The organism is Mycobacterium sp. E2989 (assembly GCF_001667595.1).
GTDB lineage: Bacteria > Actinomycetota > Actinomycetes > Mycobacteriales > Mycobacteriaceae > Mycobacterium.
Genome location: NZ_LZJX01000104.1, coordinates 1 through 187,665, shown reverse-complemented (window position 1 = coordinate 187,665; position 187,665 = coordinate 1). Strand labels below are relative to the sequence as shown.

Sequence of the window (187,665 nt, the reverse complement as noted above, 5' to 3'; positions counted from 1 at the left end):
GGCCCGTCAGGCTGTAGCTGCCATCACCGTTGGGGGTGGCCTGTGTGGTTCCGGCCCGCACGTCGGAGCCGCCCTGCTTCTCGGTCATCGACATGCCGGCGGTGATGCCGCGCTTGGTGGGCGCCGGCTTGAGCTCGGGATCGTATTCGCGGCTGGTCAGCAGCGGCTCGTAGATCGCCGCGAGTTCGGGGTTGTAGCGCAGGGCGGGGACGACGGCGTAGGTCATCGAGATCGGGCAGGTGTGGCCGGGCTCGACATTCCAGACCGACATTTTGGCGGCCCGCACCACATGCGCACCCGGTCGCTCGTCGGCCCACGGCGCGGCGTGGATGCCGTTGGCGATCGCCGTGCGCATCAGCTCGTGATAGGCCGGGTCGTATTCCACCTCGTCGACCCGGTGACCGTATTTGTCGTGGGTGTGCAGGATGGGCCTGTTGCGGTCGGCGAGCTCGCCCCACCGCTGGGCTTCGCGGCCGCCGGCGATCGCGCCGACCTGGTTCACCTCCTCCAGACCCCACTCCCCACCCTCGCGGATCAGGGCGTCGGCGAGGACCGCCGAGGTCGCGGGGTTGTAGTTCTCCAGCGGTGGGACCTGGTTGGTGACGACATGCGTATCCGACATGCCCCTCATGTTACATTTTTGCGACAGTCGCACAAGAGGTGTAACAGAACGTCACCGCGGGTGTGCGCTGAAGAAGTCCCACAGCGTCCGGGTGGCGAACGGGGGCCATTCGTGGCCGCCCTGATCGATCGTGATCAGCGTGACGCCGCGGTTGCCCGAGCATCCCGCCGTCAGCGTGGTGATCGGGCCGTCGGTGGTGGTGGCGGGGCTGCCACATTGATCCACGTTGCGCCAGAACGTGTTCACGCTGGGCACCGACGGGCCGTTGATGACGCTGAAGCCCTGCCCGCCCGCGTAGGGCACCAGCCGATCCGCCGTGCCGTGGATGTGCATGATCGACGCCGGGCGCGGGCTCGGGCAGCCGGTCAGCTGGGTGCCCGCGACCGGACCGATCGCGGCGAAGATGTCGGTGGCGCACGCCAGCGTGTAGGACATGATGCCCCCGTTGCTCATGCCGGTGACGTAAACCCGGGCCGGATCGGTGCCGACGTTCTTGGCGATGTCGGCGACGGCCGCGCGGATGAAGGCGACGTCGTCGACGCCCTCGCGCCCCGGCCGCCCACAGCAGCCCTCCCCGTCGACGTTCCAGGCCCGTTCCAGCCCATCCGGGTAGGCGACCACGAACTTGGCCGAATCGGCCAATTCGTCCCAGCCGTAATCCCTTTCGACCTGCCGAGCGCTCCCGGAGTAGCCGTGCAGCACGACGACGAGCGCAGCGGACGCCGGCGCCCCGGCGGGCTCGTAGAGCCGGTAGCTGCGGTCGTGCCCGCCCGCGTTGATGTGGTGCAGGCTGGTGCCCTGGACGAAGCCCGAGGGCGGCGCCGCCGAACAACCCGCGATCAGGAGGACCACCCCGAGAAGGGTTGCGAGCCTGCCGAACACGGGTCGCGACTCAGCCGCTGGTTTTTTCCCGCAGGAACGCGATGTCGTCCTTGCGGCCCTCGTCGGCGGTCTCGCAGATCACCGGCGCGTCGGCGGCCTTGACCACCGCGACGAGCAGCTCGGGGTCGATCTGGCCGGTGCCGAAGTTGGCGTGCCGGTCGGCGCCCGAGCCCGCCGCATCCCTCGAGTCGTTGCAGTGCACCAGGTCGATGCGTCCGGTCAGCGCCCTGATCCGGTCGACCGCGTCGATCAGCGCCTCACCCGCGGCCCACGCGTGGCAGGTGTCCAGGCAGAAGCCAATCCCCTTGTCGCCGATGTGATCCCACAGCTTGCCGATGGTGTCGAAATAGCGCGCCATCGCGTGGTCGCCGCCGGCGGTGTTCTCCAGGTACACCGGCACGTCGGTTTCGAGGTAGTCCAGCGCCTTGACCCACCGCTCGAAGCCGGCCTCCATGTCGTCGTCGTCGGCATGGCCGCCGTGCACGATGACCGCCGTCGCGTTGATCTCCGCGGCCGCGTCGCAGGTGTCCTGCAGGATCTTGCGCGACGGGATGCGGATGCGGTTGTTCGCCGATGCCACGTTGATGAGGTACGGCGCGTGGACGTAGAGCGGAACGGCCGACGCCTTGAGCGTGCCGGCGTCGTCGCGGGGCTTCGGCTTCTTCCAGCTCTGCGGGTTGCCGAGGAAGAACTGCACCACGTCGGCGCCGTCCGCCTGCGCGGCGGCCAGCGGGTCGTCGTTGTGAACGTGTGAACCGATGAGCACGCGGCCAGTCTAGTGCCGTGTCACCGACGCGAGCGTCACACCAGCGCACCGTTGGGTCGCGATCGCCACGCTGGCGTGACACCCGGCGCACGAAAAAGCCCCGGGCGAACCCGGGGCCTTTTCGTTGTTGACTCGACTAGCGGTAGTCGCTGTACCCGTAATCGTCCAGCGGCACCGCGGCACCGGTGGCCTGGCCGAAGTCCGGGCTGTAGTACTGATCCTCGTAGGACGGGATCGTGTACGCGGCGGCCCGGGCCTCCTCGGTCGGCTGCACCTGGATGTTGCGGTACCGGTTGATACCGGTACCCGCCGGGATCAGCTTTCCGATGATCACGTTCTCCTTCAGACCGTTGAGCTTGTCGCTGCGGCAGTTGATCGCCGCATCGGTCAGCACTCGCGTGGTCTCCTGGAACGACGCCGCACTCAGCCACGAGTCCGTGGCCAGCGACGCCTTCGTGATACCCATCAGCACCGGGCGGCCCGCGGCGGGCTCGCCGCCCTCGGCCACCACCCGACGGTTCTCCGCCTCGAACTCCGCACGGTCGATCAGCGAGCCGGGCAGGAACTCCGTCGAGCCCGAGTCGATGATGGTGACGCGGCGCAGCATCTGGCGGACGATCACCTCGATGTGCTTGTCGTGGATCGACACACCCTGGGCGCGGTAGACCTCCTGGACCTCGCGGACCAGGTGGATCTGCACCTCGCGGGGGCCCTGCACGCGCAGCACCTCGTGCGGGTCGGCCGAGCCCTCCATCAGCTGCTGGCCCACCTCGACGTGGTCGCCGTCGGACAGCACCCGCTCCGAGCCGTCGTCGTGCTTGAACACCCGCAGCCGCTGGCGCTTGGAGAGCTTGTCGTACACGACCTCCTCGCTCCCGTCGTCGGGAACGATGGTGATCTTGTAGAAGCGCTCACCCTCCTCCAGCTGCACCCGCCCGGTGACGTCGGCGATCGGCGCCTTGCCGCGCGGGACGCGGGCCTCGAACAGCTCCTGGACCCGGGGCAGACCGCCGGTGATGTCCTCACCGACACCACCCTGGTGGAAGGTACGCATGGTCAGCTGCGTGCCGGGCTCACCGATGGACTGGGCCGCGACGATACCGACCGCCTCGCCGATGTCGACCAGCTTGCCGGTCGCCATCGAGCGGCCGTAACAGGTCGCGCACACGCCGGTGCCCGTGGTGCACGTCAGCACCGAGCGCACCTTGACCTGCGTGATGCCGGCCGCCAGCAGGGCGTCGATCTCCGGGTCGCCCAAGTCCTCGCCACGCGCGACGACGACGTTGCCGGCCTCGTCGACCGCGTCGGTGCCCAAAGTCCGCGCGTACGCCGAGGTTTCGATGTACGGGTCGCGAATCAGGGTGCCGTCGGCCTGACGCTCGGCGAGCTCGACGATGATGCCGCGCTCGGTCTCGCAGTCGTGCTCGCGGACGATGACGTCCTGGCTCACGTCCACCAGACGACGGGTCAGATATCCCGAGTCGGCGGTGCGCAACGCGGTGTCCGCCAGGCCCTTTCGGGCGCCGTGCGTGTTGATGAAGTACTCCAGCACGGTCAGGCCCTCGCGGAACGACGACTTGACCGGACGCGGGATGAACTCACCCTTCGGGTTGGTCACCAGGCCCTTCATGCCGGCCAGCGTTCGGGTCTGGGTGAAGTTACCCGTGGCACCCGAGTCGACGATCGTGATGATCGGGTTGTCGCTGGGGTAGTGCTCCCGCAGCGCCTGACCGACCTCGTCGGTGGCTTCCTTCCAGATCTCCACCAGTGCCTCGTTGCGCTCGTCGTGGTTCAAAGCGCCTCGCTGGAACTGCTTTTCGACCTTCTCGGCCCGCTCCTCGTACTGGTCGAGGATCTCCTTCTTGCGCGGCGGAACCAGCACGTCGGCCATCGAGACCGTGACACCGCTGCGGGTCGCCCAGTAGAAGCCGGCGTCCTTGAGCTTGTCGACGGTCTGCGCGACGACGATCATCGGGTAGCGCTCGGCCAGGTCGTTGATGATCGCGGCCTGCACCTTCTTGTGCATCTGCTTGTTCACGAACGGGTAGCCCACCGGCAGCAGCTCGTTGAACAGCACCCGGCCCAGCGTGGTCTCGGCCATCCAGGCGTCGCCCGGCTGCCAGCCGTTGGCGCCGAACAGCTCCGCCTCGATCTCGGCGGGCGGACGCAACTGCGTCAGCCGCACCTTGATCTTCGCCCGCACCGACAGCACGCCGCGGTCGGCGGCCATGATCGCCTCGGCCGGCGAGGAGTACACGCCCACCTCCGGGGAATCCTTTGCGGCGGCCTGGAATTCACCCTTGTCACCGTCGACCTCGGTGGTCAGGTAGTACAGGCCGGTCACCATGTCCAGACGCGGCATGGCCAGCGGCCGGCCGGAGGCCGGCGACAGGATGTTGTTCGAGGACAGCATCAGGATGCGGGCCTCGGCCTGCGCCTCCGCGCTCAGCGGCAGGTGCACGGCCATCTGGTCACCGTCGAAGTCGGCGTTGAACGCCTCACACACCAGCGGGTGCAGCTGAATCGCCTTGCCCTCCACCAGCATCGGCTCGAAGGCCTGGATGCCCAGCCGGTGCAGGGTGGGTGCGCGGTTCAGCAATACCGGGTGCTCGGCGATGACCTCTTCGAGGACGTCCCACACCTGGGGGCGCTGCCGCTCCACCATGCGCTTGGCGCTCTTGATGTTCTGCGCGTGGTTGAGGTCGACCAGCCGCTTCATCACGAACGGCTTGAACAGCTCGAGGGCCATCAGCTTGGGCAGGCCGCACTGGTGCAGCTTGAGCTGCGGGCCGACCACGATGACCGAACGGCCCGAGTAGTCGACGCGCTTACCGAGCAGGTTCTGACGGAACCGGCCCTGCTTGCCCTTCAACAGGTCCGACAGCGACTTCAGCGGGCGGTTGCCCGGCCCGGTGACCGGGCGGCCGCGGCGGCCGTTGTCGAACAGCGCGTCCACCGACTCCTGCAGCATCCGCTTCTCGTTGTTGACGATGATCTCGGGCGCGCCGAGGTCGATCAGCCTCTTGAGGCGGTTGTTGCGGTTGATGACCCGGCGGTACAGGTCGTTCAGGTCGCTGGTGGCGAACCGGCCACCGTCCAGCTGCACCATCGGGCGCAGCTCCGGCGGGATCACCGGGACGGCGTCGAGCACCATGCCCATCGGCGAGTTGCCCGACTGCTGGAAGGCGGCGACCACCTTGAGACGCTTGAGGGCGCGAAGCTTCTTCTGCCCCTTGCCGTTTCGAATAACGTCCCGCAGCGAGTCGGCCTCGGCGTCGATGTCGAAGTTCTCGATCAACTTCTGGATCGACTCCGCACCCATGGCGCCGGTGAAGTACTCGCCGTAGCGGTCGACGAGCTCGCGGTAGAGGTTCTCGTCGACGATCAGCTGCTTGGGGGCCAGCTTGGTGAAGGTGCTCCAGATGTCCTCCAGCCGGTCCAGCTCGCGCTGGGCACGGTCGCGGAGCTGGCGCATCTCGCGCTCGCCGCCGTCGCGCACCTTGCGCCGCGCGTCGGCCTTGGCGCCCTCGGCCTCCAGCTCGGCCAGGTCGGCCTCCAGCTTCTGCGCGCGGGCCTCCAGGTCGGCGTCGCGCTGGTCCTCAACGGCCTTGCGCTCCACCATCATTTCGGCCTCGAGCGTGGACAGCTCGTTGTGCCGCATCTCGTCGTCGACCGACGTGATCACGTACGCCGCGAAGTAGATGATCTTCTCGAGATCCTTCGGGGCGAGGTCGAGCAGGTAACCGAGCCGGCTCGGCACACCCTTGAAGTACCAGATGTGCGTGACGGGCGCGGCCAGTTCGATGTGGCCCATCCGCTCGCGGCGCACCTTGGCGCGGGTCACCTCGACGCCGCAGCGCTCACAGATGATGCCCTTGAAGCGGACGCGCTTGTACTTGCCGCAGTAGCACTCCCAGTCGCGAGTCGGTCCGAAGATCTTCTCGCAGAACAGGCCGTCCTTCTCGGGCTTGAGCGTGCGGTAGTTGATCGTCTCCGGCTTCTTGACCTCGCCGTAAGACCATTGCCTGATGTCCTCCGCGGTGGCCAGGCCGATACGGAGTTCATCGAAGAAGTTGACGTCGAGCACGTAACTCCCTTTCCCCTTGCGGGTTTAGATACCTAAAAGTGATTAAGCCAGGTCCTCGACGGACGCGGATTCGTTGCGGGACAGGTTGATTCCCAAGTTGGCCGCGGCCCGCTCGAGATCCTCGTCCTCGCCTTCGCGCAGTTCGATCGCCGCGCCGTCCGACGAGAGCACCTCGACGTTCAGGCAGAGCGACTGCAGCTCCTTGAGCAACACCTTGAACGACTCGGGGATGCCCGGCTCGGGGATGTTCTCGCCCTTGACGATCGCCTCGTACACCTTGACCCGGCCGACCGTGTCGTCGGACTTGATGGTCAACAGCTCCTGCAGCGTGTACGCCGCGCCGTAGGCCTGCATGGCCCAGCACTCCATCTCACCGAACCGCTGGCCACCGAACTGCGCCTTACCACCCAGCGGCTGCTGGGTGATCATCGAGTACGGGCCGGTGGAGCGGGCGTGGATCTTGTCGTCCACCAGGTGGTGCAGCTTCATGATGTACATGAAGCCAACCGTCACCGGGTACGGGAACGGCTCACCGCTGCGGCCGTCGAAGAGCACCGCCTTGCCGTCGCCGTCGACCATCACCTCGTTGTCCCGGTTCGGCAGCGTGCAGGACAGCAGCCCCTGCAGCTCCGCCTCCCGGGCGCCGTCGAACACCGGCGTCGAGACGATCGCGTTCGGCTCCGCGCTCTGCAGCTCCTTGGGCAGGTTGGCGGCCCAGTCGGGCGAACCCTGAATGTTCCAGCCGGACTTGGCCACCCACCCGAGGTGGGTCTCCAGGATCTGGCCGATGTTCATCCGTCGCGGCACACCGTGGGTGTTCAGGATGATGTCCACCGGGGTGCCGTCCGGCAGGAACGGCATGTCCTCGACGGGCAGGATCTTGCCGATCACGCCCTTGTTGCCGTGCCGGCCGGCGAGCTTGTCACCGTCGGAGATCTTGCGCTTCTGGGCCACGTAGACGCGGACCAACTCGTTGACACCGGCCGGCAGCTCGTCGTCGTCCTCGCGGGAGAACACCCGGATGCCGATGACCTTGCCGGACTCGCCGTGCGGCACCTTGAGCGAGGTGTCGCGGACCTCGCGGGCCTTCTCGCCAAAGATCGCCCGCAGCAGCCGCTCCTCCGGGGTCAGCTCGGTCTCCCCCTTCGGGGTGACCTTGCCGACCAGGATGTCGCCGTCGCGCACCTCGGCGCCGATGCGGACGATGCCGCGCTCGTCGAGGTCGGCGAGCACCTCGTCGGAGACGTTCGGGATGTCCCGGGTGATCTCCTCGGCGCCCAGCTTGGTGTCGCGGGCGTCGATCTCGTGCTCCTCGATGTGGATCGAGGTCAGCACGTCCTCTTCAACCAGGCGGTTGGACAGGATGATCGCGTCCTCGTAGTTGTGACCCTCCCACGGCATGATCGCCACCAGCAGGTTCTTGCCCAGCGCCATCTCACCGTTCTCGGTGCACGGGCCGTCGGCGATGACCTGGCCGGCCTCGACCCGGTCCCCGGCGTCCACGATCGGCGACTGGTTGGCGCAGGTGCCGTGGTTGGAGCGCTCGAACTTACGCATCCGGTAGGTGTGCCGGGTGCCGTCGTCGGCCATCACGGTGATGTAGTCGGCGGAGACCTCCTCGATAACCCCGGCCTTGTCCGCGACGACGACGTCGCCGGCGTCGATCGCGGCGCGCAGCTCCATCCCGGTGCCCACCAGCGGCGCCTCGCTGCGCACCAGCGGAACCGCCTGGCGCTGCATGTTGGCGCCCATCAGGGCACGGTTGGCGTCGTCGTGCTCGAGGAACGGGATCATGGCCGTGGCCACCGACACCATCTGGCGCGGCGACACGTCCATGTAGTCCACCTCGGACGACGGCACGTACTCGACCTCGCCCGCCTTCCGGCGGACCAGGACGCGCGACTCCTCGAACCGGCCCTTCGCGTCGATCGGCGAGTTGGCCTGCGCCACCACGTGGCGGTCCTCCTCGTCGGCCGTCAGGTAGTGGATCTCGTCGGTGACCACACCGTCGACCACCTTGCGGTACGGCGTCTCGATGAACCCGAACGGGTTGACCCGGGCGTACACCGACAGCGAACCGATCAGACCGATGTTCGGACCCTCCGGGGTCTCGATCGGGCACATCCGGCCGTAGTGCGACGGGTGCACGTCGCGGACCTCCAGCCCGGCCCGCTCACGGGACAGACCGCCGGGGCCCAGCGCCGACAGGCGGCGCTTGTGGGTCAGACCCGACAGCGGGTTGTTCTGGTCCATGAACTGGGAGAGCTGGCTGGTGCCGAAGAACTCCTTGATCGCGGCGACCACCGGCCGGATGTTGATCAGCGTCTGCGGCGTGATCGCCTCGACGTCCTGGGTCGTCATCCGCTCGCGGACGACGCGCTCCATCCGGGACATGCCGACCCGGATCTGGTTCTGGATCAACTCGCCGACCGTGCGCAACCGCCGGTTGCCGAAGTGGTCGATGTCGTCGGTCTCCACCGGCACCTCGATGCCGCCGGGGACGGTCATGACCGCGGGCTGGCCATCGGTACGGGCGTGGTGCAGGCGCACCAGGTACTCGATGGTGGCGACCACGTCTTCCTCGGTCAGCGTCGAGCTGGTGATCGGCTCGCCGGCGTGCAGGCCGAGCTTCTTGTTGACCTTGTAGCGGCCGACGCGGGCCAGGTCGTAGCGCTTCTCCTTGAAGAACAGGTTCTCCAGCAGGGTCTGCGCCGACTCCTTGGTCGGCGGCTCGCCCGGGCGCAGCTTGCGGTAGATGTCCAGCAGCGCCTCGTCGGTGCCGGCGGTGTTGTCCTTCTCCAGCGTGCCCATCATGATCTCGGAGAAGCCGAACCGCTCGTGGATCTGCTCGTTGGTCCAGCCCAGCGCCTTGAGCAGCACGGTGACGGGCTGGCGGCGCTTGCGGTCGATGCGCACGCCGACGGTGTCGCGCTTGTCGACGTCGAACTCCAGCCACGCGCCGCGGCTGGGGATCACCTTGACGCTGTGCAGCAGCTTCTCGGTGGACTTGTCGATGGTCTCGTCGAAGTACACGCCGGGCGAACGCACCAGCTGGCTGACGACCACGCGCTCGGTCCCGTTGATGATGAAGGTGCCCTTTTCGGTCATCATCGGGAAGTCACCCATGAACACCGTCTGGCTCTTGATCTCGCCGGTGTTGTTGTTGATGAACTCGGCCGTGACGAACAGCGGGGCCGCGTACGTCATGTCCTTGTCTTTGCACTCGTCGACCGGCGCCTTGACCTCGTCGAAACGCGGGTCGGAGAACGACAGCGACATCGAGCCGGAGAAGTCCTCGATCGGCGAGAGCTCGTAGAGCACCTCTTCGAGGCCGCCCACCGGGCTGGGCTCGCCACGATCGGTGGCGGCCTGGCGCCAGCGCGGCGAGCCGATCAACCACTCGAAGGAGTCGATCTGCACGTCGAGCAGGCCGGGAACCTCGAGCGGTTCGCGGAGCTTGGCGAAGGAAACTCGGTTGGGCGCTCCGGGCACGGAGCCGTTTAGGGAACTTCCATTAGAGGAACTTGTTGGGCGATCCGTTTTGCTCTGGCGGGAATCAGCCAAGATGCATCCTTCCAGCACCTCGTGCGACTCACGAATACCGGAACCACCGGTGGCGTTCGCCGCGAATTGTGTCGGTTAGGCCGGCGAACGAACTGTCCGTATCTCACGCGCACGATTAAAGAACTAAGCCGCTAGGAGGGGCTCAGGCTTAGACCACGGTGTCAGGTGGCGGGTGAGGTGGGCAGGAGGTAGCCAGCGCAACGTCCAACAATAGCGCAGGGCGGCGCATTCCTCAACTGTCCAGCACAACACATCCAGGGACATCGGCGCTGGCTGGCATCTCGACTTTCCGCTGGATACATGCTGCCCAACAGACTGGCCCGTTTACGGCCCGTCGTCAAGAGGGCGGGCCGCCGAGTTAACGCGGAGTTTGCGCGAAAACTCGGGCCGGGCGCGCTAGTCGCCGACCTCGTGCGCCCGGTACTTGTGGGTGCCCTCCATGTCGTCGATGATCGCGGCCTGGGCCTTCTGCGGCAGGGTGTGCAGGATCTCGCGCACCCGCGCCTGGCGGCGGCCGACCGCCTTGCGCTCCGGCATTCCGGGCGACGCGACGATCTGCGGCGGCACGCCCTCGATCTCCTCCACACCGCCGGCGTGCTGACCGGCCTCGAGGGCGGCCTGCTCCTCGGCCATGGTGGCCTCGTCCTTCTCCTCGGACATGCCGATCGGGCCGATGCGGCGGCCGTTGAGGAACTGCCGCACGACCGGCTCGTCGCTGGTCAGCAGCACCTCGCGGGGGCCGAACATGACCAGCTTGCGCCGGAACAGCATGCCCATGTTGTCCGGCACGGTCCGGGCGATGTTGATGTTGTGCGTGACGATCAGGACGGTGGCGTCGATCTGGGCGTTGATGTCGAGGATCAGCTGGCTCAGGTAGGCGGTGCGGACCGGGTCCAGACCGGAGTCGGGCTCGTCGCAGAGGATGATCTGCGGGTCCATCACCAGGGCACGGGCCAGGCTGGCGCGCTTGCGCATACCGCCGGAAATCTCACCGGGGAACTTCTTCTCGTCGCCGCCGAGACCCACCATCTGCAGCTTCTCCATGACGATGTCACGGATTTCGCCTTCCTTCTTCTTGGTGTGCTCGCGCAGCGGGAAGGCGGCGTTGTCGAACAGGTTCATCGAACCGAACAGGGCACCGTCCTGGAACATGACGCCGAAGAGCGTGCGGATCTCGTAGAGCTCCTTGGCCGAACACTGCAGGATGTCGGTGCCGTCGATGACGACCGAGCCGCGCTCGGGACGCAGCAGACCGATCAGGGACTTCAGGAACACCGATTTGCCGGTACCCGACGGCCCCAGCAGGACGCTGACCTCCCCGGCGGGGATCTCCAGGGTCACGTCTTCCCAAATTCTCGACGATCCGAAGGACTTGGTGAGGCCGTTCACCTCAATAGCGACACCCATGGGAGATCCTTCCGTCGACGCTCATGCCCGCCACCTGCCCTTTTGTGTGGCATGAGTCACTGTAGCGCACGCTTGCTACGCGGCATCAGGGTTGCGTGGCACAGCCGGGAAAAATTGGCTGACCTGAGATCCGGCCGTCTCCGACGTCCGACGAACTATTCGACGCGCGTTAGCCAGTGGGCGCCCAGTTGCCGTGGAACCCCATCGGCACCCGCTGCGGCAGATGCACCGTGGCCACGGCCTCGAGCGTCCCCGCGTCCAGCAACACCAGCTGACCCTCGTCGCGGCCGCGGTGATACCCGTAGCCCATCAGAATGCCGTCGTCCTCGGCTGCTTCTTTTTCGGCGGCGCCGGGGTTGGGCACAAAGGACATCTCGCCGAGCAAAAGGTCGGGATCCAGCGGCGCGACCTCGCGGGCGCCGGTCGCGTAGTCGTGCTTGTACAGCGCGGACGCGCCACCGGCGAAGTACGCACCGACGGTGTAGCCGAACCGGTGCGGCGCGCCCAGCAGGTCCTCGTTGATGCGGGGAAACTCCTGCGGCTCATCGTCGCGGCATTCGGTGGCCACGGCCCCGGTCGCCAGGTTGATGGTCCAGCGGTCCAGCGTGGGCGGGGCCTCGCCGGGACCGCGCCGGTCGCGGTCGAACATCCGCTCGTAGCGCACCACGTCGAGCACCAAAACCTCGGCCCCGCCCCGCATCTCGGAGTAGGCGTTGAGCGGGTGGTAGACGTAGCAGGGTTCGATGTCGAACCAGCGAATGTCCTTGTTGGCGCCCTCGCGTGGCATCACCCCGATGCGCGCCGGGTAATTCGGGTTCCAGGCATACGGCATCCGGTCGGAGTGCTTGGGGCTGCGGTTGGTCGCCACCGTGACCGGGCTCGGCAGCCGCACGCGTCCGATCAGCGACTGCATGGCCAGCCGGGCCGGCGCGCTCAGCCAGCGCGGCATGTGCACCGGCAACACCTGGATCGGGTCGAAGGTCACCGGCAGGTCGTAGATCACGACGTATTTGTCGGTCAGCGAGAAGTCGTGCATCATCGGCGAGCCCGACACCTCGATGTCGACGGTGCGACGGGCCCGCCCCCGGGTGTCGATCACCGAATACTGCACGGTCCGCCCGCGCGCGAATGAGTAAGAGACAGCGTGCAATTCGCCGGTGCGCGGGTCGCGATGCGGGTGGGCGGTGTAGCCGCCGGCCAGGGTGCCGTCGAAGTCGCACGTCCCGACGGTGTCCAGCTCATCGGTGAGCTCGTAGTTGGCCACCCCGCCCTCGACCAGCGCCAGGGTCCGCCCGGCGTGGGTGAGGACGTTGGTGTTGGCGCCCAGCGAGAGCATGCCCGCGCGGGGGTCGAGCCGGCCCGGCGCCCGCTCGCCCAGGGCGGCGCACAGCGACAGGCTGCGCACCCAGCGGTTGCGGTACCAGCGGGCCTTGCCGTCGCTCAGCGCGACGCCGTGCACCATCCCGTCGCCGCTAAACCAGTGATACGTGGCGGGGTCGACCTCTTCGGCGGGGTTGGGTCCGTTGCGCAGGTAGCGCCCGTCGAGGTGTTCCGGGATGCGCCCGGTGACCGGCAGGTCGGTCGCGGTGACCTCGGCGGCCACCGGCGCCAGCAGGCCCTCGAGATAGGGGTTCCGGGCTTCGGCGGTTTGCGTGGACGTCATCTCCGAGCTCCTATAACATTGATATGACGTTGTTATAGGAACCGTACGCCGCCGATGGGAAGATGGCAACGATGACCGCAGAGGTTGCACAGCCGCAGCGCAACGTGCGCGACGAGATGCTGGCCGCCGCGGTCGACCTGCTGCACGAACACGGCCCCGACGCGTTGCAGACCCGCAAGATCGCCGGCGCGGCGGGAACCTCGACGATGGCGCTGTACACCCATTTCGGCGGGATGCGCGGGCTGATCGCCGAGGTGGCCGAGGAGGGCCTGCGCCAGTTCGACGCCGCGCTGACGGTGCCGCAGACCGCCGACCCCGTCGCGGACCTGTTCGCCACCGGCGCGGCCTACCGGCGCTACGCGATCGAGCACCCGCACATGTATCGGCTGATGTTCGGCAGCACCAGCGCGCACGGCATCAACGCGCCGGCGGGCAACGTGTTGGCGCTGACGGTCGCCGAGATCGAGCGGGACATCCCCAGCTTCGCCCACGTCGTGCGGGCGGTGCAGCGATCGATGCGGGCGGGCCGGATCACCGTCGGCACCGCCGACGACGACCTCGCGGTGGTCAGCACGGCGGCCCAGTTCTGGGCGCTGGTGCACGGGTTCGTCATGCTCGAGCTCGCCGGCTTCTACGGCGACGACGGCGCGGCGGTCGGCTCGGTGCTCGGCTCGATGAAGTCGAATCTGCTTGTCGCCCTGGGCGATTCACCCGAACGCGCGAAACGGTCCCTGCGGCTGGGCTGAGCGCACGAAACCCCCGGAAGGTCGCTTCCGGGGGTTTCGTGACGTCGGGCTACTTGACGGTGACGGTGGCGCCGGCGGCCTCGAGCTTGGTCTTGGCCTCGTCGGCGGCCTCCTTGGCCACCTTCTCCAGCAGCGGCTTGGGCGCGCCGTCGACCAGGTCCTTGGCCTCCTTGAGGCCCAGGCCGGAGACGATCTCGCGGACCACCTTGATGACGCCGATCTTCTTGTCGCCGGCGGCCTCGAGGATGACGTCGAACTCGGACTGCTCCTCGGCGGCCTCGGCGGGCGCGCCACCGGCGGCCGGGCCGGCCGCGGCGACGGCGACCGGAGCGGCCGCGGTGACCTCGAAGGTCTCCTCGAACTTCTTGACGAAGTCGGAGAGCTCCAACAGGGTCATTTCCTTGAAGGCGTCGAGCAGGTCGTCGGTAGACATTTTCGCCATGGTGTGTGGGTCCTTCCTGGTTTGGGTTTGGGGTTATTCGGCTTCGGCCGGGGTTTCAGAAGATTCCGTGGGCGTTTCCGAAGCTGGTTCCGGGGCGGGCTCCGCCGCCTCGGGGGCCGCAGGCGCTGCCGGGGCTGCCGGGGCTGCCGGAGCTTCAGTGGCCTTCTTTTCCTGCAGCGCGGCCGCCAGGCGGGCGACCTGCGAGGCCGGGGCGTTGAACAGGCCGGCCGCCTTGGCGAGGTTGCCCTTCATGGCGCCGGCCAGCTTGGCCAGCAGCACCTCGCGCGACTCCAGGTCGGCGATGCGCTCGACCTCGGCGACGGTCAGCGCGCGACCGTCCATGTAGCCACCCTTGATGACCAGCGCCTTGTTGTCCTTGGCGAAGGTCTTGATGGCCTTGGCGGCGTCGACGGGCTCGCCGGTGACGAACGCGATGGCGGTCGGCCCGGCGAACAATTCGTCGAGACCCTCGACGCCGGCCTCCGACGCCGCCCGCTTGATCAGCGTGTTCTTGGCGACCGAGTAGGTGGCCGACCCGCTCAGCGAGCGGCGCAGTTCGGCCAGGTTGGCCACGGTCAGACCGCGGTACTCGGTGATCAGGGTGGCGGTCGCCTCCCTGAACTGCTCGGCGATGTCGGCGACGGCGGTGGCTTTGTCAGCCTTGGCCATGCGTACCTCCTGAAATGAAAGCCATGCGACGTGTCGTCTGTGATCACCCGAAAACGACGAACGCCCCGGCGCAGGATGCGGCCGGGGCGTGAAAAACGCCGGCGCGTGCCGGCGCTGCTGCCTCGTCCTCCTGCGTGGGCCGCCGGGATGCTCCCGGACCTTCAACCGATTGCTCGGTGACCGACGGTCTTCGGTGGATCGGCAACCAGGATAGCCTGGCCGTCCCCCGTCAGCCAAAACGGCGGCGTTCGGCGGCCGCTCAGCCCAGACCGGCCAGCCGGGCCGCACCGACCAGGCCGGCCTGGCCGCCGAGTTCGGCGGGCACCACCCGCAGCCCGGTCACGAAGTCCAGGCGGGCGTATTCGGCCAGCTTCTCCCGTAACGGGTCGAAGAGCAGGCCGCCGGAGTTGGCGACCCCGCCCCCGATGACGACGAGGTCCAGGTCGCAGACCGCGCCGACCGAGGCGATCATCGCCGCCAACGCGGTGGCGCCCCGGCGAAACGCCCGGCCCGCCAACGCGTCCCCGGCCGCCGCGGCGGCGGCCAGCTCCCGCGCGCCCGCCGTCGGCGGCGCGGACCAGCCGTTGGCCCGCGCCCAGCGCACCATCGACGGCCCGGACGCGATGGCTTCGACGCAGCCGCGGCCGCCGCACACGCAGGGCGGCCCGGCGTCCTCCACCACCACGTGCCCGACGTGACCGGCGTTGCCGGTGCGGCCGGTGTACGGGATCCCGCCGAGCACGAGCCCGCCGCCCACGCCGGTGGACACCACCATGCCCAGCATGAAGCCGGCGCCGCGACCCGCGCCGCGCCAGTGCTCGCCCAGCGCCATGCACAGCCCGTCGCCGCCGAGCCGCACGGGCACCCCCGGCACCGCGGCCGCGACGCGGTCGCGCAGCGGGAACCGTTGCCACCCTTTGATATTGACCGGGCTGACGGTTCCGGCGGACAGGTCGATGGGCCCGGCCGAGCCGATGCCCACCGCGGCCACGCCGCCGTCGGCCGCGCGCAGCGCGTCGGCGATCGCCGCGTCGACCGCGGCCCACACCTGTTCGGCCGCGCCGCCGCCCGGCGTGGACCGGATGACCGTGTGCACCAGCGCGCCCGCGGGGTCGGCGAGGCCGGCGGCGATCTTGGTGCCGCCGATGTCCAGGCAGAGGGTGAGCATCGCGATCAGTGCCGGTGGACGTTGTCGGGTTGGCGGGGGTCGCCGGGATGCTCGTAGCCGGGAGACAGCCGCACCAACTCGGCCCGTCGCGCGTCCAGCCACACCCGGAACGCGCGCCGCCGCGCGGCGCCCAGCAGATGCGCGGCGATCAATGGCCGCACGTCGGCCAGCGGCGGGGAGACCGGCGACGGGGAGCGCCAGCCGTGCGGCCGGCGGCTCGGCTCGGCGAACCGCAGCGGGTTGCGGGCGTGGTACGCGGCCACCTCCTCGTCCGTGACGCGCACCGCGGCGGTGACATCGGCGAACAGGGCCCGCGCGCGGGGGTCCGCCAGCGCGGCCGCGGCCACGCTGCCGATTTCCAGCCGGGCCGTCGCGTCGGGCAACAGCTGCGCCTCGCTCGGCGCGCCGCGCCCGCTGAGGCCGCGCGCTTCGGCCTCGGCCGCGACCACCCGCTCGGTCACGATCAGCTGGGTCAGCCAGCGCCGCAGTTGCCGCCCCTCCCCGGTGCCGCCGGCCGGCAGGGCGGCCGCGCCGGGTGCGCCGCGCAACCGCGCCTCGGCCGCATCGACCTCGTCGACCAACACCGGGGCGCCGGCCACCGTCGCCACCACGCTCATGTCACGCGCACCTCCACCGCCGGGGTGTAGAGCAGCCGGCCGGCGCAGCCGACCCGGACCAGGGCCCACCACCGGCCGGGCTCCAGCCCGGGCGGCGGGGTCACCGAGAAGCGGAGGTTAGCGGTGCCGCGGGCGGGCAGCACCGCGCCCACCGCGGCGGGCCCCAGCCACTCCCAGGTGCCCCACGGGCTGATCAGGTGGGCCTCGAGCGCCAGGTCCGCCCCGGCGCGGCTGCCGACCGTGACGGTCAGCGCCGCCGTGCCGCCGGCGGCCAACTCCACGCCGGCCGGCCCCTCGGCGAGGTAGATCAGCTCGGCCTCGTCGCGGGCGCCGACCTCGACCAGGCACACGTCCTCGACGGTCTGGCGCCACGCCTCCGGGATCTGGTCGCCGCCGAGGCGGAGCTGCGCGCGCACCGGGTAGCGCCCCGGCTCGGCGCCGGCCGGCACCGACACGGCCACGTCGGCCTCGCGTTGCTCGCCGCCGCGCAGGGTGAGGGGCAGCTCGTCGGGCTTGGCCGACCAGCCCTCCGGACACACCAGGGTGACTGTCCCGGTCAGGGTGGCGTCGCTGCAGTCGCTGGCCGCGGTGAGGCGCAGCACGACCTCGTCGCCCGGCTCGGCTTGCACCCGCGCGGGATGCAGGTGAGCGACCGCCGGCAGCCCGCCGAGCGGCGCCGGGCCCCGGTTGTGCAGCCAGTAGCGCGCGTACAACGGCTGGGCGGCCTCGGCATCGGGGGCCAGCGCGCGGGATCGCGCGGGGGCGTGGGGAGCGTCGAATCGGGCCAGGACGGTGGCCACCTGGCAGCCGTGCAGCTCGAGCGGGCGCCGGCCCGCGCTCGGGGCTTCCAGGTCGGCTTCGAGGAGGTCGGCGCCGCGTGGGTCGCCGATGGCGCCGACGTCCGAGCCGAGCGTCACGCCGGTCCCCGACCCCGTCGTCTCCACCAGGCGCAGCGCCACCTCGCGCGGGTCGACCGGTCGGGCGCGGCCCGCCGCCAGCGGGTTGCCGGCCGCCTTGAGGGCCGCCAGCTGCACCGCGCCGGCGGGCTCGACGGTCAACAGGGAGCCGACCGCGGGCAACGGGCCCGGCGCCCGGCCGGTGGCGACGGCGAGCAGCGGGTGGGAGAACTCCGCGCTGCGGGCGGGGACCCGGGCGCGCCGCCAGTCGCCGTCGCCGCAGACCAGCGCGTAGTCGAAATCGTGCGTCCAGTGCTGGAGTTGGAAGTTCGAGCCGTCCGGGGCGGTGCGGCGCGGTTCGTCGATCCAGGTGCCCGAGGGCCAGCCGGTGCAGGAGCGCATCAGCGCGGTGTGCAGGGTGCCGTCGGTGTCGACGGCGAAGCTGGGCACACCCCGGTTGAGCAGGGCGACGGTGCGGTCCTCGAACTCGCCGCCGACGGCAGGCGCCCGCTGGCTGACTGAGATTTCCGCGTCGGCGAGGTCCTCGACCAACGCGGCGATCGCGGCGGCCAGGTTGTCGTCGTCGCGGCCGGCGATCACCAGCACCGGCAGCGCCGACGGCGCGCGCAGGTCGGCGCCGGGCGTCCACACCGCCGCGAGCGGCCTCGCGGCCGGCACCCACACCCGCGCCCGGCCCGTCGCCGCCAGCTGGCGGTCGAGCTCCTCGCGGTACGGCCCCAGCGCCGCGTCGGCGAAGGCGTTGCGGGCCGGTCCGCCCAGCGCGATGCGCACGTCGGGCAGGTTCGAATCGACGTCGAGGTGGCCGTAGCGCTGCTTGGCGGCGCCGCTGCAGGTGGCCGTCACCCCGGCGCGGACCAGCGCGACCATCAGCTCGCGCGCGAGCGGTCCCGACACCGCCTCGTCCGGCGTCACCACCTCGGCCACCGAGATCGCCCGCACGCTGTCGCCGACCCGGACCCGCGCGGCCGAGGACAGGCCGAACCAGCCGTGGGCCGGGTTGTCCAGCGTCCACGGGTGCCGCGCGGTGTCCACCGAGCGCGGGCCGTCGTGCAGCAGGGCGAACCCGCGCCCGACGACGGCGTCGCCGACCTCGCTGACCGGCATGGCGCCCGGCACCGGGCAGGGCCAGCGCAGCCGCACCAGGCGGTCGGCGCCGGTGAACCCGTCGATGGTGGTGCGGCAGTCCAGCCGCGGCACGCCGCGCCACAGCGTCAGGGTCTGGGTGTAGCGCAGCAGGGCGCCGATCCTCCCGGTGACGACGACCCGCTGCCCCAGCGGGCCGTGGTAGGCCTGCGCGGCGGCCGGCGACTCCGACGAGCACACCACCGGCCCCTTGGGCAGCAGGTGCCACGGGCCTTCGCCCTGCGTCGGGTGCGACGCGTACTCCTCGTAGATGGCCAGCTCGTTGCCCACCCGGGCGGCGGCGATCAGTTCGCGGCCGTCGCGAACCAGCGACGCGACTCCCCCGCCGCGTGCCGGATCGACCGCGACGCGCAAATGCTCGTTGGCGATCACCGGGCCGGGCACCGGCTCCCAGCCTGTGGGCTCGCCGCCGGGAACCAGCCGATAGGCTCGCCACCCCAGCGACGGCACGTCCCGCGCCAGCCAGGTCACCGACCGGCCGCCCTGGCCGACGTGCGCGGGCAGCTCGGCGCCGTCGGCGTCCAGCACCCGGGCCCCCGCGGCCAGCGGCGGGTCGAGCCGCGCGGTGACGACGTCGGTGCGCGGCTGCGCCAGCGGATTCCAGACGACGACGTCGCCGCCGACGGTTTCCGACAGCACCGCCAGCGACGCGTCGCGGGCGGCGCGGCCCAGCTCCCAGGCGTCCCGCCAGCCGGTCAGCAGGTCGAGGTAGACCTGGTCGGATTCCGAGCCGGTGATGGCGTCGTGGTGGGCGCCGTAGGCCAGCTGCACCCACGCCTTGGCCAGCGCCGCCTGCGGATACTCGGCGCCACCCAGCAGCCCGGCGAACACCGCGAAGCGCTCGGCCTCCAGCACGGCGTGCTCGGCGGCCCGGTTGGCCTGTTTGGTGTCGATGTACGACACGTCCTTGCCGGTGTAGATCGGGTTCATGTCGCGGGTCTGCGGTGACGGGGCGCGGCCGCGCTCGGCCAGCTCGGCGCGCACGGCGGCGAAGAACTCCCGCGGCAGCGCGCAGACGAACCGCGGCCAGGTGTAGCGCTCGGCCCAGTCGCGGTGGATCGCGGTGACCCATTTGTTCGGCGGCGTGTAGTCGGTGCCGACGGGCAGCAACACGTTGCGCGTCAGCGCCACCTGCTTCAGCAGCTCGAACTGCTCGAGGGTGGCCTCCTCGGCCTCGGCCAGCGACGTCGACGAGTCCATCCACCAGCCCGCCGAATAATGGGCGGGCATGTAGTGGGTGAGCAGCCCGCGCCCCGACGGCGAAATCCACTCGAACTCGCTGCTGAACTGCATGCGGTTCACGTCGCCGCCGCCCAACGCCGGGCCCCATTGGTGGTGCGGGCCGCGCGCCCACGAGCTCGACGTCAGCCCGGCGTCGGCGGCCATCCCGGGGAATTGCGGGTCGTGCCCGAACACGTCCAGCTGCCAGGCGGTCTGCGGGTGGGCGCCCAGCACGTCGCGCTGGAACCCGATGCCGTGCACCAAATTCCGGATCGTGGTCTCCGGGCCGGTGAGGTTGGTGTTGGGTTCGTTGTACGTGCCGCCCATCACCTCGACGCGGCCCTGCGCGATGAACCGGCGCAGGTCGGCGCGGTCCTCGGGCCGGGTGTCCCAGTACGGCTTGAGGTAGTCCACCTCGGCCAGCACGAACTTGTACTCGGGCTCCCGTCGGGCCATCTCCAGGTGCGCGTGCACCAGCTCGAAGCCATTGGTCTGCCGCGCGCGCCCCGGCGGGTCCTCGGCCCACTCGCTCGTGTACGCGCCCTGGGTGTTCCACCAGACCGGGTCGTAGTGGAAATGGCTGACCATGAACATGGTCCAGCCGGGCTCGCCGACGACGAATTCGAAGGGCTCGACGAATTCGCCCGCGTGCACCCGTGCCGCCCGCCGCTCGCCGACCACGGGGTTGCGCACCGCGACCGGCACCTCGACCAGCTCGCCCGCGGCCACCGCCTCGCCGGCCAGGCCGTCGCCGTCCACGCGGACCCGCGTCGACGCGGCGGGGCCGCGGAGCGTGACGCGGACCAGCTGCAACGGCGCGTCCGGCGGCCCGACGAAAAGCTCGGTCGAGCGCGCCGAAACCAGCTGCATCCCCGCACTTTACGGCGCGCCGGCGATCTACGATCTGCTAATGCCCGCCCTCGCCCCGCCCGTGGCCGACGAACGCAGCGCCCTGCGCGAATACCTGGCGTTTCACCAGAGCGCGTATTTCGCGGTCAGCTACGGCCTCACCGACGAACAGGCCCGGTCCACGCCCTCGGTGAGCGCGCTGTCGATCGGCGGTCTGATCAAGCACGCCACCGGGATGCAGCGCAGCTGGATGAGCCGGGTCGCCGCCGCGCCGGACGCGCCCCCGAAAGACACCCGCCCGTTCGAGCAGATTTCGCAAGAGTTCGCCGACCAGCACGTGATGCGGTCCGACGAGACGCTGGACGGGCTGCTGCGGGCGTTCGAAGCCCAGAACGCCGAATCGCTGCGGCTGGTCGAGACCGCCGACCTCGACGCGGCCGTACCGGTTCCCAAGGACATCCCCTGGTTTCCGAAGAATCAGGAGGCCTGGTCGGTGCGCTGGGTGATCCTGCATGTGATCAACGAGCTGGCCCGGCACGCCGGGCACGCCGACATCATCCGCGAAACCATCGACGGCGCCACCATGTACGAGCTGATCGCGGGGCTGGAGGGCTGGGCGATCAGCGGGTGGGTCACGCCCTGGCGGAAGCCGTGAGCGCCCGGCCGTCACCGAACGTGTAATCAGGGCGGAATTCGGCCCCGAACGTCGCCGTGAGTGCACGCTCGGCGGCCCGAGCGTGGAGTGAGCGCGGTCACAGCGAATTGGAGCTTGACACCGCCGATTTGGCAGACTGCTGGAATGAGTTCTACCAAGCATCGCGAGGTGGCCAGGCTCGACCGGGTGCCGCTGCCGGTCGAAGCGGCCCGGGTGGCCGTCACCGGATGGCAGGTCACTCGCACCGCCGCCCGCGTCGTCAGCAAGCTGCCGGGCAAGGGCCCGTGGCAGCAGAAGGTGATCAAGCAGCTCCCGCAGACCTTCGCCGACCTCGGCCCGACGTACGTCAAGTTCGGGCAGATCATCGCGTCCAGCCCGGGGGCGTTCGGCGAATCGCTGTCCCGCGAGTTCCGCGGCCTGCTCGACCGGGTGCCCCCCGCCGACACCGACGAGGTGCACAAGCTGCTCGCCGAGGAGCTCGGCGGCGACCCCGCGGAGCTGTTCGCCAAGTGGGAAGAGGAGCCGTTCGCGTCGGCGTCCATCGCGCAGGTGCACTACGCGACCCTGCACACCGGCGAAGAGGTCGTCGTCAAGATCCAGCGCCCGGGGATCCGCCGCCGCGTCGCGGCCGACCTGCAGATCCTCAAGCGCTTCGCCCAGGCCGTCGAGCTGGCCAAGCTGGGTCGCCGGCTTTCGGCGCAGGACGTGGTCGCCGACTTCTCCGACAACCTGGCCGAGGAGCTGAACTTCCGGCTGGAGGCGCAGTCGATGGACGCGTGGGTCTCGCACCTGCACGCCTCGCCGCTGGGCCGCAACATCCGGGTGCCGCAGGTGCACTGGGACTTCACCTCCGAGCGGGTGCTGACCATGGAGCGGGTGCACGGCATCCGCATCGACGACGTGGCCGCCATCCGCAAGGCCGGGTTCGACGGGGTCGAGCTGGTGAAGGCGCTGCTGTTCTCGCTTTTCGAGGGCGGGCTGCGGCACGGGCTGTTCCACGGCGACCTGCACGCGGGCAACCTCTACGTCGACGACCAGGGCCGCATCGTGTTCTTCGACTTCGGGATCATGGGTCGCATCGACCCCCGCACCCGGTGGCTGCTGCGCGAGCTGGTGTACGCGCTGCTGGTCAAGAAGGACCACGCCGCGGCCGGCAAGATCGTGGTGCTGATGGGCGCCGTCGGCACCATGAAGCCCGAGGCCCAGGCGGCCAAGGACCTCGAGAAGTTCGCCACCCCGCTGACCATGTCGACGCTGGGCGACATGTCCTACGCCGACATCGGGCGGCAGCTGTCGACGCTGGCCGACGCCTACGATGTCAAGCTGCCCCGCGAACTGGTCTTGATCGGCAAGCAGTTCCTCTACGTCGAGCGGTACATGAAATTGCTCGCGCCCAAATGGCAGATGATGTCCGACCCGCAGCTGACCGGTTACTTCGCCAACTTCATGGTCGAGGTGAGCCGCGAGCACCAGTCGGACGTCGAGGTCTGATGGAGATCCGCGCCGGGAACGCCACCTCGGGCGGCGAGGTGAAGCTGTATTACGAGGACATGGGCGACGTCGACGCCCCGCCGGTGCTGCTGATCATGGGGCTGGGCGCGCAGCTGCTGCTGTGGCGAACCGGCTTCTGCGAGCGGCTGGTCGACCACGGGCTGCGCGTCATCCGGTACGACAACCGCGACGTCGGCCTGTCGACCAAGACCCGGCATCGCGGCGCGGGCCAGCCGCTGCTGACGCGGTTGGCCCGCTCCTGGGTGGGCCTGCCCAGCCAGGCGGGATACAAGCTCGAGGACATGGCCGACGACGCCGCGGCCGTGCTCGATCACCTGGGCATCGAGCGCGCGCACATCGTGGGCGCGTCGATGGGCGGCATGATCGCCCAGATCTTCGCCGCGCGGTTCCGCGAGCGGACGAAAACCCTGGCAATCATCTTCTCCAGCAACAATTCGGCGTTCCTGCCCCCGCCCGGCCCTCGCCAATTGCTGGCGCTGATCAAGGGGCCGGCGCCGAGCTCGCCGCGGGACGTGATCGTCGACAACGCGGTTCGGGTCAGCAAGATCATCGGCAGCCAGCGGTATTTGGCGCCCGAGGAGCAGCTGCGCGCCGAGGCCATCGAAAGCTACGAACGCAGCTATTACCCCTGGGGCGTCGCCCGGCATTTCGACGCCGTGCTGGGCAGCGGCAGCCTCAAACGCTACAACCGGCGAATCGCCGCCCCGACCGTCGTGATCCACGGTCGGGCCGACAAGCTGATGCGGCCGTTCGGCGGCCGCGCGGTGGCCAGGGCCATCGACGGCGCTCGATTGGTGTTATTCGACGGGATGGGACATGATCTGCCCCAGCAGTTGTGGGATCAGGTCATCGGCGTGCTGACGAGCAACTTCGCCAACGCGAGCTGAACCAAAATCACTCGGACGAAACGCTTCCCCTGCCATCTCAGTCCGCGTCGCCAAGTTGTACGGTTGTCCAAGGAGGTGGGTCTACCCGATGGCAAAGCTGAAGCCGTATTACGAAGAGTCGCAGGCGACCTACGACATTTCAGACGACTTCTTCGCGCTGTTCCTCGACCCCAACATGGTCTACACCTGCGCCTATTTCAAGAACGACGACATGACGCTGGAAGAGGCGCAGCTGGCCAAGCTGGATCTGGGGCTGGAGAAGCTGAAGCTCGAGCCGGGCATGACGTTGCTCGACGTCGGGTGCGGCTGGGGCGGGGCCGTGGTCCGAGCGGTCGAGAAGTACGACGTGAACGTCATCGGAATCACGCTCAGCCGAAACCACTACGCGCGCACCAAGGCACGGCTGGAGGCCATCGGAACGACGCGCCGCGTCGAGGCCCGGCTGCAGGGCTGGGAGGAGTTCGACGAGCAGGTCGACCGGATCATGAGCTTCGAGGCCTTCGACGCGTTCAAAAAGGAACGCTGGCCCGCGTTTTGGGATTGGGCCTACAAGACGCTGCCCGACGACAGCCGGATGATGATGCACAGCATCTTCACCTACCCGCAGTCGCAATGGAAAGAGCGCGGCATCCCGATCACCATGTCGGATCTGCGTTTCTTCCATTTCCTCGGAAAGGAAATCTTTCCCGGAGGCCAGATGTGCGGCGAGACCGATATCGTCGACTACGCGCAAGCCAGCGGTTTCGCGATCGAGCAGATCGAATACCTGCGGCCGCATTACGCGCGGACCCTGGACACGTGGGCGGCCAATCTGGAAGCCAATCGGGAACGCGCGATCGCCATTCAGTCCGAAGAGGTCTACAACCGCTTCATGCGTTATCTGACGGGGTGCGCCGAGCTCTTCCGCAAGGGCATCTCCAACGTCGCCCAGTACACGCTCACCAAGTAGCTCCCCGTCGGCCGGGGTTCGCCACGCCCCGCGCCGACGGCCAGGCGATTCACGCTGCAAACGTAGACTTCGGTATCGTTGCACGTCACACCCCGAGCACGTGCGTGGGCAGTAAGCAGTGAACTTCATCCAGGAGAACAAGACGAAAATGGCTGATCAACCGGCTAGCCCCACGAAGATACGGACGGCTCCCGAAGACATTCAGGCGCACTACGACGTCTCCGACGACTTCTTCGCCTTGTTCCAGGACCCGACCAGGATCTACAGCTGCGCCTACTTCGAGCGCGATGACATGACGCTGGAAGAGGCGCAGTACGCCAAGATCGACCTGAACCTGGACAAGCTGGACCTCAAGCCGGGCATGACCCTGCTGGACATCGGCTGCGGCTGGGGCACCACCATGAAGCGCGCCGTCGAGCGGTTCGACGTCAACGTGATCGGCCTGACCCTGTCGAAGAACCAGCACGCCCGCTGCGAGCAGCTGCTGGCGTCGATCGACACCGACCGTTCGCGGGAGGTCCGCCTGCAGAACTGGGAGGACTTCAACGAGCCGGTCGACCGGATCGTGTCGATCGAGGCCTTCGAGCACTTCGGGCACGAGAACTACGACGACTTCTTCAAGCGGACGTTCGACATCATGCCCGAAGACGGCCGGATGACCGTGCAGAGCAGCGTCAGCTACCACCCGTATGACCTGGCCGCCCGCGGCAAGAAGCTGACCTTCGAGACGGCCCGGTTCATCAAGTTCATCATCACCGAGATCTTCCCGGGCGGCCGGCTGCCGTCCACCCAGATGATGGTCGACCATGGCGAGAAGGCGGGCTTCGTTGTGCCCGAACCGCTTTCACTGCGGCCGCATTACATCAAGACGCTGCACATCTGGGGCGACAACCTCGAGGCCAACAAGGACAAGGCCATCGAGGTCACCTCCGAAGAGGTCTACAACCGCTATATCAAGTACCTGCGCGGGTGCGAGCACTACTTCACCGACGAGGCGCTTGACGTCAGCCTGGTGACCTACCTCAAGCCGGGGGCCGCCGCCTAGAAATCCGCGCCTGTCGGATTGGGGCTGCGTCGTTCGTCGGATAGGTAGAGAGTGGAGCACGGGGCTTCGCTCACTACCTGGAGGTGACGACACCATGCAGTACTTCGCCTTGTTGATCAGCAGGGAGCAAGACCGCACGCCCGACGACCCGGCCGCCACGATGGCGGCGTGGCAGAACTTCCACGCCAACGCCGGGTCGGCGATCAAGGCGGGCGACGCGCTGGCGCCGGCCGCCGCCGCGGCGGTCATCACCGGCGGCCCGGACGCGCCGACGGTCACCGACGGCCCGTTCGCCGAATCCGCCGAGGTGGCTTGCGGCTACTACGTGTTCGAGGCCGAAAACCTGGACGAGGCGATCGCGCTGGCGCGCGACGTCCCGCTGGCCCAGGTCGGGGCCGTCGAGTTGTGGCCGGTGGTCCACGCGATCGAGCCGACCCGCCGGCTCACCGGAAACGACTGGCTGGCGCTGCTGCTGGAACCCCCCGCGTCGGCCCACACGCCCGGCACCCCGGAATGGGAGGCCGTGGCGGCCCGCCACGCCGAACTCCACGCGGCCGCGGGCGACCACATCCTGGGCGGCGCCGCGTTGCACGACCGGACCACCGCGACGACGGTGCGGGTGCGCGACGGCGAGGTCCTGATCACCGACGGGCCCTACGTGGAGGGCGCCGAGATCGCCACCGGCGTCTACCTGCTCGGCGCCGCGGATCGCGACGAGGCCGTCAAGCTGGCGTCGATGATCCCAGCTTCGACCGTGCAGGTGCGTCAACTGGCCGGCCTCTCCGCGCTTTAACCGTCGCGAATGCCCAACCTGGACGGCGTCTTTCGGCAGGAGTGGGGACCCGCGGTCGCCGCGCTCGCGCGGTGGTCCGGCGACCTCACCGTCGCGGAGGACGCCGTCCAGGAGGCCTGCGCCGAGGCGCTGCGCAGCTGGGGCCGCGACGGCATGCCGGCCAACCCGGGGGGCTGGCTGGTGACCGTGGCCCGCAACCGCGCCCGCGACCGGCTGCGCCGCGAATCCGCCCGCCCAGGAAAGGAATTGGCGGCCGTGGTTGACGAGATTCGGGCCCGCACCGATCACACCGATCCGTCCCCCGTCCCCGACGACGAGTTGCGGATGATGTTCACCTGCGCGCACCCCGCCCTGGACCGCCCGTCACAGCTGGCGCTCACCCTGCGGCTGGTGTCCGGGCTGACCGTCACCGAGATCGCCCGCGCGCTGCTGCAGACCGAGGCGGCGATCGGCCAGCGAATCACGCGCGCCAAGAACAAGGTTCGGCACGCCAACATCCCGCTGCGGGTGCCGCCGGCCGAGCTGCTGCCCGAACGCACCCCGCACGTGCTGGCCTGCATCTACTCGGTGTTCACCGAGGGCTATTGGTCCACGGCGGGCCCGTCGGCGATTCGCGACGAGCTGTGCGACGAGGGGATCCGGCTGGCCGGTGAGCTGTGCGCGCTGATGCCGCAGGAGCCCGAGGCGCACGCGCTGGCCGCCCTGATGCTGCTGCACGATTCGCGGCGGGCCACCCGCGTCGACGACAGCGGGATGCTGGTGCCGCTGGAGGAACAGGACCGCCGCCGGTGGGACCGCGGCCGCATCGCCCGGGGGCTGGATCGGCTCCGCCGGGCCGAGGGGTCGACGGGCCCCTATCTGCCGCAGGCGGTGATCGCCGCGCTGCACGCGACGGCGCCGTCCTGGGAGCAGACCGACTGGGCCACCATCTGCGCGGCCTACGACCGGCTGCTGCGGGTGACCGACTCGCCGGTGGTGCGCGCCAACCGCGCGCTGGCGGTCGGCCTTCGCGACGGCCCCGACGCCGGGCTGGCCGCCCTCGACGAGGTGGCGCACGACCCCCGGTTGAGCCGCTCGAACCTGCACGCGACCGTGCGCGCCGACCTACTGCGGCGCGCGGGCAGGCCGGCCGACGCCGCCTCCTGGTATCGAAAGGCGTTGGCGCTCAACGGCTCCGAGCCGGGCCGCGAGTTTCTGCGGCGCCGCATCGCCGAGTGCGGCGGCTAGGCCTCAGGCCTCAGGCCTCCGCGAAGTTGCGCGTGACGGACGGGTCCACCGGGATGCCCGGGCCCGTGGTCGTCGACACGGTGATCTTCTTCAGGTAGCGGCCCTTCGAGGCGGACGGCTTGAGCCGCAACACCTCATCAAGCGCGGCGCCGTAGTTCTCGGCGAGGGCCTTCTCGTCGAAGGACGCCTTGCCGATCACGAAGTGCAGGTTGGCCTGCTTGTCGATGCGGAAGTTGATCTTGCCGCCCTTGATGTCGGCCACGGCCTTGGCCACGTCCGGGGTCACGGTGCCCGTCTTGGGGTTGGGCATCAGGCCGCGCGGGCCCAGCACGCGGGCGATGCGGCCGACCTTGGCCATCTGGTCGGGCGTCGCGATCGCGGCGTCGAAGTCCAGGAAGCCGCCCTGGATCTTCTCGATCAGGTCGTCGCTGCCGACGATGTCGGCGCCGGCGGCCTGCGCCTGCTCGGCCTTGTCGCCCACCGCGAACACCGCGACGCGGGCCGTCTTGCCGGTGCCGTGCGGCAGGTTGACGGTGCCGCGCACCATCTGGTCGGCCTTGCGCGGGTCGACGCCGAGCCGGATCGCCACCTCGACCGTCGCGTCCTGCTTGGCCGACGCCGTCTCCTTGGCGAGCTTGGCCGCCTCCAGCGGGCTGTACAGGTTGTTGCGGTCCACCTTCTCGGCGGCCGCGCGGTATGCCTTGCTGTTCTTGCTCATTGATTCATCCAATCTGGTGTTGGGTCGTGGTCGGCGGGCCGAAGCTGGCCCTCCCACGGGGTCGAACTATGCCCGCCTATTCGACGGTGATCCCCATCGACCGGGCGGTGCCGGCGATGATCTTGGCGGCCGCGTCGATGTCGTTGGCGTTGAGATCGGTCTTCTTGGTTTCGGCGATCTCCTTGACCTGGTCCCAGGTGACCTTGGCGACCTTGGTCTTGTGCGGCTCGGCCGAGCCCTTGCCCACGCCGGCCGCCTTCAGCAGCAGCTTCGCCGCGGGCGGCGTCTTGAGCGTGAAGGTGAAGCTGCGGTCCTCGTAGACCGTGATCTCCACCGGGATGACCTGACCGCGCTGGTTCTCCGTGGCCGCGTTGTAGGCCTTGCAGAACTCCATGATGTTGACGCCGTGCTGGCCGAGCGCGGGTCCGACCGGCGGCGCGGGGTTGGCCTGGCCGGCCTGGATCTGCAGCTTGATCAGCCCAACGACTTTCTTCTTCGGGGCCATGAGTGTTCGGTATTCCTTCCGTGACTGGGCTTGATCGCCCCGTTAGATCTTGGAGACTTGGCTGAACGTCAACTCCACCGGCGTCTCCCGGCCGAAGATCGACACCAGCACCTTGAGCTTCTGCTGTTCGCCGTTGACCTCGCTGATGGTCGCCGGCAGCGTGGCGAACGGCCCGTCCATGACCGTCACCGATTCGCCGACCTCGTAGTCGACCTCGACGGTCGGGCGCTCCAGCCCGCCGGCCTCGGCGGCGGCCGCGGTGGTAGCGGCGCCCTTGGCGGCCTTCTTGGCCGCGCCCCGCGGCAGCAGGAACTTGACCACGTCGTCCAGCGTCAGCGCCGACGGTCGCGATGTCGCCCCGACGAACCCGGTGACGCCCGGCGTGTTGCGCACCGCGGCCCACGAGTCGTCGGTCAGGTCCATGCGCACCAGGATGTAGCCGGGCAGCACCTTGCGGTTGACCTGCTTGCGCTGACCGTTCTTGATCTCGGTGACCTCTTCGGTGGGCACCTCGACCTGGAAGATGTAGTCGCCGACGTCCAGGTTCTGCACGCGCGTCTCGAGGTTGGCTTTCACCTTGTTCTCGTAGCCCGCGTAGGAGTGGATGACGTACCAGTCACCGGGCTTGCTGCGCAGCTCCGCCTTGAGCGCGGCCGCCGGGTCGACCTCTTCGACCGACTCCTCGGGCGCCTCGGCCGAAGTGGCTTCTTCGGTCGTCTCCTGGGCCTCGGTGTCCTCGGCGCGCTCTTCTACGTCGACCGCTTCACCCGCGGACGTGTCACCGTCGAAGGTAGTCACGGTTTAGTCCTCTCTATCTTCTCGCTCAGCCGAACACCAGCAGCACAAGCTTGGTGAGGCCGAAGTCCGCGAGGCCGACCAGCGCCACCATGAAGGCCAGGAACGCCAGCACCACCGACGTGTACGTGAGCATCTGCTTGCGGTTGGGCCAGATGACCTTCCGCATCTCCGCAACCACCTGCTTGAGGTAGTTGAAGACGAACACGAACGGGTTGGCCGAACGGTCCCCGGGCTTCTTGGGCTTTTTGGCCTTCTTGGCTTTGCCGCCCTTGGCGGTCTTGTCCTCCTTGGCGGCCTCGACCTCGCCCGCCGATTCTACGTCGGCGTCGTCGCCGGCATCGGCCGCCCGCTGCCGGGATCGTTTGCCGCTGGGGCGCTGCGGCCGCGTCACCACAGCGGTCCGGCCGCCACTCGCGCGGTCGTCCTCCCTGTCAGCGCCGTCGCTTGTGGCGTCGTTGGCAGCTTCGCCTTCGTCGCTCACCGCATGCTCCTTAAGTTTGCTCGTGTCCCGCGGGCCGTCCCGGTGGTGAAGGCCACTATTCCAGTGTCCACCATGGCACGACTTTCAAGTCAGCAGGGGCGACAGGACTTGAACCTGCAACCTGCGGTTTTGGAGACCGCTGCTCTGCCAGTTGAGCTACGCCCCTTCGCGGTTGGCAGGCCAACCTGCGCTTACCTACCGGGGCTTACATGACACGCGCGCTCCCCGATTGCTCGAATCCCGGAAAGCGCGCTAATGCTGGGAAAACCCCGAGGTCCGAGTGTACATCGACGCGCGAGTCAGATACTAATTACGCCGTTCTCATGACCTGGCCGGACTCCGGGTCCCATTTGAGGTTCGCCGACTGGTCGGCGTACTGGCTCATCAGCGTGGTGTAGGACTGCAAGACCACCTCGCCCCGCTCGTTCGTGCAGGTGTTCTTGGTGACGACGATGTCGGCGCCGAACCGCTCGTCCACCGAGTGGATGTCCATCCGCGCCCAGAGCTTGTCGCCGGCCTTGATCGGCTTGGAGAACACGAACCGCTGGTCGACCTGGACGATCACCAGGGTTTCCATGCCGATGTCGACGTGCCGGAAGAAATCCAGCTGGACCAGCTTGGCGAAGATGGTCGCATAGGTCAGCGGCGCCACGATCGCGTCGTGACCCAGTTCGGCGGCCGCGTCTTCGTCGAAATGGGCGGGGTGGCGGTTCTTGATGGCCTGCGCGAACTGCCGAAGCTGCTCACGCCCCACCACGAAGTAGTCCGGGTACCGCCAGATCATTCCCCGGATGTCGGTCTTGAGCGCCATGGGCTACGCGAGAATCGCGGACGCGATGGCCCTGCCGAAGATCTTCTTGCCGCCGGTGGTCGCCGTGAGCGCAATGGTCACGGACTTGGTTTCCGGGTCGACGGACTTCACCCGGCCGCTGAAGACCAGCTCGGCGCCCTTGCCGTCGTTGGGGACCGGGACCACCGCGGTGAACCGCACGTTGTACTCGGTGACCGCGCCGGGGTCACCGATCCACGAGGTGACGTACCCGCCGCCGATGCCCATGGTCAGCATGCCGTGCGCGATCGCGGTGTCCAGCCCGACGACCTTGGCCATCTCGTCATCCCAGTGAATCGGGTTCAGGTCACCCGAGACACCCGCATAATTCACCAGGTCCTGCCGGGTCAGCGGGTAGGTCTTCTCGGGAAGCTGGTCGCCCACCTTCACCGAGCTGAACTCACGCAGTGGCATCAGAAAATCCCTCTTCTCCATCCTCACCGGCACGGCCCGCCAGGGTCGTGTAGGTCTCCTGCACGACGTCACCGGCTTGGTTGGTGACGATGTTCTTGGTCACGATGATCTGGGTGCCGTGCGAAACCCGCATCGAGTCGACGTAGACGTCGCAGTACAGCCTGTCGCCCGCCACGATCGGCGCCATGAACTTCAGCACCTGGTCGACCTGCACGATCTTCGCGTCCTGGACGGCGACGTTCGCGTGCGCGAAGAACGCCGTCTGCGCCTGGTAGCCGAACACGCAGATGAACGTCAGCGGCGCGAGCAGGCTCCCGTAGCCCAGGTCGGCCGCCGCCTTCTCCTCGAGATAAAAGGCGTCGTCGTTCTGCACGGCGACCGCGTACTCGCGGATCTTCTCCCGCTCCACGACGTAGTGGTCGGGATAGCGGTAGTGCATCCCGACGATGCTCTCGCTTAACGGCACGGCTCTAAAATCTACCTAGTCAGTGACGAATAATCGGTCGCAGGTTCCCGCTAGCGCGTCTCTCGATGCGCCTGGTGCTTGCCGCAGTTCGGGCAGAACTTCTTCAGCTCCATGCGGTCCGGGTCGTTCCGGCGGTTCTTCTTGGTGATGTAGTTGCGGTGCTTGCACACCTCACAGGCCAAGGTGATCTTCGGCCGTACATCGGTACTGGAAGCCATGACGGTTCTCTCTCGGTTCCTTCTCGCGGGGCTCTCGCCGCGCGTTGTTGTGTTGTAGCGATGGCCGGACTCGAACCGGCGACCTAACGATTATGAGTCGTTCGCTCTAACCGACTGAGCTACATCGCCTCTGACCACCCCAGGGGTCGGGGCCGCCACGCCTGCTCGGCGTCCGCCGAGCCCCCTAACGGAATCGAACCGTTGACCTTTTCCTTACCATGGAAACGCTCTACCGACTGAGCTAAGGGGGCCGTTCACCCGAATCGGCAGTGCCGCGGGCCTAAAAGAGGGTACAACCTGGCCCACAACCGGACCAAACGGGCTTTAGGGAGCGTCGCCGCCGCCGCCGCGACGCAGCTGCCAGGCGCTGAGGTCGCTGAATTCGTCGTACACCTCGTTCGATTCATCGGCATCGGCTTCGGCGAGCAGCGTGCGCAACCCGAGGTTGACGGCCTCGCGGGCGTCGGCCAGATGGAAGCGGCGGATCGCCTCGTCAATGAGATCGACGTCGATCTCGATTTCGACCTTCTTCCTCATGCGCCAACAATACCCATGCCACCGGCGGCCAATCGCTGCTCGCGGGGGGTGTTCGGCAAACTTCGCGGCGGCGCTGCGGGCCGTCGAAGGGCGGGTCCTAGGCTGATCACGTGTCAACAGACCGGCTGTACTTTCGGCAACTGCTCTCCGGGCGCGACTTCGCCGCCGGCGACATGTTCGCGACCCAGATGCGCAACTTCGCCTACCTGATCGGGGACCGCCAATCGGGCGACTGCGTGGTGGTCGACCCCGCGTACGCGGCCGGTGATCTCCTCGACGCGCTCGAGGCCGACGGCATGCACCTGTCCGGCGTGCTGGTGACCCACCACCACCCAGACCACGTGGGCGGATCGATGATGGGCTTCTCGCTGCAGGGCCTGGCCGATCTACTGGAGCGCAAAGCTGTGCCGGTGCACGTCAATGCCCTTGAGGCGCAATGGGTCTCGCGCGTCACCGGGATCGGCCTCGGGGACCTCACGGCCCACGAGAACCACGACAAGGTCAGCATCGGCGACATCGAGATCGAGCTGCTGCACACCCCGGGTCACACGCCCGGCAGCCAGTGCTTCCTGCTCGACGGCCGCCTCGTCGCCGGCGACACGTTGTTCTTGGAGGGCTGCGGCCGCACCGACTTTCCCGGCGGCGACTCCGACGAGATGTACCGCAGCCTGCAGCAACTCGCGACATTGCCCGGCGACCCGACCGTGTTCCCCGGGCACTGGTACTCGGCGGAGCCCAGCGCGGCGCTGTCGGAAGTCAAGCGTTCCAACTACGTCTATCGGGCCCGTGACCTCGCCCAATGGCGAATGTTGATGGGCGGCTGAGGCCGCCGACCGAACGAAGCGGCAACCGGCCTGTGATATAAGCGGAGGGTGGATTCCATGGGGTGGATCCAGGACAGCTGGCACGGAATCACCAACGTCGGGTCCAGCACCTGGATCGCGTGGGCGGCGTGGGCGGCGATCGCGCTCGCGGCCATCACCTTGATCTTCACCAACCGGCAGATCACCCGCAATCGTCGGCTCGCCGCTGAGCAGACCCGGCCGCAGGTCGCGATGTTCATGGAACCGCATCCCGCCGACTGGCACGTGATCGAGTTGGTGGTCAGGAACTTCGGCCAGAGGGCGGCCTACGACATCACGTTCTCCTTCATGAACCCGCCGACGGTCGCCGAATACGAGAACGCCACCGACGGCTACGCCGACGTCGTCGAGCTGCGGCTCCCCCGCGCGTTGCCGGTGCTGGCCCCGGGCCAGGAGTGGCGCATGGTGTGGGATTCGGCGCTCGACCGCGCCGAGATCGGCAGCGGGATCGAGTCCCGCTTCACCGGCACCATCCGCTACTTCGACACCCCGGAGCCCAAGCGCGGTCGGCGGTTCTGGGAGCGCGAACGCCTCCCGCTGGAAACCGAGGTGGTGCTGGACTGGGACTCGCTGCCCCCCGTTCAGCGCATCGAGCTGCTGACCACCCACGACCTGGCGAAGCGGGAGAAGCAGAAGCTGGAGCTGCTGCGCGGCCTGCTCACCTACTTCCACTACGCGAGCAAGGAAACCCGTCCCGAGGTGTTCCGCAGCGAGATCGAACGGATCAACGGTGCCGTGCGGGAAACGCAGGACCGGTGGCGCACCCGCCAGCTCGACGACCCCACCGATGTCAGCCTGCGCTGGAGTGAGGCCGAGGACGACCTCGGCAAACACCACAATCAGCACGCGTGACGGCAAGGAGCCAGCAACCGATGAGCGGCCCGGTCCACTACAGCCTCAAGGATTCCATCGCGGTCATCCGGATGGACGACGGCAAGGTCAACGCCCTGGGACCCACGATGCAGCAGGCCCTGGGCGAGGCGATCGACCGGGCCGAGGCGGACAACGCCGGGGCGCTGGTGATCACCGGGAACGAGCGGGTGTTCAGCGGCGGGTTCGACCTGAAGATCCTCACCTCCGGCGAGGCGCAGCCGGCGATCGACATGCTGCGGGGCGGCTTCGAGCTGTCGTACCGGCTGTTGTCCCACCCCAAGCCGGTGGTGATGGCCTGCACCGGCCACGCCATCGCGATGGGGGCGTTCCTGCTGTCGTCCGGCGACCATCGGGTGGCCGCGCACGCCTACAACATTCAGGCCAACGAGGTGGCGATCGGCATGGTCATCCCGTACGCGGCGCTGGAGATCATGAAGCTGCGGCTGACGCAGTCGGCGTACCAGCAGGCCGCCGGGCTGGCCAAGACGTTCTTCGGTGAGACCGCGCTGGCCGCCGGCTTCGTCGACGAGATCGTGCTGCCGGAGATGGTGGTGAGCCGCGCCGAGGAGGCCGCGCGCGAATTCGCGGGCCTGCACCAACATGCCCACGCCGCAACGAAATTGCGCGCCCGCGCCGACGCGCTGAAGGCCATTCGCGCCGGGATCGACGGCATCGAGGCCGAATTCGGGCTGTAGGGAGCTCTCACCGCAGGTATTGGTGGACTAAAACGGCGAACGCGGTGGCCGCTGCTAGCCGCCACCGCGTTCCCTTCGCCTCCTCGTCGCCAGTGTGACACGCGCGCGGCGTGCCGTCACTTCACCCCGCTCCCCGGAACCCCTTGCACCGGTCAGCTGGACCGGCGGGCACCGGCTAATCAGCCGAAACCCATTGGTAGGGAAGGAATTTCCCGTCCAGGGTCACCACCACGCGATCGCCCGACGGATGCGATTTCTTCTGCAGGTCGACGCTGAAGTTGATGGCGCTCATGATGCCGTCGCCGAACTGCTCGTGAATCAGCTCCTTGATGGCGCCGCCGTAGACCTGCAGCGCCTCGTAGAACCGGTAGATGGTGGGGTCCGTCGGCACGGCGGTGGGCAAACCGCCGCGCAGGGGCGGCGCGGCCAGCACACCGACCACCGAGTCGTCCAGCCCCAGCTTCTCGACGAGAATCGTTGCCAGCTCTGGGGGGATGGGGTGCTGGCCCAGCAGCGCCGAGGTCGTCCACAACACCGGCCGGCCGATCGCGTCCGCCAGCTGCTGCCAGGTCAGGCCGAGCCGAAGGCGCGCCAGCACGATCTGCTCGGTGATCTCATGTCTGTTCATGGCCCCCAGCATGCACGCGCGGCCTCACCGGGGCTTCGTCGCGGTGACCAGGCGCGTGGAAAACCACGGACCGCCGTAGTACATCCGCCACCCGAGGTTGCGGCGCCGCACGTTTCGCCAACCCAGCTCCCGCAGGTGCGCGGCGTGCTGGCGGGTCTCCCACAGGTCCGCGACGGCCAGCCGGCCGCCCGGGCGCAGCACCCGCACCGCTTCGTCGAGAGCCTTGCGCCGGCCCGCGCGCGTCGGAATGTTGTGGATGGCCAGGTTGCTGACGATCACGTCGACACTGTCGTCGGCGAACGGCAGGGCGGTCATGTCGCCGGTGCGCACCTCGATGCGGTCGGCGACGTTCTCCAGCGCCGCATTGGCCATCGTGGCGTCCGGGGAGTTGTCCGTCTGGTCGGCGCGCCACAGGTCGACGCCGATCGCGCGGCCCGCCGGCAACCGCTTGGCCGCCGCGATCAGCACCGCGCCGCGGCCGCAGCCGAGGTCGAGCACCGTTTCGGCGCCGGTCAACCCGAGATCGTCGAGTATCCGGTCCCAGACGACAAACTTGCCCGCCCGCGTCGCGTACGCGTAAAGGGCTGCGCTCGAAGCGATTCCGAGGGCCGAACTCGCCGCGAGGGCCGCGGTCACCCGCTTGCCGCGCGCCCAGCTGATCGCGGACCACCCGGCCAGGGCGGCGGTTTGGGCGGCGATGCCCATCACCTGCCCGCGCGCCGAGATGGTGTGAAACGACCCGTCTATTCCGTAGTCACCGCGGTGGTCGTGCACGGCAACGAGCTTACGACGGCTGCGGTCACCACCGACCGTGGTGCACGACCTCGGAGAAGGGCCGCCGGTTCGGCTTGCGGATCGGAGCGAGGGGGCGGTCGGCCGGGTAGCCGAGGCCGAGCAGGAAGGCGACCAGCCGGTCCTCCGGGACGCCCAGGATGGCGCGCGCCCGTGCCTGGTCGCCCACCGACGAATGCCCGGTGCCGATGCCGAGGTCCGTCGCCGCGATCATCATCGCCATCGTGGCCTGCCCGACGTCGTAGTTGTCGGTGATCACCCGGCGCTCGTCGGGCGGGACGGGCACGACGATCGCGATCGCGGCCGCCGCGCCGGCGATGTGCCCGGCGCCCTGCCAGACCGTCGACAGCTCCCGCAGCCGGCCGCGGTCGGTGACGATCACGAAGTCCCAGGGTTGCCGGTTCTTCGCCGACGGCGCGCGCCAGCCGGCCTCGGCGATGCGGTTCAGGTCGTCCTCGGAAACCGGATCCGGCGTGTACTGCCGGACGTTGCGGCGGGCGCGGATCGCGTCCCAAGCCTCCATGCGCGCGTCCTCCTGTAGCTTTTCGGCCAATTTCGCTGTCAACGGGGGTATGGTCGTCCGAATTCCCCGGATGTGCCCGCTCGAGTTTTCATTCCGGCAGTTGCGGGAAGCCATGGTGAACCAGCTGCGCCGCCCACTCGTGTACCAGCTGAATGGCCCCGATTCAGGAAGGCGCATTTGCCGGCATGACCGAAAACCTGACGCCGCATTTCGAGGATGTCCAGGCGCACTACGACCTGTCCGACGATTTCTTTCGGCTGTTCCTCGACCCCACGATGACCTACAGCTGTGCCTACTTCGACCGGATGCGCGACATCCCCCTCGAAGAGGCGCAGCTGCGCAAGATGGACCTGTCGCTCGGAAAACTGGGCCTGCGGCCCGGCATGACGTTGCTGGATGTCGGCTGCGGCTGGGGCGGCACGATGCGGCGCGCGATCGAGAAATTCGACGTGGACGTGGTCGGGTTGACGCTGTCCCAGCATCAGGCCGCGCACGTGCAGAAGATGTTCGACGCGATGAACACCACGCACCGCAGGCGGGTCCTGCTGCAGGGCTGGGAACAGTTCGACGAGCCCGTCGACCGGATCGTCTCCATCGGCGCGTTCGAGCACTTCGGCTATGACCGCTACGACGATTTCTTCCAGCGGGCCTACAGCCTCCTGCCCGACGACGGGGTGATGCTGCTGCACACGATCACCATGCTGCCCCCGGAGCAGATCGTCGAACGGGGCCTGCCGATGACCGAAGAGCAGACCAGCTTCAACGAATTCATCGCCTCCGAAATCTTCCCGGGTGGCCAGCTGCCACCGATCGAGATGGTCGAGTTCCACGCGTCGAAGATGGGTTTCAACCTGGCCCGCAGGCAGTCGCTGCAGCTGCACTACGCCCGCACGCTCGACCTCTGGGCCGCGGCGTTGGAGGCGCACCACAGCGAGGCGGTCGCGATCCAGTCCGAAGAGGTCTACCAGCGCTACATGCGGTACCTGACCGGTTGCGCCAACGCCTTCCGCGACGGCTACATCGACGTCAACCAGTTCACGCTGGCCAAGTAGGCCCAACCAGCCACTCCTGTCGGTGGCCGGGGCTATCGTGGCACCGCGATGTCGCTTCATCTCCACCGTGCCGAGCGCACCGACCTCCTTGCCGACGGCCTGGGCGCCCTGCTGGCCAACCCGCCGACCGACCCGTTCGCGGAGGAGCTGGTGCTGGTGCCGGCGCGCGGCGTGGAGCGCTGGCTCAGTCAGCGGTTGTCGCACGTGCTCGGCCGCGGCCGCGGCGGCGACGGGGTGTGCGCCGGGGTGGCGTTCCGCAGCCCCGGCTCCCTGATCGCGGAGCTCACCGGCACGGCCGACGAGGACCCATGGTCGGCCGACGCGATGGCCTGGCCGTTGCTGCGGGCCATCGACTGCTCGCTGGACGAGCCGTGGTGTCGCACCCTGGCAACACATTTGGGCCACTTCGCGCCGACGGAGACGGAGGCCGAGCTGCGCCTCGGACGCCGCTACGCGGTGGCGCGCCGGCTGGCCGGCCTGTTCGCCTCGTACGCCAGGCAGCGTCCGCGGCTCCTCGCCGACTGGCTCGCCGGCGACACCGGTGACCTCGACCCCGACCTGGCCTGGCAGCCGGAGCTCTGGCGGACCCTGGTGGCCGCTGTGCCCGCCGATCCCCCGCACATCCGGCATCAGGCGGCCGTGGCCCGGCTGCGCGACGGCCGCACCGGCCTTCCCGAGCGGCTGTCGCTGTTCGGACACACCCGGTTGGCGCGCACCGACATTGAGCTGCTGGACGCGGTGTCCGCCCGGCACGACCTGCACCTGTGGCTGCCGCATCCCAGCGACCAGCTGTGGCGCGCGTTGGCCGACACCCGCGGCGCGATCCCCCGCCGACTCGACACCAGCCACCGCGGCGTGGGTCATCCGCTGCTGGCGACGCTCGGACGCGACCTGCGCGAACTGCAACGCGGCCTGCCCGCCGACCCGCAGACCGACGAATACCTGCCCGGCCCGGACCGCACCGACACGCTGCTCGGCTGGCTCCAGTCCGACATCGCCGCCAATGCCGTTCGGCCCCAAGGCCGTAACCTCGCCGCCACCGACCGTTCCGTGCAGGTGCACAACTGCCACGGGCCGGCGCGCCAGGTCGACGTGCTGCGCGAGGTGCTGCTCGGCTTGCTGCAGGACGACCCGACCCTCGAGCCGCGCGACATCCTGGTGATGTGTCCGGACATCGAGACGTACGCGCCGCTGATCGTCGCCGACTTCGGGCTCGGCGACGTCGTGCACGGCGCGCATCCCGCGCACCGGTTGCGCGTGCGGCTCGCGGATCGCTCTCCGCTGCAAACCAATCCGCTGCTCGGGATCGCCTCGCAGTTGCTGGCGCTGGCGGGCAGCCGGGCGACCGCCAGCGAGGTGCTCGACTTCGCCGAGGCGGCGCCGGTGCGCGCCCGGTTCGGTTTCACCGACGACGACCTGGAGGCCATCACCCGCTGGGTCCGGCAGGCCAACATCCGGTGGGGATTCGATCAGGAGCACCGGCGGCCCTACCACGTCGACTTCGTGCACAACACTTGGCGTTTCGGCATCGACCGGGTGCTGGCCGGCGTCGCGATGTCCGACGACTCGCACGCCTGGATCGACGCGACGCTGCCACTCGACGACGTCAGCAGCAACCGCGTCCAATTGGCCGGCCAGTTCGCCGAATTCGTGGCCCGGCTGCAGCGGGTGGTCGACTCACTGACGGGCGCGCGGCCGTTGCGCGACTGGCTGGCCGCGCTGGCCGGCGGCATCGACCTGTTGACGCAAGTCGACGACGCCGATTCGTGGCAGGCCGGCCAGCTGCAACGGGAATTCGCTGCCACCCTGGCCGACGCGGGGGCGCGGGCCGATACCGTGTTGCGGCTGCCCGACATCCGGGCCCTCCTGGACGGCCGCCTCGCCGGGCGTCCGACGCGGGCCAACTTCCGCACGGGCACCCTGACGGTGTGCACCATGGTCCCGATGCGCTCGGTGCCACACCGGGTGGTGTGCCTGGTGGGCCTCGACGACGGGGTGTTCCCCCGGCTCGGCGTCGTCGACGGCGACGACGCGCTGGCCCGTGACCCGATGACCGGCGATCGCGACATCCGTTCCGAGGACCGGCAATTGCTGCTCGACGCCATCGGCGCGGCCACCGAGAAGCTGGTGGTCACCTATACCGGCGCCAACGAGTACTCGGGCCAGGCGCGCCCACCGGCGGTGCCGCTGGCCGAGCTGCTGGACACCCTGGACATCACCACGATGGGCAAGGTGCGCGACCGCGTGGTCGTCGCGCATCCGTTGCAGCCGTTCGACGTTCGCAACGTCATCCCGGGCAGGCTGGTGCCAGAGGTCCCGTTCAGCTTCGACCCGACGGTGCTGCGGGCGGCGCGCGTGGCCTCGGGCGAGCGTCGGGATGCGCCCAAGTTCATTTCCGGGCCGCTGCCGCCCCCACCCGCGGACGACGTCATCGTCGCCGACCTCGTCGCCTTCTTCAAGGACCCGGTCAAGGGTTTCTTTCGCGCCCTGGAGTTCACGCTGCCGCGGGATGTAGACGGCGTGCAGGACGCCATGCCGGTCGACCTCGACGGGCTCGAGGAGTGGACGGTCGGCGACCGGATGCTGGGCGACATGCTGCGGGGCTGGGCCCCGGACGACGCCCGGCAGGCCGAGTGGCGGCGGGGCACGCTGCCGCCGGGCCAACTGGGATGGCGCGCGGCGACCGAGATCCGCGATCAGGCCGCCCTGTTGGCGGCCGCCGCGCGGGAGCACCGCCGGGCCGATGCGCGCGCGTACGACGTCGACATCGATCTCGGCGGGGGGCGGCGGCTCACGGGCACCGTGTCCCCGGTGTACGGGGAGCGGCTGGTGTCGGTGACCTACTCCCGGCTGGACGGCAGGCACCTGCTCGAGTCGTGGATTCCGTTGCTGGCGTTGACCGCTCACGACCCCGGCCGCGACTGGTCGGCGGTGTGCATCGGCCGCCGCAAGCGGGGCACCGCCCCGCGGGTGGAGGCGCTGGGACGGCCGCACGACGACGCCGCGGCGGCGCTGCGTGAGCTGGTGGCCATCTACGACGCCGGGCGTCGGGAGCCGATTCCGTTGCCCGTCAAGACGTCCTACGCGTGGGCGGCCGCGCGGCACTGCGGTGACGATCCGCTGCGCGAGGCGGAGCATCGGTGGAAGTGGGAGCGCGAGGAGCCCGCCCACCTGCGGGCCTGGGGCAAGAACACCCGGTTGGCCGACCTGATGCGGCCCGTGCGGCCGGGCGAGGAATGCGACGGCGAAGACAATCGGCTGGGCGCGTACGCCGCGCGAGTCTGGCTGCCGATGCTGCGCGCGGAGGGCAGGCCGTGACCCAGGTGATCGCGCGCTTCGATCTGCTCGGCCCGCTGCCCGCCGATCGGTCCACTACGGTGTTGCAGGCCAGTGCGGGCACCGGCAAGACGTTCGCGCTGGCCGGCCTGGTGACCCGCTACATCGCCGAGGGCGCGGCGACGCTGGACCAGATGCTGCTCATCACGTTCGGCCGGGCCGCCAGCCAGGAGCTGCGCGAGCGCGTGCGCGGCCAAATGGTGGCAGCTGTAATGGCTTTCGACGATCCGTCGGCGTGCGGCGACAACGAGTTGGTCGCCTACCTGCTGGCCGGCGGCGACGACGAGCGCGCGCTGCGCAGGCAGCGCCTGCGTGACGCGCTGGCCGGCTTCGATGCGGCGACCATCGCCACCACGCACCAGTTCTGCCAACTGGTGCTGAAATCGCTGGGCGTGGCCGGCGACACCGCCGCGAACGTGACGTTGCTCGAGAGCCTCGACGAGCTGATCGTCGAGATCGTCGACGATGAGTACCTCGCCCACTTCGGGCGCGAGCGCGACGACCCGGCGCTGGCCTACCGCGAGGCGCTGCGCCTGGCGCGCGAGGTCGTCAGGAACCCGTCGACCGAGCTGCGCCCACTGCACCCCGAACCGGGTTCGCGTGCCGCCGTCTGCGTTGCTTTCGCGAAAGACGTTCTGGCGGAATTGGATACCCGCAAGCGGCGAATGGGCGTCCTCGACTACGACGACCTGCTGAGCCGGCTGGCCGACGCGTTGGCCACCGAGGACTCCCCGGCGCGGGTGCGCATGCACCACCGCTGGCCGATCGTCATGGTCGACGAGTTCCAGGACACCGATCCGGTGCAATGGCAGGTGATCGACCGCGCCTTCAGCGGCCGCTCCACCCTGATCCTGATCGGGGACCCCAAGCAGGCCATCTACGCGTTCCGCGGCGGCGACATCGTGACGTACCTGCGAGCGGCAGAGACGGCCGGCGAGCGCAAGACGCTGGCCACCAATTGGCGCAGCGATGCGGCGCTCATCGGGCGCCTGCAGGTGGTGCTGCGCGGCGCCCAGCTTGGCGACCCCGAGATTGTGGTGGACGACGTCGAGGCCTACCACCGCGGGCACCGGCTCGCCGGCGCCCCCCACAATGATCCGTTCCGGCTGCGGGTGGTGCGACGAGAGACGCTGGGGCGCAGCGGGATCCAGAACCTGCCGATCGACGATCTGCGGGCCCACATCGGCGCCGACCTCGCCGCCGACATCCGCGCCCTGCTCGCCGGCGGCGCCACGTTCGCCGGCCGGCCGGTGCAGGCCCGTGACATCGCCGTAATCGTGGAGAAGCACAAGGACGCCGCCGCCTGCTTCAGGGCGCTGTGCGACGCGGGCGTGCCCGCGGTCTACACCGGTGACACCGACGTGTTCGCCTCGGACGCCGCCGAAGACTGGCTCTGCCTGCTGGAGGCGTTCGACCAACCGCACCGGCCCGGTGTGGTGCGCGCCGCGGCGGCCACCATGTTCTTCGGCGAGACCGCCGAATCGCTGGCGGCCGGCGGCGACGCGCTGACCGATCGGGTCGCGGAAACGTTGCGGGAGTGGGCCGGCCACGCCCGCGAACGCGGCGTCGCCGCCATCTTCGAGGCCGCACAGCTTTCGGGCATGGCGGATCGCGTGCTGTCCGCGCACGGCGGCGAACGCCAGATGACCGACCTGGCGCACATCGCGCAGTTGCTGCAGGAGGTGGCGCACCGAGACCGTTCCAGCCTGCCCGCGTTGCGCGACTGGCTGCGCCGCCAGCGCGAGGAGCGCGCCGGCGCGCCCGAACGCAACCGGCGCCTGGACAGCGACGCGGCGGCCGTGCAGATCATGACGGTGTTCGTGAGCAAGGGCCTGCAATACCCGATCGTGTACCTGCCGTTCGCCTTCAACCGCAACACCCAGGACCGCGACGTGGTGTTGTTCCACGACGCCGGCGTGCGCTGCCTGCACATCGGCGGCAAGGACACCCCGGACTTCCACGCCGTCGAGCAATTGGGCCGCAAGGAGGACGCCAGCGACGACAGCCGGCTCACCTACGTCGCGCTGACGCGCGCCCAGTCGCAGGTGGTCGCGTGGTGGTCACCGGCGTTCGACGAGCCCAACGGCGGGCTCTCGCGGCTGCTGCGTGGCCGCCGGCCGGGAGAGCCCTTTGTGCCCGACCGCTGTGAGCCCGCGAAGATCTCCGACGACGACGCCCTGGCCCGATTGCGTGAATGGGAGGCCGCGGGCGGTCCGGTGATCGAACCGTCGATCGTGGCCGCGGCGCCGGCCGTCCCGTCCGAGCCGGTGCCGTCCAACCTCGACAGCCGCCACTTCCACCGCGCCATCGACACGGGGTGGCGGCGCACCTCCTACTCCGGCCTGATCCGGGTGACGGAAACCTTCGGGTCCACCGGCGTGAGCAGCGAGCCGGAGGTCAGCGAGCTGGACGACGAGTCCGGCGATGTGCCCTTGTCCCAGAAGGCGTCCGGGCCGGACGTGCCGTCGCCGATGGCGGACCTGCCGGTGGGCGTGAAGTTCGGCACGCTGGTGCACGCCGTGCTGGAGACTGCCGACCCGCTCGCGCCCGATCTGGCCGCCGAGCTTGAGGCGCACATCCGCAGCCACTCGGTGTGGTGGCCGGTCGACGTGGCCCCCGCCGCGCTCGCCGCGGCCATGGTGCCGATGCACGACACGCCCCTGGGCCCGTTGGCGGCCGGGCTGACGCTGCGCCGGATCGGGCTCGGCGATCGGCTGCGCGAGTTGGACTTCGAGTTCCCGCTGGCCGGTGGGGACCTGCGCACGGCCGCACCCGACATCCGGCTGGCCGACGTGGGGGCCCTGCTGCGCGCGCGGCTGCCCGGTGATGACGCGCTGGCGCCCTACGCCGAGAGGTTGATCGGTCGCCCGCTCGGCGACCAGCCGCTGCGCGGCTACCTCACCGGATCGGTCGACGCCGTGTTGCGGGTGCCCGACGGCGCCGGGCAGCGCTATCTGGTGGTCGATTTCAAGACCAACTGGCTCGGCGACCCAGACCGCCCGTTGACGTCCGCCGATTACGACCGGCCGCGGCTGGTTGAGGCGATGCTGCACTCGGATTATCCGCTGCAGGCGCTGCTGTACAGCGTTGTGCTGCACCGGTTCCTGCGGTGGCGGCTGCGCGACTACGACCCGGACCGCCATCTTGGTGGTGTCCTCTACCTGTTCCTGCGCGGGATGTGCGGCGCGGCCACACCGGCCGTCGACGGCCACCCCTCGGGGGTGTTCAGCTGGCGCCCGCCCCCGCCGTTGATCGAAGGGCTGTCGGACCTGCTGGACGGGAGGGCGGCCGCGTGACGCTCGAGGCGATCACCGCCGAGGGCTTGCTGCGCACGTACACCGATGCCGGAGTCTTCGAGGCCGCCGATGTCCATGTGGCGCAGCGGCTTACCGCGCTCGCCGGCGAATCCGACGAGCGGGTGGCGCTGGCGGTCGCCCTGCTGGTGCGCGCGCTGCGGGGCGGTTCGGTGTGCGTGGATCTGCGGACCGTGCAGGAGCAGGTGGACGCCGCGGACCTGCCGTGGCCGGGCACCGACGAATGGATGGCCGCCGTGCGGGCCAGTCCGTTGCTCGGTTCGCCACCGGTGCTGCGGCTGTTCGGCGAGCTGTTGTACCTGGACCGGTATTGGCTCGAGGAAGAGCAGGTGTGCAACGACCTGCTCGCGCTGTCCGTTCCGCGGGCGGGCGGCGAGCTGCCCGCCTTCGAGCGACTGTTCCCGCCCGGCTACGGCGAACAGCGCGAAGCCGCCGAAATCGCCGTGTCGCAGGCGGTTACGGTGCTGACCGGCGGACCCGGAACCGGTAAGACCACCACGGTGGCGCGCCTGCTGGCCTTGCTGGCCGGGCAGGCCGAGCTCGGCGGCCGGCCGCGGCCCCGGATCGCGCTGGCCGCACCGACCGGCAAGGCGGCCGCGCGGCTCGCCGAGGCGGTGGCCGCCGAGGTGCGCAGGCTGGACGCGGCGGACCGGGCGCGGCTGGCCGGCCTGCCGGCCACGACGCTGCACCGGCTGCTGGGTTCCCGGCCGGATACGTCGGTGCGGTTCAAGCACAATCGCGGCAACCGGCTGCCGCACGACGTCATCGTCGTGGACGAGACGTCGATGGTGTCGCTGACGATGATGGCCCGCCTGCTGGAGGCGGTGCGCCCCGATACCCGGCTGATCCTGGTGGGCGATCCCGACCAGCTGGCCTCGGTGGAAGCCGGCGCGGTGCTGGCCGATCTGGTGGACGGGCTCTCCACCCGCGACGACGTGCGGGTGGCCGCGCTGCGCACCCCGCACCGGTTCGGCGAGTCGATCGGCGCGCTGGCCGAGGCGATCCGCACCGGTGACGCGGACCGCGTGCTGGGGCTGCTGAGGGCCGGCGGCGAGCACATCGAGTGGCTGGACACCGACGCCCCGGCCGACCGGCTGCGCGCGGTGCTGGTTCCGCACGCGCTGCGGGTGCGCCAGGCCGCGCTGCTCGGCGCCACCGATGAGGCGCTGGCCGCACTCGACGAGCACCGGCTGTTGTGCGCGCACCGGCGTGGGCCGTACGGGGTGTCGCACTGGAACCGGCAGGTCGAGCGCTGGCTCACCGAGGAGACCGGGCAGCCGGGCTGGTCGGGCTGGTACGCCGGGCGCCCAGTGTTGGTGACCGCCAACGACTATGGGCTCAAGGTCTACAACGGCGACACCGGGGTGGTGGTGATGGGCGACGACGGGCTGCGGGCGGTCATCGCCGGCGCCACCGGGACGATGGGCTTCGCCACCAGCCGGCTCACCGACATCGAAACCATGCACGCCATGACGATCCACAAGAGCCAGGGCAGCCAGGCCGACGAGGTGACGGTGCTGATGCCGCCGGAGGATTCGCGGCTGCTCACGCGCGAGTTGTTCTACACGGCGGTGACCCGCGCGAAGGCCAAGGTGCGGGTGGCCGGTTCCGAGGCTTCGGTGCGCGCGGCCATCGAGCGCCGGGCGGTGCGGGCGACCGGGCTGGCGCAGCGGTTGCAGTCGTCCGGCTAGTCGCGGGTTACACCTAGTGCGCCTTCGCGGCCATCTGCTTGAGCATCGCGTCGTGGATGATGTCGATTCTCGACCTCGCTTCCGCGCACACGTACGGGTCGCGGATCACGGTGAGTTGGTTGTCCTGCTTGGATTCTCCGCCGGTGGACCAGTTGGTCGAACCGGTGATGACGTCGACGCCGTCGATGATCACCATCTTCAGGTGCATGATCGCCGACTTCTCGCTGTGGCCGATGGCGATGCTGTTGCCGATCTTGTCGTTGAGCCACGGGGCCAGCAGGGCGCGCTCGGACTTACCCGCGGCCTGAGTGGAGTCGAGACTCATTTGCACATAGATGTTTTCGTCGTTCAGCGCCGACTGCAGCACGGAGTTGAGTTCCGCGTCGTCGTAGCCGTACATCGCCACCACGATGGTCTTGGCGGCCGACGACAACAGCGCCTTGAGCGCGTCATGCACCCGGTCGACCGGGCTGTAGAACGTTCGGGTGGTGTCGGGATAGCCGGGCGGAAACGGCGCGGCCTTGAATTGATCGAGCTCGGTCAGCGATTTGAGCGCCATGGCGTTTGCTCCTTCCCGAGGCCGGCCCCCGAGAAACTCTACGGCGAGCGCGCCCGAGCGGTCAGGCGTTTGGCCGGTGCGGGAGAATCGCTTGCAGCATGGACGACGGCGACGATTCCCCACCGGAGCCCACGGCGTCGCGGCGCACGCACGTCGTGCGGCTGGGCGTGTTCGTCGTGTTCCTGCTCGTGCTGTTCTATCTGGTGGCCGTCGCGCGGGTGATCAACGTCGACGAGGTGCGGCACGTGGTGTCGGCGACGGGGCCGGCGGCGCCGGTCACCTACGTCGTGGTGTCGGCCGTCCTGGGCGCCTTGTTCGTGCCGGGCGCGGTGCTGGCCGCGGCCAGCGGCTTGCTGTTCGGTCCGCTGCTCGGCGTCTTCGTCACCCTGGGCGCGACGGTGGGGACCGCGGTCGTCGCGAGCCTCATCGGCCGCCGGGCGGGCCGGGACAGCGCGCGGGCGCTGTTGGGGCCCAACCGGGGCGACCGCATCGACGCGCTGATCGAGCGCCGCGGGCTGTGGGCCGTCGTCGGTCAGCGCTTCGTCCCGGGCATCTCCGACGCGCTCGCCTCGTACGCGTTCGGGGCGTTCGGAGTTCCGTTGTGGCAGATGGCCGTTGGCGCCTTCGTCGGGTCGGTGCCGCGAGCGTTCGTCTACACCGCGCTGGGCGCCTCGATCGGCAACCGCTCGTCGGCGTTGGCGTACGCGGCCATCGCCGTCTGGTGCGTCACCGCCATCGTCGGCGCGTTCGCGGCGCGGCGCGGATACCGGCACTGGCGCGCCGGCCACCGCGGGGAAGCGGATCCCCGCTAGCTGCCCGGCCGCTCGGCCGCCACGAACAGGTTCCCCGGCACCGCGTCCTTGACCTCGTCGGCTGCCGCGCGGCCGTAGCCGGCCATCAGCTCGTCGGACGGGGTGACCGTGACGCGCCAGCCGTGACGACGGAACCAGTCGCCGACGTCCTCGCGCTCCTCGAAGTACCACAGCTCGTCGGTCCTAGGCACCTCCCGGTCCGGGTCCACCCGCGCCATGAGCGCCCGCACCCGGTCCATCCGCTCGCGGCGCCTGGCGCGGAACTCCGGGTCGAGGAACTTCGGCCCCAGCGCCTCCACGGCCACCCGGCTACCGGGGGCGGTGAGCGCGTGCACGCGGTCGAACAACAACTCCTGGGCCGCGGCCGGCAGGTATGGCATCAGGCCCTCGGCCGACCACACGCTGGGCGCCGACGGCTCAAACCCGGCCTGCCGCAACGCCGTCGGCCAATCGTGGCGCAGATCCACCGGGACCGCGATCCGGTTGCACGCGGGCTGCGCCCCGTGGTCGGCCAGCGTGGACAACTTGAAGTCCAAGACCCGGGGCTGATCCAGCTCGTAGACGGCTGTGCCGTCCGGCCACTGCAACCGCCACGCCCGCGCGTCCAGGCCGGCGGCCAGGATCACCGCCTGACGGATGCCCGCCCGCGTCGCGGCGAGGAAGAACTCGTCGAAAAAGGCTGTGCGCGAGGCCATGTAGCCGACCATCGCCTGCATCTGCAGCGGCAACTGGGGTTCGGCCTCGACGAGCTCGTCCGGCAGCTGCGGGGCCGAGTGCCAGTTCCACACCCCGTCGCCGGCGGCGTCGAGGAAGACCTGTGCGAACGGATCGGTGATCAAGGGGTTCTCGCTTCGCGTCTCGGCCGCCCGGGCCGAAGCCACCCCCAGCGCCGTCGCCCCCACGCTCTCGGTGATCTCCCAGCTGTCGTTATCGGTTCTGCCCACGCTCATGCCCTCCGATTCGCTAGCTCGCCTACCTACCCGACCCTACGCGCGCCGGGCGGGTGGCCGCTGTCGCGGAACCGGGCATCGGCGTTAAGTTGTCGGCGAGCCGGCGAGCGGGGTCAGCCAGCGGCGCCGAACGGATCCGAAGGATCATTACCACATGCGAGTCGACGGGCGCGAGATCAGCGTTTCCGGCAGCTTGCTGCAGCCGCTGACCCGGCGCACCAACGACATCCTGCGCCTGGCGGCGAGCGTGGTCTTCCTCGCGGCGGTGATCACCAGCTCGCTGATCACCCGGCCGCAATGGGAGGCGCTGGAAAAGTCCATCTCCCAGATCGTCGGGGTGCTCTCCCCCCGACAGTCCGATCTGGTCTACCTCGGGTACGGCGTGGCCATCCTGGCCCTGCCGTTCATGATCTTGATCGGCCTGATCGTCGGGCGGCAGTGGAAACTGCTCGGCGCCTACGCGGCCGCCGCGCTGCTCGCGGCGCTACCGCTGTCGGTTGGCGGTAACGGGTTCTCGGCGCCGCGCTGGCACTTCGACCTCTCCGAACGCCTGCAGACCGTGTTGGGCCAGTTCCTCGACGATCCGCGCTGGATCGCCATGCTGGCGGCGGTGCTGACCGTCTCGGGCCCGTGGCTGCCCGCGCGGTGGCGGCACTGGTGGTGGGCGCTGCTGCTGGCCTTCGTGCCGATCCACCTCGTGGTCAGCGCGATCGTGCCGGCCCGCGCCCTGCTGGGCCTGGCGGTCGGCTGGCTCGTCGGCTCGGTGGTGGTACTCGTGGTCGGCACCCCGGCGTTGGAGGTGCCCTTGGAGGCGGCCGTGCGCGCGATGGCCCGGCGGGGGTTCGTCGTCTCGAGGCTCACCGTCATCCGGCCGGCCGGCCGCGGCCCGCTCGTCCTGTCGGCCGGATGCGAGCAGTCCGACCGCGCGGCGGTGATCGAGTTGTACGGCCCCCATCAGCGCAGCGGCGGCACGCTGCGCCAACTCTGGATAAAGCTGCGGCTGCGCGATACCGAGACCGCTCCGCTGGTGACGTCCATGCGCCGCGCCGTGGAGCATCGCGCGTTGATGACGATCGCCGTCGGGGAGGTGGGCCTGGCCAACACCTCCACAATCGCGGTCGCCACCCTCGACCGTGGATGGATTCTCTACTCGCACAAGCCACCCGACGGCTCGCCGCTGGACCGATGCGCGCAATCCATACCGGTGGACCGGGTGTGGCAATCGCTGCGGGCCCTCAACGACCAGCAGATCGCGCACGGTGATCTGCGCGGCAACGAGATCACCGTCGACGATGGCGCCGTGCTCTTCGGCGGCTTCCACAACGCCGAATACGGCGCCACCGAGGCGCAGCTGCAATCCGACATCGCCCAGCTGTTGGTGACGACCTCGGCCCTGTACGACCCCAAATCGGCCGTCGCCGCGGCGATCGACGCGTTCGACCGGGACACCATCCTGAGCGCGTCGCGCCGGTTGACGAAAGTCGCTGTGCCGCGCCACGTTCGGAAGTCGGTCCCGGATCCGGGCGCTGTTTTGTCGGCCGCCCGCGCGGAGGTGAAGCGCCAGACCGGGGCCGACCAGATCAAGACCGAAACCATCACCCGGTTCACCCGCGGCCAGATCATCCAGCTGGTGCTCTTCGGCGCGCTCGTCTACGTCGCCTACCCCTTCGTCAGCACAGCCCCCACCTTCTTCTCCCAACTGCGGACCGCGAACTGGTGGTACGCGCTGCTCGGGCTGGCGGTGTCGGCGCTGACCTACCTGGGCGCCGCGGCGGCGCTGTGGGCGTGCACCGACGGGTCGGTGAATTATTGGCGGCTGTCATTCGTCCAGGTGGCCAACACCTTTGCCGCGACCACCACGCCCGCCGGCGTCGGCGGGCTCGCGCTGTCCACCCGGTACCTGCAGAAGAGCGGCCTGTCGGCGATGCGAGCCACGGCGGCGGTCGCCCTGCAGCAGGCCGTGCAGGTGATCGTGCACCTGTTGCTGCTGATCCTGTTCAGCGTGGTCGCTGGTGCCTCGATGCACCTGTCGCATTTCGTGCCGAGCGCCACGATGCTGTACCTGATCGGGGGCGTCGCGCTGGGCATCATCGGCACGTTGCTGTTCGTGCCGAAGTCACGCAAATGGCTGGCCACCGAGGTGCGCCCGAAGCTCAACGAGGTGACCACCGACCTGGTCAAGCTGGCCCGCGAGCCGCGGCGGCTGGCGCTGATCCTGCTCGGTTGTGCGGGAACGACTCTCGGCGCGGCGCTGGCGCTGTGGGCCAGCGTCGAGGCCTTCGGCGGCGGCACGACGTTCGTGACCGCCACCGTGGTCACGATGGTCGGCGGGACGCTGGCCTCCGCCGCGCCGACACCCGGTGGCGTCGGGGCCGTCGAGGCGGCGCTGATCGGTGGGTTGGCCGCCTTCGGCGTGCCGGCCGCCGTGGGCGTGCCGTCCGTTCTGCTGTATCGGGTGCTCACCTGCTGGTTGCCGGTGTTCGTCGGCTGGCCGGTGATGCGGTGGTTGACCAAGAACGAGATGGTCTGACCGCCCGCGATTACTCGCTTCCCGCTTGCACCACGACGAGAATGGTTGACGTGCGCGCGCTTTCGCCGACCTTCGTGGTCAGCGTCACCAGGTAGTACTCCTCGGGTACCGACCGCGCGACCGTGATGGGTACGTCGATGGATGCCGACCCGTCGGCGGAGAACTGGCCCGCCACCGGCGCCACGGTGATCCCGGGGTCCGAGCCCGACCCGGTGATGGTGTAGCCGCCGGCGGCGGCGATCATCCGTTGGGCGTCGAGTTTCACCGTGCCCGTGCTTCCCGGGGCGATCGTCACGATGGGGCTGGGCACGTTGACGGTCACCGCCGAACCGCCCGCGCCGAACGACGGTGGTGCGGACGATTCGCCTGTGCCCCAATCCTTGTCGGGATAGGCCGCGAGCGAGAACGCCAGATCGCCGCCGGTGCGGACGAACGACTCGGGCAGCGACGTCTGGTCGGAGGCCACGCCGTCGACGCGCAGGCCGCTGATGTATTTGAGGGGGTGCGGGCCGGACGCGCCGGGCGCCGACATCCGAATGGTCTTGCCGCCGGGAAGCGAGATCACCACGCGATCGAACAGCGGCGCGCTCAGGGTGAGGATCGACGTTCCGGGAGTGCTGGGGTACAGCCCGAGCGCGGCCCAGACGTACCAGCTGGCCATCGCCCCCAGGTCGTCGTTGCCCGGCTCGCCGTCGGGCGTCGGGCCGAACAGGCCCCGCACCCGGTCGACCGTGCGCTGGGTCTTCCACGGCTGACCGATGTAGTTGTACAACCACGGCACGCCGAAGCCGGGCTCGTTACCGGCCCACAGGTAGGGCTCGTTGGGGCCGACGTTGAGCTTCTTGGTGAAGTTGTCGAGCCGTGCGGCGACGGCGTCGCGGCCGCCGAGGGCGGTCACCAGGCTCGCGACGTTGTGCGGCACCCACCAGACGTATTGCGCGGCGTTGCCCTCGTCGAATCCGACCTGTCCGAAATCCGATGGCGACACCACGAACGCCGGGCCGGCGCGGAAGAAGCTGGTCCAGTTGCGGGGCGAGATGTAGCGGGTGGTCGGGTTGAACAGGTTCTGCCAATACTGTGACCGGTCCTGGAATTCCGCGGCCGTCGCCGTGTCACCGAGCGAATCGGCGAACCGCGCGATGGCGAAGTCGTCGACCGACCATTCGAGGGTGACCGACGCGGCGGCGATCCAGCCGTCGGTGCGGAATTGATACGAATACGGCGCGTAGCCGAATTGCAGGTACGTGTCGATCCCCGGCCGTTCGACGTAACCGTTGAGTCCCACACCGCCTTTCGTGGCCGCGTCCACCATGTAGCGCAGCGCCGTCTTGGTGTCGAAGTCGGTGGCGCCGAAGGCGTGCAGGTTGACGATGAGCGGTACCACGTTGTCCCCGCTCATCTCTCCGGTCGCGGCGTTGGCGAACGCCCAACGCGGCAGGGCGCCACTTTGCTCGGCGTCGTTGACCAGCGATTGGGCCATGTCGGCGGCGCGATCCGGGAACAGCAGCGCCTGCAGGGCGGCCAGGCACCGGTAGGTGTCCCAGTCGGAGAAGTTGGCGTACTGCGTGCGACCCGTGGCCACGGTGTGAATCGCACCGTCGAATCCGATGTAACGCCCGTCCGCGTCGTTGAAGGTGTTGGGGTGCAAGAGCGATCGGTACAGGGCGGTGTAGAAGGTGTTGAGGTTGTCGGCGTTGCGACCGGCGACGGAGATGCGCGACAGGCTGGCGTTCCAGTCGCGCGACGCCGCGGCGCGCACGTCGTCGAAGCTCCCCGCCCCCTCGGCGGCCAAGTTGGCCCGCGCCCCCTCGATCCCGACGTAGGAGATCGCCGTCCGCACCTCGAGCACCGTCCCGACCGGGAATTGCACGTATCCGCCGCTGTATGGGGAATTCGCGCCGCGGGCGCCGGGGTAGACCGAAAAACCGTCCCACGTCCCGTAACTGGTGAAGGGCTGGCTGAACTTCATGGCGAAATAGACCGTGTAGGTGTTGTTCTTGCCGCAGAAGCCGCCGCTGGTGGCCCAGCCGGTGATCGTGGTGTTGTCCTCCCCGATTTGGATGGTGGCGCGGGAGTTGCCCGCCAGCGACGCGCCGGAGCGCACCGCCAACAGCGCGGGGCGGCCGTTGCGCGGGTAGCTGAAACGGCCGACGCCCGTGCGGGTGGTGGCGGTGAGTTCCGCCTTGACCCCGGTCTGCGGGAACCGCACCGTGTAGTAGCCCGGCACGCCCTGTTCGGTGTCGTCGTGGGCGATCCGTTCCCAGCCCTTCCAGGGCTGTACGCCAATTCCGTTGGTGGTCGGCAACATTGAGATGTCGCCGAACGCGGCGCAACCCACCGACGCATGGGTCATGCTGAAGCCGGTGGCGCGGGGGTTGTCGTAGTTGTAGCCGGCGTAGTTGCCCACCGTGTCCGGTGAGTACTGCACCATCCCGAACGGCACGGTGGCTCCTGGGAAGTTGTTGATCTCCCCCACCGTCTCGCCGCCCGTCCCGGTGCCGATGAGCGTGGCGACGTGGTCGACCGGATTGGTCACGAATGCGGGGTCACCGTCGTACGCGATGGGCGGCGCCGCGGCGACGAACGCGATGAAGACGACCGACGCCGCCAGCAGCGCGACGAGGGCCCTTCGTGACCGCATACCTGTCTCTTACTGGACAACTCGGTATTGGGTGGGCGTTTTCCGGCCGAATTGGATAACGATTTGCCGGGCGGCCACCCCAAAAGTTCAAAAAAATATCGGCAAAGTCGCACGCCATTTGGGCTACTGTCATTTCGGCGTGGCCGGCGCTGGTACCGGCCCCAATTTTCGGGAGATTGGATTGATGAAACATTTGACGGCAGCAACCATTTCCGTGGCGCTGAGTTTGGCGCTCGTCGGTTGCGGCAACGACCACAAGTCCGGCAGCCAATCGTCGACCTCGACCACCACGTCCACGTCGACATCCGCGACGTCGTCGGCGACCAGCGCGGCACCGGCCGCGAAAGCCAAGTACACGATCGCGGACTACGTCAAGGACAACAACATCGCCGAGACGCCCGTGCACCACGGCGATCCCGGGCCGAACGTCGACCTGCCGGTGCCCAACGGTTGGCAGATCAACCAGAACGCCGGCACGTCGTATGGCGGCATCGTGCTGACCCAGCCCACCAACCCCTCCGACCCGCCGACCATCTCGGCGCTGTTCTCCAGGCTTTCCGGCAACGTCGACCCGGCGAAGATCATCCAGTACGCCCCGGGAGAGGTGCAGAACCTGCCCGGCTACCAGGGCTCCGGAGACGGCGTCGCGTCCACGCTCGGCGGTTTCCAGGCCTGGCAGCTGTCCGGCACGTATCAGAAGGGCGGCGCGACCCGGGTCATCGCGCAGAAAACCGTGGTGATCCCCAGCCAGGGCGCGGTCTACGTGCTCCAGCTCAACGCCGAGGGCCCGCAGTCCGATCAGGGACCGTTGATGGACGCCACCAACATCATCGACGACCAGACCACCATCACCACCTGAGGAACGTGACGGCGCCGCGGGGCCCCCGCTCCGCGGCGACATCACACCCGAGGAACGCGATTGGCCGTACGGTAAGCGCATGACAGAGCAGTCGTATGCGATAGACGCCGGGCACCCGCCCTCGGCCGTACTCCGCATCGTCAACCCGATGTTGGGTTTCCTGCTGCGCACCCCGCTCGCCGGGCCAGCCCGCAAACAGCTGATGGTGCTGAGCTTCACCGGGCGCAAGACCGGCCGGCCGTTCTCACTCCCGGTGAGCGCCCACGTGATTGACGGTGACCTCTATGCGCTGACCGGCGCGCCCTGGAAGCAGAACTTCCGCGGCGGCGCGCCGGCTCAGGTCGTCTTCGACGGCAAGACGACCGCGATGCGGGGCGAGCTGATCCGCGACCGCGAGATCGTCTCGAATCTCTACCTGCGCTGCGCGCAGTCCTACGGTGTCCAGCGCGCGCAACGCATGATCGGGCTGAAGTTTCGCGATCAACGCATACCGACGCGCGACGAGTTCGCCGAGGCGGTCGACCGGATGCACCTGGGCGCGGTGCGGCTGACGCCGGCCGAATGATTACGCCTCGGGCACCCGTTCGTGCGCGGTGAGCAGGCGCCGGTCGAACCGTGAGCGCGACGCGATGGCCTCCCTGGCCACCTCGGAGAAGTCCTGCGCGATTTGTTCGGCGAGCGCTCCCAGCTTCATGTTGTGCACCTGAGAAAGCGATCTGAGCAGGTTGAACGCCGCATCCTCGTCGACGCCGTAGACGAGCATCAGCATCCCTTTGGTCCGGTCGATGGCGCCGCGGCGCTCGGTGATTTCGGCCACCTGCGCGCTGATGTCCTCCTCGCGCTCACGCTCGGCGGACGGGGTGACGTCGACGTAGAAGCCGTGGGTGCCGATGACGTCGCCGCTGGCGTCGCAGAATTGATCGCCCACCACGACCACTTCGTGCGTGTCGCCGCGGGTGTCGACGATGCGATGCCTGGTGCTGAACGGCCCCCGTCGTTCGATCATGTCGTTGATGGTTGCGGCCACCTGGTTGCGATCGTCCGGGTGCTTGTGGCCGATGACCAACTCGGTCGTCGGCGTCACCGTTCCGGGTTCGTACCCGTGCATCCGCTGCACCTGTTCGGACCATTCCCAGCGCTGATCTTCGAAGTGAAAGCGAAACCAGCCGGCACGCTGCGGGGTTCCGCCCGCGAGGGCCCGCTCGACCGCCGGCGTCTGTCCGTCTAGTTGCCAGGCCACAACGCACGCTCCGCGGGTGAGTCCGGCGGCCACAGCTGACGGACCGCTTGCCGGATGGCGTCGCGTTCCTGCAGCCGAAGCTCCGAGGTGCGACACAGTTCGAGGGATCGATCGAGCTGCTGCCGCGCGCGCCGCACGGAATTGGCGGCGGAACGCTGCAGCGACCGGGAGGCGTCGAATGCGGCGCCCCGACGCATCCGACCCTGCCGAACGGTCTCCCGCAGCGCCGCGGTCCGGCGCGCCGATCGACCGCGATGCGCCTTCTGCCGGCACGCCGACGAGCAATACACCGCGTCGGACCGGGCCGAGAAGCCCGCGCCGCACACGGCGCACGTAATCCCCCGCATAGCCGTTACGTTACAGCTATCGCGTAGCGCGTTACAGCTATGGCGGGAATTTGCGCCTCAGGCCGGACCGGCGCCGGCGGCGGCGCGGGTTCGGGTGATGACCGGCTGTTCGAGGCCGGCTTCGGCCACCGCCCGCCGCACCGCCTGGTCGACCGCGCCGGTGCGCTCGGCCGGCGCCAGCGCGATCACGCAGCCACCGAACCCGCCGCCGGTCATCCGCGCGCCCAGCGCGCCGGCCCGCACCGCGGTGTCCGCGATCAGATCGATGTGTTCGGTGGTGATGCCGAAGTCGTCACGCATGGACGCGTGCGAGGCGGTGAAGATCCGCCCCGCCGTGACGAAGTCCGAATCACGAAGCGCGCCAACACAATCGAGAACCCGCTGATTCTCGCTCAGCACGTGGCGGGCGCGGCGGGCGTCCAGGGGGTCGTGCACCGCGGTGACGGCGGACGGCCCGCGGTCCTGCACATCCCGCAGCGACGCCGCCCCGAGATCGGCGGCCGCCCGCTCGCAGGACGCGCGGCGCGCGGCGTACTCGCCGCCCGCGTGGCTGTGGCGGGCACGGGAGTCGATCAGCAGCAGCGCGACGCCCGCGGCGTCGGGGTCGAAGGCCACCGGCGCGACCGTGAGGTCGCGGAAGTCGATCAGCAGCGCGGTGGCCGGCCGGGCGAAGAGCGAGGCTAACTGGTCGAGCAGGCCCGTGGGGGCGCCGACGTAGTCGTTCTCGGCGCGCTGGGCCAGGCGCGCCTGGTCTTTGGCCTCGATGCGCACGCCGGCGGCCGCCGCGAGCGCGCCCAGCGCCGCGCACTCCAGCGCGGCCGACGACGACAAACCCGACCCCATGGCCACGTCGCTGGTGATCCGCATCGCGCCGCCGGGCACCGGGTGGCCCGCCCCGCGCAGCGCCCAGATCACCCCGGCCACGTAAGCGGCCCAGCCGGTCACGCCGCTGGGGGCGGTGTCCAGCGGAATGCGAACCGGGCCCTCGGCGCGGTCGCTGGCCACGCTGATCGCGTCGCCGCCGCCGGGGGTGAACGACACCACCGTGCGCTGCGGCAGGGCGATCGGCAGCGCGAAGCCCAGGTTGTAGTCGGTGTGCTCGCCGATCAGGTTGATCCGCCCGGGCGCGGCGTAGGAGACGGTCAACCCAGTTCCCGCAGTCGCCCGGCCACGCTTTCGGGCGTGACGTCGCTGATGAACGCGTCCATGGCGGACTCGGAGGCCGCCAGGTACTTGAGCTTGGTGGCACTGCGCCGGATCGACATCAGCTCGACGTGGAAGTAGCCGTCGGCCTGGGCGTCGGTGTCGGCGTACTGGTGCAACGCCGAAATGTAGGGCAGCGGTGCCGAATACATCCGGTCGAATCGCTTCAGCACGTCGAGGTAGACGCGCGCGAAGGCGTCCAGCTCGTCGCCGTCGAGTTCGGTGACGTTGCGCACGAACCTGTTCGGGTAGATGTGCACCTCGACGGGCCAGCGCGCGGCGAACGGCACGAACGCGGTGAACAGGTCGTCGCGCGCGACGATGCGGCCGCCGTCGGCGACTTCGCCGGCGAGCAGGTCACCGAAAAGGTTGGTGCCGTGACGGTTTCGGTGTTCGCGGGCCTGGCCGAGCATGGCGGCGGTGCGCGGGGTCAGATAGGGGTAGCCGTAGATCTGGCCGTGCGGATGGGTCAGCGTGACGCCGATCTCCTCGCCGCGGTTCTCGAAGCAGAACACCTGCTCGACGCCCGGCGTGGTCATCAGCTCGCCGGTGCGGTGCCGCCACGCCTCGACGACCAGCCGGGCATGCGCCGGTGCCAGCCCGGCGAAGGATCCGGTGTGGTCGCTGGAGAAGCAGATCACCTCGCTGCGGCCCTGCCCCGGGACGGACACGAAACCGTCACCGGCGGGCGCGAGCGCCGGGCCGGTGCCGGACAGGCTGGGGAACCGGTTCTCGAACACCACGACGTCGTAGTCCGGGGCGGGCACCTCGCTGGTCAATCCCGTCGGGCCCGGGCACAGCGGGCACTGGTCCGGGGGCGGCTTGTAGGTGCGGTCCTGCCGCAGCGCGGCGACGATCACCCACTGCCCCGTCGTTCGGTCGAACCGCAACTCGGTACGCTGCCCGTCGCGCGCGGGCAGGGGCCTGCGATCTTCGACGGGCGTCGGGCGGTGCCCGGGCAGCGCGAAGAACAGCAGGTCACGGCCGTCGGCCAGCTTGGCCCGCGTCGGCGCTGTCACGATGTCGAAGACTAGCCGGTGTCGAACTTCGGGTAACCATGACGCGTTCGGCAGGTTGGGAAGGGAGGCCCGTGCTCTACGAGCAAGCCCGCAACTGGCTGATCGGCTCCGATCCCGGTCTGCTGCGGCTGCGCATGGCGACGCGGACGACGGCCGCGCTCGGCTGCTCGCTGCTGGCCCTCTACCTCCTGACCCGGGCGACGGGACAGCCACTGACAGTCGCCCTGCTCGGCGTCGTCATCACCATGGTCGCGTCGCGATCGGTCAACGAACCGGACCCGCGCCAGCAGCGGATCACCATGGCGCTGCTGCCCGTGCCCGCCGCCGTGTCCATCACCGCCGCCGCGGCGCTCGCGCCCCACCCGGTGATCAGTGACGCGGTGTTCGTGGTCGTCGTCTTCACCGCGGCCTACATTCGCCGCTTCGGCGCGCGCGGCCGCGCACTGGGCATGGTCGCGTTCATGTCCTACTTCTTCACGCTGTACCTGCGGGCGAGCGTCTCGGAGCTGCCGTGGATGATCGGGGCGGTCGCGGTGGGCACGGTGTGCACGTTCGTGATGACCACCTACGTCATGCCCGACCGGCCCGAGCGCGTGCTGCGGGCGACCATCCGGGCATTACGGGCGCGGATGGCGATCGTCGTCGACACCACCGCCGAGGCCGTGCGCACGGGCCGCCTCGATGAACGGCGCCGGCGCCGCATGCGGGCCCGCACGCTGCGGCTCAACGAGACCGCGCTGATGGTGCAGAGCCAGATCGAGGACAAGGCCGACCCGGCCATGCTGTGGCCGGGCGTCACCGCCGAACAGTTGGCCCCCTGGCTGCTCGACGCGGAGCTGGCCATCGAGTGGGTGGCCACGGCCGGCCGGCGCGCCGCGGCCCTCGCCGCACAGACCCCGACCGCCATCCCCGCCCCGACCCGGGCCGCGCTCGTCGGCGCGCTGTCAGGGCTCGCGCGGGCGATCCGCCTGCCCGAACCCGACGGCCTTCGGCGCGCCGCCGACCAGGCGCGGCGGCTGCTGGACGCGCAGAACGACGACGATCCCGGCGGCGCCGCGGTGCGCCGCCTCGCCCTGGCGATAATCAACGCCGCCACCGCGACCGCCGACGTCCGGGCCATCGTCGACCACGCCGCCACCGGCGCCCCGGACGGCACGGACAGCGAGCGGCCGCCGGCATCCGACGGCACGGACGCGACCGACGAGCCCGCCGAGGAGGCGCCGCCCGAGGGCCTGCGGCCGACCACCCGGCAGGCCATCCAGGTCGCCGTCGCCGCGTCGCTGGCCATCGTCGCCGGCGAGCTGGTGTCGCCGGCCCGCTGGTATTGGGCGGTGATCGCCGCGTTCGTCATCTTCGCCGGCACCAACTCGTGGGGCGAGACCCTGACCAAAGGCTGGCAACGCCTGCTCGGCACGTTGCTGGGCGTGCCCTGCGGCGTGCTGGTGGCCTCGCTGCTGGCCGGCGACAAGACGGCCGCGCTGGCCGGGATCTTCGTCTGCCTGTTTTGCGCGTTCTATTTCATGACGGTCACCTACAGCCTGATGACCTTCTGGATCACCACCATGCTGGCGTTGCTGTACGGTCTGCTCGGCCAATTCTCGTTCGGCGTATTGATGTTGCGGATCGAAGAGACCGCGCTCGGTGCGGTCATCGGGGCCACCGTGGCCATCGTCGTGCTGCCGACGCACACCCGCGCCGCCATCCGCGACGACACCCGCACGTTCCTGGCCAGCCTGTCGGCGCTGATCGACGCCTCCGCCGCGACGATGTTCGGCGACGACGAGGGCGTCAGCCCGTCGGAGCGGGCGCGCCAGCTGGACCGGGACCTGCAGCAGTTCCGGGTCACCGCCAAACCGTTGCTGGCCGGGGTCGCCGGCCTCGCGGGCCGGCGCAGCATTCGCCGGGCGCTGCGCATCTTCGCCGCATGCGACCGCTACGGCCGCAGCCTGGCGCGCAGCAGCGAGCAGTACCGGGGCCCGGCGGCCTCGGAACCCGTTGCCCAGGCGTTCACGGCCGCGGCGGCACAGACTCGGCGCAACATCGACGCGCTGGCCGCCGCCATCGGCACCGGCCGCGCACCGACCATCGTGTCCGCGGCCGACGACCTCGACGCCGCCGAGACCCTGGCGCGGCAGCGCGACGGGCCCGATACCCGGCGGTTGCTCACCGCGGTGCATGCGCTCCGCCAGATCGAGCGGGCGGTGGTGACGGCGGCCACCAACCTCGGTGGGCGCGAAACCGCGGCGCCGCCCAGCCGAATCGAGACGGGCTAAAGACCGGGCAGGCAGGCCGGGAAGTAGCAGGGTTGGTTTGGCCCCTGGGCCTTTCGCACCAGGTCGAACAGCTCGAACATGGTCTGCAGCAGCCGCATTTCCACGCCGGGCCGCTGCTCCGGCGGCAGGTTCTGCGTGTCATTGGACACCCTGGTGGCCTGCTGCTGCAGCTGCGTCAGCCGCTGCTGGCGTTGCGCCGGGGTGAGGTTGTCCCAGTTGTCGTGCAGGTCGGACACCTGCTGCTGCAGCTCCGCGACTTCCGCTTCCGGGTCGGCCGGCGGGGCCAACGGATAGGAGTGGGTCGCGACGGGCGCCGCCGCGATCTCGGCCTGCGCGCAAGCGGCTGTTGCCAGGGCGCCGGCCGCGAGGCCCGCCGCCACTATCGCCGTGATTTTCATGGAGCCTTCTTTTCTTCATTGCTCGGCTTTATGGTGCTGGCAGTAAGCCACGTCGGGTTTGCTACCGATCCCAAGCGCGTCCGAGGAGGAAGCCGATGGCCACGCCGAACCTCCCGCCCGGCTTCGACTTCACCGACCCCGACATCTATGCCCACCGCCTCCCGGTGCGGGAGTTCGCCGAACTGCGCGCGACGGAACCGATCTGGTGGAACGAGCAGGCGCCCGGCGCGGGCGGGTTCGGCGACGGCGGCTACTGGGTGGTGACCAAGCACCGCGACGTCCGCGATGTCTCGCTGCGCAGCGACGTCTTCTCCTCGGCCACCAAGTCGATCGTCCCGCGGTACCGAGAAGACCTGGCGGACGGGCAGATCGAGGCGGGGCGGGCGTCGATGATCATGATGGACGACCCCGAACACAGCCGGCTGCGCAAGATCGTCTCGCGGGCCTTCACGCCCCGCGCGGTCGAGCGGCTGCGGGCCGGGCTTTCCGAGCGGGCGCGCCGCATCGTGACCGAGGCCGCGGCGGCGGGCTCGGGGGACTTCGTCCGCCAGGTGGCCTGCGAGCTACCGCTGCAGGCGATCTGCGGGCTGCTGGGGGTGCCGCAGGAGGATTACGACAAGCTGTTCGACTGGACCAACAACATGATCGGCAGCGACGACCCGGAGTTCGCCGGCAACGACGCGCTGACCTCCGCCGGCGAATTGATGTGGTACGCAATGCAGTTGGCGGCCCGCAAGCGGGAGAATCCCGGCGACGACATCGTCACCACGCTGGTCCGGGCCGACGCCGAGGGCCAGCACCTGTCGGAGGCGGAGTTCGGCATGTTCGTGGTCACGCTGGCCGTCGCCGGAAACGAGACGACCCGCAACTCGATCACCCAGGGCATGATGGCCTTCACCGACTACCCGGCGCAGTGGGAGTTGTTCAGGGCTCAGCGGCCCAAGACCGCGGCGGACGAGATCATCCGTTGGGCGACACCGATCACGGCCTTTCAGCGCACCGCGCGCCGGGACACCGAGCTCGGCGGCGTCCGGATCGCGAGGGGCCAGCGGGTGGTGTTGTTTTATCGCTCGGCCAACTTCGACGAAGAGGTCTTCGACGACCCGTACTCGTTCAACGTCCTGCGCAGCCCGAACCCGCACGTCGGCTTCGGCGGCACCGGCGCGCACTACTGCATCGGCGCCAACCTGGCGCGCATGACGATCGATCTGATGTTCAACGCGCTCGCCGATCTCGTGCCCGACCTGACCCCGCTCGCGCAGCCGGAGCGGTTGCGGTCGTCGTTCATCAACGGCATCAAGCACTGGCAGGTGGATTACCGGGGCGCGTAGGTCACAGCGGTAGCCGCTCGCTGTCGCTCTCGTGGCGCTCACCGTTCGCGATGAAGTCCTCGATCAGCTCCACGACCTGGGTCGGCGCCTCGACCTGCGCGAAATGCCCCACGTCGGGCAGGATTTCGAGCCTGGCGTCGGTGCGGGCCTCGTGCGCGGCGTACGCGTGATCGACGGGGATGATGCCGTCGCGCTCGCCCCAGATCGCCATGACCGGCAGGTTCTCCCGCAGCCGCAGCCGGCTGAGCGCGCTGACCGCCTGGCCGCGGTAGTCGACCACCGACCGCAGCGTCCGCAGGAACGACTGCCGGGTGTCGCCGTCGGACAGCGACGAGTAGGCGCTCCACAGCTCGGCCCCGCGGGGGGACTGGATGCCGGCGCTCTTCATCCAGGACCGCAGCCGGTTGCCGATGGACAGCACGGGCTTCGGCGCGATGATCGGCAACACCAGCTCGGCGCCGGGCGCCGAGAGCAGCCGCAGCACCCATCCCACGTCGGGGCCCAGGCCGCCGCTGCTGATCAGGATCAACCGCTTGGCGTAGTCGGGGTGCTGGTAGACGAACTGCATCGCGACCCCGCCGCCCAGCGATTGGCCGACCAGGGTGGCCTGGCTCACGCCGAGCTCGTCGAGCAGGTCGCGAAGCCAGACCGCGAAGGCACCCAGCGAATAGTCCGTGCGGGGTTTCGCCGACTCGCCGTGCCCGAGCAGGTCGGGGGCGATCACGCGGAACTTCTTCGACAGCGGCGGAATCACCGCGCGCCAGGTCTCCGAGCTGCCGGCCATGCCGTGGATGAGCAGGAGCGCCTCGCCGTCGCCTTCGTCGCGGTACGCGACGCGATCGCCGTGCAGCTCCAGATACTTCAACTCGTTCATGGGCGGTTTTATACCCACTCCGGCACCGATTACGGCCGAATCGTGACGGAAAACGCTTCCGGGCGCCGCAGTGCCGGACGCCTCAGCGATGATTTAGCCCATGACCGAACCGGTTGCGGCCCGCGTGGCCGTCTACCTCGACTTCGACAACATCGTGATCTCGCGATATGACCAGGTTCACGGCCGCAACTCGTTCCAGCGGGACAAGGCCAAGGGGCTCGAACAGTACGCCGAGCGGCTGGACCGGGCCACCGTCGACGTCGCGGCGATCCTCGACTTCGCGTCGTCGTTCGGGACGCTGGTGCTCACCCGGGCCTACGCGGACTGGTCGGCGGACATCAACGCCGGGTATCGCGGGCAGCTGGTGGCCCGCGCGGTCGACCTGGTGCAGCTGTTCCCCGCGGCGGCCTACGGCAAGAACGGTGCCGACATCCGGCTGGCGGTGGACGCGGTCGAGGACATGTTCCGGCTGCCCGACCTGACCCACGTGGTGATCGTGGCCGGCGACTCCGACTACATCCCGCTGGCGCAGCGCTGCAAGCGCCTCGGGCGATACGTGGTGGGCATTGGGGTGGCCGGCGCGTCCAGCCGGGCGCTCGCGGCGGCCTGCGACGAGTTCGTCATCTACGACTCGCTGCCCGGGGTTCCTGCCTTGGAACCCGAGCCCGCGGAAGCCGAGGCGAAGCCGGCGAAACGGCGGACCGGAAAGGCCAAGGCGGCGCAGCCGGAGGAACCGGAGCCGCCCGATCCGCAGGCCGCCGCCACGGCGCTGCTGACCCGCGCGCTGCAGATCGGCCTGGACAAGGACGACGTCGATTGGCTGCACAACTCCGCGGTGAAGGCACAGATGAAGCGGATGGACCCGTCGTTCAGCGAAAGGTCTTTGGGGTTCCGCTCGTTCAGTGATTTCCTGCGGTCGCGGTCCGATGTCGTCGAGCTGGACGAGACGTCGACGACGCGGATGGTGCGGCTTCGTGCGCAAGGGTGAAACCGACGCGAGGCCCCGCTGGCTCACCCGCAACGTCGCGGTGCTCTCCGGGGTCTCGTTCCTGCAGGACGCCGCCAGCGAGCTGCTGTACCCGCTGCTGCCGATCTACCTGACGGCTGTGCTGGGCGCGCCACCGTCCGTGGTGGGAGCCGTCGAGGGCGCGGCCGAGGGCGCGGCGTCACTGACGAAACTGGCGGCGGGCCCGCTCGGGGACCGGTTCGCGCGGCGCCCGCTGATCGCCGCCGGTTACGGGATGGCGGCGCTCGGCAAGGTCATCGTCGCCGTCGCCGGGGCGTGGCCGGGCGTGCTGGCGGGCCGCGTCGTCGATCGGCTCGGCAAGGGCGTGCGCGGTGCCCCGCGCGACGCGCTGCTGGTCGCCGACGTGCCCGACGCCCTGCGCGGCCGGGTGTTCGGCTTCCACCGCGCGATGGACACCTTCGGCGCGGTGGTGGGCCCGCTGCTCGGGTTGGCGGGCTACGAGCTGCTGGACCACCGGATCCCGCCGTTGCTGTATGTCGCCATCGTGCCCGCCGTCCTGTCCGTGGCGTTGGTCTTCCTCGTGCGCGAGCGCGGCCGGCGCGCCCCGCGAGAAAAGCGCGAGTCCATGTGGGCCGGGGTGCGCTCGCTGCCGCGACCGTACTGGCGGGTGACGGCGCTGCTGGTCGCCTTCAGCGTGGTGAACTTTCCTGATGCCCTGTTGTTGTTGCGGCTCAACGAGATCGGCTTCTCGGTGGTGGGGGTGATCCTGGCCTACGTCGGATACAACGCGGTGTACGCGTTGGCCAGTTACCCGGCCGGCTCGCTGGCCGACCGCATCGGCAGGCCGGCGTTGTTCGGCGTCGGGCTGACCTTCTTCGCGATCGGCTACGTGGGGCTGGGGCTGACCACCGACGCGGTGACGGCGTGGCTGCTGATCGGCGCCTACGGAATGTTCACCGGCTGCACCGACGGCGTCGGGAAGGCCTGGATCTCGGGGCTGGTCGACGAGGATCATCAGGCCAGCGCGCAGGGGGTGTTCCAGGGCGGCGTGGGGCTCGCCGTGCTGGCGGCCGGGTTGTGGGCGGGCTTTTTGTGGGGTTCGAACGGCCAACTGCCCCTGCTCATTTCGGGAGTCACCGGCGGCGCGTTCGCGGTCGCCCTGATCGGCGGCCAGCTGGTCCGCGGCAGGCGACGCGGCTAGCCGCCACCAGGCTGGCCACACATAGCGTCCTTTTCGTATGGCGGCTGGCGGGTTTGAACCCCAATGTCGTTGACACTCCCGAAGGGCGGCCATACATTGTGTGAAAGTTGTCGCTAGGAGACCGCCATGACCGTCGGTACCGCTCCTAACAGTGTTTTCGACGCCGACCTGCCCACGTTGGCGTACGGTGCCGAGGAATCGCCCGCCGAGGTCTATCCGCGCCTGCAGGCGGCGCAGCGGCAGGCGCCGGTCGCCATCGGACCGCACGGCCCGGAAGTCCTCTCCTATCACCTGGTCCGCGCGGTGCTGCGCGACGCTCGCTTCCAGATCCCGCCCGGGATCAATCTGCTCGCCCAGGGCGTCACGTCGGGCCCGCTGTGGGACAAGGTGATCAACAGCCTGCTGTGCCTGGAGGGCGACGAGCACCACCGCCTGCGCAGCCTGACGTCCAAGGCGTTCACGCCCCGCGCGACCCTACGCCTGCACGACACCATGGTCGAGGTGATGAACGGGCTGATCGACACGGTCATCGACGCGGGCCGCTGCGACGTCGTCACCGACCTCGCCCGGCCCTATCCCGTCCCGATCATCTGCGCGCTGCTCGGCGCGCCGCGCGAAGACTGGCGGCAGTTCTCGCTGTGGGCGGATGACGTCTTCAAGGCCTTCAGCTTCAGCGTCGACATCCGCGAGGTCGAGCCGGTCGTGATGCGCGCGTGGGGCGAGCTCGACGACTACGTCGACGACATGGTCGCGCGGCGGCGGCACAGCCTGACCGACGACCTGCTCTCCGACCTGATTCGCGCGGAGGATGACGGCGACCGCCTGAACACCGCCGAATTGCGGATGCTCGCGGGCGGCCTCCTGCTGGCGGGTACCGACACCACCCGCAACCAGGTGGCCGCGTCGGTGCACGTCCTCTGCGAGCACCCGGAGCAATGGGGCCTGCTCAAGGAGCACCCCGAGCTGGCGATGCGGGCGGTCGAGGAGACCATGCGGCACTCCCCGATCGCGTGCGGCACCATTCGCCTGGTGGTGCGGGACGCCGAGCTGGACGGCTACCTGTTCCCGGCCGGAACGATGGTCCTGGTCAACACCGCCGCGGCCAACCGCGACCCGGCGGTCTACGACGACCCCGACCGCGTCGACATCACCCGCGAGGGGGCGCCGCCCATCCTGACCTTCGGCGGCGGGGTGCACTACTGCCTGGGCGCCAACCTGGCCCGCCGCGAGATCGCCGAGGCGCTGAACGTCATCGCCGGCCGCCTGCTCAACCCGCGCACGGCCGGACCGGTGCCGTGGAAGCCGATGGTGAGCCTGAGCGGCCCGACGAGCCTGCCCATCGAGTTCGACCGCTAGCCGGCGCCCATGTGACGCAGGCCGCCTTAAGTCGCGGGCGTGCGGAGGCGGCTTTACGCTCCTTGGTTACACGAACTTAACGGGGGTTTTCGATGCGGGCGTCAACTGGGCCAACCATGCCCAAATACGGGCTTGCCCTCGTGGCGCCGGCCGCCTGCCTGGCCATCGCGTCCTGCTCGGCGACCGCGGCCCCGCCCGCGGCGACCCCCACCACCTCGTCGGCCAAGCCGAAGCCGACCGCCGTTCCGTCGCCGGCGCCGATCACGGGTCCGCTGGAAAAGGACTGGAAGACCTATGGCGGCACGGCCTACTTCGGCTGCCCCGACAAGTATTCGGGCGGCAAATCCGCGCTCGACGACATCCGCCCCAAGATCTTCGACACCAAGACCGGGCAATACGTCGCGCCGCCGGTCCCGGCCGTCCCCGCCGGCGAAAATCTCACCGGCGCCATCTGCGCGCTGACCGGCACGGCCGACGACATGAAGGTCGTCTACCTCGTCACGACCGTCAAACCCGCGCAGGCGCAACAACCCGAAGTCACCAAGGCGACCGCATATGCCTACGACTTCAAGGCCGGCCAACCGCTGGCGACCAAGGAACTGCAGCCGCCCACCCCCGACCTGAAGCTCACCGCGGCCAAGGACTGGGGCCTGTCCTCGACCGCGGCGGGCGTCGCGTGGATCAACGCCTTCACCGACGGCCGCGCCCCCACGTCGCCGCCGCGGACGGTGATCCTGTCCCCCACCGACCTGTCGATGCCCTGGAACGACCCCCAATCCGGGCGCGCCTGGCAGGACGTCCTGGCGTTCCAACGCAACTCCGATCCGGCCAAGACGTCGGGCGCCGAACTGCGCCGGCCCAGCGGGGAGCCGATCCTCCAGGACAACGACATTCGCAGCGTGGACGCCGAATTGTCCGATGGGCCCGACAAACTCGTGAAGATCACCCATTCGGATCCCGCCAACCCCGCGGCGCTGTCGACCATGTTCTACGACCTGAACGCCAAGGCCGTCATCAAAGTCGGCGACTCCGACAGCATTCCCGGCGGCGGGCTGTCCGCGACGTTGTCCGGCGGGAAATTGTTTGTCGACGGCCACGATTCGGAGGGCACCCCATTCGGCTTCGGGGTGTGGAACCTGCGCAGCCAGCAGTGGGACTTTTTGAAGACGCACGATGAGGCGAAGAAGATGTCGGTGGCCAAGATCGCGTTCTTCGAAGACCACCTGTACATCACCAACGCCGGCAACACGTTTGCGGTCCTCGCCCTGCCCGCCACCGAGCCGATCGCGACCACCTGGTCCGTCCGGCCCTTCGCGCGGATATCGGGCTGGACGCTGGTGTGCCGCGGCGAGAACGCCGCCGCCCTGAACGGCGACTGCAAGGACATCGTGATGGTGCAGGACCAGGACGGCCGCTTCCCCGGTCCCTGGTCCTGAATTCCGTCAGGCACGCCGCATCAAGTGGCGACACAGAAACGCCGTCTCCACCGCGCTGATCTCTTCGAAGAGCGATCCGGTGTAGACATCGAAGTGCCCCGCCGGATAGCGATGCAGTTCAACGCTTTTGATTCGCGACGCAACCCTCGCCGCGAACCTGGGCGAGGCTTGCAAGTCGTAGTCCCCCACGCACATCAGCACCGGCATCTGCAACTTCTCCGCCGTACCTTGGTGGTAGCGCGGCAAGGTAAACAGCATGCGGGGTGCCAATGCATTGCGCCAGCCGACGGCTTCGCCGCCCAGCGCCTCGAACGCGAATTTGGCCTCGGGCTCGGTGAATACCGCAACCTCACCGGAATCGCTTACGACGGGAACCAGATAGGGCCTTTGACCCAACTTCGCGCCAATCACATCGCGCACCGCGGCGACGGTGAATTGCAGCGTACGCCGCGTCACATCCCAATCGAGACGCTCGCGTAGCCGGCGGCCGCGGTGCCAGCCGTCGATGAGCGGGACCTGTGACACCACGGCGGCGATCGCCGGGTCCGTAGCTGCGACGGCCAACACGTGGCCACCGCTGAGCGAGGTACCCCACAAAGCGACCCGGCGCGGATCGATGTCCTCGCGGCCGCGCACGTATCGCACGGCTGCCCGGTAGTCATCTTGTTGTTCGGCAACGTCTATCACTTGGCGAGGCTCGCCCCCACTGGCCCCGAAATGCCGATAGTCGAACGCCAACGCCGCCAGGCCCGCCTTGGTGAACTTCTCCGCGTACGCGGGCAGCCCGAGGCGCTTGGTGGCGCTCCCGCCGTGTCCCATCACCACGCAGGCGAGGCTGTCACTCGCGCCCGCGGGCAGGTAGACGTCGGCCGCACACGTCACCCCGTTCGAGTCGAAGGACACTTCCTCGAGCACTGACACGTCGGTTCCGCTCTGGGTGGCTACAGCTTGGTCCTAATTTGTCCCACGACGAGGCCCCCCGCCAGAACCAACAGGACCCGACCTTCGGTGACCTTGGCCCCTACTGAACGTCCATGCGGACGTCGATGCTCTCGGTATGCGTGGCAGGCGACCGCAGCTGCTGCTCGACCAATTGCGTGACGAGCGCGGTCGACGAGTCATGCTCGTCTCGCACTGCCTGCTGAACGAAAACACGCGTTACGCCGGCGGCGCCACCCGAGCGGGTGCGGTGGTGGAGGCGGTCGAGGAGCTGATAAACGCGGGCTACGGGGTTCACCAGCTGCCATGCCCGGAGCGGCTGGCTTGGGGTGGCGTGCTCAAGCCCCACAGCCTGCCCCTGTACCACTCCAAGGGCGGGTTCCTGTATCCGCTGCGCGCTGTGTTGCTGCGCGTGTTCGTGGTCTGGACCCGCCTCGTCTACCGGCGAACGGCGCGGCAAGTCGTTCGCGACGTGGCCGACTACCAGCAGTCCGGGATCGCGGTCGCCGGCGTGATCGGAATCGGTGCCTCACCTTCTTGCGGGGTGGCAACCACATTGGACATGCGGGCCTCGCTGGAGGTGGTCGCGTCCTGTCCGGCCGCAGCCCTGACTCGCGATGTGATGAACGAGCGCGCCGTGCTGGCGTGCCGCCGCCCGGGCGAGGGCTTGTTCATCGCCGCGCTGGATCGGCAGTTGCGCCGCCGGGGCTTGGCGATTCCGGCGCTCGAGCACGACCTCGCCGCGGAGCTTCGCGGTTCGCCGCAGGCCCTGCTCGCCACGGGACCGAAGCGGACCCTGGGGGTGCCCGGCGGAGTCAGCGGTTGAATTGCAAGGCGAGGTTAACACCGCCGGCCCGGATGGCTTATTATCTGCGTATGCATGCAGATAAGCGGGCAACACGCGGATGAGCGCGGACGGCGACCACGGTCACGGGCATGCCCACGGACTTCGCGGCATCCTCACGCACGCCCTCGTCCCGCACAGCCACGACGCCGCCGACAGCGTCGACACTGCGCTGAAATCCAGCGCCGCCGGCATCCGGGCAGTCAAGATCGGGCTCGCTGGCCTGGGCGCGACCGCCGCCATGCAAGTGGTGATCGCCATCCTTTCCGGATCCATCGCCCTGGCCGCCGACACCATTCACAATTTCTCGGACGCGCTGACCGCGGTGCCGCTCTGGATCGCGTTCTCGCTGGGCCGACGCGCGCCGACCCGCCGCTACACCTACGGCTACGGGCGCGCCGAGGACATCGCCGGCCTGTTCGTCATCACCATGATCGCCCTGTCGGCGATCGTGGCCGGCTACGAAGCGGTCCTGCGGCTCATGCACCCCGTTGCCGTCGAGCACGTCGGCTGGGTTGCCGCGGCCGGCGTGATCGGCTTCCTGGGTAACGAGGGCGTGGCCAGCTACCGGATTCGGATCGGCCGCCGCATCGGCTCGGCCGCCCTCGTCGCCGACGGCCTCCACGCGCGAACCGACGGATTCACCTCGTTGGCAGTGCTTTTCGGGGCGATCGGTGTTGCTCTCGGCTACCCGATCGCGGACCCGGTCGTCGGCATGATCATCACGGTGGCGATCGTGGCGGTGCTGTACCGCGCGGTGCGCGACATCTTCCGCCGGCTCATGGACGCGGTGGACCCCGCGCTCGTCGATATCGCCGAAGCGTGCCTTGCCGCTCGGCCCGGTGTCCGCAGTGTGCGAAGCGTCCGGATGCGCTGGATAGGTCACCAGCTGCACGCCGACGTGGAACTCGACATCGATCCCCGCACCAGCCTCGAGGATGCCCACCGCATCGCTCACGACGCCGAACACGAGCTAACCCACGCCGTGCCAAAACTCAACAGCGCGCTCGTGCACGCCTACCCGGCTTGATCAGGCGTCGATCACCAGGCGATCGCCCTTGGCCCGCGACACGCAGACCAGCATCTCGCCGTCGCCCTCCGTGGCGCGGCCACGCCGATCCACCTCCCCGGCAAGCACTTTCACCTTGCAGGTGCCGCAGAATCCTTGCTGGCACGAGTACGCCGTCGTCGGGTCGCCGTCGCGCATCACGTCCAGCGCCGACCGGTTCGCCGGGACGGCGAGCACCCGCCGCGAACGGGCGAGTTCGAGCTCGAACGGGACACCGTCGACGACGGGCGGCGGCCCGAACCGTTCGTAATGCAGTGGCGCGTCGGCGTGTTGGTCGCGCAGCACGCGCACCGACTCGAGCATGGCGGTCGGGCCGCACACGTAGACGGCCGTCGTCGGACCCGCGCCGGCGAGCAGTTCCGACGCGGCGGGGATGCGGCCGCGCTCGTCGTCGGCCCACACCGTGACCCGCTCGGGCGCCACCGCCAGCAGCTCGTCGAGCAGCGGCATGTACTCCCGGCTCCGCCCGGCATACACGGCGCGCCAATCGATTCCGTGCTGCTGGGCGAGTCGAATCATGGGCAGGATCGGTGTCACACCGATGCCGCCGATCACGAACAGCACCTCGCGCTCGTCGGTGACGAGATAGAACGCGTTGCGGGGGCCCTCGAACTCGATCGCGTCGCCGACGGCGAAGGTGTCGTGCACTTCGATCGAGCCGCCACCGCCGTCGGCGATCCGGCGCACCGCGATGCGGTAGTCGGTGCGCCGTCCCGGCGAACCGCACAGTGAGTACTGGCGGCGGCGGCCCGAAGCCAGCCGGACGTCGATGTGCGCGCCCGGGGTCCAGGACGGCAGCAACCCGCCTTGCGGGTCGGCGAGCGTCAGGGCGACCACGTCGGGCGTGAGGACTTCACGCTTGGTGACCACCGCGGTGGTGGTCCGCCGCACCGGCAGCACCCGCGACGGGCTCCACCGCGAGGCCGAGGCCAAGCCGCCGAAGAGGGTGCCCACCCCCCACAGCGCAGTGTAGAGGCGATCGCGCCTGGGCCGGCCGTACAGGTCGGCGGGTCTGCTACTCCAAATCGCCTGTGCCACAGCTACTTTCCTACGCCAACGGTGTTCTGGTCGACCCACTCGGCCGTGAGCCCGGCGATGACGTCGGGGTGCGAGGACACCACCCAGTGGCCACCCTCGATGTCGACGACCCGACCGTGGGGCGGTATCGAGCCGGTGAACCGCTGCAGGGGCGGGGAGACGAAATAGTCCCTGCGCGCCACCAACACCTGCACGGGGACCTTGGTCTGCGGCAGCTCCTTCCCGGGCGCCAGGAACGGCCCGGGCATGTTGGCGCGGTACAGGTTCAGCCCGTTGACGTAGTCGCGGGTCGACCGGGTGGTCGCCGCGCGCCGTCGGTCGGTCCGACGTGGCCGGCCGATGAGTTCGACCCCGGCGAAAACCGTGACGCTGGCCCGGGTCCAGATCGCCACCTCGGGCACCCCCGGGCACAGGAAGAACCAGATGTACGACGACGCCAACGCCTGCTTGAGCACATCGAACACGCCGCGGGGCGTGCGGGCGGACCGCAGGAACTTGCCCGCATAGTTCAGGTGCGGCCCCGAGATCGACGTGAACGAGGCGACCCTGCCCATCACCGCGTCATCGGTGACCGCCGCCCAGGCCTGGATCGACCCCCAGTCGTGCGCGATCAGGTGAACCTGGTCCACCCCGAGGCTGTCGATCACCGCGCCGATATCCGAAACCAGTTGCGGCAGGCGGTATCCCGCGCGGCGCCTCGGCCGCGACGATTCACCGGCGCCCCGCACGTCGACGGCCACGAAGTTGTAGCGGTCGCCGAGCGCGTCGGCGACGCCGTCCCACACGTGGTGGTTATCCGGGTAGCCGTGGATCGCCAGGATCGTCGGGCGCCCCCGATCGAGCTCCGAGTGGGCGTGGACGGCCAGGGACACGCCGTCGGAGGCGATTACGTTGGTGGGCTGAGTCATTCGTGCGTACTCTCCGATGCTCAGTGCGCGGCGCGGGCTGCCGGTGATCGGGCCAGGTAGTCGACCGCGCGGCCCACCCCGCCCAGTTTGGACGGGTGGAAGCTCGGCGTGTAGTAGGCGCCGATGACCCGCAGGAACTGGAAGGGCCCGGGCACCAGGCCCCGCCGCGCCGCGCTGAAGTAGTCGCGCCAGCGCGGTTTGGTGCCCGGCGGCAGATACGGGTCGACCGAGTACATGAACCGCACGCCGCGGACGAACAGCCACAGCAGCGCCGGCGTGATCAGCAACTGGGTGCGCACCTGGCGCCAGTACCCGGCGCGCAGGTGCTTCATGGTGTCGAACGCGACGGCCTTGTGCTCGACCTCTTCGGCGCCGTGCCAGCGCAGCAGGTCCAGCATCACCGGGTCGGTGCCGAACGCGTCGTGCTGCGGGGTGTCGAGAATCCACTCGCCCAGGATCGCGGTGTAGTGCTCGAGCGCCGCCACCATCGACACCCGCTCGAGCAGCCAGCTCTGCCGTCGCCGCCACCCCCACCCCGGCCGGTCGCCGATGAGTTGCGAGAACAGCCAGGCCATCTGGTCGGTGAAGGGCGTGACGTCGACGCCCTTGGCCGCGAAGTGGTCCAGCACCCCGGAATGGGCCTGGGAGTGCATGGCCTCCTGGCTGATGAAGCCCTGCACGTCCAGCCGCAGCTGATCGTCCTTGATCAGCGGCAACGCGTTCTTGAACGCGTCGACGATGAACTCCTCGCCGGCGGGCAGCAGCAGGTGCAGCACGTTGCAGAAGTGGGTGGTGAAGGGCTCGTTGGGCACGTAATAGAACGACAGTTGCGCCCAGTCGAAGTCGACGTCACGGGCCTGCAGGACGATGCGCTCGTGGTCGAGCGCGGCGTCATGCGGACCGGTCGCCTGGTCGTCGACGGTGAACATGGTTTTACCCCCTCAGCTACGCGCTGCGTTGCGCCTCGGCCTCAGCCTCGGTGATCAGGCGCTCACTGCGCAAGAACCGGACGAGATTCTCCACGGTCTCGGTGAGCGCCGGCTCACGCAGGCGGACCGTGGCCAGCTCGCGCGCGCGTTGGTACTGGCTGTTGCCGTAGCGCTTGTCCCGCATCGCCGCGATCTTGTCCGCCGAGCGGGTGAGGAAGTCGACCAGCGGGTAGATCGGGTCGCGCGGCGTGCACCGGCGGTTCATCTCGGCGGCGAAGGACGAGATGTCGTGGTATTCGAAGCGGTAGCCGTAGCGCTCGGACAAGACCCTGGTGATGTCGGTCATGTTGTAGTAGTCGTCCGCGGTCATATTGAAAACATTGCCGTAGACCGTGTCGTCCCTCGGCAAGCCCATCAGCGCGACGATGTGATCGGCGATGAGGTCCGCCGGCAGCAGGCTGAGCTGGTTGAGCGCGTTGGCGGCGACGCCGTGCTCGATCATGAACGCCACCGTGCGCACCAGGATGTCGTCACCGCTGCCGAAGCCCGCCCCGGTCGGTGAGATCAGCGACGGCCGGAAGATGCGCACGTCGAGCCCCTGGCGCTGGGCGGCGAACGCCAGCTGCTCGGCCACCCACTTGGTCTGCGAGTAGCCGAAGTCCAGGGCGTTCATCTCCAGGTTCGCGTCGGACTCGCCGACCACCGGCTTCACGCTCCAGCCGTAGATGAAGGTGCTGGAGACGAGGTGAAATGCCTTGCGGTGGGCGGTCATTGCCAGGCGCAGCAGCTCGTGCGTGCCGATCACGTTGGCGGGTCGCAGGGCGTCGTAGGTCCTGACGTAGTTGACCAGGGCGCCGTTGTGGACAACGGCGTCGACGGTCTCGGCAAGTCGCTGGAAACCTTCCTCGCCGAGGCCCAGCTGTGGCTCGGCCAGGTCGCCGCAGACGACGCGCACCCGCCGCCGAACCTCGGCCTCCAGCGCCGGTGACCACAACTTGGCCTTGCGCAGCGACGCGACTATGCGGTCCAGCCCGTGCGCGGAGTCCGTGGCGCGAATCAACGCGTGGACGGTGAACGGCGTTCGGCCGAGCAGGCTGGCGACCAGGAACGGCCCCAGGAAACCGGTCGCACCCGTCAGCAGGATGTCGGTGGGCGCGCCCGGCCGCGAAGGCGGCAGCGCGGGCAGGGGAAGCCGCGCGTCGGCCCGCATCCGCGCCGTCTCGTACGCCTCGTACTCGGCCGAAATCTTGTCCAGCGCCTGACGCAGCGCGTCCAGCGGCTGCCCCGAGCCCGCACCGAACTGCCGCATGAGCGCGAAGAACTCGGCGACCGTCAGCCGCTGCAGCAGGCGGGTGTTCACCTCCTCGGCCAGCTCCCCGGCGCCGTGCTCTTCCAGCAGCGCCTGCAGGTCGGCGCGCAACTCGGCGAGCGCGAGCGAGTCGATGCCGAGGTCGGCGAAGGAGCAGTCCTCGTCGCCGGTGAGGTCGTAGCTCTCGATCAGCGTGCGGAACCGGTCCAGCGGGCCCCCGGTGAGCTCGGATCCGTCGTGCGTCGGGTGCGTGTAGGTCGCCAGCACGGGTAGCTCGCCGCCCACCCAGAGCTGCCGGGTCGAGGATCGCCTGATCTTCCCCGAGGTGGTTTTGGGAATGGTGTGCGGCGGCACGAACGCGATGGTGTGCGGGTCGATGTGGCCGTGCCGGCGGATGGCGCGCGCCAGCGCCTTGCCGTCCGGCAGCGCGTCGGGGTCGCGCACCTCGGCCACCACGGTCAGCACCTCGGAATCGTCGCGCTCCACCGCGAAGGCGGCGACGCAGCCGCCGCGGACCTGCGGGGCCGACCGCTCGACGATGGCCTCGATGTCCGACGGGTAGCAGTTGACGCCGCGCACGATGATGAGGTCCTTGCTGCGGCCGCAGACGAAAAGCTCGCCCTCGTAAAGGAATCCGAGGTCGCCGGTGCGCAGATAGCTGTGCTCGCTGTCGCCGGGGATGCGGGCCGCGAACGCCTCCGCGGTCAGCTCGGGGCGGTTCCAGTAGCCGCCGCCCTTGGACGGTCCGTCCAGCCAAACCTCGCCGACCCGGCCCTCGCCGAGGGCCTGCCCGGATTCCGGATCCACGATTCGCACCACGTTGCCGTCGATGGGCTTGCCGCAGCTCACCACCGGCGCCTGGTTGCTGTTCTCCGGCTGCGCCTTTTCGACCCGCGCCAGGTTGCGCTCCAGCGCGCGCTTGTTCAGCGCCAGGGTCTGGCGTCCGCGAAGCGATACGATCAGGGTGTTCTCGGCCATGCCGTAGGCGCCGGTGAGCGCGTTGGGCTCCAGGCCGTAGGGCGCAAAACGCTCCCGGAACCGCGCAAAAGTGCTGGCGCGCAACGGCTCTGCGCCAACGACGATGCTCTCCAGGCTGCTCAGGTCGACCCCGGCCAGCTCGGAGGTGGGCAGCTTGTCCTCGCGCAGGCAGTACTCGAGGGCGAAGTTGGGCACCGGCGTGTGGGTGGCGCGCACGTCGCTGATGAGCCGCAGCCACGCCGACGGCCGCTTCAGGAAGTCCAGCGGCGACATCGCGTGCGTGGTGCCGCCGACCAGCAGGATGAACAGGTAGGCGGAGATCAGGCCCATGTCATGGTGTTGCGGCAGCCAGCTGACCAGCACCTCGCCGCCCTTGAACGCCGAGGCGTTGGCGATCACGTTGGCGTGGCTGACGACCACGCCCTTGGGATCGCTGGTCGACCCGGAGGTGTACTGCAGGAAGAGCACCGGCCCGGGCGTGTCCGGGACATGGGCGCCGCCGAACTCCTGCGTGCCGTCGGTGCCGAACCAGGGAAGTTCCGGTGGCCGCTGGGCCTCCGGCCAGGCCGACCCGCCGTCGAAGTGGTTGAGCAGCAAGCGGTAGTCGTACTCGAACTGCTTGGTCGACAACACCGCCTTGGCCTGGCAGTCCCGCGCGATGAAGGCGAGTTTGGCCAATCCCGACTCGAACGACATCGGCAGCGGGGGGCTGACCGGCACGGCGATCACCCCGATGCGGGCGCAGGCGTAGAACGCCGCGATCATTTCCAGGCCGGGCGGGTAGACCAGCAGCGCGCGATCGCCCTGGCGCAGACCGGCTTCCGTCGACAGGTAGGCGGCCAGTTCCCGCGTGCGCTCCGCGAAGCCGCGGTAGGTGTAGTGCTCCTGCTCGCGGCCCTCGTCGTCGAGGAAGCGGAAGAGGGTCTTGTCTGGTGTCTGGGTTTCCCGCATGTGCAGGTGATCAATGAGCGTCTCCATGGCAGGAGCCACCCCCTTCCGGGTCCACTATGAGCCATAAGAAGTTTCGTATCAATTGATAACGCCCAATGTAGCGCCGCAGATGGCCGCCAAGCAAAGCGAGGAGCGGCATTTTCCGGCATGACACATTAATTTCACAGCATTGGCCAATCCACCGCCGCGAATGGGCACTCGCCAGCTCAGCAACTACGGACTTCAGTATCTCAGTTACGCCTATCACCTGGGATTTCCCTGCGGGCTGCCTCCTCAAAGGCGTGGATACTGACTTACGCAATTGCGATAATCATGAATGGCTATCCTTTTGCCGCTAGGTGTTTCTTGTGTCATTTCGTATCCGCACCGCAAAGGGTATTGAGCCGTTTACAAGACCGCCATTTCGCGGTCCCGGCTCCGGAACTACTGAGGTACGGACTCAGCCGATCCGGGCGACGCGGATCCGCGGGCCGGCGCGGGCCACCAGCCGGACGACCCCGACGAACCGTTCGCCGTCGATGATCGGGGAAAGAGGCTCCCCCTCCGCCTCGATGACCATTTCGCGACCGTTGACGTCGCGCACGCCGGGGCCCCGCAGCGTGCCGTTGGTGAGCGCCGCCGGCAGCTGCACGACGATCCTCGAGGGCCGGATTTCGCCGGCCTGAAAATGCAGCGCGCCGGGATTCTCGGCCTTCGGGAAAAGGCGGAACGGCCCCCCGATTCGCAGGTCGATCGCACCCGCGTGCAGCACGCGGTGCGTCCGCGACGGAACCTCCTCGCCGTCGATGACCACGCGCGCACGCGTCGGGGTGAACAGCACCGACGAGTAACTGGAGGCCGGCGAACGGCCGACCTTGGACGCCAGATAGTCGCGGAACGAGCGGCCGATCACCTTCACAACCTCGCCGCGGCCGTGTTCGGCTTTTCCGTAATACATGTCGTAGAACCGGTTTCCGACTCCCCCTGCGGCCAGCCCGAAACACAGGCGATGGAACGCGGCGCCGTCCTCGGTTTCGCCGTCGAGTCGCAACGTGTCGAGGTGCAGCTCGGCCGGCGGCCTTTGGGCCTCGGCGGCGGCGGCCAGCGCCCGGACGATGGCGTCGGGGCGGCCACGCACCCGCGCCTTGCGCGCGACGGCGTTGACGCTGCCGCCGTTGGTGGGCACGAACGTCGGCCAGCGCTCGGAATCGCTTTCCCCGCGCTCGATTTCGTTGATCAACCAGTGCAGCGCGCCGTCGCCGCCGTCCCCGACGAGGTGAGTGACCCGCGGGCGCAGCTCGTCCAGGGTCTTGCCCAGGTCCTCGATCGAGGAGGTTTCGTGAACCTCGCCCCATGGGCCGACGATGCGGCGCAATTCCGCCACGCGGTCGCCCCGCGCGCGGCGATTCCTGCGCGCGAGCGGATTGACGATGACCCCCAGGTACATCCGCTCAGATGGGATCCCGCCGGCCATCCCACGCACGATACCTGCGGCGTTCCGGTGGGCGGGATCACGTCGTTAGGGTGGCTGCCATGCCTGGTTGGACCGCAGCAGATCTGCCCTCGTTCGCCGGACGCACGGTCGTGATCACCGGGGCCAACGCCGGACTGGGCGAGGCCACCGCCCGCGAATTGGCACGGGTGGGCGCTCGCGTCGTCCTGGCGGTGCGCAATACCGAGAAGGGCAAGGCCGCGGCCGAACGGATGACCGGTGAGGTCGAGGTGCGCCAACTCGACCTGCAGGACCTCAGTTCGGTGCGGCGCTTCGCCGACGAGATGGGCGCCCTTGACGTGCTGGTGAACAACGCCGGCATCATGGCCACCAAACACGCCGTCACCGTCGACGGCTTCGAGGGCCAGATCGGCACCAATCACCTGGGCCACTTCGCGCTGACCAACCTGCTGCTGCCCAAGCTCGGCGACCGGGTGGTGACGGTGTCCTCGCTGATGCACCACTTCGGCTACATCAGCCTCAAAGACCTGAATTTTCAATCCCGCCCGTATTCGGCGTGGCTGGCCTACAGCCAGTCCAAGCTGGCCAACCTGCTGTTCACCAGCGAACTGCAGCGGCGCCTCGAGGCCGCCGGTTCTGCGCTGCGCGCCCTGGCCGCCCATCCCGGCTGGTCGCACACGAACCTTCAGGGCAACTCGGGCCGCAAATTCGGCGACGCGGCGGTGTTGGCCGTGGATCGCATCGTGTCCACCGACGCCGACTTCGGTGCCCGGCAGACGCTGTTCGCGGTGTCCCAGGATTTGCCGGGCGACACCTTCGTCGGCCCGCGGTTCGGCCTGTATGGCCGCACCCAGCCGACGTGGCGCAACTGGCCGGCCAAGCGGGCGGGCACGGCGACGGCGCTGTGGGAGCTTTCCGAGCGGCTCACAAGCACCGCTTTCCCGCTCTGATGACGCGCTCGGCGGGCGGTTCGCCGTAGCCCGGCTAGATTGGTGAGCAAATCCATGCAGCGACGCCCACGCGAGGAGGTAACCCATGTCGGACACTGATATGGCGGCGATCCTTGCCCTCCTTGCCGCGCTGGCGTCGGCGATCGGCAACGTGGTCCGCCAGCGGTCCGCGCAGGAGGTCACCGACAAACCGGTCGGTCACCTGGCGCTGTTCGGCATGTTGTTGCGCGACAGGCGTTGGTTGCTGGGCGGACTCGGCGACATCGCCAGCTACGTTTTGCTGGCCGCGGCCCTGGACAAGGGCTCGGTGCTGCTCGTGATGTCGCTGCAGGTGACCTCGTTGCTGTTCGCCCTGCCGATCTATGCGCGGATGAGCCGCCACCCGGTCACCCGCGGGGAGTGGACGTGGGCGGTGTTACTCACCGCGGCGTTGGTGGTCGTCATCGCGGTCGGTGATCCGACCGGCGGCCAGCAACGCGCGGCGGCCCAGGTCTGGCTGATCGTCGCGGTGGCGATGGCCCCGCCGCTGTTGTTGGCGATGGTGGGCGCCCGGATCTGGTCGGATCGCCCGGTGGCCGCGCTGTTGCTCGCGGCGGTCGCCGGTTCACTGCTCGCGGTGTTCGCGGTGCTGATGAAGGGCGTTGTCGACATCATCGAACACAACCCCGAACAGTTGTGGACCAGGCCCGAGGTGTACGGCTGGGTGTTCTGCGCGGTGGCCGGCATGATCATCCATCAATCGGCTTACCGCGCAGGCGCTTTGACGGCCTCGCTGCCGACGATCATCGCGGCCAAGCCCATCGTGGGCGCGGTGCTGGGGATCACCGTGCTGGGCGAGACGTTGGACGCCCACGGCTTTGACTGGGTGGTGCTCGCGGTGGCCGCGGTGTTGGTGATCGTCGCGACCGTGGGGCTGGCCCGCGGCGAGGCGGCGACCGTGTCGGCCGGCGCCGGCCGCGACGTGCGGATCGACGACGGGTCGAAAGTGTCGCCGCTCTAGCGAACCTTGGTGGCAGGTACAGGATTCGAACCTGTGAAGCTTTCGCGACGGATTTACAGTCCGCTCCCATTGGCCGCTCGGGCAACCTGCCGCCAGACAGGTTACAACGAGGGGGTAGACAAAGCACAAACGGCCATCACCGGATGAAGGGACGGATCGAATGGCGGACTCATCGTTCGACATTGTCAGCAAAGTCGAGCGCCAAGAGGTCGACAACGCACTCAACCAGGCCGCCAAGGAGCTGGCCACTCGCTTCGACTTCCGCGGCACCGACACCACCATCGCGTGGAAGGGCGACGAGGCGATCGAGCTGACGTCGTCCACCGAGGAGCGCGTGAAGGCCGCCGTCGACGTCTTCAAGGAGAAGCTGATCCGGCGCGACATCTCGATGAAGGCCTTCGACGCCGGCGAGCCACAGGCGTCCGGCAAGACCTACAAGGTCAACGGCACCATCAAGCAGGGCATCACCAGCGAGAACGCCAAGAAGATCACCAAGCTGATCCGCGACGAGGGTCCCAAATCCGTCAAGACCCAGATCCAGGGCGACGAGATTCGCGTCAGCAGCAAAAAGCGCGACGACCTGCAGGCCGTCCAGGCGCTGCTCAAGCAGGCCGACCTGGACGTCGCGCTGCAGTTCGTCAACTACCGCTAGCCCCATACGTTCGGTTCGTGCAGTAGAATGAACTGCACGAACCGAACTTTGGAGCGAATCCCATGACCACCGTCGCCGAGCTGGCCACCGCGCACGAGCGCCTGCGCGAGAGCGCCCGCGCCGTGGGCGACGCGCTGGCGTCGGTCGCGGTCTACACCGAGCCCGCCGTGGCGCGCGCGGTGCAGGCCGAGCAGAATTTGTACGCCCGCATCGAGGACGAGTTCGGGATGCTGAGCAGCACCGACGCCGGCAAGCGGATGGGGTCGCGGTCCAGCGCGCCGCGCAACCTGGCCACCACCGCGCACCGCAACGGGGCGTTGGTCGCGGTGCGGCGCGGCACCTACCTGGCCTACCCCGGGTTCCAGTTCGGCCCGGACGGCAAGCCGTTACCGGTCATCGCCCGGCTGCGCGAGGTCGCCGAGGACAGCGGCTGGTCGGAGGCCGGCCTGGTGCAGTGGCTGTGCTCCCCCACCACCTATCTGGACTCCGAGCGTCCCGTCGACCGCCTCGGCACCGATCCGGACCGCGTCGTCGCGGTCGCCGCGGAGGCCATGGCCGTTTCGTGGTGAAACGACCACCCGACCCGTTCGACCCGGCCACCGCCACCCTGCCGACGGGCCACCTGCTCCACCGCGTGCTCTCGGCGACGCGCACCGCCACCGACTTCAATCCCGGGATCGGCGCGCGCACCCGCTTCGGCTTCTTCGGCGACCCCGTGGTGCCGATCATGTACGCCGCCGACACCGAGGACGCGGCCATCGCCGAGACGCTGCTGCACGACATCCCGGCCGAGGGCGGGCTGCTGCCCTACGACCAATACGCCGACAAGGTGCTGGTCCGCCTCAAGGTCACCCGATCCGTGCGCCTGGGCGTGCTGCACGGCACCGGGCTCCGGCGCCTCAAGGTGACCGCCGCCGAGCTCACGGCGAGCCCGGCCTCCAGCTACGCCACAACCGTGCGCTGGGCCGAAGCGGCGCACGGCGCCGGGCTGGACGGGCTGGTGTGGATGTCGCGGCAGTGCAACGACTCCAAGGCCTACGTCTTCTTCGGCGACAGGTGCGCTGCGGCCTTCGATCAGGATCCGACGCACGCGCGGATCTTCGCCAGCCCCGCCGACCAGCTCTGGCTGATCGACCGATGCGCGCCGCTGCACGTCGACGTGCTGATGGAGCCGGCATAGGGATTCCTGGCCCGGCCAACCGGTGGGTGCCTAATCTGGTGACCAGTCCACGATGTGAGCGAGGTTCACGATGACCCCTAGCGAAGCCGATTACTCCGACGTCATCATCGTCGGCGCCGGCATCTCCGGCATCGACGCGGCCTATCGGATCGGCGAGCGCAACCCGCAGCTGACCTACACGATCCTGGAGCGGCGCGCGCGAATCGGCGGTACGTGGGACCTGTTCCGCTACCCCGGGGTTCGCTCGGACAGCAGCATCTTCACCCTGTCCTTCCCGTTCGAGCCGTGGACCCGCAAGGAGGGGGTGGCCGACGGCGTCCACATCCGCGAGTACCTGGCCGCCACGGCGCGCAAGTACGGCATCGATCGCCACATCCGGTTCGACAGCTACGTCCGTTCGGCCGACTGGGATTCGTCCACCGACACCTGGACGGTGACCGTCGAGCAGGACGGCGCGCGGAAGCTGTACCGCGGCCGGTTCCTGTTCTTCGGCAGCGGCTACTACAACTACGACGAGGGCTACACCCCCGACTTCCCCGGCATCGAGGCGTTCGGGGGCACCGTGGTGCATCCGCAGCACTGGCCCGAAGACCTCGACTACACCGGCAAGCAGGTCGTGGTGATCGGCAGCGGGGCCACCGCGGTCACGCTGCTGCCGTCGCTGTCGGACCGGGCCGCCAAAGTGACCATGCTGCAACGCTCGCCGACGTATCTCATCTCGGCGTCCAAGTACGGCAAGGTCGCGGCCGTCGCCCGTAAGGTGTTGCCGCGCAAGCCCGCTCACCTGGTGGTGCGGATGTACAGCGCGCTGACCGAAGCGGTGTTCTTCGCCCTGTCCCGCAAGGCGCCGGGCCTCGTGCGCTGGCTACTGCGGCGCAAGGCGATCAGCAGCCTGCCCGACGGCTACGACGTCGACACCCACTTCAAGCCGCGCTACAACCCGTGGGACCAGCGGATGTGCCTGATCCCGGACGCCGACCTGTACAACGCCATCGCCGCCGGCCGAGCCGAGGTGGTCACCGACCACATCGACCACTTCGACGCCACCGGCATCGCGCTCAAGTCCGGCGGACGCCTCGACGCCGACATCATCGTCACCGCCACCGGGCTGCAGCTGCAGGCGCTGGGCGGGACGGCAATCAGCCTGGACGGCAACGAGATCAAGACCAACGACCGCTTCGTCTACAAGGCACACATGCTCGAGGACGTGCCCAACCTGTTCTGGTGTGTCGGCTACACGAACGCATCGTGGACGCTGCGCGCCGACATCACCGCCCGGGCAACGGCAAAGCTGCTGGCGCACATGGCCGCTCACGGCTACACGCACGCCTACCCGCATCGCGGCAACGAGCCGATGGCCGAGAAGCCGTCCTGGGACATCAACGCCGGCTACGTGTTGCGGTCGGTGCATGCGCTGCCGAAATCGGGAACCAAGCGGCCGTGGAACGTGCGGCAGAACTATCTCGCCGACGCCATCGACTACCGCTTCGACCGCATCGAGGAGGCCATGGTGTTCGGCCGGGTCGCCGAGCGCGCACCCCTGGCGGGCTGAGCGCCATGCGGCTGCCGGCGGAACTTCGTGAACTCCTACTAAATGTCCGGTGACGGCAATACGCTGATCGCCATGGCAGCACAGATGCGCGAACCCAAGGTCGTTGTCCTCGGTGGCGGTTCCTGGGGTACCACGGTGGCCTCCATCTGCGCGCGACGAGGGCCGACGCTGCAATGGGTGCGCTCGGAGGAGACCGCCAAGGACATCAACGAGAATCACCGCAACAGCCGCTATCTCGGCGACGAGGCGGTGCTGAGCGACACCCTGCGCGCCACCACCGACTTCGCCGAGGCGGCGAGCTGCGCCGACGTCGTGGTCATGGGCGTGCCCTCACACGGGTTCCGGGGGGTGCTGACCGAGCTGGCCAAGGAACTGCGGCCCTGGGTGCCGGTGGTGTCGCTGGTCAAGGGGCTCGAGCAGGGCACCAACATGCGGATGTCGCAGATCATCGAGGAGGTCTTGCCGGGTCATCCGGCGGGCATCCTGGCGGGACCGAACATCGCCCGCGAGGTCGGCGAGGGCTACGCCGCCGCGGCGGTGCTGGCCATGCCCGACCAGCATCTGGCGACCCGGCTGTCCGGGCTGTTTCGCACCCGGCGCTTCCGGGTGTACACCACCGACGACGTCATCGGGGTGGAGATGGCCGGGGCGCTGAAGAACGTCTATGCCATCTCGGTGGGAATGGGCTACTCGCTGGGGATCGGGGAGAACACCCGCGCGCTGGTGATCGCCCGCGCGCTGCGCGAGATGACGAAGCTGGGTGTGGCCGTGGGCGGCAATCCCGATACCTTCCCCGGCCTGGCCGGCCTGGGAGACCTCATCGTGACGTGCACCAGCCAGCGCAGCCGCAACCGCCACGTGGGCGAGCAACTGGGCGCCGGCAAGCCGATCGACGAGATCATCGCCTCGATGAACCAGGTCGCCGAGGGCGTCAAAGCCGCCAGCGTGATCATGGAGTTCGCCAACGAGTTCGGCCTGAACATGCCGATCGCCCGCGAAGTCGACGCGGTGATCAACCACGGTTCGACGGTCGAGGACGCCTACCGCGGCCTGATGGTCGAGATGCCCGGACACGAGGTGCACGGCTCGGGTTTCTGACTTGGCCATCTGGCGCCGGCCAAATTCAAATCTTTGCATTCTCTATGGGCCCGGCCCGTCCGCTTGACCCTCGGTTTGCCAGCAAAATACCGTCAATCAGGCAGCCAGGGGTTCCCGGCCATGTTCCTGTGGGTCCGGCCGGGTCGTAACCTACTGTGCGCCAAGGTGTTACGCCGACGTAATACAACGCAATACGGGGCGGATCTCGGAGCATCCCCCGCTAACTCCTAACGAGGGACGAGACCGATGCGAAACATCGAAAAGCTCGGCGATAAACCTCAGGATCAGGGCACCAACTCGCGGAAAGAGCGGGTGCGATCGATCATCCGCCACGACCTGCCCTCGTCTCTCGTCGTCTTCCTGGTCGCGCTCCCGCTGTCGCTGGGGATCGCGATCGCTTCCAACGCACCGGTGCTCGCCGGCCTGATCGCCGCGATCGTCGGGGGGATCGTGGTCGGCGCGATCGGCGGGTCGCCGCTACAGGTCAGTGGGCCGGCGGCCGGGCTGACGGTGATCGTGGCCGACCTGGTGTCCGACTTCGGTTGGGGCGTAACCTGTTTGATCACCGTGGCCGCCGGCGTCCTGCAGGTGCTGCTGGGGCTCAGCCGCGTCGCGCGGGCGGCCCTGGCGATCTCGCCGGTGGTGGTGCACGCGATGCTGGCCGGCATCGGCATCACGATCGCGCTGCAGCAAGCGCACGTGCTGCTGGGCGGGAAATCCAAGAGCACGGCCTGGCACAACCTGATCGGGCTGCCGGGACAGATCATCGACTCGCACCGGCCCGGGGTCATCCTCGGCGTGCTGGTGATCGCCATCCTGGTCGCCTGGCGCTGGGTTCCGGCCAAGGTGCGCCGGGTCCCGGGCCCCCTGGTCGCCATCGTCGTCGTGACGCTCGTGTCCGTCGTCTTCCCGTTCCACGTGCGACGGATCGATCTCGACGGCTCGCCGCTGGATGCGCTGCAGCTGCCCGACATTCCGCACGACAACTGGGGCGCGGTGGCCATCGGGGTGATCACCGTCGCGCTGATCGCCAGCGTCGAGAGCCTGCTGTCGGCGGTGTCGGTCGACCGGATGCACAACGGGCCGCGCACCGACTTCAACCGTGAGCTGGTGGGCCAGGGCGCGGCCAACATCGTGTCGGGGGCGATCGGCGGGCTGCCGGTCACCGGCGTAATCGTCCGCAGCTCGACCAACGTCAACGCGGGCGCCAAATCGCGCGCCTCGGCATTCATGCACGGCGTGTGGATCCTGCTGTTCACCGTCCCGTTCGCGGAGTTGGTCGAGGAGATCCCGACGGCGGCGCTGGCCGGGCTGCTCATCGTCATCGGCGTCCAGCTGCTCAAGCCCGCCCACATCGAAACCGCCTCGAAGCACGGCGATCTCGCCGTGTACGTCGTCACCGCCGTCAGCGTCGTCTTCCTCAATCTGCTGCACGGGGTGCTGATCGGGCTCGCGCTGGCCATCGCGCTGACCGGGTGGCGGGTGATCCGGGCCAAGGTCGAGGCCAAGCCGGTCGACGACGAGTGGGAGGTGACCATCGAGGGCGCCGCGTGCACGTTCCTGGCGCTCCCGCGCCTGACGCGGGTGCTGACGTCCATTCCGGCCGGAACCGTTGTCACCGTGCATGTTTCGGTGCACTACCTGGATCACGCGGCACACCAGACGATCAGCGACTGGCAACGCCAGCACGAGGCCAACGGCGGCACGGTCCGCATCCAGGGCGCGCTCGAGACGGGTCACTCGCCGCGCAAGGCCGAGGGTGAGCTGGTGGAAACCGAAAGGCCCGAGGCGGCCGCGTGATTGGGGGTGAGCGCGGGCAATATCAACCCCGCGCCATCGCCTCCAGCCGGCGGATGCGGTCCTCGATCGGCGGGTGCGTCGAGAACAGCGAGCCGATTCGCTCACCCGCACGGAACGGGTTGGCGATCATCAGGTGCGCCTGGCTGGCCAGCTGCGGCTCCGGGGGCAGCGGGGCGGCCTGCACACCGCCGGAGATCTTGCGCAGGGCCGACGCCAGGGCCAGCGGATCGCCGGTCAACGCCGCGCCCGACTCGTCCGCCTGATACTCCCGGGACCGGGACACCGCCAGCCGCACCACGGTCGCCGCGATCGGGCCCAGCAGCGAAACAAACAGCAGCGCAAAGGGATTGCCCTCGTCGTCGCGGTCGCCGCCGAGGAACATCGCCATGTAGGACAGGGCGGTGATGATCGACGCCATCGCGCCGGCGATGCACGAAATGAGGATGTCGCGGTTGTAAACGTGCGACAGCTCGTGTCCCAGCACCGCGCGCAGCTCGCGCTCGTTGAGGATCCCCAAAATGCCGGTGGTGCAACACACCGCGGCGTTGCGTGGGTTGCGCCCGGTCGCGAAGGCGTTGGGCGCGTTGGTGTCGCTGATGTAGAGCCGCGGCATCGGCTGGTGCGCGGCGGTGGCGAGCTCGCGCACGATCCGGTACATCACCGGCGCCTGCAGCTCCGACACCGGCTGCGCGTGCATCGCCCGCAGCGCAAGCTTGTCGCTGTTGTAGTACGTGTAGATGTTCATCCCGACGGCGAACAGCACCGCCAGGAACATCGCCGTCCTGCCGAACAGCGAGCCCACAAACACGATCAACGCGGACATACCGACCAACAAGGCGAAGGTCTTCAGCCAGTTGGCATGGGGATGCCAGGTCATCGGTGTCCTCCTTGGAGCATCAACTATCGCTCATTGAACGCCTGAAACGGCGGCCAAGGTTCCCCCGACGCGCTAGCCGTGCCGGCTGATGGTGTAGTCGACCAGCGTCTGCAGCGCCCGCCGACCGGGCAGGTCGGGCAAAAGGGCCAGCTCGTCGCGGGCCTGCGCGGCGTACCCGGCCAACGTTTCCTTGGCCTTCGCCATCCCCGGGGAGGCCCGCAACAGCGCGAGCGCCTCGGTCACCGCGTCGTCGTCCTCGATGGGCCCGGCCAGCAGCTCGCGCAGCCGCGCCGCGTCGGGCCCGGTTTCGCGCAGGGCGTAGAGCATGGGCAGGGTGTGCACGCCTTCGCGCACGTCGGTGCCGGGCAGCTTGCCCGACTCGTGCGAGTCGCTGTCGATGTCGATGATGTCGTCGGAGATCTGGAAGGCGGTGCCGACGATGCCGCCGAGGCGGCTGAGCCGCTCGACCTGCTCGCCGTCGGCGCCCGAGAACATGGCCCCGAACCGGCCCGCCGCGGCGATCAGGCAGGCGGTTTTCTCGTACACCACCTTCAGGTAGTGCTCGATCGGGTCCGCCCCCTCGGCGGCTCCCGTCAGGCCGCGGGTCTCCCGCATCTGCCCGGTCACCAGTTGGGCGAAGGTCTCGGCGATCAGCCGCACCGCCTCCGGGCCCAGCCGCGAGACCAGGCGCGACGCGGTGGCAAACAGGTAGTCGCCGGCCAGGATCGCGACGTTGTTGCCCCAGCGGACGTTCGCGGTGGGCGCGCCCCGGCGCACCTCGGCCTCGTCCATCACGTCGTCGTGGTAGAGCGTGGCCAGGTGCACCAGCTCGATGACCGCGCCCGCGATGGTCACCTCGTGCGCGTCGGGGTTCGGCCCCAACTGCGCGGACAGCACGGTGAACAGCGGGCGGAATCGCTTGCCCCCGGCCTTGAACAGGTGCGTCAGCGAGTCGATCATCACGTCGTCGGCGCCGCGCAGCTCGGTGTCCATGAGCTGCTCGACCCGCCCGACGCCGTCGCGCACGGTCGCCGCGAATGCGGCGTCGCCGAAGTCAACGCCCGCCACCACCGTCGCCGGAGTCCTCACGCGACCAACATACTGGTGGATGTGTTGACCGGAGCCGACGTGGTGGTCGTGGGTGCCGGACCCGCGGGTTCGGCGGCCGCCGCGTGGGCCGCGCGGGCGGGCACCGACGTGCTGGTCGTCGATTCGGCCAGCTTCCCCCGCGACAAGGCGTGCGGGGACGGGTTGACCCCGCGCGCGGTCGCCGAGTGCGAGCGCCTCGGCCTGGGCGACTGGCTGGACAACCGAATCCGGCACCGGGGCCTGCGGATGAGCGGGTTCGGCGGCGAGGTGGAGGTCGGCTGGCCGGGCCCGTCGTTTCCCTCGACCGGCAGCGCGGTGGCCCGACTCGAGCTGGACGACCGAATCCGCAAGGTGGCCGAGGAGTCCGGCGCGCGGATGATGCTCGGCACGAAAGCGGTTGCGGTTCATCATGATTCGTCCCGGCGGGTGGTGTCGCTGACGCTGGCCGACGGCACCGAGGTGGGTTGCCGGCAGTTGATCGTGGCCGACGGGGCCCGGTCCTCGCTGGGCCGCAAGCTGGGCCGGCGTTGGCATCAGGAGACGGTGTACGGGGTCGCCGCCCGCGGGTACCTGACCACCCCGCGCGCCGACGACCCGTGGCTGACGTCGCACCTGGAGCTGCGCTCCCCGGACGGTGCGGTGCTGCCCGGGTACGGCTGGATCTTCCCGCTCGGCAACGGCGAGGTGAACATCGGCGTCGGGGCGTTGTCGACGTCCAAGCGGCCGGCCGACCTGGCGTTGCGACCGCTGATCAACTACTACACCGACCTGCGCCGGGACGAGTGGGGCTTTACCGGGGCGCCGCGGGCCGTGTCGTCGGCGCTGCTGCCGATGGGCGGCGCGGTGTCCGGGGTGGCCGGGCCCAACTGGATGCTGATCGGCGACGCGGCGGCCTGCGTCAACCCGCTGAACGGCGAGGGCATCGACTATGGGATGGAGACGGGCCGGCTGGCCGCCGAGCTGCTGGACTGTCGCGACCTGTCGCACGTGTGGCCGTCGCTGCTGCAACAGCATTATGGCCGGGGGTTCTCGGTCGCGCGCCGGCTGGCCCTGCTGCTGACCTTTCAGCGGTTCCTACCCGCGACCGGTCCCGTCGCGATGCGCTCCCCCAGGCTGATGACGATCGCCGTGCGGGTGATGGCCAACCTGGTGACCGACGAGGACGCGGACTGGGTGGCACGGGCCTGGCGGGGCGGCGGGCGGCTGTCCCGGCTGCTCGATCGCCGGGTGCCGTTCAGCTGAGCCCTACCCCGTCCGGCCTGCTGTTTTTCCCCGCGCCCCAGATGAGAGGTGTATAGTCCGGCTAATGAAGGGAACGAAGCTGGCTACTATTGGCGGCCTGGCCGCCGCCGCCATTGCGCTGGCCGCGCCGGCGCTGGCCTCGCCGCCGCCGTCCAACGACTACGACGCGCCGTTCAAGAACACCGTCAACGGGTTCGGCATCTACCAGCCACAGGATCAGCTCGCGTGGCTGGGCAAGATCACCTGCGACCGCATCGGCCGCGGCGTGGACGGTGACCCGTACAAGTCGGCGAACTTCATTCAGCACAACCTGCCGCGCGGCACCACCCAGGGCCAGGCGTTCCAGTTCCTCGGCGCCGCTGTCGACCACTACTGCCCGGACCAGATCGGGTTCGTGCAGCGCGCCGGCACTCACTAAGCAGTTCTCAACGCAGCGGCTTGTAGGCCGCGTGCAGGGCGACGATGCCGCCGGTCAGGTTGCGCCATCGCACCGCGGCCCAGCCGGCCCGTGAAATGTCGTGCGCCAATCTCGTCTGGTCGGGCCATGCCCTGATCGACTCCGCGAGGTAGACGTAGGCGTCGGGGTTGCTGGACACCGCGCGCGCCACCCGGGGCAGCGCCCGCATCAAGTACTCCTTGTAGGCGGTGGCGAACAGCGCGTTGGTGGGCGTGGAGAATTCGCACACCACCAACCGGCCCCCCGGCCGGGTGACGCGCGCCATCTCGCGCAGCGCCGCCTGCGGGTCGACGACGTTGCGCAGCCCGAAACTGATTGTGACAGCGTCGAATACACCGTCGCCGAACGGCAGCCGGGTGGCGTCGGCGGCCACCTTCGGCACCCTGCGGGCGGCGCCCGCCGCGAGCATGCCGACCGAGAAATCGGCCGCCACGCACCACGCCCCCGACTTCTCCAGTTCGACGGTGGACACCGCGGTTCCCGCGGCCAGGTCCAACACCTTCTGGCCCGGTCCGATCGACAGCGCCGACCGGGTGGCCTGCCGCCAGTAGCGGTCCTGGCCCAGCGACAGCACGGTGTTGGTCACGTCATACCGGCGGGCGACGCCGTCGAACATCGACGCGACGTCCCGGGGGTCCTTGTCCAACGCCGCGCGACTCACGATGGAAACGCTACCTGCCGGGAATGAGAAGGCCACATCGGCGTTGTAGCAGTGCGTGACTGAAAAAGTTTGGTTTATCACCGGTACATCGCGGGGTTTCGGACGGGCGTGGGCAATAGCGGCGCTGGAGCGCGGCGACAAGGTGGCCGCGACGGCGCGCAACACGGCATCGCTGGACGACTTGGTCGAACAATATGGCGAGAGGCTGTTGCCGATCCGGTTGGACGTCACCGATCGGGACGCCGACTTCGCCGCGGTCAAGCGGGCGCACGACCACTTCGGGCGTCTGGACATCGTTGTGAACAATGCCGGCTACGGGCAGTTCGGGTTCGTCGAGGAGCTCTCCGAGAGCGACGCGCGCGATCAGATCGAGACGAACGTCTTTGGGGCGCTGTGGATCACCCAGGCCGCGCTGCCATACCTGCGCGATCAGGGCAGCGGCCACATCATCCAGGTGTCCTCGATCGGTGGCATCACGGCGTTCCCGTTGGTCGGCATCTACCACGCGTCGAAGTGGGCGCTGGAGGGCTTTTCGCAGGCGCTGGCGCAAGAGGTCGCCCCGTTCGGCGTGCACGTCACGCTGATCGAGCCGGGCGGTTTCGACACCGACTGGGCCGGGGATTCGGCCAAGCACGCCGACCCGCTGCCGGCGTACGACGAGGTTCGCGCCGCCGTGCAGGCCGAGCGCAGCAAGCGGTGGGCCAGCCCGGGTAATCCTGAGGCATCGGCCGCGGCGCTGCTGAAGGTGGTCGACGCCGAAAAGCCGCCGCTGCGAGTGTTTTTCGGCGCGTCACCGCTGGAGACGGCCAAGGCGGACTACGAGAGCCGGCTGCGTACCTGGGAGGAATGGCAGCCCGTCGCCGAGCTGGCGCAGGGGTAGCCAGAGCGTCGCAAAGAATCAAGCCCAAATGGGTCCGACGGGTCGGTAGACGTTCGTCAGCGCCTGCCGAATGGCCGACAGTTTGGGGGCGCGGTCTTTCCCCGGTCGAATGGCGTACCTCGTGTCCAAAAGCATTTGTCGCCCCCAGGCGCGAACGCTTTCGTATTCCTGGTCGACGTGGCCGAATAGTACGGTCACAAAACCTACTTGACCGTAGACAACGTCGCCGCCGATCATGACCAGCTCCACCTCCGCGGGGGTCGACTGGCAAATCGACTCGTATGGGTCGTGATCTTGACGCGCCATAACCACCAGGTCGGCAGCGCGCCCGACCTCCAAGCGGCCCAGCTTATCTCCCAACCCTGCGACGCCCGCGGCCCCGGAGGTGACCATCGTGACCAACTCTTTGGCCGTCATCGGATGATTCTGGTTTTTCAGCTCCTCACGAGCGACTTTCATTTCCGCGAGCAGGCTCTGCGAGCCGCTCGGAAGCCAGTCCGCCCCGAGGGCCACGGGCATGCCGATGTCGAGAGCATCGGCGACATGGGTCGTCTGGTCGTAGAGCCTCAGATTGGATTGCGGCGACCAGACCAGCCGTGCTCCCACCGCGTGGGCCTGCTCGAACTGTTCGCGGCTCAATGCGGTGCCGTGAATGATGATGGTCGCGGCGGTCAGCCCACCCAACTTCACTAAATGGTCGAACTCATCCTGCGACCGCTGATTGTCAGCTCGCCCCTCGGCCAGGTGCACGTACAGCGCGTTTACTTCGCCGGCATCGATCGACTCGAGGATCTTCTTGAAAGCGGGGCCGCCGCGCGGTGAGTCGAGGCTTGACGGGAGGTCGATCACCGCGCGCGCACGATGCTCGCCGAAAATCGTTCCGTCGACATTGCGAACCATCGACTCTTCGGACCCTTGTGTCTTCAGGCTCGCGCCCTGGATCGCGGTGACGCCGCCGACGAGGGCCCGTATCTCCGCATAGCGCAGCTGATAACCCGTCGGCAACGTGCTGAGCAGATCGTTCTGCGGTTCCCGGATCAATTCCTGATATGGCTTACTGCTCCGCCATGCGTACCTATTGACGTAGGTCTTTGGCGGCTCCCACGGAGCGAAGACGTTGAACTCAGGATGGCCGTGGAGATCTAGCATTCCGGGCAGAATTACACCGTCCGTCTGCAAGCACGAAAATACGCCCTCCGGCTGTTTGGTGCTGATGTCGGTAATCACCCCGCCTGCCACCGTTATCCAGCCATCTTGGGTGTTGTCGGGCGTGATCAGCGTTCCGCCGATTGCGACAGCCTGATCGGGTAGCGCGAACCCGCGGACATCGAGGCCGTCCAAGCCCCGGGCCTCCGGGATCTCCAACGCGTCGGGCATGCCTTGCAGGTAGGCGTCCATGAAGAGATTGGATCTACGTGTTTGTGTCATGTCTTCCTCCACCTAAGACGTAATCAGTCTTAATCCGGAATGGGCCTCCTCGGCGGATAATGGACGAAACTGATGCACTAGATCTTGATGCGACCGAGGACTGAGGGGAAACATGATCAGCTTCGACAGCGGCCCACCATTGGCATTCGCCGAGCACTTCGCAAAGTTGCCGGAAATCGCCGAGGAATACCGAAAATACTTTTGGTATGACTGGGGTCCGGTTTTCTACCGGGGCCGTCTGACCGGAGACGCGCGATTGATCGGTATCGGGTCCGACCCGGGACCTACCGAACGTATCGTTGGACGGACCCTGGTCGGCGACGCCGGTCAACGCGTCCAAGGATTTGTGGCCAAGCTGGGTCTGACCCACTCCTACGTTCTGGTCAACGCCTACCCGGTGGCAGTGCATCCCTCAAACGTCGGTGAAGCCAAGCCTGTGCTGGCAGACCCACAACAAACCGCTTGGCGAAATCGGTTCTATGACATGCTTGTTGGGCCCAGCCTTGAGGCCGTTGTCGCGTTCGGCGCGAATGCCTCGGCAGCGCTTGAACTATGGACGACGAAACCGGACGTACCAACGTTCCAAGTGCCGCACCCGTCGAGCCATGACACCACAACTTTGCTCAACAAGTGGCGCGCGTCCGTCCCTGAACTTCGCAGCGTGATAACGCCCGACGAGGACGGCGACACAACACTGCCCAACTATGGCGATTCATTCGAAGAAGCTGACTACCAGCGGATCCCGTCAGTTGATCTTCCATTCGGCCTGCCGCCCTGGATGGGCGACGACTCGTGGGGACGGCGGGCGCAACCTAGGCACAACAATTGCGTGAGCCGCCCACCTAACGACCCCGACCACACACTTATTTGGCAGGCCCCGACAGAGGCTGAATTCACCTTGAGCCACTGACGCGCTGTTCGGGTCGCGACTTCGACACCAGGCGCAGGCTCAACTGTCATCTGTACGCAAAGACAGGTAGTCGGCTACGCATGTGGTGGGCTCTCGCGCCCCTGAGACTCGGTGGTGGAAGCACACCACCGACGACTCACGGGGACCACCATGACCATCACGGTTGACGCGCCGACCTGCCCGAGTGTGTTTGATGCCGGCCTTCCCACGATCGACTACGAGCATTGCCGCAGCATCGAGGAGGCCCACGCGATCATCCGCGGCGCGCGCCAGCAAGCGTCGATCGCCATCGGCCCGCACGGCCCGGAATTGCTGACCTACGAACTGGTTCGAACCGTCTTGCGCGACCCGCGATTCCGCGTGCCCCAGGGCATGTTCCTTGCCTCGCAGGGCATCACCTCCGGCCCGCTGTGGGAGCGCGTCGCGACCAACCTGATCAGCCTCGACGGGGCCGAGCACCACCGGCTGCGCCGGCTGGTGTCCAAAGCCTTCACCCCACGAGCCACCGCGCGGCTGCGTACGACGATCACCGACGTGATCAACGAACTGATCGACCACCACATCGCAGCCGGGCGCTGCGAGGTGGTCGTCGACATCGCCCGCCAGTACCCCATCCCGATCATCTGCGCGTTGTTGGGCGCCCCGGCCGGGGACTGGAAGCTGTTCTCGGAGTGGACCGACGACATCTTCAAGGTCTTCAGCTGGGACGTCGCCGCCCACCAGCGCAGCATCTTGGCCGCGTGGGACGAGCTCGACGCCTACATCGACGGCATGGTCGCGCAGCGCCGCCACAACCTGACCGACGACCTGATCTCCGACCTGATCCGCGCCGAAGACGACGGCGACCACCTCACCGCCGATGAGCTGCGGATGCTGGTGGCGGGCCTGCTGATGGCCGGCACCGACACCACCCGCAACCAGCTGGCCGCCTCGGTACACGCGCTGTGCGACCGCCCCGACGAGTGGACGTTGCTCGCCGAGCATCCCGAGCTCGCGAACGGCGCGGTCGAAGAGACCATGCGGCATTCACCGGTCGTTGGCGCCACCTTGCGCATCGCGCTCGAGGACGTCGAAATCGCCGGGGTCGCAATCCCCGCCGGCACCCTGGTCATCGCGAACACCGCCGCCGCCAACCGCGATCCCGCCGTCTACGACGAACCCGACCGCCTCGACATCACCCGGGCGGGGGCCCCGCCGATGCAGACGTTCGGCGCCGGCATGCACTACTGCCTGGGCGCCAACCTCGCGCGGCTCGAGCTCGCCGAGGCCCTGGCGGTCATCACGCGGCGCATGCCCAACGCCCACCGCACCGGACCCGCCCCGTGGAAGCCCCTCACCGGGCTCAGCGGACCGGCAACGTTGACGATCAAATTCAGCCAGTACAGCTGACCGTCGCGTCGGCAATCAGGCCATTGAGTGCGAAATCGGTGCTGCCGCAAAGAATTCGCGCAGCGAATCGGCCATCCGCGTCCGCACCGGTGCACCCGAGATGACCACGTCGACCATGGCCGGCGACAGGTGGGTGTGGCCCCGAGCGCGCACATGCTCGGTCGGTACGCCCGCCGCTTCGAGCGCGGCGGCGTAGGCCTCGCCGACGTCGCGCAGGGGATCGAACTCGGCGGTCACCACGATCGCCGGCGGCAGCCCGGACAGGTCGACGGCAGTCAAGGGGGCGAATCGCGGATCGTCGCGATCCGCCGCGTCGATGTAATGGTCGTAGAACCAGCGAAGTAGCGGCGTCGTGAGGCCGTAGCCGTCCGCATTCTCGATGAAGGATGCGCGCGTCATGTCGCCGGACGTCACGGGCGTCAACAACACCTGGCCCGCGATCGTCGGGCCGTTCATGTCCCGCGCCAGCCGGCACACCACGGCCGCGAGGCCTCCGCCCGCGCTCCAGCCGCACACCGCCAACCGACCCGGGATCCCGCCGAGCGCCCCGGCGTTGTCGGCGACCCACCGCACCGCGGCCATCGCGTCGTCGACGGCCGCAGGGAAGCGATGCTCGGGCGCATGACGGTAGTCCGCCGAGACCACCATGGCGCCGCTTCGCGCGCACAGGTCGCGGCACAGTGGATCATCCGAGGCGGCGTCACCGAGAACGTAGCCCCCGCCATGGAAATACACGACCACCGGGTGCGGGCCCGCGGTAGTGGGCCGGTAGAGCCGGTACGCCAAATCGCCGGCGGCGCCGGACAACACACCGTCGACGATCTCGCCGACATCGGGTCCCGGCGGCCGAACCATCGACATCTGCGCGTACAACGCGCGGGCGTCCTCGACGGCCATCGATTCCATCGGCGGCAGGTTCATCTCCGCCGCGGCGTTGAGGACCATCTCCACGTCCGGCTGCAACCGGCGCACCACCCCGTCGTTGCACCGAGAGCCGGCGGGACCGGACAGGCGGAAACCCAGATAGTCCCGGGCGACAACCTCATCACAGCCGGCGCGGTAGAAGTCCAGGCCCGCGCAATAGGCCAGGAAAACCCGCGGCTTTCCGGGCACATTGGCGCCCATGTACCACGAGTTCGCCGACGGGTAGAGCGTGATGTCGGCGCAGTCGTTGACGTGTTGCGTCCACCCGGCTTCGGCCGTTTCGGTGGGCTCGATGACCTCGAAACCTTCCGCGCCCAGGTAACCGAGGCAGTCGAGCACCCAGTCCGCGTGCTGTTCGATCGACACGACCATATTCGTCAGCACCGAGGGGCTACCGGGGCCGGTGATGAAAAACAGGTTGGGAAAGCCGGCCGTGCTCAGCCCGAGGTACGTCTGCGGGCCGTGCGCCCATTTGTCCTTGAGCGCCACGTCGTTTCGGCCCCGGAAGTCGACGGCGGTCAGCGCGCCGGTGACGGCGTCGAAACCGGTGGCGAAGACGATCGCGTCCAGGGCGAACGACTCGTCGACGGTGTCGATGCCCGTTTCCGTGACTTGCCGGATGGGGTGCTTGCGGACGTTGACCAGGCGCACGTGCGGCAGGTTGTAGGTGGCGTAGTAGTTCGTGTCCAGGCAGGGCCGTTTCCCCGCGACGGGGTGATCGGTGGGGCATAGATCGGCCGCCGTCTGCGGATCGTCGACGATGGCGCGGATCTTGTTGCGGAAGAACTCTGCGAAGTCGGCGTTGGCCGCGGCGTTGCTCATCACATCGGAGAATGCGTTCACCGATTCGAACAGCAGGCCGCCGGTCCAGACTTGCTCGTAACGTCGTTGCCGTTCGGCCTCCGACACGCTGAAGGTCGGGGTAATGCTTCGCTCCATCGGAATGCCGGCCGGTGAAATCCTTGCCGCCGCACGGTATTCCGCCTCATTCGCCGTTTGCGCGAGCTTCTCGGCCGACAACGGGCCGTTGCGCGCCGGGATCGAAAAATTCGGGGTCCGCTGAAAGACCACCAGTTCTCGCGCTTGCTGGGCGATGATCGGAATCGATTGCACGCCAGAGGATCCCGTGCCGATCACCGCCACCCGCTTGCCGCGGAAATCCACCGGCTCGTGCGGCCAGTTGCTGGTGAAGTACACGTCGCCGGCGAACCGCTCGAGTCCGTCGACCTCGGGCGGCTTCGGCGCGGAAAGGCAGCCCGTGGCCATCACGACGAAACGACAGGTGAGCTGATCCCCCGCGCCGGTGGCGATCCGCCACAACGAGGCATCGTCGTCCCAGCTCGCCCGCTGCACCCGCGTCGAGAAGGTGATGTGGCGGCGCAGGTCGTGCTTGTCGGCGACGTGATTGAGGTACCGCAGGATCTCCGGCTGGGTGGCGTACTTCTCCGACCACTGCCAGTCGCGGCGCCAGTCGGGATCGAAGCTGTACATGTAGTCGACGCTGGGCACGTCGACCCGGGCGCCCGGATAGCGGTTCCAGTACCAGGTGCCGCCGAGGTCGTCGCCCGCCTCGAAGACGCGGAATCGGTAACCGGACCGACTTAGCCGGTAGGCAAGGTACAGGCCCGCGATACCCGCGCCCACCACGACGACGTCGACGTCCGGCCGCAGCCGGTCTGTGCTGGCTGTATCGGTCATCGTCCGATGATCCCGCCACACCCGGCGGCTGTCTTGAGTACGGCAATACTCGCTTTGCTGCCGACCGGGGCCGACGAGCATCGGCAAAATGCGTCACCGTCTCGCGCCGCTCAAGCTCCTACCCGTCAACGAGGCCCAATTGGGGCCGACCGCCACCTAGGAGCGACGGATGGAAACCGACCGAAACAGCGATGACCGCCCGGGCCGCCATCAGCCGGTGTTTCGTGAGCGGTGGCGCGACCGCCAGTCCGCTGCGAGCCGCCCCGGTGAACTCATCAAGCAGCAGGGGTGGGTGAACCCGGGCCTTGTCGCACTCACCGTGCTGTTGGCAGCGGGCGCGGTGTACGCCGGTACCGTCAGCGTCGCGCAGACCGAGGCGCTACCAGCCGTCGCTCAAGGCGTCTGGGTCACGGCGAGCCGTGAGGGGGTGACACCGCCCCCACCGGGTGCGCCCGTCCAGTTCCGAGACCCCTCCGGCACGACGCAGGGCGTCGTCGTCGATGTGACCGCGACCGAGGTGAAGGCCGAATTGGCCCGTCCCGTTTCGGCACCGGCCGGTGAGCTTGTTGTCCCGCAGGGACGGCGCCGGCTGATCGGCGTGCTGATGCCGAGGCTGCGGTGAAGGGACGGACGCGGGCGATCCCGTACATCGCGCAGGCCGAGATGGCCGACTGCGGTGCCGCCGCGCTGGCCATGGCGCTCGGCTATCACGGGCGCCACGTTTCGCTCACCGAGATGCACGAAGCCACCGGAACCGGGCGCGACGGCGTGGACGCGTTGCGGCTAGCCGAGGCCGCATCGGCGTACGGGTTGCGCGCCCGAGGGGTTGCCACCGAGCTCGACGACCTTCGGGACCTGCCGCGGGGCACCATATTACATTGGGGTGCAGCACATTTCGTTGTTCTCGACTCGACGTCACAGCGCGGCGTGACCATTGTCGATCCGGCCGCCGGCCGCTACCGGCTCAGCTGGGGCACCGTCAACGACCTCTACAGCGGCGTCGCGGTCATGCTGGAGCCCGGCGACAGTTTCGCGGCCGGTGGCCGGAAGGCCCCGGGGGCGTTGCATCACGCCCGGCGCCTGCTGGCCCGGTCGAGCGGAATCGCCCGCGTGCTGGTCACCTCGGTGGTGGTGCGGGTGATGGCGCTGGCGGTGCCGGCGCTGACCGGCGTGATCGTCGATCGGGTGGTGCCCAATGACGACGGGCGCTTGCTGAAAGTGCTGGCCGCCGTGATGGCCGCGCTGATCGGCTATTCGGTGCTCGCGACGTATCTGCGCGCCCAGCTGCTGTTACGGCTGCGCAGCCGCCTGGACGTCGACATGACGCTCGACTTCCTCGAGCACCTGGTGGACCTGCCGTACGCCTTCTTCATGAAGCGCTCCTCGGGGGACCTGATGATGCGATTGCGCAGCAACGCCACCGTTCGCGAGATCCTCACCACGGGCACCATCTCCGCGCTACTCGACGGCACGCTGGCCACCCTCTACCTGGTCGTCATATTCGTCCTGTCGCCGACCCTGGGCCTCCTCGTCTGCGGGCTGGGTGCTGCCCAAGTCGCCGTGCTGTTCGCGGCGCGCCGCCGCAACCAGCACCTGATGGGCGAGGCACTGGCCACCGAGGCCCGCTCGCAGTCCTATGCCTACGAAATGTTTTCGGCCGTCGAGACGCTCAAGGCCGCCGGCGCGGAGCGTCGCGCCGTTTCTCACTGGACCAACCTGTTCGTCGCCGAAATGAACGTCTCGCTGCGCCGAGGGCGACTGGAGGCCCTCGTGTCGACCGCGATCCACGGCCTGGCGCTGTTGTCCCCCATCGCGGTGCTGCTGGTTGGCGCCGCCCTGACATCCGGCGGGCAGCTGTCGCTGGGCACCATGCTCGCCCTGGCCGCGCTGGCAACGGGATTCCTTGAGCCACTGGGCATTCTGGTCGCCACCGCGTTGCAGGTGCAGCTGCTCGGCAGCTATCTGGCCCGCCTCGACGACGTGTTCAACACCCCCACCGAAACCGCCGGTCGCGAGCTGCGGCATGCGCCGGAGCTCACCGGGTCGGTACGCGCCGAACGACTCACCTTCCGCTACGACCCCCACGGCCCACCGGTCGTCAACGACGCCAGCCTCGAGGTGCGCCCCGGACAGGTCCTGGCCATCGTCGGGCGTTCCGGCTCAGGCAAATCCACGCTCGGCCGGCTGCTCTTGGGTCTCTACGCCCCCTCGGAGGGCCGCGTCCTGCTCGACGGCATGGACCTTGCCGCCCTGCACCCGCGCAGCGTGCGCTCCCAAATTGGCGTGGTGACCCAAGACCCCTATATCTTCGGGCTGCCGATTCGCGACAACCTGGTGCTGGGCAACCCCGGCCTGCCGCTGGAACGGCTCGAGTCAGCCGCGGAGCTGGCCGGCATCGCCGACGATATCCGCGCGATGCCAATGGGATTCGATACCCCGCTCGTCGACGCGGGCGCATCGCTCTCGGGTGGTCAACGCCAACGGCTTGCCCTGGCGCGCGCGCTCGCTCCCCGGCCGCGGATCTTGTTGCTCGACGAGGCGACGAGCAGCCTCGACACCGTCACCGAGGCCAGGGTCCACGCCAACATCGCCCGACTCGGCTGCACCGTCATCGTGATCGCGCACCGACTGGCCACCGTGATCGACGCCGACCAGATCGTGGTGATGGACAAGGGCCGGGTGGTCGAGGCCGGGTCTCACCTCGACCTGATGGCCGCTGGTGGTCATTACGCACAACTCGTAGCCGGACAACTCGTCGGCGAGACGACCCATTAGGAGCTGGAAATGAACGAATCGACATCCGCACTGAATCCGAGTGGCTTCTTCGTGATGCGGGCGCCGTTGCTCCCACTGGAGGAATTGGACCGCCTGCGCGCCGACTCCACCTACTGGCGCAGCCTGGTCGCGCGGCCGGAGATTCGGGAGGCGCTGCACCTCGCCTCGCCGGGGTTGACGCGCCGCTTGGTGGCGGGCGATCCGGACGCCCGAGTGATCGCCTCTGTGACCGCTTACCTGGCCCGCATGTGCACCCGCGCAACACCATTCGGGCTCTTCGCCGGCTGCTCGCTGGGGAAGGTGAGTCCGGAACCGGGAGCTACCGCGCTGGTGGTCGACGGTCCGGAGGGGGTGAGCCGGCACAGCCGACCCGACACGGAGGTGCTGGCCGCGCTGGTGGAACGGCTACTGGCCGACCCGGCGACACGGCCGTCGATGAAGGTGGAACCCAACTCCAGCCGCTACCACGCGGCGGGCGCCATGCGGCTCATCGAAAGCCGGCTTCGCGACGGCCGTCGCACGCATCACCTGGTCGTGGTCGAGGACGACGCGCCGTTGCGGTGTGCGCTGGAGGCGGCCGCCGGCGGCCGCGTGGTGGACCGAGTCGTCGAGGCCGTTGCCGAAGGGGTCGGGGTCGAGCGCGACGAGGCCCGCGAATACGTCGACGCCCTGATCGAGGCCAAGGTCCTGACACCGGTGGCCGAGCCCGCGGTGACGGGCGCCGAACCGCTGACGCAGCTGATGTCGTCGCTGAGCGGGCCGGACTTCGCCGCGACGTCGGAGGCGTTGCGGCGCGTATGCGAGGAGCTCGCCGGTCTGGACGCCGCCGGGATCGGCAATCCGCCGGAGGCCTACGAGGCGGTCGCCGCGACGCTGCTCGAGCTGGCCGGTGCGGGAGACGAGGCGCGGCTGGTCCAGGTCGACCTGCACCGGGCGGGCTCGGGTTTGACCCTGGGGTCGGACACCGTGCGGCTGCTGACCGAGGGCGTGCAACTGCTGCATCGGCTGTCCACGGGCGGCGAGGATCCGGCGCTGACCCGCTTCAAGCAGCAGTTCGCGGCGCGTTACGAGGACCGCGAGGTCGCCCTGATGGAGGCGCTCGACGAGGAGATGGGCATCGGGTTCGACGCGTCGACGCACCCGGCGGCCGACGAGTCGCCGCTGCTGGAGGGCATGGACCTGGGTGGCCCGGCGCCGCACTACGCGTTCGCCGCCCGCGACGCGGCATTGCTCGACCTAGTCATGCGCGTTCGCGACAGTGGCGCCGCGAGTCTCGAGCTCGACGCCGCGACAGTCGCTCGACTCGAGTCGTCCTCGCCGTCGCCGGCGCCGTTGCCCGACGGTCTGGCCGTCAATGCCAGCCTGCTCGAGGACGGCGTCGAGATCGACTGTGCCTACGGGCCTTCGGGGGCGCAGCTGCTCGGCCGGTTCTGTCACGGCGATCCCCGCCTGTCCGACGCGGTCCGAAACCATTTGCGTGCCGAGGAGGCGCAGTCGCCCGGGGTGGTGTTCGCCGAAATCATCCATTTGCCGGAAGGCCGGGTGGGCAACGTCTTGGCCCGGCCGGTGCTGCGCGACTACGAACTGGTGCTGTTGGGGCGTTCGGGCTCACCCGCGGACCGTCAGCTCGGCGTCGACGAGCTGACCGTGCGGCTCGAGGGTGACCGCGTCGTCCTCTATAGCCCGCGGCTGGGCGCCGAAGTCAGGCCGCGGCTGACCACCGCGCACAATCCGGCGTGGCGCGGTTTCGGGGTGTACCGGTTTCTCGCCGCGCTGCAAAGCGACGGCGTAACCGGCGGACTCGCGTGGGATTGGGGCGCCCTCTCCGGGGCGCCGACGTTGCCGCGGGTCACCTCCGGGCGCCTGGTGTTGGCGCGGGCCCGCTGGCGGCTGTCGGCGGACGAGATCTCCCTGGTCACCAAACCCGACGCCGTGCCCGGCTGGGCGGCCCTCACCCGCCAGCGGGGGCTACCCGGCCAGCTGCTCATCGCCGACGGTGACAACCGCCTGTACGTCGACACCGCCAGCCCGGTCCTGACCGCCGCGGCCGCGAAGGTGCTCCGCGGGCGGAGTGAGGCGATCGTCGAGGAGGTCCTGCCCACCGGGGTCGCCACCGGGCCGCAGGGCCGGTTCGCCCACGAACTCATCGTGCCGTTCGTCCGCCGCGGCGAGCCGGCACCCGCCCCCAGATCGTGGACCGCGCCCAAGGCGCACCGGACCTTCGCGCCCGGCAGTCAGTGGCTCTACCTCAAGGCGTACGCGGGTACCGCGTCCGCGGATCGCATCCTGACCGACACCGTCGGACCCGTCATCGCGAAGCTGCGCGAAGGCGGCGTAGTCGACCACTGGTTCTTCCTGCGCTATGCCGACCCCGAACATCACCTGCGGCTTCGGTTGCATGGTAACCCCGCGGCACTGCGTGACCACGCCTTACCGGCACTGACCGACGCGCTCGCCCCCCACCTCGCCGACGGCACGGTATGGAAGCTGGCCACCGACACCTACCACCGCGAGATCGAACGGTACGGCGGCGACGCCGGCATCGAACTGGCCGAGCACATCCACGCCGTCGACAGCGAGGCCGTGCTGCAGGTGCTGGACCTGCTTGACCCCTGCGGCGACGAGGCGGCCGACGCCCGCTGGAAGCTGTGCCTGTACGCCACCGACCGCCTCCTGGCCGACGCGGGCCTGGACATCCGGGAGCGCCGCGAGTGGGCCAGGAGCGGGGCTGCCGGCTACCGGCTTGAATACCCCAACGCGGCCAACCTGGACCCCGGGATCGGGCAGCGCTGGCGCCGCGAGCGCGCCGACGTCACAGCGCTGCTCGATGACACCAAGGAGCACCCGTACGAGTCCGCGCGCCAAGCGTTCGGGCGGCGATCCGAGCGGCTGGTGCCGCTGCTTGCGGAGCTGGCGGACCTCTGCGAGTCCGGTGGGCTGACCCAGTCCTATTCGGACCTGCTGCACAGCTTCAGTCACCTGAACGCCGTGCGGCTGCTGCGCTCGGCCGCCCGCACCCACGAACTCATCCTGCTGAGCTTCCTCGATCGCCACTATGCGAGCCAGTTGGCGCGGGCCAAATAGCGTCACGTTTCGCCCGTTTCGTCGCTCCTACCTGTGAGCACGGGCCAAACCCGGTCCGCGCCAACACAAATCACAACAAGGAGAAGACAATGAACACCAACCACGCCAAGCTGGTCCTGCGCCGGCAGAGCATTCGCGCCCTGACGGCCGACGAGCTGCGCATGGCCCACGGCGGCGAGGGCGGCAACGGTACCGGCGGCGGCAACGGCACGGGCAAGACCACCAAGCACACCACGGTGCCCACCACCGGGACCCACACCGGCACCCGCACCAATCCGACGCTGACGGCCACGGATCTACCCCAACAGACGGTCACCGTGGCCTAGCCGCCCGCCCGAAAGAAACTGCCCCACAAGCGATTCCGTATCGATTGTGGGGCAGTCCTCGTTGTCGTGGCATGCAAAAAGATGTCACCCTTCGACGGCGCCGGCGCTCCTACCTATGAGTGGGCCCGCCCGGGCTCGCCGTCAACGAATCACTAAGAAGGAAAGATCCGATGAGTATCAATCACGACAAGCTCGCGCTGCGCCGCCAGAGCATCCGCACCCTGACCGCCGACGAGCTGCGCTTCGCGCACGGCGGCCGCGGCAACGGCACCGGTACCGGCACCGGAAACGGCACGGGAACCGGCACCGGGAACGGCACCGGCACGCGGACGGCCCACACCAAAACGAAGGCGTGAGCTGCACCAAACACGTCAAAATCGTCGCCGCCGCCCCTAACCGTCACATCGGTTAGGGGCGGTGGTCGTTCGCGTGCTCGGGTGCCGGGGCCGGCCCATCGGGCCCTTACCAAATGGGTAGTAAACCCTTCCCGCGCGGGAGCGGAAACTGGCCACCGCGGTGATTACGAACTCATCTACAATCACCGAGCATTTCAGTCATGACTTCCATGACCACACTTCCGAACAGCCGCATCGTCAGCGACGCCGACCTCGCCCGCGCTGCGGCGGCCGGCGACCGCGGGGCCTTGGCCGGGATCTACAACCGGTACGCCGCCCCGCTGCACGCCTACTGCCTGGGCATACTGCGCGATCGCCACGCGGCCTCTGACTGCGTGCAGGAGGTCTTCTGCACCGCGACAACGGAGTTGCCGAAGCTGCGCGACGCGGACAAGCTGAGGCCGTGGCTCTACGCCATCGCCCGTCGCAGCGCGCTGAGAATCGCGGCCGGACGCCGCCGCGAGGCCGCCTACGACGAGCTGCCCGACGATGCGGCAACCGGTCCGGGGCCCTTCACGCTGACGGCGCGCAACGAACTCGCTCAACTGATCGCCCAGGCGGCCCAGGGATTGTCCGAGCGCGACCGCCAGGTGTTGGAGCTTGCCTACCGTCGCGGCCTGGCCGGAACCGAGCTCGCGCAGGCGCTGGGCATGAGCTACGACTCCACCAAAAAGCTCCTGCAGCGGCTGCGCGACACCATCGAGCGCTCGCTGGGCGCACTGTTGGTGGCCCGGCGCAGCGCCCAAACCGGATGCCCTCGGCTCACCGCAGACCTGGCCGGCTGGGACCAGGAGTTCAACGTCCTGATGCGCAAACGCGTTGCGCGCCACATCGATTCATGCCCCGCCTGCGACGAATACCGCCGCAGTGCGCTCAGCGCCGTAGCCCTGCTGGGTGGCGGGGTGCTCGACAAGGTGTCGTGATCGCACACGGCCGCGGTGGCCCCGCCGGAACGTCCCTCCCGGTCACCGTTGCTGCGGACGACGCTCACGCAGCATGGAACGGTTGACGGCCCCGAGCCGGATGGCCGCGTTGGCTAGCCGGACGCGGCGATCTCCCTCGGTGGTGATGCCGAACTTGTCGTACAGGTGTTGCAGATGTTGCTTGACGGCCGCCTCGGTAACGAATAACTCCTGGGCTACCCGACGTACGGATGCGGGCTCGGGAAACGGGTCATCGGAGACGAAGGGACGGCACAAAGCCTTGAGGACCTCGAATTCGCGCGCGGTCATCCGGGGCGGTCGCAAGATCGACTTACCCGTCTCGGTTTCTTGATCACCCGGCGCTTCGTCGGGTCCCCTTGTCATCCAGAAGACCAACCGTGAACTGCCGAGCCGCAATTCGTCTCCGGACCGCAGGATCCGTTCTGCCGCGATCTTTTCCCCGTTGACAAAGGTGCCGTTGCGGCTACCCAGATCCCGCACGGACCAGGCCTGCCCGAAGTTCTCCAAGACCGCGTGCACGCGGGACACAGTCGCGTCGTGCTCGAGCGCCACCGCATTGGTCAAAGACTTGCCGAGCGTCACTCGCTCACCACTGAGTGCCACCAGCTCGCGTCCTGACGGCTTCCAGACCTCCAGATGGGAAGACATACTGACCCCTCCTATCAGGCCAATTCTGACCCCCAACGCAAAGCCTGGTCGAGAACCGTCCGCCAAACGCGTCGCACCAAACTTGGATGTTAGAACGCAATGCGCTGCCGCGAGAATATTAAGTCAGGATGAGGACAGCAAACGTTGGGCGGCGCGGCGCCGCCCGGCAGCTCAACCGCCCTGGGCGTACCGCTTGGCGAACATCCGCTTGCGGGCGAACGGCGACAACACCGCCTCGTAGTGGCCGAGCAGCTCGTCGCAGATCACCGGCCAACTGCGGCCGAGCACGCTGCGCCGGGCCGCCAGCGCGTAGCGGTGGCGCTCGTCGATCAGGTGGGTGACGGCCGCGGGCAGCCTCGCCTCGAACTCGTCGACGCCCAGTAACAAACCGGTGCGCCACGGCGTGACAAGGTCGCGTGGGCCGCCGGCGTCGGGGGCGATCACCGGCAACCCCGACGCCAGCGCTTCTTGCACGACTTGGCAGAACGTCTCGTGTTCGCCGGGATGCACGAAGACATCCATGCTGGCGTATGCCACGGCGAGCTCTTCGCCGTACAGCGCGCCGGTGAAAACCGCCGTCGGCATTGCTTTTTGCAGCTTGTTCCGGTCGACACCGTCACCGACGATGACGAGTTGCAGTTCGTCGCGCGCCGCCAGCGGGGCCAACCGCTCCACGTGCTTCTCGGGCGCCAGCCGGCCGACGAACCCGACGATCGGCTTGCCGTGCGGCGACCATCGCCGCCTGAGCGCCTCGTCGCGGGCCGACGGGGCGAACCGCAGCACGTCGACACCGCGGGCCCAGTGGTGCACCCGGGGAAAACGGTGCGCCACAAGGGATTCGATGGTTACGCTGGACGGCGCCAGCGTGCGGTCGGCGAGGCTGTGCAGGTGCCGGAACCACGCCCACGCGGCCCGTTGCGTCATGGGGATGCCATAGCTTGCCGCGAAACCCGGTACGTCCGTTTGATACACGGCGACCGTCGGCACGCCCAGCCAGCGGGCCGCCTTGACACCGCCGTAGCCGAGCAACGCCGGCGACGCCAAATGCACGACGTGCGGGTCGAACCCGCGCAACACGCTCACCATCCGGGGTGTCGGCACGCCCAGGGGCAGCGTGGTCACCTTGGGGAACATGCGCGACGGGACTCGGTGCACCCGAATCCCGTCGTAGATACGATCCGCCGGAGCCGCACCGGGAGGGGTGTCGGGCGCGACGACCAGGGCTTCGTGACCGGTCCGACGCAGATGCTCGAGGACCCGGATCACCGAGTTGCTGACACCGTTGACTTCCGGCAGGAACGATTCGGCGACGATGGCAACGCGCACGACACTACGGTCTCAGCACCGGCTGTCGCGAAGGTTGCCTGCGGGCATACGTCACGCGAAATCTGCTGGTCGGGCGCAGTGAACCCCAGCTAGGCGGGTGTGATCTTCGCCTCGGGCCGGCGATCCAGCAGCTTGTCCAGCAGCGCCAGCCCCACCAGGAGGACGGCGGCCACCAGCCAGCACACCACCGCGATGGACCCCGCCGGGATGATGGCCAGCCCGGCATTGCGGTGCTGCACGCGAACCAGGTTGGGGTCGTTCTTGTTGTATTCGACGTAGATCCGCATCCCGGTCGCCAGGTGCGACGGGTACAGCACGCCGAGTTCGGGACGATACGTGACCCGCTCGGGGGTGACGAATTCGATGGTGGAGCGGCGCGGCCCGGCGCTGAGCACCTCGGCCTGCGCCACCCCCATGTTGTGTTGAATCGCAAGGTCGTCGCGCCATGCGCCGGCGACCAACAGGACCGACTGCAGCGTGACCAGGCCGGTGACGATGAGCACCGCGATCCGAGCCCAGCGCAACGCGATCCTCGCCGGGGTCTGCGGCGGCTCGTCGCTGCGCCCGTGAATCAGGATGCGCAGTAACGCTTTTGGGCTCGTCACAGGGCGGCCTTGATGGCGGCATGCAGCTGTCGCAGCGACGACCGGTCGGCCTTGACCTCCAATACCCGCATCCCGGTGGGCGGTTCGTCGAGCGCCGCGCTCAATTGGTCGGCCTCGATCTGACGGCTCTCGACGTGATAGGCCCGACACAGCGCGCCCACGTCGACGTCGTGCGGCGTGCCGAAGATGCGCGAGGACACGTCGGAGAACCGCGGGTCACCCTGCTCGAGCAGCTCGAAGATACCGCCGCCGTTGTCGTTGGAGACCACGATGGTCAACTGGCGCGGGGTCGGCTCGGTGGGGCCGATCAGCAGCCCGGAGCTGTCGTGGACGAACGTCAGATCGCCGATCAGCGCGACGGTGCGCCCCTCGTAGGCGAGGGCGGCCCCGATCGCGGTGGACACCGTGCCGTCGATGCCGGCGACCCCGCGGTTGGAGCGGACCCGGATGCCGTGGGTGTCCAGGCCGACCAGGGCCGCGTCGCGAACCGGGTTCGACGCCCCGAGCACCAGCTGGTCCCCCGGACGCAGCGCGTCGGCCACCGCGGCCGCCACGTGCAAACCCGTGGTCAGCGGGTGCGCCTTCAGCTGCCCTCGCACGGCCTCGATCGCGTGCCGGTTGACCTCCGCGCAGCGCCTCAACCAGGCCGGATTCGGCGTGCCGCTGGTGACCGCCCGCGTCCCGGTGGCCTGGGAGTTGCCCGAGGCGTCCGGCCAGCGCGGCCCGGTGGTCAGCGCGTACACCGGAACCTGCGGGTCGGCCAGCAACGCCGATACCGGCCGGTGCAGGGTAGGGCGGCCGAGCATGATCACCTGCTTGGGCCGCAGCAGCGGCAGGGCCAGCGGGTGCAGGGGGTTGGTGGGGGCCGGCGCCGTGGGCTCGGCGACCGTCGGCAACTCGGCGAGGTTGGGGTGCGTGCCGGCGCCGTGTCCGGCGATGACGATGGTGTCGGGCGAGAGGTCGATGTCCAGCGGCTGGTCGAAGGTGACGGCCGGGGTGTAGGTCCACGGGCGTCCGTCGGGCCGTCCCGGCGGAACGGTGGCGCCGTGGGGCTCGGGATCGGGCACCAGCGGTTCGCGCAACGGGATGTCGAACTGCACCGGCCCGGCATTGGCGGTGCGAGATCCCGTGGCGGCGGCCAAGACTCGGCAGGTGGCCGATCGCCAGGTGGCGTTGAGCCCGTCCAGCCGCTCGGGCGCGTCCTCGGCCAGGCCCAGGCTGATGGCGGCGCGGACCTGGGTGCCGAAGTAGCCCAGCTGCTCCATGGTCTGGTTGGCCCCGGTGCCCAGCATCTCGTAGGGCCGGTTGGCCGACAACACGATCAGCGGCACCCGCGCGTAGTTGGCCTCCACCACGGCCGGTCCCAGGTTGGCCACGGCGGTGCCCGACGTCATGGCGACACACACCGGGGCGCCGGCGGCGATCGCCAGCCCGATGGCCAGGTAGCCGGCGGTGCGCTCGTCGATGCGGACGTGCAGCCGGATCCGCCCGGATCGGTCGGCGTCCTGCAGCGCGAACGCCAGCGGCGCGTTGCGCGACCCCGGGCAGAGCACGACGTCGCGGACGCCGCCGCGAATCAGCTCGTCGACGACGACGCGGGCCTGTGTCGTCGAGGGGTTCACTCCTACAGCCTGTCACAACCCGCCGACCGGGGCCGGGCTCAGTTGCCGGCGAAGAACTTCAGCGCGGCCTCGTTGACGGCGTCCGGGCGCTCGAAGAAACCCAGGTGACCGGCGTCGGGGATCTGCACGTACCGGCCGTTGGGCAGCGCGTCGGCGACCTCGCGCCCCAGGTAGGGCGGCGTCAGCACGTCGTCGGAGAAGCCGATCACCAGCACCGGGGTCGCGATGGCGCGGTAGGCGGGCAGCCGGTTGGTGTACGGGGCGACGTCGAGCTGGCAGCGGGTACCGGGGGTGGACTTCATCGGCCACATGGAGAACATCGCGATCCAGTCCGCCACGGCGACGTCGTCGTTGAGCGTCTTGCGCGAAAAGTTCTCCAACAGACGGATTTTCGCGTCGTAGGAGTTCGGCAACTGGACGCCGGCGTCGCTGAGTTCGGCCTCGGCGTCGCGGAAGAACTGGCGCGCCTTGTCCATGCGGCCCCGGGTGCCCATCAACACCGCGGAGCTGACCAATTCGGGCCGGGCGAGCATGAGCTCCTGGGCGATGAACGCCCCCATCGACATCCCCACGATGCGGGCCGGGGCGGCGTCGAGGCCCTCGATCAGCGCCGCGGTGTCGGCCACCATCGTTTGCGTCGTGAAACCCTGCGCGTTCTCGGTGGCGCCGATTCCGCGGTTGTCGAAGGTGATGACGCGGTAGCCGGCGGCCAGGAACGCCGGCAGCTGATACGGGTGCCAGGTCCGACCGGCACCGCCGTGGCCGCTGATGAACACCACCGGCTCGCCGGAGCCGCGGTCGTCGTAAGCCAGGTTGATCACTCGGACGACGGTACAAGCAGCGGGTGGCAGGCCTTGACCCGGTCGATCCACCACTGCCGCCGCTCCGGGGCCGCGGCCAGCGCGCGGAGTCGCTCCGGATCCGGCGTCACCGGCCCGACCGCCAGGGTGCCGTCGACGGGCGGGGCGACGTCCGCCACATCCCGCACGAACAGCCCGCCGGTGCCCAGGCCGCAGGCATGGCGCAACGCGGGCAGCGCGGCGGCCGCCGCCAGCCCCTGGCTTATGCCGACCGCCGAGTCGATCGCGCTGGAGACCACGACCGGGATGTCGATCTGCGCGGCGATCGACAGCATGGCCGAAATGCCGCCCAGCGGAGCGACTTTGAGGACCGCGACGTCGGCGGCGCGGGCGCGGACGACGGCGAGCGGGTCGTCGGCCTTGCGGATGCTTTCGTCGGCGGCGATCGGCACGTCGACCCGCGCGCGCAGCGCGGCGAGTTCGCCGACCGTCGCGCAGGGCTGCTCGAGGTACTCCAGCGGGCCGTCGGCGGTCAGTGCGGCGGCCGCCCTGGCCGCTTGCTCGACGCTCCAGCCGCCGTTGGCGTCCACCCGCACGGTCGGCACGAGTTTGCGCACGGCGTTGACCCGCTCGACGTCGTCGGCCAGCGTCTGGCCGGGCTCGGCGACCTTCACCTTGGCCGTCCGGGCGCCGGGGAACCGGGCCAGCACCTCACCCACCCGGGCGGCGTCGACGGCCGGCACGGTGGCGTTGATCGGGATGCGGTCGCGCAGCGGCGGCGGCGGGGGGCGGTAGGCCGCCTCGATGCCGGCGGCCAGCCAGTGCGCGGCCTCCGGCGGCTCGTACTCCAGAAAGGCCCCGAACTCCCCCCAGCCGGCGGGGCCCTCGATGAGGGCGACCTCCCGGGTGGTGATGCCGCGGAACCGCACCCGCATCGGCAGCGCGACCACGTGCAGGCGCGCCAGCAGCTCCTCCAGCGTCGGCTTCACGCGCCGTAGACCTGGCGACCCGCCAGAAACGTCGCGCGCACCTCGAGGTCGGCGATCCGCTCGGGCGGGACGGTTCGCGGGTCGGCCGACAGCACCACCAGGTCGGCGTACTTGCCGACCTCCAGCGAGCCGACCACGTCGTCGGAGAACAGCTGCCAGGCCGCGTCGATGGTCTGCGCGCGGATGGCCTGCTCGACCGTCAACCGTTCCTCGGGCGCCAGCACCCGGCCGCTGGGCGCCGTGCGGGTGACGGCCACGCTGATGTTGCGCAGCGGCTCCTCGGGGGTTACCGGCGGGTCGTTGTGCAACGAGATCCGCATGCCCGTGGCCACCGCGGAACCCGCTGGCATCCAACGGGATCCGCGCTCGGGACCGAACAGGCCGTCGACGATGATGTCGCCCCAGTAGTGGATCTGGTCGACGAAGATGCTGCAGGTGACGCCGAGGTCGGCGGCGCGCCGCAGCTGCTCGGGCCGGATGGCGCCGACGTGCTCGAGGCGCAGCCGGTGATCGTCGCGCGGGTGGAGCTTGAGCGCCTCCTCGTAGACGTCGAGGATGGTGTCGACGCCGGCGTCGCCCTGCACGTGGCAGGCCATCGGCCAGCCCAGCGGGAAGTAGGCGCCGACGATCTCGCTGAGCTGTTCGCGGGTGTAGTTGGCGTGCCCGCAGGAGCCGGGCGGCACCCCGATGGTGCGGGTGGCGTCGGTGTCCAGGTAGGGAAAGGACAGGGCGATGTTGCCGACCCACGGGGAGCCGTCCACCCAGATCTTGATGCCGACCCGGCGCACCATGTCGTCGCCCTGGCCGGGGGTGGCGTCGGTGCGCATCTGCGGGTTGGAGATCTCGTAGGTGCGCAGCCGGACCGTGAGGTCGCCGCGCAGCCGCTCGACCACCGGACCGAACGCCGGGTCGAAGGCCATCTCGGAGCAGGTGGTCAGGCCGGCGCGGTTGAGCCGGGCGCACTCGGCGAGCAGCATCGCCGGATAGTCTTCGGGCGCGATGGCCCCGGTCAGCAGCGGAAACACCGCGCCGGTCTCCTCGGCGGAGCCGTCCAGGTCGCCGCGCGCGTCGCGGCCGAATCGCGCGCCCTTGGGATCGGGGGTGTCGCGGGTCAATCCGGACCGACGGGCGGCATGCGAGTTGAAGTAGGCCTTGTGCCCGGAGTTGTGGATGATGACCAGCGGCCCGTCGGGCGCGGTTTCGTCGAGCCAGTCCAGCGTCGGCTGCGGCAACCCGCGCTGCAGCAGCGGATCCCAGCCGTTGAGGTAGGCGCCGTCGGCACCCCGGGCGGCGACTTCGCGGCGGACCGCGGCGACGACGTCGTCGGCGTCGGGCAGCGTGACGGGTCGGATGTCGACGATCCGGTCGCTCAGCGCCAGCGCCTCCATCAGCGGATGGCCATGCGCCTCAACGAATCCCGGCATGACGCAGCCGTCACCGACGTTGATGGTCCGGGTGTCCGGGCCGAGGTGCGCCTCGATTTCGGCGCGGGTGCCGACGGCCACGATGCGGCCGTCGGCGACGGCGAGCGCCTCGGCGGTGGGCCGCTTCTCGTCGACGGTCAGCACGGTTCCGGTGACGACGAGATCTGCGGCGGCCATGTCCAGGGATGCTAGTGATCAAGGCGTCGGTTGAGGGGGTGGCTGACTAAAACTGCAACACGTTCTAGTCTTGGCCTCATGAGTGACGAGCTACTGCGCCATCCCATTCATTCCGGACACCTGACCGTAGGTGCGCTCAAACGCAACAAGGACAAGCCGGTGCTGCACCTCGGCGACACCACGCTGACCGGTGGCCAGCTCGCCGAGCGGATCAGCCAGTACATCCAGGCGTTCGAGGCGCTGGGCGCGGGCACCGGCGCGACCGTCGGGCTGCTGTCGCTGAACCGGCCCGAGGTGCTGATGATCATCGGCGCCGGGCAGACCCAGGGTTACCGGCGCGTGGCGCTGCACCCGCTGGGCTCGCTGGACGACCACGCCTACGTGCTGAACGACGCCGGGGTGACGTCGCTGATCATCGACCCGAACCCGATGTTCGTCGAGCGGGCGCTGGGCTTGCTGGAGAAGGTGCCCGGCCTCAAGCAGATCCTGACCATCGGCCCGGTCCCCGGGGCGCTCGGCGATTCCGCGGTGGACCTGGTGGCCGAGGCCGCGAAGTATTCGCCCAAGCCGTTGGTGGCCGCCGACCTTCCGCCCGACCACATCGGCGGGATGGCCTACACCGGCGGCACCACCGGCAAGCCCAAGGGGGTGCTGGGGACCGCGCAGTCGATCACCACGATGACCACGATCCAGCTGGCCGAGTGGGAGTGGCCGGAAAACCCGCGCTTTTTGATGTGCACCCCGCTGTCGCACGCCGGGGCGGCGTTCTTCGTGCCGACCATCATCAAGGGCGGCGAGCTGGTGGTGCTGACCAAGTTCGACCCGGCCGAGGTGCTGCGGGTGATCGAGGAGCAGAAGATCACCGCGACCATGCTGGTGCCGTCGATGATCTACGCGCTGATGGACCATCCCGATTCGCACACCCGGGACCTGTCCTCGCTGGAGACCGTCTATTACGGCGCCTCGGCGATGAACCCGGTGCGGCTGGCCGAGGCCATTCGCCGCTTCGGGCCGATCTTCGCCCAGTACTACGGGCAGTCCGAAGCCCCGATGGTGATCTCGTATCTGGCCAAGAAGGACCACGACGAGAAGCGGCTCACCTCCTGCGGGCGACCCACCCTGTTCGCCCGCACGGCACTGCTGGACGGCGACGGCAACCCGGTGCCGCAGGGCGAGGTCGGCGAGATCTGCGTGTCCGGGCCGCTTTTGAGCGGCGGCTACTGGAACCTGCCGGAGGAGACGGCCAAGACGTTCTCCGACGGCTGGCTGCACACCGGTGACATGGCCCGGGAGGACGAGGACGGCTTCTGGTTCATCGTCGACCGGGTCAAGGACATGATCGTCACCGGCGGCTTCAACGTGTTCCCGCGCGAGGTCGAGGACGTCGTCGCCGAGCACCCGGCCGTCGCGCAGGTCTGCGTGATCGGCACGCCGGACGAGAAGTGGGGCGAGGCCGTCACCGCCGTGATCGTGCTGCGGCCCGACCATCCCTCCGACGAGGAGTCGGTGGCGCGGGTGACCGTCGAGATCCAGTCCGCCGTCAAGGAGCGCAAGGGTTCGGTGCAATCGCCCAAGCAGGTGATCGTCGTCGATTCGGTGCCGGTGACCGCGCTGGGCAAGCCCGACAAGAAGGCCGTGCGCGCGCGGTTCTGGGAGGGCGCCGAGCGCGCCGTGGGCTAAGTGCTTGCGCCGAGCGTCACGCCAGCGCGGCGCTCAGCGGCTGCCGTCGCGCTGGCGTGACGCTCGGTGATCAGGCGGCGGCGATGCCCGCGGCCAGCAGGTCGAGCATGCGGCCCGTCTGCTCCGGCGAGCCGCTGGCCATGAAGATGCCGATCAGGCTGGACACCACGTCGTCGGCCTGCACATCGGGGCGCAGACTCCCGTCCTCGGCGCCGGCGCGCAACAGCAGGTCCACGGCGCCGACGATGCTGTCGCGAGTCTGGCTGGCCTGCATGGCGCCTGAGTCGAAGATCGCGTGCAGCGATTCGGCCATTCCGCGCTTGGCGGCCACGAAGGCGGCATAGCGGTCCATCCAGCGGCGCAGCGCAGCCCTGGGCGGATGCCGCTTGAGCAGCCGTTCCGCCGTCGCGGCCACTTCGGCGAGCTCGGCGCGGTAGATGGCCTCGACGAGCGCCTCCCGATTCGGGAAATGGCGGTACAGCGTGCCAATTCCCACGCCGGCGTCGCGCGCGATGGCCTCCAGCGATACGGATCGCCCCTCGGCGGCGGCGAACGCCGCCGTCGCGACCTCGAGCAGGCGCTCCCGATTCCGGCGGGCGTCCGATCGGATCCCAGCCAAGCGGAGGCACCTCCGTTTCTGCTACCGTCGAATAAGCGGAGGATCCTCCGCATCTTCCCCATTGTGACACCAGGGAGCACCATGACGGACAAACCACAGCCGGGCGGTCCCGGCAACATCGGCGCGTCGACCGTCGCCCGCGTTGGCTACGGCGCGATGCAGCTGTTCGAGGGCGCATCCGTCGAGGACGCGGCCGCGGTGCTGCGCCGCGCGGTCGAACTCGGCGTCAACCACATCGACACCGCGTCGTTCTACGGCCCCGGCGAGGTGAATCGGCGGATTCGCGCGGCGCTGTTCCCCTACGCCGACGACCTCGTCATCGTCAGCAAGGTCGGTGCTCGCTTCACCGGCGAACAGCCGATACCGCTGGCGGCGGCGCAGAAGCCCGCGGAACTGCGCGCCGCGGTCGAGGACGACCTGCGCCAACTGGGCCTGGATTGCGTCCCGGTGGTCAACCTGCGGCGCATGGACCTCGGGCCTGCTGCGGCCGCCGGGGGCGACCAGGACGTCGACCTCGACGACCAACTCGCCGAGATGATCGCGCTGCGCGACGAGGGCAAGATCGGTGCGATCGGCATCAGCAGCGTGCCGCTCGATGTGGTGCGGCGGGCGCTGCCGGCGGGGATCGTCTGCGTGCAGAACGCCTACAGCCTGTTCGACCGCTCGCAGGAAGCCACGCTGGACCTCTGCAAGTCGGAGGGTATCGCCTGGGTGCCCTACTTCCCGCTGGGATCGGCGTTTCCGGGTTTCCCGAAGGTCGCCGACCATCCGGTGGTCGTGGACATAGCAGGCCAACTCGGCGTCACCGGCGCCCAGGTCGGCTTGGCGTGGCTGCTGGCGCACGCGCCGAACACGTTGCTGATTCCGGGCACGCGATCGGTCGAGCACCTCGAGGAGAACCTCGGCGCGGGCGACGTCACCCTGGACGCCGACGCGCTGGCAAGGCTGGCCGCCGTCGGCTAGCTGGTTACTGCGCCGAGCGTGCGGCTGGCCGCACACTCGCGTTCGAATGTGCGGCTGGCCGCACACTGGGCACGTTACGGCCGCGGGGTAACGTCGCGGGCTATGGGAAGCGGCAAGCCGATCAAGCCGCCGTGGTGGCTGAAGCCGGCCAACAAGGTCTTCATCCAGATGTCGCGGCTGGGAATGAGTTTCGGTGGCGAGAGCCCCGTCGTGCTGACCGTCAAGGGCCGCAAGTCCGGGGCGCCGCGCTCGACGCCGGTGACCCCGATGACCGTCGACGGCCACCAGTACGTCGTCGCCGGGTTCCCGGGCGCCGACTGGGTGGCCAACGTGCGGGCCGCCGGCGAGGCGACGATCGCGCGCGGCCGGCAGGTCCAGCGGGTGCGGATGGCCGAACTGTCCGCCGACGACGCGCGGCCGATCCTGCGGCTCTTCCCCACCGAGGTGCCCACGGGAGTCGGCTTCATGAAGCGGTCGGGACTGGTCACCGAGGGCCGCCCCGAGGAGTTCGAGGCGCTGGCCGGCCGCTGCGCGGTCTTCCGTTTCGAGCCGATTGAAAAGCCATGACCGACAACCCCTTTGACGCCGCCCAATGGCGGCCCGTGGACGGGTTCGACGGCCTGACCGACATCACCTACCACCGCCACGTCGCCGACGCCACGGTGCGGGTGGCGTTCGACCGGCCCGAGGTGCGCAACGCGTTCCGGCCGCACACCGTCGACGAGCTGTACCGGGTGCTCGACCACGCGCGGATGTCGCCCGACGTGGGCGTGGTGCTGCTGACCGGCAACGGGCCCTCGCCCAAGGACGGCGGCTGGGCGTTCTGCTCCGGCGGCGATCAGCGCATCCGCGGGCGCAGCGGCTACCAATACGCCAGCGGGGAAACGGCCGACACCGTCGACACCGCCCGCGCCGGCCGGCTGCACATCCTCGAGGTGCAGCGGCTGATCCGGTTCATGCCCAAGGTGGTCATCTGTCTGGTCAACGGGTGGGCCGCCGGCGGCGGGCACAGCCTGCACGTAGTCTGCGACCTCACCCTGGCCAGCCGCGAGCACGCCCGCTTCAAGCAGACCGACGCCGACGTCGGCAGCTTCGACGGCGGCTACGGCAGCGCGTATCTGGCGCGGCAGGTGGGCCAGAAGTTCGCCCGGGAGATCTTCTTCCTGGGCCGCGCGTACACCGCCGAGCAGATGCACCAGATGGGCGCGGTCAACGCCGTCATCGACCACGCCGACCTGGAGCGGGCGGGCATCGAGTGGGCGGCCGAGATCAACGCGAAGTCCCCTCAGGCGCAACGGATGCTGAAGTTCGCCTTCAACTTGCTCGACGACGGGCTGGTGGGTCAGCAGCTGTTCGCGGGCGAGGCGACCCGGCTGGCGTACATGACCGACGAGGCCGTCGAGGGCCGCGACGCCTTCCTGGAGAAGCGCCCGCCCGACTGGAGCCGGTTCCCCCGCTACTTCTAGGGGCTCGGTAGGCCGCCCTAGACTCCCCCCGTGAGCAAGAGTCCCCTCAGCAGGTTCAAAGACCAGCTCGTCCTGGCCACCATGCGCCCCCCGATGGCCCCGCAGGTGCTGGTCAACCGGCCCGCGATCAAGCCGGTCGACCTGCGGGGCAAGCGGATCCTGCTGACCGGGGCGTCGTCGGGCATCGGCGAGGCCGGGGCCGAACTGCTGGCCCGCGCGGGCGCGACCGTGGCCGTCAGCGCGCGCCGCAAAGACCTGCTGGACGCGCTCGCGGACCGGATCGCCGCGGCGGGTGGCACCGCGCTGTCGATGCCGTGCGACGTCTCGGACATGGACGCCGTCGACGCGCTGGTCGCCGACGTTCAGGAGCGACTCGGCGGGGTGGACATCCTGATCAACAACGCCGGCCGCTCGATCCGCCGGCCGCTGGCCGAGTCGCTGGATCGCTGGCACGACGTCGAGCGGACCATGGTGCTCAACTACTACGCGCCGCTGCGGCTGATCCGCGGGCTGGCCCCCGGGATGCTCGAGCGCGGCGACGGCCACGTCATCAACGTATCGACGTGGGGCGTGCTGTCCGAGGCGTCGCCGCTGTTCGCGGTCTACAACGCGTCGAAGGCGGCGCTGTCGGCGGTGAGCCGCGTCGTGGAGACCGAGTGGGGGCCCAGGGGCGTGCATTCGACGACGCTGTACTACCCGCTGGTGGCCACGCCGATGATCGCGCCGACGAAGGCCTACGAGGGCATGCCGGCGCTGACGTCGGAAGAGGCCGCCGAGTGGATGCTGACCGCCGCCCGCACCCGGCCCGTGCGGATCGCCCCGCGGATGGCGATCGCCGCCAAGGCGCTGGACACGTTCGGCCCCCGCTTGGTCAACACGCTCATGCAGCGGCAGCGGATTCAGCCGAATCGCGCGGAAGGCGACTGAGCCCAGACCAACGTGATAGACACGAGGTCATGGAGATCCTGGCCAGCCGGATGCTGCTTCGACCGGCGGACTACGAGCAGTCGCTGGCCTTCTACCGGGACCGGATTGGCCTGGCGATCGCCCGTGAATACGGCGCGGGCACAGTGTTTTTCGCCGGCCAGTCGCTGCTGGAGCTGGCCGGCTACGGCTCCCCGGATCACTCGCGGGGCCCCTTCCCCGGCGCTTTGTGGCTCCAGGTCCGCGACATCGAAGCCACCCAGGCCGAGCTGCAAAGCCGCGGCGTCGAGATCGCCCGCGAGGCGCGCCAAGAACCGTGGGGCCTGTTCGAAATGCACGTCACCGACCCCGACGGCATCACGCTGATCTTCGTGCAGATCCCGCCCGACCACCCGTTGCGCCGCGACACCCGGGGTGAACGACGGGGAAAGTCCGGTTAACTGAGAGGTAACATCTGGCGACGAGTCTAGATACACCCGCGATTACGGTCCCGCTGCATTCGACAATGGAATCCCCCTACCACCAGAATCGGGCGCTGTGAACATCCAATTGTTCCTTCTGATCATTGTCGTAATCACGGCACTGGCTTTCGATTTCACGAACGGCTTCCACGACACCGGCAACGCGATGGCGACCTCCATCGCCAGCGGTGCGCTCAAGCCCAAGGCGGCCGTCGCGCTGTCCGCGGTGCTCAATCTCGTGGGCGCGTTCATGTCCACCGCCGTCGCCGCCACGATCGCCAAGGGTTTGATCGACGGGCACATCGTGACGCTGGAGCTGGTCTTCGCCGGCCTGGTCGGCGGCATCGTGTGGAACCTGCTGACCTGGCTGCTGGGCATCCCCTCGAGTTCTTCGCACGCCCTGATCGGCGGCATCGTCGGCGCCACCATCGCGGCCGTCGGCGCGCACGGGGTGATCTGGAAGGGCGTGGTGTCCAAGGCGATCATCCCGGCCGTCGTGTCGGCGATCCTGGCCATCGTGGTCGGGGCCGTGGCGACCTGGCTGGTCTACCGGATCACCCGCAACATCTCGGCCAAGCGCACCGAGGCCGGCTTCCGGTACGGCCAGTGGGGCTCGGCGTCGCTGGTCTCGCTGGCACACGGCACCAACGACGCCCAGAAGACGATGGGCATCATCTTCCTGGCGCTGATGTCCTACGGCTCGGTCAGCAAGAACGCCGCCATGCCCCCGCTGTGGGTCATCGTCGGCTGCGCGGTGTCGATGGCGCTGGGCACCTATCTGGGCGGCTGGCGCATCATCCGCACCCTGGGCAAGGGTCTGGTGGAAATCCAGTCGCCGCAGGGCATGGCCGCCGAATCGTCTTCGGCCGCGGTGATTCTGCTGTCCGCCCACTTCGGCTACGCCCTGTCGACCACCCAGGTCTGCACGGGTTCGGTGCTGGGCAGCGGGCTGGGCAAGCCCGGCGGTGAGGTCCGCTGGGGCGTCGCCGGCCGTATGGGCGTCGCCTGGCTGGTGACGCTGCCGCTGGCGGGGCTGGTGGGCGCGGTCACCTACTGGATCGTGCACCTGATCGGCGGCTACCCCGGCGCCATCGTCGGCTTCGCGCTGCTGATCGCGGTCTCCGCCACCATTTACATCCGGTCGCGCAAGGTCAAGGTCGACCACAACAACGTCAACGCCGAATGGAAGGGCGACCTGACGGCCGGGCTGGAGGACTCCGCGGAGCACCGGCCGCCCTCGGACGTGCATCCGACCAATGGCAGCGGCTCGTCCGGCCGCTACGACTCCGATGACCCGACGATGAAGGCGAACGCTTGATGAGTCACTTCGGCGACTGGTTCAACTACCAGGCTTCCCTCAAGATCCTGGTCTTCTCGATGCTGGCCGGGGCCGCACTGCCGGGGCTGTTCGCCCTGGGGCTCCGATTCCACGCGGTGGGCGCCGGACAGGCCGGCACCGACGGCGACTCGGCGCAGAAGAACCCGCTGCTGCTGGCGCTCGCGTGGGCGATCTACGCGGTGGTGATCGTGGTGATCGCCTTCGCCCTGGCGTACATCTCACGGGACTTCATCGCGCATCACACCGGCGTCGCTTTCCTCGGGGCCAAACCCAAGTAGCATCGATTGATGCCCACCGAGTTACCGAGCCGGACACCGGGGGGAGCTGTACCAGCGTGAACGGATTTCTCAATTCAATTGTCTCGTGGCTGCGCGCGGGATATCCGGAGGGCGTCCCGGCGACGGACACCTTCCCGGTGCTCGCGCTGCTCGCCCGCCGGTTGTCCAACGACGAGGTCAAGGCCGTCGCCTGCGAGCTGATCCAACGGGGTGAGTTCGACGACGTCGACATCGGGGTGCTGATCACCCAGATCACCGACAACCTGCCCTCGCCCGAGGACGTCGAGCGGGTACGGGTGCGGCTGGCCGCCCAGGGCTGGCCGTTCGACGACGCGGACGAGGTCGAGGACCCCGCATAGCCGTACTGCGCGCGCTCACCGTCCCGCCGGGCTCGGCCGTCTCGTCGCTGTTACCCGCCCTGGAACGGGTTTTGGACGGGCGCGACCCCGCGCTGGTGGCCCTCGCCCCCGGTTCCGACGCGTTGCGGGCGGGCCTGCGGGTCGGGGAAGACATCGACGACGACGTGGCCCTGGTGGCGACGACGTCGGGCACCACCGGAGCGCCCAAGGGAGCCCTGCTGACGGCGGGCGCGTTGACCGCCAGCGCGACGGCCACCCATGACCGCCTCGGTGGCCCGGGCAGCTGGCTGCTGGCGCTGCCGCCGTACCACATCGCCGGGTTGCAGGTGTTGATCCGCAGCGCGCTGGCCGGCTCGACGCCCGCTGAGCTGGACATCTCCGAAGGCTTCGACACTGCCGAATTGCCCGCTGCGACAAGGCGATTGGCACCTGGGCGGCGCTACGCGTCGCTGGTGGCCGCGCAGTTGGCCAAGGCGCTGGCCGACCCGGCGGCCGCGGCCGCGCTCGCCGAACTGGACGCGGTGTTGCTGGGCGGCGGCCCGGCCCCGCACCGCGTGCTCGACGCCGCGGCGACGGCCGGCATCCGGGTGGTGCGCACCTACGGGATGAGCGAGACCGCGGGCGGCTGCGTGTACGACGGGGTTGCGCTGGACGGCGTGCGGGTCCGGGTGGCGCCCGACGGGCGCATCGCGCTCGGCGGCGCGACCCTGGCCAAGGGCTATCGCAACCCGGTGGATCCCGACCCGTTCGCCGAGCCGGGCTGGTTCCGCACCGACGACCTCGGCGTCGTGGACGCGGCGGGCGTGCTGACCGTCACCGGACGCGCCGACGACGCGATCAGCACGGGCGGGCTGACCGTGCTGCCCCCACTGGTCGAGGCCGCGCTCGACACCCACCCCGCCGTCGGGGAGTGCGCCGTCTTCGGCGTCGCCGACGACCGGCTCGGCCAGCGGGTGGTCGCCGCGATCGTGGTGGCCCAGGGGCACTCGGCGCCGACGCTGGAAGTGTTGCGCGCCCACGTGGCGCGCACCCTGGACCCCACGGCCGCCCCGCGCGAGGTGCACGTCGTCGAAGCGCTACCGCGGCGCGGCATCGGCAAGGTCGACCGGGCGGCGTTGGTGCGCCGGTTCGCCGGCCCGGGGAATCAATAGGCTGTTCGGTCGTGAGGGTGGCACGTCGCGAGTTACCGGCCGTCGCGGCGGCGGCGCTGTTGGTGTTCGCGGCGTTCGTGTTGCCGCGGCTGCATTGGGGCGTGCGGCCGCGCACCGACGTCGGTCAGGAGCGGTTCGGCACGCACACCGGGGCGGCCCCGATCTTCGGCGCCTGGGAAATCCACGCCAGCTGGGGCACCGGGCCCGCGATCGCCATCGCGGTCGCCGCCGTGTGGTGGGGATCGATTCTGGCACAACGTCTTTCGTGGCGCCTGTTGACCTTTGTCAGCTGGGCCACCGCCTGCGGTTGGGCCTTCGCGCTGGCGATGATCGACGGTTGGCAGCGCGGCTTCGCCGGCCGGCTGACCACCCGCGACGAGTACCTGTCAGCCGTGCCGGGCATCACCGACATCCCGGCCACCGTGCGCACGTTCGCGAGCCGGATCGTCGACTACCAACCGAACTCCTGGACCACGCACGTCTCGGGTCACCCGCCCGGCGCGCTGCTGACGTTCGTGTGGCTGGACCGGATCGGCCTGCACGGCGGCGCCTGGGCGGGGCTGCTGTGCCTGCTCGCGGGGTCCAGCGCGGCGGCCGCGGTGCTGATCGCGGTGCGCGCGCTGGCCGACGAGCGGACCGCGCGGCTGGCCGCGCCGTTCGTGGCGGTGGCGCCGACGGCGATCTGGGTCGCCGTCTCCGCGGACGGCTACTTCGCCGGGGTGGCGGCCTGGGGCCTCGCGCTGTTGGCGGTGGCGGTGCACCGGCCGGTTCGCTTCCCCGCCTTGACGGCCGCGGCCGCGGGTCTGCTGCTGGGCTGGGGCGTGTTCTGCAATTACGGCCTGATGTTGATGGGGCTGCCGGCGCTGGCGGTGCTGGCCTCGGCCGCCGACTGGCGGGCGGCGCTGCGGGCGCTCGGCCCGGCGGCGCTGGCCGCGGTGGCGGTGGCGTCGGCCTTCGCGGTCGCGGGGTTCTACTGGTTCGACGGCTACACCCTTGTGCAGCAACGCTATTGGCAGGGCATCGCCAAGGACCGCCCGTTTCCGTACTGGGGCTGGGCCAACCTGGCCTCGGTGGTGTGCGCGATCGGTTTGGGCGGCGTCGCCGGGGTCAGCCGGGTGTTCGACATGGCGGCCATCCGTCGCCGCTCGGGGTTTCACCTGGTGTTGCTGGCCATGCTGGCCGCGATCGTCTTGGCGGACCTGAGCATGCTGAGCAAGGCCGAGGTGGAGCGGATCTGGCTGCCCTTCACCGTCTGGCTCACCGCCGCCCCCGCGCTGCTGCCCGTCCGATCACACCGAGTGTGGTTGGCGCTCAACGCCGCCGGCGCCGTGTTGCTCAACACGCTCATCGTCACCAACTGGTGATCCGGCGTGCGCCGGCGGCATTGCGTGTGAACTGACGGTGCCATTTTTCGATTTCACCGCCCACGATTCACTCGCAAGACCCTCAGCGCACACGCGATCCGAAACGCCCACGGGTTACAGGCCGGCGGCGCGGGTGGCCTCCGCGAAGCGACTGGCCGGCCCGCACGCGTCACGCACCGCGGCCACGTCGTCGACGACGTCGAAGTCGGCCAGCCGCGGCGCCGCGTAGGGCTCGATTCCCATGTCGTGCAACGCCCGATACGTCAGCAACCCGGTGTCGGTCTGCGACATCGGGACGGTGCGCAGGCATTCGGCCGCCGCGGGGTCGCGTAAACCGAGCACCCACCAGCCGCCGTCGACGGCCGGCCCGAGCACGGCCGGCGCCTCGCGCAGCCAGCGCGCACAGTCGGCCAGCATGTCGGCGGTCACCTGCGGGGTGTCCATCCCGATCTGCACCACCGGGTAGCCGTCGGCCGCGTCGGCGTGGGCGTTGGCGAGCCGGTCGGCGAAGTCGTCGCCGCGCTGCGGGATCACCGTGAAGGACCGCAACCGTCGCCGGATCTCGTCGGCGCCGGCGGCGCCGTCCAGGTCACCGGTCATGGCTACCACCCGGTTGGCCGCCGGCGTGGCGGCGACCGCGTCCAGCGTGTCCAGCAGTGCGGCGGCGGCGATCTCGGCGGCGACGAGGTCCCCGACCGTCGCCGCGAGCCGCGTCTTGGCCCGGCCCGGCTCGGGCGCCTTGGCGACCACCAGCAGCGTCACCGGCAGCGTCACGAGATCACCTTCCAGAAGTCGAGGATCGCCGTGACGCTCCCCCGCAGCGAGCCGCTGACCTTGGACTTGCCGCCGGTGCGGGGGCCGTAGCTGACGTCGAGTTCGACCACCCGCCAGCCGGCGGCCGCGGCGCGCACCAAGAGCTCCAACGGGTAGCCCGAACGCCGGTCGGCGACACCGAGATTCAGCAGCGCCTCACGCCGGGCCACCCGCATGGGCGCGATGTCGTGCACCGGCAAGCCGTGCCGGGTGCGCAGCCGCCAGCTCATCACCACGGTGCCCACCCGCGCCACCCACGGCCAGTGCAGCCCCGCCACCGGCCGGCGCCGCCCGATCACCAGATCGGCGCCCTGCTCGAGCGCGGCGACCAACCGCGGCAGGTCGCCGGCGTCCATCGAGCCGTCGGCGTCGATCACCGCCACGATCGGCGTGCTCGCGGCCACCACGCCCGCGTGCACCGCGGCGCCGTACCCGGGGCGGGGCTCGGCGACGACTCGGGCGCCGTGCCGCCGCGCGACCGCGGCGGTGTCGTCGGTGCAGTCGTTGTCGACGACCAGCGCCCGGTAGCCATCGGGGATGGCCGCCAGCACGGCGGGCAGCGACTCCTCTTCGTTCAGGCAGGGCAGCACCACGGTGACGGCGTCGGGCATGGACGGCTCAGAACCCGTGGCGGGTGCGTGGTTCCTGCGGGACGAGCGTCTGCTGGGTCTGCGTGTGCGGCGGCGCAACCGTCGACTGGTGCTGCGTGCTGGGGGGCGGCGCCGCGGTCGTCGGCGTTTGGGTCTCGGTCAACGGGGTCTTGGTCGCCGTCGGTGGCGTCGTCGTCGTCACGTGCGGCGGTGTCGTCGTCGTGGTCGTCGGCGTCGAGCTGGTTTCCGTCGTGGTGGTTGGCGTGGTGGTGGACGGCCCCGAGGGAGTGGTCGTGGTGGTGGTCGTCGTGGTGGTCGTGGTGGTCGTGGTCGTCGGCGTCGTGGTGGTGATCGTCGGCGGGTTGTACGGGGGGTAGGGAATGATGATCGGAATCGGCAGTGGCACAACGGGATTCGGGTTAGGAACGAAACCCGGGGTGCCCGGCGACACCGGCGCGACGGGGACGGCCGGCCCGGCGCCGCCCGGCGAGGTGCCCTGCGCGGGCAGGAGACCGTTGGCGTCCGGGATGACGCCGCCCTGGAAGCCGGCGTTGGGCTGGTCGACCGGCGGCGGTGGCACCGGCGCCTGCTGCTGCGTCGGCAACAGCGGCATGAACTTGCCCGGAGCGGCGTTCTGGTGGCCGACCACCGGCTGTTGGCTCGCGGTGGGACGGACCGCGATCGCCACCGCGGCGGCCAGCGACGCGAAACCGATGACCGCGAAGGCGATCACGGCGTTGCCGACCAGCAGCGACCGGCGGCTCAGCCGCGTGGGGATGGCCTCGGTCTCGTCGTAGTCGTCGTGGTCGTCGTATTCGGGGTCGTATTCGTCGCCCGCGAACGGCTCGGGCTCGTCGGCCATCGAATACGCCAGCTGGGGTTCCTCCGCGTTCGGCGGGGGCACCACCGTCGTCTCGTCGCCGGTGGCCCGCACCGGGGAGATCGCGGTCTCGTCGCCGGCGAGCCCCACGGCCGGCGCCATGGCGGTGGCGTCGCCGGCCGACAGCGCCTGCGCCGCGACGATGGCCGCGCCACGGGCCAGGGCGAACTCGGGGTCGTCGGCGACCTGCACCCGCATGGTCGACGCGTCGTGGAACCCCTCGGCCGCCCGGGCCAGCTCCGGGGATGCGCCCACCAGGTACACCTCACCCGGCGCGTCCGGCCGGCCGCTGAGTTGGGCCATCATCGTGTTGAACGTCGCGGTCGCGTCGCCCGCGAGTGGCTCCCTGGCCAGCACGGTCGGCGGGGCGTTCTGGTCATCGGCGGGCGCCGGCACCGACAGCGTCGCCGTCGCGTCGGTGATCACCAGCGCGGCGCCCGGCCGGCCGGCCGCGCGCATCAGCGCGGTCACCGCCTGCGACTCCGAGAGCACCGCGACGTTCGAGACGCCGGAATCTTCCAGGGCTTGGCGCAGCTGGCCGGCCCGCGGCTCGTCGCTCCAGCACACCCGGGTGCCCACCAGCCGGTGATTCTCGTCGGCCAGCAGCCGATTGGTGCCGACCACCGTCTCGGCGAGTTTCCCGACCGGGTTCTCCTCGAGGTCGACGACGGATTGGTCGATCACGTCCGCGCCCGGCCCGACGAGCGCCAAGCGGGCAACCGGGCCCGTGACCGCGACCCCCAACACGACGTCCATCCCGGTTCTCCTTCGGCTGGCCACCCCACGGTCAGCAATGTCCCCGCATCATTACACTTGCGATACCGTTGGCAGTATCCGTTATTCGGGCGAACAACGTTTGCCTCTACCGCAGCGTAACCAGCTTCTCCAACGACAGGACGGTCGCAGGGGAATCTGCCACGGCGTCCGTCCTTGATTCCCGGGGGGCATGGTGAGCCAGAGCAGCGACGACGCCCCTACCGGCCCCATCCGGGAGCAGGCCCAGCAAACCACTCGCATCCCCAGGCCGCCCGCCGAGCCGGCCGGTGATTCGACGCGGCGCTGGCACGCCGTCAGCGACCTGACCGCCGCCGCGCTGCTCGTCGCCGCCGTCTTCCTGCCGTGGAATCTGTACTTCGGCGTCGGGATTCCTGGCAGCAGCGGCGCCCTGTTCGCGGTGTTGATCGGGGTCACCGCGCTGTCCCTCATCGCCGTCGCGGCGGCCGGTTCGTGGCGGTCGTCCGGCGCCCGGTTCAACCCGGCGACGACGGGCCGGCTGCGGCTGGCGCTCAATGTCCCCTACGCGCTGCTGGTGCTGGCGTTCGTCGGATTCGACGCCTTCGAGACCGTCCGCTTCGGCGGCACGGTGAACGTGCCGGGCGGCGTGGGGCCCGGGGCGTGGGTGGGCATCGCCGGCTCCCTGCTGAGCGCGCAAGCCGTAACCGCCGGCGCCCGCTCGGGACCGGTTCCCGAGGGCGACGAACACACCGCCTGGCTGAGGTCCGCCCGTCTCATCGGTTACGCGTCGATGGCGTTGGCGGTGCTCAGCTTCGGCTTCAACCTGTACTGGCGGGTGCGCTACGCGCTGCAAACCTCCGGCGACTTCGGCAAGCAGAACATCGACGTCATCGTCACGGCCGTGGTGTACGGCGTGGTCGCCTTGGTCGCCGTGCTGGTCGCCTCCCGGTGGTTGCTGCGCGGCACCAGGGCGGCCCGGCTGGCCACGGTCGCGCTCGGCGCCTCGACGCTGGTCGCGGGGGTCCTGGTGTGGGTCCTGCCGATCGGCCGCGACGTCGACGCGTTCCACGGCATCGCGCAGAACACCTCGACCGCCGGGGTGGGGTTCGAGGGCTACCTGGCGTGGGCCGCGGCGGCGGCGATCTTCGCGCCGCGAACCCTGTTCGGTCACCGCAACACGATCCGCGCCGAGGAGACCTCCTGGCGGGCCGCGGCCCGAAACGGCTTGCTGCTCATAGCCGTATGGGGGCTGGGCTCGATGCTGATGCGGCTGACCGACCTCTTCGTCGCCGTGAGCCTGGATTACCCGTTCTCCCGGTACGACAGCGTGGTGCTGGCCGGATTCGACCTGGCTACCGCGCTTCTCGCAATCTGGCTGCGGATCAACCTGGCCGACGCCACCCGCTCCGCCCGACTGATCTCGTCGCTGTGCGGGCTGGTCACCACGCTGAGCGTCGCCCGCGTCGTGGTCGGTGTGGTGCTGGCGCCCCGGTTCGCGGATTCACCCAATTCGCCCGCGCAGCACCCGGTTTACGGCAACAACCTCGCCCAGCAGATCACCAGCACCTTCGACGTGGCGCTGTGCGGCCTGGCCCTGTGCATCCTGGGGGCCGCCATCGTCACCGGGCAGCTGCGCGGCCGCCGCGCGCGCCGCCGCGCCGCCCGTAGGCCGGCCGCCCCGGCCGCGCGCGCCGAGCCCAGGGCGCGCGTCCCGGTGGGCCACGCCGCCCCGCCGTCGGCCGCCGCCACCACCCGGATCAGCACCGGCCCCCGGCTCTTCCGCGGCGACGACTCCGCGACGCGACAGATCCCCCTGCAGAAACCGAAGATCTATCGGCCGCCGCAGGCTTAAGGCGCTGCGCTCAGCGCAGCGGCGCGAACGCGAAGTCGCGCAGGCCCTCGGCCGGGTCGACGGTCGCGCGAAAGCCCAACACCTCCGCCGCCCGGGACGGGTCGGCGACGATGTGCCGCACGTCGCCGCTGCGGTACTGGCCCGTGATCACCGGCGCGAGCCCACCGCCGCGGGCCTCGCACAGCGCCGAGGCCACCCGCAGGATCGACACGGGCCGCCCCGAACAGACGTTGACCGCGGTGAATCCCCCCAGCGTCGACGCCGCGGCCGCAAGGTTGGCCGCGGCCACGTCGTCGACATGGACGAAGTCGCGCATCTGCCCGCCGTCCTCGAAAACCCTTGGCGCGTCCCCCTTTTCCAGGGATGAGCGGAAGATCGCCGCCACCCCGGAGTACGGGGTGTCGCGGGGCATCCCGGGGCCGTAGACGTTGTGGTAGCGCAACGCCACCACGGAGCCGCCGGTCGACTCCGACCACGCCAGCGCGTAGTGCTCCTGCGCGGTCTTGCCGGCGGCGTACAGGCTGCGCGGCCGCAGCGCGGCGTCCTCGTCGACAAGCCGCCACTGCAGTTCCTCGCCGCCGACCGGGCAGCGGTGTTCGAAGATGCCGGCGTCCAGGTCGGCGCGCCCTCGCGGCAGCGGGTCGACCTGCCCGTGCCGCTCGCAGTGGTAGCGGCCCTGCCCGTAAACGACCATCGACGACGCCAGCACCAGGCGGCCCACCCCGGCGGCGAACATCTGCGCCAGCAGCACCGTCGTGGCGTAGTCGTTGTGGCCGCCGTAGGCGGGGGCGTCGGCGGCGTCCATGCCCGCGCCCACCATCGCCGCCTGATGACAGACCAGGTCCACGCCGTCGAGCAGGGGTGCCAGGGCGTCGGCGTCGCGGACGTCGACGCGGTGACATCCCTGCGGCAGCACCGGATTCGGGCCGTGCGCCGCGGGCAGCAACGCGTCGACGCCGACCACGTCGTGGCCCGCGGCCCGCAGCGCCGCGTCCACCCGCGACCCGATGAAACCGGCGGCACCGGTGAGCAACACCCTCATGGCAACTCGACGGGCAGGGTGACGCCGGTGTGCGGCAGGCAGTGGGTGCAATTGCGTTCGCTGTCTACCCGGCCGATCGCGTCGCGCACCAGCTCCTTGAATCCCCCGATGTTCTTCTCGAATTCGGCGAACACCTCGACGGCGGTCACACGCTCACCCGGCGCCACCCCGGCATCCAGGTCGGTGACCAAAGCGATTGTCGCATAGCACATTTCGAGTTCCCGGGCGAGCACCGCCTCCGGATAGCCGGTCATATTGACCAACGAGAACCCCGCCGAGGCGAACCACTGGCTTTCGGCGCGCGTGGAGAAGCGGGGCCCCTGGATCACCACCATGGTGCCGCCGTCGACCACCCCGGGCAGCCCGGTGACGGCGGCGCGCAGGGTGGGGCAGTACGGGTCGGCGAAGTCGACGTGGATGCCGCCGGAGTCGAAGTAGGTGTCCGGCCGGCCTCGGGTGCGATCGACCAACTGGTCGGGCACCACGACGGCGCCGGGACCGTTCTCCGGTTTGAGGCTGCCGACGGCGCACGGGCCGAATATCCGTCGCACCCCGAGCTTGCGCAGCGCCCACATGTTGGCCCGGTAGGGCACGGTGTGCGCCGAGAACTCGTGGCTGGCCCCGTGCCGGGGCAGGAAGGCGACCTCGTGCCCGCCGGCGGCGCCGATCGTCACCGGGGCGCTGGGCGGGCCGTAGGGGGTGTCGACCTCGATGGTGCGGGTGCCGGAGTCGAAGAACGTGTAAAAGCCGCTGCCGCCGATGACTCCGAGCATCCGCCCATTGTGGTGCATGCCCCCGGCCCGATCGCGGGTGCGGGGCCGCGCGCGGCTCCTGGCAGGATGCGTGCGTGGCCAATTTCGGGCAGTGGATCTCCGGCGCGCGGCCGCGGACGCTCCCCAACGCGGTGGCGCCGGTGGCGGCGGGCACCGGCGCGGCGGCGTGGCTGGGATCCGCCGTGTGGTGGAAGGCGCTGCTGGCGCTGGCCGTCGCGGTGGCGCTGACCGTCGGGGTCAACTACGCCAACGACTATTCGGACGGCATTCGTGGCACCGACGACGACCGCGCCGGCCCCATGCGCCTGGTGGGCTCGCGGCTGGCCACCCCGCGCGCGGTGCTCACCGCCGCGGGGGCGAGCCTGACCGTCGGGGCGGCCGCCGGCCTGGCCCTCGCGCTCGTCAGCGCGCCGTGGCTGATCGCGGTGGGCGCGGTGTGCATCGCCGGCGCCTGGCTGTACACGGGCGGCTCGAAGCCCTACGGCTACGCCGGTTTCGGCGAAGTCGCCGTGTTCGTGTTCTTCGGCCTGGTCGCCGTGCTCGGCACCGAGTACACCCAGGCCTTGCGGGTCGACTGGGTGGGGCTGGCGCTGGCGGTGGCGATCGGGGCGCTGTCGTCCTCGGTGCTGGTGGCCAACAACCTGCGCGACATCCCCACCGACGCTCAGTCGGGCAAGATCACGCTCGCGGTGCGGCTGGGCGATGGCCGCACCCGCGTGCTGTACCAGGCGCTGCTGGCGACCGCGGGCGTGCTGACGCTGGTGCTGATGGCGGCCACGCCGTGGTGCGCCGTGGGATTCGTGGCCACGCCGCTGGCGCTGCGCGCGGCCCGGCCGGTGCGCTCGGGGCGCGGCGGCCCGGAGCTGATTCCGGTCCTGCGCGATACCGGCCTGGCCATGGTCGTGTGGGCGATCGCGGTGGCCGCCGCTTTGGGGCTGGCCGGCTGATCGGCCGTGCGCGCGGCGGGCGATGGGATAACAATGAGGGACCGGCGTCGCGACTGACGGCCATAGACGCCCACCAAGCCAACACCGATCGGGGACAGCAATGACGCAGATCGCCGCGACCAGTGGACCGACGAACATCGGATTGCTCAGCGTCGGGGCGTACCGCCCCGAGCGGGTGGTCACCAACGACGAGATATGCGAGAACATCGAGTCGTCCGACGAGTGGATCTTCTCCCGGACCGGGATCAAGACGCGGCGCTTCGCCGCGCGCGACGAATCCGCCGCGTCGATGGCCACCGAGGCGGGTCGGCAGGCGATCGCGACCGCCGCGCTGACGCCGTCGGACATCGACTGCGTGATCGTGGCGACCAGCACGCACTTCCTGCAGACCCCGGCGTGCGCCCCGGCGGTCGCCGCGGCGCTGGGCGCCACCGGCGTGCCCGCGTTCGACGTCTCGGCCGGATGCGCCGGCTTCGGCTACGCGCTCGGTGTCGCGGCCGACATGATCCGCGGCGGCACCGCCGCCAAGGTGCTGGTCCTCGGTTCGGAGAAGCTGTCCCCCACCGTCGACATGCAAGACCGCACCAACTGCTTCATCTTCGCCGACGGCGCGGCGGGCGTGGTGGTGGGCGAGACGCCCGATCAGGGCATCGGCCCGACAGTGTGGGGAAGCGACGGCGAACAGGCGCTGGCGATCCGGCAGGACATCGACTGGATCGACTACATGGACGAGCCGACCGGCCCCCGCCCCTTCCTGCGGCTGGAGGGAAGCGCGGTGTTCCGCTGGGCGGCCTTCGAGATGGGCAAGGTCGGCCGGCAGGCGATGGACGCGGCGGGTGTGCGGCCCGACGAGATCGACGTGTTCGTGCCGCACCAGGCCAACAGCCGAATCAACGAGGTGCTCGCCAAGAGCCTGGACCTGCGGCCGGACGCCGTCGTCGCCAACGACATCGAACACACCGGGAACACCTCGGCGGCTTCCATCCCGCTGGCGATGGCCGAACTGCTGGCAACCGGGGCGGCCAACCCGGGCGACCTGGCCCTGCTGATCGGTTACGGCGCCGGCCTCAGCTACGCCGCCCAGGTCGTGCGAATGCCCAACTACTGATCCTTCGCGTCGTCGGCCACCGCGTCGCCGTGCAGCCGCGCCCGCAGTTGCGCGCGTTCCCGGCGCCGGCGCTCACCGGCGATCGCCAGCGACGCGGTGGCGCGCCGGCGCAGCGGCCCGAACAGCCAGATGCCCAGGGGCATGGCGATGATCAGAGCGAACAACGCGGCGACCACGATCGGGAACTGGCTGACCCCCATCAGCCGCGCCGCCCCGTAGATCGCGGCGGCCAGCACCACCGCCAAGACCAGCCGCGCCCCGGCGTAGAGCAACACGTCCGCGGCCGCCCGTCGCCCGGCGCCCGGCGTCCCGCGCCCCGGATCGCCAGTGTTGTTGTCGTTGGCTCCTTCTGACACAAGGGAGAGCCTACGGCGCGGGTATATTCGGCAAAGGAGGTGTTAAGTGCTCTACCTGCTGCTCGTCCTGATTTTGGGGACGCTGATCTACGTTGGCTGGCGGACGGCGCGGTCGCAGACCCACCGGGCGAAGACGCGCGTCATCGGGCCGGACGACGATCCAGAGTTCTTGCGGCGGTTAGGTCACGGCGACAAGTAGCCCTCGCGCTACGCGACCCCGGGGTTGCGCTGGTCGCCCGGGAAGCCGTCGGCGACGATGGCCGCCAGCTCGGTGAGCGCCTCGCGGGTCGACCGCTTCAGCCGGTCCAAGTCGATCTCGGCGCCCTCCTCCAGATGCGGGTCGAACGGCACCACCTGGACGGCGCGGCAGCGCCGCGAGAAGTGCTCGACCACCTTGTTCATGTCGACCTTGCCCGTCCGCGGGCGCACCGCGTTGATGACCGCGACCGAGTTGCGGACCATCTCCTCGTGGCCGTGCGCGTCCAGCCAGTCCAGCGTCGCCGACGCGCTGCGCGCCCCGTCGATGGACCCCGAGCTGACGACGACGAGAACGTCGGCCTTCTCGAGCACCGAGGCCATCACCGAGTGCAGCAGCCCCGGCCCGCAGTCGGTGAGCACCAGGCCGTAGAACCGCTCCAGGATGTCCAAGACCCGGGTGTAGTCCTCGGCGCTGAACGCCTCCGAAATGGCCGGGTCGGTTTCCGAGGCCAGCACCTCCAGGCCACTGGGGCCCTTCGAGGTGTAGCGGCGGACGTCGCTGTAGCGCTCGATGGTCCCGGCGTCGTGCAGCAGCTGGCGCACCGTCGCCGCCGTCTCCAGCGGGATCTTCTGGCTCAGCGTGCCGCGGTCGGGGTTGGCGTCGACCGCGACCACCCGGTCGCCGCGGATGGTGGCGAAGGTGGCGCCCATCGTCGCGGCGATCGTGGTCTTGCCGACGCCGCCCTTGAGCGACACCATGGCGATCCGGTAGCAGCCCCGCAGCGGCCGGTTCACCTGTGCCACCAGGTTGTTGTAACGGGCGGCCCGCGGGCTCTCCCCGAGGTTGATCAGGTGGCCGGACAGTTCGTAGAGCAGCCGGCGCCAGCCCTCCGACGGCGGCGGCTTGACGGGCCGCAGCAACATGCCGGTGGACAGCTCCGGGTACGGCGTGTGCGGCAGCGGCTCGGGCCGCGGCGGGACCTGGGCGGGCGGCGCGTCGGCGGGCGGGGCGTAGTAGGCGCCGTACACCGTCGGGTCGACCCGCGGGATGCCGGTCACCGGGGTGGCGTCCCACGGCGGCATCCCTGCGGGCCTGGGCGCGGCGGGCGGCGGGGCGTCGCGGCGCTCGGGACCGGGGACCCGGCGTTCGGTGCGGAACCCGGCGAAGGCGCGGGTGGGCGCTTCGCCGCCGTCGGCCGCTGACTCGTCGGCGCCGGCCGGCGCGCCCTCGGTCCCCTGCGGAGGCAGTTGCGTCGTCGGCTGATCGGGCGCCCCCACGCCCGTGGATGGTTGGTCGGACACGTGCACTCCCCCTCGTTTCACTTGGGTCGGTTGCTGGCGGTCACCCCACGCCCGCATACGAATGCAGGCCCACGGTCACCAGGTTAACGAAGAACAGATTGAAGACCATGGCCACGAACCCCGCGACGTTGATCCAGGCCGCCTTCCTGTCCCGCCATCCCGCCGTCGACCTGGCGTGCAGGTAGGCGGCGTAGATCACCCACGCGACGAAGGACACCGTCTCCTTGGGATCCCAGCCCCAGTACCGGCCCCAGGCCTCCTCGGCCCAGATCGCGCCGAAAATGACGCCGAAACCGAACACCGGGAAGGCGAAGATCGTGGTCCGGTAGGCGACCCGGTCCAGCGTCTGCGCGTCGGGGAAGCGCCGCACGATCCGGGCCAGCGCCCCCTCGGCGCCCGGTTCGCCCAGGCGCGACGTGCGCAACAGGAACAGGATGCTCGCGATGCCGGCGACCATGAACACCCCGGAGCCCAGGCTCACCACCGACACGTGGATGGGCAGCCAATAGGACTGCAGCGCGGGCATCACCGGCGCGGCGTTGGTGTACAGCCAGCGCCCGGACACCGTGAGCAGGATCAGCACCGGCACCAACAGGAAGACCCACAGCGGTCGGTACTGCGGGCGGCGCAACACGAAAGCCCCGGCGAGCAGCCCGCACATGCAGGTCAAATTGATGAACTCGTACATGTTGCCCCACGGCACGCGCAGCGTGGCCAGGCCGCGCAGCACGATGCAGGCCAACAGCAGCCCGATGCCGAGGTAGACGACGGCCAACCCGGCCCGCCCGACACGTTCGTCCAACGGACGCCGGGGCGCCTCCTCGACGACGCCGGGGGTGACGCTGTCCGAGGCGACCGCGCCGGCGTGGACGCGCTCGCGCCGGTCGACGCGGCGGCCGCCGGCGTACGCCAGCTCGTAGGCCAGGAGCAGCAGCGCGATGACGAGAGCCACCACGGCCGAGGTGAACGCCCAGTCGGAGTAGCGCGCCAGGCCGATGTTGACGTGCAGCGTGTTCATTTGACGTCCACCTGAGAACTCCTTCTGGACGCGGGGGGCTCGGCTGAGGGCGCCACATAGGGCTCGCCCAGACCGGTCAGCACCCGCTCGGTCAACCGCTCGAACTCGTCGCCCCACCCGGAGTTGTCGGTGCGCGCCAGCCCGCCCAGTTCGACGTTCACGGTACCGGCCCCGGGGGTGAGCCTGGCCCACACCCGGCGGCGGCGCACCAGCAGCGACACCAGCAGGCCGGCCATCATCGTGATGGCGAAGACGAGCACCCAGGCCTGCCCGGGGTCGTGGGAGACCTGCAGGTTGACGAACGGCACGGCGCCGTCGAAGCGGACGACGGTGCCGGCGGCCGGGCCTTGGTCGATGCGCACCTCCTGGCCGGCCCGCAGGTTGACGCGCTTCTCCTTGGTCAGCCGGCCCTGCTGGATCAGCCGCGGATCGAGCGTGAACAGCGATTGGGGCCGCCCGGTGTCCAGGCCGGTGTCCCCGCGGTAGATGTCGACGGCCACCGCCGGGGCGTTGAGGGCCGGGAAACTCGACGACAACAGCGTGCCGTCGAGCTGCTCGGTGGGCGCCAGCAGGCCCTGGATCGCGATCTCGTGCTGGCGGCGCTCGGCGGCGTTGGGGTAGGTGCCGGCGGGCGGGTCGATGCGCGCCACTCCGGAGGAGAGCAGGGTCTGCGGATTGTCGGGCCGCCACTGCACGGTCGACGTGCGCGTCTGCCCGTCCGGGAACCGCACGGTGAAGGTGGGCGCGTACCCGTGGCCCTGCAGGTACACCCGGTCGCCGCCGACCCGCAGCGGGTGGTTGACCTCCAACAGGTAGGGCCGCCAGTTGTTGGCCGCCACGTCGCGGCCGGCCTGGTAGTCGATGTCGGCGGCGAACGAGGTGGCCTGCCCCGACGGCAGGTAGTGCGCGGCAAAGTCGTTGACCCGGATGCAGATCGGGTTCAGCGATGTGCCGTCGACGGTGTTGCCGGCGCGGAAGGAGTCAAACGCGGCCGGCGAGGCCGAGCAGAAGCCCGGGCCGGAGTCGGCGATGACGATGACGTTGCCCTCGTAGCCGAACAGCTTGCCGACGGCCACCGCGACCAGCAGGCCCAGCAACGAGAAGTGGAAGACGATGTTGCCGAACTCGCGCAGATAGCCCCTCTCGGCGGACACCTCGACGACCTCGCCTTCGTGCCGGATGGCCGTGCGCCAGCCGCGTAGCCGCCGGGTGATCCTGTTGGCCAGGGCGTTGAGGTCCGCGGCGTCGGCGGAGAGCTCGGCGCCGGCGTGCTTGGGCAGCCGGGCGAGGTTGCGCGGCGCGGCCACCGGGGTGGCGCGCAGGCTGCGGGCGTGCTCGATCATCCGCGGGGTCAGGCAGCCGACCAGCGAGACGAACAACAGGACGTAGATGGCGGTGAACCAGAAACTGGAGAACACGCTGAACGCCTGCAGCCGATCCAGCCACGGGCCGATCACGGGGTGCGCCTTGAGGTAGTCGTCGACCTTGCCGGCGTTGAGGCTGCGCTGCGGCAGCAGCGCCCCGGGTATCGCGCCGAGCGCGAGCAGGAACAGCAGCACCAGCGCGGTGCCCATGGACGTCAACGCCCGCCAGGTGTTGCGCCCCTTGGAAACGAGGCCAGCGATCGCCCGGCTCAAATCGGCAGCCTCACGTCGGACACGAACGAGTCGCGCAGCCAGGAGACGAAGTCGTTCCACACCCCGGTGACCAGCAGGGCGCCGACGGCGATCAGCAGCGCGCCGCCGAAGATCTGGATGCCCCGGGTGTGGCGGCGCAACCAGCCCAGCGCCCCCACCGCGCCCGCCGAGCCGAAGGCCAGCAGCACGAACGGGATGCCCAGGCCCAGGCAGTACGCGATCACCAGGACGATCCCGCGGGCCACGCTCGCGCCGTCGGTGGCCGAGGCCACCGTGATCACGCCGGCCAGCGTGGGCCCCAGGCACGGCGTCCAGCCCAGCGCGAACACCGCGCCCAGCAGCGGCGCCCCGGCGACGGTCGTCAGCTGCCGCGGGCTGAACCGGGCCTGGCGTTGCAGGGCGGGGATGAGGCCGACGAACACCAGCCCCATGACGATCGTCAGCACGCCGCCGACCCGCTGCAGCAGCAGCTGGTTGGTGATCAGCGTGGTGGTCATGCCCAGGACGGCGACGGTGCCCAGCACGAACACCGCGGTGAAGCCCGCGACGAACAGCGCCGCCGAGCCCGCGACCCGCCACCGCGCCGAGGGTGGGGCCTTGACGGCGCCGGGCGGCGGCTGCTCGTCCACCCCGACGACGGCGGCCAGGTAGGACAGATAGCCGGGCACCAGCGGCACCACGCAGGGCGAGGCGAACGACACCAGCCCCGCCAGCAGGCACGCTCCGAGCGCCACCAGGAGTGGGCCGGCGGCGGCGATCTGGGTGAAACCGGTCATCGCTCTTGGGCCAGCTTCTGGACCACGGGCTGCAGGTCGGCGGCCAGCAGTTCGCGCAGAAACACCGCCGCGACCCGGTGCTGGCGGTCCAGCACCAGCGTGGACGGGATGACGGTGGTGGGGTATTTGCCGCCGAACGCGATCAGGGTCCGCATCGCCGGGTCGTAGATGGACGGGTAGGTCACGTGGCGGTCGTTGACGAAGTCGAGCGCCGCCTGCCGGTTACTGTCGCGCACGTCGATGCCCAGGAACGACACCCCGGCGTCGCGGGTCGCGTCGTACACCTGTTGCAGCTGGGCGACCTCGGCCCGGCAGGGCCCGCACCACTGCCCCCAGACGTTGATGACGACGACCCGGCCGGCGAAGATCGGGTCGTCCAGGGACAACGGGTGGGCGGGGTCGGCCAGATCGGGCCCCGACAGCGGGCCGGGGCGGCCGCGCGCGGACGGCGGGTTGTAGTAGATGTCGGTCTTCCCGCCCGGGGAGACAAATTCGAAGGTGCCGCCCTGGGCCACCGCGTCGTGACCGGAAGAGCAGCCCGCCACCAGGGCGGCCACCGCCGCCCCGGCCACCGCCAGCCGCCGCATGATTACGAGCCCGCCGGTTCCTGGTATTCGACGTCGACCAGCCGGTCGCCCTCGTACACCAGCGTGGTGATCGAGCACAGCCCGCACTCCCGCCGCCGCGGGTCGTGCCAAAGCCGCTGGCCGGTCACGTGCAGCCGCAGCGTCCACACCGGCAGTTGATGGCTGACGCACACCACCTCGCGGCCGGCGGCGCGGGCGCGCGCCTTGTCCGCCGCGGTCGTCATGCGCGCGGCGATCTCCGCGTACGGTTCGCCCCACGACGGCCGGAACGGGTTGCGCAGCTGCCACCAGAACCGCGGGTCGCGCCAGGCGCCGTCGCCCGGGCCGACGCGGCGGCCCTCGAAGAAGTTCGCCGATTCGATCAGGTCCGGATCGGTGTCGATGGCGACGCCGTGTTTGGCGGCGATGGGCTCGGCGGTCTCCTGGGCCCGTTGCAGCGGGGAGGCGATCACGGCGGCGACGTCGCGGCCCGCCAGCGCGTCGGCGACCGCGGCCGCCTGCGCCCTGCCCTTGTCGGACAGGTGGAACCCCGGCAGCCGGCCGTAGAGGACGCCGCTGGGGTTGTACACCTCGCCGTGGCGCACCACGTGCACCCGGGTCTGCTCGGCCATCAGGGCTTGTCCTTTCCGGCGGCCGCGCGGGCCGCGGCCGGCAGGGCTTCGGCGATCCGGTCGAACGCCGCGTCGTCCAGCGCCGCCGAGACGAACCAAGCTTCGAAGGCGCTACACGGCGGGTAGACGCCCGCGTCGAGCAGGGCGTGGAAGAACGACGGGTACCGCCAGGTCTGGCTGGCGCGCGCGGACGCGAAGTCCGTCACTGGCGTGTCGGTGAAGAACACGCTGAGCATGTTGCCGGCCCGCGAAAGCTGATGCGCCACACCGGCATTCGTCAACGCCTCGGTGAGCAGGGCGGCCAGCCGGTCGGCGTTGGTGTCCAGCGCGGCGTAGACTGCGTCGTCGGCGGCGCGCAGCGTCGCCAGGCCGGCGGCCACGGCGACCGGGTTACCGGACAACGTGCCGGCCTGATAGACCGGCCCCAGCGGCGCCAGCCGTTCCATCATCTCGGCGCGCCCGCCGAACGCGGCGGCCGGCAGGCCGCCGCTCATCACCTTGCCGAAGGTGAACAGGTCGGCGTCGACGGGATCGATTCCGTACCAACCGCTTCGGCTGACCCGGAAACCGGTCATCACCTCGTCGACGATCAGCAGCGCCCCTTGCTCGGCGGTGATCGCGCGCAGCGCGGCGTTGTAGCCGTTCGCGGGCGGGACGACGCCCATGTTGCCGGGGCTGGCTTCGGTGATCACCGCGGCGATCTGGTCGCCGAGCTCGGTGAAGGTGTGCCGCACGGCGTCAATGTCGTTGTAGGGCAACACGATCGTGTCGGCCGCCGCCGCTCCGGTGACCCCGGGCGAGGACGGTAGGCCCAGCGTCGCCACCCCGGACCCCGCGTCGGCGAGCAGCGCGTCGGCGTGGCCGTGATAGCAGCCGGAGAACTTGACGATCTTGGGTCTGCCGGTGAAGCCGCGGGCCAGCCGGATCGCGCTCATCGTGGCCTCGGTGCCGGAGTTGACCAGCCGGATCCGCTCGACGGGCGGCACCCGTCCGATGATCTCGCCGGCCAGCTCGCTCTCGGCCGGGGTGGGGGCGCCGAACGACAGGCCGGACGCCGCGGCCCGGGTGACGGCGTCGACGACGGCGGGGTGCGCGTGTCCCAGGATCATCGGGCCCCACGAGCAGACCAGGTCGACGTAGCGATTGCCGTCGGCGTCGGTGAGCCAGTACCCGTTGGCCTCGGTGATGAAGCGCGGGGTCCCGCCCACCGCGGTGAACGCCCGCACCGGGGAGTTCACCCCGCCGGGGATGACCGCGCAGGCGTCGGCGAACAGCCGGGCCGACGCCGCCGTCGTCGCGGCGTGCGCGGTCGCCTGGTCACTGCTTCCCATGACGACCAGTGTCCCAGCTGCCGCGATCGATACAACTACAGGGTGTAGCAGGACGGGTCAGGCGTCGCTTCGCGGGTCGGCTTGCTGGGCGGCCTGGAAATGATGGCGGGCGGCGTCGCGCTCTTTCTCCGCCGCCCGCCGGTGCGCCTCGACGTCCCCTAGGCCCTCCTCGACCGCCCGCTCATGCACCTCGGCGGCGCGTTCGTGCGCGACGGCGGCCTGGTAGTGGCCGTCCCGGTCGCGGCGGTGCGCCTCGTGGTCCCGCTCCTGGGCGTGCTGGGCGCGGTCGGTCGCGCGCTCGACGTCTTGCGGGGTGATGGGTTTCCGGGCGGCCAGGGCTTCACCCCTGCGCTTGAGCTCCGCGGCGCGCTGGGCCGCGTCGTTACCCGGCGAGTCGCCCATGTTCAGACACTAGACCCGTTCGCCGCGAAAAGTTTGGTTGCCGCCGGACGGCGCGGGCGAGTTGGATGGCGGTATGCAGATGCCGCAGGGGCTCGCCCGGTTCAACCGTCACGTCACCAATCCGATCCAGCGGCTGTGGGCCGGCTGGTTGCCGCCGTTCGGGATCGTCGAACACGTCGGCCGCCGCTCGGGCAAGGCCTACCGCACTCCGGTGAACGTGTTCAGCGCCGACGTCGACGGCAAGCCCGGGGTGGCGATCTTGTTGACCTACGGCCCGGACCGCGACTGGCTGAAGAACCTGAAGGCCGCGGGCGGCGGCCGGATGCGCCGCAACGGCAAGAGCTTCGGCATCGCCAATCCGCAGGTGGTCACCAAGGCCGAGGCGGCGGGGCACGTAAAGCCCCGAGCGCGAGCGGTTTTCGCGAGGCTGCCGTTCGAGGACGCGGTGCTGCTGACCACGACCGAGTGAGCCTCAATCCTCGGCGGGAATCCGACCGCGCCTGCGGGCCACGAAGTACACCCCGATCACCACGCCCCACGACAGCAGGCTCAGCCAGAGTTGGCTGCGGGCCGAGCGGTCGAACGCCATCTGCACCAGCACCGCGGTGATCCCGGCCAGGGTGAGGACCGACAACACCGGGAAGAACCACATCTTCACCCGCAACTTGTCGGTTGGGGTGCGGCGGCGTAGGACGATCTGCGACAACGCAATCAGCCAGTAGACGAACAGGATCACGGCGCCCGAGGAGTTGAGCAGGAAGAGGAACACGGTGTTGGGCGCGACGCGCGCCATGACGACGCAGCCGAACCCGACGGCCGACGAGCACAGGATGGCGATGTGCGGAACGCCTCGCCCGCTCAGCTGCACCAGCCGCGTCGGCGCCTCCCCCCGGTCGGCGAGCACGAACAGCATGCGCGATGCGGTATAGAGGCCCGAGTTCAGGCAGGACAGCACCGCGGTGAGCACCACCGCGTTCATCACCTGATCGGCGCCGCGCAGCCCCAGGTAATTGAGGGCGGCCACATACGGGGAGGAACCGAGTTCCACGGAGTCCCAGGGCAATATCACCACCAACAGGAACACCGAACCGACGAAGAAGACACCGATGCGCGCCACCACCGATCGGGTCGCCTTTTGAACCGCGAGTTCGGGATCCCGGCTTTCGGCGGCGGCCACCGTGACGATCTCGGCGCCGACCATGGAGAAGATCACCACCACGATGGCGGCGAAGACCGCCCCGACGCCCTTGGGGAAGAACCCGCCGTGAGCGGTGAGGTTGTCCAGTCCGCCGGCGTGGCCCGGCACCAGTCCCAGGACGAACGCCGTGCCCACCGCGAGAAAAATCACGATGGTCGCGACTTTGATTCCGGCGAACCAGAATTCGAATTCACCGAAGGAGGACACCGAGAACAGGTTGGTGGCGGTCATCAAGACCATCAGGCCCAGCGACAGCAACCACAGCGGGGCGTGAAACCAGTAGTTGAGCACCTTGCCGCCGGCGACCGCTTCGAAGCCGACCACGATCACCCAGAAGTACCAGTACAGCCAGGCCACCGAGAACCCCGCCCAGCCGCCCAGGGCCTTGCCCGCGTAGTCCGCGAAGGATCCGGTCGACGGGTTCGCGGCCGCCATCTCGCCCAGCATGCGCATCACCAAAACGATCAGCAGACCGCACAGCGCGTACGTCAGAAACGCCGCGGGGCCGGTGTCTTTGATCACCACACCGGAACCGACGAACAACCCGGCACCGATGACACCGCCGAGCGCGATCATGCTGAGCTGACGCTGCGACAGTCCTTGGCGCAGTTGTCCAGTGCCGGCCATCGATGACGGTGTGGGCCGCGGTCAGTCCAGGCGGGTGGCCACCACGGACCACACCGGCAGGTGCACCCGGTGGTCTTCCAGCAGTGGGTCGATGACGCCCAGCCGGTGCACCAGCGGCCGCATCCGCTCCAGGATCTCGCCCTGCTGCTCGGACGCGAACGTCTTCATCGCGTCGAACGTCTCCTTGAGGAAGCGGGCTTGGTAGGTCGTGCTGCCCAGGTAGTCGATGCGCCACCCGTTGGCGCCGAACACCCGCTCGAAGTTGTCGGCGGGGACGGCCGTCCACTGCAGGCCGTTGACGTTGTGGGGGCTGAACTCGAACATGTACAGCCGCGCCCCGGGTTTGGTGGCCCGGTGCAACGCCTGGGCGTACCGCGTCTGGACAACCCCGTCGTTGAGGAAGACGTGATAGAACGCGCTGTCCACCACCGTGTCGAATCGGCCCTCGAAGCCGTCGAGCTTGGTGGCGTCGGCCACCTGGAAATCGACCTGGACCCCGGCGCGCTCGGCGTTGCGCTTGGCGCGCTCGATGGCCGACGGCGAATCGTCGATCCCGGTTGCCGAATACCCATGCGCCGCAAAGTGAATGGCGTGATAGCCCGGGCCGGTACCCGGGTCGAGCACCTCGCCGCGGATCCCGCCGTAGGCCACCAACTGCTGAACGGCCGGCTGCGGGCCGCCGATGTCCCAGGGGATCCGCCGGTCGGTGTGTTCCGCCTCGTCGTACAGCGGTTCGAAACCGGCGACGTTCGCGTCCGTCATGTCTTCTCGCTTCCTCGCGCCTGACGACTGCGAACGAGACTACTGCGCGGACGGCTCAGAGGTGCAGGTCTTGGTCGCGGATCAGCGCCGTGGCGAGCACGCTGATGGCGGCCGTCGCTACCAGGTAGCCGCACGCCAGCCACGGGGCGCCGCCGAGCGCCGCGATGAGCGCGGTCATGATCATCGGGGTGACACCGGAGGCGTAGATGCCGGAGAACTGGTAGACGAACGACAGCCCGGTGTAGCGGGTGCTGGTGGGATACAGCGACGAGTACAACGTGCCCTGCGCCCCGTAGAACAGCGCATGCACCACGCCGAACACGATGATCAGCGCCACGCCGAACCAGACCAAATTCCGCGTGCCGAACAGCGCGAAGGCGGGAAACGCCGCGACGCCGTAGCAGGCGACGCCGGTCAGATACACCCGGCGCGCGCCGAATCGGTCGGTCAGCGCGCCGGACACCGGCAGCAGGACCGCCATCAGCAGGGCCGCGGCGGTCACCACCACCAGGACCGACACCCGGTTGAAGCCCAGGGCCCCGGTGGCGTAGCTGATGGCGAACACGCCCCAGGTGTTGAACGCCGAGCCTTCGGCCCAGCGAGACAGCAAGCCCAGCACGGTGTTTCGCCGTGACCGGGGCTCACGGACGATCTCACGCACGGGCACGGTGGCGGTGGCCTCCAGGTCGCGCAGCTCGCGGAAGGCCGGGGTCTCCTCGACCCGCAACCGCACCACGACGCCGATCACCACCAGCACCAGGCTGAGCAGAAAACCGATGCGCCAGCCGTAGGAGAGGAAGCGTGCCGGGCCCAGGGCGATTTGCAGGAAGGCGAATATGCCTGTGCCCAAAGCCAACCCGAGCGCCAGGCCAATCTGGGGAATCGCCCCGAAGCGTCCACGCCGGCCCGCGGGGCTGTGCTCCACGGCGAGCAACACGGCGCCCGCCCACTCGCCACCGAGGGCGAAACCCTGCAGGATCCGCAACGCCAGCAGCAGCAGCGGCGCCCACACCCCGATCTGGGCGGCGGTCGGCAACACCCCGATCAGCGCCGTGGCGATGCCCATGATGAGCATGGTCAGCGCCAGGCTGCGCTTGCGGCCGATCCGGTCCCCGATGTGGCCGAACACCAGCCCGCCGACCGGCCGCATGACGAACCCGACGGCGAACGTCGCGAACGCCAGCAGCGTGCCGACCAGCGAGCTCTCGCTGGGAAAGAAGACCTTGTTGAACACCAGGCCCGCAGCGGTCGCGTAGAGGAAGAAGTCGTACCACTCGACGGTGGTGCCCACCAGGCTGGCCGCGACGACGACCCGCAGGCGATGGCGTTGCTGCGCAGCGGATTCGTCGACCGGGCCGGCGATCGCGTCCAGACCCGCGCCGGTCGCGGGCGCCGGCAAGGTAGCCGCCATGGCGTTAGTGGGCCGAGGCGACCGCGAACGGCGTCGCCGATACCGGATGGGACTGGCGCCGGTTGGGATGACGCCACAGGCCCATCCGCTCGAGCAGTGGCAGGACGCCCTCGCCGAACCAGTAGGCCTCTTCCAGGTGCGGATAGCCCGACAGGATGAAGTGGTTGATGCCGAGTTTGGCGTATTCGGCCAGCCGCTCGGCGACCTCGGCGTGCGACCCGACCAGCGCGGTGCCCGCTCCCCCGCGCACCAGGCCCACACCGGCCCACAGGTTGGGCGCGACCAGCAGCCGGCCGCTGTTGCCGCCGTGCAAGTCCAGCATGCGGCGCTGCCCCTCCGACTCGCTGCGCGCCAGGCTGGCCTGCACCCGCTCGACGTCGGCCGGGTCGACGGCGGCCAGCAACCGGTCGGCCTCGGCCCAGGCCTGCTCGGCGGTGTCGCGGCTGATCACGTGAATTCGCAAGCCGTACTGCAGGATTCGGCCGGCGTCGACGGCCAGTCCACGGATCCAGTCGAGCTTCTGCGCGACCGCAGCGAGCGGCTCGCCCCAGGTGAGGTACACGTCCGAGTGCTTGGCGGCGACTGGGCCGGCGGAGGCCGACGATCCGCCGAAGAACACCGCCGGTATGGGGTCGGGCGGGTTGTTCAGCTGCGCGCCCTCGATGCGAATGTGTTCACCGGCGAAGGTGACCGGCTCCGGTGAGGTCCACAGCTGGCGCACCACGTGCAGGAACTCGGCGGTGCGCGCGTAGCGCGCCTCCTTGTCCAGGTAATCCCCGTAGGCCCGCTGCTCGTGCGGTTCGCCGCCGGTGACGACGTTGAGCAACAGCCGCCCGCCCGAGTGCCGCTGGAACGTTCCGGCCATCTGGGCGGCCAGGGTGGGGCTCAGCAGCCCGGGCCGGAACGCGACCAGGAACTTCAGCGTCTCGGTGGCCTCGACCAGCATCGCGGTCGTCAACCAGGCGTCCTCGCACCACAATCCGGTCGGCGTGAGCACCGCCTCGAAGCCGTTGTCCTCGGCGGCCGCACAGATCTGATGCAAGTACTTCAGCGTGGCGGGCCGGTCGCCGGACATCGGCGTGCCGTGCCCGCCGGCCACCAGGTTCCGGGAATCACCGTAGGTCGGCAAAAACCAATGGAACGCCAGACTCATCCTCGATCCTCTTTCAGACGACGCGACACGAGGATCCATCCTGCGCAAATCGCGCCCGGCGCGGGAGGGTTGAAACCGTCGAGATTGCATCCCACCCGGGCCGTGTGCGGGGTGGCCGGAAGGCGGTCCGGCAGGTGGATCGGGCGCCCGCCCTCCGGCCGCGAATCGGCTCGTCTTCCGTTGTGGCAGAGAGGGATACGGCCGGAAATCGCGGTGCAGTCGGGCAGCCGGGCCGACGGAACGGCCCCTAGCACGGTCGCGCAGGTAACCGGTTGGAGACCGATCGGTCACGCCAGGTCACACAATGCTTCCATTTCAGCCTGGCTCGGGCGGCAATGCGCACTCAGCGCGGCATCATTGCGATCATGCCTGAGCTGACACGCCGGGCGGTGCTGCGGGGAGCCGGCACCGGCCTGGGCGCCGCTGGCGTGTTCGCCTTGAGTGCCCTGCTCGATCCGGTCAGACCGGTGGCCGCGACGTTGCCGCAGGCTCCCGCGCCGTTCGAGCCATCGGCGGCGAGCAGCAACCTGCCGACCAGGATCACCGGTTCGTTCGTCTCGGCCGCCCGCGGGGGGGTGAAGACGAATTACGTGATCGCGTTGCCGCCGGGGCAAACCGGCATGCTGCGCCCGGTGATCGCGCTGCACGGCAAGGACGGCGACGCGAACATGATGCTCGACTGCGGTGTCGAGAAGGGCCTGGCCCAGCTGGTCAAGGACGGCAAGCCGCCGTTCGCGGTGGTGGGCGTCGACGGCGGCAGCGATTCCTACTGGCACAAGCGGGCCGACGGCACCGACTCCGGTGCGATGGTGCTCGACGAGTTGTTGCCGATGCTCTCGTCGATGGGTTTCGACACCTCGCGGGTGGGTTTCCTGGGCTGGTCGATGGGCGGCTATGGGGCGCTGCACCTGGGCGCCCGGCTCGGGCCGGCGCGGACCGCGGGGATCTGCGCCATCAGCCCGGCCTTGTACACCTCGTTCGCCGAAACCGCCCCGAAGGCGTTCGACAGCGAAGACGACTGGACGAAGAACAGCGTGCTGGGTGTGCCGGCGCTGTCGCAGATTCCGCTGCGCGTGGATTGCGGCACCTTCGATCGGTTCTATCCCGCCACCCGGCAATTCGTGAACCAGCTGAAGACGCCGCCCGCGGGCAGCTTCACGATCGGCGGCCACGACATGGTCTACTGGCGGCTCCAGTTGCCCGGCGAACTCGTCTGGATGGCGACCTAGGGAGAAGCGATGACGAAAATTCGCCCGAACTCGTCGGCGTGTGCGCGAGCGGAAATGAACTTCTGGTCGCCGAGGAACGTCATACTAGGGAAGGGTTTTGGGAGGTTTCGGGGATGACTCAGCTGCTGCTGGTCTGCATTGCAGCCGCCACTCCCGTCGCCGGTTTCGGCTTGCTGAACTTGCAAGCCCGCCTCGAGCGATGGGACTACGAGCGCCACGCCGAGGACTGAACCGCCCCAGGGTCAGATCGACAGCTGCGTACGGATCAGCGGCGCGATCTTGTCCGCCATGTATTGATGCCCCGCGTCGTTCGGGTGCACGCCGTCCGCGCCGATCAGATCGGGCCTGCCGACGAACCAATGCTCGGCGATCGGGTCCACCCACGTCGCCCCCACGGACGCGGCCGCGCCGAAGAGCGCGTCGCGCACCTGCAGCATGGGCAGGGGCACATCGGCGGTCGGCCACGGCGGCCCGATCACCAGGAACCGTGCGGACGGCGCCAGCCGCCGGGCCAAATCGAATGTGCTGCGGGCCCTTTGGCCGACCACGAACGGATCGACGGTCTCGTCGTTGCGGGAGCCGAAGAACACCACCAGCACGTCGTCGCCCTGGACGGCCCTGCCGGTCAGGTCCTCGAAGACGCTGCCGTGGTCACCCGGCATGCCGTAGCCGGCCCTGCCCTCGGCCGCGACGTCGGCCGAAATCCGTTCGCCCCGCGCGGCGAGCCCGTCCCAGGCCCTCGCGGGCCATGACCTCGGCCCGATCCCGCCCTCGCCGGTGCCGGTGGTGTAGGAGTCCCCGATGACGGCGAGGTGATTCAACCGGAAATCCAGCGTCAAGGTGTCGTACGTACGCACCTGGGCCGGATAGGCGATGCCGACGCCCACCAGAAACGCCAGGCCGATGACGAAAGTGGCCAGACGACTCACTACTACCTCCCCTCCCACGGCATCGTCATGTGCCACTGCATTGTCATCGATTATCCGGCTTGCGCCTGGGCGCCGCGGCGTCCGTCACACCGCGCGGGCCGAAATCGCTTCCCGCGAACGGTCGATCGGATGCACCTTGCCGCTCGGCGGCTCGTCGGGCTCGCTTCTCGCGGTGACGGCTTTGACGTCGACCATTTTGCGCATCCAACGGCGGGCGGGCTCTTCGACAAAGTGATACATCAGCACCGAGATGACCACCGCGATGGCAAGCAGCCCAATGACATTCCATTTCCACGGATTGTCCTGCGGCCGCAGCTCGAACTGCTCGACCGACCATCCCCAGGCGGTGTGCACCAGCTCGTGAACCATGTACAGGCAGAACGAGATCTGCCCGCCGTAGACCATCAACCGCGTTGAGAGCACCCGCGGCAGGCTGCCCACGCCGATCGCCAGCGTGATCACCAGCGGGATGAACAGGATGTCAACCACCCCGCCGCTGTCGTTCTCCACCACACCCGAGATCGGGTGCGCGTCAAACCAATACAGGATGCCCACCATCGCGGCCAGCACGAGCAGCGACAGGTACCCGGCGACGCGGCGGCCGCGGTCGGTCAATCGCAGCCGGCGCACGGCGGCGCAGGCCAGCGCGCCGGCGGTGAACTGCGTGACGATGCGGGGCAGCCAGCTCCAGGGCGTGTAGAAGTGGCCGCTGGCCAGCAGCATGACCACCGGCGGCAACGCCGCCGCGAAGGCCAGCACCATCAGGCTGCGCGCCCGGGTCGCCTGCTTCATCCGCAGGATCACCAGCACCAGGAAGCCGAACAGCAGGTAGGCCAGCCACTCGGCACTGATCGACCAGGCCGGCCCGTCCCAGCTGGAATCGTCGAAGAACGGCACGAACCACAGCTGCACCAGCAGGATCTGGCGGACGTAGCTCATGGCGGTGAGCCCGGCGGCGTCGGGCGAAGGCACGTGGCCGACGTGCAGGGTGAAGATCACCCACAGCGCGGCGAGGTGCAGGGTGACCAGGTATACCGGCCACACCCGGGCCAGGCGCAGCCACAGGAAGTGCAGTGTCGCGCGCGTCGACCAGGACCGGCCCATCTTCTCGAGGTAGTTCCACGTCAGCACGAATCCGCTGAGGATGAAGAACAGGTCGACGCCCTGGGCGCCGCAGTTGAGCACCGGGGCCAGGGCGTCACGGAAATCGGGCCCCACGTCGCCCAGCATCGGCCGGAAATGGAACAGCACGACCCACAGCGCGGCGATGATGCGCAGTCCCGTCAGGGCCTTGATCTCTCCCCTGATCTCTGCGCCGCGCACAAATGCTCTTTCTGCCTGGACTCTGCCGTTCGCCTGCCAACTCGGCCCACCGGGCGACCACGCGGTTTCACCGCCCCCGCCGCGCAACCGGTAGCCCTGGCAGCCTAGCAGCGCGATAGCCCCGACGCGCGGACGGTTGTGGTGTGGCACGCGGTCTTTCGGCGAGGATTTCCCACGCCACAGGTTTGCTCGGGGACCGCGAAAATGGCGGCGAAAATCGCTTCTTACCGAACCGTTAGGTGCGGCTTTCCCCCTCCTTAACCTTGCGGATTAGCGTCGGGAGACATAGCGAACGCCACGGAGAGCGAGGGGTGTTCATGACGATCGCCGACATCCTGACGCGCGAGCAAAACGGCATCTTCCGCTGCGGCGGCGCCTGGGTCCGGGCCCACCGCCGCCAGCTGGCGACCGTGGTGACGATTCGGGGTGAAATCGACGCCGTCAATGCCGAACAGGTCGGCGACCACATTCGGCGTTTCATCCTCGGCGAGGACCACGTGGTGCTCGACATGGGCGAGGTGAGCCAATTTGCTCCGGCGGGCCTTTCGCTCTTGCAAAGCTTCGACGAGGATTGCCGCGCGGAAGGCGTGCAGTGGACCCTGGTCGCGAGCCCCGCGGTCGCCGAGCTCCTGGGTGACGACGGCGATTTCCCCTACGCGCTATCGGTGCACGAGGCGCTGCACGACGTGGCCGACGCCATCGCCACGCGCCGCCGGTTGGCTTTGCCGCTGATCAAGACGTCTTAGCGCGCCGCGTACGGCGCTGCCTGGCGGTCCCGACCACCGCCAGCACCCCCGCGCTGGTCAGCAGCAGCAGGGTCAACAACAGCAACTGCGGGTCGTACACCAACGACGTGGTGAACGGCTGCCCGTCGGCGATCGGGGCGACCGCCACCGTGTGGTGCGAACGAAACCAGCTCACCGCGGCGCCCGCCAGCGCCGCACAGGCGGCCGCCAGTTCGATCACGGCCCTGGTGCTCCAGGAACGGGTGCTCACTGTTCGGTGCCGGCGTCGTCGTCGGCGATGTCGGATCCGGCCGGTTCCACCCGCTCCTGAACCAGCGGGGTCAGCGCCGCCCGCAGCTCGCGGTGTCGACGCGCCCACGCCTGCGCGTAGCGATCCCCGGTCAGCTTGAGACCGATGCCGATCCGGCCGCGGGGCACCCCGACCAATTCGCCGAGGGCGCGCGCCGACTGCCACCGCGCCAGCTCCTTGCCGGAGGCCTCGTGGTTCTCGGGTTCGGGATAGACCTTGAGGATCTCGCGCACCAGGATGGTTTCGGTGCCCTGGCGCAGGGCGTCCTCGGTGAGCTCCACCGAGACGTGGATGCGTGCCGCCTTCACCTGCAACCCGACGAACCCCGACACCAGCACCAGGAAGATCACCGGAATCAGGAACGACACCGGGGCGCCGCTCCAGACCTCGATCAGGATCATCGCGCCCGCGGCCACCGGACCCCACAGCACCCATATCCAGCTGGCGCCCGATTCGTGGAACAACGGCTTGGGTTCGACGTCCCTGCCTGTAGTCATCGCAAGCCCCATCTCACGAAAGCCAACCGGCCACGTCCGCGGCCCAGTACGTCAGCACGATATCGGCTCCGGCGCGGCGAATGCTCGTCAACGACTCGAGCGCCGCGACGCGTTCGTCGATCCAATTATTCGCGGCCGCAGCGCAAATCATGGCGTACTCGCCGGATACCTGATAGGCGGCCACCGGCACGGGCGAGACGTCCGCCGCGGCGGCCACCACGTCGAGGTAACCCAGTGCGGGTTTGACCATCAGGATGTCCGCGCCTTCGTCGAGATCCAGCCGGATCTCGCGGAGCGCCTCGCGGAAGTTGCCCGGCTCCTGCTGGTAGGTGCGCCGGTCCCCGGACAGGCTGGAACTGACCGCCTCGCGGAACGGCCCGTAGAACGCCGACGCGAATTTCGCGGCGTAGGCCAGGATCACGACGTCGGTGTAGCCCGCGGCGTCCAGGCCGTCGCGTATCGCCGCCACCTGGCCGTCCATCATGCCGCTCGGCCCCACCACGTGTGCGCCCGATTCCGCTTGTGCCACAGCGAGTTTCACGTACCGGGCCAACGTGGCGTCGTTGTCCACCCGGCCCCTGGCGTCCAGCACGCCGCAGTGGCCGTGATCGGTGAACTCGTCCAGGCAGGTGTCGGCCATCAGGACCGTCGCGTCGCCGAGATCCTTGGCCAAGTCCCGCAGCGCGAGGTTGAGGATGCCGTCGGGGTCGGTGCCGGCCGACCCGGTCGAGTCCTTGTCCTCGTCTCGGGGCACACCGAACAGCATCAGCCCGCCCACCCCGGCGGTGACGGCATCGGCGGCGGCGCTGCGCAGCGAATCGCGGGTGTGCTGCACGACGCCGGGCATGGAAGGGATGGGTCGCGATTCCGATATACCGTCGGCGACGAACATCGGCAGCACCAAATGCCTTGGCTCCAAAGACGTCTGCGCCACCAAGCGACGCATCGCGGGGGTGGAGCGCAGCCGGCGCGGGCGCTGCCGCGGATAAGCCATTGGCTAGCTCCTTTTGCGGCGACCCACTAGCGCCTGCGGCTCTTCTTGCGCGGTGGCGGCAGCGCGCCCTCGGCGCGCAACCGCGCGGCGTGTTCGGCCAGCGCGTCGACCAGCGGACCGACGGCGGCCGTCTCCGGCTGGACGTCCACCCGCAAACCGAACTCGGCCGCGGTCTCGGCGGTCTTGGGACCGATGCAGGCGATGATCGTCCGTGCGTGCGGCTTGCCGGCGATGCCGACCAGGTTGCGCACCGTGGAGCTGGAGGTGAAGCACACGGCGTCGAAACCGCCGGTCTTGATCATCTCCCGCGTCTCCGCCGGCGGCGGCGCGGCCCGCACGGTCCGGTAGGCCGTGACATCCTCGATCTCCCAACCGCGTTCGCGCAGCCCCTCGGCCAGCGTCTCGGTGGCGATGTCGGCCCGCGGCAACAGGACCCGGTTCACCGGGTCGAAAATGCTGTCGTAGGGCGGGAAGTCGTCCAGCAGACCCAGCGACGACTGCTCGCCGGCGGGCACCAGCTCGGGGCTGATGCCGAACGCGCGAACCCGGTCGGCCGTCGACTCGCCCACACAGGCGATCTTCACGCCCGAGAACGCGCGCGCGTCCAGACCGAACTCGCCGAACTTCTCCCACACCGCGCGCACCGCGTTGGTGGAGGTGAAGACCACCCATTGGAACCGGCCGTCGACCAAGCCCTTGACGGCCCGCTCCATCTGAGCGGGGCTGCGCGGCGGCTCGACGGCGATGGTCGGCACCTCGATCGGCAGCGCGCCGTAGGACGTCAGCCGCTCGCTCATCTCGCCGGCCTGGTCCTTGGTGCGCGGCACCAGCACGGTCCAGCCGTACAGGGCCCGGCTCTCCCACCAGTTCAGCTTCGCCCGGCTGGCCACCGTCTTACCGATGGTCACCACCAGCGGCCCGGTCAGCGGGCCGGCCGGGTCCGTCCCGCCCAGCACGGCGGAGTCGGTCAGACCGCCCAGCGTCGTCTCGATCGACCGCTGCTGGCAGGTGGTGCCGTGCGCGGTCACCACGCACGGGGTGGTCTCGGCCAGCTCGTGCTCGATGAGGGTGCGCGCGGCGTCGGCCAGATGCGAGGTGGTGGCCTGCAGGATCAGCGGGCCGGGCGCCGCGGCCAGAGCGTCCCAATCGACGTGTGGGTCGCGCACGTCGGCGACGGTGTGCGACGAGCCCAGCGGGAGCCCCGCGTAGGTGGGCACGGCGCCGGTGGGGGCCAGGCCGGGCACGATCTCGAGGTGCAGGTGGCTGCGCGCGACGGCGTTCACCTCGGTGATGACCGCGTCGACCGTCAGCGGGTCGCCGGCCACCAGCCGCACCACATCGGCGCCGGCGCGGGCCTCGGCGGTCAGCGTCTTGGCCACCTCGGCGGGCTCGCCGAGGGCCGGACGCACATCGGGGCCGGCCGATATCACCGCGGGTTGGTCCGGGCCGGTGGCGGCGTCACTGTTGCCGGCCGGGGCATCGGCGGGTGCCGGGCCGGAAACCGGTGGCAGGTCCTTGCCGATCAGCGCCAGCACCGCCTCCGGCACGTCGGGGTCGGTGAACACCAGGGCGGCGTTCGCCAAAACCGTGGCGGCCCGGGTGGTCAAGAGTCCCGGATCGCCGGGCCCGGAACCCACGTACGTGATGCGGCCGGGTCTCGGCTTACGCCCTCGCGTCGTCATTGTCGCTCCCACGTCACTCGCAATTAATTTCCTCGTGCAGGGTCCTGCCGCGCCTCGGCCATGAGTTCTCGGGCGCCGAGTTCGAACAACTCTGCGGCGACCGAGACCCCCAGCTCTCGCGCCCGGTCGGCGGAGCCGATCCCGGATGCGCGGATCACGTCGGACCCGTCCAGCGCCGCCACGCAACCGCGCAGCGACAGCTCGTCGAAGACCCGGCCGTCCTCATCGATGGACTCGACCACCTCGGCGATCGCGCCCACCGGTGCGGAACAACCGGCCTCCAGTTCGGCCAGCAGGGCTCGCTCCGCGGTGACCGACGCGCGCGTGTCGGCGTCGTCCAACTCCGCCAGCACCGCCGCCAGATCGTCACCGGCGCGGCATTCGACGGCGAGCGCGCCCTGAGCCGGTGCTGGCAACATCTGCACCGGCTCTAGCGTCTCGGTGACATCGTCGAGGCGACCGAGCCGGGCCAGTCCGGCCCGAGCCACCACGATCGCGTCAAGATCACCACTGCTTACCCTGTTCAACCTGGTATCTAGGTTGCCTCGTAGGGGGCGGATTTCCAAACCGAGACCCAATGCTCTAAGCTGCGCCGCCCTGCGCGGGGACGACGTGCCCACCAGCGAACCCGGCGGCAACTCCCCGAGCACCAGCCCGTCGCGGGCCACGACCACGTCGCGCGGGTCGTTGCGCGGCGGTATCGCCGCGATGGTGAACCGCGGGTCGTCCGCCGTCGGCAAATCCTTGTGCGAGTGCACCGCGGCGTCCACCCGGCCGTCGTCGATGGCCTCGCGCAGCGCGGTCGTGAAGGCCCCGACGCCCAGGGTCTCGATGGGCGCCGACGAGCGGTCACCGGCGGTGGTGATGATCACCAACTCCGCGGGGTGGCCGTTGGCGATCAAGGCGTCCCTGACCACGCCGGCCTGGGTGGTGGCCAAGAGGCTGCCCCGGGTGCCTATCCGGATCACGTTCGCCAATCGGCTACTCGGCCACTTCTTGGGTTCCGGCGTCGAATCCCGTTGACACAACGGGCAATTCGCCCGCGGCGACGGCGGCCACCGAGTCAATGGCGGTCTGGTCGAGTTCGAAGAGTTCGCGCAACGCCTCGGCGTAGCTGTCGCCGCCCGGGGCGCTGGCGAGTTGTTTGATCCGCACGGTGGGCGCGTGCAGCAGCTTGTCCACCACCCGTCGCACGGTGCGCGCCACCTCCTCGCGCTGGGCGCTTTCCAGGCCGGGCAGCCGGTTGTCCAGCCGCAGCAGTTCCGCCTCCACCACGTCGGCGGCGCGCTGGCGCAGCGCGGTCACGGTCGGGGTGACCTCGGCCATCCGCTGCCCCGCCAGGTAGGCGGCGAGTTCGGCCGCCACGATGTGGCGCGCGGCGTGCACATCGGAGGCGGCGGCGTGCGCCGACGGCTCGTGCTGCACGCGATCCACGTCGACCACCCACACCCCCGGCAAGCCCGCGACCGCGGGGTCGACGTCGCGCGGCATGCCCAGGTCGCAGATCACCAGCGGACGCGTCGACTCGTCGCGGCGCGCGGCGGCCAGCGCGTGGTGCACGTCGGCGAGGGTGACCACCGGGCTCACCGCGCCGGTGCAGCTGACCATGACGTCGGCGTCCGCCACCGCCTCGGCCAAGCGGTCGAGTGACATCGCGTCGGCCTGCACACCCGATTCGCGGATCTTGCGGGCCAGCCGCTGCGCCCGGGACGACGACCGGTTCAGCACGTGCACGTGCCGGATGCCGGCCCGGGTCAGGTGGGCCGCGGCCAGGGCGCCCATCGCGCCGGCGCCGACCAGCGCGGCGGTCTTGCCCTCCAGGCCGCCCAGCCGGCGCTCGGCCATGTCGAGGGCGACCGACACCACCGAGGCGCCGGCGGCGTCGATGGCGGTCTCGGAGTGCACCCGCTTGCCCACCGAAAGCGCCCGCTGGGCCAGTTCGTGCAGCACCCGGCCGACGGTGCGATTGGTTTCCGCGGTGGCGTACGCGCGGCGCACCTGGCCGAGCACCTGCTGCTCACCCACCACGGCCGAGTCCAGCCCGCTGGCCACCGCGAACAGGTGCTCGACGGCGGCCTCGCTGTAGCGGACGTACGCGTATTTGGTCAGGTCCCCCATCGACATTCCGGAGTGATCCGACAGCACCTGCCCGATCGCGGCCAACCCGCCGTGGAACGCGTCCACCACGGCGTAGACCTCGACCCGGTTGCACGTCGAGAGCACCATCGCCTCGGTCACCAGCGGCGACTGCAGCACCCGGTCGACGATCTTGCCCTGATCGGATTCGTCGATGGTGAGCTGTTCCAGGACGGAGACCGGCGCACTGCGGTGCGAAACCCCGAAAAGCAAGACGCTCACGGCAGCATCACCTGGCCAGCTCCCTTGCTTTCTCCAGTAATTGAACTGGTTTCCACGGTAATCGTTTAACAGGTGGGCTACCAAATAATTGCCCGGTGGCCCTCATCTCCCGAGATCCGCGCGCAGCCGCGCCTCGTCGATATCCCAGTAGCTGTGCTCGCGGCCGTCGAGCAGGATCACGGGCAGCCGGTCGCCGAACTCCGCCCGCAGCGCCGGGTTGCCCGCCGCCGCGGCGGCGTCGACGTCGGTGGTGGAGAGCTCGAAGCCCAGCTCGGCCGCCAGTTCGCCCAGCCGGGCATGCACCCGCTCGCAGATGGTGCAGCCGTCGCGGGTCAGGAGTTCCACCCGCGGGCGGCCGGTCGCTTCGGTCATGGGCACCAGTCTGGCATCGGTGACTTGTGGGCCTATTTACCAGGCGTTATGTTCCGCTCATGGCCGAGGCGACAGTGCGGGTTGATCCCGCGGTGATGCGGGGCGCCGCCACATCGCTCAGCAGTGCGGCCGAGCAACTTTCGGGCCAGCTCGCCCAGCTGGACGATCAGGTGGGACGGTTGTTGGGCGGCTGGCAGGGCGCGTCGGGCACCGCGTACGGGGCGGCGTGGGAGCTGTGGCATCGGGGCGCCCGCGAAGTGGAGCACGGGTTGTCGATGCTGGCGCACCTGGTGGGCGAGGCCGGCGGTGCGTATGCGGGTAACGAGGCCCGGTCGGCCCAAGCGGAGCGGGCGGTGCGTGGTGGCTGAGGCGTTTCGGGTGGATCCGCAGGCGTTGGCCGATGCGGTGCAGCGGATGGCGGGCTTTCAGCGCTACGCCGAGGACATGATCGCCGAAATCGATTCGCGGGTAACGCATTTGCACGCCGTGTGGACGGGCGAGGCCGCAGCGGCCCACGCCGAGGCGCACCAGCACTGGGTGCGCGGCGAGGCGATGATGCGCGAGGCGCTGGCGCAACTCGAGAAGGTGGCCACGACCGCGCACGGCAACTACACGGGCGCGATGTCGACGAATCTCGGCATATGGTCGTGAGCACATGGCGCCGCTGGCGTGTGAGGACCGGTTTGTCGACCATCGCGCACCTCCGCGACTGAGTGCAAAGAGACTCCGCTCGGCGCCTTCGGCTGCGCCTCCCCCACCCCCCGCCGGATAGGGTTGAGTACCGGGACCCACTGGGTCGCCAGGCAACACAGCGATCTAGGAGGTTTGGCGATGACTTCCTCTGACCCGGTCAACGGCGACGTCAGTCGCGCCGACTTGGAATCGCTGGCCGCCGACGCCAGCGCCGCCCGCGCGCTGGAGGGCCTGCAGGCCGAGACCGCCGGCGAGGACCGCCCGCAGCCGCCGATCGACCTGACCGCGGCCGCCTTCTTCGACGTCGACAACACCCTGGTGCAGGGCTCCTCGGCGGTGCACTTCGGTCGCGGGCTCGCGGCGCGGAACTACTTCACCTATCGCGACGTGCTCGGCTTCATCTATGCCCAGGCCAAATTCCAGGTCCTCGGCAAGGAGAACAGCAACGACGTCGCCGCCGGCCGCCGCAAAGCGCTCGCCTTCATCGAGGGCCGATCGGTCGAGCAGCTGGTGGCCCTGGGTGAGGAGATCTACGACGAGATCATCGCCGACAAGATCTGGCCCGGCACCCGCGAACTCACGCAGATGCACCTCGACGCCGGCCAGCAGGTCTGGCTGATCACCGCCACCCCGTACGAACTCGCGGCGACCATCGCGCGGCGGCTCGGCCTGACCGGCGCCCTGGGCACCGTCGCGGAGTCGGTCGACGGCGTGTTCACCGGCCGGCTCGTCGGCGAGATCCTGCACGGCACCGGCAAGGCGCACGCCGTGCGATCGCTGGCCATCCGGGAGGGGCTCAACCTCAAGCGCTGCACGGCGTACTCCGACAGCTTCAACGACGTGCCGATGCTCTCGCTGGTGGGCACCGCCGTCGCGATCAACCCCGACGCGCGCCTGCGCACCCTGGCGCGCGAACGCGGTTGGGAGATCCGCGATTTTCGCACCGCCCGCAAGGCCGCGCGGATCGGGGTGCCGTCGGCGCTGGCGTTGGGGGCGGCCGGTGGCGCACTGGCCGCGGTGGCATCCCGGCGGCAATCGCGCTGATAGGCTGCGCCGCTGAGACCTATTCGAGCGGAGAGCGACAGCGGTATGACAATCCCCAAGGGAGCCGAAGGGCTCATCGGCAGCCATTACCGGGCGCCGGATTACTTCCTCGTCGGCCGCGAGAAGATCCGGGAGTTCGCGCTCGCCATCAGCAACGACCATCCGACGCACTTCAACGAGGCCGACGCCACCACGGCCGGGTACGACGGGCTGGTCGCCCCGCCCACATTCCTCGCCATCGCGGGTCGGCGCGTGCAGCTGGAGATCTTCACCAAGTTCAGCATCCCGATCAACATCGCGCGGGTCATGCACCGCGACCAGAAATTCAAGTTCCACCGGCCGATCGTCGCCGGGGATAGGCTTTACTTCGACACTTATCTAGACTCGGTCATTGAGTCCCATGGCGCCGTGATCACCGAGATCCGCAGCGAGGTCACGGACGCCGAGGGCAAACCGGTGATCACCAGTACAGTCACGATGCTGGGAGAAGCCGCCCACCACGAAGCCGACCACGAAGCCACCGTCGCGGCAGTCGCGTCAATCTCAGCGGGAAAGTAGGTTCGAATCCATGACGTCACAGGGGGAAACGGGCAGCACCCAACTGAAGCCGCCGGTCGAGAAGGTTCGGTCGCACTACGACAAATCAAACGAATTCTTCAAGCTTTGGCTTGACCCGTCGATGACGTACAGCTGCGGTTACTTCGACGAGAATCCGGACCCGCAAAACCTGACCAAGACGCTCGAAGAGGCGCAGTACGCCAAGCGCAAGCTCGCCCTCGACAAGCTCAACCTGGAACCGGGCATGACGCTGCTCGACATCGGCTCCGGGTGGGGTTCGACGATGCGGCACGCCGTCGACGAGTACGACGTCAACGTCATCGGCCTGACGCTCAGCGAAAACCAGTACGCCCATTGCGTGGCCGAGTTCGAGAAGATGGACAGCCCGCGCCGCAAGGAGGTGCGGATCCAGGGCTGGGAGGAATTCCCCGGCGACGTACCTATCGACCGCATCGTGTCGCTGGGAGCGTTCGAGCACTTCGCCGACGGCGCCGGTGACGCGGGATACGAGCGGTACGCCACCTTCTTCAAGAAGTACTACGACCTGCTGCCCGACGACGGCCGCATGCTGCTGCACTCGATCGTGGTGCCCAGCGCCGAAGAGGGCAAGAAGATGGGCCTGCAGGTGAACATGACCCTGCTGCGGTTCATCAGCTTCATCCTCAAGGAGATCTACCCGGGCGGAAAGCTGCCCCAGGTCGACCTGGTCGACAAGTACGCGACGGACGCGGGCTTCAAGATCGAGCGACACCACTTCATCGGCAAGAACTACGTGCCGACGCTGACGGCCTGGGGCGATGCCCTCGAGGCGCACAAGGAAGAGGCGATCGCCCTGAAGGGCCAGGAGACCTACGACATCTACCTGAAGTACCTGCGGGGCTGCTCGGACCTGTTCCGCGACGGCTACACGAACGTCTGCCAATTCACGATGGTCAAATAGTTCGAGCGACAAACGCCCCGGAAGCCGTTGGCTCCGGGGCGTTTTCGCGTCGGCGAAGCCCGGAAAGCGAAACGGGCCGGGCCGGGAAACGAAGCTCAGCCGAAGAAGATGTTGCGCCTGCCGGCGAGCAACCGGTACAGCGTCTGCTGGATGGTCTCGCGAACCTGGTCGGTCACCTCGAAGGTGACCATCGGGTCGTCGGCGTCGGAGGCGGCGTAGTCGCTGGTGTAGATCGGCTCGCCGAACGCGATGCGCCACTTCGAGGGCAGCGGGACCAGGCCCGCCGGCCCCGCCAGTGGGAACAGCGGCGTGATCGGGAAATACGGCAGGCCGAACAGTCTGGCCAGCAGCTTCACATCGGTCAGCATCGGGTAGATCTCTTCCGAACCGATGATGGAGCACGGGATGATGGGCGCCTTGGTGCGCAGCGCCGCCGTGACGAAGCCACCTCGGCCGAAGCGCTGCAGCCGGTAGCGGTCCTCGAAGCGCTTGCCCAGTCCCTTGTAGCCCTCGGGGAACACGGCGGTCAGTTCGCCGGCGGCGAGCAGCCGGTGCGCGTCGGTGGTGCAGGCCATGGTGTGGCCCGCCTTGCGGGCGGCTTCGCCCACCACGGGCAGGTCGAACACCATGTCGGCGGCGAGCAGCCGCAGGTCCCGCTGCGCGGGATGCTCGTCATGAACCGCCACCGACAGCATCAGGCCGTCGAACGGCAGCACGCCGGCGTGGTTGGCCACCACCAACGCGGCCCCCTCACTGGGCAGGTTCTCGACGCCGCTGACCTCGACCCGGAACCACGACCGGAAGAAGAACCGGAGCAACGGCCGGACGATCGCGCTGTTGAAGTGCGGATCGAAGCCGAACTCGTCGACGCTGTAGTCGCCCGTGATCCGCTGCCGCAGGAAGCCGGCCACCGCGGCGACCCGCTGCGCGAGTTCGTTGAGGGGTACGTCGGCCGAGCCGGCGCCCGTGCCGCGGCGGTGCTCGTCGATCTCGCGAACGACGGCGGCGATCTCTTCCGCCGACGCCCTACCGTGCGGGTCCGAAAGCAAGGAAGGATGCTGGCCAGCCGACTCCGCGCGCTGATCGGATCTCCGACGCGCCGCTACCCGACCCCGATTCGTGTGCAGTGGAATGACATTCGCTCTGGTTTCACCCGCCACGATTCCTACCTGACCCCACCCCACGAACTTGGATTTCGGCTACCCCAGCGCTGGGCTAAGGATATGGCGCGACTTTCCAAGGAGCGTACCCGATGCGGGTCGATAATGGGAGTCATGCCACGGCCGCGGACGTAGTCGTCGAACGCCTCGGCCGTCGTCCATTTCGGCTGGTAGCCGAGTTCCGTCCGCATCCGGGTGGTGTCCATGACCCGGCCGTAACTCAGGTAGGCGAATTGGTCGCGGCTGATCTCGTTGTAACGGTTAGCCCGTCTCAGTGAATCCAGCGCCCAGACGCCAAAACCGGGCACTGGCAACGGAATACGGCCAGCCCGGCGGATCGCCTGCGACAGCATGATGATGCCCTCGGCGCCGACGTTGAAGGTGCCGGCCTTGCCGGCCATCGCCGCGCGCTCCAGCGCGCCCAACGCATCCTGCTCGTGCAGCAACTGCAGCCGCGCGTCGCGGCCGAACATCGTGGGCACCAGCGGCCCGGCCAGGTAGCGCGACAGCGTGGTGTCCATCGCCGGCCCGATCATGTTAGCCAAGCGAAGGATCGTCACGGCGATGTCGGGCCGGCGCCGCCCCAGGCCGCGGGCGTAGGCCTCGATGTCGAGGCTGTCCTTGGCGAAGCCGCCGCGCAGGGGCCGACGACTGGTGCTGTCCTCGGTGAACATCACCGGATCGTGCGCGCTGGAGCCATACACCTCCGACGTCGACTTGAGCACGACGCGGCGCACGGAAGGCGCCTTCTGACAGGCCGCGAACAGCTGCATCGCGCCCATCACGTTGATTTCCTTCAGCGCCGCGGTGCCGCCGGAGCGGGGCGCGTACGAGGCGGCCGCCGCGTGTACCACCGTGTCGACATCGCCGTTGCGAATCACCTTGGCTATGAAGGGATTACGGATGTCGGCCCGAACGAACTCCGCGCGGCCCATCCGGCGCAGCATGTCTTTGCTGGGCGCGATCGCGTCCACCGCGATGACCGCGTTGATCATCGGATTCTGCGCGAGCCGAGCGGTCAGGTAGCCGCCCAGGAACCGGCACGCCCCGGTGACCAGCACAACCTTGGGGTAATGCACCGTGTTGCTCGCGGTGCCGCCGGTTCCGGCGCCATCCCCACTCGACTGATCCACCCAAACAGCCTATCGACTCTTCAGAGACCGCAGCAGGACGCCGCGGGCGGGCCCTACTTACCGAGTTTTCTGCGCTGCACCCGGGTGCGGCGCAACAACTTGCGGTGCTTCTTCTTCGACATGCGCTTGCGCCGCTTCTTGATTACTGAACCCATGAACTCCGCTATCTGACCCGTGACCTGCTTGCTCCGATTGACCCGGACACTTTACCCGGCGGGACGCACCGAACACCAAACCGGCGTCGGCGTCCGCAGCGGAGCGCATGGCCGGCCGCGCGCAGTCAGCGGGCGGCCGGTTTCGTCTCAGCCCGCGTCGAAGTAGGACGTCTCCAACATGTCGTGCACCGCCTTGGCGTGCACGCGGAAAGACCGCCCGACGCGGACCGCGGGCAGCTCGCCGTTGTGCACCAGCCGGTACACCGTCATCTTGGAGACCCGCATCAACGCCGCCACCTCGGCGACGGTCAAGAACTGTGTCCTGCCCTGCTGGCCCTCGCCGGAACCGGTGTCCCGCTTACCAGCAGAATCGCGCGCCGATGGCCCGTTCGTAGACGTCATCGCAACCCAATCGTGTCAGGCACCCGCAATGCCAGCGGCTTCCCCTCCGCTGGCACCCACACGTGCATACAAAGAGGAGAATAGCGGGACTAATGGGGTTACTGGTACTGGTGGGGGACAATCAGTTCAAAAATCTTGGATTACTCCGATGTAATTCTTAGCTGCTCAGAGCGCATTTTGGCGGCCTGAACCGCCGCATCCACGGCCGCCCGCAGGCCGCCCCGTTCCAGTTCGCGCAGCCCGGCGGCGGTGGTTCCCCCGGGTGAGGTGATGGTGGCCCGCAGCTGGGTCGCGGTGGCGTCCACCCGCAACCCCGGCGCCTCCCCCTCGGCAGGTCGCCGCTCGGCGTCCATCCGTTCCAGCAGCATGGCCGCCGACCCGGCCATGGTCTGCGCGGTCAGGTCGGTGGCCACCTCGCGGCTCAGACCGGCGGCCACCCCGGCGTCCACCAGGGCCTCGACCATCAAGAAGAAATAGGCCGGGCCCGACCCGGAAAGCGCGGTCACCGCGTCCATCTGGGCTTCCGGCACGGTCAGCACGCCGCCGACGGAGTCGAACAGGGCCGAGACCCCCTCGAGCTGCGGGACGGTGACGAACCGGCCCTTGGCCAGGGCGGTCACCCCCGCGCCGACCAACGCCGCCGCGTTGGGCATGGCGCGCACCACCGGCGTCCCGGCGGGCAGCTTCGACTCGAAGTACGAGAGGCCGATTCCGGCCGCGACGGTGACGAACACCTGCTCGGCGCTGTCGGTCTCGGCCGCGGCGGCCGCCTTGGCCAGCTCCGCCATCACCGGCTCGACATCGCCCGGCTTCACCGCCACCACGACGAAGGACGCGTTCTCCACCGCGTCGGCCACCGAGGTGATCAGCACCGAATAGGTGGCTGCCAGATACTCGGCGCGCTCCGGAACCCGCTCGGCCACCACCAGGTCTTTGACCTGCCGTCCCGCGCGCAGCAGACCCGACAGCAGTGCCTCCCCGATGCTGCCGCCACCGATGATCGCGATTCTTGCCATGCCCGACAGCATCGCAGACACCGGCGGCTACCCGGCGGCAGGGACCAGCGCCAGTTGGCGGGCCTGCACGACGAGGCGGCCCAGACTGTCGACGACGGTGTGGTCCTCGTCGAACCAGTCATGACCGATTTCGGTGCAGGTCGCGATGATCCGGAGCCACCCGTCGGCGGGCAAGCCGCGCAGGAAGGCGCTCAGCTGGACGGTGGGCGCCCAGCCGGTGCGCTCCACCGCGAAGGTCACCGGCGCGGACAGGTCTCCGCACATCAACGCGAACAGCGCGTCCGGCGCCACGCCCCGGGGGCGCGCCCACATCTGGATCACCGGCGGTCCCCCGTCGGCCGTCGGCCCGAGCGTCGACAACACCGGTCGCACGTCGCAGCCCTCGCCGAGGTGCACCAGGCCGGCCAGCGGGTGGCCGGGCCCGATCGGCGCGACGTCGTCGGGCGGCTCAGGCGCCATCAGGCCCACCACCGGGTTGGCCGACAGCAACGGCTTGGCGTCACCGTCGGGCGGAAAGTGCTCCGGCTCACCGAGGTTGACCACGGCGTGCACCGCGGTGCGGTCGCCCTGGGTGAGCTCGACGTCGACCACGCTGATCCGCCGGCCACGCTTGCGGATCGAGGTCACCAGCCGCATCGGCCCCGGGTCGGGGGCCCACAGGAAGCTCGCCGACACCGCGACCGGCTGCTGGGCCGCCTCGAAGCCGGCCGACGGTCCGCCGCAGGCGCTGCGGGCGGCGTTGGCGCACAGCGCCAGCATCGCGCCGCCGTACACCTTCGGGCCGATGGTCCAGTGCTTGTTGAGCTCGCCTTCAAAGACGCCGGGGTCAACCTCCCGCAATGCCATCGCGGTGGTGAATAACGCGTTCATGGTCTCCTGGATTGATCAGCGCAGCAGGTGCGTGCGGGCGAACTGCAGCGATTCGGCGAGCATGCTTTCGCGCTCGTTGGCCGAACGCGCGCTGGACGTGGACACCTCCAGGATGACGTGGCCGCCGAAGTGGCTGCCGGCCAGCATCTGGCAGACCTCCGCGGTGGGCTGGGTGCCGTGCCCGGGCACCAGGTGCTCGTCGGCGGGCAGACCACTGCCGTCGCACAGATGCAGGTGGACCAGCCCGTCGCCCATCCGCTGGGCCATGTCCAACGAATCGCTGCCCGCGGTCGCGGTGTGGGACAGGTCCAGGGTGTAGTGCGCGTGGTTGCCGTCCAACGGGTCGTAGGAGGGCGCGAACGCCGAGATGGCCGGGCCCGGGCCGCCGCCACGCCGGCGCATCCGCTCCAGCGATTGGCCCGATCCGAAGAACCGGTCCGCGCGGAACGGGAACATGTTTTCCACCGCGACCATCACGTCGCTCGAGGCCTCCAGCGCCGCGACCTGCTCGCTGAAGCCCTCGGCGTAGCGCCGCTGCCAGCGAAACGGAGGGTGCACGACGACGGTCTGCGCGCCGAGCTGCTCGGCGGCGCGCACGCTGCGGTCCAGCTTGGGGATCGGGTTGGCGCCCCACACCCGTTGCGAGATCAGCAGGCAGGGCGCGTGCACGGACAGCACCGGTACCCGATAGCGCCGGGACAGTTTGGCGACGGCGTCGATGTCCTGACTGACCGTTTCGGCCCACACCATCAGCTCGACCCCGTCGTAGCCGAGCCGGGCGGCGTACTCGAACGCGGCCTCGGCCCGCAATGGGTACACCGAAGCCGTTGAGAGTCCGACTTTGATAGCTGGGCGCAACGGTCTGTGTGGTCCCGGGTCCGCCTAGCCCGACTGCAGCGACAGCGCCAGGGGGCCCAGGGTGATCAACGCCCCCACCGCGACCGCGATCAACGTGCTGGCGATGTCCTCGGTCTTGCGCACCACCCGGACGCCGACCACCAGGCCCAGGATCACCAGCACCGAGAGCACCAGGGCCACGATGCTGTTCCAGCGCCACAACTGGTCGAAGGCGACGAACAGTCCCGCGCCGAAAGCGACGGCCAGGATCGACTGGAACACGACCAGGCTGCCGCGCCAGATCCCCTCGAACCGGCCGGGCGCGTGGGTGTCGGTGGCCGCGTCCGCGTGCCTCGTCTCGTCGAGGTCCTCCTCGGGCACGTATCCGGCGGCCAGCGGGTCGACGTCCTCCTCGGCCTCGTCGGTCTCCGTCTGCAGGTAGGAGCGCACGTACGCGGAATCCTCCTGCGCGGTTTCGGCCTCGCGCACCTCCGAATCCATCACGTCGACCGGGAGGTCGCTGTAATGGTCCAGCGGGTCGGGATTCATGTCCTCGGCGCCGGATTGGCCCGTGCCGTTCGTCGCCTCGGCATGGCTCAGCGGGCGCGGGTACTCGCTGCGCTCCGGTCCGGACGGCTTCTTCGGCTGCGACTTGGGCCAGCGCGGCTCCGGCTGCGACCAGTACGCGGTGGCGGGCTTGGCTTCGGTTTGCTGCTGCGGGGCGGTGGCGACGGGTTCGGCGCTCGGTTGCTCGGCGGTGCGGGGGTCCTCGTCGTCGTCGGAGATGACCGGAATCTCGCCGGTCAGCTCGGCGACGGTCACCGCGTCGCTGTCACCGCGCCGGCGGCGGCGCCGCCGGGTGACCGCCGGGGCGCCGATGGTTCCATTCCTGGCCAGAAGTTCGGCCACCGAGATCGGCCGAGTGCCCGCGCTCTCGGTCTCGGAGTGTGGTCCGGTCATGCTTTGTCGCCTCTCGATCGGTTGCCGTCCCGATCACCTGCCTGGCCTCCAGCATCGCGCACGGATCGCTTCATGAGGGGCGTTCCGTCGGCTTCGCTGTCGAGTTTGCGCAAGATGAGACCTTCCCGTAATGCCCACGGGCAGATATCCACCGATTCGATCGACAGCGCTCGCATACTCGCCTCCGCCACCAGCGCACCCGCCACGATCTGCGGCGCCCGCTCGGCGCTCACTCCTTCCAGTTCTGCCCGGTCGGCGGTCGTCATCCTAGAGATGAAAGATATGAGTTGCCTGAGGCCGTTTGCTGTGAGCGTCCGCTTCACCCGCGGCCCGTCGGCCGACGGGGCCGCACCGGTGAGCCGCGCCAGCGAGCGAAACGTCTTCGACGTCGCCACCGCCAGGTCCGGAGCGCCGGCTTCCAGCATGGTCACGGCGGACTCGGCGAGCTCGGCGTCCAGCCAGTCCCGCAGCATCCCCACCCGGCGCCGCCCGGGTGGGTCGTCGGGCAGCCACTCGCGGGTCAGCCGGCCGGCGCCCAGCGGCAGCGACAGCGCCACCTCCGGCTCCTCGTCGACGCCGCTGGACATCTCCAACGAGCCGCCGCCGATGTCGAGGTTGATGATCCGCCCCGCGCTCCACCCGTACCAGCGGCGCACCGCGAGGAAGGTCAGCCGCGACTCATCGACCCCGCTCAGCGCCTCCAGTTCGACGCCGGTTTCCTTGCGGACGCGGGTCAGCACGTCGTCGGAGTTCACCGCGTCGCGCAGCGCGGAGGTCGCGAAGGCCATCAACTCGGCGCAGCCGGAGCTGTCGGCGATCTTGGCGAACTCGTCGATCGTGGAGATCAGCTTCTCGGCGCCGCGCTTGGTGATCTTGCCCGAGCTGTCGATCGACTCGGCCAGCCGCAGGGTGGCCTTCGTCGAACTCATGGGCGTGGGATGCCCACCACGGTGCGCATCAACCACCAACAGATGAACTGTGTTGCTGCCCACGTCGAGAACGCCCAATCGCACGGAAAACAACCTAGTCGGATATGGGCGGACCCCGCGTGCGGGCCGCAAAGGAAGTTGCCGACGATGTTCGGTCGGGCCCCGAGTGTCAGCGGGTCGAAGAGCCGGATGCGTCGTCTAACGTGGACGCCGTGGCGAATTCCTACCCTGAGCCGGGACAAGAGGTCGAGCTGGACTTCGCCCGTGAATGGGTGGAGTTCTACGACCCGGACAATCCGGAGCACCTGATCGCGGCCGACCTGACCTGGCTGCTGTCGCGGTGGACGTGCGTGTTCGGCACCCCCGCCTGCCACGGCACGGTGGCGGGCCGCCCGGACGACGGCTGCTGCTCGCACGGGGCGTTCCTGTCCGACGACGACGACCGCGCCCGGCTCGACGACGCGGTGCGGCACCTGACCGACGACGACTGGCAATTCCGCGAAAAGGGCTTGGGCCGCAAGGGATACCTGGAACTCGACGAGCACGACGGGCAGGCCCAGTACCGCACCCGCAAACATAAGGACGCCTGCATTTTCTTGAACCGGCCCGGCTTCCCGGGGGGTGTCGGGTGCGCGCTGCACAGCAAGGCCCTCAAGCTGGGCGTGGCGCCGCTGACCATGAAGCCCGACGTCTGCTGGCAGCTGCCGATCCGGCGCAGCCAGGAGTGGGTGACGCGGCCCGACGGCACCGAGATCCTCAAAACCACTGTCACCGAATACGATCGGCGCGGCTGGGGTTCCGGGGGCGCCGACCTGCATTGGTACTGCACGGGTGACCCGGGCGCCCACGTCGGCGCCAAGCAGGTGTGGGAGAGCATGGCCGACGAGCTCACCGAGTTGCTCGGCGCCAAGGCCTACGCGGAGCTGGCGGCCATGTGCAAGCGCCGCGCCAAATTGGGCCTCATCGCGGTTCATCCCGCGACTCGCCTCGCGGAATAGCCTCGGTTTTGTTGTAGGACAACACCATTCGCTGCGCGCTGGCGTGCAGGTACGCCTCGACGGCCGCGGCGGCCCCCGCTTCGTCGCCCGCCAGCACGGCCTCGGTGATCGCGGTGAGCCCGGCCACCACCGGCGCGGCGTCGTCGTACGCCGCGGTGAGCTGGTGCTCGCGGCCGCCGAAGGCGTGCTCGACCCAGCGATAGAGCAACCCCAGCGCGCGGTTGCGGCTGTGGTGGATGAGCACCCGGAAGTAGGCGAGGTCGGCGGCCTGGCGCGCCGCAGCGCTGTCGGCCTCAACGACCGCGGCCAGCGCGGCGCGCAGCGTCTCGGCATCCTCGGGGGCGCGCCGTCGCGCCGCCGATCGCCCGATCAACGGCCCCAACGCCGCCCGGATCTCGAACAGCTCCACCAAAAACTCCGGCCCCAGCTTGCGCACCAGCGCCTCGACCACCGCGGGGTGGGTGAGCCCCTGCGGGTCGGAGACCACGTTGCCGCTGCCGTGCCGGGCCTCGATCAGGCCCATCTGCTGGAGCCGGGCCAGGCCCTGGCGCAGCGACGTGCGGTTGACGCCGAGCTGTTCGGCCAGCTCGCGCTCGGGCGGCAGGGCCGAGCCCGGCGGAAACGCGCCGTCGAGGATCGCGTCGGTGATCGACGCGGCGATCTGTTCGTCGACGCGTTGACGGTCCGGCGGACGCAGCGGATTTGACTGGTTCATTGGCTCAACCAATATAGTGGATTAACCCTCGGGAGGTTGAGCAATGGACGGCGACACGCAATCGGCGGCGAATCCACGCTGGCGCGGCAAGGCCGGCCGCCTGGAAGTGTGGTACGCCACCCTGTCGGATCCGGCGACGCGCGCCGGGCTGTGGGTGCACTGCGAGACGGTCGCCCCGCTCGCCGGCGACGCCTACGCGCACGGCTGGGCCACCTGGTTTTCGCCCGAAGGCCCGCCCCGCACCGAGCGGTTCGGTCCCGCGCCCACCCGGCCCGCCAGCGGGTCCTGGTGGTTCGACGCCGAAGGCGTCCGGGTGGGCGACGGGCAGCTCAGCGGACGCGCCGGGTCGCTCGCCTGGGACCTGGCGTGGACGGACACCGGCGCACCGCTGTGGACGTTTCCCCGCGCGGCCTGGGACCGCGAGCTGTTGCCGGGCGCCCAGGTCGTCATCGCCCCCACCGCCGACTTCACCGGCTCGCTGACCGTCGGCGGCACCGCGGCGCGCATCGACGGCTGGCGTGGCGGCGTCGCGCACATCTACGGGCACGGCAACGCCAAGCGCTGGGGTTGGGTCCACGCCGACCTCGGCAACGGCGACGTCATGGAAGTTGTTGCGGCGGTCTCCAATAGGCCGGGGCTGAACAAGCTGGCTCCGCTGGCGTTCGTGCGGTTTCGCATCGACGGAAAGGATTGGCCCGCAAGCCCTTTGCCGTCGCTGCGGATGCGGACGACCCTTGGGCTGGCGCACTGGCAGCTGGAGGGCCGCATCGGCGGCCGTCGGGTCCTGATCCGCGTGGACCAGCCCGCGGAGCGGTGCGTGAGCCTGGAGTACACCGACCCCGACGGCGGAAAAGCGGTGTGCACCAACACCGAACAGGCCGACGTCCACATCGAGATCGACGACCGGCGGTGGTCGGTGCTGGGCACCGGGCACGCCGAAGTGGGCCTGCGCGGCCGCGCGGCACCCGAGGTCAACGAAAGGATCCTTTCATGAGCTTTCTGCTCGACCCACCGCTGCTGTTCGCCTCCGGCCTGCTGATCGAGCGGCGGCTGCCCGCCGAGCAGCGCGCCGCCGCCGAGGCCGCCACGCTGGGCGTCTTCTTCGGCGGCTCGTTCGGCTTGTACAACAACGTCCCCGGACTGGGGGTGCTGTGGCGGCCGTTCCGCGCCCGCAACGGTCGCGACTTCATGTGGAACAGCGGGGTTTTCCGCGTCAACACCGCCAAAGCGGACTGGCCCCTGCACGCGGCGGCCGCCGCCATCTTCGCCACCTATCCGTTCTTCATCAAGCTGGGCCGCCGGCTCGCGCGGACGACATGAGCCTGGTCGCCTCGTTCGGAACCGCCCTGCTGCCGGAGGAGCACGGCGGCCCGACGCCCCCCGAGCTGACCGGCCGTGTCGAGCGCTACCTGCGGCAGCTGCCCACGACATCACGCGTGGCCGTGCGCGCCGGGTTGTTCACGCTGGCCGCGGCGAGCTACGCCACCACCGGCCGGCCATTGTCGCGGCTCGGCCCCGACCGCCGGGAGCAGGTCCTGCGCCGGGTCGCCGCGCTGAGCCCGGACGCCGGCGCGGCCGTCGAGGCCATGAAGGCGATCGTGTTGCTGGCCAACGGCGCGGAAACCTATGCGACGGAATTGATTTCGCACGCCGGCCAGCACGCGACCGCCCGGCCCGACGCCGCGCTGAACATCGTGTCGTCGGCCGCTGAGGCCTCCGTCGTCACCGCCGACGCGGTGATCGTGGGGTCGGGCGCCGGCGGGGCGATGGCGGCCCGCGCGCTGGCCCGGGCCGGCCTGGACGTCGTCGTCCTCGAGGAGGGGCGCCGGTGGACGGTCGAGGAATTCCGCACCACCCACCCGATCGACCGTTACGCCGGGCTGTACCGCGGCGCGGGGGCCACCGTCGCCCTGGGCCGCCCCTCGGTGGTGCTGCCCATCGGCCGGGCGGTCGGCGGCACCACGGTGGTGAACTCCGGCACCTGCTATCGCCCGCCAGCGGCCGTGCAACGGCGGTGGCGCGACGAATTCGGGCTCGCGCTGGCCGATTCCGACCGGCTGGCCGCGCGCCTGGACGACGTCGAACGCACGCTGCGGGTCGCCCCGGTGCCGCTGGAGGTCATGGGCCACAACGGGCGGCTGCTGCTGGAGGCCGCCGCCACGCTGGGCTGGCGGGCGGCGCCCATCCCGCGCAACGCGCCGGGCTGCGAGGGCTCCTGCCAGTGCGCGATCGGCTGCCCCCGCAACGCCAAGTTCGGCGTGCACCTCAACGCGCTGCCCGAGGCGTGCGCCTCGGGCACGCGGATCATCTCCCACGCCCGCGTCGAGCGGGTGCTGCACGGGCACGGGCGCGCACGAGGGGTGCGCGCCCGCCGGCCCGACGGCACCGCGCTGGACGTGCTGGCCGACACGGTCATCGTGGCGGCCGGCGCCACCGAAACGCCGGGGTTGTTGCGGCGCAGCGGCTTTGGCTCGCACCCGCGGCTCGGCCGCAACCTGGCGCTGCATCCGGCGACCATGCTCGCGGGCCGCTTCGAGGACGACGTGGTGGCCTGGCACGGCGTGCTGCAAAGCGCCGCGGTTCACGAGTTGCACGAGTCGCACGGCGTGCTCATCGAAGCGACCTCCACCCCGCCGGGGATGGGCTCGATGGTGTATCCGGGCTACGGTGCCGAGCTGCTCGGCTGGCTGGATGCGGCGCCCCGGGTGGCGACGTTCGGCGCCATGGTGGCCGATCGCGGTGTCGGCTCGGTGTCCACGGTGCGCGGCGAGACGCTGGTGCGCTACAACATCGCGCGCGCCGACGTCGGCAAGCTCGTGGTGGCGCTCGAGGCGATGGGCCGGCTGTTGTTCGCGGCCGGGGCGAGCGAGGTGCTGACCGGTTTGCCCGGCGCGATGACGGTGACGTCGCTGCCCGCCCTGCAGGATGCGTTGCGGCGCAGCGACCCGAGAAGCCTGCACCTGGCGGCTTTTCATCCGACGGGCACGGCGGCCGCCGGCGCCGACGATCAGCTCTGCCCGGTCGACGAGACGGGGCGGCTGCGCGGCGTGGACGGGGTGTGGGTGGCCGACGCCTCGATCCTGCCGAGCTGCCCGGAGGTCAACCCGCAGGTGTCCATCATGGCGCTGGCGCTGGGCGTGGCCGACGAGGTGATCCGCGCCCGCTGATCGTGTGTGCGGCCGGGGCTTTGCGGGTGCATCCTGGGCGGGAAATCGGCGAGATCTGCGCCCTCGGCGCACACTCGAAGCCCTGAACGCACGCTCGTTGCCGAGGATCAGCTCTGCGCGTCCCGGGCAACCGCGTGCCGCGGTTGGTACAGCAGCGCACGAACCAGCGGGCGCGGCCCGACCGACCGAAGCATCTGGCTCGCCGGACGGACCCGCACCCGCTTGGGCCACCAGAACCAGCGCCCCATCAGCGTCATGATCGACGGCGTGATCAGCGTCCGAACGACGAAGGTGTCGAACATCAGACCGATACCGATCGTCGTACCGAACTGACCGATCGCCCGCAGGTCGCTGGAGAGCATCGCGGCCATGGTCACGGCGAACACCACACCGGCCGCGGACACCACCGGACCCGTCACGCCGACGCCGCGGATGAGTCCGGTGTTCAGGCCGGCCCCGATCTCCTCCTCGATCCGCGACACCAGCATCAGGTTGTAATCAGACCCCACCGCCAAGAGCACGATCAGCGCGAATTCCGTTGCCACCCAGTGCAACTGGAAGTGGCCCAAATGCTGCCAGATCAGCGTCGAGAATCCGAACGCCGCTCCCAGCGACAGCACGATCGTGCCGACGATGACGCCCGCCGCGACCAGAGCGCGGGTGACGATAACCATGATGATGAAGATCAGCACGATCGACGCCACCGCGGCGATCAGCAGGTCGTACCAGGCGCCGGTGGCGATGTCGTTGAATGTCGCGGCGGTGCCGCCGAGGTAGATGTCGGCGTTCTCCAGCGAGGTGAGCTTCAGCGCCTCCTTGGCCGCGTTGCGCTCTTGCTCGACGGACTTGATGCCTTCCGCGGTTGCCGGGTCCAGGGAGTGAGTGATGATGAAGCGCGCGGCCTTTCCGTCGGGCGACACCATCAGGCTCAACCCGAACTGGAAATCGGAGTTCTGGAAGATCTCCGGCGGCAGGTAAAACAGGCTCTCCACCCGAGCGTCGTTGAACGACTTACCCATCACAGCATTGGTATCGGTGAGCCGGTCGAACTGGTCGATCAGACTGTCGAACGAGCTGTAGATGGTCAGCGTCGTATCCCGGATCGCCTTCGACACGGCGATGTTCTCCGGAATGATCGCCAACAATTCGCGCGTGGCCGCGGCCGTGTTGGTGAGATCGCCGGTGAGGGCGTGGAACTTCTCGGCGAGCTGATCAAACCCGTCCAAGGCGTCGAACAGGCTACGCAGCGACCAGCACATCGGGATGTCGTAGCAGTGCCTCTCCCAGTAGAAGTAGCTGCGGATCGGTCGCCAGAAGTCGTCGAAATCGGCGATGTGGTCGCGAATTTCGTCGGTGATGGCGGCGGTCTCCGCCGTGGTTTTTGCGCTGTCGTCCGTCGCGTTGGCGAGCTTCTGGGTGATCGCGTACTGGCGTTCCAGCAGGGAGATCTGGGTGTCGAGGAATCCGGTGATCTTCTTGATGTCGCCGACGCGGTCTCTCAGGTAGTTGAGGTTGTCACGGATCGGCGCGCTTTGCACGCTGAGCTGGAACGGAATTGACCCGTCTTCGATCGGTGGGCCGAGCGGTCGGGTGATGCTCTGCACCCGTTCGATGCCCGGCACCCGGAAGATGGCACCGGCAACCTTGTCCAGCACCAGCATGTCTCGGGGATTGCGCAGATCGTGGTCCGATTCGATCATCAGGAGGTCCGGGTTGAGGCGGGCCTGGGTGAAGTGCCGATCGGCCGCGTCGTAGGCCTGCACCGAGGCGGCGGTATGCGGCAGGTAGTAGAGGTCGTTGTAGCGCGGGGTGAAGCCCGCGAGACCAAGGGCGCCAACGATAGCAAGAATGACGGAAATGGCGAGGATGGGCGCCGGCCAGCGCACGATGGCCGTCGCCAGGCGGCGCCACCGGGTGTAGTTGAACTTGCGCTTGGGGTCCAAAAGACCGAAGCCACTGGCGACTGCGATGAGAGCGGGCGTCAGCGTGACCCCGGCCGCCACCACCACCAGCAGACCTATCGCGCACGGGAACGCCAGCGAACTGAAGTAAGGCAGTCGGGTGAACTTCAAGCAGGCCAGCGCCCCAACGATGGTCAGACCCGAGCCCAGGACCACCTTGCTGACACCGGCGAAGGTGTCGTAATAGGCGGCTTCGCGGTCCAGACCGCGTTCACGGCCCTCCTGGTAGCGGCCCACCATGAAAATCGCGTAATCGGTACCCGCCGCGATCGCGAGTGAGGTGAGCAGGTTCACGGCGAAGGTCGACAACCCCATGACGCCGGTTTCGCCCAGCAGCGACACCACGCCGCGGCCGGCCGCGAGTCCGACGAAGAGGATCACCATGGTCAGCAACACGGTGCTGATGGACCGGTAAACGAACATCAGCATGATCGCGATGATGACGACCGTGATGATGGTGATCTTGGCCAGGCTCTTGTCACCGACAACGATCACGTCGGCGGTCAGCGCTCCCTGGCCCGCGACGTAGGCCTTGACGCCGGCGGGCGGCTTGGAGTCCGCGACGATCTTGCGCACCGCGGCAACGGATTCGTCGCCGACCGCCCCTCCCTGATCGCCTTTGAGGTTGACCTGGACGTAGGCGGCCTTATGGTCGTAGCTCTCCACACCTGAGGACGTGAAGCGCTGTCCCCAAAAGTTCAGCGCGTGCTCGACGTGTTCGTGGTCGGCCTGGATCTTTTTGACCAGGTCGTCGTAGAACCGGTGCGCGTCCTCGCCAAGCGGTTTATCACCGACCAGGGTGACCAGGACGAGGTTGTCCGAGTCGTACTCCTTGAACTTCTCGCCGATGTGCTTCATCCCGGTGACCGACGGTGCGTCGGACGGCGAGAGCGGAACGGAGATGTCCTCGGCAACCTTCTCCAACTGTGGGACGAAGACGTTGACGCCGACCGCGATCAGCACCCAGCAGACGACGATCGGCAGCGCCAGGACGCGGACGGCGCGGGCAATGCGCGGCTTGTGCTCGACTTCGGTGGGTTGTGCGACGGGTATTTCGTCGGTGTCGCTGGTGTTGTCGGTCATGCGGACTTATCCAGGCAGGAGACCTGCGCATTGCGCGTCTCGGCTTGCCGTTGGTCGACCAGTTTGCCGTCGACCGTGATCCGGCAGCCGATGGAGGCGCTGTCACCTTGCGCGACGACGTAGGCGAAGATGCCGGGCATCTGGGCGACGATCGTCGTCGACCACGGCAACGTGGTGAAGTTGGCCTTTTGCGGTTGCGCGTCGGCATCCATCCAGTTGACGACGCCGGTGGTCCCGGGTGGCCCCAGGATTTCGTAGACGGCGGTCTTGGCGGCGTAGGGCGGGGTCGCATCCCGCGGATCGGGCTTGGGCAGGCCGGGCCCCGGGAAAACGCCGTTGAGGCGGTCCACCGCGACGCCGCCGATGAGCACCGCCACGACCACGACCAGGGGAACCCATGCCCGCTTGAGAAGCGTCAACACCGTTCCCCCCGATCAGGGTCGACCAATGGGCTGATGCTAAGACAGTTCACCCGTTCGAGCATTTCGTCGCGCGCCACGGCTACCCCGAACGTCATGGTTGCCGGATTAATTCCTGCGGTGCGCAGTGTGTTCGGGGCCACATCGTCGCCCGGGCCCCGTGACCGCACCGCTTGCCGAAAGCCGCCTGGGGCCACTCGCCGATGCCGGCCGGCATCACAGCCCTGGAACGGCCTGCGCCGCAGGCGATTTCGCCGCCCAGTGCCGATCTGGCGCCTATTGGCCTGCCGCCCTGTCGAATTCATCGGGATGGCCGCACCGGTCGCCTCGAACCGCGGCGCCCTCGACATCGGCCGACGGCCGAATTAGTTACAAAAAGTAATTCGCTGGCGCCGGCGATTTCCGGTTGAATTGCACACTTGGCGATGCCGCGAAATGCAGAAACGGGCAGCGACTGAGCGCCTCTGCGCGTACCCTGACGACATGGCTACCAAGGTCAGGACCTGCGTGCATTGCGGCCACACGTTCGATCCCAATGACCGACCGCGCGACCTGTCCGACCCCGATTGGCTTCCGGCCGCGTCAATTTATTGTTCGCATGAATGCAGCGACCGGTTCCATTGCGAAATGACGCATTGCTGCTCAACCCACGCGAAAAAGAAGGGTCATCGCGAGGGCGCCAGGGCGGCGCGGTAAACCGCGCTTTTACCGACTCGGCCTAGCCCTCCAGCTTGTAGCCCAGCCCCCGCACGGTCACCAGGTGTACCGGGTTGGCCGGGTCCGCCTCGATCTTGGACCGTAACCGCTTGACGTGGACGTCGAGGGTCTTGGTGTCGCCGACGTAGTCGGCGCCCCATACCCGGTCGATCAACTGCCCGCGGGTCAGCACCCGGCCGCTGTTGCGCATCAGGTACTCGAGCAGGTCGAACTCCTTGAGCGGCAACGTGATCGTGTCGCCGTTGACCGAGACGACGTGTCGCTCGACGTCCATCCGCACCGGTCCCGACTCGAGCACCCCGTCGCTGATCTCGGAGTCGTCGTCGCCGCCGCGGCGGAGCACCGCGCGGATGCGGGCGATCAGCTCGCGCGCCGAATACGGCTTGGTCACATAGTCATCGGCGCCGAGTTCCAGCCCGACCACCTTGTCGATCTCGCTGTCCCGCGCGGTCACCATGATCACCGGGACGCCGGAACGGGCGCGCAACTGCTTGCACACGTCGGTCCCCGACATGCCGGGCAGCATCAGGTCGAGCAGCACGATGTCGGCGCCGGCGCGGTCGAATTCGGCGAGGGCGGCGGGGCCGTCGGTCACCACCGTGGCCTCGAAGCCCTCCTTGCGCAACAGGAATGCCAGCGGATCGGCCAGCGACTCCTCGTCTTCCACGATCAAGACGCTAGTCATAAGCGCGATTCCTCCTCATCGCTGCGCTCTGCATCGTCATACGCGCGGGTCATCTACTCAGTTCTTCCTCTCGTTGTGACCTGTTGGGCCGCACTTCGCGACCCTGCGGTGGCTCGGGTTCTTCGTCAGTGTCCTTGTAGGCCGGAATCGACAGGGTGAACGTGGATCCCGTCCCCGGCTTGCTCCACACCCCGATGCTGCCGTTGTGGTTGGCCGCAACATGTTTGACGATGGCCAAACCCAGCCCGCTGCCGCCGGTGGCGCGCGAGCGTGCCTTGTCCCCCCGGAAGAACCGCTCGAAGACTCGCTCCTGGTCTTCCAGTGCGATCCCGATACCGCGGTCGGTGACGGCGATCTCGATGTTTTCGCCGCGGCGGCGACGGCTGATCGAGACCGGTGAACCGGGCGGCGAGTAGGCGATCGCGTTGGACACCAGGTTGGCCAGCGCGGTGACCAGAAGCGTTTCGTCGCCCAGCACCCGTAAACCGCTGGGCGCGTCGGTGCGAATCTCGATCTGAGCGTTGTCGGCGGCCACCTTGTGGCGTGAAATGGCTTCCGCCACAACGGTATCCACGTCGACCTCGGTCACGTTGGGTAACCGCTCGGCGCCCTGCAGCCGGGACAGCTCGATCAGTTCGGCGACCATGTCGCCGAGCCGGTTGGCTTCCACGAGCACCTTCTCGGCGAACCGGCGGACGGTTTCGGAGTCGTCCGAGGACGCCAGCAGGGCCTCGGCGAGCAGGGCCATGGCGCCCACCGGGGTCTTCAGCTCGTGACTGACGTTGGCCACGAAGTCGCGCCGCGTCGCCTCCATGCGCGCGTAGTCGGACTGGTCGTGGGCGAACACCACGGCGAAGCGGCGGTCTTCCTCGCTGAGCAGCCGCGCCTGCCCGTGCACCGCCAGCCCGGACCGGCCGGCCGCCCGCTTGGCCGGCCGCAGGTCGAATTCCACGTCGACGCCGCTCAGCGCCTGCTGCGCCGCTTCCCACGCCTGGTCGTCGAGCTGCCGGTCCCGCACCAGGCCGAGCTCGGCGGCCCGGTCATTGAGGTAGACGACGTCGCGGTGGGAATCCACCACCGCGACCCCCAGCGGCATTAGCGCGACGATGCGTTGCAGCATCTGCGCGACGGTGATCCCGGTCCAGTCCGGGCTCACGCGCTGCCTGCGCTGGGCCGCTTTCGACGACAGCCGGGTCCCGGCTGCTACCCCTACGGCCAGCCCCAGCACGGACAAGACCCCGGCCAGCAACAGCGCCGAGAACACAGTCACATAGCAAATCCTACAAATCTTCGGAAACACCGCCCTAGCGGAACGAGGCCAAAATCGGACAAGTCACACTTTGCGCTTCAGGTGTTCCACTCCCGTTCACGCGATGTTCGGCAAACAGGCCTTCAAAAACTCCCGATGGGAGCGGTCGGCGGCTACCGCCGGCCCTGGCTGGCAACCGCCGCGGCACCCGCCGCGGCCGCCTCCGGGTCGAGGTAGGTGCCGCCCGGCACCACCGGCCGCAGGTCGCCGCCCAGGTCATAGCGCAGCGGAATACCGGTGGGAATGTTCAGCCCGACGACGTCGTCGTCGGACATCCCGTCGAGGTACTTGACCAGGGCACGCAGCGAGTTGCCGTGCGCGACGATCAGCACCGTCTTGCCGCTGCGCAGGTCCGGGACGATGACGTCGGTGAAATACGGCAGGAACCGGGCCACCACGTCGGCCAGGCATTCGGTCAGCGGGCCGCCGTCGATGTTGGTGTAGCGAGGGTCGGTGTCCTGGCTGAACTCGCTGCCCCTTTCGATCGGCGGTGGCGGCGTGTCGTAGCTGCGCCGCCAGGTCATGAACTGCTCTTCGCCGTAGCGGTCCTTGGTCTCGGCCTTGTTCAGCCCCTGCAGCGCGCCGTAGTGGCGTTCGTTGAGCCGCCAGCTGCGCCGCACCGGGATCCACAGCCGGTCGGCGGCGTCCAGCGCCAGGTGCGCGGTGGTGATCGCCCGGCGCAGCAGCGACGTGTAGAGCACGTCGGGCAACAGGTTGTGCTCGGCCAGCAGCTCGCCGCTGCGGACCGCCTCGGCCCGGCCCTTTTCGGTCAGGTCCACGTCGACCCAACCGGTGAACTGGTTGCTTGCGTTCCATTCGCTCTCGCCGTGGCGGAGCAGCACCAACGTGCCGGTATCTCCCATGCCGGCTAGCTTATTCGTCGTCTTCGTCGATCAAATGGGCGAACGCCTCCAGGTTCTTCAGCGACTCCCCGCGCGACACCCGCCACTCCCACTCTTTCTGGATCGACGAGCGAAAACCCAACTCCAGCAAGGTATTAAAGTCCGCATCCACCGCTTCGAGCACCTGCCCGAGCACCCGGTCGATCTCCTCGGCGTCCACCGATGCCAGCGACATGCGGCCCACCAGGTAGATGTCGCCGACCTTGTCCAGCGTGTAGGCCACGCCGTAGAGGCGGCGGTTCCGCTTGAGCAGGAAGCGATAGACGGCCTCGTGGTTCTCGTCGGGCTTGCGGCACACGAACGCCTCGACGCGCACCGAATGCTCGCCGATGCTCAGGATGGTGTTGGTCTTGAGCCTGCGCTCGCCGGGCAGCGCCACCACCAGCCCCGACAAGCCACCGTGCGCGCCATCGTGTTTCGAGTACTCCAGGCCGCTGGCGCGCAGCGCGTCCTCGATGACGCGCTCGACGGTGGACGTCACGCGCCCACCCCGCGACGCTCGGCGGTGTACTCGCGGATCGCGCGGCGATAGCTGGCCAGCAGCGCGTCCGTGGTGTTATCCCACGAGAACGTGGCCGCGTGCGCGGCGGCGGCGCGGCTCATCGCCTCGGCCTGCGGCGCGCTCAGGCGCAGCATCCGGTCGAGGGCGTCGGCCCACTGCCCGACCTCGTGGCCGGACACCAGCGTCCCGGTGACTCCGTCGCGCACGGCCACCGGCAGGCCGCCGACCGCGGCCGCCACCACCGGCGTGCCACACGCCTGCGCTTCGACGGCCACCAGGCCGAACGACTCCGAATAGCTCGGCACGGCGACCAGGCTGGCGGCCTGGAACAGGGTGGCCAGGTCCGTGCGCGACTGCGGGGGCAGGAAGCTCACCCGCGCGGCGATGCCGAGCTCGTCGGCCAGCCGCCGCAGGCCGTCCGGGGAGGCCATCCCGCTGCCCGACGGTCCCCCGGCCACCACGATGCGCACCCCGGGCAGCCTGGCGGCGGCGCGCAGCACGATGTCGGGCGCCTTCAGCGGCTGGATCCGGCCGACGAACGCGACCACGTCCTCGTCGAGCGGCAGGCCCAGCGCGGCCCGGGCGGCTCGGCGATCACCCGGGCGGAACACCTCGAGATCCACCCCCGGGTGGACGACGTCGATGCGCGCCGGGTCGGCGCGGTGGATCGAAATCAGTTGCTGCGCTTCGTCATCGGTGTTGACGATCAGCCGGTCGGCCTCGTCGACCACCTGCTGCTCGCCGACCGTGCGCAGCGGCGGCTCGGGCGCGTCACCCACGGCCAGCGCCGCGTTCTTCACGGCGGCGAGCGTGTGCGCGGTGTGCACCAGCGGCACCGCCCAGCGGTCGCGGGCCAGCCAGCCCACCTGGCCGGACAGCCAGTAGTGCGAGTGCACGATGTCGTAGTAGCCCGGTTCATGCGACGCCTCCGCGCGCAACACCCCGGCGGCGAACGCGCACAGCTGGGTGGGCAGGTCGTATTTGTCCAGGCCCTCGAAGGGCCCCGCCACCACGTTGCGCACCAGCACGCCGGGCGCCACCCGCGCGACCGGGGGGTCGGCCGACGCGGTGGCCCGGGTGAAGATCTCCACCTCGATACCCCGCCGCGCCAGGTGCAACGCGGTTTGCAGCACGTAGACGTTCATGCCCCCGGCGTCGCCGGTACCCGGCTGGGCCAGCGGCGAGGTGTGCACCGCCAGCACTGCGACGCGGCGCGGTTTCAACCGGAAGACGTCATCGTGCCGCACTCTGTCATCTTTACAGGACGCCGCGCCCACCAGCCCAACGCCCAGGACAGGGGTTCGCGCTAAGCGGAAGGCTCGTCGATGTCGCGCAGGCGCGGGCTCAGCGCCCCGGCGCGGCGCATCGCGCCGAGCGGATCGGCGTAGAGCCCGCCCAACGACACGGTTCCCGCGCCGGCCTCCTGCACCCGGTTGCCGAAGACGGTGACCCGGATGTCGCGCGACGGCAGCACCGAGCGCTCGGCGAACGCCGCCTCCACATGCTCCATCGCCTCGGGATACTCGGTGAAGGCCTGACCGCCGACCACCAGCTCGTCGGGGTTGAGCATGTCGCGCAGCAACGCCACCGCCTCCCCGAGCACCCGCCCCCGCTCGTTCAGCAGTTCTTGGGCCGGCTCGTTGCCGGCCCGGGCCAGCCGCAGCAGGTCGCCGAGGCCGTTTGCCGACGCGTTGGCGCGGCCCGCGGGCACCGGAGGCAGGATCCGCAGCCGACGGGCGGCGGCCAGCACCGCCTCGTCGCTGACCGTGGATTCCAGCTGTCCGCTGCCGCCGAGCAACTCGGAGTGGGCGGGCAGCGCCGCGATGGTGCCGGGACCGCTGGCCGGGCAGTGCACCCGGCCGCCGATCACCAGCGCGTAGCCCACCGTCTCGCGGGCGTAGACGTAGAGGCTGGTCGGTGAGCTGGGCACGAAGCGCCGCAACCCGAGCAACAGCTCGGCCCCCGCCATGGCGTCGACGTGGGAGGCCACCGAGACGGGTAGCCCGAGCGCGTCGGCCAGCACCGGGCCGACGGGCGCCTGCCGCCAGCCGAGGCGCGGGTGGTCGACGTGACCGGTGGCGCTGTCGACGGTGCCACCGATCGCGACGCCCACCCACAGCGGGCGGCGTCGATGCCAGCGCCGCAGGTAGCGGGCGGCGCTTTCGGCCAGCGAGGCCAGCGCGGGCCCGGCGGGGCTGAGCGGCGTCGGCGTCTCGACGGTGTCGAGCGTGCGGCCGAACAGGTCGGTGGCCACGATGCTGGTGGTCCGGGCGCCGACGTGGATGCCCAGCGTCACGAACGGTTCGTGGTTGACCTCGACCGGCACGCGGGGGCGGCCGATGGCCCCGGAGACGGCCAGGTCGGCGCGTTCCCGCAGCAGGCCGGCGTCGAGCAGGGCGATGACTTGGCGGTTGACGGTGGCGATGCTCAGCGAGGTGACGCCGGCGATGACGTCACGCCCGACGGGTCCGCGCAACCGGACGGCCCGGAAGACCGAGGCCGCCGCCGAGTCGGCGATGTGCAGTGCCGGAGGCACGATCTGACGGCGCACCGAGCGGTGGCCCTTGTAGCTGGCACGGCTGGGCGAATGATGAGTCTGGGTAAGGGTATTCGAGCGCACGAGCGTCCTTCTGTCCGATTTTTGTTGGCCGTCACTGGCCACACCTGAAAGTCAGGAGCGGCGAAGTGCGCGACAACAACACGCACCCGCCGCGCAAAGACACGCGGTGGTGGTGCTGGACAGGGCGCTGTGGTGCACCCCGAAAATTTAGCACGTTCACTAAGGTTGTTTCGATGGCTGGAAATGTCAGGAATGAACGGGTCGCGGTGGTCACGGGCGCCAGCTCCGGAATCGGCGAGGCGACCGCCCAGACCCTCGCTGTTCAGGGCTTTCACGTGGTCGCGGTGGCGCGCCGCGCGGACCGGATCAACGCCCTGGCGAGGGAAATCGGCGGAACGGCCATTGTGGCCGATGTCACAGACGACGCCGAAGTCGCGTCGCTGGCCGAGGAGCTGGGCCGGGTGGACGTCCTGGTCAACAACGCCGGCGGCGCGCGCGGGCTGGCGCCGGTGGCCGATTCCGACTTCGAGCACTGGCGCTGGATGTGGGAGACCAACGTGATGGGCACGCTGCGGGTCACCCGGGCGCTGCTACCCAAGCTCATCGACTCCGGCGACGGCCTGATCGTCACGGTGACTTCCGTTGCGGCGCTTGAGGTTTACGACGGCGGCGCCGGGTACACGGCGGCCAAACACGCCCAGGGGGCGCTGCACCGCACGCTGCGCGGCGAACTGCTGGGCAAGCCGGTGCGGCTGACCGAGATCGCGCCGGGCGCGGTGGAGACCGAGTTCTCGCTGGTCCGCTTCGACGGCGACCAGCAACGCGCCGACGCCGTCTACACCGGCATCACGCCGTTGGTTGCCGCCGACGTCGCCGAGGTGATCGGGTTCGTGGCATCCCGACCACCGCACGTCGACCTCGACCTGATCGTCATGAAGCCGCGCGACCAGGCCTCGGCGACCCGCTTTAACCGCCGGGGTTAGCCCCCGGGCTGGAAGTCGTGGTCGGTGAAGTGGAGCTCGTGGGCGTCCCGGACAGGGACGGCGCGGTCGACGGCGTGGCCGGCGCGGTCACCGGAATCTGCGTTGACGGCGGGTGCGCGGTCGGCGGCGGCAGCGCGGACATGGCAACCCAGGTGTCCCAGTCGACGGCCCAGTCCCAGATGTCGCCGTCGGAGTAGGACAGCTGAATGGAGCTTCCAGTCACTTCCACCGGGTCGCCGTACATCGCGCTCTGGTAGTACTGCTCCGCGTCGCCGGTCGACAGGTTGATGCAGCCGTTGGTCACGTTGGTGTTGCCCTGCGCGCCCGCACTCATCGGATTCGCATGGATGAACTCGCCGTTGTTGGAGATCCGCACCGCCCAGCGTTCGTGCACGTGGCTGTAGCCGGCGGCGGGATTGGACATGTAGAAGTCGGCGTACTTCTCGGTCACCACGTGGATGCCGTTGCGGGTGACGTTGCGCGCCTTATCGGCCTCGCCGTAGCTGCACGGGAAGTCCATGATGACGCCCTCGTCCCTGACCACCTGGATGCGGTGCGACGAGACCTCGGCCTTGACCACTTGCCGGCGACCGATCTGGATGTTCAGCGAGATGTCGTCGGCCCCGTAGGCGCTGTCGCCGAACGGCAGGCCGTACAGCTTGGCGTCGACGTTGACGGTGGTGCCGGCCGGGTAGTACTCGCGGGTGCGCCAGTGGACGCGCGCCCCCCCGACTTCGTCGGGCAGCCACGCCCAGCTGCCCTCAACGGGCGGATTGGTGGTGACGGTCAGCGCCTTCTCGACGGCGGCCTTGTCTGCGATGGGGGCGTCGAACTGGATGATGATCGGCGCCGCCACCCCGACGGTCTGGCCGTCAGCCAGCTGGAACGAGCCGCCGATCTTCTTGGTGGGTGACACCGTGGTGAACTTGCCCGCGACCGGGATCGCCTTGCCGTCGTGCCCGACGGCCGAGCCGCTCCAGGTGTAGGTCGCGTCGTAGCCCAGGGGCTCGGTGGTGCTGTAAACGGTGCGATCGGAATTGAACTTGCCCGCCACGGCCTTGCCCGCGGAATTGGTCAGCGCGACGTGCTGGAACCAGCCGTCGGTGATCTCCACGCTGATCGGCGCGATGGGCACCACGTTCTCGGTCGCATCGGCCGGCTGGAACTTCAGCTTGGCGGCGGGCTGCTCCTTTTTCTCGGCCTGTTTGGCCGCGGGGCCGCCGCACGCGGCCAGCACGCTGGGGGCGAAAACCCCCAGTCCGAGGGTCGCCAAAGCCACGCGCCGGTTGACCGGCTGCGGGTTGCGCGACGTGTTCACGAAAGTCAAAGATACCGGGGAAAATCCATCGACCCCGCCGCGACAAATCGGGGTCGGGCGGATTCGGAGCTACAGCCTGCAGCCGAGCAGGACCGGCTCCGGTTGCAATGTGACACCAAACACAGCGTGGACCCCGTCACGGACCGTGCGGGCCAGGGCGATCACCTCTGCCGCGGTGGCACCGCCGCGGTTGGTCAACGCGAGCGCGTGCTTGGTGGACAGCCGGCAGCGGGCCGCCGGATCGTCGGGATAGCCCTTGGCGAAGCCGGCCCGCTCCACCAGCCAGCCCGCGGCCAGCTTGACGCCGTCCGGTGCCGGGTAATGCGGCACCGGCCCGTCCACGCCCGCGGCCAGCCGCTCGTACGCCTCGGGGGCGACGACGGGGTTGGTGAAGAACGATCCCACGCTCCAGGTGTCGTGGTCGTCGTCGTCGAGCACCATGCCCTTGCGGCCCCGCAGCGCCAGCACCGCCTGGCGGACCTTCTCCGGTTCGGCGCGCTCCCCGCCGCTCGCCCCCAGCGCGTCCGCCAGCTCGCCGTAGCGCAGCGGCGCGCTGCGGCCCGACGGGTCCAGCGCGAACTCGACTTCCAGGACCACCCAAGGGGTTTCGTGGCCGGCCCGTTTCAACACACTGGTGCGGTAGCCGAAGCCGAGCTCGGCGCCCGGCACCCAGCGGACCTGTCCGCTGCGACGGTCCAGTATCCGGACCCGGGTGATGGTGTCGGCGACTTCGGCGCCATAGGCCCCGACGTTTTGCACCGGGGTCGCCCCGGCCGAACCCGGTATGCCCGACAGGCATTCCAGCCCGCCCAGGCCGCGCTCGATGGCGCGGACCACGACGTCGTCCCACACCGCGCCGGCCTCCGCGCGCACCACGTTGCCGTCGACGGTGATGCCGCTGTTGGCCAATCGCACCGCGGTGAGGTCGGCGTACGTGTCGGCGATCACCAGGTTGGAGCCGCCGGCGAACACCAGGACCGGGGGTTGTTGTCCCCCACCGCTTTCGGCGTCCAGCTCCCGCAGCACCGCGACCACCTGTTCGGTGCTGGTGCAGGTGATCAGGCGGCGCGCCACCGGCCCGACCCGCAACGTCGTCAGCGGCGCGAGCGACACCGCTTCGGCGACATGCGCACCGGCGAATGTCGAACCGGCATCGCTGGATTTCATGGCCCGTAACGGTAGCCTCACCTGCTATGCCGCGTTCATTCGACTTGTCGGCCGATTACGACGGCAGCGTTGAAGAGGTTCATCGCGCGTTCACGGACGAGACCTATTGGCGGGCTCGCCTGGCCGGATCCGGTGTCGACGTCGCCACCCTGGAGTCGATGCGGGTGGGTGGCGAAACGGGCGACGACGACACCGTCGAGGTGGTCACCGTCCAGGTGATCCACAGTCACAAGCTGCCCGGGATGGTCACGCAGCTGCACAGCGGCGATCTGCGCATCCGGCGCGAGGAGACCTGGGGTCCGGTCGCCGACGGGGCCGCGCAGGGTTGTGTCGTCGGCTCGATCCTGGACGCCCCGGTCAATCTGAACGGCACCGCTGTGCTGTCGCCGATCGCCCAGACGGGCGGTGCCCGGCTGACCTTCCGGGCCACCGTCCAGGTCCGCGTCCCGATCATCGGCGGCAAGCTGGAGAATTTCATCGGCGGCCGGTTGGCCGAACTGATGGCCGCCGAGCAGCGGTTCACCACGGAGTGGATCGCCAGAATGCCTTGAGGTCGCCGCGCCTAAGCTGGCGGCCATGCGAATCGCGCTGGCGCAGATACTGAGCGGCACCGATCCGGGCGCGAACCTGGAGCTGGTGCGCTCCTACAGCGGCCAGGCCGCCGACGCGGGCGCCAAGCTGGTGGTGTTCCCGGAGGCGACCATGTGCCGCTTCGGGGTTCCGCTGGGGCCGATCGCCGAGCCGGTCGACGGTCCCTGGGCGACGGGTGTGCGGCGCATCGCGGCCGACAGCGGGATCGCGGTGGTCGCCGGCATGTTCACCCCGGCCGGCGACGGCCGGGTGAAAAACACGCTGATCGCGGCCGGCCCGGACGGTCTGGACACGCATTACGACAAGATCCACCTCTACGACGCCTTCGGCTTCACCGAGTCGCGCACCGTCGCGCCCGGCCGCGAGCCGGTGGTGATCACGGTTGACGGCGTCCGGGTGGGGTTGACCGTCTGCTACGACATCCGCTTCCCGGCGCTGTACACCGAGCTGGCCCGCCGCGGCGCCCTAGCTGATCGCCGTCTGCGCGTCGTGGGGCTCGGGCCCGGGCAAGCTCGACCAGTGGACGCTTCTGGCGCGGGCCCGCGCGCTGGACTCGATGAGCTACGTCGCCGCGGCCGGCCAGGCCGATCCCGGCGAGCCCCTCACCGGCTCGGGCGCGCCGACCGGGGTGGGCGGCAGCCTGGTGGCCTCGCCGTTCGGCGACGTCGTGGCGTCGGCCGGCCCCGGGCCGCAGTTGGTGGTGGCCGACATCGACGTCGATCGGGTCGCCAAGGCCCGGGAGAGCATCGCGGTGCTGCGCAACCACTCAGATTTCGTTCAGCTCGATAGTGCAGAATCGGTCGGGTGACGAACCCACAAGGACCACCGAACAGGTGGTCGCGGTGCTGCGGGAGCTGGACGCCGAAAGCGGTGGGGGACAACAACCCCCGGTCCTGGTGT

173 protein-coding genes, 5 tRNA genes and 2 pseudogenes are annotated in these 187,665 nt (G+C 69.4%); 77 read left to right on the top strand and 103 right to left on the bottom strand.

What is annotated here, in order from left to right:
- From A5680_RS18420 to A5680_RS18390, 7 genes and pseudogenes are all read right to left on the bottom strand, one after another.
- Window positions 1-622: pseudogene (locus A5680_RS18420) on the bottom strand (DNA alkylation response protein); the annotation flags it as partial.
- A 51-nt stretch (window positions 623-673) separates the two neighbouring features.
- Window positions 674-1,504: a PHB depolymerase family esterase gene (locus A5680_RS18415; protein ID WP_067821871.1), complete on the bottom strand. Its 831-nt coding sequence runs from the start codon at window positions 1,502-1,504 to the stop codon at window positions 674-676.
- Between the two features lie 10 nt (window positions 1,505-1,514).
- Window positions 1,515-2,270, bottom strand: coding sequence for a deoxyribonuclease IV (locus A5680_RS18410; RefSeq protein WP_055401253.1), 756 nt, complete (start codon window positions 2,268-2,270; stop codon window positions 1,515-1,517).
- A 136-nt stretch (window positions 2,271-2,406) separates the two neighbouring features.
- The gene (locus A5680_RS18405; protein WP_067821863.1) at window positions 2,407-6,357 is read right to left on the bottom strand and encodes a DNA-directed RNA polymerase subunit beta'; all 3,951 of its coding nucleotides are present in this window, start codon (window positions 6,355-6,357) and stop codon (window positions 2,407-2,409) included.
- A gap of 42 nt (window positions 6,358-6,399) precedes the next feature.
- On the bottom strand, window positions 6,400-9,921 hold the full coding sequence (locus tag A5680_RS18400) for a DNA-directed RNA polymerase subunit beta (protein WP_156349473.1): 3,522 nt from the start codon (window positions 9,919-9,921) through the stop codon (window positions 6,400-6,402).
- A gap of 396 nt (window positions 9,922-10,317) precedes the next feature.
- Window positions 10,318-11,328, bottom strand: a complete 1,011-nt coding sequence (locus tag A5680_RS18395; RefSeq protein WP_055401248.1) for an ABC transporter ATP-binding protein — start codon at window positions 11,326-11,328, stop codon at window positions 10,318-10,320.
- A 169-nt stretch (window positions 11,329-11,497) separates the two neighbouring features.
- Window positions 11,498-12,991 carry a carotenoid oxygenase family protein gene (locus tag A5680_RS18390; RefSeq protein WP_067821860.1) on the bottom strand — a complete coding sequence of 498 codons (1,494 nt, stop codon included), beginning with the start codon at window positions 12,989-12,991 and terminating at the stop codon, window positions 11,498-11,500.
- A 71-nt stretch (window positions 12,992-13,062) separates the two neighbouring features.
- Between A5680_RS18390 and A5680_RS18385 the strand changes: the two genes are divergently transcribed.
- Entirely contained in the window at window positions 13,063-13,737 is a 675-nt protein-coding gene (locus tag A5680_RS18385) for a TetR/AcrR family transcriptional regulator (RefSeq protein ID WP_067821898.1), read from the top strand.
- A 49-nt stretch (window positions 13,738-13,786) separates the two neighbouring features.
- Here the strand turns inward: A5680_RS18385 and rplL are convergent, their stop codons facing one another.
- From rplL to A5680_RS18360, 5 genes are all read right to left on the bottom strand, one after another.
- Complete coding sequence (gene rplL, locus A5680_RS18380; protein ID WP_055401244.1) at window positions 13,787-14,179, bottom strand: 50S ribosomal protein L7/L12; 393 nt, start codon at window positions 14,177-14,179, stop codon at window positions 13,787-13,789.
- A 33-nt stretch (window positions 14,180-14,212) separates the two neighbouring features.
- The gene (gene rplJ / locus A5680_RS18375; protein WP_067821857.1) at window positions 14,213-14,848 is read right to left on the bottom strand and encodes a 50S ribosomal protein L10; all 636 of its coding nucleotides are present in this window, start codon (window positions 14,846-14,848) and stop codon (window positions 14,213-14,215) included.
- Window positions 14,849-15,107: 259 nt separating this feature from the next.
- Complete coding sequence (locus tag A5680_RS18370) at window positions 15,108-16,016, bottom strand: ROK family protein (protein WP_067821854.1); 909 nt, start codon at window positions 16,014-16,016, stop codon at window positions 15,108-15,110.
- Window positions 16,017-16,021: 5 nt separating this feature from the next.
- A complete protein-coding gene (locus tag A5680_RS18365; protein ID WP_067821851.1) occupies window positions 16,022-16,633 on the bottom strand; it encodes a malonyl CoA-ACP transacylase in 612 nt (203 codons plus the stop codon).
- Window positions 16,630-20,784 (bottom strand): NEW3 domain-containing protein, encoded by a 4,155-nt coding sequence (locus A5680_RS18360; protein WP_067821845.1) that lies wholly within the window; start codon window positions 20,782-20,784, stop codon window positions 16,630-16,632. Before A5680_RS18360 ends, A5680_RS18365 begins: the two co-directional genes overlap by 4 nt.
- Before the next feature lie 61 nt (window positions 20,785-20,845).
- On the opposite strand from A5680_RS18360, the gene A5680_RS18355 reads away from it, so the two are divergent.
- The 7 genes from A5680_RS18355 (at window position 20,846) to A5680_RS18325 (ending at window position 27,831) form a co-directional block, all read left to right on the top strand.
- Complete coding sequence (locus A5680_RS18355) at window positions 20,846-21,418, top strand: DinB family protein (RefSeq protein ID WP_067821894.1); 573 nt, start codon at window positions 20,846-20,848, stop codon at window positions 21,416-21,418.
- A 144-nt stretch (window positions 21,419-21,562) separates the two neighbouring features.
- The gene (locus A5680_RS18350; protein ID WP_055401234.1) at window positions 21,563-22,909 is read left to right on the top strand and encodes an AarF/ABC1/UbiB kinase family protein; all 1,347 of its coding nucleotides are present in this window, start codon (window positions 21,563-21,565) and stop codon (window positions 22,907-22,909) included.
- Window positions 22,909-23,817 carry an alpha/beta fold hydrolase gene (locus tag A5680_RS18345; RefSeq protein WP_067821843.1) on the top strand — a complete coding sequence of 303 codons (909 nt, stop codon included), beginning with the start codon at window positions 22,909-22,911 and terminating at the stop codon, window positions 23,815-23,817. Before A5680_RS18350 ends, A5680_RS18345 begins: the two co-directional genes overlap by 1 nt.
- 88 nt (window positions 23,818-23,905) lie before the next feature.
- Window positions 23,906-24,766 (top strand): cyclopropane mycolic acid synthase family methyltransferase, encoded by an 861-nt coding sequence (locus tag A5680_RS18340; RefSeq protein ID WP_067821841.1) that lies wholly within the window; start codon window positions 23,906-23,908, stop codon window positions 24,764-24,766.
- A gap of 148 nt (window positions 24,767-24,914) precedes the next feature.
- Window positions 24,915-25,811: a hydroxymycolate synthase MmaA4 gene (gene mmaA4, locus A5680_RS18335; RefSeq protein WP_055401268.1), complete on the top strand. Its 897-nt coding sequence runs from the start codon at window positions 24,915-24,917 to the stop codon at window positions 25,809-25,811.
- A gap of 94 nt (window positions 25,812-25,905) precedes the next feature.
- Window positions 25,906-26,604, top strand: coding sequence for a YciI family protein (locus A5680_RS18330; protein WP_067821839.1), 699 nt, complete (start codon window positions 25,906-25,908; stop codon window positions 26,602-26,604).
- Window positions 26,605-26,613: 9 nt separating this feature from the next.
- Entirely contained in the window at window positions 26,614-27,831 is a 1,218-nt protein-coding gene (locus A5680_RS18325) for an RNA polymerase sigma factor (protein WP_067821830.1), read from the top strand.
- A 10-nt stretch (window positions 27,832-27,841) separates the two neighbouring features.
- Here the strand turns inward: A5680_RS18325 and rplA are convergent, their stop codons facing one another.
- The 12 genes from rplA to A5680_RS18265 all read right to left on the bottom strand — a co-directional run bounded on the left by rplA (window position 27,842) and on the right by A5680_RS18265 (window position 32,797).
- Window positions 27,842-28,549, bottom strand: coding sequence for a 50S ribosomal protein L1 (gene rplA, locus A5680_RS18320; protein ID WP_007167783.1), 708 nt, complete (start codon window positions 28,547-28,549; stop codon window positions 27,842-27,844).
- 76 nt (window positions 28,550-28,625) lie between these two features.
- Window positions 28,626-29,054, bottom strand: a complete 429-nt coding sequence (gene rplK / locus A5680_RS18315; RefSeq protein ID WP_055401224.1) for a 50S ribosomal protein L11 — start codon at window positions 29,052-29,054, stop codon at window positions 28,626-28,628.
- A 42-nt stretch (window positions 29,055-29,096) separates the two neighbouring features.
- Complete coding sequence (nusG, locus tag A5680_RS18310) at window positions 29,097-29,852, bottom strand: transcription termination/antitermination protein NusG (protein WP_067821827.1); 756 nt, start codon at window positions 29,850-29,852, stop codon at window positions 29,097-29,099.
- Between the two features lie 25 nt (window positions 29,853-29,877).
- Window positions 29,878-30,333, bottom strand: a complete 456-nt coding sequence (gene secE / locus A5680_RS18305) for a preprotein translocase subunit SecE (protein ID WP_055401220.1) — start codon at window positions 30,331-30,333, stop codon at window positions 29,878-29,880.
- A 93-nt stretch (window positions 30,334-30,426) separates the two neighbouring features.
- Window positions 30,427-30,499 (bottom strand) — tRNA-Trp (locus tag A5680_RS18300).
- 144 nt (window positions 30,500-30,643) lie between these two features.
- Window positions 30,644-31,144: a (3R)-hydroxyacyl-ACP dehydratase subunit HadC gene (gene hadC / locus A5680_RS18295; protein WP_055401218.1), complete on the bottom strand. Its 501-nt coding sequence runs from the start codon at window positions 31,142-31,144 to the stop codon at window positions 30,644-30,646.
- A gap of 3 nt (window positions 31,145-31,147) precedes the next feature.
- On the bottom strand, window positions 31,148-31,576 hold the full coding sequence (hadB, locus tag A5680_RS18290) for a (3R)-hydroxyacyl-ACP dehydratase subunit HadB (RefSeq protein WP_055401216.1): 429 nt from the start codon (window positions 31,574-31,576) through the stop codon (window positions 31,148-31,150).
- Window positions 31,563-32,042 (bottom strand): (3R)-hydroxyacyl-ACP dehydratase subunit HadA, encoded by a 480-nt coding sequence (hadA, locus tag A5680_RS18285; RefSeq protein ID WP_055401214.1) that lies wholly within the window; start codon window positions 32,040-32,042, stop codon window positions 31,563-31,565. The genes hadB and hadA overlap by 14 nt, the downstream gene beginning before the upstream one ends.
- A 50-nt stretch (window positions 32,043-32,092) precedes the next feature.
- A complete protein-coding gene (gene rpmG, locus A5680_RS18280) occupies window positions 32,093-32,260 on the bottom strand; it encodes a 50S ribosomal protein L33 (RefSeq protein WP_007167776.1) in 168 nt (55 codons plus the stop codon).
- Between the two features lie 55 nt (window positions 32,261-32,315).
- Window positions 32,316-32,389: transfer RNA gene (locus A5680_RS18275), tRNA-Met, on the bottom strand.
- A 49-nt stretch (window positions 32,390-32,438) separates the two neighbouring features.
- Window positions 32,439-32,511, bottom strand: a tRNA-Thr gene (locus A5680_RS18270).
- A 73-nt stretch (window positions 32,512-32,584) separates the two neighbouring features.
- The gene (locus tag A5680_RS18265; protein ID WP_055401212.1) at window positions 32,585-32,797 is read right to left on the bottom strand and encodes a type II toxin-antitoxin system VapB family antitoxin; all 213 of its coding nucleotides are present in this window, start codon (window positions 32,795-32,797) and stop codon (window positions 32,585-32,587) included.
- 110 nt (window positions 32,798-32,907) lie between these two features.
- Between A5680_RS18265 and A5680_RS18260 the strand changes: the two genes are divergently transcribed.
- The 4 genes from A5680_RS18260 (at window position 32,908) to A5680_RS18250 (ending at window position 35,228) form a co-directional block, all read left to right on the top strand.
- A complete protein-coding gene (locus A5680_RS18260; protein ID WP_067821824.1) occupies window positions 32,908-33,621 on the top strand; it encodes an MBL fold metallo-hydrolase in 714 nt (237 codons plus the stop codon).
- 410 nt (window positions 33,622-34,031) lie between these two features.
- Window positions 34,032-34,132 (top strand) — tRNA-Glu (locus tag A5680_RS25860).
- A gap of 77 nt (window positions 34,133-34,209) precedes the next feature.
- Entirely contained in the window at window positions 34,210-34,512 is a 303-nt protein-coding gene (locus A5680_RS25855) for a hypothetical protein (RefSeq protein WP_156349472.1), read from the top strand.
- Window positions 34,513-34,532: 20 nt separating this feature from the next.
- Window positions 34,533-35,228 carry a crotonase/enoyl-CoA hydratase family protein gene (locus tag A5680_RS18250; RefSeq protein WP_055401208.1) on the top strand — a complete coding sequence of 232 codons (696 nt, stop codon included), beginning with the start codon at window positions 34,533-34,535 and terminating at the stop codon, window positions 35,226-35,228.
- A 175-nt stretch (window positions 35,229-35,403) separates the two neighbouring features.
- On the opposite strand, the gene cynS is transcribed toward A5680_RS18250, so the two are convergent.
- Genes cynS through A5680_RS18235 form a run of 3 tightly spaced genes read right to left on the bottom strand, consistent with a single transcriptional unit; the run spans window position 35,404 to window position 37,171 of the window.
- Complete coding sequence (gene cynS / locus A5680_RS18245; RefSeq protein ID WP_067821822.1) at window positions 35,404-35,868, bottom strand: cyanase; 465 nt, start codon at window positions 35,866-35,868, stop codon at window positions 35,404-35,406.
- Between the two features lie 12 nt (window positions 35,869-35,880).
- Window positions 35,881-36,630 carry a class I SAM-dependent methyltransferase gene (locus tag A5680_RS18240; RefSeq protein ID WP_067821819.1) on the bottom strand — a complete coding sequence of 250 codons (750 nt, stop codon included), beginning with the start codon at window positions 36,628-36,630 and terminating at the stop codon, window positions 35,881-35,883.
- 25 nt (window positions 36,631-36,655) lie between these two features.
- Window positions 36,656-37,171 carry a nitroreductase family protein gene (locus A5680_RS18235; protein WP_055401202.1) on the bottom strand — a complete coding sequence of 172 codons (516 nt, stop codon included), beginning with the start codon at window positions 37,169-37,171 and terminating at the stop codon, window positions 36,656-36,658.
- Between the two features lie 185 nt (window positions 37,172-37,356).
- Between A5680_RS18235 and A5680_RS18230 the strand changes: the two genes are divergently transcribed.
- Genes A5680_RS18230 through recD form a run of 4 tightly spaced genes read left to right on the top strand, consistent with a single transcriptional unit; the run spans window position 37,357 to window position 46,564 of the window.
- Complete coding sequence (locus tag A5680_RS18230) at window positions 37,357-38,223, top strand: cyclopropane mycolic acid synthase family methyltransferase (protein WP_055401264.1); 867 nt, start codon at window positions 37,357-37,359, stop codon at window positions 38,221-38,223.
- Between the two features lie 48 nt (window positions 38,224-38,271).
- Window positions 38,272-41,541, top strand: coding sequence for an exodeoxyribonuclease V subunit gamma (gene recC / locus A5680_RS18225; RefSeq protein WP_067821816.1), 3,270 nt, complete (start codon window positions 38,272-38,274; stop codon window positions 41,539-41,541).
- A gap of 8 nt (window positions 41,542-41,549) precedes the next feature.
- Window positions 41,550-44,855 (top strand): exodeoxyribonuclease V subunit beta, encoded by a 3,306-nt coding sequence (gene recB / locus A5680_RS18220; protein WP_067821891.1) that lies wholly within the window; start codon window positions 41,550-41,552, stop codon window positions 44,853-44,855.
- Entirely contained in the window at window positions 44,852-46,564 is a 1,713-nt protein-coding gene (gene recD, locus A5680_RS18215; RefSeq protein WP_055401198.1) for an exodeoxyribonuclease V subunit alpha, read from the top strand. Before recB ends, recD begins: the two co-directional genes overlap by 4 nt.
- Before the next feature lie 13 nt (window positions 46,565-46,577).
- On the opposite strand, the gene A5680_RS18210 is transcribed toward recD, so the two are convergent.
- Complete coding sequence (locus A5680_RS18210; RefSeq protein ID WP_055401196.1) at window positions 46,578-47,123, bottom strand: phospholipase D-like domain-containing protein; 546 nt, start codon at window positions 47,121-47,123, stop codon at window positions 46,578-46,580.
- Window positions 47,124-47,221: 98 nt separating this feature from the next.
- Here A5680_RS18210 and A5680_RS18205 point away from each other — a divergent pair, with 98 nt between their 5' ends.
- A complete protein-coding gene (locus A5680_RS18205) occupies window positions 47,222-47,935 on the top strand; it encodes a TVP38/TMEM64 family protein (protein ID WP_067821813.1) in 714 nt (237 codons plus the stop codon).
- On the opposite strand, the gene A5680_RS18200 is transcribed toward A5680_RS18205, so the two are convergent.
- Window positions 47,932-48,879, bottom strand: coding sequence for a class I SAM-dependent methyltransferase (locus A5680_RS18200; RefSeq protein ID WP_067821890.1), 948 nt, complete (start codon window positions 48,877-48,879; stop codon window positions 47,932-47,934). The two genes, A5680_RS18205 and A5680_RS18200, sit on opposite strands and share 4 nt — an antisense overlap.
- 160 nt (window positions 48,880-49,039) lie before the next feature.
- On the opposite strand from A5680_RS18200, the gene A5680_RS18195 reads away from it, so the two are divergent.
- Complete coding sequence (locus tag A5680_RS18195; protein ID WP_067821810.1) at window positions 49,040-51,415, top strand: lysylphosphatidylglycerol synthase transmembrane domain-containing protein; 2,376 nt, start codon at window positions 49,040-49,042, stop codon at window positions 51,413-51,415.
- Between the two features lie 10 nt (window positions 51,416-51,425).
- On the opposite strand, the gene A5680_RS18190 is transcribed toward A5680_RS18195, so the two are convergent.
- A complete protein-coding gene (locus A5680_RS18190) occupies window positions 51,426-54,056 on the bottom strand; it encodes a GH92 family glycosyl hydrolase (RefSeq protein WP_067821807.1) in 2,631 nt (876 codons plus the stop codon).
- Window positions 54,057-54,240: 184 nt separating this feature from the next.
- Here A5680_RS18190 and A5680_RS18185 point away from each other — a divergent pair, with 184 nt between their 5' ends.
- Together A5680_RS18185 and A5680_RS18180 are read left to right on the top strand one after the other, a co-directional pair.
- The gene (locus A5680_RS18185; RefSeq protein WP_067821804.1) at window positions 54,241-54,915 is read left to right on the top strand and encodes an LpqN/LpqT family lipoprotein; all 675 of its coding nucleotides are present in this window, start codon (window positions 54,241-54,243) and stop codon (window positions 54,913-54,915) included.
- Between the two features lie 79 nt (window positions 54,916-54,994).
- Entirely contained in the window at window positions 54,995-55,480 is a 486-nt protein-coding gene (locus A5680_RS18180; protein WP_067821801.1) for a hypothetical protein, read from the top strand.
- On the opposite strand, the gene A5680_RS18175 is transcribed toward A5680_RS18180, so the two are convergent.
- From A5680_RS18175 to galT, 4 genes are read right to left on the bottom strand one after another with little or no spacing between them, the layout of a single operon-like run.
- Window positions 55,481-56,155 (bottom strand): PAS and ANTAR domain-containing protein, encoded by a 675-nt coding sequence (locus A5680_RS18175; protein WP_067821798.1) that lies wholly within the window; start codon window positions 56,153-56,155, stop codon window positions 55,481-55,483. It abuts the gene before it with no gap.
- On the bottom strand, window positions 56,140-56,502 hold the full coding sequence (locus tag A5680_RS18170) for a hypothetical protein (RefSeq protein ID WP_156675168.1): 363 nt from the start codon (window positions 56,500-56,502) through the stop codon (window positions 56,140-56,142). Before A5680_RS18170 ends, A5680_RS18175 begins: the two co-directional genes overlap by 16 nt.
- 57 nt (window positions 56,503-56,559) lie before the next feature.
- Complete coding sequence (locus A5680_RS18165; RefSeq protein WP_067821792.1) at window positions 56,560-57,648, bottom strand: galactokinase; 1,089 nt, start codon at window positions 57,646-57,648, stop codon at window positions 56,560-56,562.
- Entirely contained in the window at window positions 57,645-58,724 is a 1,080-nt protein-coding gene (gene galT, locus A5680_RS18160; RefSeq protein WP_197499807.1) for a galactose-1-phosphate uridylyltransferase, read from the bottom strand. The genes A5680_RS18165 and galT overlap by 4 nt, the downstream gene beginning before the upstream one ends.
- 98 nt (window positions 58,725-58,822) lie before the next feature.
- Here galT and A5680_RS18155 point away from each other — a divergent pair, with 98 nt between their 5' ends.
- Window positions 58,823-60,997: an FUSC family protein gene (locus A5680_RS18155; RefSeq protein WP_067821887.1), complete on the top strand. Its 2,175-nt coding sequence runs from the start codon at window positions 58,823-58,825 to the stop codon at window positions 60,995-60,997.
- On the opposite strand, the gene A5680_RS18150 is transcribed toward A5680_RS18155, so the two are convergent.
- Complete coding sequence (locus tag A5680_RS18150) at window positions 60,994-61,395, bottom strand: hypothetical protein (RefSeq protein ID WP_055404259.1); 402 nt, start codon at window positions 61,393-61,395, stop codon at window positions 60,994-60,996. The two genes, A5680_RS18155 and A5680_RS18150, sit on opposite strands and share 4 nt — an antisense overlap.
- A gap of 95 nt (window positions 61,396-61,490) precedes the next feature.
- Here A5680_RS18150 and A5680_RS18145 point away from each other — a divergent pair, with 95 nt between their 5' ends.
- Window positions 61,491-62,726 (top strand): cytochrome P450, encoded by a 1,236-nt coding sequence (locus A5680_RS18145; protein ID WP_067821789.1) that lies wholly within the window; start codon window positions 61,491-61,493, stop codon window positions 62,724-62,726.
- 1 nt (window position 62,727) lies between these two features.
- Here A5680_RS18145 and A5680_RS18140 read toward each other — a convergent pair whose 3' ends face one another.
- Window positions 62,728-63,600 carry an alpha/beta fold hydrolase gene (locus A5680_RS18140; RefSeq protein ID WP_067821786.1) on the bottom strand — a complete coding sequence of 291 codons (873 nt, stop codon included), beginning with the start codon at window positions 63,598-63,600 and terminating at the stop codon, window positions 62,728-62,730.
- A 100-nt stretch (window positions 63,601-63,700) separates the two neighbouring features.
- On the opposite strand from A5680_RS18140, the gene A5680_RS18135 reads away from it, so the two are divergent.
- The 4 genes from A5680_RS18135 to A5680_RS18120 all read left to right on the top strand — a co-directional run bounded on the left by A5680_RS18135 (window position 63,701) and on the right by A5680_RS18120 (window position 68,560).
- Complete coding sequence (locus A5680_RS18135) at window positions 63,701-64,588, top strand: NYN domain-containing protein (RefSeq protein WP_055404252.1); 888 nt, start codon at window positions 63,701-63,703, stop codon at window positions 64,586-64,588.
- Entirely contained in the window at window positions 64,575-65,768 is a 1,194-nt protein-coding gene (locus tag A5680_RS18130) for an MFS transporter (protein WP_055404250.1), read from the top strand. The genes A5680_RS18135 and A5680_RS18130 overlap by 14 nt, the downstream gene beginning before the upstream one ends.
- A 126-nt stretch (window positions 65,769-65,894) precedes the next feature.
- Window positions 65,895-67,124 (top strand): cytochrome P450, encoded by a 1,230-nt coding sequence (locus A5680_RS18125; RefSeq protein ID WP_067821783.1) that lies wholly within the window; start codon window positions 65,895-65,897, stop codon window positions 67,122-67,124.
- Window positions 67,125-67,216: 92 nt separating this feature from the next.
- Complete coding sequence (locus tag A5680_RS18120; protein ID WP_067821779.1) at window positions 67,217-68,560, top strand: hypothetical protein; 1,344 nt, start codon at window positions 67,217-67,219, stop codon at window positions 68,558-68,560.
- Window positions 68,561-68,566: 6 nt separating this feature from the next.
- On the opposite strand, the gene A5680_RS18115 is transcribed toward A5680_RS18120, so the two are convergent.
- Window positions 68,567-69,481 (bottom strand): alpha/beta hydrolase, encoded by a 915-nt coding sequence (locus tag A5680_RS18115; protein WP_067821776.1) that lies wholly within the window; start codon window positions 69,479-69,481, stop codon window positions 68,567-68,569.
- A gap of 136 nt (window positions 69,482-69,617) precedes the next feature.
- On the opposite strand from A5680_RS18115, the gene A5680_RS18110 reads away from it, so the two are divergent.
- Both A5680_RS18110 and A5680_RS18105 read left to right on the top strand, forming a co-directional pair.
- Window positions 69,618-70,325 carry a 2-thiouracil desulfurase family protein gene (locus A5680_RS18110; protein WP_067821773.1) on the top strand — a complete coding sequence of 236 codons (708 nt, stop codon included), beginning with the start codon at window positions 69,618-69,620 and terminating at the stop codon, window positions 70,323-70,325.
- Between the two features lie 79 nt (window positions 70,326-70,404).
- Window positions 70,405-71,373, top strand: a complete 969-nt coding sequence (locus A5680_RS18105) for a cation diffusion facilitator family transporter (protein WP_067821770.1) — start codon at window positions 70,405-70,407, stop codon at window positions 71,371-71,373.
- Here A5680_RS18105 and A5680_RS18100 read toward each other — a convergent pair whose 3' ends face one another.
- The 5 genes from A5680_RS18100 to A5680_RS18080 form a co-directional block, all read right to left on the bottom strand.
- Window positions 71,374-72,450: a PDR/VanB family oxidoreductase gene (locus A5680_RS18100; RefSeq protein WP_067821767.1), complete on the bottom strand. Its 1,077-nt coding sequence runs from the start codon at window positions 72,448-72,450 to the stop codon at window positions 71,374-71,376.
- A gap of 2 nt (window positions 72,451-72,452) precedes the next feature.
- Window positions 72,453-73,358, bottom strand: coding sequence for an alpha/beta fold hydrolase (locus tag A5680_RS18095; protein ID WP_067821763.1), 906 nt, complete (start codon window positions 73,356-73,358; stop codon window positions 72,453-72,455).
- 20 nt (window positions 73,359-73,378) lie between these two features.
- A complete protein-coding gene (locus A5680_RS18090; RefSeq protein ID WP_067821760.1) occupies window positions 73,379-74,287 on the bottom strand; it encodes a metal-dependent hydrolase in 909 nt (302 codons plus the stop codon).
- 16 nt (window positions 74,288-74,303) lie between these two features.
- Window positions 74,304-77,552 (bottom strand): thioester reductase domain-containing protein, encoded by a 3,249-nt coding sequence (locus A5680_RS18085; RefSeq protein WP_067821756.1) that lies wholly within the window; start codon window positions 77,550-77,552, stop codon window positions 74,304-74,306.
- Window positions 77,553-77,964: 412 nt separating this feature from the next.
- Entirely contained in the window at window positions 77,965-78,951 is a 987-nt protein-coding gene (locus A5680_RS18080; protein ID WP_067821753.1) for a diacylglycerol kinase family protein, read from the bottom strand.
- Window positions 78,952-79,037: 86 nt separating this feature from the next.
- Here A5680_RS18080 and A5680_RS18075 point away from each other — a divergent pair, with 86 nt between their 5' ends.
- Window positions 79,038-79,907, top strand: a complete 870-nt coding sequence (locus A5680_RS18075; protein WP_067821750.1) for an oxidoreductase — start codon at window positions 79,038-79,040, stop codon at window positions 79,905-79,907.
- Window positions 79,908-79,992: 85 nt separating this feature from the next.
- Complete coding sequence (locus A5680_RS18070; RefSeq protein ID WP_067821747.1) at window positions 79,993-80,907, top strand: DMT family transporter; 915 nt, start codon at window positions 79,993-79,995, stop codon at window positions 80,905-80,907.
- A 7-nt stretch (window positions 80,908-80,914) separates the two neighbouring features.
- Here the strand turns inward: A5680_RS18070 and A5680_RS18065 are convergent.
- A tRNA-Tyr gene (locus A5680_RS18065) sits at window positions 80,915-80,998 on the bottom strand.
- A 69-nt stretch (window positions 80,999-81,067) separates the two neighbouring features.
- Here A5680_RS18065 and A5680_RS18060 point away from each other — a divergent pair.
- From A5680_RS18060 to A5680_RS18035, 6 genes are all read left to right on the top strand, one after another.
- Window positions 81,068-81,559, top strand: coding sequence for a YajQ family cyclic di-GMP-binding protein (locus A5680_RS18060; RefSeq protein ID WP_055404229.1), 492 nt, complete (start codon window positions 81,068-81,070; stop codon window positions 81,557-81,559).
- A 62-nt stretch (window positions 81,560-81,621) separates the two neighbouring features.
- A complete protein-coding gene (locus A5680_RS26075; RefSeq protein ID WP_067821744.1) occupies window positions 81,622-82,128 on the top strand; it encodes a hypothetical protein in 507 nt (168 codons plus the stop codon).
- Window positions 82,122-82,739 carry an RES family NAD+ phosphorylase gene (locus A5680_RS18050; RefSeq protein WP_067821741.1) on the top strand — a complete coding sequence of 206 codons (618 nt, stop codon included), beginning with the start codon at window positions 82,122-82,124 and terminating at the stop codon, window positions 82,737-82,739. The genes A5680_RS26075 and A5680_RS18050 overlap by 7 nt, the downstream gene beginning before the upstream one ends.
- 70 nt (window positions 82,740-82,809) lie before the next feature.
- On the top strand, window positions 82,810-84,291 hold the full coding sequence (locus A5680_RS18045; RefSeq protein WP_067821739.1) for an NAD(P)/FAD-dependent oxidoreductase: 1,482 nt from the start codon (window positions 82,810-82,812) through the stop codon (window positions 84,289-84,291).
- A gap of 72 nt (window positions 84,292-84,363) precedes the next feature.
- Entirely contained in the window at window positions 84,364-85,389 is a 1,026-nt protein-coding gene (locus A5680_RS18040) for an NAD(P)H-dependent glycerol-3-phosphate dehydrogenase (protein ID WP_156349632.1), read from the top strand.
- Window positions 85,390-85,635: 246 nt separating this feature from the next.
- Window positions 85,636-87,189: a SulP family inorganic anion transporter gene (locus tag A5680_RS18035; protein ID WP_067821737.1), complete on the top strand. Its 1,554-nt coding sequence runs from the start codon at window positions 85,636-85,638 to the stop codon at window positions 87,187-87,189.
- Window positions 87,190-87,211: 22 nt separating this feature from the next.
- Here the strand turns inward: A5680_RS18035 and htpX are convergent, their stop codons facing one another.
- Both htpX and grcC1 read right to left on the bottom strand, forming a co-directional pair.
- Complete coding sequence (gene htpX, locus A5680_RS18030) at window positions 87,212-88,066, bottom strand: zinc metalloprotease HtpX (RefSeq protein WP_055403117.1); 855 nt, start codon at window positions 88,064-88,066, stop codon at window positions 87,212-87,214.
- A 72-nt stretch (window positions 88,067-88,138) separates the two neighbouring features.
- Window positions 88,139-89,155, bottom strand: coding sequence for a nonaprenyl/(2E,6E)-farnesyl/geranylgeranyl diphosphat synthase (grcC1, locus tag A5680_RS18025; RefSeq protein WP_067821734.1), 1,017 nt, complete (start codon window positions 89,153-89,155; stop codon window positions 88,139-88,141).
- 15 nt (window positions 89,156-89,170) lie between these two features.
- Between grcC1 and menJ the strand changes: the two genes are divergently transcribed.
- Window positions 89,171-90,397, top strand: a complete 1,227-nt coding sequence (gene menJ / locus A5680_RS18020; protein WP_067821731.1) for a menaquinone reductase — start codon at window positions 89,171-89,173, stop codon at window positions 90,395-90,397.
- Window positions 90,398-90,461: 64 nt separating this feature from the next.
- Window positions 90,462-90,815, top strand: coding sequence for a DUF732 domain-containing protein (locus A5680_RS18015; protein WP_067821729.1), 354 nt, complete (start codon window positions 90,462-90,464; stop codon window positions 90,813-90,815).
- A 7-nt stretch (window positions 90,816-90,822) separates the two neighbouring features.
- Here the strand turns inward: A5680_RS18015 and A5680_RS18010 are convergent, their stop codons facing one another.
- A complete protein-coding gene (locus tag A5680_RS18010; protein ID WP_067821726.1) occupies window positions 90,823-91,515 on the bottom strand; it encodes a demethylmenaquinone methyltransferase in 693 nt (230 codons plus the stop codon).
- Window positions 91,516-91,570: 55 nt separating this feature from the next.
- Between A5680_RS18010 and A5680_RS18005 the strand changes: the two genes are divergently transcribed.
- Complete coding sequence (locus A5680_RS18005) at window positions 91,571-92,395, top strand: SDR family oxidoreductase (RefSeq protein ID WP_055403122.1); 825 nt, start codon at window positions 91,571-91,573, stop codon at window positions 92,393-92,395.
- An 18-nt stretch (window positions 92,396-92,413) separates the two neighbouring features.
- On the opposite strand, the gene A5680_RS18000 is transcribed toward A5680_RS18005, so the two are convergent.
- On the bottom strand, window positions 92,414-93,793 hold the full coding sequence (locus A5680_RS18000) for an amidohydrolase family protein (protein ID WP_197499806.1): 1,380 nt from the start codon (window positions 93,791-93,793) through the stop codon (window positions 92,414-92,416).
- Window positions 93,794-93,935: 142 nt separating this feature from the next.
- Between A5680_RS18000 and A5680_RS25390 the strand changes: the two genes are divergently transcribed.
- The gene (locus A5680_RS25390; protein WP_082459841.1) at window positions 93,936-94,733 is read left to right on the top strand and encodes a hypothetical protein; all 798 of its coding nucleotides are present in this window, start codon (window positions 93,936-93,938) and stop codon (window positions 94,731-94,733) included.
- Between the two features lie 150 nt (window positions 94,734-94,883).
- Entirely contained in the window at window positions 94,884-96,122 is a 1,239-nt protein-coding gene (locus A5680_RS17995) for a cytochrome P450 (RefSeq protein WP_067821723.1), read from the top strand.
- Between the two features lie 15 nt (window positions 96,123-96,137).
- Here the strand turns inward: A5680_RS17995 and A5680_RS17990 are convergent, their stop codons facing one another.
- Window positions 96,138-98,744 (bottom strand): FAD-dependent oxidoreductase, encoded by a 2,607-nt coding sequence (locus A5680_RS17990; protein WP_067821719.1) that lies wholly within the window; start codon window positions 98,742-98,744, stop codon window positions 96,138-96,140.
- Window positions 98,745-98,913: 169 nt separating this feature from the next.
- Here A5680_RS17990 and A5680_RS17985 point away from each other — a divergent pair, with 169 nt between their 5' ends.
- From A5680_RS17985 to A5680_RS17960, 6 genes are all read left to right on the top strand, one after another.
- The gene (locus A5680_RS17985; protein ID WP_067821716.1) at window positions 98,914-99,366 is read left to right on the top strand and encodes a hypothetical protein; all 453 of its coding nucleotides are present in this window, start codon (window positions 98,914-98,916) and stop codon (window positions 99,364-99,366) included.
- On the top strand, window positions 99,363-101,519 hold the full coding sequence (locus tag A5680_RS17980) for a peptidase domain-containing ABC transporter (RefSeq protein ID WP_067821713.1): 2,157 nt from the start codon (window positions 99,363-99,365) through the stop codon (window positions 101,517-101,519). The genes A5680_RS17985 and A5680_RS17980 overlap by 4 nt, the downstream gene beginning before the upstream one ends.
- 9 nt (window positions 101,520-101,528) lie before the next feature.
- Window positions 101,529-104,603: a lantibiotic dehydratase gene (locus A5680_RS17975; protein WP_067821710.1), complete on the top strand. Its 3,075-nt coding sequence runs from the start codon at window positions 101,529-101,531 to the stop codon at window positions 104,601-104,603.
- 89 nt (window positions 104,604-104,692) lie between these two features.
- The gene (locus tag A5680_RS17970; RefSeq protein ID WP_055403128.1) at window positions 104,693-104,929 is read left to right on the top strand and encodes a hypothetical protein; all 237 of its coding nucleotides are present in this window, start codon (window positions 104,693-104,695) and stop codon (window positions 104,927-104,929) included.
- 170 nt (window positions 104,930-105,099) lie between these two features.
- Window positions 105,100-105,285 carry a hypothetical protein gene (locus tag A5680_RS17965; RefSeq protein WP_055403129.1) on the top strand — a complete coding sequence of 62 codons (186 nt, stop codon included), beginning with the start codon at window positions 105,100-105,102 and terminating at the stop codon, window positions 105,283-105,285.
- Between the two features lie 200 nt (window positions 105,286-105,485).
- Window positions 105,486-106,247 (top strand): RNA polymerase sigma factor, encoded by a 762-nt coding sequence (locus tag A5680_RS17960; protein WP_082970414.1) that lies wholly within the window; start codon window positions 105,486-105,488, stop codon window positions 106,245-106,247.
- Window positions 106,248-106,289: 42 nt separating this feature from the next.
- On the opposite strand, the gene A5680_RS17955 is transcribed toward A5680_RS17960, so the two are convergent.
- The 7 genes from A5680_RS17955 to A5680_RS17925 all read right to left on the bottom strand — a co-directional run bounded on the left by A5680_RS17955 (window position 106,290) and on the right by A5680_RS17925 (window position 113,859).
- Window positions 106,290-106,916: an FHA domain-containing protein gene (locus A5680_RS17955; RefSeq protein ID WP_055403130.1), complete on the bottom strand. Its 627-nt coding sequence runs from the start codon at window positions 106,914-106,916 to the stop codon at window positions 106,290-106,292.
- Between the two features lie 171 nt (window positions 106,917-107,087).
- Window positions 107,088-108,242 carry a glycosyltransferase family 1 protein gene (locus A5680_RS17950; RefSeq protein ID WP_067821704.1) on the bottom strand — a complete coding sequence of 385 codons (1,155 nt, stop codon included), beginning with the start codon at window positions 108,240-108,242 and terminating at the stop codon, window positions 107,088-107,090.
- Between the two features lie 89 nt (window positions 108,243-108,331).
- The gene (locus tag A5680_RS17945; protein WP_067821701.1) at window positions 108,332-108,847 is read right to left on the bottom strand and encodes a DUF3592 domain-containing protein; all 516 of its coding nucleotides are present in this window, start codon (window positions 108,845-108,847) and stop codon (window positions 108,332-108,334) included.
- The gene (gene menD / locus A5680_RS17940) at window positions 108,844-110,469 is read right to left on the bottom strand and encodes a 2-succinyl-5-enolpyruvyl-6-hydroxy-3-cyclohexene-1-carboxylic-acid synthase (protein ID WP_067821699.1); all 1,626 of its coding nucleotides are present in this window, start codon (window positions 110,467-110,469) and stop codon (window positions 108,844-108,846) included. The genes A5680_RS17945 and menD overlap by 4 nt, the downstream gene beginning before the upstream one ends.
- A 38-nt stretch (window positions 110,470-110,507) precedes the next feature.
- A complete protein-coding gene (locus A5680_RS17935; protein WP_055403134.1) occupies window positions 110,508-111,290 on the bottom strand; it encodes an alpha/beta fold hydrolase in 783 nt (260 codons plus the stop codon).
- On the bottom strand, window positions 111,287-112,204 hold the full coding sequence (locus A5680_RS17930) for an o-succinylbenzoate synthase (RefSeq protein ID WP_231633820.1): 918 nt from the start codon (window positions 112,202-112,204) through the stop codon (window positions 111,287-111,289). Before A5680_RS17930 ends, A5680_RS17935 begins: the two co-directional genes overlap by 4 nt.
- Before the next feature lie 50 nt (window positions 112,205-112,254).
- A complete protein-coding gene (locus A5680_RS17925; protein ID WP_067821696.1) occupies window positions 112,255-113,859 on the bottom strand; it encodes an amidohydrolase in 1,605 nt (534 codons plus the stop codon).
- Between the two features lie 78 nt (window positions 113,860-113,937).
- On the opposite strand from A5680_RS17925, the gene fadD8 reads away from it, so the two are divergent.
- Window positions 113,938-115,539 (top strand): fatty-acid--CoA ligase FadD8, encoded by a 1,602-nt coding sequence (fadD8, locus tag A5680_RS17920; protein WP_067821692.1) that lies wholly within the window; start codon window positions 113,938-113,940, stop codon window positions 115,537-115,539.
- A 70-nt stretch (window positions 115,540-115,609) separates the two neighbouring features.
- On the opposite strand, the gene A5680_RS17915 is transcribed toward fadD8, so the two are convergent.
- On the bottom strand, window positions 115,610-116,158 hold the full coding sequence (locus tag A5680_RS17915) for a TetR/AcrR family transcriptional regulator (RefSeq protein ID WP_055403138.1): 549 nt from the start codon (window positions 116,156-116,158) through the stop codon (window positions 115,610-115,612).
- A gap of 81 nt (window positions 116,159-116,239) precedes the next feature.
- Between A5680_RS17915 and A5680_RS17910 the strand changes: the two genes are divergently transcribed.
- The 10 genes from A5680_RS17910 (at window position 116,240) to A5680_RS17865 (ending at window position 124,463) form a co-directional block, all read left to right on the top strand.
- The gene (locus A5680_RS17910) at window positions 116,240-117,121 is read left to right on the top strand and encodes an aldo/keto reductase (protein ID WP_067821689.1); all 882 of its coding nucleotides are present in this window, start codon (window positions 116,240-116,242) and stop codon (window positions 117,119-117,121) included.
- Between the two features lie 102 nt (window positions 117,122-117,223).
- On the top strand, window positions 117,224-117,688 hold the full coding sequence (locus A5680_RS17905) for a nitroreductase family deazaflavin-dependent oxidoreductase (RefSeq protein ID WP_067821686.1): 465 nt from the start codon (window positions 117,224-117,226) through the stop codon (window positions 117,686-117,688).
- Complete coding sequence (locus tag A5680_RS17900; protein ID WP_067821683.1) at window positions 117,685-118,587, top strand: 1,4-dihydroxy-2-naphthoyl-CoA synthase; 903 nt, start codon at window positions 117,685-117,687, stop codon at window positions 118,585-118,587. The genes A5680_RS17905 and A5680_RS17900 overlap by 4 nt, the downstream gene beginning before the upstream one ends.
- Before the next feature lie 30 nt (window positions 118,588-118,617).
- Entirely contained in the window at window positions 118,618-119,514 is an 897-nt protein-coding gene (locus A5680_RS17895; protein WP_067821680.1) for an SDR family oxidoreductase, read from the top strand.
- A gap of 29 nt (window positions 119,515-119,543) precedes the next feature.
- On the top strand, window positions 119,544-119,951 hold the full coding sequence (locus tag A5680_RS17890; RefSeq protein ID WP_055403143.1) for a VOC family protein: 408 nt from the start codon (window positions 119,544-119,546) through the stop codon (window positions 119,949-119,951).
- A 97-nt stretch (window positions 119,952-120,048) separates the two neighbouring features.
- A complete protein-coding gene (locus A5680_RS17885) occupies window positions 120,049-121,290 on the top strand; it encodes an inorganic phosphate transporter (protein WP_055403144.1) in 1,242 nt (413 codons plus the stop codon).
- The gene (locus A5680_RS17880) at window positions 121,290-121,589 is read left to right on the top strand and encodes a hypothetical protein (RefSeq protein WP_067821677.1); all 300 of its coding nucleotides are present in this window, start codon (window positions 121,290-121,292) and stop codon (window positions 121,587-121,589) included. The genes A5680_RS17885 and A5680_RS17880 overlap by 1 nt, the downstream gene beginning before the upstream one ends.
- A gap of 56 nt (window positions 121,590-121,645) precedes the next feature.
- The gene (locus A5680_RS17875) at window positions 121,646-121,948 is read left to right on the top strand and encodes a DUF3349 domain-containing protein (RefSeq protein WP_067821674.1); all 303 of its coding nucleotides are present in this window, start codon (window positions 121,646-121,648) and stop codon (window positions 121,946-121,948) included.
- 59 nt (window positions 121,949-122,007) lie between these two features.
- Window positions 122,008-123,099: an o-succinylbenzoate--CoA ligase gene (menE, locus tag A5680_RS17870; RefSeq protein WP_231977652.1), complete on the top strand. Its 1,092-nt coding sequence runs from the start codon at window positions 122,008-122,010 to the stop codon at window positions 123,097-123,099.
- Between the two features lie 11 nt (window positions 123,100-123,110).
- Entirely contained in the window at window positions 123,111-124,463 is a 1,353-nt protein-coding gene (locus tag A5680_RS17865) for a hypothetical protein (RefSeq protein ID WP_067821668.1), read from the top strand.
- A gap of 114 nt (window positions 124,464-124,577) precedes the next feature.
- On the opposite strand, the gene A5680_RS17860 is transcribed toward A5680_RS17865, so the two are convergent.
- Genes A5680_RS17860 through A5680_RS25850 form a run of 3 tightly spaced genes read right to left on the bottom strand, consistent with a single transcriptional unit; the run spans window position 124,578 to window position 127,502 of the window.
- A complete protein-coding gene (locus tag A5680_RS17860) occupies window positions 124,578-125,237 on the bottom strand; it encodes a DUF2064 domain-containing protein (RefSeq protein WP_067821665.1) in 660 nt (219 codons plus the stop codon).
- Window positions 125,234-125,887 carry a glycosyltransferase family 2 protein gene (locus A5680_RS17855; protein ID WP_055403150.1) on the bottom strand — a complete coding sequence of 218 codons (654 nt, stop codon included), beginning with the start codon at window positions 125,885-125,887 and terminating at the stop codon, window positions 125,234-125,236. Before A5680_RS17855 ends, A5680_RS17860 begins: the two co-directional genes overlap by 4 nt.
- Before the next feature lie 7 nt (window positions 125,888-125,894).
- Entirely contained in the window at window positions 125,895-127,502 is a 1,608-nt protein-coding gene (locus tag A5680_RS25850; RefSeq protein ID WP_067821662.1) for a hypothetical protein, read from the bottom strand.
- Between the two features lie 190 nt (window positions 127,503-127,692).
- Here A5680_RS25850 and A5680_RS17845 point away from each other — a divergent pair, with 190 nt between their 5' ends.
- Entirely contained in the window at window positions 127,693-129,333 is a 1,641-nt protein-coding gene (locus A5680_RS17845) for a hypothetical protein (protein ID WP_067821659.1), read from the top strand.
- 10 nt (window positions 129,334-129,343) lie between these two features.
- On the opposite strand, the gene A5680_RS17840 is transcribed toward A5680_RS17845, so the two are convergent.
- Entirely contained in the window at window positions 129,344-130,375 is a 1,032-nt protein-coding gene (locus tag A5680_RS17840) for an NAD(P)-dependent oxidoreductase (protein WP_067821656.1), read from the bottom strand.
- Entirely contained in the window at window positions 130,372-131,148 is a 777-nt protein-coding gene (locus A5680_RS17835; protein WP_055404925.1) for an S-methyl-5'-thioadenosine phosphorylase, read from the bottom strand. The genes A5680_RS17840 and A5680_RS17835 overlap by 4 nt, the downstream gene beginning before the upstream one ends.
- Before the next feature lie 74 nt (window positions 131,149-131,222).
- Here A5680_RS17835 and A5680_RS17830 point away from each other — a divergent pair, with 74 nt between their 5' ends.
- On the top strand, window positions 131,223-132,095 hold the full coding sequence (locus A5680_RS17830) for a 1,4-dihydroxy-2-naphthoate polyprenyltransferase (RefSeq protein ID WP_067821653.1): 873 nt from the start codon (window positions 131,223-131,225) through the stop codon (window positions 132,093-132,095).
- Between the two features lie 100 nt (window positions 132,096-132,195).
- On the top strand, window positions 132,196-133,203 hold the full coding sequence (gene fabH, locus A5680_RS17825) for a beta-ketoacyl-ACP synthase III (RefSeq protein ID WP_055404927.1): 1,008 nt from the start codon (window positions 132,196-132,198) through the stop codon (window positions 133,201-133,203).
- Here the strand turns inward: fabH and A5680_RS17820 are convergent.
- Complete coding sequence (locus A5680_RS17820; RefSeq protein ID WP_055404928.1) at window positions 133,197-133,559, bottom strand: DUF4229 domain-containing protein; 363 nt, start codon at window positions 133,557-133,559, stop codon at window positions 133,197-133,199. The genes fabH and A5680_RS17820 overlap by 7 nt on opposite strands.
- A 46-nt stretch (window positions 133,560-133,605) precedes the next feature.
- On the opposite strand from A5680_RS17820, the gene A5680_RS25845 reads away from it, so the two are divergent.
- Window positions 133,606-133,758: a hypothetical protein gene (locus A5680_RS25845; protein ID WP_156349684.1), complete on the top strand. Its 153-nt coding sequence runs from the start codon at window positions 133,606-133,608 to the stop codon at window positions 133,756-133,758.
- Window positions 133,759-133,766: 8 nt separating this feature from the next.
- Here the strand turns inward: A5680_RS25845 and A5680_RS17815 are convergent, their stop codons facing one another.
- The 8 genes from A5680_RS17815 to A5680_RS17780 form a co-directional block, all read right to left on the bottom strand.
- On the bottom strand, window positions 133,767-135,035 hold the full coding sequence (locus tag A5680_RS17815; protein ID WP_369808557.1) for a MinD/ParA family protein: 1,269 nt from the start codon (window positions 135,033-135,035) through the stop codon (window positions 133,767-133,769).
- 64 nt (window positions 135,036-135,099) lie between these two features.
- Entirely contained in the window at window positions 135,100-136,077 is a 978-nt protein-coding gene (ccsB, locus tag A5680_RS17810) for a c-type cytochrome biogenesis protein CcsB (RefSeq protein ID WP_067821650.1), read from the bottom strand.
- Window positions 136,074-137,651 carry a cytochrome c biogenesis protein ResB gene (locus A5680_RS17805; protein ID WP_055404930.1) on the bottom strand — a complete coding sequence of 526 codons (1,578 nt, stop codon included), beginning with the start codon at window positions 137,649-137,651 and terminating at the stop codon, window positions 136,074-136,076. Before A5680_RS17805 ends, ccsB begins: the two co-directional genes overlap by 4 nt.
- Before the next feature lie 59 nt (window positions 137,652-137,710).
- Window positions 137,711-138,490: a cytochrome c biogenesis CcdA family protein gene (locus A5680_RS17800; protein ID WP_067821647.1), complete on the bottom strand. Its 780-nt coding sequence runs from the start codon at window positions 138,488-138,490 to the stop codon at window positions 137,711-137,713.
- A complete protein-coding gene (locus A5680_RS17795; protein ID WP_055404932.1) occupies window positions 138,487-139,077 on the bottom strand; it encodes a TlpA disulfide reductase family protein in 591 nt (196 codons plus the stop codon). Before A5680_RS17795 ends, A5680_RS17800 begins: the two co-directional genes overlap by 4 nt.
- Window positions 139,078-139,079: 2 nt before the next feature.
- Complete coding sequence (locus tag A5680_RS17790; RefSeq protein WP_055404933.1) at window positions 139,080-139,688, bottom strand: histidine phosphatase family protein; 609 nt, start codon at window positions 139,686-139,688, stop codon at window positions 139,080-139,082.
- Window positions 139,688-141,019: a glutamate-1-semialdehyde 2,1-aminomutase gene (gene hemL, locus A5680_RS17785; RefSeq protein WP_067821645.1), complete on the bottom strand. Its 1,332-nt coding sequence runs from the start codon at window positions 141,017-141,019 to the stop codon at window positions 139,688-139,690. The genes A5680_RS17790 and hemL overlap by 1 nt, the downstream gene beginning before the upstream one ends.
- Before the next feature lie 57 nt (window positions 141,020-141,076).
- Complete coding sequence (locus A5680_RS17780; protein WP_055404935.1) at window positions 141,077-141,421, bottom strand: hypothetical protein; 345 nt, start codon at window positions 141,419-141,421, stop codon at window positions 141,077-141,079.
- A gap of 73 nt (window positions 141,422-141,494) precedes the next feature.
- On the opposite strand from A5680_RS17780, the gene A5680_RS17775 reads away from it, so the two are divergent.
- On the top strand, window positions 141,495-141,890 hold the full coding sequence (locus A5680_RS17775) for a nitroreductase family deazaflavin-dependent oxidoreductase (RefSeq protein ID WP_055404936.1): 396 nt from the start codon (window positions 141,495-141,497) through the stop codon (window positions 141,888-141,890).
- 3 nt (window positions 141,891-141,893) lie between these two features.
- Here the strand turns inward: A5680_RS17775 and A5680_RS17770 are convergent, their stop codons facing one another.
- The 4 genes from A5680_RS17770 to A5680_RS17755 are packed head-to-tail and all read right to left on the bottom strand — an operon-like array spanning window position 141,894 to window position 146,572.
- Window positions 141,894-143,246: an amino acid permease gene (locus A5680_RS17770; protein WP_067821642.1), complete on the bottom strand. Its 1,353-nt coding sequence runs from the start codon at window positions 143,244-143,246 to the stop codon at window positions 141,894-141,896.
- A 21-nt stretch (window positions 143,247-143,267) separates the two neighbouring features.
- The gene (locus A5680_RS17765) at window positions 143,268-144,008 is read right to left on the bottom strand and encodes a class I SAM-dependent methyltransferase (protein WP_156349653.1); all 741 of its coding nucleotides are present in this window, start codon (window positions 144,006-144,008) and stop codon (window positions 143,268-143,270) included.
- Window positions 144,009-144,063: 55 nt separating this feature from the next.
- A complete protein-coding gene (locus A5680_RS17760; protein WP_067821639.1) occupies window positions 144,064-145,419 on the bottom strand; it encodes an MFS transporter in 1,356 nt (451 codons plus the stop codon).
- A gap of 4 nt (window positions 145,420-145,423) precedes the next feature.
- Window positions 145,424-146,572, bottom strand: coding sequence for an LLM class flavin-dependent oxidoreductase (locus A5680_RS17755; protein ID WP_055404579.1), 1,149 nt, complete (start codon window positions 146,570-146,572; stop codon window positions 145,424-145,426).
- A gap of 365 nt (window positions 146,573-146,937) precedes the next feature.
- On the opposite strand from A5680_RS17755, the gene A5680_RS17750 reads away from it, so the two are divergent.
- Window positions 146,938-147,801, top strand: a complete 864-nt coding sequence (locus A5680_RS17750) for an alpha/beta hydrolase (RefSeq protein ID WP_369827675.1) — start codon at window positions 146,938-146,940, stop codon at window positions 147,799-147,801.
- Window positions 147,802-148,043: 242 nt separating this feature from the next.
- Here the strand turns inward: A5680_RS17750 and A5680_RS17745 are convergent, their stop codons facing one another.
- Together A5680_RS17745 and A5680_RS17740 are read right to left on the bottom strand one after the other, a co-directional pair.
- Window positions 148,044-148,730 carry a GDSL lipase gene (locus tag A5680_RS17745; RefSeq protein ID WP_055404577.1) on the bottom strand — a complete coding sequence of 229 codons (687 nt, stop codon included), beginning with the start codon at window positions 148,728-148,730 and terminating at the stop codon, window positions 148,044-148,046.
- An 84-nt stretch (window positions 148,731-148,814) separates the two neighbouring features.
- The gene (locus A5680_RS17740; RefSeq protein WP_055404576.1) at window positions 148,815-150,053 is read right to left on the bottom strand and encodes an acyltransferase; all 1,239 of its coding nucleotides are present in this window, start codon (window positions 150,051-150,053) and stop codon (window positions 148,815-148,817) included.
- Window positions 150,054-150,370: 317 nt separating this feature from the next.
- On the opposite strand from A5680_RS17740, the gene A5680_RS17735 reads away from it, so the two are divergent.
- The gene (locus tag A5680_RS17735) at window positions 150,371-150,799 is read left to right on the top strand and encodes an STAS domain-containing protein (RefSeq protein ID WP_067821883.1); all 429 of its coding nucleotides are present in this window, start codon (window positions 150,371-150,373) and stop codon (window positions 150,797-150,799) included.
- On the opposite strand, the gene A5680_RS17730 is transcribed toward A5680_RS17735, so the two are convergent.
- The 7 genes from A5680_RS17730 to A5680_RS17700 all read right to left on the bottom strand — a co-directional run bounded on the left by A5680_RS17730 (window position 150,786) and on the right by A5680_RS17700 (window position 156,991).
- On the bottom strand, window positions 150,786-151,049 hold the full coding sequence (locus tag A5680_RS17730) for a hypothetical protein (RefSeq protein WP_067821633.1): 264 nt from the start codon (window positions 151,047-151,049) through the stop codon (window positions 150,786-150,788). The two genes, A5680_RS17735 and A5680_RS17730, sit on opposite strands and share 14 nt — an antisense overlap.
- Window positions 151,046-151,585: a DUF3093 domain-containing protein gene (locus A5680_RS17725; RefSeq protein ID WP_067821880.1), complete on the bottom strand. Its 540-nt coding sequence runs from the start codon at window positions 151,583-151,585 to the stop codon at window positions 151,046-151,048. The genes A5680_RS17730 and A5680_RS17725 overlap by 4 nt, the downstream gene beginning before the upstream one ends.
- Window positions 151,586-151,598: 13 nt before the next feature.
- Complete coding sequence (gene hemB, locus A5680_RS17720; protein WP_082970409.1) at window positions 151,599-152,579, bottom strand: porphobilinogen synthase; 981 nt, start codon at window positions 152,577-152,579, stop codon at window positions 151,599-151,601.
- Window positions 152,580-152,605: 26 nt separating this feature from the next.
- A complete protein-coding gene (locus tag A5680_RS17715; RefSeq protein ID WP_055404574.1) occupies window positions 152,606-154,261 on the bottom strand; it encodes a uroporphyrinogen-III synthase in 1,656 nt (551 codons plus the stop codon).
- A 23-nt stretch (window positions 154,262-154,284) separates the two neighbouring features.
- The gene (gene hemC / locus A5680_RS17710; protein WP_055404582.1) at window positions 154,285-155,229 is read right to left on the bottom strand and encodes a hydroxymethylbilane synthase; all 945 of its coding nucleotides are present in this window, start codon (window positions 155,227-155,229) and stop codon (window positions 154,285-154,287) included.
- A gap of 13 nt (window positions 155,230-155,242) precedes the next feature.
- Complete coding sequence (locus tag A5680_RS17705) at window positions 155,243-156,619, bottom strand: glutamyl-tRNA reductase (RefSeq protein ID WP_067821631.1); 1,377 nt, start codon at window positions 156,617-156,619, stop codon at window positions 155,243-155,245.
- Window positions 156,620-156,721: 102 nt separating this feature from the next.
- Window positions 156,722-156,991, bottom strand: a complete 270-nt coding sequence (locus A5680_RS17700; RefSeq protein ID WP_055404572.1) for a glutaredoxin family protein — start codon at window positions 156,989-156,991, stop codon at window positions 156,722-156,724.
- 59 nt (window positions 156,992-157,050) lie between these two features.
- Here A5680_RS17700 and A5680_RS17695 point away from each other — a divergent pair, with 59 nt between their 5' ends.
- The 5 genes from A5680_RS17695 (at window position 157,051) to A5680_RS17675 (ending at window position 160,226) form a co-directional block, all read left to right on the top strand.
- Complete coding sequence (locus tag A5680_RS17695; protein WP_067821629.1) at window positions 157,051-157,359, top strand: WXG100 family type VII secretion target; 309 nt, start codon at window positions 157,051-157,053, stop codon at window positions 157,357-157,359.
- Window positions 157,352-157,642 (top strand): WXG100 family type VII secretion target, encoded by a 291-nt coding sequence (locus A5680_RS17690; RefSeq protein ID WP_067821873.1) that lies wholly within the window; start codon window positions 157,352-157,354, stop codon window positions 157,640-157,642. Before A5680_RS17695 ends, A5680_RS17690 begins: the two co-directional genes overlap by 8 nt.
- A 180-nt stretch (window positions 157,643-157,822) precedes the next feature.
- Window positions 157,823-158,728 (top strand): HAD family phosphatase, encoded by a 906-nt coding sequence (locus A5680_RS17685; RefSeq protein WP_055404570.1) that lies wholly within the window; start codon window positions 157,823-157,825, stop codon window positions 158,726-158,728.
- 45 nt (window positions 158,729-158,773) lie between these two features.
- On the top strand, window positions 158,774-159,286 hold the full coding sequence (locus tag A5680_RS17680) for a MaoC family dehydratase N-terminal domain-containing protein (protein ID WP_067821626.1): 513 nt from the start codon (window positions 158,774-158,776) through the stop codon (window positions 159,284-159,286).
- Between the two features lie 10 nt (window positions 159,287-159,296).
- On the top strand, window positions 159,297-160,226 hold the full coding sequence (locus A5680_RS17675) for a cyclopropane mycolic acid synthase family methyltransferase (RefSeq protein ID WP_067821623.1): 930 nt from the start codon (window positions 159,297-159,299) through the stop codon (window positions 160,224-160,226).
- A 95-nt stretch (window positions 160,227-160,321) separates the two neighbouring features.
- On the opposite strand, the gene A5680_RS17670 is transcribed toward A5680_RS17675, so the two are convergent.
- The 9 genes from A5680_RS17670 to A5680_RS17635 all read right to left on the bottom strand — a co-directional run bounded on the left by A5680_RS17670 (window position 160,322) and on the right by A5680_RS17635 (window position 167,772).
- Entirely contained in the window at window positions 160,322-161,410 is a 1,089-nt protein-coding gene (locus A5680_RS17670; RefSeq protein WP_156349652.1) for a lysophospholipid acyltransferase family protein, read from the bottom strand.
- A complete protein-coding gene (locus tag A5680_RS17665) occupies window positions 161,392-162,519 on the bottom strand; it encodes an SDR family oxidoreductase (protein ID WP_067821620.1) in 1,128 nt (375 codons plus the stop codon). The genes A5680_RS17670 and A5680_RS17665 overlap by 19 nt, the downstream gene beginning before the upstream one ends.
- Window positions 162,520-162,572: 53 nt before the next feature.
- A complete protein-coding gene (locus A5680_RS25370; RefSeq protein WP_003402602.1) occupies window positions 162,573-162,674 on the bottom strand; it encodes a 30S ribosomal protein bS22 in 102 nt (33 codons plus the stop codon).
- A 147-nt stretch (window positions 162,675-162,821) separates the two neighbouring features.
- Window positions 162,822-163,076 carry a cell division/environmental response transcriptional regulator gene (locus tag A5680_RS17660; protein ID WP_046185670.1) on the bottom strand — a complete coding sequence of 85 codons (255 nt, stop codon included), beginning with the start codon at window positions 163,074-163,076 and terminating at the stop codon, window positions 162,822-162,824.
- A 140-nt stretch (window positions 163,077-163,216) separates the two neighbouring features.
- On the bottom strand, window positions 163,217-164,092 hold the full coding sequence (gene proC / locus A5680_RS17655; protein WP_197285988.1) for a pyrroline-5-carboxylate reductase: 876 nt from the start codon (window positions 164,090-164,092) through the stop codon (window positions 163,217-163,219).
- A 27-nt stretch (window positions 164,093-164,119) separates the two neighbouring features.
- Window positions 164,120-164,962, bottom strand: coding sequence for a thioesterase family protein (locus tag A5680_RS17650; protein WP_067821617.1), 843 nt, complete (start codon window positions 164,960-164,962; stop codon window positions 164,120-164,122).
- Between the two features lie 15 nt (window positions 164,963-164,977).
- Window positions 164,978-165,820, bottom strand: coding sequence for a sugar phosphate isomerase/epimerase (locus tag A5680_RS17645; protein ID WP_055403948.1), 843 nt, complete (start codon window positions 165,818-165,820; stop codon window positions 164,978-164,980).
- Window positions 165,821-165,844: 24 nt separating this feature from the next.
- Entirely contained in the window at window positions 165,845-166,759 is a 915-nt protein-coding gene (locus tag A5680_RS17640; RefSeq protein ID WP_055403949.1) for a hypothetical protein, read from the bottom strand.
- On the bottom strand, window positions 166,756-167,772 hold the full coding sequence (locus A5680_RS17635) for a Ppx/GppA phosphatase family protein (protein ID WP_055403950.1): 1,017 nt from the start codon (window positions 167,770-167,772) through the stop codon (window positions 166,756-166,758). The genes A5680_RS17640 and A5680_RS17635 overlap by 4 nt, the downstream gene beginning before the upstream one ends.
- Before the next feature lie 119 nt (window positions 167,773-167,891).
- On the opposite strand from A5680_RS17635, the gene A5680_RS17630 reads away from it, so the two are divergent.
- Entirely contained in the window at window positions 167,892-168,686 is a 795-nt protein-coding gene (locus tag A5680_RS17630) for a hypothetical protein (protein ID WP_055403951.1), read from the top strand.
- Here the strand turns inward: A5680_RS17630 and A5680_RS17625 are convergent.
- Window positions 168,649-169,401, bottom strand: coding sequence for a FadR/GntR family transcriptional regulator (locus tag A5680_RS17625; RefSeq protein ID WP_067821615.1), 753 nt, complete (start codon window positions 169,399-169,401; stop codon window positions 168,649-168,651). The genes A5680_RS17630 and A5680_RS17625 overlap by 38 nt on opposite strands.
- Before the next feature lie 43 nt (window positions 169,402-169,444).
- On the opposite strand from A5680_RS17625, the gene A5680_RS17620 reads away from it, so the two are divergent.
- From A5680_RS17620 to A5680_RS17610, 3 genes are read left to right on the top strand one after another with little or no spacing between them, the layout of a single operon-like run.
- Window positions 169,445-170,395: a hypothetical protein gene (locus A5680_RS17620; RefSeq protein ID WP_067821612.1), complete on the top strand. Its 951-nt coding sequence runs from the start codon at window positions 169,445-169,447 to the stop codon at window positions 170,393-170,395.
- Window positions 170,392-170,721 carry a hypothetical protein gene (locus A5680_RS17615; protein WP_067821609.1) on the top strand — a complete coding sequence of 110 codons (330 nt, stop codon included), beginning with the start codon at window positions 170,392-170,394 and terminating at the stop codon, window positions 170,719-170,721. Before A5680_RS17620 ends, A5680_RS17615 begins: the two co-directional genes overlap by 4 nt.
- Complete coding sequence (locus tag A5680_RS17610; RefSeq protein ID WP_067821606.1) at window positions 170,718-172,568, top strand: GMC family oxidoreductase; 1,851 nt, start codon at window positions 170,718-170,720, stop codon at window positions 172,566-172,568. Before A5680_RS17615 ends, A5680_RS17610 begins: the two co-directional genes overlap by 4 nt.
- Before the next feature lie 107 nt (window positions 172,569-172,675).
- On the opposite strand, the gene A5680_RS17605 is transcribed toward A5680_RS17610, so the two are convergent.
- The 8 genes from A5680_RS17605 to A5680_RS17570 all read right to left on the bottom strand — a co-directional run bounded on the left by A5680_RS17605 (window position 172,676) and on the right by A5680_RS17570 (window position 182,766).
- Window positions 172,676-175,612: an RND family transporter gene (locus A5680_RS17605; protein WP_055403956.1), complete on the bottom strand. Its 2,937-nt coding sequence runs from the start codon at window positions 175,610-175,612 to the stop codon at window positions 172,676-172,678.
- Window positions 175,609-176,031, bottom strand: a complete 423-nt coding sequence (locus tag A5680_RS17600) for an MmpS family transport accessory protein (protein WP_197281275.1) — start codon at window positions 176,029-176,031, stop codon at window positions 175,609-175,611. The genes A5680_RS17605 and A5680_RS17600 overlap by 4 nt, the downstream gene beginning before the upstream one ends.
- Before the next feature lie 718 nt (window positions 176,032-176,749).
- Complete coding sequence (gene regX, locus A5680_RS17595) at window positions 176,750-177,433, bottom strand: two-component sensory transduction protein RegX (RefSeq protein ID WP_036352187.1); 684 nt, start codon at window positions 177,431-177,433, stop codon at window positions 176,750-176,752.
- A 49-nt stretch (window positions 177,434-177,482) separates the two neighbouring features.
- A complete protein-coding gene (locus tag A5680_RS17590) occupies window positions 177,483-178,703 on the bottom strand; it encodes a cell wall metabolism sensor histidine kinase WalK (protein WP_156349598.1) in 1,221 nt (406 codons plus the stop codon).
- A gap of 152 nt (window positions 178,704-178,855) precedes the next feature.
- The gene (locus A5680_RS17585; protein ID WP_067821603.1) at window positions 178,856-179,605 is read right to left on the bottom strand and encodes a phosphoglyceromutase; all 750 of its coding nucleotides are present in this window, start codon (window positions 179,603-179,605) and stop codon (window positions 178,856-178,858) included.
- Window positions 179,606-179,615: 10 nt separating this feature from the next.
- Complete coding sequence (locus tag A5680_RS17580) at window positions 179,616-180,125, bottom strand: YbjN domain-containing protein (protein ID WP_055403960.1); 510 nt, start codon at window positions 180,123-180,125, stop codon at window positions 179,616-179,618.
- The gene (mshA, locus tag A5680_RS17575; protein WP_231977649.1) at window positions 180,122-181,423 is read right to left on the bottom strand and encodes a D-inositol-3-phosphate glycosyltransferase; all 1,302 of its coding nucleotides are present in this window, start codon (window positions 181,421-181,423) and stop codon (window positions 180,122-180,124) included. Before mshA ends, A5680_RS17580 begins: the two co-directional genes overlap by 4 nt.
- Before the next feature lie 29 nt (window positions 181,424-181,452).
- Window positions 181,453-182,766, bottom strand: coding sequence for an ROK family transcriptional regulator (locus A5680_RS17570; RefSeq protein ID WP_067821597.1), 1,314 nt, complete (start codon window positions 182,764-182,766; stop codon window positions 181,453-181,455).
- Between the two features lie 173 nt (window positions 182,767-182,939).
- Between A5680_RS17570 and A5680_RS17565 the strand changes: the two genes are divergently transcribed.
- A complete protein-coding gene (locus tag A5680_RS17565; protein WP_067821595.1) occupies window positions 182,940-183,689 on the top strand; it encodes an SDR family NAD(P)-dependent oxidoreductase in 750 nt (249 codons plus the stop codon).
- On the opposite strand, the gene A5680_RS17560 is transcribed toward A5680_RS17565, so the two are convergent.
- Both A5680_RS17560 and A5680_RS17555 read right to left on the bottom strand, forming a co-directional pair.
- Window positions 183,673-185,055, bottom strand: coding sequence for an Ig-like domain-containing protein (locus tag A5680_RS17560; protein WP_197499808.1), 1,383 nt, complete (start codon window positions 185,053-185,055; stop codon window positions 183,673-183,675). The two genes, A5680_RS17565 and A5680_RS17560, sit on opposite strands and share 17 nt — an antisense overlap.
- A gap of 21 nt (window positions 185,056-185,076) precedes the next feature.
- Window positions 185,077-186,174, bottom strand: a complete 1,098-nt coding sequence (locus A5680_RS17555) for a UDP-N-acetylmuramate dehydrogenase (RefSeq protein ID WP_067821587.1) — start codon at window positions 186,172-186,174, stop codon at window positions 185,077-185,079.
- 26 nt (window positions 186,175-186,200) lie between these two features.
- Here A5680_RS17555 and A5680_RS17550 point away from each other — a divergent pair, with 26 nt between their 5' ends.
- On the top strand, window positions 186,201-186,725 hold the full coding sequence (locus tag A5680_RS17550; protein WP_055403966.1) for a DUF2505 domain-containing protein: 525 nt from the start codon (window positions 186,201-186,203) through the stop codon (window positions 186,723-186,725).
- 25 nt (window positions 186,726-186,750) lie between these two features.
- A pseudogene (locus tag A5680_RS17545) lies at window positions 186,751-187,573 on the top strand (carbon-nitrogen hydrolase family protein).
- The last annotated feature ends 92 nt before the right edge of the window (window positions 187,574-187,665 follow it).

Excerpts from the sequence above, each read along its gene's own strand:
- A5680_RS18395 (WP_055401248.1), bottom strand. The coding sequence starts at position 11,328 with ATGGGTGTCGCTATTGAGGTGAACGGCCTCACCAAGTCCTTCGGATCG.
- A5680_RS18390 (WP_067821860.1), bottom strand. The coding sequence starts at position 12,991 with ATGACGTCCACGCAAACCGCCGAAGCCCGGAACCCCTATCTCGAGGGC.
- A5680_RS18385 (WP_067821898.1), top strand. The coding sequence starts at position 13,063 with ATGACCGCAGAGGTTGCACAGCCGCAGCGCAACGTGCGCGACGAGATG.
- rplL (WP_055401244.1), bottom strand. The coding sequence starts at position 14,179 with ATGGCGAAAATGTCTACCGACGACCTGCTCGACGCCTTCAAGGAAATG.
- rplJ (WP_067821857.1), bottom strand. The coding sequence starts at position 14,848 with ATGGCCAAGGCTGACAAAGCCACCGCCGTCGCCGACATCGCCGAGCAG.
- A5680_RS18370 (WP_067821854.1), bottom strand. The coding sequence starts at position 16,016 with ATGCTCACCCTCTGCCTGGACATCGGCGGCACCAAGATCGCCGCCGGC.
- A5680_RS18365 (WP_067821851.1), bottom strand. The coding sequence starts at position 16,633 with ATGAGCGTGGTGGCGACGGTGGCCGGCGCCCCGGTGTTGGTCGACGAG.
- A5680_RS18360 (WP_067821845.1), bottom strand. The coding sequence starts at position 20,784 with ATGCAGCTGGTTTCGGCGCGCTCGACCGAGCTTTTCGTCGGGCCGCCG.
- A5680_RS18350 (WP_055401234.1), top strand. The coding sequence starts at position 21,563 with ATGAGTTCTACCAAGCATCGCGAGGTGGCCAGGCTCGACCGGGTGCCG.
- A5680_RS18345 (WP_067821843.1), top strand. The coding sequence starts at position 22,909 with ATGGAGATCCGCGCCGGGAACGCCACCTCGGGCGGCGAGGTGAAGCTG.
- A5680_RS18340 (WP_067821841.1), top strand. The coding sequence starts at position 23,906 with ATGGCAAAGCTGAAGCCGTATTACGAAGAGTCGCAGGCGACCTACGAC.
- mmaA4 (WP_055401268.1), top strand. The coding sequence starts at position 24,915 with ATGGCTGATCAACCGGCTAGCCCCACGAAGATACGGACGGCTCCCGAA.
- A5680_RS18330 (WP_067821839.1), top strand. The coding sequence starts at position 25,906 with ATGCAGTACTTCGCCTTGTTGATCAGCAGGGAGCAAGACCGCACGCCC.
- A5680_RS18325 (WP_067821830.1), top strand. The coding sequence starts at position 26,614 with ATGCCCAACCTGGACGGCGTCTTTCGGCAGGAGTGGGGACCCGCGGTC.
- rplA (WP_007167783.1), bottom strand. The coding sequence starts at position 28,549 with ATGAGCAAGAACAGCAAGGCATACCGCGCGGCCGCCGAGAAGGTGGAC.
- rplK (WP_055401224.1), bottom strand. The coding sequence starts at position 29,054 with ATGGCCCCGAAGAAGAAAGTCGTTGGGCTGATCAAGCTGCAGATCCAG.
- hadC (WP_055401218.1), bottom strand. The coding sequence starts at position 31,144 with ATGGCGCTCAAGACCGACATCCGGGGAATGATCTGGCGGTACCCGGAC.
- hadB (WP_055401216.1), bottom strand. The coding sequence starts at position 31,576 with ATGCCACTGCGTGAGTTCAGCTCGGTGAAGGTGGGCGACCAGCTTCCC.
- rpmG (WP_007167776.1), bottom strand. The coding sequence starts at position 32,260 with ATGGCTTCCAGTACCGATGTACGGCCGAAGATCACCTTGGCCTGTGAG.
- A5680_RS18265 (WP_055401212.1), bottom strand. The coding sequence starts at position 32,797 with ATGAGGAAGAAGGTCGAAATCGAGATCGACGTCGATCTCATTGACGAG.
- A5680_RS18250 (WP_055401208.1), top strand. The coding sequence starts at position 34,533 with ATGAGCGGCCCGGTCCACTACAGCCTCAAGGATTCCATCGCGGTCATC.
- cynS (WP_067821822.1), bottom strand. The coding sequence starts at position 35,868 with ATGCTGGGGGCCATGAACAGACATGAGATCACCGAGCAGATCGTGCTG.
- A5680_RS18235 (WP_055401202.1), bottom strand. The coding sequence starts at position 37,171 with ATGGAGGCTTGGGACGCGATCCGCGCCCGCCGCAACGTCCGGCAGTAC.
- A5680_RS18230 (WP_055401264.1), top strand. The coding sequence starts at position 37,357 with ATGACCGAAAACCTGACGCCGCATTTCGAGGATGTCCAGGCGCACTAC.
- recC (WP_067821816.1), top strand. The coding sequence starts at position 38,272 with ATGTCGCTTCATCTCCACCGTGCCGAGCGCACCGACCTCCTTGCCGAC.
- A5680_RS18210 (WP_055401196.1), bottom strand. The coding sequence starts at position 47,123 with ATGGCGCTCAAATCGCTGACCGAGCTCGATCAATTCAAGGCCGCGCCG.
- A5680_RS18205 (WP_067821813.1), top strand. The coding sequence starts at position 47,222 with ATGGACGACGGCGACGATTCCCCACCGGAGCCCACGGCGTCGCGGCGC.
- A5680_RS18195 (WP_067821810.1), top strand. The coding sequence starts at position 49,040 with ATGCGAGTCGACGGGCGCGAGATCAGCGTTTCCGGCAGCTTGCTGCAG.
- A5680_RS18190 (WP_067821807.1), bottom strand. The coding sequence starts at position 54,056 with ATGCGGTCACGAAGGGCCCTCGTCGCGCTGCTGGCGGCGTCGGTCGTC.
- A5680_RS18185 (WP_067821804.1), top strand. The coding sequence starts at position 54,241 with ATGAAACATTTGACGGCAGCAACCATTTCCGTGGCGCTGAGTTTGGCG.
- A5680_RS18180 (WP_067821801.1), top strand. The coding sequence starts at position 54,995 with ATGACAGAGCAGTCGTATGCGATAGACGCCGGGCACCCGCCCTCGGCC.
- A5680_RS18170 (WP_156675168.1), bottom strand. The coding sequence starts at position 56,502 with ATGCGGGGGATTACGTGCGCCGTGTGCGGCGCGGGCTTCTCGGCCCGG.
- A5680_RS18150 (WP_055404259.1), bottom strand. The coding sequence starts at position 61,395 with ATGAAAATCACGGCGATAGTGGCGGCGGGCCTCGCGGCCGGCGCCCTG.
- A5680_RS18145 (WP_067821789.1), top strand. The coding sequence starts at position 61,491 with ATGGCCACGCCGAACCTCCCGCCCGGCTTCGACTTCACCGACCCCGAC.
- A5680_RS18140 (WP_067821786.1), bottom strand. The coding sequence starts at position 63,600 with ATGAACGAGTTGAAGTATCTGGAGCTGCACGGCGATCGCGTCGCGTAC.
- A5680_RS18135 (WP_055404252.1), top strand. The coding sequence starts at position 63,701 with ATGACCGAACCGGTTGCGGCCCGCGTGGCCGTCTACCTCGACTTCGAC.
- A5680_RS18125 (WP_067821783.1), top strand. The coding sequence starts at position 65,895 with ATGACCGTCGGTACCGCTCCTAACAGTGTTTTCGACGCCGACCTGCCC.
- A5680_RS18120 (WP_067821779.1), top strand. The coding sequence starts at position 67,217 with ATGCGGGCGTCAACTGGGCCAACCATGCCCAAATACGGGCTTGCCCTC.
- A5680_RS18110 (WP_067821773.1), top strand. The coding sequence starts at position 69,618 with ATGCGTGGCAGGCGACCGCAGCTGCTGCTCGACCAATTGCGTGACGAG.
- A5680_RS18105 (WP_067821770.1), top strand. The coding sequence starts at position 70,405 with ATGAGCGCGGACGGCGACCACGGTCACGGGCATGCCCACGGACTTCGC.
- A5680_RS18095 (WP_067821763.1), bottom strand. The coding sequence starts at position 73,358 with ATGACTCAGCCCACCAACGTAATCGCCTCCGACGGCGTGTCCCTGGCC.
- A5680_RS18090 (WP_067821760.1), bottom strand. The coding sequence starts at position 74,287 with ATGTTCACCGTCGACGACCAGGCGACCGGTCCGCATGACGCCGCGCTC.
- A5680_RS18085 (WP_067821756.1), bottom strand. The coding sequence starts at position 77,552 with ATGGAGACGCTCATTGATCACCTGCACATGCGGGAAACCCAGACACCA.
- A5680_RS18080 (WP_067821753.1), bottom strand. The coding sequence starts at position 78,951 with ATGTACCTGGGGGTCATCGTCAATCCGCTCGCGCGCAGGAATCGCCGC.
- A5680_RS18075 (WP_067821750.1), top strand. The coding sequence starts at position 79,038 with ATGCCTGGTTGGACCGCAGCAGATCTGCCCTCGTTCGCCGGACGCACG.
- A5680_RS18070 (WP_067821747.1), top strand. The coding sequence starts at position 79,993 with ATGTCGGACACTGATATGGCGGCGATCCTTGCCCTCCTTGCCGCGCTG.
- A5680_RS18060 (WP_055404229.1), top strand. The coding sequence starts at position 81,068 with ATGGCGGACTCATCGTTCGACATTGTCAGCAAAGTCGAGCGCCAAGAG.
- A5680_RS26075 (WP_067821744.1), top strand. The coding sequence starts at position 81,622 with ATGACCACCGTCGCCGAGCTGGCCACCGCGCACGAGCGCCTGCGCGAG.
- A5680_RS18045 (WP_067821739.1), top strand. The coding sequence starts at position 82,810 with ATGACCCCTAGCGAAGCCGATTACTCCGACGTCATCATCGTCGGCGCC.
- A5680_RS18040 (WP_156349632.1), top strand. The coding sequence starts at position 84,364 with ATGGCAGCACAGATGCGCGAACCCAAGGTCGTTGTCCTCGGTGGCGGT.
- A5680_RS18035 (WP_067821737.1), top strand. The coding sequence starts at position 85,636 with ATGCGAAACATCGAAAAGCTCGGCGATAAACCTCAGGATCAGGGCACC.
- htpX (WP_055403117.1), bottom strand. The coding sequence starts at position 88,066 with ATGACCTGGCATCCCCATGCCAACTGGCTGAAGACCTTCGCCTTGTTG.
- A5680_RS18015 (WP_067821729.1), top strand. The coding sequence starts at position 90,462 with ATGAAGGGAACGAAGCTGGCTACTATTGGCGGCCTGGCCGCCGCCGCC.
- A5680_RS18000 (WP_197499806.1), bottom strand. The coding sequence starts at position 93,793 with ATGGACGCCTACCTGCAAGGCATGCCCGACGCGTTGGAGATCCCGGAG.
- A5680_RS25390 (WP_082459841.1), top strand. The coding sequence starts at position 93,936 with ATGATCAGCTTCGACAGCGGCCCACCATTGGCATTCGCCGAGCACTTC.
- A5680_RS17995 (WP_067821723.1), top strand. The coding sequence starts at position 94,884 with ATGACCATCACGGTTGACGCGCCGACCTGCCCGAGTGTGTTTGATGCC.
- A5680_RS17990 (WP_067821719.1), bottom strand. The coding sequence starts at position 98,744 with ATGACCGATACAGCCAGCACAGACCGGCTGCGGCCGGACGTCGACGTC.
- A5680_RS17985 (WP_067821716.1), top strand. The coding sequence starts at position 98,914 with ATGGAAACCGACCGAAACAGCGATGACCGCCCGGGCCGCCATCAGCCG.
- A5680_RS17975 (WP_067821710.1), top strand. The coding sequence starts at position 101,529 with ATGAACGAATCGACATCCGCACTGAATCCGAGTGGCTTCTTCGTGATG.
- A5680_RS17970 (WP_055403128.1), top strand. The coding sequence starts at position 104,693 with ATGAACACCAACCACGCCAAGCTGGTCCTGCGCCGGCAGAGCATTCGC.
- A5680_RS17965 (WP_055403129.1), top strand. The coding sequence starts at position 105,100 with ATGAGTATCAATCACGACAAGCTCGCGCTGCGCCGCCAGAGCATCCGC.
- A5680_RS17960 (WP_082970414.1), top strand. The coding sequence starts at position 105,486 with ATGACTTCCATGACCACACTTCCGAACAGCCGCATCGTCAGCGACGCC.
- A5680_RS17955 (WP_055403130.1), bottom strand. The coding sequence starts at position 106,916 with ATGTCTTCCCATCTGGAGGTCTGGAAGCCGTCAGGACGCGAGCTGGTG.
- A5680_RS17930 (WP_231633820.1), bottom strand. The coding sequence starts at position 112,204 with ATGCGGGTGCGGTTCCGCGGCATCACCACCCGGGAGGTCGCCCTCATC.
- A5680_RS17925 (WP_067821696.1), bottom strand. The coding sequence starts at position 113,859 with ATGGCCGCCGCAGATCTCGTCGTCACCGGAACCGTGCTGACCGTCGAC.
- fadD8 (WP_067821692.1), top strand. The coding sequence starts at position 113,938 with ATGAGTGACGAGCTACTGCGCCATCCCATTCATTCCGGACACCTGACC.
- A5680_RS17910 (WP_067821689.1), top strand. The coding sequence starts at position 116,240 with ATGACGGACAAACCACAGCCGGGCGGTCCCGGCAACATCGGCGCGTCG.
- A5680_RS17905 (WP_067821686.1), top strand. The coding sequence starts at position 117,224 with ATGGGAAGCGGCAAGCCGATCAAGCCGCCGTGGTGGCTGAAGCCGGCC.
- A5680_RS17900 (WP_067821683.1), top strand. The coding sequence starts at position 117,685 with ATGACCGACAACCCCTTTGACGCCGCCCAATGGCGGCCCGTGGACGGG.
- A5680_RS17890 (WP_055403143.1), top strand. The coding sequence starts at position 119,544 with ATGGAGATCCTGGCCAGCCGGATGCTGCTTCGACCGGCGGACTACGAG.
- A5680_RS17880 (WP_067821677.1), top strand. The coding sequence starts at position 121,290 with ATGAGTCACTTCGGCGACTGGTTCAACTACCAGGCTTCCCTCAAGATC.
- A5680_RS17855 (WP_055403150.1), bottom strand. The coding sequence starts at position 125,887 with ATGCCCGACGCCGTCACCGTGGTGCTGCCCTGCCTGAACGAAGAGGAG.
- A5680_RS25850 (WP_067821662.1), bottom strand. The coding sequence starts at position 127,502 with ATGGACGTCGTGTTGGGGGTCGCGGTCACGGGCCCGGTTGCCCGCTTG.
- A5680_RS17845 (WP_067821659.1), top strand. The coding sequence starts at position 127,693 with ATGGTGAGCCAGAGCAGCGACGACGCCCCTACCGGCCCCATCCGGGAG.
- A5680_RS17840 (WP_067821656.1), bottom strand. The coding sequence starts at position 130,375 with ATGAGGGTGTTGCTCACCGGTGCCGCCGGTTTCATCGGGTCGCGGGTG.
- A5680_RS17835 (WP_055404925.1), bottom strand. The coding sequence starts at position 131,148 with ATGCTCGGAGTCATCGGCGGCAGCGGCTTTTACACGTTCTTCGACTCC.
- fabH (WP_055404927.1), top strand. The coding sequence starts at position 132,196 with ATGACGCAGATCGCCGCGACCAGTGGACCGACGAACATCGGATTGCTC.
- ccsB (WP_067821650.1), bottom strand. The coding sequence starts at position 136,077 with ATGAACACGCTGCACGTCAACATCGGCCTGGCGCGCTACTCCGACTGG.
- A5680_RS17805 (WP_055404930.1), bottom strand. The coding sequence starts at position 137,651 with ATGGGCACCGCGCTGGTGCTGCTGTTCCTGCTCGCGCTCGGCGCGATA.
- A5680_RS17800 (WP_067821647.1), bottom strand. The coding sequence starts at position 138,490 with ATGACCGGTTTCACCCAGATCGCCGCCGCCGGCCCACTCCTGGTGGCG.
- A5680_RS17795 (WP_055404932.1), bottom strand. The coding sequence starts at position 139,077 with ATGCGGCGGCTGGCGGTGGCCGGGGCGGCGGTGGCCGCCCTGGTGGCG.
- A5680_RS17790 (WP_055404933.1), bottom strand. The coding sequence starts at position 139,688 with ATGGCCGAGCAGACCCGGGTGCACGTGGTGCGCCACGGCGAGGTGTAC.
- hemL (WP_067821645.1), bottom strand. The coding sequence starts at position 141,019 with ATGGGAAGCAGTGACCAGGCGACCGCGCACGCCGCGACGACGGCGGCG.
- A5680_RS17780 (WP_055404935.1), bottom strand. The coding sequence starts at position 141,421 with ATGGGCGACTCGCCGGGTAACGACGCGGCCCAGCGCGCCGCGGAGCTC.
- A5680_RS17775 (WP_055404936.1), top strand. The coding sequence starts at position 141,495 with ATGCAGATGCCGCAGGGGCTCGCCCGGTTCAACCGTCACGTCACCAAT.
- A5680_RS17770 (WP_067821642.1), bottom strand. The coding sequence starts at position 143,246 with ATGGCCGGCACTGGACAACTGCGCCAAGGACTGTCGCAGCGTCAGCTC.
- A5680_RS17765 (WP_156349653.1), bottom strand. The coding sequence starts at position 144,008 with ATGACGGACGCGAACGTCGCCGGTTTCGAACCGCTGTACGACGAGGCG.
- A5680_RS17760 (WP_067821639.1), bottom strand. The coding sequence starts at position 145,419 with ATGGCGGCTACCTTGCCGGCGCCCGCGACCGGCGCGGGTCTGGACGCG.
- A5680_RS17755 (WP_055404579.1), bottom strand. The coding sequence starts at position 146,572 with ATGAGTCTGGCGTTCCATTGGTTTTTGCCGACCTACGGTGATTCCCGG.
- A5680_RS17750 (WP_369827675.1), top strand. The coding sequence starts at position 146,938 with ATGCCTGAGCTGACACGCCGGGCGGTGCTGCGGGGAGCCGGCACCGGC.
- A5680_RS17735 (WP_067821883.1), top strand. The coding sequence starts at position 150,371 with ATGACGATCGCCGACATCCTGACGCGCGAGCAAAACGGCATCTTCCGC.
- A5680_RS17725 (WP_067821880.1), bottom strand. The coding sequence starts at position 151,585 with ATGACTACAGGCAGGGACGTCGAACCCAAGCCGTTGTTCCACGAATCG.
- hemB (WP_082970409.1), bottom strand. The coding sequence starts at position 152,579 with ATGGCTTATCCGCGGCAGCGCCCGCGCCGGCTGCGCTCCACCCCCGCG.
- A5680_RS17715 (WP_055404574.1), bottom strand. The coding sequence starts at position 154,261 with ATGACGACGCGAGGGCGTAAGCCGAGACCCGGCCGCATCACGTACGTG.
- A5680_RS17700 (WP_055404572.1), bottom strand. The coding sequence starts at position 156,991 with ATGACCGAAGCGACCGGCCGCCCGCGGGTGGAACTCCTGACCCGCGAC.
- A5680_RS17695 (WP_067821629.1), top strand. The coding sequence starts at position 157,051 with ATGGCCGAGGCGACAGTGCGGGTTGATCCCGCGGTGATGCGGGGCGCC.
- A5680_RS17685 (WP_055404570.1), top strand. The coding sequence starts at position 157,823 with ATGACTTCCTCTGACCCGGTCAACGGCGACGTCAGTCGCGCCGACTTG.
- A5680_RS17680 (WP_067821626.1), top strand. The coding sequence starts at position 158,774 with ATGACAATCCCCAAGGGAGCCGAAGGGCTCATCGGCAGCCATTACCGG.
- A5680_RS17675 (WP_067821623.1), top strand. The coding sequence starts at position 159,297 with ATGACGTCACAGGGGGAAACGGGCAGCACCCAACTGAAGCCGCCGGTC.
- A5680_RS25370 (WP_003402602.1), bottom strand. The coding sequence starts at position 162,674 with ATGGGTTCAGTAATCAAGAAGCGGCGCAAGCGCATGTCGAAGAAGAAG.
- A5680_RS17660 (WP_046185670.1), bottom strand. The coding sequence starts at position 163,076 with ATGACGTCTACGAACGGGCCATCGGCGCGCGATTCTGCTGGTAAGCGG.
- proC (WP_197285988.1), bottom strand. The coding sequence starts at position 164,092 with ATGGCAAGAATCGCGATCATCGGTGGCGGCAGCATCGGGGAGGCACTG.
- A5680_RS17650 (WP_067821617.1), bottom strand. The coding sequence starts at position 164,962 with ATGAACGCGTTATTCACCACCGCGATGGCATTGCGGGAGGTTGACCCC.
- A5680_RS17640 (WP_055403949.1), bottom strand. The coding sequence starts at position 166,759 with ATGACCGGACCACACTCCGAGACCGAGAGCGCGGGCACTCGGCCGATC.
- A5680_RS17625 (WP_067821615.1), bottom strand. The coding sequence starts at position 169,401 with ATGAACCAGTCAAATCCGCTGCGTCCGCCGGACCGTCAACGCGTCGAC.
- A5680_RS17620 (WP_067821612.1), top strand. The coding sequence starts at position 169,445 with ATGGACGGCGACACGCAATCGGCGGCGAATCCACGCTGGCGCGGCAAG.
- A5680_RS17615 (WP_067821609.1), top strand. The coding sequence starts at position 170,392 with ATGAGCTTTCTGCTCGACCCACCGCTGCTGTTCGCCTCCGGCCTGCTG.
- A5680_RS17610 (WP_067821606.1), top strand. The coding sequence starts at position 170,718 with ATGAGCCTGGTCGCCTCGTTCGGAACCGCCCTGCTGCCGGAGGAGCAC.
- A5680_RS17605 (WP_055403956.1), bottom strand. The coding sequence starts at position 175,612 with ATGACCGACAACACCAGCGACACCGACGAAATACCCGTCGCACAACCC.
- regX (WP_036352187.1), bottom strand. The coding sequence starts at position 177,433 with ATGACTAGCGTCTTGATCGTGGAAGACGAGGAGTCGCTGGCCGATCCG.
- A5680_RS17585 (WP_067821603.1), bottom strand. The coding sequence starts at position 179,605 with ATGGGAGATACCGGCACGTTGGTGCTGCTCCGCCACGGCGAGAGCGAA.
- A5680_RS17565 (WP_067821595.1), top strand. The coding sequence starts at position 182,940 with ATGGCTGGAAATGTCAGGAATGAACGGGTCGCGGTGGTCACGGGCGCC.
- A5680_RS17555 (WP_067821587.1), bottom strand. The coding sequence starts at position 186,174 with ATGAAATCCAGCGATGCCGGTTCGACATTCGCCGGTGCGCATGTCGCC.
- A5680_RS17550 (WP_055403966.1), top strand. The coding sequence starts at position 186,201 with ATGCCGCGTTCATTCGACTTGTCGGCCGATTACGACGGCAGCGTTGAA.